This window comes from Oscillibacter valericigenes (assembly GCF_021531915.1).
In the GTDB taxonomy this organism is placed as follows: domain Bacteria; phylum Bacillota; class Clostridia; order Oscillospirales; family Oscillospiraceae; genus Oscillibacter; species Oscillibacter valericigenes_A.
This window is the reverse complement of record NZ_JAFBIV010000001.1, coordinates 56,897-287,582: the sequence shown is the minus strand read 5'-3', so window position 1 is coordinate 287,582 and position 230,686 is coordinate 56,897. Positions and strand designations below refer to the sequence as shown.

Sequence of the window (230,686 nt, the reverse complement as noted above, 5' to 3'; positions counted from 1 at the left end):
ATAAAAAGGAAGCACTGTATCTGGTAGACAATGAGTCCTATCTTCACTTGAAGGAAATGGAGACGGGATTTGCCTATGAAGCCTTTGATAAGACTACCGGCGCTGCTCAGTACACCGGTCTGATCACCTATGAGGATATGCTGGAGAATCCGATTCGAAATCCTCTTGCCTGTGCCAGAGTGATGGCGATTCAGGAGATTGGCTTCAAGGGGGAAGTGGTTTCCGGAGTTGCTCTTCGCACCCTGGATCAGATCAAGGACGCCAGACGAGCCTATCGAAAGGCGCACCGGGAGGATCCTCATGACCACAGCATCCGCTTTATCACCAGCAACTATGATGAATTGTTCCGTATCCCTGACGGCGGAAAGGTAAAGATCGATTATCCGGACCGAAGCTTCGTTGCGCCCTGTGAGTACATCGACGATTACCATACCCGGATCGGCGGCGAGGTTTACCACATCTGTCAGTTTGCTGAGATTCTGGAACGAGGCGACGGAAAAGCCAGCCCGGAACCGGAAATGCTGAAGGATCAGGCTGCATGGCAGGTTGGCCACCGGGAGTATCTCTCCATCCACGCCACGGATGACGGCTGGGACTACTCAATCTACGACAAAAGCTTTGCTGAAGTAGATGGCGGTCAGATTGATCTGGCAAGCATCACGATTCAGGAATGCAGAGATATGATTTTGCAGGACCTCGGTTGGCAGCATAAAAACTTTGCCGAAATGGATTATGACATGGTTGAAGATCGAGCAGCTGATGTCGCGGAGGAAAAACTGAACTCTGTACTGAAGCAGCTCCATGAAAAACGCATGGCGAATGGTGTCAGGGCGTCTGATACGGATTCCCGCCTCAAGCTCGTTTCTGAAAAGAAGAAGTCGGAGGAATGCTTATGAGCACAGAACAGAAAACCTACCCTTCGCAATTCGAGAAGGTAAAGGCGATCACGGATCAGCTGGAGGCCGGAATACAGGCACTTTTTGAAAGCGACAAATTCAAGCAGTATCTGAAAACGCTTTCTAAGTTCCATGATTATTCCCTGAACAATACGATCCTGATTGCCATGCAGAAGCCGGATGCCACGCTGGTGGCCGGATACACCGCCTGGCAGAAGCAGTTCGGGCGTCAGGTGCAGAAAGGCGAAAACGGCATTCGCATTCTCGCCCCTACTCCCTACAAAAAGAAAATGGAGGTTGAGAAAACCGATCCTGTCACCGGTGAGATCCTTACAAATCCGGATGGGACCAGTGTAAAGGAAACGAAGGAAGTCCTGATGCCTGCGTTCAAGGTGGTCAATGTTTTCGATGTCAGTCAGACTGATGGAAAGCCTTTGCCCACTCTCGGTGTAAATGAACTGACCGGCGATGTAGCGCAGTATGAAATGTTCTTCGAAGCATTGAAGAAGGCCTGTCCTGTACCGATGGATTTTGAGCAGATCACAGGCGGAGCAAAGGGATATTTCCACACCGTCGAGAACCGCATCGCCATTCAGGAAGGCATGAGCCAGGTGCAGACTGTGAAAACAGCAATCCACGAGATGACCCACCAGAAGCTTCACTCCATTGACCCCACAATCAAGGTGGACCCTCTGGAGCCGAAGCTTACCAGAAATCACAAGGAGGTGGAGGCGGAATCGGTGGCCTTCACCGTATGTCAGCATTACGGAATTGATACCGGAGATTACAGCTTTGCCTATGTAGCAGGCTGGTCTCATGGGAAAGATACTCCGGAGCTGAAGGCCTCCCTGGATAAGATCCGTAAGACTGCTTCGGAGATGATCACGGAAATTGATGAGCGTCTGGCGGTACTGCAGAAGGAATATGCCTGGGCTCACCTGACAGCAGATGACGTGAAGAACATCGAATGTATCGATTCAGAGTATATGCCGCATTCCCGTATGGCAGAGCACACCTTTTCCTGTGAAATCGTTGGTGAACCAATGACGCTGAAGCTTACGGTATCCCAGCATGATGATGGTGAAGGCTTTACCATTCATTCTGAGGGAAAAGATGTCTGGGATGCCATGACGGAGAGTGAGCTCCGAAAGTTGGAACCGGTTCTGACATCGACGGCTGAGCTTCACTACTGGACATCTCAAGTTGAAAAAGCAGAGACTGCGAAAGCTGTAAAAGAAGTTACTTTCGGATTTATGGAGACGGAAAACCTTGGCCTTTCACAAGAGCAGTGCCAGAAATTCTGGGAGGTTGTGGAGCAGAAAGAAACAGCACTATCCCCTCCCTCTGCCCTTGCAGATCTGCAGGCAAAGAAAGAAGAATCTGAAAAGGAGAAGTCTTCAAAACCGAAAACAAAGACTGCTCGGAAGAAACAAAAGAAACAGAAAAAGGAGGAATCGCGATGATGTTTACTGTAGAAGAAATGAATCTGATTCAGGCTATGAATCACACTTGTCGAAGAATGGCGATTTTCGACATAAAAACCAGTATCCCGAATATCGAGGACCATGAACTGAAGGAACTCTGCGAGAAGACGCTGAAGAAAATGTCGGCCATGACCGACGCAGACTTCGCTGCTATTGACTTTACCGTGTATGAGGAGGATGAGAAAAATGAGTGATTGGCATGATGAATTTACCGAGCCCATGCATGATACTCCGGCAGATAAGGATCCGCTGATTGCAGCGATGGAAGCAGCCGGTTATACCTATGACGGCCTTGAAAGTACAAACGATAATCTCCGCTTCTTTGGCGAAGGCGGTCAGGTCATTACCATGGGCGGCTGGCATGAATGCGAGGAGTGGCTGAATGGTGTAGTCTTCGATGATCCCCAGGTGATGAACCGCGTGGAGATCATTCTTCATCCGGAACGGTTTCCGGAAAGAGATCCCGGAAGAGCTGCCCTTCGCGCTGTGGAAGACGCGGTGGAGCAGAACGATAACAGCTTTGACGGCATCATCAATAACCTTCCGGAACCGGATCCGACGCTTCAGGCATGCAAATGTGCCGATGAGGAGGCAAAGCAGTCTGTGCTTGCAAAGCTGAAGGAACAGCAGCTGCATGAACCGCCTCACAGACCGGAGCGTCCTTTTATTTTCTGTGGTCCGGAGGAAAGGGTTCGTGAGTAAAAATAAACATCAGGAGGTGCCCCATGCAGGCAAGAGATAAATGGGTCCACTTTGTAATGTCTCAGGAAGAACTGGAGCGCATGAAGCAAAAGATGGATGAACTGGGTATCCGCAACAAGAGCTCTTATCTTCGAAAGATGGCGCTGGACGGCTACTGTGTCAATCTGGAACTGGATGATGTGAAGGAAATGGTCTCCCTTCTTCGATATTGCAGCAACAATCTGAATCAGTATGCCAAGCGAGCCAATGAGACCGGCTCTATCTATGCGGAGGACATCCGGGATCTGCAGAACAGGCAAAATGAAATCTGGGAAATTGCGAAAGAGATTCTGGCAAGACTGGCGACGATCCAGTAAAGAAACGGTGTGGCAGATTGATGTCACACCGGATACATAGGAAGCACCGGAGCGCTGCATTGACATCCTTGACTTCGGAAAAATCGCTTTATAGACTATACTCAAAAAACCAAAGGAGGACTCGTTTATGTGGCTGATCAAACTCCCTTTTCGAATACTCGCGCTGCCGATCATGGCAATTGTTGCCGTACTCTCTATCTTCTACTCCCTCGCCTTGAACCTTTCGGCGATGGTCGCCGGACTGGTGTATCTGGTATTAGTCGTCTGCATTGTGATGCTTCTTTTTCAGCATGCCTGGATCTATGCGGCGCTCCTATTTGGATTTGCCGTTCTGGTTTTCCTGGCAATCATGTTTGCCGAGGCAGTCTCTCTCGGGCTAGAAGCATTGACCGGGAAATTGTCGAAATTTATCTTTTCATGACGAATCATAACTTAACGGACCTGAGGAATTGATACGCCTCAGGTCTTTTCATTTGCACAAATTTGAGAAAGGAGCGGATGCCCATGGCAGCAACAAGACTGATACCCATGCATGTGAATAAAGGAAAAACCCTCGCCCAGAGTCTGGGCGACAGAACGGATTATGCGAAGAATCCGGAGAAGACGGACAAGGGTGAACTTGTCACCGGGTATCAGTGCGATCCCATGACCGTGGATGAAGAATTCATGCTGTCCAAACGCCAATATGAGCAGATCACCGGCCGCCGCCAGAGGCATGAAGTGATTGCTTATCAGATCCGTCAGTCCTTCAAACCCGGCGAGATCACACCGGAGGAAGCGAACCGATTGGGACAGGAGCTGGCTCTCCGTTTTACAAAAGGCAAGTATGCCTTTATCGTAGCAACTCATACGGATCGGGCCCATGTCCATAACCACATCGTATTCAATTCCACCTCCATTGACGGAACCAGAAAGTTCAAAAACTTCTGGCTATCCAGCATTGCCCTGCAGAAAGTCAGTGATCTGGTTTGCCTGGAAAACGGACTATCTGTAATTACTCCGAAGCCATACAGGGAGCGTGCAAAACGAACAGACTACCCTCGCAGAGTAAAAAACAGAGATGTTCTTTGTGAGGATATCGATGCTGTTCTGCAGAAGAAGCCGGAGTCCTTTGAAGCATTTCTGCAGGAACTGCAGGCACTGGATTATGAGATAAAATGCGGAAAGCATATTTCCGTCAAAGGGAAAAATCAGGCCCGTTTTATCCGCCTGTCCTCTCTGGAGGACGGCTATACCGAGACAGATCTGCGAGCTCATTTCCTCGGACAGCAGGAACGCAAGCCGAGAGAAAAACGTAACCGCCACACAGATGTCCGCCCCTTCAATCTTGTCATTGATATCCAGAGCAAGTTGCAGAACAAAGGTGCCGGATATCAGCGCTGGGCATCGGTTTATAACCTAAAGCAGATGTCGAAGACGCTGCTGTTTCTGCGGGATCATAAGATTGAAAGCATGGAGCAGCTGGATCAGCTTGTGCAGCAGCAGACTGCCAAAAGAGATGCTCTGCTCTCCTCTATTCAGCAATCGGAAAAGCGATTGGCGGAGATCGGCACTCTGAAAAAGCATATCATCAACTATTCTAAGACGCGTGCCACTTATGAGGAGTACCGCAAAGCCGGTTACAGCAAAAAGTTTCTGGAGGCACATCGGGAAGAGATTACGATTCATAAAGCAGCAAAGGCGGCTTTCGATGAATTGGGCGTAAAGAAGCTTCCAAGGGTAAAGGATCTCAGTATTGAATATGCTGAGGTGCTGGCAGCAAAAAAGCAGGCCTATGCCGAATACAGACTGGCGAAAAATGATACTCAGGAGCTTCTGATTGCTCAGCAGAATATTGCTTCTCTCTACGATGCAGAGCGCAAGGAAGAAGAGCAGAAACGCCGGAAGGATGAACATAGTCATTAAGTCTGGCAAATCAAAAGGTCTGGGTAACAGTCATGGTACTGCTGCTCGGACCTTGCTTTTTTAGTGTTTCGAAGAAACGCGCAGTCATCACAAAGTGATGTTCGATAAGGGTTTGGGAATATCCCAACAAGCAAGTTGTCCCGTTTCGGGATAACGCAGTTTTCGCAGGGCTTGGCCAAGGAAACATTGCTTGCAAATTAGTGAATCATGTTGAGGTGACAAGGAATTTGGGCAATAGAAGAGCAGAAATATGTTGATTTTATTCGAGGTTAAGACTATATTATAATAAGGATAAACGTATTTTCTCACTCAAAATGGAGAACAACTTATGGAATATTTATCGATTAGTCAAACGGCAGCGAAATGGGGTCTTTCAGCCAGAAGAATAAATGTTTTGTGTTCTGAGGGACGCATAAGTGGTGCAACGAAAATTGGATCTTTCTGGGCGGTTCCTGCAGATGCTGAGAAGCCGAGAGATGAACGTGTAAAAAGTGGCAAATACGTGAAAGAAAAAGGTGAAAATTCATGAATGAGTTTATTTGCGGTGATTGTGAGGAAGAACTGAAAAGACTTCCGGACGAATGCGTTGATTTAGTGTTTACTTCTCCTCCCTATGCGGATCAGATTAAGGATTACGGTGAAAAAGTAAAAAGAATTTCAACTGACAAATATGTTGAATGGTTCATTCCAAAAGTCAAAGAACTTTATCGTGTATTGAAACCAACCGGCAGTTTTGTTCTTAACATCAGTGATAAGCTTGTCGGAAAGTATCAGGACTTATTTGTGTTTAAGCTTGTGGTTGCAATATGTGAGGATGCAGGATTTCATTTGATAAGAGATTATATTTGGTATAATCCGGCAACTCCGCCTAATGTTTTTTCGAGGGGCAACATGGGACGAACAAAAAAATCTCATGAGTATTGTTTTTGGTTTAGTAAATCAGACGAGTGGACTTTCAATATGGACCCTATTCGGAAACCTTATAGCAAAGATATGCAGAAGTTTTTACAAGGAAAAGGGAAAGGTGATCGTGCCGATAATACGCGTCCAAGCAGACACAATTTTAAGCTAGATCAGAAATGGCAAAACCATGGAGGATCTGATCCAGGTAGTGTTATTACGCTAGGAAATACAAGTAGCAACGATGCCTTCCATAAACTATGTAAGGCAGCGGGTATTTCACATCCTGCACGTTTTCCTCAAAAGCTTGCGGAGTTTTTTATCCTTTCTGGATCCAATGAAGGTGATGTTGTGCTGGATCCCTTTTCAGGGTCAGGAACAACCGCTGTTGTGTCTGAAAGACTGGGGAGAAATTGGATTTGCATTGAGATTAATCCTCAGTTTTGTGAATTGGCACAGGAATGGATAACAATGATAAGGAATGAGAACAATGAATGATATTATTGCATCTTCCACTAAGTTTTATACATCGTGCCAGGATGGTGCAGCAGGAATGATGGCTCTCCCACCCAAAAGCGTCAAACTAATCTATGGATCTCCTCCATATCCTAATGCGGATAGAAATTATGGTGTATGGAAAAGTAAGGACTATCTTGAGCACATGAAACCATTTTTAGCCGGTGCACGACATGTTTTGCAGGATGATGGTTTTATTGTTATCAATGTTAAGGCAAACCGTGACAAGGCGACAACAAAGCATTCCTCAAAGCGTTCTCTGATTGTTGAGAAATTGGCGATTCTTATGGAGGAAGAGTTTGAGCTTTCTTGTGTTGACATTGAAATTTGGGTGAAAGGTAATCCAGTTCCCACAGGTTTGCGGTGCGCATGCCAGGATGCATACGAACAAAATCTTTGGTTCTCTGTGGCTCCAAAATGGAAAATCAATCTTGACGCAATTAGGCGGCCCTACGAATCCCATAGCTTGGAAACATATCAAGGTTACGAATACAAGCCCAGAACTAATGGACTGTCATATGTGCGAAAACAGAAGGTAATCGAGCCAAATCCATTAGGTGCATTGCCGCTTAATGTTATTACTGGCGGAGTATCTTCTAAAAAGGGAATTCACCAAGCTGTTCAACCGGTATATCTTCCAGAAAAATATATAAAAGCAACTACGCAGGAATCGGATATTGTTCTTGATCCTTGGATGGGATCAGGTACTACGGGGATTGCTGCTTTATCTCTTGGGAGAAGATTCATAGGCTTTGATATTTTTCAGGAGTATGTTGATGTTGCAACCCGGAGTTTCAATCAATTGCTTTAAGACTAAAAAACTCCCAAGTTTAATGAAAGGGTTGAATATATGAAGACTCTTTTGCTAAAAAAAACGGTTGACAAATCATTGCTTAAAGCTGGGCTCACAATTCCTGTGAGTCTATCAGCAGCATTTATGCAAGCATTGGGATTGACATTAAAGCGCGGAGAAAAATCTCAAATAAGTATTATAGTGAATGAAATCTCATATTCGGCAATCTTTACCCATGTTGATATGAAAGTTGCTGATAGAGAAATATTTCAAATCCGTTATTCTGAGGGATCACCTTTAGGAAAACATCTAAGAGATGTTTTTGTAAATCCCACAGAAGCACGGGAGAAACAATATGTCGAAATATGGTCTGTGGCCGATAATACCTTGGAATTCAAGTGCTTTGAGCAAGTTCCAATTATAGATGATAATATGAAGCGGTCTTTCTTTGAATATCTTGGCGATGAAACAAGCCTCTATGGTTATGTGAAATCATATAAGTTGGCTTTTTATATGTGTTATTTCTCCAGTGACATTTTAGCTGAAAGAATTCGGACGGACGTCTTTACTAACAGGTTTCTGGACTTTTACAGAAATCGGATAAAGTCAGGGTTAAAAGCGGAAACGGATTCTAGCAGTATCCTGTTTTCCCCGGAGATGTGCTCTGAAACAGAGGTGTATCAATTAATAATCAATAATCCATTCAAAGCTATTTCGCAAAAGGGATTCTTCAATAAAGAAGTAATTGAAGGAGTTGAATATTTTTCGATTTCCCCTAACTTGTATCGCGAATTTACAATAGACGACATCAACACTATTCGGGATATCGTTTCGAAAAAACTTGCCTTGTACTATTCTAAGGCTGCGTCAGCGAAGGGAAAAAAGAAAAAGCCTATGGAAATGAAAAGTTCAAAAAAGCTAAAACAGAAAGAGCTTCATACATTGTTTATTAGTGATTTGGGGCCTGCCGTTTTAAAGGTCGATGATCTGCAGAAAAAACCGCTTATCATAGAGCTTGCTTCTCCCTTCCTGTGCAAAATCAAAGTGTATATGTTTAACTGCACCTGCCCTCCGGGAGGACGGAAACCAGATGAATTTAAGAGCCAGTTAATTCTTGATGGACAGCAGAGAAATGAAAGAGGCTACCTTGATGATACAGACGGAACTTTCATTCTGCTGGTTGGGTATGCAATGCCTTATGGAGATCAGACCAATGGTGTGTATGTTCTATGGGACGCTGAAGAACACCGTACTTTTGCATATTCGGCAAATCTTCAAACCAAACTAGACCCTATTTTAGAAACTGCATATGAGGATGTCGTTCTACAGACCAAAAAAAGTGGAGAAATTGTAGTCTTGTCGAGTCGGAAGAACCTCACAGCTGCCTTAACCAAGAGATTACAGCTGTATGCTGACAGATTGTTAGGAGAACAATAATGCTACATGATTATGAGTTTTTAAGCTCCTACAACAAACTTGATAATGACGTTGCTCAGGAATTCTATATTCCATGCATGTCGAATGCATTTAGATATGACCGGATTTCTGGCTATTTCGGGAGCACAATATATATTATTGCTTGGGATGCCTTAAAAGAATTTGTATCTCACGGTGGTAAGATGCGTGTGATATGTTCCCCATATCTTTCCGACGAAGATATGCTTGCCATTGAGGAGGGCCGTTCCGCAGCAAATGATACACTCATTTCAGAGGCTTTAAAGAAAGAAACAGAGGAACTTTTGAACAGCCCTTCCCTGTCAAAGCCAGCTCGTTTATTGGCCTGTCTAATTGCAGCTGGAATTATCGAACTGAAAATAGCGATAATCACAGAGAACTGTGCCCCAGATGTCAGAAAACTATATCATGATAAAGCCGGAGTCTTTTCGGATTTAGCTGGAGATCGAGTCGCATTTCGTGGATCATTTAATGAAACTTTTAAGGGACTCTCGAGTGACGGAAATATTGAATCTGCAGATGTGTTTCAAAGCTGGGATGGTGGAAAAGATTTAGAGCGACTAAAAGCTATTGAAAAATGTTTCCATGATATATGGGAAGAACGATACTCAAATATCTCTTTGTATTCCCTCCCAAGTGAGTTCAAAAGCCTGATCAGCAAAGAAAGTTCCGGATATTCGTGGGAAGAACTTCTCGAAGAGATTCAAGTAAAACGACGGTCCGGTGAGAAGTGGTCTCCAAGTAAGAAAAGATCTCCAATTACATTAAAACCTCACCAGGTGGATGCACTGGAGCGCTGGGAAGAACAAGGCTATCACGGAATATATCAAGGCTGTACTGGATGCGGAAAAACCATTATCGCAATTTCTGCGATTCGTAAGATGCTCGACATGAAGAAAACTGTCATGGTGTTAGTTCCAGCAAAAGAACTGCTATACCATTGGGAAAAGGAAATTCGAAGAGTTATTGCTGATATGACAGATCTTCAAATACTCCTATGTGGAGATGGTAATAATGCTTGGAGAAAAGCATCTACATTAAATGATTGGACGAGTCCTTCCGATACATTACACAAAATTGTAATTGCAATAATGGATACAGCCAGTTCAGAGGAATATATTGGGAAAGTTTATGGGGGAGAGCATCTGTTTGTTGTGGCAGATGAGGTACATCGCATGGGAAGCAATCGCCGACGTAATTTCTTTTCTATTGCTTCGGGTGCTCGCTTTGGAGTATCTGCAACGCCGGAGAGATATGGAGATTCCGAAGGCACTCATGCTATACTGTCATATTTTGGAGATATCTTAAAACCGCCATACACATTGGCCGATGCTATTCGTGACAAAGTTTTGACTCCGTATTTTTACCATCCTCAAAGCGTTTCGTTAACGGTAGATGAGCAAGAAGAATGGGATAATCTCTCACGCGAAATATCTAAAAGATATGCTATCAGTCAGGGAAAAAACGGTTCTTCTGTTGATAATTACCTTCAAATGCTGATGATTACGCGTGCACGTATTATCAAGAAAGCTAAGGGAAAAATCAAGAAAGCTATCGAAATAGTTGAGAAGAACTATAAAGACGGAGAAAAGTGGCTTGTATATTGTGAGGACAAGGATCAGTTAAATAAGGTGTATACGGAAATCTCTCAATTGGGCATTGATACATATGTCTATTATTCTGATATGCCCGGAGACACAAATGCTACTCTTTCGTATTTTGCAACAAACGGAGGCGTATTGGTCTCTATTAAATGTTTGGACGAGGGTGTAGATATCCCAGCAACTACGCATGCTCTTGTTTTAGCCTCATCAAAAAATCCTCGCGAGTTTATTCAAAGACGAGGAAGAATCCTTCGTCTATATGAGAACAAGCATTTCTCGACACTATATGATGTAATTGCTGTTCCAAATACAGCGTCAGTATTAGAGGATAAGAGTCTTTCTATTGTTGCTGCTGAACTTTCTCGTGCAATAGAATTTGGTAAAAGCGCAGAGAATCCAGCTTGCATAACTGATTTACAATTAATTGCTTTACACTTCGGAATTAATTACGAAGAATTCTTAGATGGAGGTGTAGAAGATGAAGAATAGCCTTGAAGAATTGATCTCAACTATTGAGGAGATTCGATTAACCAAGTATCCTCACATTAGTCCGGAAATCCTTACAAAAATAGTTGAGATTCAAGCAGCATACCAAGATGATCCAGCAAGACGCGAGGCAGAGACGTACAAGGCGATTGCTCAGTATGTTGCTTCCACCAAGGAGGTATAATCATGCGATTTAACTGGATAACCATAGAAAACTTCGGACCGTTTAAGGATAAAGAGCGAATTGTATTAAGTTCCGATAACGGTGTTACAATTGTTTGGGGTGATAATGGTCGAGGAAAGACATCTATTTCTAATGCACTCAACTTTGTATTGTTTGGCGAGGTACGTGATAGAAAAGGCAATACAAATGACTTTATAAGCGCCATCAATGTTAATGGCGCTGCTGATGGACGCTATTCATTTCAAGTATCGCTTGATGTATCTGATGATGAACAGCATTATATCATTCGCCGATCCATTAGTCCTAGACCTGGAGTAACAGTGCCACAATCCAATGATGATTTAATTGCTCAGCTTCAGGTGAATTCGAACGGTTTTATTGTTGACTCAACAGAAGCCAATCATATCGTAAATAATATAATACCCAAAGAAGTCTCTCGTTTTTTCTTGTTTGATGGTGAACTGCTGCAAGAGTATGAAGATCTTCTGAACGAAAAATCCACTAATGGAATAACCATCAAAAATTCTATTGAGCAGATTTTGGGACTTCCAATCCTCACTTTTGGCAGAAAGGATATCAGTTCTAGTGTTGCAACATATTCTGCTGACGCCGTAAAAATCGCCCAGAATGATTCAAACACGGCTAAATATGCCAACCACTTAGCTCAAGCGCAGGCCCGAAAAGCTGAACAGGAAAAGGAAAAGGACCGCTTAGAGGGTGAACTGGCAAAACTCCAAAATGAGAAACGCGCTCTTGAAGAAGAATTAAAGCAGAGTGCCCATTATCGTGAATTGGTTACAAAGAGAGATGCTCTCATAGCCAGAATCGAAACAATGGAGGCCCAGCTGAAGGACAAGATTGCAGATTCCGTTTTGATCTTAAAGGATGCATGGAGATGGATGATTAAAACGCCCATTGAACAACGACGGACCGGGCTGCAGAGTAATATAAGCAAATTGTCTGCCAAAAAATCATCTGCAAGTGTACAGCAAGCATTGTTAGACTATCTGCAGACTGCCATAGATGAAACCAGTTGCCCTATATGTGAGCATGACTGTACTCCTGAGGAACTGGTACAACTAAGAGCAAAAATGGATGCTTTGAGAAGCAATGCTTCCGGATTGACTCCAGAGGAAGCTTCTCAGTTGGAAAGCGAATCCAATGAATTAGCAAGCTTAGCTTCCGTTCGAGTTGAATTAAGTAGGGCAAATGAATTAAAGAAACTCCTTCGGGAAATTGACGATCTCAGGGTGAAGATTTCGGACCTGAAAGATACGCAGCTGCATTCTGTTAAGGCAGATATTGCAACATACTTGGCAACTTATAAGGATGATCCCGACGCTCCTTTTGAAGCAGCAAAGAGATTAGCTTCCTGTGAGCAAGAGATGAAAGTTATTTCTCAGGGAATAGAGAATACGCAGAAAGCAATTGACGATTTGATTGCAAAGATTGCCGACTTCAATAAGAAAATAGCTACTCTTAGCCAAAACAAGGATGTTCAGGAAGCAAACCGAGTGGTTCAATTAGTAACTGATCTGGAATGCATATTTGCTGAAGCTATTGATGAATATAGAAATAGACTTCGTAAAGAAGTTGAAGCGGATGCTACAGAATTATTCTTAGCAATGAGTGATGAAGAGGATTATGACCATCTTGAAATCAATGATAATTATGGCTTGTCTATTATCACGAAGGATGGAACTCCGGCCCCGAACCGCTCTGCGGGATGGGAACATATGGTGGCTTTTGCACTAATCGGTGCTCTTCATCGTAATGCTCCATTGGAGGGGCCTGTATTCATGGATTCGCCATTTATACGAATCAGTAGAATCAAAAAGGCCAATATGGTTAAAGCCCTTCCTAAGTTATCTGATCAGGTCGTGCTACTTGCATTCCCTGGAGAAATTGATGAAGGAACAACAAGAAACGATTTGGGAGCTAACCTTGTACAAGAGTATTCTATTGAACGTGTCAATAGTAGGCATTCAAGAATCGTCAAAGGGGGTGTCTAAAGATGGCTGATAGCACAGATATCCGATTATCTGCTCGTGCAAGTCAAGTGGCTGAACGTTTTAAGACGGAAGGCTGGTTTGATAGTGCAAATGAAGCAGCAATTTTTGCGGCTGCATACATTCTTAATACACAATTCGATTCTTTTGATCCATTGGCGTATGTAGTTCCGGATTCAAATGGCTCCAATTATGCATATACTTCTTTTGACAAGGATGGTACATGGGACATACTGCTCAGAACATTGTATCACACCGATATGCCAAGAACTTGTTTAAGAAGTCTCATGGTATATGGGCTTGAATATATTGGCAATCAAATTGATGAGTCCGGAAAGCTTTCTTTGGTAGATTATTTGTAAACAGTAATATCTGACGGGGGTGAAGGATATGGAAGAAAAAGCTTTTGTACAGGGTATTTTTGTAGAAGAAATAAAGAATCGTTTTCTTTGTACGGTAAATATCAAAGGGACAAATGAAATATGCTACATTCCTTCCTCCTGTCGGCTTAGTAACTTTTTGCATATGGAGGGCCGTAAGGTTTTATTATCTCCAGTAGCGTCTCCTAAGGCTCGTACTCGATATAGCGTGTTCGCAATAAAAATTGGGCGACGATATATTCCAATAAATCTTTCGGGGATGAACTCAGTTGTAAAGGAACAGTTATCCAGACGCTGTTTTGCTTTCCTTGGAACAAGAAAAAACATACAAAGAGAACTATTGATTGAAGGCTATAAATGCGATTTGTATTTACCAGAGTCGAAAACAATAATTGAAGTAAAATGTATTCTTTCGCTTGAAGGACAAGCATTCTTTCCAGCTGTATTCTCCGAACGAGCCATTCATCAGTTAAAATGTCTTGAGGATTTGCTTGATAAAGGCTATAAGGTTTGTTATTTGTTTGTTTCATTAAACCCTTCTGTGAGTACACTATCCCTGAATCACCAGATCCCTGAATTTTCAATAGGTTTTAATAACTGCATGGAAAAAGGGATGGTAGTCTATGGTCTTACTGCAATGTTGAGAGGAAATAATATTACTCTAAGCAAAAGAATTGCTGTTGACATTTGAAAACGAGTAAAGCTTTTATCATGAGGTTTAGTCTATGGAAAATGGCACAAAACTGAGAATTCTATATCTTTATCAGCACCTGATTCAGAATACAGATCCAGATCATCCGGAATCAACGGTTGATCTGATGAAGATGTTGAAGGAAAAACACAATATCAAGGTCAGTCGAAACACGATCAGCGATGATCTTCTGATGCTGAGTGACTGTGACCTTCAGGTTGAAGTCATTCATTCAACACAAAACAAGTATTATTTCGATGGACAGCTTTTCAGCATACCGGAATTGAAGATCCTGATAGATGCGGTCTCCTCTTCCAAGTTCATAACCGAGCATAAGAGTGAGGAGCTCATTAACAAGCTTCTTACCCTCGTGCCGAGGCATAGTGCTGTTAAGTTGCGCCGACATATCTACGCCTCTGATCGGGTAAAGTCCGATAATGAACGAGGATATTACATAGTTGATGCCATCAATGAGGCCATCGATACCAAAAGAAAGATATCCTTCTGTTACACGGATTATGACATCAATAAGAACCGCCATCTGACCAACGAGGGTATTCCTTATACTGTCAGTCCGTACACGCTGATGTGGGACGGCGATTATTACTATCTTCGCGGTTACTGTGATGAGCGTCAGGCCATGAGAACCTTCCGTCTTGACCGTATTGCAAAGCAGCCGGATATTCTCCGAGATCCTGCTGTTCCGAAACCGGAGGATTACAGCATTGCGGAGTACAGTAAGTCCGTATTCCGTATGTACGATACCGATGAGCCTCAGGAAGTAACCCTTCTTTGCAAAGAGTCTGTTATGAAGGTGCTAATCGATAATTTCGGATTGGATGTGGATACCACGCCGGTGGATGAAGACCACTTCCAGGCTAAAGTCATGGTTTGTACCAGTCCAACCTTCTATCGTTGGGTATTTGGATTTTGCGGCAGCATGAAAATCATAGGGCCGGAAGCAGTCGTTAAAACATATCATGAGATGGCAAAGGCTGCTCTAGACATGTAATAGAAGGTTTACAGTAGCCACAAAAGAATGGACCTTGTTAATATATTACTCATCTGCATGTTGTAAATAGATGGTCCATGGAGGAAATAGTTTCCATGAATACTACAGAGATAAAATTAGACACAAAACTTGTAGGTGACATTCAGGGGGCCTTTTTTGTCCCTTCCTATCAGAGAGGTTACAGATGGGGAGATACTGAAGTTGTACGCCTACTAGATGATATTTATGCGACTGAAGGTAAACGCAATTATTGTCTCCAGCCCGTTGTTGTCCGCAAGAATGGTGACCAGTTCGAATTGATTGATGGACAGCAGCGCCTAACGACATTATATCTGATCTATCGCTATATGAATGAGGCTAGCTTCGGCTTCATTGATGAACCTCGGTTTTCACTTTCCTATGGCACAAGAGAAAAATCCGAGGAGTTTTTGAAATCAATCGATATTTCCCGCAAGGAAGAGAACATTGATTTCTGGTTCATTTCTTCTGCCTATGAAAGTATTCGCAATTGGTTTGAAAAGCGTGATCGCAAGTCAACGCTGACCAATGTAAACAAATACTTTGATGAAATCGTAAAAGTTATCTGGTATGAGGTCGGTGAAAGTGAGGATGCTATTTCTCTGTTCACTCGATTGAATATTGGTAAGATTCCGCTTACAAGTGCAGAGCTTGTTAAAGCAATGTTCTTGAGCAAAGGTCTCGGAACAGATATGGACAAGGAGAAGCAGGAGGAAATATCTCTCCAGTGGGACAACATGGAGAAGGAACTCCATAATGTTTCTCTTTGGTATTTCCTTACAAATAAAACCAATGTCAGATATCAGACGAGAATTGACCTGGTGTTGGATCTGATTTCAGGTAAGCCTGATGACAATCGCGAGAAATACTACACCTTCTTCAAATTCGATGAAATGCGTCAGTCAAAATCTTTGGATGATATCTGGCGTAAGATCCAGCAGACCTTCCTCCTTTTGAAGGATTGGTTTGAGGATCATGAACTGTACCACAAAATCGGTTATCTGATTGCATCCGGAACAATGTCACTTGGACAGATTTTTGCTTTATCTCAAGGCAAAACAAAGGATGATTTCCGGGCATCTCTTGATGATTATATTCGTCAGAGTATTGCAATCCAGGGTAACTATTCAGAGCTTACATACGAGAAGCATTTGGATCAGAAAAAGATCAGCACGCTTCTTCTGCTCTTTAATGTTGAGTCTGTTCGTCGTAATGGTGAGAATACCCAGTGGTTCCCATTTGATAAATTCAAGTTCAACAAAGGCGGCAAAGTAACTTGGAGCTTGGAGCATATCCATGCCCAGCAGTCTGAAGGTCTCCGAACACAGGAAATGTGGAAGGAATGGCTGCGTCTTCATATTCCTTCCGTTCAGGTTGTGGGCGATGATTGTGCTGAGCTTCTTGCACAGATGCAGGCAGCAATGGATAAAGAAAAGCTTGATAGAACTGAATTCGACCAGCTTCAGCAGCAAGTCATCGAACTGCTTTCTGTAAAAGGCAATGCGGAATATCTGCATTCTATCAGCAATATGGCATTGCTGAATTCCAGTGATAATGCGGCCCTCAATAATTCAACCTTTGATGTAAAGAGAAATGTCATCATTGAGATGGATAAAAGTGGCCAGTACATTCCGTTCTGTACAAGAATGGTCTTTTTGAAATACTATACCCCGTCTGCAGAAAATCAGCTGCATTTCTGGGGACAGGCAGACAGACGAGCTTATGTTGATGCTATCAACGAAGTCCTGAAAGAATATTTGGCTGAGCCAATCACACTAGAGAAGGAGGATGAATAAATGAGTACAGCGCTTCACTCCTTTATCGATATTTTTGATACCGAATTTGGCGAAGGCCAGGATGCAGTACAGCTTAAGAAAATCACCATTCCAATTATTCAGCGCGACTATGCCCAGGGACGTAAGGATCCGGATGTAAACAGGGTTAGAAGTCGTTTCCTGGATTCTCTTTATGCTGCAGTAACTGAAAAGCCGATAACGCTTGATTTCGTTTATGGCGATATCGATGATAAAGGAATTATGACTCCTCTCGATGGTCAGCAACGACTCACAACACTGTTCTTACTGCACTGGTATGCGGCGAGAAAACAGAATATTCCGGCTGAGGAGATGGAATTTCTTAAACGCTTTAGCTATGAAACCCGGTATAGTGCAAGATATTTTTGCCTTGAACTGATTGATTACATTCCGACTTTTACAGGCCCTCTTTCAAAAGAGATTATCAATCAGGCGTGGTTTCCGCTGGACTGGAAGAAGGATTCTACGATCAGCTCCATGCTGGTTATGCTGGATGCTATCGATGCAAAGTTTTCTGATGTGCCGGATCTTTGGGATAAACTGAAGGGCAATGCAATCACTTTCTATTTTCTCCCGATTAAAGACATGGGCCTGACTGACGAGCTTTATATCAAAATGAATTCCAGAGGAAAGCCGCTCACAATGTTTGAGCATTTTAAGGCGGAGCTGGAGCGTGAAATTCGTTCCCAGAATGAAGAGATTGCAAACCGTGTCATTGCGAAAATTGACCGCGAATGGACGGATCTTCTTTGGAAATATCGTGATGGTGGAAATGGTTCATCTGATGATGTCATCACAGATGATGAGTTCCTGCGCTATTTTAAGTTTGTATGCGATATTATCTGCTATAGAAATGGTGAATCGCCGCAGGGCAAGAGTAATGATGAATTTGATCTTCTTCAGCGCTATTTCTCTGCAAAGAATGCAGATTCTCTTAAGAATATAGAGACACTGGAAGGATTTTTTGATTGCTGGTGTAATATTCCGGGCTATGATAACCCGACAGATTTCCTGGCAAGCTTTATGTCTAGCACACATGCGCCTGGCAACATTCTTGTAGAGAATCGTTATAAAATCGATATTTTTGAGGATTGCCTGCATTCCTATTCGGATAAGACCGGAAGAATCAGACAGTTCCCGTTAAATCGTATTGTGCTGCTGTATGCAATTACTATCTATCTTCAGAACAGCGACAGTATCTCAGCTGAGCAATTCGCAAGAAGAATTCGTATCGTCAACAACCTGATCCAGAATTCTGAAGATGAGGTCAGTGACAGAACTGATCGCAATCGTATTCCGGCAATCCTCAGCGAGGTTGATGCCATTATTCTGACGGGCGAGATTGATGAAACCATTGAAAATAACTTCAATGTAAATCAGCTCGCAGAAGAAAAAGAAAAGATTGCTTTTCTTGTGAGCAATCCGGATAAGGCTGAGTCTGTTTTCAAGTTGGAGGACCATTCCATGCTGCGTGGACAGATCAGTATTGTGGGACTGGATCATATTGACTATGTTGACCGCTTTTATTCGCTATTCTCCTGTAAGTGGGACAAGATCGATTGTGCCTTGATGGCGATTGGAAATTACGGTCAGCAGGAAAGAAATAAGTGGAGATATCAGTTTGCATCAAGGGGCATGCTGTATGCCTGGAATGAATTGTTCCATAAGAGCGCAAATGCTGGTTTCGATAATACAAAGCAAGTGTTAATCGAATTGCTTTCCTCTAGAGAAACATTCACAGATGCTGAATTGCAGACAGTGATTGATACTTTTACATCTTCCTGTGAAGAGGAAAAGGTTTATCCTTGGAGATATTACTATGTGAAGTATTCTGTCTTCCGCCCGGCAGCTTATGGAAAACTCAGCAACAGCCATGCCAGCGAGAAGCCGTATCTGTTCTCTGTCATGCAAACGAAAACACAATGGTCATCCAATACCTATATGCCGTATCTGAAGGCTGCTGATGATGCTCATCTTTCAAAAGATTCTATGGGACAACGTCTTGTTTATGGAGATCAACATATTATCTGTGCAAATGATGCGTATATACTCCGTAGCAATGAAGATGAATCAATAATCGATACAGTTCAGGTCTTACAGAATGAGTCTGGTATTGATATCGAGGATAGAATTGAAAAGTTGAAAGCCTACATTGCAACGATAGTAACCTGAGTATGAAATATGGTTATAGAGAAGTTGTTGAGGTGCCCAAAATACCGTGCACCTGCGTTCCACTAAACAATTCACCCCTTGCTTCCCAGAGCAAGGGGTATTATAATACAGTCAATGGAACGATTCGTTCCGTTATCGAGAGAAAGGAATTAAAACCATGAGAGCTATGAGCACAGAAACGATGCAAAACATCATTTCCTATGTTGATCAATACTTCTGCGACAAACATACCACTCCCTCTGTAAATGAGATCGCATTGGGCGTAGGTATTCCTAAAACGACTGCTTTTCGCTACCTGGTCGAAATGGACAACCGCGGAATGCTCGAATACGATGGTAAATCTCGTACCATTCGTACTCCGATGATCAAGAAATTTGCTCCCGATTCTGCCCCCTGTCCTCTCGTCGGATCCATCCCATGTGGTTCCGCGCAGACAGAGGAAGAAAATATCCGTGAATATGTCAGCCTTCCTGTTTCCCTTTTCGGGAATGGCCGGTACTATATTCTGGAGGCTTCCGGTGATTCCATGGTTGATGCGGGTATCGATAGCGGAGATCTGGTCGTTATCAGGACAGACTGCAATGCTGAGATTGGCGATATCGTTGTCGCCCTTACCGGCTATAGCGAAAGTACACTGAAGGTTTACGCAGGAATCGATGAAGATACCCAGGAAGCCATTCTTGAGTATCGGAATCAGGCAAAATATCCGGACGAAGAGATCCGCGTAAAGCAGCTGATCGTCCAGGGCGTAGCCAAGCACGTAATCAAAGCATTATAAACGATATTGTTATCACCGGAGGTGAAGTACGAGATTATGAATACATATGACGTGAAATGCCTGGTATGCGGCGTAGTCAATCACAGCCTATTTCTTGAAGAGACGGATGGCTGGATGGAATGCGAGCACTGTGGTCATACGGCAAAATACTGCTGGGAACCGCAGACAAAAAAACAGATTCCGGTATTTGTAATCCGAAATCTGTAGGCGCAGGTCGTACCTGCCGATTGCGTACACACATGTAGATAAGAAGGGAGTTAAATAAGTGCCACATGAAAACTTTGGATGGCGCTCGAGAAAGATATACTGCCCCAACTGCCGCCAGTTAGTGACTGGCTATGAAGGCAAAGATGGCATAACCCGAATGACCTGCGACAGGTGCAGGACCGTGATGGTCAGCAAATCGATGGGACGCAGGCATGACCGCATTGACATATACGCCCCACGGGGTCAGGAGCGCATTTAATAATTGAATCAATTTGGCATAACGACGGAATGGTTGAGATGAAACATGCTGCGTAAATCCATCTCCAGGTCACATGCTGTAATGATCGGTCAGTTAAACCAGACATACATGAGAGGCTGCCGACAAGACGGGATTCCTATATCCGTAGAATCCCTGCCTTGCCGGTGGTCTTTTTCTTTTTTCGGCAAGGCTTTCGAAACCAAAACATCACATCGAAAGCCTGACATGCATTAAGGGCTGAGGATACATATATTGCTCGATTTCTGATTTTCAGGAAAGCAGTATCGGTACCCTTTCTTTAGTGCACCCATTTTCGGGGACAGGGTCAGGAGCGTACTGTGAGCAATGGTATCCTTTGCTCTTCCGCAGCAGGCGGAAAGGAAAACAGTATGTATTTTGACGCAACCGAATTCGCAGCTCGCCTGAGCACCCTTCGCAAGGCACAGGGAATGACCCAGGAGGAAATGGCCGAAGCACTCAATATCAGTTTGGAGCATCTCAGCAAGATGGAACGCGGTAAGAGAAAACCGTCCATTGACCTGATCATTGCCATGGCCTGCTATTTTCATGTGAGCACCGACTATCTGCTCATGGGAAAAGATCATGACATGGTGGACAGCCGTACGAAGCTTCTGGATGTGGTGACTCAGCTGACGGAAATCGCAAAAAGCTTGTAAGTCTAACAGCAATGCACGAAAAAGCAAGTTCAGAAGAGCAGAATTTGCACGAAAAAGCAAGTTCAAGGCATCACTCGCAAAAAAATCTGCAAATCCGTACAACCAGGGCGGGCAACCCGTACAGCCAGTACCTAAAGAAATCCATCCGCATGGGCTAAACTTGTACATGTAAGGAGCCAAACGACTCCTCTACAGGAACCTTGAAAATTACATACCATTCTTCAGGCACAGCCCTGTGATGGGGAGTCACATCAGCGGATGAACGCAACGATCGCCATTAGAAGGCGGGAGCGTGAACCGGCCTGTAAGTATCGGATTGCTTCCGATATACAGCATTGATCCATCACAGCACAATGATACTTCTGTACGCAGCTCGGTGAGAACCACGGAGGGGTTAGAGTCCCATGGATCTGGTAGCAGCCAGACGCCTGAATGTATTCCCGGCAGGTCAGAGCACCTGTCAGTTCCCAGGGGTGTCGAGGACAAATGTGGGGATAACATATTATTGAGATTAAGCCCTTAGCGGCTTTCTTGGGTGGGAAGCGATATCCCGCCCTTTTACATAGAACCTACATGAGGAGGAGAAAACATGCTTAGAAAAGATTGGAATTATAGACGCGGTGATATCTATCTGGCAGACCTGGGCGAGCATCGCGGAAATATCCAGGGCGGCGTTCGACCGGTTATCAATATTCAGAACAACAGCGGCAATTTCTTCGGTCCGACATTGATCGTCGTGCCGCTTACCACGGAGCTGAAAAAGCTGGGGCAGCCTACACACTGCGTTCTCAAAAAGCAGCGCGGTCTGGATGAAACCTCCATGAGTGAGGCAGAACAGATCGTCACCATCAACAAGTGTCAGGTAATCAAGTATCTGGGGCGCACGAGCAAGAAGCATATGGAGAGCATTGATGACAGCATCCGCGTAAGCCTTCATCTGGATCCGGACGATACCTTACCCATTCCAGAGTGCGTGGAGTTTCCCTGATTTGATATTTACGGAAAAGATGAAAACGGAAAGCGAGGAATGACATATGGAAGCAATTGAGACTTTTGAGTTACCGGCGGAAAATGCAATACCCATCACAGAGAAGCGCTGCTATACCGTTGAGGATCTGCAGATCATCCTCGGCATCAGCCGCGGCACGGTATATAAGCTGTTGGAGCAGCAGGAATTTCGCTGGTTTAAGATTGGAACCGCCTATCGAATTTCAAAGAAGAGCTTCGATGAGTGGTTGGACAACAAGCTGTAAGCTGTCAAGGATGTCGAGCTGTTCTGCGACATCCTAACAATCCGAACGGATAACCGCTACGATGTAGCCAGGTCTTAAGACCTGGCTATCACTTTATAAGGAGGAACCGATATGGATGAAAAGAAAAAGACTACGATGTCCGTTCCGGAGATGCGGCGGATGTTGGGGCTTGGAAAAACCGATTCTTACTGGCTGGTACATAGGCAGTGCTTTGAAACGATCATTGTCGCAGGCAAGATGCGAGTTGTGATTGACAGCTTTGAGCACTGGTATGCAAATCAGATCAAGTACAAGAAGGTGGATGGATCGCCGCCCGGTACGGAGCTCAGAGCATATTCTTACTCAGTTCCGGAGTTGGCGGAGTTGCTCGGTGTGTCCGATGATACGGTTTACACTTTGATCAAGCGGGATCACATTGAGACCTTTGAGGTGGATACCTGGATGCGTATCCGAAAGGATGTTTTTGAGGCATGGTATAAGACGCAGACCAAGTATCGAACCCAAGCGGATCGAGAACGAGATGCAGAACTGGAAGCAGCATCTATGACGATGCCGGAAATGGCCAGACTGCTTTTGATTACCCGGAAGGAAGTCTACAATATCCTTCTTACCGGCAGAGATAAAGATCAGTTTGAGTTTGTCTATATTGCAGACCGTCGGCGCGTAACAAAGGACAGCTTTGAGCGCTGGTATGCCGGTCAGAACAAATATCGCAAACTTTGCGACAGATCCCCGGAGGAGATCATGGCGATTGAGAGAAAGCAGCAGGAAGCAGTGAAGCCTCGTCTCAAGGTGGACGAAACAAAGGCAGCATTTACCCTGCAGGAGGCCGCTGTACTTCTTGACCTTACATACAATGAGGTGCGCAGGCTGATTCAGACCGGAGAAATTGAAGCCAAGAAATACGGACTCAAGTATCTGATTCCTCGAGATGATATTAAGTGGTTCCTGTTTCAGCAGAAACTCGAACGCGAGAACTAGGAAAGGAGTGAAAGACAATGGCATCCATTGTACAGAGAAATAACCGTTACAATGTCGTTTATCTCTATGACGATGAAGCAACCGGCAAGCGAAAGCAGAAATGGGAAAGCTTCAAGACCATGGCTGATGCAAAGCGCCGGAAAGCTGAGATTGAATATCGGCAGGAAATAGGAACTATGGTGATCCATCAGTGCAAGACGGTGGATGAATTGCTGAAAGAGTATGTTGCTCTCTATGGCAAGACCACATGGTCCATGTCCGTCTACGGAAGCAATACCGCTCTGATCGAGCATTACATCTCACCAATCATCGGCAGTATGAAGCTCAGTGACGTGACAGCACGGGTTCTGGAGAAGTATTATATGCAGCTTCTGAAGACTCCTTCCGTGCACCGAATCACTCAGAAAGTGAATTCTAAAAATGTGATTTATGTGGCTCCGCCGACCGTAAGAAAGATACATAACATTCTGCGCAGCGCCTTTCACCAGGCTGTGAAATGGGAGCTTATGGAGAAGAACCCTGCCATGTATGCAACGGTTCCAAAATCCGAAGCGAAAAAACGCGAAATCTGGGATGCTCCTACTCTGTTTCATGCCCTTGAGGTATGTGAGGATGAGCGCCTGAAGCTGGCCATCAACCTGGCATTTGCCTGTTCCCTTCGAATTGGGGAACTGCTTGGCCTGACCTGGGATTGCGTAGACATCTCACCGGAAAGCATTGCCGCCGGAAAAGCCTATGTTTATGTGAATAAAGAACTGCAGCGTGTCGATAAGAGTGTTATGAAGGCTTTGGGCAAGAAGGATGTTCTTCGTGTCTTCCCGGAACTGCGGGAAAGCAATAAAACAGTCCTTGTATTGAAGAAACCGAAGACGGCAACCAGTACCCGCAAGATCTTTCTTCCGAAGACCGTCGCTGAGATGCTGGTAGAGTGGAAGCGAGAGCAGGATTTCACGAAAGAAGCCCTTGGCAATGAATACGCAGATTTCGATCTGGTCATGGCCAATGGCCTGGGCATGCCGACAGAGCAATCCCGCATCACTGCCCTCTTTGCAGAACTGATTGAGAAGAATGATCTGCCAAAGGTCGTCTTTCACAGTCTTCGTCATTCCAGCATCACTTATAAGCTGAAGCTGAACGGCGGCGATATCAAATCGGTTCAGGGTGATTCTGGTCATGCGCAGGCGCAGATGGTTACGGATCAATATTCCCACATTCTTGATGATGACCGTAAGAACAACGCAGCATTGTTTGAGAAAGCCTTTTACAGCGGGAAAGGTTCAGACAGTATTGAGCCACCGGCTGAAACCGGATCCGAAGCAAAAGCAGCCCCTTCAGGTGTGGATCCTGACCTTCTGGCAAAGATACTCAGTAATCCGGAAATGGCAGCGCTGCTGACAAGCCTGGCGAAGAGCCTGAACTAAAATAAGGGCCGGATCACCGGCCCACCACTTACATAGAGAGTATTGTAAACTCGGATTTCATTCGAACCGGGAATGCAATACTCTCTTTTTTATCGTCTTCCCCAGCGAGTGCTTTTCAGGGAGACGTGAGATATTTCGTTTAGGCTTGCGGTTCGACTGCAGATGGATTTTTACTCAAAAATGTGCTAAAATTGGCGGTAGATGAAAAATGTTCTAGTTCCCCTTTTTAGAAAAATCCAAAAAACTGCTAAAATGAACTGGTGAACATCTAACGACACCGGTGAACTTGGACGAACACGGAGCGACTCGGAATACGAAAAAAGCCTGACGGATAGCGACTTTCCTGTACATAGGTGAACACAGATGACAAATGTTCAATGGTTCTCCTAAGCGGAAGGCCGCGCGTTCGAATCGCGCCGGGGACGCCAGCTCGTCGCAAGCGCCATATCGCTTGCGACGAGTTTTTATGCTCCGCATTAAAAACTCATCCCGCGCTCATTCTGCTGCGCCCCGCTTTCGACCGCGATTCGCTGCGCTGGATTCGCGTTCGAGGCGGTATGGAAATCGTCTTTTTCACCGATTGGCGCAGTGCGGCGCTGTTCCGGTCAGCAAAAAAAGGACGGTAACGATAGTTACCGTCCTTTTTGCTCAGTCCTGTATTTCGGGGTCCCGGTCGCGGTTTTCAAAGAACGCCTCATCGGGTTTTTCTTCAGACATCCGGCCCCTTTCCTCCGCATCGGCGGAGAACATCACGGGCGGATAGGGCCTGTCATCGCGCTGCCCCTGCAGCTCGATCTTGTTTTCCTCCACCAGATCCGCAAAAACGGTCACCAGCCCGGGGTCAAACTGCTTGCCGGCTTCCTCCCGCAGGATCCGGACAGCCTCCCGGGGGGGCACTGCGTCCTTGTAGGAACGGACGGAGGTGATGGCGTCAAAGGCATCAGCGATACAGAGAACCCGGCCCATGATGGGGATCTCCTCGCCCGCCAGTCTTCGGGGATAGCCTTTTCCGTCATACCGCTCGTGATGGGAGAGTACCGTGGGGATCACGTAGTCCAGGGAGGGCAGATACCGGATGATGTTCACCGCGTTCTCCACATGCCCCTTCATGATCTCGTACTCCTCCGGCGTCAGCTTGCCGGTCTTGTTGAGAATATCCTCCCGCACGCCGATCTTGCCGATGTCGTGGAGCAGTCCCGCTTCCTTCACGATCTCCACCAGGTCCGGGTCCATGCCGGCGGCCTTTGCCAGCTCGGAGGCGTAATAGGCCACGTTCTGGGAGTGCTGGAAGGTGTAGTGATCCTTGGTATCCACGGCAGCGGTCAGGGCATAGATGGTGCTGGCATGCTCGCTGTAGCCGCTCTTGTATCTGGCGTGCTGCTCTTCCCGCCGGCTGATCTCCGCAGAATACATGAGGACCGCGTTCTTGCCGGAGCGCTTCACCGTATACACGGCCATATCCGCGTTTTTGAACAGTTCCTTGGCGGAAGACGCCATATAGGGCGCCGCGCAGATGCCCACGCTGACCGTCAGTCTGCCGGCGGTCTCGCCGTTGCTGTAATGGTTGATCTCTCCGATCTGGGCCGCCACGTTCTCCGCCAGACATTTGGCGGAATAGATGTCATAGCCCGGCAGGATCAGGGCGAATTCCTTGCCGCCGATGCGGGCCGCATAGCAGTTTTCGCTGATGCTGGCCGACAGGATGCCGGCCACCCGCTGCAGGGCCAAATTGCCCTCCTGGGTGCCGTACAGCTGGTTGTACAGCTTGAAGTCATCCACGTTCAGCAGGCACAGGGACAGCGCCGTATCCTTATACTTCTCAAACTCCCGTTCCAGCAGTTCGAAGAAGAATTTTCGGTTGACCAGGTTGGTCAGGCTGTCCTTTCGGGCGCCCTCCAGGGCCCGCTCATAGGTATATGCGTTTTTGACGGCGCCGGCACAGATGCCGCAGAGGGACTGCAGGAAGTTCATATCGCCGGACTGGTAGGGTTTTTTGTCCTTTTTCCCCGCCAGCATCACCAGGCCGATCAGGTCACCCTCCGCCATCATGGGAACAAAGCACTCGATATCCAGGGTCCTCAGAAGGAGTTTTTCCTTCTCCCACATGCTGCGGTAGACGGTCGTGCGGGAAAATTCCTGCTGGAGCACACAGCTGCCGTGGTTCTTCAGATAAGCCAGCAGGGGATGGTCGGAGCGGACATAGAAGTTCTTCTCCTCCAGCGGGTTGGTGGTATGCTCGATGCGGTACTCCCCATCCAGATCCCGGATGAATACAAAGATGCGGTCCGCATGGACAGCCTCCTGGATCGTATCCGACAGGCCCTGCAAAATAGCGGCAACGCTGAGCATGTGGGTAATGTCCTCACCAAAGTTCTGGATCAGCTCCTGCTGCCTCTGCTCCGTCTGCGCGAAGATGCCGTCCAGCGTCCGGGTGATGAGGAAGTACAGCGCAACGATGACAACCGCCAGCAGCACCGCGATAATGAGCATGGTGAAGGTCCGGTCCAGGCCGGCCCTTTCGGTAAGAAGATCCTCAAAGCGCAGGGCGAACCGTGAAAAGATCAGCGCTCCCAGAATCACAGACAGCGCACAGTAATTGGACTTGGACAGCAGCAGCGTCATGCGCAGCAGCCGCTTTTTATACAGGGCATAGAACAGAAATACCGCATTGATCACGCCGGAGAGGATATCCAGCGGAACACCGGCGAAAACAGGCAGGGTGGCAAGGCCGTGGCCCACGATCATGATGACCACGCCCCAGATCACCGGCACCAGCTGCCGGAAGGCGATCTGGTTTCCCATGCAGTGCCGGCGGATGATAAACGCCAGCTGCAGGAAGGTCAGCACCACAGACAGGAACAGCAGGTAGATGTGCCATTGATAGTGGTAGATGAACTGTGCTTTACCCCCGATGGTCACCACCTCCGGCAGCGGAACAAAGAAGCCCGTCACGCAGTTGACGATGAACATCAGCAGGTAGAACACGGTCCAGAAGGCCCTGCCGTGGCTGTTTTTCTCCTCCAGAAAGTCCAGGATAAAATGATAGTACACCACCGGAAGCAGCATCATGCCCAACAGGGACACATGATGCCAGAGGTAGACCGACGGCCACAGCTGCATCCGCATAAAGAGGGAGCCGCCGTTCCAGAGGATCATCACCGCCAGCATGCCCATGAAGGTATAGAGTACCTTTTTGGTCTTCTGCGCCGTGAAAAACGGCAGAAGCAAAAACAGATAACAGCACAGGGAGATCACTGCTGCCCAACTATATCCATTCATTCAGGAGATCCCCCTTTCCGACGCTGTCGATCCGGTGGCAGATCAGCAGATCATTGATCTCGCAGCTCTCCGGATTCATGGTCCGGATGGGCGCGCCGTACTTCCGCTGATAGGCCTCAAAGGTGCCGCATTTCAGCAGGGTGATCTTCAGAGGGTCCACGCCGAGGATCTTTTTCAGGTCCTCATAGTCCTGGTCCAGATACCGGAAATAGATGCCCAGCTGATCCTGCAGAATACGGATGCTGACGGCACTGTTGATCAGATTGCTGCGCTCCAGTTCCACATACAGATGCAGGTATGGGCGGTTATTTTCGGTGAATTCCTTCTTGGCCGTCCAGGCGGCAATGGGCAGCCGGGACAGCTCGATGGCCTGGTTGATGGACTTCTCCGTAATGCGGGTAAAGCCTGCGATATCAATGATCTGCGGCACACGGTCAATATACTGGAAGCGGGGGATCTGGTTGTTTTCCAGCTGGCTGCCGATGCCGGTGCAGCGGAACACGTCACCCACCCGGTAGCGGGCAAAGGCGCCGCCCTTCAGCACCGTCAGCACGATCTCATAGACCCCGCCGGGCACCACCTCATCCCAGAGGACGGTGTGGGGCTGGTAGCTGGGGTCGGCAATGTTTTTGTCCATCTCATCTTCCGGGATGAACTCATAGAAGCAGGCGTCCGGGAAGAAGTACACGCCCTCCCGGCTCCAGGTCTCGCAGCCGATGCAGGTGGGCTCCGTCCCGGCAAAAATCTCCATGGGTGAAATACCCCACATCCGCTCCAGGTCCGCCTTGTAGCAGCGGTTGTCGGTCCCGGCGCACATAAAGCCCTTCAGTTGGAACAGATCCTTGGGCAGCAGCTCCCGGTTCTCCCGCTGGCACTTCTTCCTGGCCATCAGATACCGGGCCATCATTCCGGGAGAGGTGCTCTCCAGATGCTCCCGCAGGCTCTTTTTCCGGCCCGAAGTCATGGCGCCCACGCTCTGGCTCACATAGTACAGCACGCTGCCCAGACCGAAGAAATACTCGATGCCCTTTTTCATGCCCATCTTGAAGCCCTGGACGTTCCGCTCCTTGAAGGACATGTGGACCGCCTCCTTCACGGAGGGCAGGAACTCGATGTCGATCTCGTCCTTGAACAGCAGCGGCAACAGTCCGGTGACAAAGGGCATGGGAGCCAGGGCGTAGAGCATGTGGTCCGTGACGCTGATGTCAAACTCGCCCTTTTCCCGGCTGGTGGCCAGGATCAGGCAGCTCATAACATTGTGCTTGAAGGTGTCCAGCATGGCCTTGGTGTAGGGCGCCACCTTGATGGGATGGACGCCGCCCTCCCAGGTGGTCTGGACCCACAGCACCGGAGCCCCCGGCAGGGCGCTGACCTGCTTGGACAGCAGTGTGGGGGCATAATCCTCGTAGGTGGTCAGGGGGACCATCTCCCGGAATTCCTCGATGGTGCGGGGGCACTTGCCCTTCAGGATACTCTGGCCCAGTCCGCTGGAGGACCACAGCTCCATCTGCTCCAGCAGCAGCCGCTTCTGGATATTCATGAATTCATCCGTACTGAGGGTCAGGAAGCCGCAATACTCCTCCCAGATCTCCTCTTTCGAATATTCATGGAGCTTTTCCTGAAATCTCATGGTTCCTCCTCCTTGCTGACAGAGCGGCCCCAGGTCTGCCGCGCCCGGCGGATACTGTCCCCTGTGGGGATCAGGAACGGGGCCCTTTGCCGGTAGGCCTCATAGTCGCAAAAGGTTCTGGGGAATGTCATGCGGTCCTGGAACCCGGCATAGGCCAGGTCCAGCAGGGAAAACACCATGCCGTGGACCAGCAGTCTTCCCGGCAGGGCCGCCAGGCCCAGGCACAGGTACAGTCCGAAAAAACACAGGATGCCCGGGTGGCGGCAGAGGGCGTAGGCCCCGCCGTCGTAAGCGTGCCGTCCGGTCTCCTGCTCCCGGTAGGTCTCCTGAAAGGGCAGGGCGAAAAACAGGCAGTACACCAGCGCTGTCAGGCAGGCCGCGGCAGTCAGCAGCAGCACCGCGTCCCCCGGTCCTGAAAAAGCTCCAAGCCGCCAGGCCTCCAGCAGGTCCAGCGCCGTGGCCGTTCCCACCAGCAGAGTGCCCAGGGCGAAGGCGGTGTGCAGCAGCCGGGACTGCCATTTGAAGCTGTTGATGTCATACAGGAGATACAGAAGGAAGCCCCCGATCCCCAGGCTCAGTGCAGGCATGTGTGCTTCTCCTTCAGCCGTCCATCGGCGTCTGTTTTCTGGCGGATATCCCCTGCATACGGGGCTCATAGAGCACGTACTGGTCCTTGCCCAGCTTCTTCGCCTCATACAGGGCGCAGTCCGCGTGGTTCAGCAGCGTCTCATAGTCCGTTCCATCCCCGGGATACATGGCCCCACCGATACTGCCGGAGATCTTGTATTCCACCGTATCGCTGCGGTAGGGATAGCGGAAGACCTCGCACAGCTGCTGCAGCCGCTCTTCCAGGACCTCCCTGGTGATGGCATTCACAAACACCACAAACTCGTCGCCGCCGTACCGGGCCGCCACATCAGAATGGCGGAACACGCCCAGAATGCGTTTGGCCACGCAGCACAGCACATCGTCGCCGAACATATGGCCCAGGGTGTCGTTCACATGCTTGAAATCGTCAATATCGATGAATACGATGGCCGCAGAGGTCAGTTCCTCCCGCTCCATCTGGGTATTGGCAAAATGCTCGAAATACTCCCGGTTGAACAGGCCCGTCAGAGCATCCCGGTTGGCCTTCTCCTTCCAGCGGTCCACCTCTCTCTTCCACCCGGCCATGTTGACCAGGGTGCCGGAGATGACGCCTTCCTGACCGGAGTCCAGACTGTCATCCTCGTGCAGGTGGACATCCAGCCATGTGTAGCGCCCCTCGGACACATAGAACCGCAGGGTGTTCCGCACCCAGCCGTCCTCCCGGCGGCACCGCTCCAGCAGCCGCATAAAGTCGTCCCGGTCATTCTCATGGATCAGTTCAGAGCCCCGGAACAGCGCCTGGGCGTTGGAAAAGACCAGCTGGCTGCCCAGCACCGGAGAAAAAGCGGAAGAAAATACCACCCGGTCCTCGGCGGGCGCGTAGGAGAACATGACCAGATTGCCGTCTGCCAAGCGGACCGCCGGCGGCTTCCGATCTCCGGGCCGGCTGCTCTCGCTCTCCACATACCGCAGCGCACCATCCTGATAGGCGGTCCCCCGGAACTCCTCCGTCGGCATGGGCTTGAAGTAATAGACGCCCTGAACCAGATCGCAGGCCGCCTGCTGGAGATACTGGACCTGGCTGGCGTTGTCCACACCCTCCGCAACGGTACGGATGTGCATCTGCGCCGCCAGTCTGAGAACGGCCTCAATGATATAGCGGCTGCGGCGGTTGTTGTTCTCTCCGTAGAAAAAACTCCGGTCCAGCTTGATGGCGTCCACATCCAGCTCCCGCAGGAGATCCAGAGCGATGAAGCGCTTGCCGAAGTTGTCCAGCGCACACTGGAACCCATAGGAGTGGAGCTCCTCCACCACGGCACGGAGCCGCCGTCGGTCCTCCAGCGAAGCAGGCTCCGCCAGTTCAAATTCCATCAGGCCCGGAGCCACTCCATACCGGCCGCAGATATTGCTGTATGCCTCCGCAAAATTCGGATTCTCCATGCTCTCCCGGGGGAGCTTGACAGAGATTGGGCACAATTCCTTGCCTTCCCGCTTCCACCCGGTCAGGGTGCGGCAAACCTCCTCAAACAGGTAGAGGTCCAGCCGGGAGATCATATGGTATTCCTCCAGCAGCGGGACAAAGGTTCCGGAGGCCAGCATCCCCCGTTCCGGGTGCTTCCAGCGCACCAGCGCCTCCGCGCCGGCGATCCGCCGGTCGCCCAGGCGCACTCTGGGCTGCAAAAACAGCACAAACTCCCGGTTCTGCAGGGCGCGGTCCACCTGATTCACCAGATCCCGGTCCCGGGGGTCCGTCTCATGGGAACTCCCGGTGTAGAAGCGGTAACGCAGGTCGCTGCCCGGCGTTTTCCGCGCCTCGGCTGCCTTTCCCTGCATCTCCAGCAGATCCTCATTGGGTCCCGCCGGTATATAGATGCCGAAACGCAGATCGATATAATAGACGTCCTTCCGGGTCTCGTTGAAGCGGTTCACCGCGTCGCAGATCCGCTTCAGGCGGGCGCGGACCTCATCCTCCTGCCGGTTTTTCAGCAGGAAGTAAAACACATCTCCGGCCATTCTGCCCACAGGCTCATTGCTGCCCAGACTGGTCCGCAGCACATTGTGGATATGGGCCAGCAGGCGCTTGCTGTTCTGAGGTCCGAAGGTCTTTCTGATCTGGTCATAATTCAGGACCTCCATGGAGACCATGGAGTGACAGACCTCTTCCTTTTTCCGCAGCTTTTCCACCGCCAGCTGGAAACCGGCTCCGTTGGTGCCTCCGGTGATGGAATCCACCAAGGCATCCTGCCGGACTTTCTTCAGTTTGGAACGGTACACGATGGCAAGGACCGCCATGACAGCCGCGATCAGTACGGCAGCAGCCGTCAGCAGCCCGTGATCACCTTGCAGAATCTGCATCGTTTGAAACCTCCCCTCCCTGATCATCCCGGCGCCTGCCGAGCTTTTGGTTCTGTCGTTTCAGTGCGCATTTGAATACGATTTTATTTTATCAGCTATTTCAACAAAATTCAATTCTTTTCCGCCCCTTAAGCGGTTACAATATTTAAAACATTTATCATTTTTCTTTTTTTGTGAAACCTATCATCCAAATAAAAAAGCAGCCCCATACATAGGGCTGCTTTTCCCATTCTCTTTTACACACCGTTTTCGGGAGACTGCTCCTTCTCCGCCGACTCCTTCCGGGCCTGCTGCAGGTAATCCGTCTCCTCTGTCTTTCGACTGGGGACGAAATTCTGGGCCGCCGTCTTTTTCTTGCCCTTGCTCCTGGCGTAGAAAAAGCCGGTGACGGAGAACACCACGGCGCCGACGAAGTTCACGGACAGGTCCTTCATGGTGTCAATAATGCCGATGTCCAGATAGCCGCCCAGACCCAGGCTCTCCCCGTTGATGACCACGTCCTGAATGTCCTTCACTGCCACCACCTTGTTGGTGCGGGTGGTGTCCAGCGCCACGGTGTACAGATTGTGGATGATGGTGTCCTTCTGCATATCCGTGTGGAAGAAATAGTCCATGCCGAACTCGAAGAACTCCCACAGCACACCGATGGTCATGGAGAAGCAGAAGGCCATCAGTGCCAGGAAGAATGGTGACAGGTCGAAGGTCAGCCGCTCGTCGTCGTTCAGCAGCAAGACCATGGAGAAGCCCACCGCCGCCGCCAGGAAGCCGTTGAGGGTGTGGAGCATGGTGTCCCAGTGGGGGACGTTCACGTAAAAGGCGTTGACCTCGCCCAGAATCTCCGCCGCGAAAATGAAGCACAGAATGGTGATCTCCAGGGCTGGCGGCAGCTCGATGTGCAGCTTCACCTGGATCCAGCTGGGGACATAGAGCAGTACGATGGTCAGGATACAGAAGAACGCGCCCTCATAGTTGCGCAGCATGATCTGACGCACCAGGGATACCAGCACCAGAACACGCAGCACATAGAAGACAATAAACGAATTGCGGTGCTCCCGCAGCTCCCGCGCCATAGCATGCCGGAAATTCTTCTTTTCCGTCTTCTTCTCCTGCTTCGTCATCTTTTTCAAAGCGATTCCTCCCTTGCCAGCGCTGTATTTTCTATTATATCAGCTTTCCTCGAAAATGCAAAAACAATCGCCCGGGACGGCGGTCCCGGGCGATGCAGGGGCAGATTCAGCGGACGGAGAACTTGTTCCAGAAGCTCAGCAGCCCCGCCTTGAAGCACAGCAGCATGGACACCACGGCGCCGAAGGTGGCCTGGAACACCTGGAAGGGGAACTTCAGCACGGCAGCCTCCGGCGTGGCGTACACATAGGCACGGCCAATGGAGTAGCCCACCACGTTGATGATCACGCCCAGGATGACGCCCACCAGGGCAGCACGGCCGCGGCGTTCACCGAACAGCTTGTGGGCACACAGGGACACCACCACGGCCTGGAGGCCATGGGTCACCAGGGAGACGAACATGGGAGCGGGATAGAAGAAAAAGTCGCCCAGGAAAGCGCCCACGCCGCCCACGATGAAAGCACCCAGGGGGTCCAGCAGGATGGCGGCGGTGCAGATGACGGCGTCGTTCAGATACAGGTGGCCGCCGGGAACGGGAATGCTGAAGGAACTCATGGCGATGTTCAGGGCCATCAGCATGGCGGTGACGGTCAGCCACTTGACCGGACGGACCTTGCGCAGATCAGTTGCAGAAGACATATGGAAAACCTTCTTTCATATCGTTTTCCATATTCTATCCCCAATGTGGTTTTATCGAAAGTATCAAAATGAGAAAATTTTATAAGGTCAGATGTTGAACCCTTTTACTTCCGCTTGCCCAGGCGGATGCACTCCAGGCAGTAGGACACCTGCTGCAGCAGCCAGATGAAGCACACGATGAATGTGGGCATCAGCAGACTGAAGTTGAACGCATAGCTCAACAGCAACAGGGCTCCCCACAGGATGGGGCAGGCGGTGCTCACCACGTTGAAGGCCTTGTAGGCCGCCCGGCCGATCTGCTTCTGCTCCGCCTCGTCACAGCTCTCAAACCACTTCTTCTTGAACTTCGTGTCATAGACGCTGCCCTTTTTCTCCGGGTTCATCTTCCGGGTCAGGTCCACGATCTTCTGCTGGGCAAAGACCAGCAGGAAGATGGAGACGAGGAAAAACAGGACGCTCCACAGCGCCGTCATATTATGCGCGGACTGTGCCACGGCGAAGAAGAACATATCCAGCACCAGCTGGGCGGCAGTCAGTAACAAAGCCCAGTTCAGCTTCTGATTCGCCCGGTCCATCACATCGTCATCCTCGCCGTCCCAGCCGGTGTAAAGGGCTTTTGCCCCACGGTACAGCCACAGGATCAGTACCATGGACACCACCGAGGTACCCAGCAGCGCCCAGGGGGCGGCGGCAATCAGGCCATCGGCAACAACCGCGGCGATGACCTCCGAGAGGTTGTCATGGCCCAGCCAGCCGGCGGCAAAGCCCAGCACGCCGCCGAAGATGGCAGCCACAAACAAAATCAGCAGATACTTGGGCAGGGCCTTGCGGTTATCCTTTTTCACAGTGTTATTCTCCATCGTTTTCATCCTCCTCATAGGAAAAAATATCCTCCACAGACACCTGGCAGATCTTGGCGATCTTCAGCGCCAGGGTCACCGACGGGGAGTAGTCTCCCCGCTCGATCTGGCTGATGGTCTGACGGGATACCCCCGCCAGAGCCCCCATCTCCTGCTGGTTCACACCAAGACGGGCACGGTACTCTTTCAAACGGTTATACAGCGGCATAGGCCGGTCTCCTTTCCTGACAACTTTCCAAGTCAAGTTGACAATTATTCTTGTCAAACATAAGATAGCACTGACAAGGATTCTTGTCAATACCCGAAATAAAAAATCTCCGGAAAATTTTCCCGGAGATTTTTGGACCATCATTTTTTCATGGGTGGAGGCGGGTCCCGCCACTTGGCGGCGGGGACCTTCTTCTCCGCCAGCCGCCCCTTCACGAAGTCCCGGAACAGGGCGTACAGCACGGAGCAGAGGGGGATGAAAAACAGCATGCCCGCCACGCCCATGAGCTTGCCGCCCAACGTGACGGCGGCCAACACCCAGATGGAGGGCAGCCCCACGGAGGAGCCCACCACATGGGGATAGATCAGGTTGCCCTCGATCTGCTGGAGCACCAGGAACAGGATCACGAACACCACGGCCTTCCAGGGGTCCGTGACGGCGATGAGCAGCGCGCCCACGCCGCAGCCGATGAAGGCGCCCACAATGGGGATCAGGGCCGTCAGGGCAATGAGGACCCCCACCAGCACGGCGTAGGGCAGGCGGAAGATGGACATGGCGATGACGAACAGTGTGCCCAGGATCACCGCCTCGGTACACTGGCCGGAGAGGAAGCTGGAGAAGGTGCGGTTTGCCAGCCGCAGGACCTCCAGGGCCCGGTCCGCCCGCTTCACGGGCAGCAGGCCGTAGAGCACCTGCCGGCCCTGGCGGGACAGCTTTTCCTTTTGCAGCAGGATGTAGAAGGAGAAGATCAGCCCGATGACAAAGGTGCTGACGCCGCTGACCACGCCGCCAATGAGCCCGCCGCCGGTGGACAGCAGGCTGCCGCCCCAGGACTGGGCCAGCTGAATGGCCTTCTGGGACAGGGTCTTCCAGTCGATGGACAGGTCCTGGACCCAGGTCTCGATCTGGGGCAGGTACTGCTCCAGCCCCAGAAGCCAGTCATACAGCCGGTCAAAGGCCGCCGGGGCCTGACTGGCAATGGACTTGACCGCGTCCCGGACACCGGGGCCGATGACACAGGAGGCCAGCACCAGCACGCCGATGACCGCAACCAGGGTCAGCACCAGGGCCAGAGGCCGGCGTGCCCCGGCGCCCCGCCTGGCGTTGGGAAACAGGTGCCGCTCCATAGCCCGCATGGGCACATTCAGGATAAAGGCGATGGCGGCCCCCAGCAGGAAGGGCGCCAGAATGCCCGCCAGCCAGCCCAGAGCACGGGCCACCACGGCCAGATGCTGCAGGGCGGCGTAGAAAGCCGCGCCGCCGCAGACCACCAGCAGCAGGCCCTTGATATTCTGTCGGTTCCACTCCATAGGCTCAGCCCTTGCGGCACAGCTCCGCCGCGTGGAGGTAGCCCCGGGCGGACTCCCGGTTGCCCTCGATCTCCGCCTCCGTCAGGGGGCGGACCACCTTGGCGGGGCTGCCCAGCAGCATGGACCCGGCGGGGGCGTCCATCTTGCCGGTGACCAATGCCCCGGCACCCACAATGCAGTTGTCGCCGATCTTGGCGCCGTTCAGCACCACGGCGCCCATGCCGATCAGCACGTTGTCCCCCACGGTGCAGCCGTGGACGATGGCGTTGTGGCCGATGGTGCAGCCCTTGCCCACCACCGTCTCTTCATGGAGCACGGCGCCGTCCTGGATGTTGGTGTCCTCTCCCACGGTGATGGCGCCCTCGTCGCCCCGCAGGACGGCGTTGTACCACACACTGACGCCCTTGGCCAGGGTCACGTCGCCCACCACGCAGGCGCCGTCGCAGATCAATACATTCTCGTCTGTCTCTCTCAGCTTATACATGTTGCTCTCTCCTTCTCAGATCTCCGGCGCGAAATTGCCGTTGACGAACACGGGGACCTCTTTCCCCTCATGGGTAGTTCCCACGATGGAGAGGTCCGGGGTGCCGATCATGAAATCCACATGGGTGATGGAGTCGTTCAGGCCCCGGGCCTTCAGCTCGTCCTTGGTCATCTGCTGGCCGCCCTTCAGGCAGGGATACGCCTCGCCGAAGGCGATGTGGCAGGCGGCATTCTCGTCGAACAGGGTGTTGTAGAACAAAATCTTCTGGTTGGAGATGGGGCTGTCGTAGGGCACCAGGGCCACCTCGCCGAAGTAGCTGGCGCCCTCGTCCACAGAGATGGCGCCCTTCAGGGCCTCCTCGCCGCGCTTGGCGTGGGCCTCCACAATTTTGCCGTCCTTCACCACGAAGTGGAAGCCGTCGATGATGGTGCCGTCGTTCACCAGGGGCATGGCGGAGTATACCACGCCGTTGACCCCGGTTTTCAGGGGGGAGGTGAACAGCTCCTCCGTGGGAATGTTGGCAATATATTCCTGACCTGACAACGTCACGTCGTTGCCCGCCTCCCAGATGTGGCCCTCGGGCAGCTCCACCGTCAGGTCGGTGCCCAGGGAATTGGTGTAGTGCAGGGACTTGAAGTTCAGGGCGTTCAGTTTCTCCATCCGCTCATGGAGGGTGGACAGATGCTGCTGCCACTTCTCCACCGCCTTGCCGTCGCCGCTGATGCGGACGGCTTTGAAAATGGCGTCCCACAGCTGCTCCATGGCCTGGTCCTCACTGACATCGGGAAAGACGGTCTTTGCCCAGCTGGGGATGGGGATGGAGGCGATGCACCAGGGGAAGCCGCTGCACATCTGCAGCCGGTCAAAGTCCTTCAGGGCCTTGCCGCTGGCCTGCTGGGCGCGGATAATGCGTCTGGAGTCCACACCCTTGAAATTCTCCGGGTCGGAGGCGGAGATGGCCAGGTAAGCGGCCCCCTCCAGGGCGTAGTCGTTGAAGAAGTGGCGGCGCCACAGTGCCACCTCGTCGAAGATGGCGTCGTCGGCCTGGAGGTACTTCATCCGGGCCATGGCGTCATCGTGCCAATTCATGACCACTTCCTTGCAGCCGATGGCATAGGCCTCCTGGGCGCACATCCGGGCAAAGTAGGCGCACTCCACCGGAGAGGAGATCACCAGCCGCTGGCCCTTCTGGACGTTCAGGCCCACCTGAATCAACAGTTTTGCGTATTCCCGCAGTTTTTCATCCATGAGATGCTTCATCCTTTCGCAGATTTTTCAATGATGTGATATTGTAGTGCAAATTGCCGCCGAAGTAAAGAAAAGGACGGCGAAACGCGCAGTTTTTACAGTTTGGACATGAGTTTGGACATCAGTTGGAGGTCTTCCGCGGCGGCCGCGGCTCCTTACGAAGGCTGATGAGGGTGCCGTTCAGCTCCGCCCCCATGATGAGGGCCGTGGCGCTGAGATTCAGCCAGATCAGCAGGACGATCACCGTACCGATGGAGCCGTACAGCAGGGAGTAGTGGGCCATGTGCTCCACGTACCAGGCGTACAGCCAGCTCAGGCCCATCCAGGCCGCCAGAGCCGCCAGGGTCCCGGGCCAGATGTTCCGCCAGGGCTGGCGGCCGTCCTGGGCCAGGGCGTACAGAAGGAATAGGGCAAAGTAGCCCACCACTGCCGCCAGGGGGAACCGCAGCTTGGCCCACAGCTCCGCGATGAAAACGGGAAGGCCGAAATTGGCCACGCAGTAGGCCAGCAGCCGGTCGCTGACGCTCATGAGCACCAGGGTCAGGGCGATGGCGGCAATGAGCAGCACCGTGTACAGCAGGGTCTTGAGCACCTGGACCACACCGTGGGCCGGGCCCAGATGGTAGGCCGTCCGCACGGAGCGCATGAGAGCGTTGGTGGCCCGCATGGGGAAATAGATGGAGAATACCAGACCGAACACCAGCAACTGGGGGCTGGGGCTGCTGCCCACATAGGTCAGATAGACCTCCACCACATCCACCACCTGGGCCGGCAGGAACTCCCCCAGGGCCCTCAGGATGCCCGCCACATCCAATTGCAGCAGGCCCAGCAGGGCACTGAGGAAGATCAGAAAGGGAAACAGCATGAACAGCAGGTAAAAGGCCAGGGCCGCGCTCTGGGCGCCCACGTTATGCCGCAGATACCGGCGGGCCAGCAGATACACGCCCCGCAGGAAGCGGTTTTTCGGCGGAGAAAATGCTTTCACGGCGCGGACCTCCTTTCTTCCCGAAACCGGAGCATGGCGATTTATTCCCATTTTGCCCAGATATCGGGACAATACCCGACAGTTGCTTCTTTGCCGTTGCGGACGATGGGGGTCTGGAACAATTCCGGGTGCTCCAGCAGCTTTTTCTCCTGGGCGTCCGGGGTGATATAGGCCATGAACAGGTCCTCGTAGGCCCGGCATTTGGTGTTCACCAGGGCATCGAAACCAACTTTCTGCTTGACGGACTGGTACTCCCGGGGGGATAATCCCTTTGAGGGGACGTCGATATACTGGTACTTGATGCGGCGCTCCTTAAACCACCGCTCCGCCTTCTTGGTGTCGAAGGACTTGGAGGAACCGAAGATCTGAATATTCATAGGGAGAACTCCTTACTTGTCAATTGGAGGGATTTTGATGACAGATGCAGTGAAAAAGCTGAAGGAACTGGTGGACAGCTCCCACAACATCGTGTTTTTCGGCGGGGCCGGGGTCTCCACGGAGTCCGGCATCCCGGATTTCCGCAGCACCGGCGGCCTGTACCATCAGGAGTGGAAGTATCCGCCTGAGACGATTTTAAGCCATACCTTCTACGAAAGCAACCCCGAAGAATTCTTCCGCTTCTACCGGGCCAAGATGCTGGCCCCGGAGGCCAGGCCCAACGCCGCCCACTACAAGCTGGCGGAATGGGAGGCCGCCGGGAAGCTGAAGGCCGTGGTGACCCAGAACATCGACGGGCTCCACCAGGCCGCCGGCAGCAAAAACGTGCTGGAGCTCCACGGCAGCGTCCACCGCAACTACTGCGAGCACTGCCGGACCTTCTACGGCCTGGACCACATTCTGGCCACCACCGGCGTCCCCCGCTGCCCCTGCGGCGGCATCATCAAGCCCGACGTGGTGCTCTACGAGGAGGGCCTGGATCAGCAGACGCTGAACAAGGCCATCCGGGCCATTGCCGAGGCCGACATGCTGATCATCGGCGGCACCTCCCTGAATGTCTACCCCGCCGCCGGTCTCATCAACTATTATCGGGGTCACAAGCTGGTACTCATCAACAAATCCGCCGTGGCCCAGGACCTCTCCGCCGGGCTGGTCATCACGGACCCCATCGGGGAAGTGCTCTCCCAGCTGTGAGTCTTTGTACAAAACGACAAGTGTCCGCCCCAAAACGACGCCCTCCGAAGCCGGGGAGCGTCGTTTTTCACAAAGGTCCACCCATTATTTGCAAGGGCTTGTTTTTATCATGCAAAATTTCAAAATTTTTTCCTGATTTTTAGCAGTTCTCCCATTGAAAATGAAAGTACAGCGTGGTAATATTGCAACATCATCTGTTTAAAGCGGAGAGGAGACCCTGCCATGATCTGGAGAGAGAACCGGGAAAACGCCTACTGTGAGATCACCCCTGCCATTCTGGCCCTGAAGGAGCAGTGGGAAAAGAAAAACTACATTGACCCCCGTCTGTACAAGGAGTACAACGTAAAGCGCGGCCTCCGCGACGAGGACGGGCGGGGCGTACTGACCGGTCTGACCCGCGTGGCTGAGATCCAGTCCTACAACGTCTATATGGACGCCGCCGACCGGGAGCACATCACCCCCGCCGAGGGCGTTCTGTACTACCGCGGCATCGACTGCCGGGACATTGTCAAGGGCTCCGCCACCCGGGGCCGCTACGCTTTCGAGGAGGCCGCCTACCTGCTGCTTTTCGGCGAGCTGCCCACGGAGGAGCAGCTGAAAGACTTCTGCGTGCAGCTGTCCTCCTACCGGACCCTGCCCTCCAACTTCTTCCGGGACGTCATCATGAAGGCCCCCTCCCAGGACCTGATGAACACCATGCAGCGCAGCATCCTGACGTTGTTCTGCTACGACGACAAGCCCAACGACATCGGCCTGGAGAACGTGCTGCGTCAGTGCCTGCAGCTGACCAGCAACATGCCGGTGCTGGCCATCTACGCCTATCAGGCCTGGCGGTACAGCCTTCCCGGCGAGAGCCTGTTCATCCATGTGCCCAAGCCGGAGCTTTCCACCGCCGAGAACTTCCTGCGGATGCTGCGGGAGGACTGCAGCTACACGGAGCTGGAAGCCCGGGTCCTGGATGTGGCCCTGGTGCTCCACGCGGACCACGGCGGCGGCAACAACTCCACCTTCACCAACCACGTGGTCACCTCCTCCGGCACGGACACCTACTCCGCCATCACGGCGGCTATGAGCTCCCTGAAGGGTCCCCGCCACGGCGGTGCCAACAACAAGGTCATGTCCATGATGGCCGACATCAAGCTCCACGTGAAGAACTGGGACGACGAGGGCGCCGTGGCCGACTATCTCACCAAAATGCTCAACAAGGAGGCCTTTGACCGCAGCGGCCTGATCTACGGCCTGGGCCACGCCGTTTACACCAAGTCCGACCCCCGCTGTGAGGTCTTCCGGGACTATGTCCACAGGCTGGCGGCAGAAAAGCACCGGGACGCCGAGCTGACCCTGTACGCCAACGTGGAGCGCATCGGCAAGCAGCTGCTGATGGAGCGGCAGCACAAGGACGCCATCGCCACCAACATCGACTTTTACAGCGGCTTTGTCTATGACATGCTGGGCCTGCCCATGGAGCTGTACACCCCCCTGTTTGCCGTGGCCCGGATCGCCGGCTGGAGCGCCCACCGCATGGAGGAGCTGACCTCCGGCAGCAAGCTGATCCGCCCCCGCTACGAGTGCGTGGAGGACTTCCGCCCTTACACCCCCATGGAAAAGCGCTGACCTTTCCCGCCCGGATGGCATCATCCGGGCGGTTTTTCGCCTGTTTCCCCCGGGAAAACCGTCTTTTCGGAATTTCTGAAAAAATCGAAAAATGAGGCTTGACAGAACGGTGTCTTCTCGCTATAATAATCAAGCAGTCTTTTCCGGGGAGCTTCATTTGCGGCTGTGCTGGAACTGGTAGACAGGCCAGCTTGAGGTGCTGGTGTCGTATCGACGTGTGGGTTCAAGTCCCGTCAGCCGCACCACTTCCTCTCAGAAGGCTCCATATATGCGCGCGAGTGGTGGAATTGGCAGACTCGCTAGATTCAGGTTCTAGTGTCCTTTACGGACGTGCGGGTTCAAGTCCCGCCTCGCGCACCATATTCCCTCTGGAATGCAAATTCCGGAGGGTCCCCTTCCGGGGTCTGAATTGCATATTGATACGCGCGAGTGGTGGAATTGGCAGACTCGCTAGATTCAGGTTCTAGTGTCCTTTACGGACGTGCGGGTTCAAGTCCCGCCTCGCGCACCAAAAAAGAAAGACATCCTTCGGATGTCTTTCTTTTTTAGCTCGTGGGGGTGTGAAGAATCCGCCCCTACCGGGGTCCCCGCGGGAACCCGGCGCAGCGGTTCCCGTGGGGATAGGAGCCGCAGCGGAGCAAGCGAGCTTTCGCCGTCAGGCGGAAGCGAGGGATGCGCAGCTTGCGGCGACGCAGTCCCGCCTCGCGCACCAAAAAAGAGAGACATCCAACGGATGTCTTTCTTTTTTAGCTCGTGGGGGTGTGAAGAATCCGCCCCTACCGGGGTCCCCGCGGGAACCCGGCGCAGCGGTTCCCGTGGGGATAGGAGCCGCAGCAGCAACATCTTTTTCACAACCCGATATGCCGGAAGCTGTTTGTCTCAGAAATAGAACAACTCCTCGAACTTTTCATCCAATGCAATGCACAGAACAAGCGCCAGCTTCGCCGTCGGACTAAACTGCCCGGTCTCAATGGAACTGATGGTGTTCCTTGAAACGCCAACCATTTCGGCAAGAGCCGCCTGGGACAGCCCTTTTTTTGTTCTCGCTTCCTTGATCCTGTTATGGAGCGTCAGTGAATCTTCCATCGATGTTACCCTCTCAAACTCATTGCAAATCCGATTGCGAAAAATACGCATAATCCATAATAGCATACTGTCACGAAAATCTCATGGCGCTTTTTCATTTTGATTGACTTTACGAGAAAAATCGTCCCCAAAATACTGAAATTGACGACCCAGCATCCCCAGTTGACGGTTTTTGTGAAGAACCACTGCAGTGCGCAAATCAGGCAGCAGACCAGGCATCCCACCGTATAGGCCACTCTGCCGGCTTGCTTTAAGTACTCTGCTTCAACAATATCCTGATTTTTGTTTTCTTTCCTGCTGGCAGCTAAGATCTCTTCTTTATTCATACTTGCACCTCCATGCCAAGTTTTCTTTGCAGTTCAATCATAGCACTGCCAAGTTTTATTGTCAATAGTATTTGCAAAGTTTTGTTGGCAAATCGGTTGTGAGCGGACGAACCAACCCCGGAAGCACTTCGGATAAAAGAGACCCCCGGCTGCAGCATTTGACATCAGCCCCTCCCCTGGTTATAATAAAAAACGATAACTGATTCTAAATTGAGGAGGGCGCGGCATGACCTTTCAGCAGTTGACTTACGTGGTGGAGATCTCCAAGTGCGGCTCTATCAACAAGGCAGCCCACAAGCTGGTGCTGTCCCAGTCCGGCATCTCCTCCGCCGTCCGGGAGCTGGAGGAGGAGCTGGGCATCCAGTTCTTCGTCCGCAGCAACCGGGGCGTGGAATTCACCCCCGAGGGCAAGGAATTCCTCAGCTACGCCATTTCCCTGCTGGAGCAGAAGCAGCGCATTGAGCGGCTCTATGAGGCCCGGGACACGGCGGCTCCGGCCCGCTTCTCCGTCTCCACCCAGCGGTATCCCTTCACTGAGGACGCCTTCCTGCGGATGCTGGACACCGCCGGGGACAGCCGCTTCCACTTCTCCATCAAGGAAACCGGCATGGATGCCGTCATCGACGACGTGTACGACCACCGGGCTGATGTGGGCGTCATCTTCCTGACGGAGCTGACGGAGAAGATGATCCGCCGCCTGCTGGACGCCCGGGAGCTGGAGTTCCACGAGGTGGCCGCCGTGGCCCCCTGCGTCTATGTCCGGAAAGGCCATCCCCTTGCCAGCCGGGACGCCGTCAGCGAAAAGGACCTAGAGGGGTATCCCTACGTATCCTTTGAGCACGCCCAGGGTGTGGCCGCCGATTTTTCCGAGGAGTACCAGATGATGTCCATGAAGCGGCCGGACCGCTGTATCAGCGTCAACAGCCGGGCCACCATGATGAACGTCCTGGCCCGGACGGACGCCTTCACCACCGGCAGCGGCCTGCTGGTGGAGAGTTTCATCAGTCAGGCGGTAGTGACAGTGCCCCTGGAGGGCAAGAGCCTGATCCGCATCGGCTGGATCGTCCCCCGGGGCGGCAAGCGCTCTCCCCTGACGGAGCAGTTCGTGCGGCTGCTGGAGGAGTCTGTGCAGGAGTCCATCCGCTTTACCGCCCGGATGCACCAGTCCCTGACAGAGCGCCACGACAACTGAGAAAAACACGCCCGGACTCTTTCGGTCCGGGCGTGTTCTGTTAAGGGAGCAATCTTTGCAGGCCCAATAATATCAGCAAAAATCCCACGTTGGCCATGGTGAACCAGCCCAGGTAGCGATTCCGGAGACCGGGAGCGTTCCGGGCGATCTGCTTGTAGGAGATCAGGCTGGCCATGGAGGCGATCAGGGTGCCCAGGCCGCCCAGGTTAGTGCCCACCAGCAGGGCGGCGCCGTTTTCCGTGAAGCCGGACAGCAGCAGCGCCGCCGGAACGTTGCTGAGACACTGGCTGGCCAGCACGGCGCAAAGCACCTCGTGGCCCGTCAGGAGCCGCCGGAACAGGGCCCGGAACACCTCCAGCCGCCCCAGGTTCCCCACGAACAGGAAGAAGCCCACAAAGGTCAGCAGCAAGGCGTAGTCCACCTTCCCCAGCACGGGCCGGTCCGCCAGCAGCAGGGCCGCCAGCACTGCCAGAAAGGCCGCCCACACAGGCACCCACTTGGCCACCGCCCCCAGGCACAGCAAAAACAGCGCCAGATAGAGCCACAGTCTGCGGTCTCTCCCCGCCGGGACAGACCGGAAGTCCGGGATGGACAGGGGCCGGGACCGGGTCAGCAGCAGGCACAGCCCCAGCAGTACCGCTGAAGCTGCGGTCAGGGGCAGCATGGTGCAGAAAAACGTTCCCAGGGTCAGGCCGTACCGGGAGTAGAGATACAGGTTCTGGGGATTCCCGATGGGGGTGGTCATGCTGCCCAGATTGGCGGCGATGGTCTGGAGCACCACCACCGGCACCAGCCGGTCCTCCCTATCCGCCAGCCGCAGCACCTCCAGGGCGAAGGGGACGAAGGTGATGAGTGCCACGTCGTTGGTCACCGCCATGCTGGTAAAAAAGGGGAGGAATATCAAGGCTCCCTCCAGCTGCCGGGTGGTGGCCGTCCGGGCCAGCAGGGCCTCCCCCAGCCGCCGGAACAGCCCCAGGCGCTGCAGCCCCGCCATGACGGCCATCAGGGAGAACAGCAGCATCAGGGTGTTCCAGTCGATGTAGTCCAGATACCCGCCGTCCGGCGGCACCAGGAACATGGTCACCAGAGCCAGCACCCAGGCCGCCGCCAGGACCGTTTCGTTTTTCAGAAAATTCAGGATATGTTTCATTCTTCCACCGCCATTTCCGGTTGGATATGGTAGCACAGGCGGGTGAAAAATGCAACCTCGCCATGGTTTTCTTTGGTTATATCTTTTGGACTGACCATGTGCCGGTTCTGGACCCACCGTCCAAACGCCGGAAAGGCTCCATCCCTTCGGACAGAGCCTTTCCGCCAGTTCGCCAAGCCGGAATTTTTCTACATTATCCACTTCAACCGAACAGGGTATATTTCAATAACGAAATGGACTTCATTTATCTGTGTGGACGGATGAGTATCAGCGACATCCACATTTACAGAACCTATGACTGTTTTGACAAAATCATCAGGCTCTCCGCAAACGATATACTGGGCAGATATATACTCGATATACCCCGCTTCATCTGGTTCAAGAGGCATGGTTTCAAACGGCTTTTCTATATCAATTCCTAACGAAAAAAGATATGCAGCAATTTCCGGGTAGGTGGCTTTGATTTCACGGATATAGTTTTGACAATATGCACAGTCGCATAAGTCACGATTGCTGATCCGCTCATAATACGATTTTGTTCCTTTAATATCCAAGTGCAACACCTCCGCAAATCCCAATTTATTGAGGTCATCATACCATACTGTACAACAAAGCAGGGCTGCGAACCGCCGGAGCTTTGGAGACCCGTCCGAAAGGCGAACGATCCGGTCCCTGCCAAAACAGAGGACCCGCTGTGCAGGCGGGTCCTCTGTTGATTCAGTCTTCTTTTTCCGCCTTCAGCAGGAGCTTTTTGGCCTCCACGCCGGACTCCGCCACGTCGTATTCCCAGTTCCAGGGGTCCTTGCGGCAGGTACGGTCCGCGTAGGGCACGAAGATGGACAGCAGGCCGAAGGCCGCCAGCACCCAGCAGTACCACATGTAGGGCACGATCTCCACCGGGCTCATGGCGATGCCGTAAGTGGTGGTGGTCAGGGCCGCCGCCATCAGCAGCTGGGCGCCGTAGGGGATGATGCCCTGGAATACGCAGGAGAACACATCCAGCAAAGATGCCGTCCGGCGGGGGTCCACCTGGTACTCCCGGCTGATGTCCCGGGCCACATTGCCGCAGAGGATGATGGCAACCGTATTGTTGGCGGTGGCACAGTCCGCCAGGGACACCAGCGCCGCCATGCCCACCTGGGCGGACTTGTTGCCCCGCATCATGCCCCGCAGCTTTTCAATGAGCCAGACGATGCCGCCGTGATGGGCGATCAGCTCCGACAGTCCGCCGCAGAACAGGGCCAGGAAGAACACCTCGCTCATGCCGGTGAAGCCGTTCCAGATGGCCTGGGCATAGGTGAAGATGGTCAGGTCCCCGCAGGCCATGCCGATGATGCCGGCGGCGAAGATGCCGATGGTCAGGGTCAGGAACACGTTGATGCCGATGACGGCCAGGGCCAGCACCAGCACATAGGGCACCACCTTCATCAGTTCAAAGGAGCGGGGCTCCATGGCAGCCGCGGTCTCGGGCCGGGCGCACACCAGCAGGATCACCAGGGTCACCAGGGCGGCGGGCAGGGCGATGAAGAAGTTGACCCGGAACTTGTCCCGCATCTCGCAGCCCTGGGTCTTGGTGGCGGCGATGGTGGTGTCGGAGATCATGGACAGGTTGTCGCCGAACATGGCGCCGCCGGCGCAGGCGCCCAGCATCATGGGCACGCTGAGGCCGCTCTCGGCAGCCAGACCCACGGCGATGGGCACCAGGGACGTGATGGTGCCCACGGAGGTGCCGGTGGCGGTGCCCAGGAAAGCGGAGATCACGAACACGCCGGCGGTCAGCAGCTCCACGGGGACCAGAGACAGGCCCAGGTTCACGGTGGCATCCACGCCGCCCATGGTCTTGGCCACGGTGGAAAAGGCGCCCGCCAGAATGTAGATCATCAGCATGGTCAGCACGTTTTCATTGGCGGCGCCCCGGGCGAAGATGGAAAACTTCCGGTCGATGCTCTCCCGGCCCATGCAGAAGGCCGCCAGCACGGCGATGAACATGGCGGTGACGGAGGGGAACTGGTAGAAGGCCATGTCCTCCCCCCTGGCCTGCAGATACAGGCCCGCCCCCAGATAGATGACGATGAAGATCAGAAACGGAAGCAGCGCCAGACCGCTGCCCTGTTTTTTCAGATCCCGATTCATGGTAAAAACTCCTCTCTCTTCTCGTTTGTCGTGTCTGACCATTATAGCAGGACATTCGCCCCTCCCGCAACCGTTTTTTCGCATATCATTGACTTTTTTCCGGTTTTCCGCTATTATTCTTACGCTATACCAATATAAATCAAGGAGGAACACATCATGTCCGCTCTCGATCTGAACGCTCTGCTCGGCACTTCCTTCGTGGGAATGACCGTGGGGGAAATTCTCTCCGCGCTCCTGACCCTCATTGTCTGTCTCATCGTCATCAAGGCTGTTCTGAAACTCACCGGCCGCCTGCTCTCCCGGTCCAAGCTGGACGCCCGGGTGCAGAAATACATTCAAACCGGCATCAAGCTGGTGCTGTACATCATTACCGTCGTCATTGTGGCGGAAAGACTGGATGTGAACATGACCTCCCTGGTAGCCCTGCTGTCCGTCGGCTCCCTGGGCATCACCCTGGCCGCTGAGGACATTCTGGGCAACGTGGCCGGCGGCCTGGTGATCCTGTCCTCCCACCCCTTCTCCATCGGCGACTTCATTGAGGCCTCCGGCGTCAGCGGCACCGTGCAGGAGATCTCCCTGAACCACACCAAGGTCATGACCCCCGACGGCCTGCTGGTGATGCTGCCCAACAAGGAGCTGTCCGGCTCCAAGGTCATCAACTACACCGTGCTGGGCCGCCGCCGCGTGACCCGGAAGGTGACCGCCTCCTACGAAGCCTCCACCGAGGACGTGAAGGCCGCCTGCCGGGACGCCCTGGCAAACACCCCCAAGGTCCTGGAAGATCCCGCCCCCGCCGTGTACCTCTCCAATTACGGCGAGAGCTCCATTGAGTACACGGTGTTCTGCTGGTGCAACGCCGCCGACTACTGGGACGTGTACTTCGGCCTGGGGGAGAACCTGCGCACCGCTTTCGCCCAGAAGGGCGTGGAGATGACCTACGACCACCTGAACGTCCACATCGTGGAGAACAAGGGTTGACAAACCCGAGGGTCCTCTCTATAATATTTTCCAAAGCAATGATGGAGAGGGACGGAAGGACCGTACTTTCAGAGAGCCGGCGGGCGGTGCGAGCCGGTGGGAACGGCTTCCAGCTCCTATGGCTCCTGAGCCGGAGGTTCGAGGGCGCGCGGCGCCGGTAGGGCCTTCCCGCGTACGCTGCGTCAGTGCGAAAGGGTTGTTGGACCCGGAGTGGCGCCCGCTGTGAGGCCGGCGCAATTTGAGTGGTACCGCGGAAGCTAGATACGGCTTTCGTCTCAAAGAAAACCTTTGGGACGAAAGCCGTTTTTTCTTCCCTTTTCTTGAAAGACTGTAACGACACTTGATTTTGCAAAGCAAAATCTTAGTGGAGTACGTCCTCACAGAGGGAAATGGAAAAAAGAACTTTCACGCGCTCTCGTCTCCGCATCTCATTCCGGCCTGCCCCACGGCAGTCGGAAACTGCATATTCTCTGAGAGCGCTGAACACCGAAAGGAGATCATCAACATGAGCAACTACCGTCCTGAAACGATCTGTGTCCAGGGAGGCTACACCCCCGGCAACGGCGAGCCCCGCCAGATCCCCATCGTCCAGTCCACCACCTTCAAGTACGCAACCAGCGAGGACATGGGCAAGCTCTTTGACTTGGAGGCCAGCGGCTACTTCTACACCCGTCTCCAGAACCCCACCAATGACTACGTGGCGGCCAAAATCGCGGAGCTGGAGGGCGGCACTGCCGCCATGCTGACCTCCTCCGGTCAGGCGGCCAACTTCTTCGCCCTGTTCAACATCGCCTCCTGCGGGGACCACATTGTGGCCTCCTCCAGCATTTACGGCGGCACCTTCAACCTGATCTCCGTCACCATGGCCAGAATGGGCATTGAGACCACCTTCGTGGCCCCCGACTGCACGGAAGAAGAGCTGAACGCCGCCTTCCGGCCCAATACCAAGTGCGTCTTCGGCGAGACCATCGCCAACCCCGCCCTGACGGTGCTGGACATTGAGAAGTTCGCAAAGGCCGCCCACAGCCACGGCGTGCCCCTGATCGTGGACAACACCTTTGCCACCCCCGTGGGCTGCCGGCCCTTTGAATGGGGCGCCGACATCGTCACCCACTCCACCACCAAGTACATGGACGGTCACGGCGCCGCTGTGGGCGGCGCCATCGTGGACTCCGGCAAGTTCGACTGGATGGCCCACGCGGACAAGTTCCCCGGCCTGTGCACCCCCGACGACAGCTACCACGGCGTTACCTATGCCGAGAAATTCGGCAAGGAGGGCGCCTTTATCACCAAGTGCACCGCTCAGCTCATGCGGGACTTCGGTTCCATCCAGTCCCCCCAGAACGCCTTCTATCTGAATCTGGGACTGGAGAGTCTCCACGTCCGCATGGCCCGCCACTGTGAAAACGGGCAGGCCGTGGCGGAGTTCCTGGCGCAGCATCCCAAGGTGGAGGTCGTCCACTACTGCGGCCTGCCCGGGGACCCCTACCATGAAGTTGCCAAAAAGTATCTACCCCATGGTTCCTGCGGCGTGGTGTCCTTCGAGCTGAAGGGCGGCCGTCCCGCCGCCGAGGTGTTTATGAAGCATCTGAAGCTGGCGGCCATCGAGACCCACGTGGCCGACGCCCGCACCTGCTGCCTGAATCCCGCCACCTCCACCCACCGCCAGATGACCGAGGAGCAGCTGATCGCTGCCGGCGTCCCCGCGGGCCTGGTGCGCATGAGCTGCGGCCTGGAGAGCAAGGAGGACCTCATCGAGGACATTGCCCAGGCACTGGAAGCCATTTGATGTAATGCGCTGCACCAGATAACCGGCGAAACGGAGGACTTTGACCTATGCCCATCAAAATTCCCAACCAACTGCCCGCCACCAATACCCTGACGGCGGAAAACATCTTCGTCATGACGGAGACCCGGGCCATCACCCAGGACATCCGCCCCCTGCAGATTCTCCTTTTGAACCTGATGCCCACCAAGGTGGACACGGAGACTCAGCTGGCCCGGGTGCTGGGCAACACGCCACTGCAGATCGAGCTGGAGCTCATCGCCCCCATCGGCCACGTCTCCAAAAACACCTCCCAGGCCCACATGCTGGCCTTTTACAAGTCCTTCGACGAGGTAAAGGACCGCACCTTCGACGGCCTGGTCATCACCGGCGCGCCGGTGGAGCTGATGGAGTTCGAGGAGGTAGACTACTGGCCGGAGCTGTGTGAGATCATGGAGTGGTCCAAGACCCACGTCCACTCCACCCTGCACATCTGCTGGGGCGCCCAGGCGGGTCTCTACTACCACTACGGCATCCCCAAGCGGGTGCTGGACCACAAGCTCTTCGGCGTCTTTCAGCACACGGTGGAGGACCCCAACTACATCCTCTTCCGGGGCTTTGACGACACCTTCTGGGTCCCTCACTCCCGAAACACCACCGTGGACCGGGCGGATATTGAGGCCGTACCAGAGCTAAAGGTCCTGGCGGCCTCCCCGGAGGCCGGGGTCTACGCCGTCAAGACCGACCAGGGCCGCCAGGTGTTCCTCATGGGCCATGCGGAATACGACCGGGACACCCTGCGGAAGGAGTACATGCGGGACCTGGCTGCCGGGGTGGACATCCAGATCCCCCAGCACTACTTCCCCGGCGACGACCCGGAAAAAATGCCGGTAATGAACTGGCGGAGCTGCGCCCACCTGCTGTACGCCAACTGGCTGAACTACTGCGTGTACCAGACCGCGCCTTACGACATCCGGGACATCGAAAAAGGCGTCCGCACCGACGACTAAAGCAAAAAAGTCACCGCTTTTCATGGAAAAGCGGTGACTTTTTTGCTCACTTTTGATGGTTTCGGTCCGCTTCGATCAGCAGCTTTAACGCCTCCACGGCCACCTTGACGGAGTTGGTCGTGTCCTCGTCTCCCCATGGGACAAGTCCCATGGGGACCCCTCTGCTTTCACGCAAATCGCCCGAAATGAATTCGGTCGATTTCAAGGTTTTGCCGCCAGCAAAACGCTTGACGCCGGACTCCCGGCGTGATTCACTCGGACACTTTATTTCCCAACCTTCCGGTCCGATTCGATCAGCAGCTTCAACGCCTCCACGGCCACCTTGACGGAATTGGCCGTGTCCTCGTTCATCTTCTGGTCCAGGCCGGCGGCCTCCCGCTCCTGGTTCCAGATCACATGGAAGCAGGAGCCGCAGCGGCAGCCCAGGGCCGCCGCCACTACGAACAGGGCAGCGGACTCCATCTCGCTGGCCTTGACGCCCAGCCGCTTCCAGCTCTCCCACTTGGCCTGCAGTTCATAGAACACCGGGGACTTTTCCGGGCTGTGCTGACCGTAAAAGCTGTCCTTGCACTGGACCACGCCGGTGTGCAGGGGCAGACCCAGGGCCTTCGTAGCCTGAGCCAAGCAGTTGGTGACCCCCAGGTCCGGCACTGCCGGGAACTCGATGGGGGCATATTCCAGACTGGTATGCTCGTAGCGGACGGCTCCGGTGGCCACCACGATGTCACCGGACTGGACGCTCAGGTCGATACCGCCGCAGGTGCCGGTACGGATGAAGGTGTCTGCGCCGCAGTTGTAAAGCTCCTCCATGGCGATGGAGGCCGAGGGGCCGCCGATGCCGGTGGAGCAGGCGGTCACCTTCTCCCCCAGCAGATACCCCGTCCAGACGTTGTACTCCCGGTTGTAAGCTACCCGCTTTGCGTCGTCAAACAGCGCGGCAATGGCGGGGACCCGGCCCGGGTCGCCGGGCAGGATGCAGTACCGGCCCACGTCACCGGGAGCGCAGTGGATGTGAAATTGCTTCTCCAGTTTTTGCATAGCAAGCACCTCGCCTTTCATCATTCCGGCATTTCTGCCAGGTTTTTCAGGGTCTCTCCCGTCAGGCGGTAGACCGTCCAGTCGGACATGGGCTCCGCCCCCAGGGAACGGTAAAAATCAATGCTGGGCTTGTTCCAGTCCAGGCACCACCACTCCATGCGGCCGCAGTCCCGCTCCCGGGCGATGGCCGCTAAGCGCTGCAAAATAGCCTTGCCATACCCCTTGCCCCGGTGCTCCGGCAGGACGAACAGGTCCTCCAGATACAATCCGGAGCGGCCCAGGAAGGTGGAGAAATTGTGGAAAAACAGGGCAAATCCCACCTCTTTTCCATTCTCCAGAGCAAACAGAACTTCGGCGTTCTTCTTCCGGAACAGCTGGTCCGCCAGGGTGTCCTCGTCCGCCACCACCTGGTCCAGCATCCGCTCGTAGTCCGCCAGCCATTTGATAAAGTCCAGGATCAACGGGGTGTCCCGCTCCTCCGCAAAGCGAAAGGTCAGTTCCATCACAGGCGCCTCATTTCAGGGTCACCACGGTGACGCCGCTCTCGCCCTCGCCGTAGACACCCAGGCGGAAGGACTTCACGGCCTTGTTCCGCCGCAGAATGTCGTGGACAGCTTTGCGCAGGGCACCGGTGCCCTTGCCGTGGATGATGGTAACGGTGTCCAGCCGGCCCATGACGGCGGCGGAGAGGAAATTCTCCACCACGCTCTCAGCCTCCAGGGTCTCCATGCCCCGGATGTCCAGCTCCCGGCTGGCGGAAGCCCGCAGGGCCCGGTCCGCGTTCTGGCGAACGGTCACCGTGGGATTCTTCTTTTTGGCGGCCCGCTCGTCGTCCTCGATGAGCCGGACCTCGTCGGCCTTCGCCTTCATTTTCAGCACGCCGGCCTTTAATTGCAGGGTGCCGTCCTTGCCCACGGACACCACCTCCGCGTTCTGCCGGACGCCGGGGATCTCCACCAGGTCTCCCACCCGGATGGGGCGGCTGGGCTTGGGGATGGGCTCCTGGCGGGCGTCGTGCTTGCTGACGGCGTCCTCCGCCTCGTTCAGCATCCGCCGCAGTTCGGCACGGGCCTCGTTGGCGTTCATCGTCCGTTCGGCCTTGGCCTGCTGCTTCCGCATCTCCGCCAGCTCTGCGAACACTTGGTCCGTGGCGGCCCGGGCGTCCCGCAGGATGCGCTTGGCCTCCGCCTCGCCCCGGCTGCGGGCGTTCTCCTTGGCCCGCTCCATCTGTTCCCGGAACTCTCTGGCCTTGCGGGCGTCCTCCTCCCGCTGGCGGTACAGGCGGTCCGCCTCCAGCTCCCGCTTTTCCAGTGCCTGGCGCTTGACCTCCAGCTGGCTCAGGATATCCTCGAACCGGACGCTCTCACCGCTCATGAGGACCTTGGCGCTCTCGATCACATCGTCCGCAAGTCCCAGCCGCTTGGAGATGGCGAAGGCGTTGGACTTGCCGGGAATGCCGATCAGCAGCCGGTAGGTGGGGCTCAGGGTCTCCACGTCAAACTCACAGGAGGCGTTCTCCACCCCCGCCGTGGTCATGGCAAAGGTCTTGAGTTCCGCGTAGTGTGTGGTGGCGGCCACCCGGGCGCCCATCTGCCGCACCCGCTGGATGACGGCGATGGCCAGGGCGGCGCCCTCCACCGGATCCGTACCGGCCCCCAGCTCGTCGAAAAGGATGAGACTGTGGCGGTCCGCCTCCCCCAAAATCGCCACGATGTTGGTCATGTGGGCGGAGAAGGTGGACAGGTTCTGCTCAATGCTCTGCTCGTCGCCGATGTCCGCCAGCACCCGCTCATAGACGGAGATGACGCTGCGGTCCGCCACGGGGATGTGGAGGCCGCACTGGGTCATGAGGGTCAGCAGGCCCAGGGTCTTGAGGCTGACAGTCTTGCCGCCGGTGTTGGGGCCGGTGATGACCAGGGTGTCGAAGCTGCCGCCCAGCTCGATGTCGATGGGCACCGCCTTTTTGGGGTCCAGCAGCGGGTGGCGGGCCTTGCGGAGGTTGATGGAGCCGTCCCGGCGCACCTCCGGCCGGGCCGCGTCCATTTTGTAGCTCAGCTGGCCCCGGGCAAAGATCAGGTCCAGGTGCACCAGGGCGTCATAGTCCCACTGGATGTCCTCCCGGTGGGCCGCCGCGTCGGCGGACAGCTCCGCCAGGATGCGGTCGATCTCCTTCTGCTCCTTGGCCTCCAGCTCGATGTATTCGTTGTTGGCCTGGACCACCCCCATGGGCTCCACGAACAGCGTGGCGCCGGTGGAGGAGATGTCATGGACCAGGCCGGGCAGATCCCCCCGGTGCTCCGACTTCACAGGCACCACAAAGCGGCCGTCCCGCTGGGTGATGATGGTCTCCTGCAAAATTTTGGCGTAGCTGGGAGAGGAGATGATCTTCTGCAGGATCTGACGGCTCTTGGCCTGAGCCTGCCGCATGTGGCGGCGGATGTCCGCCAGTTCCGTGCTGGCGGCGTCGGCGATGGTGTTCTCGTCCACGATGCACCGCTTGATCTTGTCCTCCAGGAAGCGGTTGCCGTGGAGGGACAAAAACAGGTGGTCGATGGCGGTCTTTTCCACCGCGTCGCTGTTGAAATACTCTTTCGTCCGCCGGGCGGCGGTCAGCAGGTCGGCAATGGTCAGCAGCTCCCGGGTATTGAGGCTGCCGCCCCGGTCCGCCCGGTCCAGGGCCTCCGCCACCGGCTTGACGCCGGAGAAGGAGGGGCTGCCGTGAAGGCCGATCATGGTGCGGGCGGCATCGGTCTGGTCCAGCAGGCGCAGGACCTCCTCCGTCTCCGTTTCGGGCCGGACCCGCAGGGCCCGCTCCTTGGCCTCGGCGCTGACGGCCTGGTCGGACAGCATCTGCAGCACCCGGGGCAGCTCCAGGGTGCGGATGGATTTGTCAAACAATTCGCTCATAATTCGTTCCTTTCCGTATAATCTTGACCGTATTATACAGAATGTATCTCATTTCGACGGCAATTCCACCGGCTGGAGGCTCTTGTAGAAGTCCAGGGTCTTGAAGCCCCGCTCCAGCTGGGCGGCGGCGAAAGACTCCGCCGCAGCGGACAGGAGCCGCAGGGCCTCCGCCCCCAAGGTAAACGAGTACAGCCGCTTGGGGTCGCCGTACACGATATGCCGCAGGGCCAGCAGAGAATCCCGGCACAGGGGCATGGACAAGGCACTTTCCTTCACACCGCAGTTCCGGCACCGCAGGACCCCCTGGACCACATCCAGCAGGGGCTGCTCCGGGTCGGGACAGCCGCAGTAGGCGCAGGCGTCCACCAGGGGCTCGTAGCCCGCCAGGCACAGCAGCTTCAATTCGAAGGCCGCCTTCACCAGGGCGGGGGGCTTGTGTAAAGTGGAAAGGGCATACAGCCCGTTCAGCAGATGGCGGGTCAGCTCCGGCGCCGGAGTCTCCTCACTGGTGACGGCTTCCGTCAGCTCCGCGAAGTAGAAGCCCAGGGCCATGGCGTCCAGGTCATCCCGTAGGCCCTTGAACAGCTCCACCGTGGAGCCCTCGTTGGCGTAGTACCAATCGCCCTTCTGATAGAGGGTCCACTCGGACCACACCAGGGGCTGGGCGCAGGCGGCGTAGCGGCAGCTTTTCCGCCGGACGCCCCGGGCGATGACGGAGAGCTTCCCCCGCTCCGCCGTCAGGAGGGTCAGAATTTTGTCCGCTTCCTTCGTTTCGGTTTCCCGGAGCACGACGCCCCGGAGCACGATGTAAGGCGTTCCCGCCATGCGTTCACCACCTTATGTACGGGGGCAGCGCCCCCGTGAATCAGAGGATGGGCGGAAGCTGGTCTCCTCCCTCCTCCAGTTTCCGGTAGAGCATATAGGCCAACGGCTCCCCGGTCATGCAGAATAATTCCCAAAAGGGCTCGGCTTCCATGGCGCAGACCTCCTTTACGGATAGTCTGCGAAGAAAGTCGAATGTTTATGGCTGGAAAAATCAGTCGTCGTTATAGCCGAAGCTGCGGACGTAGTTCACATTGTCGCGCCAATTCTCTTTCACTTTCACCCATGTCTCCAGATAGACCTTGGTGCCCATGAACTTTTCGATGTCGTGGCGGGCCAGGGTGCTGATCTTCTTCAGCATTGCACCCTGCTTGCCGATGATGATGCCCTTGTGGCTGGCCTTTTCGCAGTAGATGGTGGCGTCCACGTCGATGACGCCGGAATCCCGCTCGGAGAACTTCGTGATCTCCACGGCGGTGCCGTGAGGAATTTCCTTGTCCAGGCACAGCAGCAGCTTTTCCCGGACGATCTCGCCCACCACCTGCCGCTCCGGCTGGTCGCTGGTCTGACCGTCGGGGAACAGCTGGGGTCCCTCACTGGCGTACTTCCGCAGTTCCTGCATCAGGTCGTCCAGGCCGCTGCCGCTGTGGGCGGAGATGGGAATGATGGCGTCGAAGCCGTCCCAGGCCTCGTTATAGGCGGCGATGACCGGCAGCAGCTCCGCCGGCTCCACAGTGTCGATCTTGTTGATGCAGAGGATGGCGGGCAGGTGCTCCTCCTTGATGCGCTCAATGAGGGCCAGCTCCGGGGCGCCCACATGGGGGATGGGCTCCACCAGCAGCAGCGCACAGTCCACATCGGACAGGCTGGAGGTGACCACCTTCACCATATAGTCCCCCAAAGCGGACTTGGGCTTGTGGAGGCCGGGGGTGTCCAGCAGGATATACTGGGTGTCCTCCCGGTTCACCACGCCGTAAATGCGGTTCCGGGTGGTCTGGGCCTTGTTGGAGACGATGGCGACCTTTTCGCCCACCAGGGCGTTGGTCAGGCTGGATTTGCCCACGTTGGGGCGGCCGCAGACGGTGATCATAGCAACGTTTTTGATGTCAGACATAGGTGATCCTCAACTTTCTTTTGTTAAGCAATAGATTGGGTGTCCCCTGACCAGAGGACGGGGGGTGTGCCGCTTTGCGGTGCGGGAATGCGGCCCCCACTTTTCTTTCGTCTTGCCGAAAGAAAAGTCGCCGCCGCAGCGGTGGAAAAGAAAGGCGCTTGAGCGGATCAACTTGACACAAGTGTGTCAAGTTGACCGCAAATACGGGAGTCGTCGTGGCCGGTGCCCATGTCATTTGATAGTCTCCTACCGGGTGCGCCTAACATTAGCGAAACAGAGATACCCCGCCGCCGCAAGTCGGAACTGCAGACTTACTTTCGGGGTGCTTGACGCAAGGCCTGTCCTTCTGGCCCCGCGCGTTCCGCTTCGCTACGCGCTGCCGTTCCCGGGGGTGTAGTCCAGAATAGGGGGTCCGCAGGCCCCCTGGTCTGGCCGTTTCAAGGGGGTGTGGGGGGAAATTCGGAATCCCCCCACGTTTCTGGTCGGGGTCGCAGGGGGAGGTGTCTTTGCGCCAAAGACATCTCCCCCTCCTCCCCACGGGCGGATGATATCCGCCCCTACGGCATGATGGGGGAAGTGCAGCGTAGTTCCGTCGCTACTTCAGCATCTTTTTCAGATATTGTCCGGTATAGCTGGCCTCACAGGCGGCCACGGTCTCCGGCGTACCGGTGACCACCACCGTGCCGCCGCCGTCGCCGCCCTCGGGGCCCAGGTCGATGAGCCAATCGGCGCATTTGATAACATCCAGGTTGTGCTCGATGACCACCACGGTATTGCCGGTGTCCACCAGCCGCTGGAGGACCTCCAGCAGCTTCCGCACATCGTCGGTGTGGAGGCCCGTGGTAGGCTCGTCCAGGATATAGATGGTCCTGCCGGTGGCCTGCTTGGAAAGCTCCGTCGCCAGCTTCACCCGCTGGGCCTCGCCGCCGGACAGCTCCGTGGAGGGCTGGCCCAGCTTCACATAGCCCAGGCCCACGTCCTGCAGGGTCTGCAGCTTCTTGCGGATCTTCGGCAGGGCGGAGAAGAACTCCAGGGCCTCGTCCACGGTCATGTCCAGCACTTCCGCGATGTTCTTGCCCTTGTAGTGGACCTCCAGGGTCTCCCGGTTGTACCGCTTGCCCTTGCAGACCTCGCAGGGGACGAAGATATCCGGCAGGAAGTGCATCTCGATTTTCAGCACGCCGTCGCCGGAGCAGGCCTCGCAGCGGCCGCCCCGGACGTTGAAGCTGAACCGGCCCGGGCCGTAGCCCCGGCTCTTGGCCTCCTGGGTGGAGGAGAACAGGTCCCGGATGTCGTTGAACAGCCCCGTGTAGGTGGCCGGGTTGGATCGGGGCGTGCGGCCGATGGGGCTCTGGTCGATGTTGACCACCTTGTCCAGCTGGCGGATGCCCTCAATGGCGTCGCACTTGCCGGGGTGGACCTTCATGCGCATCAGGTCGGCCCCCAGGCGCTTGAACAAAATCTCATTCACCAGAGAGCTTTTTCCGCTGCCGGAGACGCCGGTGACCACGGTAAAGGTCCCCAGGGGGAAGTCCACGTCGATGTGCCGCAGGTTGTTCTCCGCCGCGCCGATCACTTTCAGGCATTTGCCATTGCCGGGGCGGCGCTCTGCGGGGACGGGGATTTTCTTCTTGCCGGAGAGGTACTGGCCCGTCAGGGAGTTGGGGTCAGCCATGACCTCCTCCGGGGTGCCGGCGGCCACCACTTGTCCGCCGTGGATGCCGGCGCCGGGGCCGATGTCGATGAGGTAGTCGGCAGCCCGCATGGTGTCCTCGTCGTGCTCCACCACCAGCAGGGTGTTGCCCATATCCCGCAGACTGCATAGGGTGGCAAGGAGCTTGTCATTGTCCCGCTGGTGCAGGCCGATGGAGGGCTCGTCCAGGATATAGAGGACGCCCATCAGGGAAGAGCCAATTTGCGTGGCCAGGCGGATGCGCTGGCTCTCGCCGCCGGAGAGGGTCCCGGCGGCCCGGCTCAATGTCAGGTAGCCCAGGCCCACGGACTTCAAAAAGCCCAACCGGGATTTGATCTCCTTCAGAATGCGGTCGGCGATCAGGTGCTGCTGGTCCGTCAGCTCCAGACGGTCCACCCAGTCCAGCTCGTCCAGCACGGACAGCCGGGTCAGGGCGTCGATGTCCTTGTCCCCCACCGTCACCGCCAGGGATTCCTTTTTCAGCCGGCGGCCCTTGCAGTCCGGGCAGGGACATGCCGCCATCATCTCCTCCAGCTCCCGCTTGCTGGCGTCGGACTGGGTCTCGGTATAGCGGCGCTCGATGTTGTTGCAGATGCCCTCAAAGGGCTGGTACAGGACGCCCTTGCCCCGGGGCTGGTCATAGTGCAGCTCCAACTTCTCGCCGCCGGTGCCGTAGAGGATGATCTGCTTCACCTCGTCGGTCAGGTCTTTCCAGGGCTCCGTCAGGGAGAAGTGATACTTCTTGGCCAGGGCGTCGAAGTACATGCGGGAGATGCCGTCGGACCGGATGTTGCCCCAGCCGCTGGCCTGGATAGCACCGTCCAGAATGGACAGGCTCTCGTCCGGCACCACCAGGGCGGTGTCCACCTTCAGCTGGCTGCCCAGGCCTGTACAGGTGGGGCAGGCGCCGTAGGGGTTGTTGAAGGAGAACATGCGGGGCGTCAGCTCCTCAATGGAGATGCCGCAGTCCTCGCAGGCGTAGTTCTGGGAGAACACCAGGTCCTGCTCCTCCCGCAGGAGGTTCACCACCACCAATCCCCCGGACAGGTTGGAGGCGGTCTCCACGCTGTCCGTCAGCCGTTGCTGGATATCCGGGCGGATGATGAGGCGGTCCACGATGATCTCAATGTTGTGCTTCTTGTTTTTCTCTAATTTGATCTCCTCGTCCAGCTCGTACAGGTTCCCGTCCACCCGGGCCCGGACGTAGCCGGAGCGCTTTGCGTCCTCAAACACCTTGGTGTGCTCGCCCTTCTTGCCCCGGATGACGGGGGCCATGACCTGGATGCGGGTGCCCTCGGGCAAGGCCAGGACCTGGTCGATGATCTGGTCGATGGTCTGCTGTTTGATCTCCTTGCCGCACTTGGGGCAGTGGGGGGTGCCCACCCGGGCCCACAGCAGGCGGAGGTAGTCGTAAATCTCGGTGACGGTGCCCACGGTGGACCGGGGGTTCTTGGATGTGGTCTTCTGATCGATGGAGATGGCGGGGGAAAGTCCCTCGATATAGTCCACGTCGGGCTTGTCCATCTGGCCCAGGAACATGCGGGCGTAGGAGGAAAGGCTCTCCACATACCGCCGCTGGCCCTCGGCGTAGATGGTGTCGAAGGCCAGGGAGGACTTTCCGGAGCCGGAGAGGCCCGTCATCACCACCAGCTTGTCCCGGGGGATGGTGACGTCGATATTTTTCAGATTGTTGGCGCGGGCGCCTTTGACGATGATTTTATCCTGCATAGACGAAGGGTTCTCCTTTTTTACAAGATGCAGTGTTGACCGCCGGGCAGGCGGGTGCGGGGGTGTCCCCCCTCGGGGGGACGAGGAAATGAACCCCCCATTTTCTTTTCGGTCTTGCCGAAAAGGAAACGGGCCGTTCACGGTCCAAAAGAAAAGGCGCTAAGGCCCAAATCCTTCCCTTCGGTCAGGTTTGGGCAAAACGGGGGTCGAGCGAGACGGTGCCCCTGTAAATCGATGGTCTCCTACCGGGTGCACCCAAGTCTGTGGGAATAGAGATGGTGCTTCCCCGCATCTGATGACATGGGTGCGGCTTTCGTAGGTGGTTGTCGTATGGCCCTGCTTCTCTTTCCGCACTCCTGTTGCAGCATGGTCGGGAAAGTACGGTAGAACACCCCGGGGGTGTAGTCCAGAATAGGGGGCTCGCAGGCCCCCTGGTCTGTGTCGTTCAGGAGGGGGTGTGGGGGAACCCAATCGAAAGGGTTCCCCTGCGTCTCTCTTTGACCGGGCGCAGCCGTTTCTCTCTTCAAGAGAGAAATGGGGGCGCATTCCCGTGCCGCAAGGCGGCGCCGTTCACGGTCCCCGCCCGCAGCGGAACACATCTGTCACTGCTCCACAACAATATCCGCCGTCTCCGCCCCCAGAAGGTCCAGCAGCGCCTGGGGCGAGACCTCCACCTGGGCGCCGATCTTTCCGGCGGAGACGCAGATGGTATCGAACAGCACCACCGTCTCATGGAACACGGTGGGGAACTGCTTTTTCATGCCCACCGGACTGCAGCCGCCGTGGACATACCCGGTCAGGGGCAGCAGCTCCTTTTGGTGGATCATGGCGATGGACTTCTCCCCCACCGCCCTGGCGGCCTTCTTCAAATCCAGGTTTTCCGCCACGGGGATATCAAATACATAGTAATTTCCGCTGGCGCCTTTTGTCACCAGGGTCTTGAACACCTGCTCCACGTCCTGGCCCAGATAGGATGCCACGCTGACACCGTCGATGGGGCCGTCAGGCGGATACGTGTGGGCGGTGTAGGGAATGTTTTTCTGCTCCAGCACCCGCATCACATTGGTTTTTTCCTCTTTTTTCTTTGCCATGCTTCTCACCTCAGAATGATGACTCCCGCCAGCACACAGATGATACCGGCGACAGTGGCGGCGTTTACCGGCTCGCCAAAAGCCAGGATGCCTGCCAGGGCGGCCACTACCGGCTCCAGGCTGGCCATGATGGAGGCCTGCCCCGCCTCCACGCGGCTCAGGCCCTTGGTATAAAAGATGTAGGGCAGCACGGTGGAGAACACCACCAGCCCCGCCGCCGTCAGCCACATGTCCGGCCGGGCCAGGGCGGGCCCCAGGGTCCGGGAGCCGGGCACCAGCACCAGAGATGCCGGACCCGCAAACAGGAAGGTCCAGACCGTGACGGTCATGGAGCTGTAATGAGCCAGGGCGTAGCGGCCGAAGATACTGTACAGCGCATAGAAGAACCCGGCCCCCAGGCCCAGCAGCACGCCGGTCAGGGTGACGGTCAGGCCGCCGGAGAACAGGCCGCACACCAGGGCGCAGCCCACCAGGGTCAGCAGCAGAGCCAGCAGCTTCTTTTTCGTCACCGGCTCCTTCCACAAAAGGGCGGACAGGACCACCACAAAGGACGGCGCCGTGTACAGCAGGATGGACGCCACCGCCAGGGAGCACAGCTTCTGGCAGTTGAAGTAACACACGGTGAACAGCAGCACGCTGACGATGCCGGTGCCGAAGAAGTACTTCAGATGCTCCCGTTTTACCCGGAACACGGAGCGGTCCTTCACAGCGAAAATGCCTGCCAGCAGCACCATTCCGCCGAAATTCCGGACCACCACAATGTCCGTGGGAGAAAAGCCCCCGGCCATCAGGCGGCGGTTCCACAGGCCGATGATGCCCCACAGGGCGGCGCTCAGCAGAATGCTGGCACAGGCCCCCAGCGGGGCCTTTTTTTGCGTTTGCGTTCTCTCACTCACGGCTTTTGATCTCTCTTTGCACATATTTGGGCAACTTTTCCAAAACCAGTCGGTGGGAGTCGGCACACAAGTCCCGCAACAACTCATTCGGCAGCTCCCCGTCCAGGAAGCAGGCGATCCAGGTGCGCTTGTCGGAATAGAAGCCCGGTAAAATATCAGGATATGCCGCCCGCAGCAGCTGGGACCGGGCGGGGTCGCATTTCAGGTTGATGAGGTCGTGTCCGCCGTAAGTCTTGTGCTCCGGGCCGGGAGAGCAGACCGCGGCGAACAGCTTGCCCCGGAGCATATAGCGGAACCAGCCCCATTCGGGCTTGTAGTCCTTCTCCGCCCCCGGGAGGGACAGGAGGTAGTCGTCCAGCCATTCGTATTTCATCGGGCGTCCTCCATGTCATAGCAGTCCTCCGCCCATCTGGCGGGGTTGGTGTCGATGTAGGTCCAGATGCGGAGAAAGTCGTTGTCATCCCGGATGACGTGGTCGTAGAAAGAGGATTTCCAGATATTCATGCCAGCATCCCGGTTGGAAAACCGTTTCACCGCTGCAATCATCCGGGACAACAATTGCGTAGGGAGCGACGACCCCGGCGCGCCGTTTCCCATAATGCGCAAAATCAAATGAACATGATTCGGCGTGACCACATATTTTTCCAAACATACATTGGAATACGCCTTTGGGATGGACCGAATATAACTATCCACAATGGTCCCGCATCGGGAAAGGTGCACCGCCGGCGCGCCGAGGTCGTCGCGCCCCACGGTTCCCAGCAAATGACGGCGTCCCTCCGTACAAAATGTCACAAAATACGCACCGTTCTGCCCGTAATCATACTCCGGCAGGCGCAGACGCTTCCGCTCCGGCAGCATCACTTTTCCCCTCTCAGCTCGATGATGCGGTCACGCAGCACGGCGGCATACTTGAACTCCAGCATTGCGTCGCGGCAAGCTCCATATCCTTCGCTTCCGGCTGCGCCGAAAGCTCTCTCATTTCGTTGCCGCTCCTTTTCCCACGCGACCCACTTCGTTGGGCTCGCGCGGGAGCCCTTATCGTTTGATTGTATTAGAAATGAAGGAAGCTACTTTTCCCCTCTCAGCTCGATAATGCGGTCACGCAGGACAGCAGCATATTCAAACTCCAGCATTTTCGCCGCTTCCTTCATTTCCTTTTCCAACCTGGCGATCTCGGCGGCCCGCTCCTGGTCGGAGAGCTTGCGCCGTTTGCCCTTGCCGCCGGTGTCGCCCTCTGCTGTCTTGGAAATCTCCAGCACCTCCCGGACGCCCTTGATGATGGTCCTGGGGACGATGCCGTGCTCCTTGTTGAAGTTGTCCTGGATCGTCCGGCGGCGCTCCGTCTCGTCCATGGCCGCCCGCATGGAGGGGGTGATCTCGTCGGCATACATGATCACCAGGCCCTCGGCGTTTCGGGCGGCGCGGCCGATGGTCTGGATGAGGGATGTCTCAGAGCGGAGGAAGCCCTCCTTGTCGGCGTCCAGGATGGCCACAAGGGACACCTCCGGCAGGTCCAGGCCCTCCCGCAGCAGGTTGATGCCCACCAGCACGTCGAACTCCCCCAGGCGCAGGTCCCGGATGATCTCCATGCGCTCGATGGTCTGGACGTCGGAGTGCATATACCGCACCCGGATGCCCGCGTTTTTGAAGAACTCCGTCAGGTCCTCCGCCATCTTCTTGGTCAGGGTGGTCACCAGCACCCGCTCGTTCTTGGCGGCACGGGCGCGGATCTCGTCCATCAGGTCGTCGATCTGTCCGGTGACAGGCCGGACCTCCACCCGGGGGTCCAGCAGGCCCGTGGGGCGGATGACCTGCTCCACCACCTGGTCCGCCCGCTCCCGCTCGTAGGGGCCGGGGGTGGCGGAGACGAACACGGCCTGGCCGATGCGCTCCTCGAATTCCTCGAATTTCAGGGGGCGGTTGTCGTAGGCGCAGGGCAGGCGGAAGCCGTACCTGACCAGGCTGTCTTTCCGGGCGTGGTCGCCGTTGTACATGGCCCGCACCTGGGGCAAAGTGACGTGGCTCTCGTCCACGAACAGCAGGAAATCGTCGGGGAAAAAGTCCAGCAATGTCATGGGGGCCGACCCGGCGGGGCGTTCGGAGATGATGCGGGAGTAGTTCTCGATGCCGGAGCAGTAGCCCAGCTCCGCCATCATCTCCATGTCGTACTCCGTCCGCTGGCGGATGCGCTGGGCCTCCACCAGCTGGTCGTTGTCCGTAAAGTATTTGACCTGTTCCTCCATCTCTTTGCGAATTTCCCCGATGGCCCGGTCCATCTTGTCCTTGGTGGTGACGTAATGGCTGGCGGGGTAGATGGCGATGTGGTTCAGCACCCGGTTCACGGAGCCGGTGATGGGGTTGAAGTCGGAGATGCGGTCGATCTCGTCCCCGAAGAACTCCACCCGGATGGCGTGGTCCTTATAGTAGGCGGGGTAAATTTCAACGGTGTCGCCCCGGACACGGAACATGTTCCGCTCGAAGGCGATGTCGTTGCGCTCGTAGCGGATCTCCACCAGGCGGCGCAGCAGCTCGTCCCGGTCCCACTCGGCGCCCACGCGGAGGGACACCACCATCTTGGCGAAGTCGTCCGGCTCGCCCAGGCCGTAGATGCAGGAGACGGAGGACACCACGATGACATCCCGCCGCTCCAGAAGGGCGCAGGTGGCGCTGAGCCGCAGGCGGTCGATCTCCTCGTTGGTAGAGGCGTCCTTGGCGATATAGGTATCGGTGTGGGGGATATAGGCCTCGGGCTGGTAGTAGTCGTAGTAGCTGACGAAGTATTCCACGGCGTTGTTGGGAAAGAACTCTTTGAACTCCGCGCAGAGCTGGGCCGCCAGGGTCTTGTTGTGGGCCAGCACCAGGGTGGGCCGCTGGACGGCCTCGATGACCTTGGCCATGGTGAAGGTCTTGCCGGAGCCGGTAACGCCCAGCAGCACCTGCTCCTTCAGGCCGTTCTCAATGCCCTCCGCCAGGGCCGCGATGGCCTGGGGCTGGTCACCCGAGGGGGCGTATTCAGAAACCACTTCAAATTTCGGCATGGCACGCTCCAAATATGACAATCAGAATAGGATGATTCTATCACAAACGATACCCATTTGCAAACATTTGTTCTATATCAGAGACCTCTTTCCAGGTATCCGCTCTCCGCCAGGGACACAAAGTCTCCGTCGGCCACGATGATGTGGTCCGCCAGGGCCACGCCGATGGTCTCCAGGGCAGCCCTGGCCCGGTCCGTGGCGGCGTAATCCTCCCCGGAGGGACTGGCCACGCCGCTGGGATGGTTGTGGGCCAGCACCACGGAGCTGGCAGAGTTCAGGATGGCGTTTTCCACCAGCTTGCGGACATCCAGCGCCGCCGAGGCGATGTTGCCCTCCCCCAGCTTTTTGCAGGCCAGCAGCTTGCCCTTCCGGTCCAGGCACAGCTGATAGATGACCTCGTTCTGCTCGCCGTAAAAACGTTCCAGCAGGTAGGCCCCCGCCCGGGAGGCGGTGTTCAGCACCAGCTCCTGCCGGTCGGCGTCCGCCAGGCGGGCCTTGGCACAGAGTCGGGGCACCAGCTTCAGTAAGATGGCGGCACTCTCGCCGATGCCCTCTACCTTCTGCAGGTCCTCCACCGGGGCCGCCAGCACGGCGGAGAGGGAGCCGTAGCGGTCCATCAGCGCGTGGGCGATGGGGTTGGTATCCCTGCGGGGAATGGCGTAGTACAGCAGCAGCTCCAGGGCCTCGTGGTCCGCGAACTGCTCCAGTCCGCCGCTGAGAAAACGGCGTCGCATCTTCTCTCTGTGCCCGTCGTGAATGCCCACCTGTGCCACCTCTTTTTTCTTCGGAAAGGGCCTGAAATCCCATTTTTCTGGAATATCATATTATATCACGCCCGTCCATCCATCACAAGAGTTTTTCCGCCCGCAAAATTCCCATGCGCATTTTTCCTGTTGGGTTGACACCATCATATTTTTGGCATAATATAAACATAAAGGTTGAATACTGTCTCCGGTAGGTAAGGCTACCACAGGGATATGGATCGCTGCCGCAAAATGATGGAGACATCATGCGATGGTATGAGCAGGTGATATCGAACACGAAGGTATCATCTAACGCGATTTCACCGCCTTGTGATGCTAAAGCTTGAACGGTTGGGGAAGCAGGGCTTGCTGTTTCCCGTCAGGAAGGATTCTCCAGTCGTGCCGGACAGGACGATTGGGGAGTTTTTATTTTAGTATCAATTTTATGAGTACCCTGGGAAAGGAGGTCAGCGCGCTATGTTGGAACTGGAAGAGGAGCGCCGGGAGCTGGTGGAAAAAATCGAGGAATACTTTGAACGAAAACAGTACCCGCAGCTGCGGGACCTCCTTCTGCCCCTGGAGGCAGCCGACATCGCCGCCATCTGCAACGATCTGGACGAGCGGGTGCCCATCATGTTCCGGCTGCTGCCCAAGGAGCTGGCCGCCGAGGTATTCGTGGAGCTGGACTCCGACGAGCAGGAGCTGCTGATCCAGGGCTTCTCCAACACGGAGCTGAAGGAAGTGCTGGACGAGCTGTATCTGGACGACACCGTGGACATCGTGGAAGAGATGCCCGCCAACGTGGTGAAGCGCATTCTGAAGCACTCCGACCCGGAGACCCGCAAGAGCATCAACGAAATTCTGAAATACCCAGATGACTCCGCCGGCAGCATCATGACCACGGAGTTCGTGGACCTGAAGGAGCACATGACGGTGGAGGACGCCCTGAAGCGCATCCGCCGCACCGCCCCCGACAAGGAGACCATCAACGTCTGCTATGTCATCGACGACGGCCGCCACCTGCTCGGCCTGCTGTCCATCCGGACGCTGCTGCTGGCGGAGGAGGACGATGTCATCGGCGACATCATGGAGCGGAACTTCATCTCCGTCCAGACTCTGGACGACCAGGAGACCACCGCCCAGGCCCTGAGCAAATACGACTTCCTGGCCCTGCCGGTGGTGGACACGGAGAACCGGCTGGTGGGCATCGTCACCGTGGACGACGCCATGGACGTTATCGAGGAAGAGACCACGGAGGATATTGAGCTGATGGCGGCCATGCTGCCCTCGGACAAGCCCTACCTCAAGACCGGCGTGTTCGAGACCTGGAAGGCCCGCACCCCCTGGCTGCTGATCCTGATGCTGTCGGCCACCTTCACCGGCATCATCCTGACCCATTTTGAGGACGCCCTTATGAGCTGCGCCATTCTGACCTCCTTCGTGCCCATGCTGTCCGGCACCGGCGGCAACAGCGGCACCCAGGCCTCTACCGCCGTGATCCGTGCCCTGTCCCTGGGCGAGGTCCGGTTCAGCGACTGCATCCAGGTGCTGTGGAAGGAGTTCCGGGTGTCCCTCTGCTGCGGTGTGTGTCTGGCAGCGGCCAACTTCGTGAAGATGATGGTGATCGACCGCTGGCTGATGCACAATCCGGACGTGACGGCCATGGTGGCCCTGGTGGTCTGCTCCACCCTGGTGTGCACCGTGGCCTGCGCCAAGCTGGTGGGCTGCACCCTGCCCATTCTGGCGGAAAAGCTGGGCTTCGACCCGGCGGTCATGGCATCGCCCTTCATCTCCACCATTGTGGACTCCATCTCCCTGCTGATCTACTTCCAGTTCGCCACCATCCTGCTGGGGATCTGATGCCCGTTTTCAAAATTTTTCAAAAGGCAGAGCCGCGCCGTGGCCAATGTCATTAAGTCAAAGTTTTTGCCGAACACGAAAAAGTACCCACCCCGTTTTGAAGGGGGTGGGTACTTTTTCATATCAAGCCTTGTTTCGGGAACACTTAATGCAAGACTCCCTTTTTCGGCTAATATCTGACAGTTTCATAAGATGTGGTAATCCATCATTTGGAAAATAACCAGTTTTTACACCACAGCACAACTCGTCACAATCATATTGCGTAATCTTGCCGTTATATAGGGGGCAGTAAAAAGACTTTTCTGCAGCTGATGTTGGTGTATATAATGAACGCTTGCTAATATTGTACCACCTTCGGATATAAGTATCGGATAGAATATCTGGTACAGCCTCTACCAGTTGAATGAATTTTCCTGTCAATCCATCCCATTCGGTTAAACTTCCGGCAGTGCAGATATTCCATTTTAATTCTTCAAGAGTCCAGTTTGATTTGATGGAATTGTTAAGCATGGATGTTGTGACCCAATTTTCAGGGGCATCCGCTCCACCTCGGGCAACCGGTACAATGTGATCTATAGTCGGGAGCAAGTCCCAGTATGCTTTATGACATTGGTTCATCTTCCAATGAGGATGATAGGGGAACTCTTCGGGGAAAAAGCAAGTAATGCTCTTCAAAATTCCCGGGTTGACTAACTGTTTCCCACTGTATCGGTCAACAAAACCGTCCTTCAAAAATATTTGCATCTTTTCTTTTTCGGAGTAACTTCTGTTCTGGACCTTGTCAGGCTTAAATGGATACTTTTCAGCAATCAAATGCTGCGCTTCGTTTTTGCAGTTGGCCAATAGTAAATCAATGGCTTCTGATAATGCGACAGCCTCCATGCTATCTCTCCTCACATACCATATTGCCTCTGTAATGAATTATATCATATTTGATCCACAAATGAAAAGTAAAAATGGATGTACTCTTCTTACAGACTGGTTAATATTCACATAAAGAAACAGGACACGTTTTCCTGTTTCTTAACAGCTGCATTTTCGGCTCAACTTAATGACATTTGCCACGCGGCTCTGCTTTTTTGCATACTTTTCGCGTCCCGGCGCACACTACCTCCGGCGAAAAGCCAACATTCTTTCACGCAGGAGGAATTTCTCATGAACAAGGATTGCACCAACAGCGGCTGCGAATGCACCCCCAACCAGAGCATCAAGTGCACCGTGAACAACTGCGCCCACCATTGCCAGGACTCCAACTACTGCGGCCTGGACTCCATCACCGTGGGCACCCATGAAGCCAACCCCACCGAGATCAAGTGCACCGACTGCGAGAGCTTCAAATTAAAATAAACTCGCGCAAAAAGGAACGGCCCGAGCCGTTCCTTACATAGCTTTGGGGGTGGTGTCATGGATTCCAGATGGCCGGCGCGGATCGCCGGCGGCGCGGCGGGACTGGCCAATGGCCTCTTCGGCGGGGGCGGCGGCATGGTGTTCCTGCCCATTCTCTCCCGCTGGGGCGGGCTGGAGCAGCGGAAGCTGTACGCCACCTGCGTAGGGGTCATCTTCCCGGTGTGTCTGGTGTCCGCCGCCGTGTACCTGTTCCGGGGCGGTGTGTCCCTTTGGACTGCCCTGCCCTATCTGGCAGGCGGGCTGATCGGCGGCTTTGTTGGCGGGAAGCTCTACGGCAAGGTCCCCACCAAGGCGCTGAAGTGGCTGTTCGCCGCCTTTCTCTTTTACGCGGGGGTGAAGTATCTGCTGTGACGGACTGGCTGCTTCCCTTTCTGTGCGGGTTGGGAGCCAGCGTCATCTCCGCCTGGGGCGTGGGCGGCGGCACGCTGCTGCTTCTGGTGATGACCCTGTTCCTGGGGGTGGACCAGCGGACCGCCCAGGGCATCAACCTGCTGTTCTTCCTTCCCACGGCCCTCAGCGCCCTGATCTGCCACTGGCGGGGCGGCTATCTGGACAAGCCCACGTTGAAAAGCGCCGTACCCTGGGCCGTGCTGGCCGCCGCTCTGGGGGCCTGGGCCGCCACCGCCCTGGACGTGGAGGTGCTGCGGAAGCCCTTCGGCGTCTATCTGCTGCTGTCGGGCGTGTCCCTGCTTCTGCCCGCCAAAAAATGACCGCCCGTCTGCGGGACGGTAGATTTCTTCACAGTTTCCTGGTATGATCAAAGCATCTCAGGGATGCGGGAGATGCTTCCATGATCGAAAAAACCTATGATACCCCCTGCGGGACCATCCACTATTGGATCAGCGACCAAATCAGGGAACACACTGTTACTCTGGTTTTTTTGCCGGGCCTGACCGCCGATCACCGGCTGTTTGACCGGCAGATTGCGTATTTCGAGGGCAAGTACAACGTGTTCGTATGGGACCCGCCGGGGCATGCCGCCTCCTGGCCCTTTGCCTTTGACTTTGACCTGATGGACAAGGCCCGTTGGCTGGACGGGATTTTCCGTGCGGAAGCCATCGACAGGCCGGTGATCGTCGGACAGTCCATGGGCGGCTATGTGGGTCAGGCCTACGTGGAGCTGTTCCCGGACCGGCTGGCGGGCTTTGTGTCCATCGACTCGGCGCCGCTGCAGCGGCGCTACGTGACCGCGGCGGAGATCTGGCTGCTGAAACGGATGGAGCCGGTATACCGCCGCTATCCGTGGAACGCGTTGGTGAAAACGGGTTCCCAAGGCGTGGCGGTCTCCCGTTACGGGAGGGACCTGATGCGCGCCATGATGCTGGTGTACGACGGCGACCAGGCGCGGTACGCCAAGCTGTCCGGTCACGGATTCCGGATGCTGGCCCAGGCCATGGAAGCCGATCTGCCGTATGCGCTCCATTGTCCCGCCCTGCTGCTCTGCGGAGAGCAGGACCACGCTGGGTCCTGTGTCCGGTACAACAAGGCATGGCACAAGCAGACGGGCATCCGCCTGGAATGGATCAAGGACGCCGGACACAACTCCAACACCGACCAGCCCGAACGGGTCAATCAACTGATCGAGGAGTTCGTCAACGCGATCCCATAATCATACAAGCCTCCGTACGGCCATAGCCGCACGGAGGCTTGCTGTCTTTCAGAGTTACTCGGCGTACCAGGGGGCCGTCTCCGGCTCCTCCTCCACGGCGTCTTTCAAGTCCAGAGTGACCTCCAGGACCTGGCCGTCCCGCCAGAGGGTCATGCCCAGACTGTCGCCCACGTAGAAGCGGCGGCGCACCCGCAGCAGGTCCTGGCTGGTGGTCAGGGTATCACCGTCGGCGGTGAGGAGGAAGTCGCCCTTCCGGATGCCCGCCAGGTCGCCCGCGCCGCCCGGTGTCACGGAATCCACCCGCAGGCCCCGGACGCCCTCCGCCGCCTCCTCGGCCAGTGACATGACCGTCACCCCAAGCAGGGGCTCCGGCTGGATCTCGCCGTAGGCCAGCAGGTCGTTGACGATGCGCTGCATGGATGCGGTGGGGATGGCAAAGCCCAGGCCCTCCACATTGGAGTAGCGGGAGGTCATTTTGATGACGTTGATGCCCACCACCTGACCGTATTCATTGATGAGGGGGCCGCCGGAGTTGCCGGAGTTCAGGGCGGCGTTGGTCTGGATCAGGGTCATGGTGCGGTTGTCTACCCACACATCCCGGTTGATGGCGGACACGATGCCGTCCGTCAGGGTGCCACGCAGCTCCACGCCCAGGGGGTTGCCGATGGCGTACACCTTGTCCCCCACCGTCAGCAGGTCCGAATCCCCGAACTCCGCGGTGGGCAGGTCCATGCCGTCGATCTTCAGCACCGCCAGGTCATTGGCGGCGTCGCCGCCCACATAGCGGGCCTCGAACATCCCGCCGGTGTCCAGGCTGATATAGCACTCGGAGCCGCCCTCCAGCACGTGGTAGTTGGTGACGATATAGCCATCCTCTGAGAAGATCACGCCGGTGCCCACCGACATGGACTCGCCCAGGTTAGCCATGACGGTCACCACAGACGGATTCACCTGTTGATAGACCTGCTGGGCCGTCAGCACGGTCCCGTGGTCCCGGGTCAGGCGGAGCTGACCACCTTGCCCCGCGGGAACGGTGGGGATGGTAATGTCTCCGGCGGGCTCGGTCTCCCACTTCTCCCCGGGGTCCCATTCAAAATAGTTCTGGGCGGGCGGAGCAAACCGGTCCACCAGGAACCGCCCGGCCACGGCCAGCAGTACGATGACCGCCAGGCAGGCCAGAAAGATCCACAGACCCTTCCGGCTCTTCCGCTTTGCCGAAGGCTCCGGCCCGGGCGATTCTATTCCGGGCAGGGGGCGGCTGTAAACCTCCACCACTTCCCGGGGCTCCGGCTGCCGGTAGACCTCCACGATCTCGCGGGTATCACGTTCTTCCATGTGTCCTCATTCCGTACTCAGGGAGAACGTAAAGGTAGTGACGCCGTTCTCGCTGGTCACATTGATTTTTTCATGATGCTGTTCCAGAATGGTCTTGACGATGTAAAGGCCCAGGCCCACACCGTCCTTGTCCTCGCTGCGGGATTTGTCGCTCTTGTGGAACCGCTCGAACAGCAGGGGCAGTTCCTCGGCGGGGATGGTGTCACCCAGGTTCCGCACGGTGACCCGGGCCTTGCCGTCCAGGGTGGTGACGCCCAGATACAGGGTAGACCCCTCCCGGGCGAACTTGGCCGCGTTTTCCAGCAGGTTGTAAATGACCTGGGTGATCATGTCGGTGTCTCCCAGGACCAGGATAGGCTCCTCCGGGATATCGGCATCCACGTCCAGATGGCGGTCGTTGATCTTCTTCTCCATGGAGATCAGCACCCGGCGCATGCTCTCGCACACGTCGAAGTGGTTGCCGCCCCGCAGGGGGTCCATGGCCTGCAGCTGGCTGACATCCAGCATCCGCCGCACCATGCGGCTGAGGCGGCGGCTCTCATTGGAGATGATCTGCAGGTACTGCCGCTCGTTCTCCGGCGGGATGGTGCCGTCCAGGATGCCGTCGGTATAGCCGGCGATGGTGGTCATGGGAGTCTTCAGCTCATGGGAGATGTTGGCGATGAACTCCCGCCGCTGGCGCTCCGTCTGCTGGAGGCTCTCCGCCATGTTGTTGAAGGAGGCCGCCAGCTCGCCGATCTCGTCCTCCCGGCCATAGTCGTTCATGCGGATGTCAAAGTTGCCCTCGGCATACTGCCGGGTGGCGGCGGCCATCTCCCGGATGGGCTGGATCTGCCGCATGGTGGTGACCGAAGACGCCATGAAGGAGATCATCAGCACCACGAAGGCCGTCATAAAGAACAGACCGATAAAACCCTGCCACATGTTGTCCAGAGACGTGGTGGCGGCCACGGCGAAGACCTCACCCACCGCCGCTCCGCTGACGGGACTGACGGCGGGGACGCCCACGATGAACCGCTTCTTCTCATACAGCCCCCCCAGGTCATCCCGCCGGGCGGCCTGGCCGTCCTCCAGAACCTCCCGGGTCATCTCCTCCGGCATGGTCAGCACCTGGCCCTCCAACTGGCCGTCGGTGGTCAGCAGCACATGGCCGTCGGTGTCGCAGATCAGGAACTGCACATCGGACACGGTGGCAGCGAAGGTGGCCAGCTTCTGGAAGTCCCGGTCGTTGCGCAGCTCCTCCATGTCCAGATACCGGCCGCTCTCCAGGTAGCTGACGGACAGGCGGCTCAGGATCCTTGCCCGGCCGCCGATCTCCTCGCTCGTCTGGTTTCGGGCGTAGTTATAGCTCAGGGAGAAGAAGGATGCGCCCAACAGGAACAGCGTCAGGGCCACCATGCCCACCGTCACCAGCATGTGCCGCCAATAGAGACCCTTGAACTGGTTTTTCAGGCGCTTCATGCTTCTGCCTTCTCCGTCTTGGCGCCGGCCACCTCAAATTTGTAGCCCACGCCCCAGACCGTTTTCAGCGCCCACTGGTCGCTGACATTCTCCACCTTTTCCCGCAGGCGCTTGATGTGCACGTCCACGGTGCGGCTGTCGCCGAAGTAGTCGAAGCCCCACACCTCGTCCAGCAGCTGGTTGCGGGTATAGACCCGGTTGGGGGTGGCCGCCAGGTGATACAGCAGCTCCAGCTCCTTGGGGGGCGTGTCCACCTTCTTGCCGTCCACGATCAGCTCGTAGGAGTCCAGGTCGATGACCAGCTTGTCGAAGGTCAGCCGCTTGCTGGTATCATTGGGGATCTCCGTCCGCCGCAGCACCGCGTTGATGCGGGCGATCAGTTCCTTCATCTCGAAGGGCTTGACGATGTAGTCGTCGGCGCCCATTTCCAGACCCTGGATGCGGTCAAAGACCTCGCTCTTGGCGGTCAGCATGATAATGGGCACCTTGCTGGTCTCCCGGATCTTGGCGCAGACGGCCCAGCCGTCCATAACGGGCAGCATGATATCCAGCAGGATCAGGTCCGGGATCTCCTTCTGAAACTCCTCGATGGCCTTCCCGCCGTCCCTGGCGATGCGCACATCGAAGCCCTCCTTTACCAGATACATCTGGATCAGGTCGGAGATGTTCCGATCGTCCTCCACCACCAGAATATTACGTCCCATGACGCTCCCTCCCAGTTTCACAGATTTCTGATTCCATTATACCCCGGTATTTTCCCGGGTGTTGAATATTCTGTAAAGATTAAGTGGTTTCCGTCCAGGCCAGGCACCGGCCGTCGCCGCTCTCCGTGTCCGCCAGGAAGTACCGCAGGCCCAGGGCGTCCGCCCGGTCCGCCGCCCATACGGTCACATCGTCCCCACGATAGGACAGCACCCGCCGCAGCAGGCTGTCAGCGTTGGAGGCGCTGCGCAGGTCATACCCGGAGCGGTCCAGGTCCGGCTCCAGGCAGCGGTAGCCCGCCTCCCCCAGCCGCTGGAAGGTCTGCTCGTCGCCGTTCTCCACCCGGACCAGCCGGGTCCTGCCGCAGGTGGCCCGCTCCAGAGCCCGGTTCCCCGCCTCCAGCTGCTCCTCCACGGTCCGGGTCTCGTCCCCGGCGTCCGCCAGGATGGCGATGGTCTGGCCCGTGGCCGTCATGCGCCGCAGCAGGTCCCCCTGCTGCTCCAGAAATTCCGGCGTGCAGAAAAAGGCCGCCTGGGCGCCGTAGCGGTCCAGGGTATCCAGCAGGGCAGATGTATTCGCCCCCGCCGTCATGCAGAGGTAAATGCGCTTGCCCTCGATGTCCACGCCGGCGGGGGTCTGGGATGATCCGGGCGTGGAGGCGCCCTGCTGCTCCTTCTCCTTGTCTTTCAGATAGGCCTCATAGCGGTTGGTGATGACGGAGGATGCCGCGTCCATGAAATACTTGTCCGTCAAAATGTTGCCCGGCCGCCGGATCCAGGCCAGGTCGCCCTGGATCAGCTCCCCGTTCACCCGGCTGTTGACCTTGTTGACGCTGTACTGCAGATCAAAGAAGCGGGCCACCAGAGACACGGGCACATAGACCTCGCCGTTGCGGTAGATCGCCCCGGGGTGGTACACATTGCCGTCCACATCGTGGGCGTAGGTCTTCTCCCACTCAAACCACAGGGACTTGGCCCGGCTGCCGCTGTACAGCACCACCAGCTTGTCCTTGTCATTGCGGCTGCGGCCGATGTCCAGCGCATCCCGGGCGATGCCGGTGAAGATGGAGCTGGCGATGTACAGGTAGCCCCCGTGCCAGAAGGGCATGGTGGCGTCGGACAGGGGCAGCACGTTTTCGCCCGCCGCCACAAAATACACGTAACCGGCCGCCTGGGCCCTGGGCGGCGCCGCCAGCTGGAACACCAGCAGCGCACAGCACAGCAGCGCGGTGAGCTTCTTTTTCATGGCGGAGCCTCCCTTCCTTGTTTCTGAACACTTTATTTTATCACAGGGACGCGGCGGTTGTAAAGCGTCAGCCGGGGAGATAGCTGTCCACGGTGACGCCGGTGTAGTAGTGGGTCAGGATCTCCCGGTAGTCCGCGCCGTCGGCGGCCATTTTGTCGGCGCCGTACTGGCTCATCCCCACGCCGTGGCCGTAGCCGGTGACATAGAACACCAGCTTGCCGTCCCGCGCCTCCCAGTCAAAGCAGGCGGACCGGAGGCCCAGGGCCGACCGCACCCGGGCGCCCTTTACGGTGACGCCCCCCACCTCCACCGTCTCCACACTGCCGGCACTGTCGGTGACGGCGTTTTGCAGCCAGCCGCTGATGGGGCCGGACAGGTCCGCCTCCGGGAAGGCGGCAAGGAGCTTCTCTTTACACTCCGCCGCCGTGAATTCCACGCGGCTATAATAGTTGGGGATGCGGTCCGTCTCCTCCGGAGACTCCACCGCCTGCAGGTAGGGCAGGTCGTTCAGCCAGACCTCTCCGGCAGCCCGGGTCAGGCCCGCCGATGAGGAGTGGAACACCGCCAGGATGGGTACGCCGCCGTACAGGATGGCCTGTCCGTCGGTCTCCTTGACCGCGGTCTCCACCTTGGCCTCATAATCGTCGGCGTCACCGCCCCAGTTGGCCCGGGCCCGTTCCTCGCTGATATACGCCTGGCAGCAGGTGGAGTCCGTGCAGATGTCCGCCTGCTCCCCGTGGTTCCCGCCGCTCTGGATTTTATGGAGGGTGTAGGTCCGGGCGGCCACCGCCTGGGCTTTCAGGGCCTCCTGATGGAAAGAGGCGGGCATCTCCGCCCGCACCACGCCCACCAGGTACGTCCCCAGGTCCATCTCCACCACGGTGTCCCCGTCCAGGACCTTCAATGTGGTCCGGGCGTCCAGTTCTCCGCTGACGAAGGGCGCGCCCTCCGTCTCGTCCACCGGGGGCTCCCGGTCAAACAGCTCCGCCCGGAAGGGGACGATCACCGCCAGGGGCAGTAAAAACAACGCCGCCAGCAGCAGGCCTGAGACGGCCATGCTCTGCCGGACCGGATGATTTCGCTTCATAGAATTTCCTCGCTTTCGTTCCGCAGCCTGTCCCTCCATCCTATGCGCCCCGCCGTGAGAACATGAGACGCGGCATGGACAAACCACCGCAAACGTGATATAGTGAATCCGGATTTTCAAGATTTCAGTCCGAAAGGATGCTATTCAAATGAAAAAGCAATCGTTTCTCCCCCTGCTGGCCCTGGTGGGGGGCATGGCAGCTTTCGTGCTGCGGCTGCTGCAGAACCGCACCGGCTTTGAGGCCGCCACCGGCCTGCCGGTCTCCGGCAATGTGCCCGGTCTGGCGCTGATTGCCCTGCTGGCGGTGCTGGCCCTTGCGTTCCTGCTGCTAGTCCGCCGCCTGCCCGGGGAGACCGACCCCGGTCCCGCTTTCCCGGCGGAATTCGCCGCAGGAAATTCTGGGCAGGTGTTCCTTCCGGTGGCCGGCGCCCTGCTGATGCTGCTGTCCGGCCTGGCAGACCTGGCCGAGGGCCTGGGGGGCGTCAATCTGCTGGCGCGGCTTCAGGCCGCCGCCGATCCCTACGGCGCCGTGGCCATGGAATCCGTCTCCGGTTTCGCGCCCAAGGCTCAGCTGCTGCTGGGCCTGCTGGGTCTGGTATCCGGCGCGGCGGTGTTTCTGGCAGCCGCCGCCTGCCGCAGAGGGACCCGGGAGTCTGAGAGCAGTTTTCAGGGCACCCTCCTGCTGGTTCCCCCGGTGGCTCTGGTGGTGCGGCTGGTGCTGACCTACCGCCTGGACTCCATCGACCCCGCCCTGGAGGCATATTATGTCGAGCTGCTGGCCCTGGTGTTCCTGACCCTGGGCTTCTACCGGCTGTCCTCCTTCGCTTTCCAGTCCGGACGGACCCGGCGGTTCGCCCTGTACGCCTGCGCGGCCGTGGTCCTGTGTATCGCCGCTTTGGCAGACGGCGGTCCCCACCTCTCCTCCCTGCTGCTGTACGCCGGCGGTGCGGCGGCCCTGCTGGGCTTTCTGCTGCTGCGGCTGGCCCATGTCCCCGGGGACTGCGAGGTCCATGATAGCACAGGGGATGCCTGAAAACCACCTGTTTTTCCACAGGGTCCGACACCGCAAGAAATGCATGTAGAGCGTGACCACTGGGCACGCCGCAGACACCGAAGGCTGGCGAGACAGCGTGCCGGGGGCATCGCGCCCTGCGAGTCCCGAACAACAGACAACGAAACAGGAAAGACTTCCAAAAGAACAGCCAAAGGGCCAACCTCTCGGTTGGCCCTTTGGCTATTTTTTGGAAGATTGGATGAAAAGAAGTTTTGTCTCTTGCAATTCTTACAATACAGGAGAGTTGTTAACCAAAACAGTCTCAATTGTTACAAAAGTTTTAAATCCCAGAAATTTTTTATGTCAACGTTCCCTGTCCCGCCGGAGTTCGGCAAAAAAATCCGCCAGCACTGTCCGGCACTCGTCTGCCAGGATGCCCCCCACCAGGGCGGGCCGGTTGGGAAATGCCTCCATAAACAGGTTCGTCACCCCGCCGCAGGCCCCCATGGCTTCATCCCGGGCGCCGTACCACACCCGGCGGATGCGGGCGTTGAGGATGGCCCCGGCGCACATGGGGCAGGGCTCCAGGGTCACATATAACTCGCAGTCGTCCAGCCGCCAGGTGCCAAGGTTCTCGTTGGCCCGGGCAATGGCCTCCATCTCCGCGTGGGAGGCGGTGGACTGCTTTTCCTCCCGGCGGTTGCGGCCCCGGCCCACCACCTGTCCCTCCCGGACGATGACGCAGCCCACGGGGACCTCTCCCGCGGCGGCGGCCTCCCGGGCCAGCGCCAGGGCCTCCATCATATACCGTTCCTGCTCCGTCTGCATGAGATCCCCTCCCTGCCGTATGAAATCTGGCATATTTGTCCAAACTCTCCATACACCTGTAAGGTAGGAGGGACATTGCCATGAGTGCTTCTTTTTCCAAAAAACGCCGCCCCGACCCGGAGCTGCTGGCTCTGCGGGCCGAATTACAGGAGGCTCAGGACCAGCTGGCCCTGGCCTACCGCCGGTTCAACCAGGCGGTGGACCCGGAGCTGGTGGAGTCCTGCGTCTATCAGATCAGCGCCGACAAGGCCCGGTGCAACTATCTGCTCCGCGCCATCAAGGCCCGCTGCCCGGAAGATGGGCAGAGCGGCCCCTGTGAAAGTGAGGGCAATACCGTATGGACCTGAATCAGAAGATCATCGCGGCCCTGCTGGTGGGCTTTTTCATCATCGCCCTGATCCGGGTGTTCCGCACGCCCCTGCGGGTGGCATTGAAGCTGCTGCTGAACACCCTGCTGGGGTTTCTGGCCCTGTGGGTAGTGAACCTGACAGCTGCCTGGACCGGCATCGCCCTGGGGCTGAACCTGCTGAACGCCCTGGTCATCGGCATCCTGGGCCTGCCGGGCTTCGTGCTGCTGCTGTTGGTGCAGTGGGTGCTGTAATTACATAAGCGCGGAGGGAGGGATTCCCTCCGTTTTTTCTGCCCCGTTCCGAGCAATCCGCGCAAATCTCAAAAATGAATGCGAGAATTTGCGAGATAACAAGAGATATTCAAAGAAAACAAGAGCTTTTTCCGTGCTAAATAAAAATCATGTTGACAGGGTTTGTCCGCCGTGGTATAAATAGTCTTGCTCCGATTTTAACCCGGAGCTCTTGATTTGTAAAGCAAATGCAAAATATATGTAACGGAGGAAACACCATGTCCACTTTTATGGCAAACAAGGCCAACATTGAGCGCAAGTGGTACATCCTGGACGCTGCCGGTAAGCCCCTGGGCAAGACCGCTGTCCGGGCTGCTGACCTGCTGCGCGGCAAGGGCAAAGTCACCTACACTCCCCACGCCGACTGCGGCGACAACGTCATCATCATCAATGCCGCCAAGGCTGTCCTGACCGGCAAGAAGGGCGACCAGAAGTTCTATCGCCATCACTCCGGCTGGGTCGGCGGTCTGAAGGAGACTCCCTACCGCATCCTGATGCAGGAGAAGCCCGAGCTGGCCATGAAGGTCGCCGTCAAGGGTATGATGCCCAACAACGTCATCACCAAGGATTCTCTGAAGCGCCTGCACATCTATGCCGATGCCAACTATGAGCAGCAGGCTCAGAAGCCCGTCGTTCTGGAGTAAGGAGGAGTAAGAGCATGTATCAGTCTAAGAAGCCTTATCTGTATGGCACCGGCCGCCGGAAGTCCTCCGTGGCCCGCGTCCATCTGTTCCCCAACGGCACCGGCTCCATCACCATCAACGGCCGTGACATCGACGATTACTTCGGTCTGGACACCCTGAAGATGGTGGTCCGTCAGCCCCTGGATGCCACCGGCAACACCGGCAAGATGGACATCGTTGCCACCGTCACCGGCGGCGGCGTCTCCGGCCAGGCCGGCGCCCTGCGCCACGGCATCGCCCGCGCCCTGCTGCTGGCCAGCGAGGACAACCGTCCCATCCTGAAGAAGGCCGGTTTCCTGACCCGCGATCCTCGTATGAAGGAGCGCAAGAAGTACGGCCTGAAAGCCGCCCGTCGTGCTCCCCAGTTCTCCAAGCGCTGATTTTATCTCTGCACCATCAAGAACGCCGCCCATCCGGGCGGCGTTCTTTTTTCATAGCTGATGCGGGCTGCTTCCATCCTGCCGTCAGGCGAAAGCGAAACCGCCGCGGAGAATACTGCTGCCTTCCCCCGGCCGGAAGCGGCTTTCTCTTTGACTCTGGCTGTCTCTGTGGCTGTGGCTTTTCCTTTGGCTCTTTCTATATCTGTTTCTTTTTGAAAAGAATATCTATTTATTTTCTTTTTTATTCCTGTCTATATAGCTGTGTCTGTGTCTGTTCCTGTATCTGTCCCTATTCCTATACCTGTTTCTATGTCTATATCTATATCCGTAAAATCTTGCAGGATTTTGAAGAAATTGCACAGAAACGTGCAACACGGACATGGCAACGCGCCATGTCCGTGTTTTGGTATCTGTATATTCGCTTATGCCACGACCCGGCCCTTGAACACGATGGCCCGGAGGGACAGGTCCTCCTTGTTCAGCAGGACGAAGCTGGCCTCCTTGCCGGTGTCCAGGGTGCCTGCCCGGTCATCAATGCCGATGGACTGGGCGGGGTTGTAGGTGCAGGCCCGCACCGCGTCCGCCAGGGGGATGCCGAACTTCACCGCCTGCCGCAGGCAGCCCATCAGGCTGGTAACGGAGCCCGCCAGCGTCTCGGGATGGCCCACGATGGTGGCCCGGTTGCCGTGGACCTCGATCTCCTGGCCGCCGAAGGGATACTGGCCGTCGGGCATACCCGTGGCCCGCAGGGAGTCGGAGATCAGGATGACCCGCTCCTTGCCGAACAGCTGGAAGGTCAGACGGATCATGGCACCGTGGATGTGGACGCCGTCGCAGATCAGCTCCGCCTGGACGCCGGGGGTATCAAAGGCGGCGCCGATGACGCCGGGTGCCCGGTGATGGATGGGCGGCATACCGTTATAGAGGTGGGTGGCGTGGGTGGCGCCGGCCTCAAAGGCCGCCTTGGCGGTGTCGTAATCCGCCACGGTGTGACCCACGGACACCGTGATGCCCATGTCCGTGGCGGCCCGGATAAAGTCCATGGCGCCGGGCTGCTCGGGGGCCACCGTCACCAGCTTCACGCAGCCTTTGGCCGCCTTCTGCAGGCGCTCCAGCATGGGGACGTCAGGATCGTGGAGGAAATCGCCGTTCTGGGCGCCCTTTTTGGCAGTGGAGAGGAAGGGCCCCTCCAGGTGGGCGCCCACCACCTCCGCGCCGCCGGCGTTCTTCGCACGGTGGGCAGCAACATTTTCGCAGATGGCCGTCAACTGGTCCTCCGGCAGGGTCATACCGGCGGGGCAGATGTAGGTGACGCCCTGGCTCAGTTCAAAGTCCGCGATGCGCTGCAGACCCTCCGGGGTGGCGTCGCTGAAATCCTCCCCCACGCAGCCGTGGAAATGCACATCCACCAGGCCGGGGATCACATAGCAGCCGGACGCATCCAGGACCTGTTCATCGCCGCTGGCGGCGGTGAGCAGGGTGCCGTCGGTGCAGACATCCCGGGAGACAAAACCCTGTTCCAGGTCAAAGACCTGGCCGCCTGTCACTCGCATACGGGCACCCCCGCAGCTACCAGCTTGCTGAGAGCCGCCTTGTCGCCCACCAGCACCACGTCGTTGTGGAGCTGCAGGATGGAGGCCGGGCAGAAGGGCGTGATGGGGCCGCAGAAGGCCTTGTACACCGCGTCTGCCTTGTCGGCGCCGCTGGCGATCAGCAGCACCCGGCGGGCCGCCATGATGCAGCCGATGCCCATGGTCAGGGCCTGGCGGGGCACATCATCGGCGGAGGCGAAGAAGCGGGCGTTGGCCTCGATGGTGCTCTCGGTCAGGTCCACCACATGGGTCTCCTTCACATAGTTATCGCAGGGCTCGTTGAAGCCGATGTGTCCGTTGTGGCCCAGGCCCAGCAGCTGCAGGTCGGCGTAGCCCAGGGAGCGCACCAGCTCGTCATACCGGGCGCACTCGGCGTCGGGGTCGGCGGCCAGGCCGTCGGGCACGTGGGTCTTTGCCACGTCGATGTCGATGTGGTCGAAGAAGTTGGTCTGCATGAAGTAGCGGTAGCTCTGGTCATGGGTGGGAGCCAGGCCCTTGTACTCGTCCAGGTTGACGGTCTGGACTTCCCTGAAGCTGAAGTCGCCCCGCTGATTCCAGGCAGCCAGCTGCTTGTAGGTGCCGATGGGGGTGGAGCCGGTGGCCAGACCCAGCACACAGGCGGGATTGCGGATGACCTCCGCGGAAATGAGGTTGGCGGCCCGGCGGCTCATGGCCTCGTAGTCCGCCTCCTGATAAATTCTGATCATATGAAATCTCCTCCTCAGTGATGATGCGCCCGGATCACTTCATCTCAGGCAGGCTGGCAGCGGCCATGGACTGGCCCACCCGGCGGAACTTCTCGTCCGGCAGGGTCAGCTTGAAGCCGGCGGCAGCCTCGGGATACTCGTCGTTCAGCACCTTCTGGCAGGTCTCCAGCAGCAGATCGCCGCCCTTGCCGCTCATGACGCGGCCCAGCAGCAGCACATAGCGGAAGCCGTACTTCTCGTAGTAGTAAGCCAGGGTGTGGCCCAGGTAGCAGCCGATGGACTCGTAGACCCTGGCGGCCCGCTGGTCGCCCTCTTCCATCAGCTTCTGGGTGACCTTCAGCTTCTCGGCGGGAGAGGCGCTCTCGTCCAGCTCGATGCCCGCCCGGGGCGCCAGTTTGTTCACGCCGTCCTGGCAGAAGTACTTGACGCCGCAGCCGATATCACCGGACCACTCGTCCAGCATGGCGTCAGGGTTGGCGTCCACGGGGACAAAAGCCAGCTCGTTGAGCCAACCGGTGATCTGGCCATTCTCATCCACATAGCCCACGGCCTCGCTGGTGCCCATGGCGATGCCCATGACGTTGTTGTCGTTCAGGCTCATGGTACCGGCCAGGGCGGACACGTCGCCGTCGTTGGCCACGGCGTAGGGCACGTCGCCGAAGGTATCGGTGATGGCGCGGATGAAGATGTCCTTCACCTTCTCCTCGTACAGGTCCTTGGGGACCTTCAGGAAGAGGGAGGCCTTCATGGTGCGGTTGTTGATATAGATGCCGGCGGAGGAGACGCCCACGGCGTCCACCCGGGGCATGTGGGCGGCAGCGGCCTTCAGGGCGGAGACGATGCCCTCGTAGTGATACTCCGGGTCGGGATTGATCTTGGGCAGCCAGACCACCTCCTCGGAGAAGACGGTCTCGCCGTCGATGACAGCGGAGACCTTACGGTCGGAGCCGCCGGCGTCGAAGCCGATGCGGCAGCCCTCCAGGTGGCCGCCCATGGGGACGGGCTTGTCCAGCGTCTCGGGGATGTCTTCGGTATAGACCACCTCAAAGGGGTGCTCAAAGACGTCGGCCATGAACTCCCAGTCGAAGGCCCGGGCTCCGCCCGCGCAGTACACACCGCGCAGGTACTCATAGATGTCCTTGTCGTTCACATAGACCTTGTAGCCGCCCTTCATCCACAGTTCGGTCTTCACCAGACGGTCGATGTAATAGCGGTCGGCGTCAGCCATGTCCGGGGTGCCGTGAAGAAAGGTGTGGGTCGTGGCGATCTGGCCGTCTGCCCGCTCCACGGCGATAGAGACCGGCTTTTTCGCGTCCTGCAGAAACGCGCGGTTGAATTTCAGCATGGGGATGAACTCCGGGTCCAGCACAGGCTTGTTCTTCACGTCCACAGAGATTCCAAATCGTTCCATATCTGACCTCCCAAAAAATAATAGTCTTGGTTGTTGACAGGTTTTATCGTCCGGCCCGCTGCCGCAGCAGCTGGCAGACTTCCATCAGCCGGGGGCAGGCGTATTCCAGAAAGTGCTTGTACGCCTCACAGAAATAGTTCTTTCCGGTGCTGTCCGCTGTCACGGGCTCCCGGTTCCTGCGGCAGCCGTTGCGGCACAGGGGCAGCCAGCGGCAGGCTTTGCAGTCCTCCGGCAGCCGCCGGGACCACTCCACGAAGCCGGAGGCCCGGCGGACCTCCTCCATCGTCTCGAAGGAGTCCTCCAGAATATTGCCCAGCCGCCACCGGTCCAATGCGTAAAAATCGCAGGGATAGACGCTGCCGTCGGCCTCGATGACCCACTGGGGGGCGCAGACGCCCCGCAGATTGCAGCTCTCCGGAGCCTGTCCGGTCAGCAGCATCATCAGGTTTTCAAAATAGCGGTTGTAGACGTAGCGGCCTGCCTTCATGTCCTGATACCAGGCGTCGAACACGCTCTTCAAAAAGGCCTCGTACCGCTCCGGCGTCAGGGAGTACTCATGTCCGCCCTGCACCTCACCGATGGGGTCCAGACATTCGATATACTGCTGATACCGGAAGCCCTGCTTTTTGAAGAAGCTGTACACCTGCTGGCCCCGGCGGGCGTTGGCGGCGGAGACCACCGTCAGGATGTTGAAGTCCACGCCGTGTTTTTCCAGCAGGCGGATGGCAGCCATGACGCGGTTGAAGGTCCCCTTCCCCTCCCGGTCCATCCGGTAGCGGTCGTGGAGCTCCTTGGGCCCGTCCAGGGAGATGCCCACTAAGACATGGTTCTCCGCCAGCCACCGGGCCCAGTCCTCGTCCAGGGCATAGCCGTTGGTCTGGACAGCGTAATGGACCCGGACACCCTTGGGATTGGGGTGACGGCTCACGTACTCCGACAGGTCCCGGAAAAAGTCCAGTCCCGCCAGGGTGGGCTCGCCGCCCTGGAAGGCGAAGGTGCAATCACCGTCGGCGTAATCCAGAGCCTTGTCCACGATGGTGTGCATGGTCTCCCGGGTCATGCGGCCCAGCAGGGCCACAGCGCGGTTTTCCGTTTCATCGGCGTAAAAGCAGTAACGGCACCGCATGTTGCAGCTGCCGGAGACCGGTTTGATCAGCAGGCTCAGGGGGGGCATGACAAAACTCCTGTCCGGCGGCGTCTTCCCATTCCCGGGGCCGCCTGTTGGCTATACTGACATTTTACACACTTTTTCGCAAAACGGCAATGGCTTTTTGCGATCCTTTCAAAATCACCCAATATCCCGTGACTTTTCTCCGGCAGCCCGGTATAATGGATGCAGAAGCACACTTTCATACATACACTCAGGAGGTTCTGCCATGCAGTTTACACTTTCCCATCACGGTCTGCGGGCCACTGTGGACAGCCATGGCGGCGAGCTGGTCTCCCTGCGGGACGCCGCCGGCACCGAATACATCTGGAACGGGGACCCGGCCTACTGGCCCGGGCGGAACCCGCTGCTGTTCCCCATTGTGGGCAATCTGAAGGACGGGCAGGTCCTGTTCCACGGACAGCCCTATGAGATGTCCCGCCACGGCTTTGCCCGGGATCTGGACTTTTCCCCGGTGGAGCAGGATGACCGCCATGTGGTTCTGGAGCTGCGGGAGTGCCCGGAGACCCTGGTCCGCTACCCCTTCCCCTTCTCCCTCCGGGTCTGCCACACCCTGACGGAGGACGGCTTTTCCACCGCCTTCCGGGTGGAGAACACCGGCAGCGCCCCCATGCCCTTCTGCATCGGCGCCCATACCGCCTTCCGCTGCCCCCTCCACGCGGGCGAGCGCTTTGAGGATTACCAGATCGTCTTTGACCGGCCGGAGCAGGCAGATACCATCCTGCTGACTCCGGAGGGCCTGGTGCGCCATGACGGGCGGGAACCCCTGCTGCACGGCACGGACCGCTTCCCCCTGGACCGCGCCGTCTTCGACCGGCTGGACACCATCATTCTGGAAAACCTGCGGTCCACCGGCGTCAGCCTCCTCCACCGGGAGACCGGCCACGGCGTCCGTCTGGATTTCGCCGGCTTTCCCATGGTGGCCTTCTGGACCAAGAGCGGCTGCGAGGCTCCCTTCGTCTGCCTGGAGCCCTGGCACGGATGCGCCGCCGTGGACAATGAGGATGGTGAATTTTTCCACAAGTCCCACTGCATCACCCTGGTTCCCGGGGAAATCCGGGATTTGTGTTACAGGATTGCGCTTATGTAAACGTTTAGCCAAAAAGAGACCGAACTTTTTGACGAAACCATTCGCAAGTTTGACAATTTCTTCAAAAGGTAGTAGTATAATAGCAGAATCTTTGTGCTATTTTGGCCAATATGCCTGGGTAGCAGGAAAGGAACTAACAGTATGGCGAAACGCAAAAATGTTCTGCTGATCCTGTCCGACCAGCAGCGCATGGACACCATCAGCGCCTATGGGCTGAACCCCATCTGCAAAACGCCCCATATCGACCAGCTGGCGGCGGAAGGCATGAAATTCACCAATGCCTACACCCCCTCCGCCATCTGCGCGCCGGCACGGGCCAGCGTGATGACGGGCCTCTATCCCCATAAGCACGGCGTGGTGGACAATTTCACCTGTATCAAAGAGGGCACACCCCTGCTGGGCGACTGCATGCACGACGCGGGCTACTACTGCGGCTACGCCGGCAAGTGGCATGTCACCCCGGACAAGACCCCCGAGGAATGCGGCTTTGACGACGGCAAGCCCTTCATGGGCTACGGCTTCCCCGGCAGCCGGGTGTTCAAGAGCCTGATCTTCGACCAGCCCCCTGACAATGAGCCCAACTACTACGAGGAGTATCTCAAGGAAAACGGCTTTGACAACGTGGACGTATCCCACGGCTTCCTGGGGGACAACCCCGCCCTCCAGATCCAGGAGATGTTCTGCAAGCATGAGGGCCCGGTGGAGAGCACCATCGAATACTTTGTGGCCCACGAGACCAACCGGCTCATTGACAAGGCCAAGGAGGAGGACAAGCCCTTCTTCATCTGGGCCAACTTCTGGGGCCCCCACAGCCCCAGCATCGTGCCGGAGCCTTACTACTCCATGTACAACCCGGAGGACATCCCGGAGCATCCCAGCTACTGCGATGACATGCTGGACAAGCCCTACGGCTACTACCTCAGCGAGAAGATGTGGGGCCTGGGGAACTACGGCTGGAAGGGCTTCCAGGAGATCGCAGCCCGGTACTACGGCCACTGCACCATGATCGACGACATGGTGGGCATGATTGTGGACAAGCTGAAGGCCGAGGGTCTCTACGACGACACCATTATCATTTACAGCGCCGACCACGGCGACTGCCTGGGCGCCCACAAGCTCATTGAAAAGGGCGCCTTCACCTTCGATGAAATTTACCACATCCCCATGGTGGTCAAGGGTGCCGGCACAGAGGACAACGACAGCTTCGTCTACCTCCACGAGATGATGCCCACCATCCTGGACGTGGCGGGCGTGAAGCCTCCCCAGCCGGTGGACGGCGAGAGCGTCCTGCCCCTGATGATGGGCGAAAAGGCCAGCAACGGCCGCTCGGAGGTCTACGGCGAGTTCCACAGCCACTTCTATGTGGGCCGCCAGCGGATGGTCCGGGACCACGACTACCAGCTGACCTTCAACGAGAGCGAGCGGGGCGAGCTGTACGACCTGAAAAAGGACCCCTATCAGCTCCACAATGTGTGTTACGATCCGGCCTATGCCGACGTGAAAAAGAAATACCTGGACATCATGTCCAAGTATATGAAGGAGCTGAAGGACCCCGCGGGCACCTGGTTCCACCGGATCAAGGAATTCTATTAAACGGGAGAGAGGAATATGGACAACAAAAAGAAAAGCAAACTCCAAATACCGCCCTGGGGATGGCTGATCATCTCCTTCCTGGTGGCTATGCTGCTGTGGTTCTTCCTGTCCGTCAATGAAAAGACGGCCCGCAGCTTCCCCTTCCTGCCCGCCATCATCCAGGCGCTGGGCACCGTCATTTCCAGAGGCATCCTGGCGGAGGACTTCATCAGCAGTATGATCTCCGTGCTGGCCGGCTTCGCTCTGGGCTTTGTGACGGCGGTCCCCGTGGCCTTCCTGATGGCCTGGTACCTGCCGGTGCGGAACATCCTGGAGCCCTGGATTCAGTTCATCCGCAACATTCCCCCTCTGGCCTACGTGCCTCTGGTGGTCATTGCCGTGGGCGTTGGCCGCAAGCCCCAGATCATCGTCATCTGGCTGGCCACCTTCCTGATCATGACCGTCACCATCTATCAGGGCGTGCGCAACGTGGATGAGACGCTGCTGAAGGCCGCCCGGGTGCTGGGCGCCAAGGACAAGGACCTGTTCATCAAGGTCGTGTTCCCCGCCACCACCCCCTTCATCCTCACCGCGGTCCGTCTGGGCGTCTCCGTGGCACTGACCACCCTGATCGCCGCCGAGTCCACCGGCGCCTCCGCCGGTATGGGCATGCGAATCCGCTCTTTCAGCAACAGCTTTGAAGTGGCTCCCATGCTGCTGTACATCATTCTGATCGGCATCATCGGCATCACCTCTGAAAAAATCATCAAAACATTAGAAAGGAAGCTGACGGGATGGCAGGAGAAGAGAGAAATCTGAAGGTCAAAATCGACCATGTGGAAAAGATCTACGACGGCCGTCAGGGCAAAATGGTCGCTCTCAACGGCGTGGATCTGGATATCTATGAAAACGAATTTATCTGTGTCGTCGGCCCCTCCGGCTGCGGCAAGTCCACCCTGCTGAACATCATCGCCGGCCTGCTGGAGCCCACCTCCGGCGCCGTGTATGTGGACGGCAAGAAGGTGGAGGGCACCGGCACCGAGCGCGGCGTGGTGTTCCAGCAGTACGCTCTGTTCCCCTGGCTCACCGTGCTGAAGAACGTCATGTTCGGCCTGAAGCTGAAGGGCATGCCCGACGATCAGGCCAAAGAGATCGCCATGAAGTATATCAGGATGGTGGACCTGGAGGGCTTCGTGGACGCCTATCCCAAGGAGCTGTCCGGCGGCATGAAGCAGCGCGTGGCCATCGCCCGCGCCTACGCCGTGCAGCCCGAGGTGCTGCTGATGGACGAGCCCTTCGGCGCTCTGGATGCCCAGACCCGCACCCAGCTGCAGGCGGAGCTCACCAAAACCTGGCAGGAGGAGAAGAAGACCTGCTTCTTCATCACTCACGACGTGGAGGAGGCCATCATCCTGGCCACCAAGGTCATCGTCATGAGCGCCCGTCCCGGCCGCATCAAGACCATCATCGACATCAACCTGCCCTATCCCCGCACCCAGGACCTGAAGATGCAGAAGGAGTTCCTGGACCTGAAGGCCCAGATCTGGGGCGAGGTCTATCAGGAATACCTGGAGGTCCGCAAATAAGTTGAACCACTTCGGGCTGTGCCCGGTGGAAAATAAACATTTTTTGGAGGTATAAGATGAAGAACAAGTTCATTTCCCTGCTGCTGGCGCTCGTGATGGTGCTGTCCCTGGCCGCCTGCGGTGCCAAGGAAGAACCCGCTTCCGCTGAGACCAAGGAGCCCGAGCAGACCGAGCAGCCGGCAGATAACACCCCCGCCGAGCCCGCTGAGGAGCCCATTACCCTGAACATCGCCTACATGCCCAACTACGGCAGCCTGTGGTCCGTGACCACCGCCATCAACAAGGGCTATTTCGAGGAAGCCGGCATCACCGTCAACCTGATGGAATTCGCTGACGGCCCGACCATCATCGCCGCCATGGAATCCGGCTCCATCGACATGGGCTATATCGGCCAGGGCGCCCACAAGCTGTGCATCAACGGCAAGGCCAAGATCTTCGCCCTGTCCCACATCTCCAACGGCGACGCCGTCATCGGCGGTCCCGACGTCAAGACCCTGGAAGACCTGAAGGGCAAGACCGTGGCTTATTCCTCCGGTACCTCCAGCGAGGACATCCTGAAGAACGGCCTGGAGAAGGCCGGCCTGTCCATGGATGACATCAAGGCCATGGATATGGACGCCTCCAACATCGTCACCGCCATGCTGTCCGGCGGCGTGGACGCCTGCGCCACCTGGTCCCCCAACAGCCTGAAGATCATGGAAGAGCTGGGCGACAAGGGCACTCTGCTGTGCGACAACATGACCTTCTCCGACACCACCGTCTCCCTGGCCAGCTGGATCGTGACTCCCAAGTATGCCGAGAACAACGCCGACAAGATCCTGCGTTTCACCAAGGCTCTGTACAAGGGCATGGATTACGCTGCTGACGGCAACTATGAGGAAGTCGCCCAGTATGTGGCTGACCAGACCAAGACCGACTATGATGCCGTTTATGCCGAGCGCGGTGTTGCCGACTGGTTCACCGGCAAGGAAGTGGCCGCCGGTGCCGCTGATGGCTCCATTGAGGGCTACTACAAGGTCCAGCAGGACAACTTCATCGCGGCCGGCGCCGTGGAGAAGGAAGTCCCCGTTGCCGATTATGTCATGTTCGACAACATGATCGAGGCCGGCAAGTAATCAGCTTCTCCCATCACAGCACAAACCGGGGATGGCACAGCCATCCCCGGTTTTTTCCAGAAGCAAACAGGAAGGACGCCCGGCGTCCTTCCTGTTGTTTTTCATGCAAACTTATGTGGACCTTGCCACCACGGTGGAGAAATTGAACCAGCCCCGGGCGTCCCGCGCCGCACCAGTCAGGGTATCCCGCAGCTCCCAGGCAGTGCCCATGGTATACAGGGGGCTCAGGGCGTAGTCGCCCAGCAGCAGGGCCTCCGCATCGTGGAGGCATCCCATACGGGCAGTGCCGTCCGCCGCGCTGGCGATGATGGCCATAAGGGTGTCATAAGCGCTGTTCTCGTAAGCCGCCACGTTGTCCTGGCTGTCGGAGGTCCACTCCATCAGGAAACACTCTGCGTCGTTGCCGGCAGCCTCCAGATCCACGCCCGCCAGGGTGTATTCTCCCTTGCGGAGGGCCGACCACAGCTCCCGGGTGGTGACGCCTTTAGGCACCACTGTGATGCCCAGGGTCTCCTGCCACTGGCGGCACAGCTCCTCCGCCACGGCGGCGTTGGCCCCCTCCTCCACATACAGGTACTCCAGCTCTCCCAGGACGGAGCCCCGGTCATAGCCAGCCTCGCTCAGCAGGTCCGCCGCCTCCTGACAGCGGGTCTCGTACTGCTCCGGGTCGTTGTCCAGCAGGACACCGCCCACTGTGCGGAAGTCGCCTTCCTCATTTTCCGGAACGCCGCAGGGCACCAGCCCCTCTGCCGCCCGGGCAGTGACGCCGGCTGCCGCCGCCAGGGCGTTCCGGTCGATCACCTGGGCCATGGCCTGTCGGATCATCACATCCTCCAGCAGCTCATGGTCGCAGTTGTAAATTACCGTGTAGGTACTCAGCTGCGGGATGGCGGTCCACTCCTCGTCCGCTGTCAGCTCCGTCAGCCGCTCCTGGGTCAGGGGCCAGACAGCGTCTACTTCCTTATTCTCATACAGCTCCCAGGCCTCCTCCGCGTCCTCCGCAAACCGGAAGGTCAGGGTCTTCGGGCCCAGCTGGTCGCTGTTGTACCGCTCACTGGCAGTCAGTTCCAGATACTCACTGAACTGATAGCCCGTGGCCAGATAGGGACCGTTGGTCACCAGAGCCGTGGGATCGCTCCACCAGGCACGGGCCTCGCCGTCCGCCCCGGTGGCCTGGATGCCCGCCTCCTTCAGCCGCTGCACCACATCCCTGCGCAGAGGCATGGTGGCGGGAGAGGTGCAGACCTCCCGCAGGAACCAGTCGTAATTGCCGTTCAGCGTCACCACCAGGGTGGTGGCATTCTTAGCCATCACCTGCAGCTGGCTCATATCCCCCGAGGCCCGGGCCTCCTCATAGCCGCAGACCACGCTGAGCAGGGCCGCATAGGGGGAATAGCTGGCGGGGTCCGCCAGCCGCTGCCAGGCGTAGACAAAATCCGTCGCCTTGACGCTCTGCCCGTCGGACCATCGGGCGCTGCGGAGGCGGAAGGTGTAGGTGACGGTCCCGTCAAAGTTCTCCTCCACGCTCACATTTTTCGCCATGCCGTTGACCACGGCGGTCCCCCCGGCGCCATCCGGCGCCACTTTCAGCAGATTTTCGTACAGGTGGACCAGCACTGTCTGGCTGTTGATATCCTCGGCATAAATGGGGTCCAGGGTGGTCACCCGGCTCCCCACGGAGACAGACAGGGAAACACTGTCTCCTCCATCCGCGCATCCCGCCAGCACGGAAACACACAATACGGCCGCCAGCAGCAATGACACGGCCCTTTTCAGTTTGCGCATAGACCGGCTCCTTTTGCATCGAAAAAATCGGGTGCCGCGGAAGCAGCACCGCATTTGATCAAAACCCACAAATATTATAAAGAATTTTGGCAGACTTGTAAAGGCAACCAGGCGAAAAAGTAACAAATAATTACAAAATTTTAGAAATCGTTCATAAAGTTTCCGGTCCCTTCCGATTTCTCCCGAACGTCTTTCCCCCATAAAAGCCGAGAACACAGAAAAACGCCCCGCCTGACGGCGGGGCGTTTGATCTTCTCTTCATCAGGCGGGGGCCAGCTTGCCGTTTTCGTCGAATTTCACCGGGACGATTTCGTTCCGGGTCTTCTTGGCAATGTCGTCGATCCGCATCTTGGAGGGATAGTCCGCGATCAGGCTGACGGCCACGCCCTGGCGCCTGGCCCGGCCGGTACGGCCGATGCGGTGGATATAGTCCTGGTTCTCGTCGGGCACGTCGCAGTTGAACACGATGTCCACGTCGTCCACGTCAATGCCACGAGCGGCCACATCGGTGGAGACAAAGACCCGCAGCTTGCCCTGGCGGAACTTGTCCATCACCTGCTCCCGCTTCTTCTGGGGAATGTCTCCGTGGATGCACTCGGCGTCGATGCCCCGCAGCTGCAGGAACTTGGTGATCCGCTCCGTGGAGCCCTTGGTGTTGCAGAAGGCCATGCAGCGGTCAAAGCCCGTCTCGTTGAGAATTCTCTCAATGGCGTCGGCCTTGCCGTCGTAGCTGACATCCATGCGGAACTGCTTGATGTCGGGCTTGTTCTTCTCGTCCTCCCGGACGGTGATCTCCGCCGCGTCCCGCTGATACACCCAGGCAATGTCCATGACCTCCCGGGAGATGGTGGCGGAAAACAGGCCCAGGTTTTTCCGCTTGTCCATGCGGTCCAGCAGGCGGGTCACATCGTGGATGAAGCCCATGTCCAGCATCCGGTCCGCCTCGTCCAGCACCACGGTCTGGGCGGTATCCACCCGGACGGTGCGGCGCTTCATGTGGTCGCTGAGGCGGCCGGGGGTAGCCACCACGATCTGGGGCCGCTTTTTCAGCGTATCGATCTGCCGGCCAATGGGCTGGCCGCCGTACAGGCAAACGCAGCGGACGCCGGGCTTGTACCGAGACAGGTCCCGGATCTCATCGGTGATCTGGATGGCCAGTTCCCGGGTAGGGGCCAGGATGACGGCCTGCACGGATTCGTCCTCAGGGTCCACATGCTCCACGATGGGGATGCCGTAGGCAAAGGTCTTGCCCGTGCCGGTGGGGGCCTTGGCGATCACGTCCTGCCAGTCCATCATGGGCGGGATGCAGCCTGCCTGCACCGGCGTGGAGACCTCGATCTCCCGCTGAGCAATGGCCCGCATGATCTCCGGTGACAGTCCCAAACTGTCAAATCGTACACCTTCTGTATATTCCATAGCGTTTTTCCTTTTCTTTTGACTGAATTTCAGGTAGTATTATAACCGTAAAACACCTTCTTGTAAAGCAAAACGGCAAAGGATGGCGCGGATTTGTCCTTTTTCTCAGGAAGTTTTGGAATTTAGTAAAAATCTGCACAAAACCCTCATTATTCATCGGTTTTTTGAGAAAAAACCGCGTATTTTTGTAGTAAAATTTTGTATTGCCTCTACATGAGATTCCTCTTTTTATGATAAATTGAACATGCAAAGACTTTTCTCTGAACGGAGGTGTCAAACGTGGATGAGATGGCCTATGTCCGCATTTTGCGCGACTTACGGGAGGACGCCGACAAGACCCAGACTCAGATCGCCGAAGTCCTGGGGACCTCCCAGACCATGTACGCCAGGTATGAACGCGGTGCCAATGAATTGCCCATCCACCATCTGATCACTCTGAGCAAATATTACGGTGTCAGCACTGATTATTTGCTGGGTTTGAGTAAAGAGCGTTAACGTACGGACAGAAAAGCTCCCGGCCATGGCCGGGAGCTTTTTGTCTTACTTGTGAGGCACGTGCCAGATGTTGTCGGCGTACTCCGCCACGGCCCGGTCAGCAGCGAAGATGCCACTGCGGGCGATATTGTGGATGCTCATGCGGTTCCACCGCTCAGCGTTGCCGTAGGTCTCCGCCATGCGCTGCTCCGCCTGGCAGTAGGACGCAAAGTCCGCCAGCAGCAGATACTCGTCGGCAGGACTTCCGCCGGCGCCGAACAGCAGCCGCTGGTACAGATCCTCGTAGCTGACGCCGTCCCGGAAACCCTTCCGCAGGGCGTTCAGGCAGTTCTGCAGCACCGGGTCCCGGTTGTACAGCCGCTGGGGTACATAGCCCTCCTTCTTCAGCCGCTCCACCTCATCCGCGTGGAGGCCGAAGAGGAACATGTTCTCGTCGCCCAGGACCTCATGCATCTCCACGTTGGCGCCGTCCAGGGTGCCAACGGTCAGTGCGCCGTTCATCATGAACTTCATGTTGCCGGTGCCGCTGGCCTCCTTGCCGGCAGTGGAGATCTGCTGGCTGACCTCGCTGGCGGGCATCAGACGCTCCGCCAGAGAGACCCGGTAGTTCTCCAGGAACACCACCTGCAGCTTGTCCTTACAGATGGGGTTGTGGTCGATCTCGTCCGCCAGGGAGTTGATCAGGCGGATGATGCGCTTGGCCACGGCATAGCCGGGGGCGGCCTTGGCGCCGAAGAGGAAGGTGTGGGGATGGGTGATGGCGTTGGGGTCTTCCTGCAGCTTCTGATACAGGCTGATGATATGCAGCACATTCAGCAGCTGGCGCTTGTACTCATGGAGCCGCTTCACCTGCACGTCGAAGATGGCGTCGGGATTCAGCACCACGCCCTGGGTCTTCTTGGCGTAGGCGGCGAAGTCCTCCTTGTTCTTCCGCTTGATGGCGGCCAGCCGCGCCTGGACCGTCTTGTCGTCGGCGTAATCGTCCAGCTTCCGCAGAGCGGCGGGATGGGTCAGGTACTCGTCGCCGCCGGTCAGGTCCCGGATCAGGCCGTCCAGGCCAGGGTTGATCTCGCTGAGCCAGCGGCGGTGGTCGATGCCGTTGGTGACGTTCTGGAACTTCCAGGGCTCCATGCCGCAGGCTTCCTTGAAAACGTCCTTCTTCAGAATATCGGAGTGGAGGCCGCTGACGCCGTTGACGGCGATACCGCCGGCAATGCACAGGTTGGCCATGCGGACCTCGCCGTCCCAGAGGATGGCCATCTTCTTGGTCTTGGTAGGATCGTGATAGAACTCCTCCACCTTCTTCTGCCAGCGGGCGGAGATCTCCTGGATGATCTGCCAGATACGGGGCAGCAGGGTCTCCACCAGGCTCTGGGGCCAGCGCTCCAGGGCCTCGGCCAGCACCGTGTGATTGGTGTAGGCCACGGACTGGCGGGTGATGTCCCAGGCCTCGTCCCAGCTCATGCCGGCCTCGTCGATGAAGATGCGCATCAGCTCGGGGATCACCAGGGTGGGATGGGTGTCGTTGATCTGGATGACGTTCTTCTCATGGAAGTTTTTCAGGGTGCCGTAGGTCTCCAGATGATTGCGGGCGATGGACTGCACCGTGGCGGACACGAAAAAGTACTGCTGCTTCAGGCGCAGGGACTTGCCCTCGTAATGGTTGTCCTCGGGATAGAGGATGCGGGCGATGGTCTTGGCCATGGCCTCTTCCTCGGCCGCTTTCAGATATTCACCACGGGAAAACAGGGCCATGTCCACGGGATGGCTGGCCCGGGCGTCCCACAGGCGCAGGGTGTTGACATGCTTGGTGCCGTAGCCCGCCACCACCATGTCGCAGGGGATGGCCTGGACGGTAATGGCGTTCTCGTTGACGATGTGCAGGTGGCCGTCGTCCCAGAACTCCCGCAGGGTGCCGCCGAAGCGGACCTCCTGGGCCTCCTCGGGCTTGGGCAGCAGCCAGGCGGCGCCCAGATTCTTCCAGTCGTCAGGCAGCTCCACCTGCTGACCCTCCACGATCTTCTGCTTGAAGATGCCCAGCTCATAGCAGATGGAATAGCCGGTAGCGGGGATCTCCAGGGTGGTCATGGAATCCAGATAGCAGGCGGCTAGGCGGCCCAGGCCGCCGTTGCCCAGGCCCGCGTCGGGCTCCAGTTCAAAGATATCGGCGGCCTTGAAGCCCAGGTGCTCCAGCGCCTCCTTCAGCTGGGGCAGGACCTCCAGGTTGTAGGCGTTCTTCATCAGGCTGCGGCCCATGAGGAACTCCAGAGACAGGTAGTGCACCTGCTTCTGCTGCTCCCGGCGGGCCTTCTTGTGGGACTCCACGCCGCGGATGGCCATCACGTCCCGCAGCACCAGGGCGCTGGCCTTCATCATCTCCTGGTCGGTGGCTTCGTCAGGCGCCTTTCCGAAGTTCAGCATCAGCTTGGCAGTCAGCGCCTCTTCCAGTGTTTTCGTGGTAAATGGTGTCATGGATGTTGTTTACTCCGCCTGATCCTCCTTTTTGGACTTGGCGGGCCCTTTCTTTTTGGTCTCTTTTTTCGGGGTCTCTTTCTGTTCGGTATCTTTTTTGGCGGATTCCTTCTTGGGAGTCGCCTTTTTTACGGTCTTTTTCTCTGCCTTTCCGGCCTTCTTTTCGGCTTTTTCAGGCTTTTCGGCCTTTTCGGCCTTCTTGGCCGCGGTCCTGCGGACGGTTTTCTTCTTGGGCTTCTCCTCAGCGGGGGCCTCCTCCGGAACGGCTACTTCCGCCTTCTCCTCGGCGAAGGCCGTCACGGCGGGCTCCTCCGCGGCGGGGGCGGGCACGGGCCAGGTCTGGCCGGTAATATTGGCGTATATCCGCAGGTACTCTTTGGCGCTTCTGGCCCAGCTGAAATCGCCGGCCATGGCCCGCTTGCGCAGGCGGTCAAAGGCGTCGGGATTCTCCTTGTACAGCTGCACCGCCTCGCGGATCACGTAGAGCATGTCGCCGCTGGCGTAATTGGTGAAGGAGAAGCCGTTGCCCGCATCCCGCCAGGCCTCGTAGGCGTGGACGGTGTCCTTCAGGCCGCCGGCCTCCCGGACGATGGGCACGGTGCCGTACCGCATGGCGATCATCTGGCTCAGACCGCAGGGTTCGCTCTTGGAGGGCATCAGGAACAGATCGGCGCCGGCGTAAATGGCCATGGACAGCGCCTCGTTGTAGTCCAGGCGCACGGCCATGCGGCCGCTGTACTGCTGGGCGGCCCAGTAGAAGAACTCCTCGTATCTCTGGTCGCCCTTGCCAAGGATCACCAACTGCACCGGGAGCTCCATAATATCATGGAGAACCTCGCAAATCAAGTCCAAACCTTTGTGGGAGACCAGGCGGCTGACCATAGCCAAGATCGGCGTACCGGCCTCCTCCCGCAGGCCCAGCATCCGCTGCAGGGCGGCCTTGTCCTCCGCCTTGCCGCTCATATCCTCCGCAGAGTACCGGGCGGTGATCCGCTGGTCAGCAGAGGGGTCGTAGAGCTTCATGTCGATGCCGTTGAGCACGCCGTACAGCTTATAGTCGCACTGACGGATGATATTCTCCAGCCGGTGGGCGTAATAGGCCATTTTCAGCTCGTTGGCGTAGGTGGGGGACACGGCGTTGACGGCATCGGCGCAGAGGATGGCGCCCTTCAGCAGGTTCACATCTCCGTCCATGACGATGGTGCCGTCGTTGGCCCAGCCCTGATTCAGGCCGAACAGGTTGCCCAGGGTCTCCATGCCGTAGCGGCCCTGGTACTCGATGTTGTGGATGGTCAGGGTGGTCTTGATGGAGCGGAAGCGGTCCTCCCGCACGCCGTCATCCTTCAGATAGATGGGCACCAGGGCAGTCTGCCAGTCGTTGCAGTGGATGACCTCCGGCCAGAATTTCAGGTGGCCCAGCATCCGCACGATGGCCCGGGAGAAGAAGCCGAAGCGCTCGCCGTCGTCCATGTAGCCGTACAGGTCGGGCCGGTTGAAGTACTGCTCGTTGTCCAGGAAGTACCAGGTAACACCGTCCCGCTCCAGAGAGAACAGGCCGCAGTAGCTGTGCCGCCAGGCCAGGTCCACGAAGTCATAGCACTCGAAGTGCAGCTGGTCGCCGAACTTCTCCCGCACCTTCTGGTACAGGGGCAGGACAACTGCCACCTCGGCGCCCTCGGCCGCCAGAGCCGGAGGCAGAGAGCCCGCCACGTCCGCCAATCCACCGGTCTTACAGAAGGGGACAGCCTCGCTGGTCGCATACAAAATCTTCATAAAGTTCTCCTTTTCACCACAAATTCCACTTCGTAATCGGTTTACTAAGATGCTTGGGAAAGGGGGGACGCAAGTCCCCCCTTCAAGACTTAAACGATGCTGCCCTTGGCGATCACAATAGGATAGGTCGCGTGGCCCATGAGGCTGCGGCCCGCCTGGATCTTCACATCCTTATCCGCGATGACATAGGCCAGCTGGCTGTTGGCGCTCACCACGTCCTCCTTGAACAGCACACTGTTCCGGACCACGGCGCCGGCCTCTACCACCACGCCGGGGAACAGGACGGAATTCTCCACCGTGCCCTCGATGCGGCAGCCCTCGGCCACCAGGGAGTTGACGCAGCGGCCGTTGGAACCCACATAGGTAGAGGCCTTGTCCGCACCCTTGGCCCGGATGGGACGCTGGGCAGTGAACAGCTCCGCCCGGATGGCGGGGTCCAGCAGCTGCATGCTGCGGTCATAATACTCCTGGACGGAGCGGACCTGGGCGGCAAAGCCCTCCCAGATGTAGGTGCGCAGGGTCAGGGTATCCTTCTTGGCCCGCAGCACATCCCGGCGCCAGCTGAACTGGTCCTTGGCGTGGCACTCGTCCACCAGCTCCTTCAGCAGCTTGGTGGAAACGATATAGACCTCCAGGCCCCGGTAACCCCGGGGAGTGGTCAGGTTATAAAGGACCTCCGTGACCCGGCCCTCGGCGTTCTTCTCGAAATAGGTGCCGCCGGCAGTGGCGAAGCTGTCGTTTCCGCAGACCACGGTGATATCCGCACCGGACTTCACGTGGTCCTCATAAATGTCCGCCAGGGGCAGGTTGGCCACCAGGTCGCCCTCCATCAGGGCCACATAGTCCTGGCGGATGGTGTCCAGATAGGTGCGGACGCCGGCCAAGGCCTCCAGCTTGCCCCGGAAGGGCATGGTGCCCCAATCCTTCTGGTAGTTGAAGGGAGGCAGAATGCGCAGGCCGCCGCGCTTGCGGCTCAGGTCCCAGACCTTGCCGGTGCCCAGATGATCCACCATGCTCTGGTAGCGGCCGTGGAGCACCACGCCCACGTCCGTCACGCCGGCGTTCACCAGGTTGGACAGGGCAAAATCCACCATGCGGTACCGTCCGCCGAAGGGGATAGACGCGGAGGAGCGGATCTCGCTCAGTTCCCGCAGGTCGTTGCGCTTTTCATAGGAAAAGATAATTCCGTGCAGTCCGTTCATTTGGACACCTCCTCACCGTTGCGGTCCAGCATGGTGCCGGGGGCCACCTGTCTTCCTTCCGCCACCTGGCAGTGGGGCGCCAGGACCGTCAGGCCCCATTTGCCGCCCTCCGCGCTCTCGGGCGTGCCGCCCACATGGCAGTTCTTTCCGATGCGGCACTCCTCGCCCAGGATGGCGTATTCCACCACGGCGCCGGGCTCCACCACTGTGCCGGGCAGCAGCACGGAATAGCTGACGCGGGCATCTGCACCCACCACCACGTTGGGGGACAGCACGGAGTTCTCCACCGTGCCCTCAATGTCGCTGCCGCGGTTGAAGGCGCTGTGGGTCACACGGGAATTGCTGCCCAGGAAGGTGGGCGGCGCATTGACGGAGCGGGCGTAGATGGGCCAGGACTCGTCGCTCAGGTCCAGACCGGACTCGGGAGACAGCATGTCCATGTTGGCGTCCCACAGGGACTCCAGAGTGCCCACGTCCTTCCAGTAGCCTGCGAAGCGGTAGGCGGCCATCCGCTCGCCGTTATTCAGCATGGCGGGGATCACGTTCTTACCGAAGTCGTTCTCGGAGTTGGGGTCGGCCTCGTCCTCGGTCAGGTACTTCCGCAGGGCCTGCCAGGAGAACACGTAGATGCCCATGGAAGCCAGATTGCTCTTGGGCTCCTTGGGCTTCTCGGCAAACTCCGTGATCATGTCCTCCTCATTGACGGCCATGATGCCGAAGCGGGAGGCCTCGGCCCAGGGCACCTCCATGACGGAGATGGTGCAGGCGGCACCCGCCGCCTTGTGGCGGGCCACCATGTCGGAGTAGTCCATTTTATAGATGTGGTCACCGGAGAGGATCACCACATACTCGGGATCGTACAGGTCGATGAAGCCGATGTTCTGATAGATGGCGTTGGCGGTACCCTTGTACCAGGTGCCGCCCTTGCTGCCCTGATAGGGGGGCAGGATATGTACGCCGCCGTCGCTGCCGTCCAGGTCCCAGGGCTGGCCGCTGCCGATATAGCTGTTCAGCTCCAGGGGACGGTACTGGGTCAGGACGCCCACGGTGTCGATGCCGGAATTGGTGCAGTTGGACAGGGGAAAGTCGATGATGCGGTATTTGCCGCCGAAGGGTACGGCAGGCTTCGCCATTTCGCCGGTGAGCACGTACAACCGGCTGCCCTGGCCGCCGGCCAGCAGCATGGCGATGCATTCTTTTTTCATGGTTTCTCCAGCTCCTTTGCCTGTATTTTCATCCTGCGCAAGGGGCTCCGCCCCGCCGCGGCACCGGACCGGGATGTCCCCCGGCGCCGCTCTCTCTTCACACGCATACAGTTTCTAATTTATTATACTTCTTCCAAAAATGACCGTCAAGGATACCCCCGTCGAAAAAAGCGGCCGCTTTTGGTTTATTCTCCCAGTTTGTTTTCTGTTTTGCCCATATTATTTGTGCATTTTTGTCGATTTTTGAAAAAATTTTACAGTCCTTGCAAAAATTTCTATATGTCCCCATCTCAGGCGGGCATACCTTGATTTTACGCACTCTGTCTGATAAAATGAGTTGATTTTTGTCGTTTCTTTCAGGAGGCAGCTATGTTTTCATTTCTCACGGACTTTTCCATCAACGGGTTTCCCCTGTGGATCGTTCTTCTGATCTGCGTGGGCGTATTCCTGGCGTCCTTCATGGACGCCATCGCCGGAGGCGGCGGCATCATCTCCGTCCCCACCTATCTGATCGCCTTTACCGGCCTGCCCACCTATTACGCCCTGGGCACCAACAAACTCTCCGCCGGCATCGGCACCATCTTCTCCACCGCCCGGTTCATCAAAAACGGCTATGTGAACTGGCGGCTGTTCGCCCCCTCCATCGTCCTGGCCCTGCTGGGCTCCATGGGCGGCACCTGGCTCCAGCTCCACACCCCGGACAAGGTGCTGAAATATCTGCTGCTGTTCGTGCTGCCGGTGGTGGCCTTCGTCACCCTGCGGAACCGGGAGTGGCCCGACGAGCCGGGAGAGATCGACTTCAGAAAACAGGCGGCCATCGTCTGGGCAGCCTCCTTCGTCATCGGCGCCTACGACGGCTATTACGGCCCCGGCACCGGCACCTTCCTGATGCTGATCTTCATCCGCCTCGCCAAGCTGGACACCCGCCACGCCGCCGGCGGTGTGAAGGTCATCAACCTGTCCTCCAACCTGGGCAGTCTTTTCACCGCCCTGATGGCGGGCAAGGTATTTATCGGTGTGGGCCTGGTCTCCGCCGTGGCCTCCATCGCCGGCCACTACATCGGCGCCGGTCTTGCCATCAAAAACGGCAGCAGGATCGTCCGCCCCACCGTCATCATCGTCCTGGTCCTGCTGACGCTGAAGGTCGGCAGCGAGCTGTTGTTTCCCGAATTCTGGAGCTGAGGTGTGCATATGATGAAACAGAGTATCGGCATTTTGGGCGGCATGGGGCCGCTTGCCACGGCGGACCTGTTCCGCAAGATCGTTTTGCTGACGGACGCCGCCCGGGACAACGACCACATCCGCGTCTACATCGACGACAACGCCTCTATCCCCGACCGCACCGCCGCCATTCTGTCCGGCGGCGCTGACCCCCTGCCCGCCATGACGGACTCCCTGCGGAAGCTGGAGGCCTGCGGAGCGGACTGCATCATCATGCCCTGCAACACCGCCCACTACTTCCTGCCCCGGCTCCAGGCCCTGACCAAGATTCCCTTTCTCAGCATGCTGGAGACCACCGCCCGGACCTGCGCCGCCCGGTTCCCTGGCGGCACCGCCGCGGTGCTGGCAACCAAAGGCACTTTATCCGCCGGGCTCTATCAGGCGGCGCTGGAAAAGGAAGGTGTGTCCTTTCTACTCCCCAACGACGCGGAGCAGGATGCCCTGATGCGGGTGATCTACGACGGCGTCAAGGCCGGAAAAGAGCCGGAGGATTACCGGGCGGACATGGAGTCTGTGGTGGAGGCACTCACCGCCCGGGGCGCCGATTACTTGATTTTAGGTTGTACGGAACTGCCCCTGGCGGCCCAGGCCCTGGCCCTGAACGTTCCCGCGGTGGACCCCACGGAGGAGCTGGCAAAGGCCGCTATCCGCTTTGCCGGATACGGTGTCAAGGGATCTTGATTGCCAGTCTTCTGTTCATAATTTTTTCACAAATTCTTTACAGCCCTGCATTTTTTTGATATACTGATGGATATTTCAAACACAGCTATGCCACACTGCTGTGATGAAGTGTTCTGTGAAGTAAGTGTAGAAAGAGTATGAGGTGAATGTATGAAGAAAAAAGTAAGTCTCCCCATGCAGATCCTGATTGCCCTGATCCTGGGCGTTATCGTTGGCCTGATCTGCTATTTTACCGGCACAGCCGATTTTACCGCCAACTATCTGAAACCCTTCGGCACCATCTTTGTGAACCTGCTGAAGTTCATCGTGGTCCCTGTGGTGCTGTTCTCCATGATCGACGGCATCCTGTCCATGGATGACATGAAGAAGGTGGGCGCTGTGGGCTGGAAGACCGTGGCATTCTTCCTGTGCACCACCGCCATTGCCTGCGTCATCGGTCTGGTGATGGCCAACATCTTCAACGGTGCCGGCCTGTTCCCCACCCTGGCTCTGGAAGAGGGCGCCGTGTGGGAGAAGGCCACCAGCGCCAAGTTTATGGACACCCTGGTGGGAATCTTCCCCAGCAACATGTGGGATGCCTTTGTGAAGGCCAATATGCTGCAGGTCATTGTGATCGCCCTGTTCTTCGGCGGCGCCATCATGGCTGCCGGCGAGAAGGGCAAGCTGTGCCGTGATATCGTCACCTCCTTCAACGAGGTCATCAACAAGCTGATGGCTTTCATCATCAGCCTCTCCCCCATCGGCGTGTTCGCCATGATGGCCTGGGTGGTGGCTACCCAGGGCGCTCAGATCCTGGGCTCTCTGGCTCTGGTGCTGCTGTGCGCCTACATCGCCTATATCATCCACGCCGTGCTGGTGTATTCCTTCTCCGCCAAGGCTTTCGCCGGCATCAATCCCGTGAAGTTCTTCAAGGGTGCCTTCGCCGCCATGATGTTCGCCTTTACCTCCACCTCCTCCGCGGCTACCCTGCCCGTTTCCAAGGAGTGCGCCCATGAGCTGGGCGCCGAGGACGACATCGCCGCCTTCGTGCTGCCCCTGGGCTCCACCATCAACATGGACGGCACCGCCATTTACCAATGCGTTGCCACCGTGTTCCTGGCCACCTGCGCCGGCATGCACCTGACCATCGGCCAGATGGTCACCATTGTCGTCACCGCCACCCTGGCCTCCATCGGCACCGCGGGCGTCTCCGGCGCCGGCATGATCATGCTGGCCATGGTGCTGACCGCCATGGGCATCGACGTGAACCTGATCATGATCATCTACGGTGTGGACCGCCTGTTCGACATGGGCCGTACCTGCCTGAACGTCACCGGCGACATCGCCTGCTCCCTGTGCGTCACCAAATGGGAGAGCAAAAAGTCCAAGAAGTAAGTCCCGTCTTTCCCCCAACCGCCCGCCGGGTCTCCGGCGGGCGGCTTTTTGCGCGGATTGCCAAACTTCTCCAGCCCCCGGTCCGGCATAAGGCGGAAAATATTGAGGATACTACCAGTTGTCAACGATACTGCAATTCACACAAGAAGGAGTTTTCGATATGAAGGCAACTGGAATCGTGCGGCGGATCGACTAACGCGGTATAATGGGACAAAGTCGGGAAAGCCTTGATATGACGGAGTTTTTCGCTGATTTTGTCCAACCTTCAGCCACATAAAATACGGCCTCTTGAGCCACCCGACTACATAAAACCTCGTGAAATGGAGGTGGAATGCTGTCCGGGATGTCAGAAAGGCGCTCACTGCATCCTGCGGATGCTGTGAGTGCCTTTTTGCATCAAAATAATAATTATACAGAAACGGAGGCATTTACAGATGGCTTGTAATGTTACCGCGATCACCAACCAAAAAGGCGGTGTCGGCAAAACGACGACTGCCTTGAACCTCGCCGCTGCTCTCTGTGCGGAAGGCAAGAAAGTCCTTCTCATCGACAACGACCCACAGGGCAATCTTACCGCAGCTCTCGGCTATACCCCGGGCGAGCAGAAGAACACTCTGGCGAAACTATTACTTGTTCAAATCGACTCCCCGGAGGATCTGGAACTCCACCTCTCTCGTGCGGTGCTACATACCGAGAGCGGTCTTGCCCTGATCCCCGCCAACAAACGGCTTGCCGATGCTGCTGCCCGCTTGCAGGTGATGCAGCTTTCGCAGTACAACGCATCTGGCATCTCGGATGACCCTTGCGAGAAAGTGCTTGACAAGTTGTTGGCACCTCTGCGTGGGCAGTACGATTACATCATCATCGACTGTGGTCTGAAGCACGAACTACTAACCGTGAATGCTCTGGCTACGGCAGACTACTGCATCATTCCGGTACAGGCCCATTTCCTCGCCAGTGAAGGCATTCCTGATGTGTTGGAAATGGTTCGGAATGTGCAGAGCCGTTTTAATCCCAAGCTGGAGGTCGCCGGTATCCTGCTGACCATGTATCAGTCCCGTCCGCAGCTTTGTCAAAGTGTCCGCGCCAGTGTGGGAGAAATCTATGGTGACAGCATTCATGTTTTCGAGCGCCCTATCGAGCAAACCATCAAGGTTGCGGAGTGTCCTGCGGTAGGTATGAGCATACTCGACTATGCACCTAAGAACCCTGCCGCCGAATCTTACCGTTCTCTTGCTCAGGAGGTGCTGCGGCTTGGCTAAAAAGAGCATGGATGAACTGCTGAAAAAACGCATGAGCGCCACACAGCAGGCATCGGAGCTAGAAGTCGGCAATGAGGCATACGAAAAACTGTTTCAGGCGGCACATTCTTCGACAGAAGCAAAATTTTGTGAGCTGTCCATCGACAAGCTCCGTCCTTTCTTCACGGCGGATATTGGATTTCACCCCTACCCACCCGAAAAACTCAAAGCTTTTTCCCAGCAGCTTTCAGAACAGGGCATCTATGAACGCATTATCGTTCGCCCAATCCCCAATGACGACCATTATGAGATACTTGCCGGTCACAATCGCACAGCAGCTTGGAATATGAATGGACATTCCACAATTCCTGCCGAAATTGTAGAAGCAGATGATGCGCAGGCAATTTCCATTGCTACCGCCACCAATCTTCTGCGTCGGCAGGACTTAACGATCATAGAACGGGGCAAAGCGTATAAGGCAATGCTGGATGCACAGAAACGGCAAGGTGCAAGAAGCGACATCGAGACTTCTGGCGATTCTCGCCAGAGGTTTCTCACTCGTGAAATCGTGTCGGCGTTTTTCGGTGTGACCGAATATGAGATCCGCAAGGCTATCAAAATGACGCAGCTCATACCGGAGCTTCAAGAGATTATAGAGAATCGTCCGAAGGCCCTCCCTGTGACCTGTGCAGAGAAAATTGCAGACTTTGATGCCGATTCTCAGTGTGCTTTCATTGAGATGTGCTCCATCGAAGGATATCAGCTGAATATGGCCACGGTAAGCTACATTGTGCAAAAATGTCCCCCTCCCTGCGCCGACAAGCAGCTTGTGTATGCCGCATGGAGAGAAGCCAGGGCAACAGAAGATAGACGGCGTATGGCGCCGCCCAAAGAAATCCGGTTTAATCGGAAACGGTTTGCGCCGTATTTGGATAAGCTGGGCAGCGACGTGGACTTGGAGGATCTGTTTCTTGAGTTCTTGAAGAGCAGAATTGGTTAGAGTATAATGAAGTCGAAAATCACGCCGGATTGAATTGTTGAGGTTCTTGTTATGAGTGAGCAGGATAAAATCCAGTTGTTTGAAAATCAAATAATCCGCACGGTTTGGGATGAGGAACGAGAAGAATGGTTTTTTTCCGTTGTCGATGTCTGTGCCGTTTTAACAGGGTCAGATAATCCCCGCCGTTATTGGAGTGACCTGAAGCGAAAAATGAAGGCGGAGGGTGCAGTTCAGTTGTACGAAAATATCGTACAGCTGAAAATGAAATCATCTGATGGCAAGAGCTATAAGACGGATGCTGCAGATACAGAGCAACTCCTCCGAATTATCCAGTCCATCCCTTCGCCTCGTGCTGAACCCTTTAAACTATGGCTTGCTCAGGTCGGCTGCGAGCGTATTGAGGAGACCATCGATCCAGAACAAGCCATTGACCGTGCATTGGAGACCTATCTGAAGAAGGGATATGACCCTGACTGGGTACATCAAAGGCTGCTGTCCATTCGCATCCGCAATGAACTGACTGAGGAATGGCAGAAGCGTGGCGTGGAAAAAGGCAAAGAGTACGCTATTCTGACCGATGAAATTACCCGCACATGGTCTGGCATGACGACCCGCCAGTACAAAAACCTCAAGGGACTGAAAAAGGAAAACCTCCGGGACAATATGAGCGATACAGAGTTGGTTTTGACCATGCTGGCTGAGGCATCGACCAGAGATATTTCCAGAGAGGCCAAGCCGGAAGGTTTTTCAGCCAGCATGGACATTGCCCAGCAGGGTGGTGAGGTTGCGGGAGTTGCGCGGAAAGCATTGGAAGCGCGCACGGGCAAGCCAGTCATCACGGAGAAAAACGCTGCTCAGCTGAATTCTTTGGTAGTTGACATGCTTGAAGGAGCATCTGCGCTTCCGGATCAGACTGAATCAGAAGATACAGACAAATAATTTAACCTTTAAGAAATAAGCTTGGCACCGCTTTTGCGGTGCCGGGCTTTTTTTATGCCGCGGGGAGGTAATAAAGATGTCCGAAGTGAGAAAGAAAATACGGACCGTCCGTGCTCAGAATCCGTTTGACGATGGCGCAGAAGAGCGCCTGCGCAGGATGAACATGATCCACGCGGAAGGAACGATAAATAAGCCGGCCCTGTTTGCGCTGAGTGGTGTGTATGCCGGCCTGTTCTTTGATGACCTGTGTGACTTCCACCAGGATTACTCCCTGGTGAAAGACGATCTGAACCAGCTTTTTGCGGCTGCCGATAAGGCTGAGTCCCGGCAGAAGTTCCTGTTAATCTGCCTGCAATACGATGGGCTAAGCCAGCCACTACCCAACCCCATCTGGTGGATCAGTGGTAATCCGGAGCTTGCCGGGATATTTGCAGATGCCTACATCCAGCATTTGAAACAGTTGAGTAACTCTGAGGAGGTGTCATAACCATGAAGGGCATTTTAATTTACCAGCCACCGGAAAAAGATGCCCAGTTTCCCAACTTCATCGAAGGACTTGACCCACGCTTGCGGGAAAAGATCCTTTTGCGGCTTTATCAGCTATCCCTGCCGCAGAAACCGGAATTAAAAGAACCCCATTTCAAGCGGTTTTCATTAGAACGCTATCGTGATCTGTGTGAGCTGCGGGTGAAGAGTAAAATGCTGATTCGAATTATCTTCCATCTTCGCCCCAATGGGGATGTGCTGCTCCTACACGGCTTCATCAAGCACCAGAAGCGAGATACCATGCAGGCTCTGGAGCAGTCATTGCGAATACTGGACGCACTGCGGGAGCACCCGGAGCGCGCAGTAGAATATAAGATCAAGGAGGAAAATGCATCGTGAATCAAACATCCCGTACCAACCCGAGCGCTGCGGACAAGACTACCGCAGAAAAAAACTGAGAAGGAGGTTCCCGTAAACTATGAAAAAAGCTATTCTTTGTGTGCTGCTGACTCTGGTCATGTCCGCAAACGCCTTTGCTCTGGAGGTACCCACGGATACGGTGATCCAGAATCTGAATGGCAGCCAGCAAGCCATCAAGACCTACACCATCCCCCCTGACCAGGACCCCGCAATCCTCATAGAGGAACCCTTTGAACTGGAGGGCTTCCTCTACACCTTTGCAAATATCACCAAGACTGAAAATCCCGTTGAGGAGACCAAGAAGCATACGGAAGTCATCACCATTGAGACAGCCAAGAAAGATCTGTCGGTGATTTTGGAGCATCTGGAGCCCACCATCGAATACGATGATGGCGTTTTCAAGGGCACCCTTGCTCTGGACCACACCAGCATCGCTACCGAGGCCGCCGGGTACACCACCAAGAGCTATACCGTGACTGAAACAAAGACCATCGGCCAACTGGACCGCAACGATATGTCCTATGTCCCCGCCACCACTGTAAAAGACGGACGGACATTAACCCTTGCCAATGTGGAGTGGCAGGTCACCGGCACTGACCTTGTGGGGGAAACACTGATGCCCTCGTCCTATCAGGCCATTGCCACCTATTCTGCCAAGGCTTCTTACAACGCCGCCACCGGATACATCACCACCGCTGAATATGTGGGAGATGTCACCCATGAGGGCACTGAGAGCATTACCTATGTTCTTACCTATCTTGGTACCGAACTCGATTCCAGAACATCGAAGTCCGATGGTGTCGCCGGTCTGATTGGTAATGTTGGTACATTTCTCGCCGCCAACTGGCCCTTCCTGCTTGCCGGGGCTGGCCTGATTATTGCTGTCGTCTTCGGCACCCTGTTTGTGCGTAATCGCAGAAAAGCCAATTGCATTGAGGATGGAGAAATCATGGAAGAAGAATCTGAAGAAGAACAGGAGGCTCTGCATCAATGAAACACATGAGGCGACTGATTTGCATGGCGCTGATGATTGCGACAGTGTTATCGCTGTCAGTCAGTGCTTTTGCTGTTGATTACACCTTTGAGTCCACATCGGATATCGAATATTATCCCTCTACTTCCTACGGGGACATCTATGGTTCCTTATATAATTATAGCGGCATCAATCTTGCGGACTACCAGATCCCCGAACTGCCCTATGGCAGCTTCAGCACCACGCAGACCGGCGTGATGGAAAAAGTCCATCTGCCCGGCCTACAGCAGTATGTAAACGTATCTGCCGGGACCGGCGGATACGGCATTGACGCAGGAGGCTACGGTACCCCTGTTATTTCCGGTGGAACCACCATTACTCCTATCTATCGTGAGCCTGCCTACACCAGTGCGGAGGACATGGAGCGCAAAGATGGCAGCATCGGCACTCTGAAGATTCCTGTTTTAGATATTAACATGAAGGTCTGGGAGGGCGAAACCAATGCCAGCATGGCAAAGGGACTGGGCCATTACAGCACCACTTCTGCCTGGGACGGCAATGTGGGCGTCTGCGGCCATAACAGAGGTGCCAAGTATGTGATCGGTGACATTAAGAACTTGGAGATTGGCGATACCATCACCTATACCACCATCTATGGTACCCGCACCTACGAGGTTATCCTGGTAAAGGCCATCTCTAGTTCCGACTGGAGCTACCTGCAGGCAACAGCTGACAATCGCATCACTATCACCACCTGCCTTGCCAACCAGCCCAGCAAGAGAGTCTGCGTACAGGCAGTGGAAGTGGATCGCTGAAAGCCTTGCGGTGCAACGATTCCAGGAGTTGAGTTTTAGCGGCGTAGTGATTTCAAATAAACCTTTGACACGATGAGATTTCTGTATTATTCTCAAATCACTCCGGAGAATATAAATCCCAAAGGAAGTATCAGATTGGTACAGAAATTCAAGCCCCAGAGGAAGGACGATGAAGTAAGGATTAAAATGGACATCACTGTTGACCTTCCTGTGGAAGTCGCGGAACAAGCTGAGCGGATGGGGATATGTGAATTTGACAGATGTGTCTATGACGAAGATACCCGCCGCATGACAGCAAGTGTGACCACTGTTTTTTATCGGAAGGGAGCGTGATACTGTGAAACGCATCTCATACTTTTTTGCCGGAATCCTTATTGGCATGACGCTGTTCGGTGGAACCGCAGCTTATGCCACTGGCGTCGTGGCAGAGCATAGCAAGCACCCTATCTATGTGGATGGCGAGCAGGTGCAAATGGAAGCATATATCATCAACGGCAACAACTATGTCAAGCTTCGGGATATCGGGAAGGTCGTTGGCTTTAATGTTTTCTGGAAAGACGGCGTTCAGGTGGACAGCAGTTCCCCCTACACAGGCGAGGAGCCGAAGCAGGAAATGCCAGAGGAGACCGTCCTGAATGTCGAAGCTGCCTGCCAAGAGATTGTAGACCTGACCAACAACCTGCGCCGGGAACATGGCCTGTCCGCACTTACTAAAAATGATAAGCTGATGGAGGCGGCGCAAGTCCGGGCAGAGGAAATGGCAGCGACTAGCACCTATTCGCATACTCGCCCGAATGGCGAGAAGTATTACACCGTCACGAACTGCCCGTACACAGCAGAGAATATTCACCGCATTGCAACCCGGTATCTGATACAGCACGGTGTCGGTCTTGCGGAAGCAGCGGTGGATGGCTGGTCGAACTCGGAAGGGCATCTCAAAAACATGCTCAATAACCAGCTATCTTCCATCGGCGTGGGCATTGCCAAAGGCGTCAACGCCAGTGACGAGGAAAGCTGGTACTGTGTCCAGCTATTCCTCTATGATGGCTATGTGATTTCTCAGGTAGATACCTTTGCCGCATAATACACCAAGTATTTCAACTGAATACCAGTTTTTGAAGAAAGCAGACCGTATCACACGACGGTCTGCTTTTTTGCACAGATTTTTAGGAAAGGAACTGAATATGAAAGCATTGAAAAAGCGCATTGTTTCCATGCTGCTGGTGCTGGTGACATTACTCACCATCTTGCCGACCTCGGCATTTGCAGCGACCTCCACCGGCACCGGAATCACGCCGACCACAGACCCGAACCGCTGGACCACCCGGCTGACATCTACCGGCCAGCCCTATTCCTACCGTCCGCCCATGGCTGCGGGAAAGCAGCTCTACTGCATGGACCTGGGCTATTCCTACCGGTATGGCACGGCCAGCTTCCTCAATAGCTACTCTTACACCAGCGCCACCGGCGCGGATGCAGATGCCCTGTGGGAGAAAGCAATCGCCAAGACAGGCCTGGGTGAGATGGACGCCATCACCAAAGAAAATGTCAAATGGATGATGTCCTATATTGCGGACTATACCGGCGAGATCCCCGGCAGTCTGTTCATGGCGCTCCAGACCTACATCTGGGACAACCAGAGCGACAAATCCGCGGGCGGCGATACCTCCGGCGATATTGACGCTGGCGGCTTTGCCAATGCGGATACCTACGAAACCTATGTAGGCTACTACAACTGGATGCTGGGCCAGAAGGCCGATGAGGATGCCGAACTTCAGGCCCAGGTGGAACAGTACGCCGTCGAGGGCAAGCAGGCGTCTATCGTGGAGGATACGTCCAGCAAGTGGGCCGTTCTTGCGATCTCCGGTGTATCCGGCCGCCAGAGCTTCTTTGCCTATCACGCAGCCCGTAAGGTGGTAACAGACGATAAGCCGGAAGGCGGCGACAATCCGCCCCCTCCTGTTGCCGGTGATGGCGATATCACGTTCAAAAAGGTGATTGCCGGAACTACCCGTGGCCTGGACGGCGCGGTCTATAACATCTACCGTGACGGCCAGATCGTGGGCAGCGATGTGACCTCCGGTGGCGGCATCATCACAGTCAACGATGTGACCAAGGGACTGTGGACGTTTGTGGAGGTGGAGGCCCCGGAGGGCTACGCCCTGGACCCCACGCCCCACAGCGTCTATGTAGATGTGACAGACGGCAATAAGCAGTACACCGTTTCCGCCAGCAACAGCCCTCTGCCCAGCCTGAAAATCACCAAGGCAGACGCCCAGACCTTTGCCAAGGTCAAGGCCACTTTCCAGGTGGAATCTCTTACGGGCGGCTACTCCACCACCGTTACCGTGGATGGTGAAAAGACACTGCCCGACCTCCAGCCCGGCGTCTACCGCATCACTGAGCAGTCTGTGGAAGAACCCTACATCAAGACCGGCACCCACCAGGACATCGCCCTGCTGGCCGGAGCTGGGACGGTGGAAGCTGCCTTCACCAACTACCAGAAGCCCGGCCTTGAAATTTTGAAGCGAAATATCGCCACGGGCGACCCCATTGCCCATGTGACCTACAAAATCGAGCAGATCGACGGCGGTTACAGTACCTCTGACACCACCGACAGCAAGGGCCGCATCTTCCTTGAAAACATTCCCGTGGGCAGTTACAAAATCACGGAGGTCAATGTACCCTCCGATGTCATCCTCTGCGACATTCCGCAGACCATCGCCCTCGGCCCCGGCGAGACCCGGACGGTGACGTTCTTCAATGCAGTCAAGCCTTCGCTGAAAATCATCAAGCGGTGCGAGATTACGAAGAACCCCATTCCCAACACCAAGTTCCATATCTGGTGGGGTTCCGACAACACTACGACCGGCGCACTGGATGACCTGGGCAGTTTCTATACCGACGAAAACGGCGAGATCATCTTTACGGGCGATGCCCTTAACAGCGGGTGGTATAAAGTAACGGAGGAGGCCCCGGCAGCGGGCTTCGCGCCTGCAGATGAACCGACACAGGAGTTCTATCTGGCCGGAAATGAGAGCGCAGTTAAGATTTGGGAAAACCGACCTCTCAGCGCATTGGTGGTTTTCAAGTATGACGCCAAGACCGGGGCCGCTCTCCAGGGAGCGGAGTTCCAGGTGCGCTACCTGGGTGGCACCTCCGGCACCGGCGGTACGGCCATTGGCACCTATACCACTTCGGAAAACGGCGCTTTTGTTGTTACGGGCCTAAAGGCTGGCACCTATATTGTCGAGGAAACCAAAGCCAGTCCTTATTACTCTATCGACACCCCGCCCCAGACGGTTTTGCTAACTGGTAAAGACCAGGACGTTGTGACGCTGCGGTTCAGCAATCAGCCCTATGGCTCCGTCCTCATCAAGAAGCTGGCGGATGATGCCAACAAGACGCCGCTGGAGGGTGCCACTTTCCTTGTCACCGACGATAAGGGGACATTCATCGGCACGTCCAACGGAGAGTTCACCACGGACAAGTCTGGCTCCATTCAGCTTCCCAAGGTGCCTGCCGGAACGACCATCGTGGCAAAGGAGATCCGGGCCCCGGAGGGCTACGCACTGGACGGCACCCCCCAGACCATTACGGTGCAGGCAGGCGAAAATTCCCCGCTGACCTTCTACGATAAGCCCCTCTGCAGCCTCACCATTTTGAAGCGGGATGCGGTGACAAAGCTGCCGCTGAAAAATGCGGAGTTCATTGTCAAGGACAGTGACGGCACTCTGTTGGGCACGGATAATGGCCGTTTTACTACCGGAAGCGATGGCACATTTACAGTCTATGGCCTGACGCCCAATTCAACAGTCATCGTATCTGAATCTAGGGCACCCGCAGGCTACGTTAAGGACGAGACGCCTAAAAGTATCATCGTCAGGAGCAACACGCAGAACAGCCTGATTTTTGACAATGAACCTACCACGACCCTCATCATTCAGAAATATATTGAGGGAACTGATAATGAGCCGTTGGCCGGGGTTGCATTCAAGGTGACAGATGGTTCCGGTGCAGCCGTAGGACCTGACGGTGGGGTCTACTATACGAATGATGCGGGCGAAATCGTGTTGTCAGATATTGAACCCGGCACCACTGTTACCGTGCGTGAAATCAAGACCGTAGACGGCTTTGTGTTGAATGGCACCCCTCAGCAGATCTTCATCAAGGCAGGTACTGTGCAGCGGTTGACATTCTGGAACCAGCGCGAATGTTCTTTGACGATCTTGAAGCAGAGCACGGATAAGAAGCCTCTGGCCGGAGCGGAGTTCCTGGTGACAGACGCAGAGGGCCGTGCTATCGGCACCAATAATGGCCGCTACACCAGTGACCGCAACGGCCTTGTTACCATCACGGGTCTCCAGCCGGGCCAGACGCTGGTGATCTCCGAGGAAAAGGCCCCGGCAGGCTATGTCCGAGATACGACGCCCAAGACCATTGTAATCAAAGCAGATACCCCGAACAGTGTTATCTTTGAGAACGCCCCTGTGGGCTGCCTCATCATCAACAAACTCAGCACGGACCACAAGACCCCACTGGAGGGTGTGACCTTCAAAATTACTATGGCGAATGGCGAGTTTGTCCCCGATGAAAACGGTAAAATCAGCAGCAACGGCCTGTACTACACGGACGCTGGAGGGCAGATCATCCTGAAAGGGGTCACGGGCACATTGGTCGTAACGGAGCTGGAGAGTATCCCCGGTTACACCATTGACGAGAATACCCGGACGCAGACCGTTGTGGTGAACCCGGACGATACCCAATCACTCTACTTTTACAACAAGCCCGTGGGCGGCGTGGAGATCATCAAAACCGACGCAGACCACCCGGAGGTCAGAATCCCCAAGGTGACCTTTGAGGTTCGCAGGATGGATGACGGGCTGGTGGACACGGTTACCACAGACGCCAATGGCAGAGTGTTCCTGACACTGGAGGACGGAGACTATTACGCCGTTGAAATCAAGGCGGCTGATGGCTACAAACTGGACGATACCCCGCACTACTTCACCGTGGCGGACGGCAAACCCACGAAGCTGCCCGTTACCAACAAGGCGTTCAGCGGCATCCTGATCCATAAAATTTCCTCAACTACCGGCAAGGGCATTTACGGCGTGACCTTCCTGCTGTACGACAGTGGGAAAAATCCCATTGGGCAGTACACCAGTGACCAGAACGGTTATGTCTATATCGACGACCTCCCCAGTGGTGGCCGTTATTATCTGCGAGAACTGGAAAACGAGGGATATATCCCGGACACCCAGCTCAAAACCGTTTATGTGACCGCCGGTAAAACTAAGGAAATTGAGTGGAAGAATACGCCCATCACCGGTCAGATCCAGATTTACAAGTACGCAGCCGAGTATAACGAAATCACCGGCACTGCTCCCGGCGCTCCTTTGCAGGGCGCAGTCTATGAGATCATCAACGCCCGCAGCGGCAAGGTGGTGGACTACATCACCACGGACGCCCGCGGTGTGGCAGCCAGCAAGCCCCTCCCTCTGACCCGCTATCAGATTCGCGAGGTCTCTGCGCCCGCCTACTGGCAGGTGTCTTCCGAGGTTTTCGATGTGACACTGGAATACGCTGGTCAGATCATCAAGCTCTCTGCCTACGACAAGACTGCCGAACTGGGCGTTTCTATTACCAAGCGCGGCAATGCCGCTGTCCTGGCCGGCACCCAGATGCGCTACGACATTACCGTGGCTAACACCTCCAATGTTGATCTCGAGAGTTTTTTCTGGCATGACCGCATTCCCACCGATATTGCCCGAGCGACGACGCTTACCACCGGCACCTACAGTGCAAGACTCAATTACCGCGTTCTGTATAAAACGAACTACAGCGCAAACTATCAGGTGCTTGCCACCAATCTGCTCACAACCAACAACTACTCTTTCGCTCTGAATGCCATCCCCATGCAGGCAGGCGAAGTTATCACCGATGTCTACTTTGACTTTGGTAAGGTACCTGTTGGCTTCCAGAGTATTTCCAATCCCACGCTGAGCGTCATGGTCAATGGCAATGCCGCCAATGGATATTACATGACCAACCGCGCTGATGTGGGCGGCAAGTATCAGGGTACTTGGCAGACAGCCAACGCAAGCTGGGTGACTATCGTTCAGCGTTACGGAACTACACCCTCCCTTCCCAAGACCGGTTATTGACGCTCTCATCACAGTAAAAATCCATAACAACTGACTATTGGCCTGCGCAGGATGCCTTAAAAGCATCCTGCGCAGGCCTTTAACATGAAGGAGGCAATTTTTTATGGAAAAAAACCAGGTTCGCTTCGTCCCCATCAAGCATTGTTCCAAAGCGACGGAGCGTATGCACGGCGCATACTTCCGGGATTTTGTTCAGATGATGCTCTGCCACGCATGGTCCATCGGTATTCTGGAGGCCGAGCTGTGGGGCGACATCCCGAATATCGCAAAGGCGGCTGTGCTGCATGATGTTGGAAAAAACGCGCTGCCGCAAAAGATCGTTAATAAAAAGGATAAGCTGACCACTAAGGAATACGAGGAGATGCAGCAGCACACCATTTTGGGCGCCGCGTTTTTAGATCTCCTCGTTCCGGAAGTGAAAGATAGCGATATTTACGACTACGCCAGGGAGATCTGTTTTCACCACCATGAGCGTGTAAACGGCCGCGGTTTTCCCCAGGGGCTGTGCGGAGATGAGATCCCGACATATGTTCAGGTCGTCAGCCTTGCCGATGTGTATGACGCCCTGCGCACCGACCGCAGTTACCGCGAAGCCATCCCGCCTGAAAAAGCGGTGAAGATGATCTATGACGAGGAGTGCGGTGCCTTTGATCCGGACTTGTTTGACGCCTTTGAGCCGCTTTTTGAGGAGTTCTGGAAGCTGGCACATACGCTGGCAAAAGACACGCACCCCCTCGACTGACAGCTTCGCCATGAAATATCCGTACATTCCGGAAGGGACAGAGCCATGCTCTGTCCCTTCTTGCAACACGAAGGAGGTTCCCATGAGAAAGCTATATCGGCTTTATGTTTCCTGTCTCATTCTCATGCTGCTGACCGCCGTGCTGACGGTTCCTGCCCTTGCGGTGGACGATATGTGGACGGTCGCAAACAGGATTATTGTGGACGTTTACAGCAAGATTGCAGGCATCAGTACGGTGTTGGCCGGGTTAATGTCCGCAGTGGCAGTTGTAGGCGCAAAGTTGTCCAACAATCAGCACAAAGTCGATCAGGCGTGGGATTGGCTCAAGCGAATCTGGATTGCTTGGGCCATCATCAACGGCATCGGCGCTTTCATCGCCTATGTTGCTCCGCTGTTCAATGGTCTTGCAACGCTGACCCCGTAATGCGGACAGCACCCCGGCTCAAAGGAGGTGTCCACTTTGCTTGAGCTGATTTTTCAAGGCTTCATGGAGTGGGCCTACGGTCTGACTCTGGAATGCTGGCAATACTTTTCGTCTGCGCTGCTGGACATTATGAGCATGGATTTTGCATACCTGAAGACCCATGTGCCGGTGATCGACGAGATCATGCAGGTGATTATGGCTGTCGGATGGGCGCTCCTGATCGGCAATCTGGTGTTTCAGGCGCTAAAAAGCATGGCATCCGGCCTAGGCTTTGAAGGCGAAGACCCAAAGCTGCTGTTCTCCCGCACCTTCGTTTTTTCATTTTTGCTGCTGGCAAGTCCGCAGATTTGCGAAATTGGCCTGAGTATGACCTCAAAGATCATTGACCTTTTGCAGATACCGAACGCGGTCAATGTGCAGTTGGTGGATGAAAGCGTGTTCGGCTCCCTGACGGCGGCCTGGCTGTTGGTCATCATATTCGGTGTCATCATCATGTTCAAGATCTTCAAGCTGCTGCTTGAAATCGCAGAGCGCTATGTGATCCTTGCCATGCTGACCATCACGGCGCCGCTGGCCTTCGCCATGGGAGGCAGCAAAAGCACATCAGAGATTTTCAGCGGGTGGTGCCGGATGTTCGGCAGCATGTGCCTTTTGATGGTGACCAATGTGGTGTTCTTCAAAATGCTATTGTCCGTACTTTCCACAGTCCCCAGCGGACTGGATGTGCTTCCCTGGATGGTGTTGATCCTGACCATTGTCAAGGTCGCCCGAAAGGCAGACGCCATTATTACTCGCATTGGCTTGAACCCCGCCATCACCGGCGACTCTCTTGGCAGAGTGTTCCCCGGGGCGCTGACCTATATGGTGGTGCGTACTGCCGCATCTCAGATCACCAAAGCAGTCGGCAAGTCTACCGGCGGCTCTGGAAAGGGGCGCTCCCCCAGCACGCCGCCCGGTGGTTCGGGTGGCCCACGCATGGGAGGTCCGCCCGGAACTGGCCGCAGCGGTGGTGCAGCGGGTGTGCCCAGTTATGCCCAACAATCTGCTTCTCAGCAGACAACTACCCAGCAAAACGGTTCCCAGCAGGCAACCGCTCAGCAAAGTGCCGCATATCAGAGCAGCACTTCGCAGACAGGCGGCCAGCAGACAACCACGCAGGAATATACGGCCAGCTCCACCTATCAGGCTGGCTCGCAGATGGGTCAAACTGCCCCCGAGGGGGCGCGGGACAGAAAGACTTCCGTACCACCTGGTACCCGCCGTTCTCCAGCCCATGTGAAATCCAGCACGGCAGCGCCGCCTGCCGGCGCTCAAGCTGTCGCAGGCAGACCCGGCGCAGCAGGAAAAGCAGGAGCTGCAACAGTGGCAGGAGTGGCAGGTGCCTCGGCTGTATCGCGGGTCAGAGCTGGTTCCACCGCTCCCGGTCATGCAGCAGCTCCCGGGGCACCCACAGCAGTCCAGAACGGCCCGGCAGGAATACCGGCAGTACCTTCGTCCTCCCGTATGACTCAGATGAATACGCAGAAGGTACAGGGCGGGCCGATCAGCGGTGTAACACAGGCAGCGGAACGTACCGGAATCACCGTGGGACAAACGACCCAAACCTCGGCCTCCGTTTCTACTCAGAAGCCCTCTACCGGTACCAAGGGCGGACCTTCCGCTCCTGCCGCAGTAGGTGGCCAGCGGACGCAGGTTCGGCCTGCGGATACCCGGTTTACCCAGCGTCCGGCCCAGCCTGCACCCAGGGCGGTGTCAGTGCCGCAGCAGGGTGCTTCTGTAATGCGCCAGACTACCGTTCATACGGACAGCCATCAGCACGGTCCGGCAGGAACGCAGGGTACGGTGCCCGGGCCGCAGGCTGCAAGAGAACCACGGCCCGGCAGGAATGGTACTCCTTCGGGGAGTGCGGCTTCGACAGACGCAAGGCAGCATAGCCCGGTCCGGCAGGAACAACGCCCGGCACCCGGAAACTCCATACCTGCGGTCAAGGGAACTGCTCCCGGCTTACACCCCGGCCTAGCAGGAACATCGGCAGGCGGCCATCAAGTAGCGCAGGCACGTCAAACGGCCAAACCGGCCACCTCCGTTCCCACAGTAACCGGAACGCAGATGGGTAAAAAGGCGGTCTCTGCCACTACGGCAACTGTCAAAGGCCATGTGAAGGAAGATGGCACTGCAACGCCGTCCAGAAAACAGCGGGGTAAGACACATGGCTGACAATAACAATACACGCTCCGGCCTCCAGACGGCGGCCAACCTCGCCTATGCCGCGAAAGCGGCGTATCGCATTATTCAGGCAGCAGCGGCGTCCGGCGCATACGGCGCCGCTGCTGTCGCTGTGAAGGAGGCCCTTCCGTTCCTTGTCAAGATCCTGGTTGGTGTTCTGGTGGCCGTTATTGTGATCCCGATGGTGATCTTTACGGCCCTGCCCAACATCTTCTTTGGCTATAACTCATCAGATACGGAAACGGTCATCCGCATGACAGAGCAGGCCATGACCATTGGCGGCGCTTACATGAGCCTGGAGGATTTTGAAAAGACCCAGATTGACTCTGTGGTGACCAGTATCGCCGCTGAATACGAGGCGGATGGAAAGGCCATTGACCGCATCGTTGTATCCAATTCCATGAAGGAAGAGGATTTGTTGTGGCTCATCGCCATCAATTCAGCGGCATACCAACAAGATCTTGACGCCATGAGCGCAGAGTGTATCCGAGAGTTCTGCGAGTCCCGGATTTCCTATCTGCCCTCGCTGGGAGTATCGGGTGACGGTGGCGACGGTACTGTGACCACGTTGAAAGTGGAAGTCAAGCGGCTAAACCCGGATGAGTTGATGGAGCAGCTGGGCTTTGATGAGGACGCAAAGCTATGGGCCGGCGCTCTCTTTGAAACGCTGGAGGAAAGCGACGCCATCCATGAATACGCCGCCTATTATGACGCCTATCAGCCCGATTACAGCGGTGACAGCTCCTATACCGGCGACATCCAGTATGGCACGGAGTACAACAACGAGATCGACATTTCCGGCTTTATTGATCCGGAAAGCAAGAACAATCTTGATCTTGTCGCCTATGTCATTCAGGCGTGGGAGAACAACTGGGGCTACGTCTGGGGCACCTACGGAAATATCCTGACGGGATCTCTATTCGAGTACAAGAAGGAACAGTACCCCGAGGGTGTCGGCAATTATGCCGACTTCATTGAGGAGAACTGGCTAGGCCACCGCACAGCGGATTGCATTGGCCTCATCAAGGGCTACGCCTGGCTGGATACCTCCGATATGACCATCGGATACGCCAAAAACGGGATGCCGGATTACGGTGCCGACCAGATGTATCAGTCGGCAAAGGATGCCGGCACCTTAAATGTAGATTATGGTTCTCTGGGCACCATGCCGGAGATCCCCGGACTCATGCTCTGGAAAGAGGGGCATGTGGGCGTCTATATCGGCAACGGTTATGTAATCGAGGCCATGGGCACCAAAAAAGGTGTCGTTAAGACCGAACTGGAAAGCCGCGGCTGGAAAGGCTGGTGCAAGCTGCCGTATCTTGACTATCTGGAGGTGGAATGATGGTTACGACGACCTACCTGCGCGTCATGCGCTTAAAATTTGGCATATCACTGCTTGAACTGGAGCAGCACTGCAGCTTCAGCAATCAGTATCTGAGTATGCTGGAGCTTGGGAGGGTAAAAAGCACTTCCAACAACGAAGAGGTTCTCAAGGGTGCCATCGCTGAGATCATAGCCTCCCGCAAGCAGTCTCTTGACGCTCTGACACAGAGCTTTGAGGCGCATCGGGGACACCTGTTAGAAACTTTGGAGGTAGAAGCGGATGAACTATGAAGTCTACCATATCCCCACCAATTTTACTGATGCAGGCCGTGTTATGGGGCTGTTCGAGCTTCGGAATTTGGTAGAAGCTGTTGTCCTAACGCTCCCTGTTCTATATCTGTGCATCGCATTTCTGCCACTTGAACTGACTGCCAAAATCATCGTGACTCTGACCATCATTGTCCCTCTTGGCGGTTTCGGTTTGATCGGTATCAACGATGACAGCATGACCCGCTGGCTCGGAAGCTGGTGGAAATGGCGGCGTGGGCGAAGGATCATTCTATTTCGAGGGGAGGTCAGGAAATGAACCTGAAAGAACTGCTCTTTGGCGGTGGAGTCCATTCCGGGGACAGCGGAGGCGCATACCGTGACAGCATCCAGGCATGGCTCCCCATCAAAAACATCATTGGCGGCGTGGTCATCACGAAGGACAACCGCTTTGTGAAGATCCTGGAGGTGCTGCCCGTCAACATCTACCTGAAATCCACCAATGACCGCCAGAACATCATCTCATCCTTTGCGGCCTATCTGAAAATTGCGCCGGACGACCTGCAAATGGTTGTACGAACACTCCCCGCAGATACGCAGGCGTATGTGGAACAGATGCACCGCTACGCAGAGCACGAAGAAAACGAAGCGTGCCGGGAGATGATCGAGGACAACATTCAGGAGATCGGTCTGGGAATCGCCAGCAACGCTATGCGCCACCGTTTCTTTCTGGTGTTCCAGTATGAAGCAGGGATGCGGGCCAAGCGCAATACCGTTCAAGCCATTGTGCAGCGTTTGAACGAGGAAGCTGACACGGCCCGGCGGTATCTGGATGTCTGTGAGCTGGAGGTGCTGGAGCCGCGCTACTGCGACAACTTCATCCTCAAGCTCCTGTATGAGATCCTGAGCAAAAAGACCAGTCAGCGAGTCCGGCTTCCCGATGGTGTATTCGATATGACAACTGCCGTACATGGCATTTACGAGGAGTGAGACTATGCAGGCGAAAAAGAAGTCCCAAAAGAAAGCGGCGGCAATATCCGCCCCTGAAAAGGCCAGGAAGGTAAAGCGCACGAAGGAAGATCAGGCCGAAAAGCGGCCCCTCTTGAAAACACTGATCTTTGGCGAGGAAAAGCCCGACCTGACGGAGCTGGAGGCAGGCTCCACCACCATTCTGGATATTCTCTCCCCGACTACTGTGGACACCAAAAGTCGTGACTATATCGTAGTGGACGGTGTTTTTCATGCCTACCTCTATGTCACAGGATACGGGTACACCACCACGGTTGGGTCCTGTTGGCTGGCTCCGCTGGTGGAGGCCGGTGAGGGCATCAATTTGAGCTTTCTGGTCAAGCGCCAGTCCAAGGAGAAGATACTCTCTAAGATCGCACAGACCACCATGGTCAACCGTTCCCGTATGCGGGATGTGGGCGATACCCGGCAGGATTACGAGGAACTGGACAGTGCTATCAATTCCGGCCTTTACCTGAAGGACGTCATGAACCGTCAGGGTGAGGATTTCTACTATATGCATACCCTCATTGAAGTGACGGCGCCTGATCCCGAGACGCTGGAGCAGCGGGTCACGGAGGTGGAAAAGCTGTGCGTTTCCGTGGATATGATCGCCCGGCGCTGCGATTACAAAAACGAGCAGGCGTTCCTATCTTCTCTGCCCATTCTGGCTCTTGACCCGGACATTGAACGCAAGGCCCGACGCAATGCCCTGACCTCTGGTGTGGCAGCAGCGTTTCCCTTTGCCTCCTACGAGCTGAGCGACCACAACGGTATCTTCCTTGGCCTGAATCTCTACAACCGTTCTCCGGTCTTTCTGGACCCCTACGATGACTACAAGTACACCAATGGCAACTGGTGGATCGGCGGTTCAACCGGCGCGGGCAAAACGGTGACGTTGCAATGCCTCGGCGGCCGGCTGCGGCAGCAGGGCAAGCGTGTTATCATCATCGCGCCTAAGAAGGGACATGAGTTCCGGCCCTTGTGCGAAAAGCTGGGCGGCCTGTACCTGCGAATGTCGCCCTCCTCCAAGGACTGTCCCAACCTCATGGCCATTCGGAGAAAGTCGCTGGACTCCTACGCCAAGCTCAAAAACATCGCCGCCCGGGATGACTCCGTGCTGGCAGACAAAATCGCTCAGCTCATCATCTGGTTCTCTCTGAAGAAAAAAGATCTAGGCGAGGAGGACAAAAGCAGGCTCGACTCCTCTTTGGTGGAGGTCTATAAGCACTACGGCATCACCTTTGACAACAGCACCATCGTGGATGAAGCAGGTAACTTCCGCACCATGCCCATTCTCTCGGACTGGTACGATGTTCTCTATCAGGACCCGGATACCCGGCATCTGGCCGTGGTGCTCTCCCGCTATGTGACTGGCTCTGCTTCTGCCATGGCGTCCCGCAATGACATAGACCTGGACAACAAATACATCGTCCTCGACCTGTCCGGTATGCCAGACGATATGATCGCGGACGGCACCTTCTGGGCCACCAGCATTGCCTACGACCTCATCATGAATTGTGAGACCGATCTCTCAGCGTTGCTGGCAGACGAGCTGTGGAGCCTTGTGGGCGCTACGGCCAACCCACAAGCGGCTGGCTTTGTGTTGGAAATGGTAAAGACCATTCGCGGCCTTGGCGGTATTGCGGTGACCAGCACACAAGGGATGCAGGACCTGTTCAGCCTGGAGGGCGGCAGCTACGGCAAGGGTATCCTCGATGCCAGCCGCATCAAGCTGGTCATGCAGATGGAGGAACAGGAGGCCCGGCTCATTCAGGATAAGCTGAATCTGTCCGAGGAAGAGGTGCGCCAGATAACACGCTTCCGGCGCGGTGAGGGGCTTCTCTGCATCGGCTATAACCATGTGCCGGTTGCATTCCACACCACACCCAAGGAATATGAAGCTATTACCACCTCGCCCACAGACCTGCGCATGAAGCGTGCAGAGGCTGCCAATGAATGACATGAAGCGGGATATGACCCGCATCCAGGAGTTGGTCGGAGATGCCTTCAGTCAGACCGGTTCCCTTGTGGCGCTGGTCAATGGCGGTCAGATGAATCCCAATAAACTTCAGAAGACGCTGGAACAGACTATGGAGCAGTTTGAAAGATCTGCTCTGGAGCTGCGGCGGCTGTGTGAACAGTATTCGCCGGGCGTCGGCGGCTTTTCCAGAAAGAGTGTGCTGCACGCCATAGACGTGACCGGCAGTGTGGAGGAATTTGGCTATGGCTGGCTCCACATCACCCTGAATACGCTTTTGCCCCACTGCCGGTATCAGACCCCCAACTGGCTCAGCGATACCATCAGCCGCCTTCTGGACGGCTACGAGGCGTGTGGAAAAGAGTTGCCGTTTTACCGCCGGGCCTTGCTCGTCATTGATGAGCACACTGCCCTAGAAGGGCGCCATATCTTCGATCAGGACAACAAGGGCTGGAAGGCAATCAGCAATGCCATCAAGGGCAGGCTGATCCCAGACGATGACCAGCACACCCTTGCGGTGGCCCTTCTTTCCACGGAGGTCAAAGAGCAGGACTGCTGCCACATCACGGTTCTCCCTCAGTCTGACGCCCATGATTTCTTTGCCGCACATTCCAGCGATTATGCCTTTGGATGTTTCTATTCCGGGCGATGGTGCTGATTGCCTAAGTGGGCAAAAAAGCAGCCAAAACACCCATAAGGTGTGGCTCCAATTTTGCCCCGATTTTACTCGTCTTTTTGCACTAGCCACCTTATGGGTGTGGAGACACATCAAAGCCTTGAAAATACTGAGTTTTTGGGAGTGACTTGAGCTGAAATAACGCATATTGACCTTACTACTATGTGGGGGCATAAGGTTGCCCTCACATAGAGGCGGCGGAAGACGCCGAAATTGTTCTTGCGCCGCGACCGGCGCAAGAACAATTTCGGCGTTCGCAGGAATCCAGGAAAGGGGGTGATCTTGGTGTGCTCTTTAGCATGAGAGACATAGATATGCTGCGCCTGCTTTACTGGTGCCAGAATATACGACCTAATGATTTGAACAGCATATCAACTGAAACGGAACGGGCAAGCCCATTCCAAATCCAGCGCAGAAACAGCCTGCCGGAGAAAGCTGTATTTATGATATCCCTTCTATGCGGGGTTCTGCTCCGGAGGATATCGGCCTTGTCGAGATGACCCGCAGCGCCATCATCGGCAGTGATGACCCCGAACTGGAGGAATTGGACGACCCGACACGAGTACCGCCCGGTCGAGGGATATAAAAAAGAGACCGATTTCTCGATCTCTTTCAAAGAAGATATTCTGTTTACTGCGGCATATTGCGCAGAGCCGCCAGCTGATCGCGTCTGCCGTATATTACAGCCGTGACCCATACGATTTTAGCGGGCTCATCCGGCCAGTAATAAACGATGAAATTGCCTACCGGCATTTTCCGGACGCCGCTTATCCGCCAGGGTTCCTCTTCCACCAACGGAAATCGCAGAGGCATTGTACTCAGTCCTGAGATCTCCTGCTTCAGCGCTGCCAGCCATTTTCGAGCAACGGCAGGTTCCTGCAAAACCTTTGAAATATAAGTCATTGCCGCCTGCATCTGTCCAATGGCATAGTCAGTGATTTTTACTGCGTATGTCATTTATATGCTCTCTCCGATTTTTTGGAATGCCTCCTCAACGCCGAGGCCCTGACCGGCCTTGGCTTGAGACAGCCCGCGCTCCATCACAGCGTTGAACTGGGCATCGGACATTCTATCCCGTGTAGGAATCGTTGGAACACTTAGAGAATACGGAATGCTGTTGGTCATGATGATCTGACGATACAGAGAGTCGATGAGCACAGAAACAGGGATACCGAGCTGTTCCAGAATATGTTCAGCCTGCTCCTTTACTTCTGGTAAGACACGAGCAGTAACATTTGCAGTTTTTGAAGCCATAATCATACCGCCTTTCTACTTTGCAGTATTATTATACCCATTTGTATCGCGAATTGCAATACAACGGTGCACTTTTTATATGAACGACCAACTGTTCCACGCTATGTAAGAGGAGGTGCCTCCTATGAGGGCAGCAAAAATGAAAGAACGGCCATCCTTTCAACTGATGTGCCAAACCGATGTGCAAAGCATCTATCATATGCAGATGCCCCGCTGGCTGTTTTCCGATCCCCGATATGCCGAAATGAGCCTGGACGCCAAGGTGACCTATACCTTTCTCCTGAACCGCTTTCAGCTCTCCCGCAGAAATGGTTGGGTCAATGAACACGGAGAAGTATTCGTGATCTTCCCCCGCAAGGCCCTTGCCAAAGAACTCCGCATCTGTGAGCAGCGTGTGACAGCGGCCTTCAAGAAGCTGGTGGAGCTGAAATTGGTGTGGGAGAAGCGCTGTGGCCGCGGTGACGCCAACCAGATCTACCTGGCCCGTGTTACGCCCATTGAAGACCCGAACTACACCTGCGCTCCCTTTGTATCGGAGGAGCAAGACGGTGACTGCGGTTCAAGAACCGCTGATTTTGAGCTTCTTGCCGCTGCGGGTGCTCCTGCAGCCAATCAAGAACCGCAGAATCCGCAGTCCAAGAACCACGGAAACGGCACTTCAAGAGCCGCAGATCCTGAGCCTTCAGAACCGCAAAAACCGATGCCAAGTAAGAAAGAAAAAAGAGAAATTGATCTGAGTCATATGGAAGTCAGTCAATCTGTCAGCGCGCAGGCGCAGGACGGACGGACCGACGAAGAAATCGAAGAAGAACTTTTGGATATTTTGGACGGCTGTGAGCTTTGCTGCTTTGAGCCTGAGACCGCTCTGGTGTTTGAAAACGCCATCGAGCGGCTTTTTTATGCCGACAGCTTCCGGATTGGAAACGCCACACTGCCGCAATGCCGTGTCCGAGCCAAGCTCAAGCGGCTGGACAGCATGATCCTGCGGGAAGTGGAGAGCAAACTCCGCGCAAACCGGGACCGGAATGTGAAAAACAGCACAGCCTACACCATGGCAGTGCTGTTCAACTGCATCGCGGAGAGCGAAAGCGATCTGATAATCGACCCGTATCTCAATGCCATCTGCTCAACGGCGTGAAGGGAGGTGAGAAATCATGTTGCTATCCAAACAGCAGAAATACATCACAGAAGTCCTAAAGCAACTCAAGTACATTCGTGTAGATCAGCTGCACGCTCTGACCCGGGAGGCGTTCCTCCCCGCCATGGACATCGACGAGCACCGCATGGCCGTCATGCTGCGGCAGATGCGCACCATAACGAATTTTGTCCGGTTCCAGGACGACATCGTGTGCTACGGCGAGCGGGAGACAGACGCCCGCCGGCTGGAGGCCATCGACGTCATGCTGGAGCTGACAGAGAACAAGCCGTCCTTTTACTCCGTGTACGCTCTCCAGGAGCCCCTGCTCCTGCGCTTCACCGGCAGCGGCGAAAATGACACGCGTCTTTTCAGCGTGGCTTGGATGGACATACCTGCACGGATCGCCACCACCACGCGCATGAAGGGCGAACGGCTGATCTGGATCGCAGACGGTATTGACGCTGAGCGCATCGGGCCGATCCCAAAGCACCAGTTCTTTGCCCAGCGTCAACCAGATGGTACACACCGCTTTTTTGGCTCCAGCGAGCCATAATAATTGAAATCAGGAGGTCAGTATCATGGCAAGAAAAAAGACAACCCCCGAAGAGGAAATGAATCAGAACCCCACCACCGAAGTAGACCCCATGCAGGAATCCAGGTCGTTGGAAACCGTTCAACCGCCCAACGGCGAGATTCTCTCCGAGCCTGAACGTGGCGCCGACAGCTCAGCTGTGGAGCAGCAGCAGAATACTGCCGAGCTGGAAACCGAACCGCAGTCGGACAATCCTTTGAACATGGATACCCAACAGCCTGTGGCAGAGGGTTTGCCTTTACAGGAAGGACTTCCCGCTGAGTGCTATGAAGTGGATCTGTCCGAGAAGCCGGAAGCACCTGCACCAGTCCCCGACAAGGGCGAAGATGACTGGGGCTTTCAGGAGGAAATCAAGGAATCCGAACCTGCTCCGGTTCAGGAGGTACCGAAGAGTCCGACGAAAAGCGACCGCCAGAAATTCTTTGAACTGAAGTTCAATGAACTGGACAGAAACTTGACGCCGGAGGAGCGGCAGGAGTGGAACTCCATTTACGCCTCTTACCGCGGCCGCAGCGCCCTAAGTGGCACCGTCATTGGCGTAGACCCGCTTTCCGTCTTTGTCCGGAATCCAAAGACCGGTGCCATGGAGAAGCAGACCATGTTCTGCGCCATTGTGGTGCCCTACCGTGTCCGTATCGTGATACCCGCCTCTGAAATGTGGGAGCAGGGGCAGGAGCGGCCTGACTATGTCATGCAGAACATCGTGGGATCTGTCATCGACTACATCATCATCAAAGTGGACAGGGAAAGCAACTTTGCCATCGGCTCCCGTAGGCTTGCCAACCGCAGTCAGCGGTATTTCTTTGCCCACCGGGATGATTTGCACCGCGTCGGTGCACGCATCAAGTGCCGCCTTCTGGCAGTTGGCCCCCGGCGCTGCCTTGCTGAGTGTTACGGCCACGATCTGGACATCACGCAGCGGGAGATGCGCTATGTGTCTATTCCGGATCTTCGCAACGAGTATCATCCGGGCATGGAACTGGATTGCATCGTAAAGGTCTATGACCCGGACAAGGATGAACTGGTCATCTCCATCAAAGACACGGAGGTCAATCCCTTCTATGGCGCACAGCAGCGCCACCCCGTCGGCGCCCGGCGCCTTGCAGTTATCGCCGGCAAATACGGCGGCGGTGTATTCTGCAATCTCCCGGACGGTGTGACCTGTATGTGCAACTACTCCTACCAGCATGAGGACTCGGACTTCATGGTGGGAGAGAACGTCATGCTTCTGGTCCAGCGTTATGAGGAGGAAAAGCTCCAGATGTACGGCAAGATCATGAGCAAGTGGTGAAAAAAACGAAATCCCTGCGCTGGAATTCTCCGGTGCAGGGATCTCACTTGCTGTCCTCACATTATTGTATCAATTGTATCAAAGGGTAATCATCACCATTGACATCTTTCCAGAGCCGGATGAAATGATCTGTCTCACTAATCATCTGAATATTATTCGGTGAAACTGCATCAATTGACGAAAACCTTATCCATTTGAACGCCGGTATCCGTGTGCTCGCGCAGAATTGAACCTTCGGTGAAATTTCAAGCAGATGGATCAATGCGCTTATGAAAAATCACTTGTCTAATATAATAGAAATCATCGGGAAACTCGCTAACATGAAGATAGATATCATGCACAGAATTGCCGATAAACGATATCCCTCTTTTTTGTTATCACGAATCATCCAAGCTAATTTGAGCGCATTAAACATGAGAACCCCAGGCCACAGCCAGACGGTACATATTTGAATGAGCCATAGCCCCCAAAGTATGCTAATCATCATAGCTGCTCACGGGAACCATCTGCATAGATTTTGTAACTCTGAGGAGCGAGATCCAAAGTCGTACCCGTGAAGCTTAAACTCACATCACCACTAACAGATATTGAGGGGCTAGCAGAAACACTTCCATGGCCATAAAGCCCGCTTACTTTGATATATACCGTTTCGTTTGTAACTGCGTCGTCAACGGAAATAGTTGCCCAAAGTGCACCGTTCTTTACATAGTTTAGATCACTATCTAGCATTTTGAATTTACACTGAATCGTATTAAAATCCTGATAGCTTGTAAAATAGCTGCTAGGATTTCTCACTGTTCTGGTGCGTGCCAGCGCATCGGGCGGATAATAATATTTCAGGACTGCGTATGCATTTTCTGCCGACATATCTACTTCATGTCCATTGACGTCTACGCCCTTCCATCGAATCGCAGCAGTCTCTGTCATATCCGTATTAAGAGGTAGACCATCCCATGACCAATCATAATGCAGCATGTATTCGCGAGAATTCGCATATGTCAGGGTCAGCCGAGAGGTTAACTCTGCAGATAGGGAATATACCGCTGATTCTTCTGTAATTGTTTCACCATTATACTCCTTCAGAATAGCAATTTCATCTTGTGTATAACCATAGCTCAAGAGAGTCTCTTCTGGCAACTGAGCTCTTTCATAGAGAGCATCTTCATAAGAAAAGGACTTAAGTTCGTTGATTTCTTGTTCACTATAACCTTCAGCCAACAACTGTTGTTCAGGAATATTTGCAAGTTGCTGAAAAGCATCAAACTCCTTTGTAACAACAGTTCCCAAAACAACCTCTTTAGTGTTTTCAGTGTTGGCAGCCTCGATACATTCAGTTGCAGATGCAGGAATTGTCAGAATCATAATTCCTGCTAACATTAGTGAGCAGATTCGCTTTTTCATATGTATTGTTCGTCCTTTCAGATTGATTTTCATACAAGCCAAGGCAAGTGTCTATAATAAGATATGGGCGCATAGAGCAGATGTTTCTAATATGCGTTTCTCATAAGTCATCTCCTTTCGCATCCCAAAGTAGAAATCTATGCTCTTACTATATAAATGCAAAAGGAGGCGGTTTTCTTACATAATATTTTCTCGTATTCAGCCCACAAAATGGTCAGAGTTCCAGCCTGCTTTTCGGCTGCTTTTTTCTCATTTATATTGAAAATAGAGCATGAAACGCATAATAATCCAGTATGTCAAGTCGTTGTTAGCCTAGCGTTTTGAGAAGGAAACTCCGGATGTACGTAAAAATCATGAGCAAGTGGTAAATGAGCAACGCCCCACATGGCTGGTCAGTTTTCTGACCGGCTGTGTGGGGCGTTTTTTCGTTTGTCCAGCGGGCGTATGCTACGCTTCATAGTCAATATGTTGTAAACCAAAATGCCAAGAGCTTTTGTTTCTGAAAAAAGATCTGATGGAAGCGTGTGCTGTGCACCAGATCCTTTTGTTTACTTCTAATGATGCTCTCTACGCTTTTCCATTGCTAAAAACCCTGGCGCCTCGCAACATTTCAATAGATGATCTTCAGAACCAGTAAAATGGATTTTTCATCATGATCTCCGATCTTATTATAGTCCAAGGTGCTATCTCAAACAGGAATTTTATTCCATTTTCACGTAAAGCCGCGCAAAGAAAGTTCCGGGAACTTACAAATCCAGCAAGTTTCCGGAACTTTTTAATGGTTGTCTTCTGGGAAAAATCTATTTAGAGGCAGTCCCTTGGATAGGAATTAACGGGCGGTGTGCGTCAATAAGTCTAAATCCTCAAGATCCCATGCGATGGTTCGAGGGAAGAGCTCGTCAATATCATTCGAGACAAGAGAATTTCTGATATTTCCGCTTTTAGCCGAATTATTTGTGGAATAGAGATCGCCGCTGGTATCAGCCAAAAAGGTTCTAGCATCTGCTTTTGCTTTGTGGCAGGAAATAATGCAGAAGGCTTACCCGCAGCAAATCGCTGGGAACCTTTACCAGTACACCTGTTTTTCTTTGCTGCAAAGAATAATTATTTCGCATTTCTGACAACGGTGAGCACGAATTGTAGGTATTGTGAGAAATGTTTCCTCTGACAATGGCATGGTGTTCTTCTTGTATGGAGGAATAAATTTTGACGGCTTTTCCGACCAATATATTCCGCGTGGGCCCTGAACACAGCCTTCCTCCATGGGATCCTTACAGTAGGGACAGCGCATATTAACCCCAATCTGCAGGGAAATACATGGTATTATTTCCGTCTGTTGCAATACATGTATTAAACATATGCGCCGTTCTCTCGATTACTTCTGCATTTGTTTTGATTCCAGTATATCCGCGCTTTACATAGGTGAAATTACCGCTTGCATTGACACCACTGATGTACTCGCTTCCACCCGTATTGTCATAAACTCTGCAATAGCAATGATAAACAGTTGTGTCATAGATGTCTCCAAACTTTCCTTCCAAGGATCTATAGTCAGGATATCGAGGCAGTCTAATTGCCTCTAAAAGTTTGGCAGTTACGTCAACTCCTGTTAAAGCCACGCCTGCGTACGAAAGGAAGGAAGCGAGGCCAAGCGTTGGGAAGGAATATGCAGCAGCGATAACTGAAACAGCAACAGTTGCTCCGTATGTTAGCCAACCAGTACGGTCTCTCCGGTATTCGCTGTTATACCGTACAACGCGCACATACAGATCCTGTTGCAGATTAGAAATGTATGCTCGCTGTGTCGTTTCCACCACGCCTGCTGCCCCGGTATCTTCAAATCCACAGTCAACAGGGGAGGGAAAATCTACTGTTTTTTCAGAAGCTCTTGTTTGATCGGCATCTACATTTGTAAACACAAGTTCAGTTACAGCTTCTGATTTTCCATTATAAATTGTTACAGGAGAGGCTTCTCGCACACTGTCCGTATTCATTGCCTGCCCAACGTATGTATTTACAGTCTCGTCAGGATAATATTCTAGAATCACGAACTCTCCATTCTTCGCATGATACGAAATGCAAATTGCACCATTACTCATGCCCACTTCGACGATCTGAGAGGCATTAGGAATAGGGATGCATTTTGCAATATCAAGATCGTAATTCTTTATGCCGAGTTCTTTGTTTTCATAAATTACTTCTGCATTATTAAGAACATTTAGCAAATAGCCATATTCACTCTGCTTTTCCTTTGTTGCCTGCAAAGCAGATGCGGTTACTCCGTAGTCCAAGCTAGCGGAAAAGCGTTTGTCACTATTAATACAGGTCGCTACAAAAAGTGTTTCTGCCTGCTCACTTGGTTCTGCTTCCGCGAAAGGAGGTGCTGCGGATGCGGGGAGGCAAAAAGTCACAGATAATACGATGACCAAAATAATGCTACATAGTTTCTTCGTCATATATATGACCATTCCTTTCCGCTGCGCTCCAAGGTACCAAAGGGACATGAAACCCGCTTGACCTATGCAGCACAGCACGATATAATTGTTAAAGAATAGTGACCTCCCGGTGTTTGGCGTTGGATTCACCGTCGATTTTACGCCCGACATGCAGGTGTAGTGGCAAACGCCTCGGCCTATTCTTCAACCGAGACGGAATAGCGTGCAAAAGCAGTCCAGGTGCTGGGCTTAGTTTTTGTGCGCTTTTTTCATTTTCCCCTTATTTGCGGCCTATTTTGAGTGTTTCAACCTTGTACTCCTTCCTTTCTAATTGATCGTTTTATCATGGGCGCATAGAGCAGATGTTTCTAATATGCGTTTCTCATAAGTCATCTCCTTTCGCGTCCCAAAGTAGAAATCTATGCTCTTACTATATAAATGCAAAAGGAGGCGGTTTTCTTACATAATATTTTCTCGTATTCAGCCCACAAAATGGTCAGAGTTCCAGCCTGCTTTCCGGCTGCTTTTTTCTCATTTATATTGAAAATAGAGCATGAAACGCATAATAATCCAGCATGTCAAGTCGTTGTTGGCCCAGCGTTATGATGCGGAAAAACTCCAGATGTACGGCAAGATCATGAGCAAGTTGAGCAATGCCCCGCATAGTCGGTTAAATTACCTGACCGGCTGTGTGGGGCGTTTTTTCGTGCGTTAAGTGGGCGAGCTACGCTACTCGTCTATTCGATTTGCATCTTAGCCTTACGATTTGCTATATAGAATGCCCTGTGATAGAATCACTTTATATTATAGGGATATGATGGAAGGTGAAAATCTCGTGTTATCACTGTTTTTGGCACTGCTGGAGACTGAGGAAGACCGGACAAGGTTTACTTTATTATACGAGCAATGTAATGAGCGGATCGAACAGAATGCTATGCGGCTGTTGAAGAATCAACAGGATGCCGAAGATGCTGTGCAAAATACATATATTCAGATTATTCGGCATTTTGAAAAAGTTTATGAGATTCCTTGTGACGAATTGCCTTACTGGTGCATTTCCATAGTGAAGAATGAAGCATATATGATCTTGAGGAAGAAGCAAAAGACTGTCCCGTTTGAGGATTGGGATGCAATAGTCGGAGACGCGCAGATGATATCCTGTTACGACGATGTTGTGAAGCTATTTGGAAGGATTCCTGAGACATACCGCGCTGCGTTAGAGATGAAGCTATTGTTGGATTATTCTGGAAAGGAAATTGCACAGCATTTGGGGATATCAGAGTCGGCAGTCAATACCCGTATTTCACGTGGCCGTTTGTTGCTGCGTGAGCTTGCGGAAAAGGAGGGATTCCATACATGACAGATAATGAACTGGATAGAATGATGCGCCATGTTTTGCTGGACTCCCTGCGGATCGACGAGGCGTTTGAAAAGGAAGAAGCCGACCCGTTTGTTCCGTCGCGAAAACATAAACGCCAGATGAGAGATATGCTGAATGATCCAATCAAATGGCTGCGAAACAAAACAAAGCCTGTCTGGAAAGCGGCTGTTCAAAAGATAGCGGTTATACTGTTGATCGCGTTGCTCAGTTTTGGTAGCATGATGGCTGTTAGCCCAACGGTACGAGCAGCAGTGATCCGTTGGGTTACGGAGTGGTATGAGACACATATCACATATCGGTATTCGGGAGAACAGATTACTGATGAGATGCCGCAGTATGAGATCACGGATTTACCGGAGGGATATATTGAAGACGAGAGCAAACGGATAGAGTGGCCGGAATATATCTCGTTTACTTTTTACAATCCTAATAAGGAAAATGATCAAAGAATTATTTTCGATTATGCCTATATGTCACAAGGCGGAGCATCTGATTTTGTGACAGAGGACACCGAGGTCATTTCGGTGACAGTGAATGATTTGGAGGGCCAACTATTTTTAGAGAAAGATTGGGAAAACACGAGAAGCACCCTGACTTGGATTGATGCTGAAAGAAACCTTCAATTTACGTTAATGGCTGCTCTCAACGAAACCGACATATTGAATATTGCCGAGAGCGTATCTTTGGTTAAAATGACAAAATAGAATTATTTTTAAAGATCTTGTGAGAATAGTACCCCCTTCTGCATTTACTCAGTAGAAACAGGCGATGCCTGGCAAAAAATGCAGAAGGGGGTGAATTATTTGAAAAGACGTATACTCACATTGGTCGCATTAACAGCCTTGGTACTGTCCATAGGTTCCCAAGCGGCAGAACTGCGTGGAATTGCTGCAAAACCTCGCATTTCTTTCAGTAATACAACAGCAATCTGTACTGCGGTTTGTTATGGTGATCATTCAGACGATGAGGTAAAGGCAACGCTGACCCTTTATCAGGGGAGCACATATGTGGACTCTTGGAGCAACTCTGGCATTGACAGCGTTTCCGTATACGGCGAGAGCAAGGTAAAGAGTGGCAAGAGCTATACTCTCAAACTGACATATTCCGTCAACGGAGTATCGAAACCGGCTGTCTCTACCACAGCAACCTGCCCGTAACCGAGGAAAAGTGTTTGACAAAGTTATGACGGGGTCTGCATATATGCAGACCCCGAGGGGATATCCCCTCGGGGTTTATTAGGAGGTGCTGTCTAAAAAGTTCCAATCTTATGGGCCCATTTCTGATAGTTAACTGCGTATAAACTAGGAGGTAATAGTTGGGAATCATGAAGAACCGTGAATCTCCTCTAAATCGGATCTTTCGCTATACTGTGGAGGTGGCGGGCGTCGGAAAGAACATCTCTGACGTAGTTCTTGAACTGCAATGACGGGACTTGTAAGACTGTAAAAGTCTCCGGATTTGTGCGATATTAAAAAGCGGAAATAGCTAACAATGAATAGGAGTGTAGCTTAATGAAAAAGAAACTTATTACGTTGTTCATGGCCTTTACGGTATGTTTGACAATATCCCTGCCTGCATATGCAGCGGACATGCAGGAAAACACAATTTCAGCAGAAAAATTTTACGCTGAAATTGCCAAGGAATATGAAAAATACAATATTCGGATTGAGGTTGAAAACATTGATCCTACGTTTGTATATACAGAGAAGATGCTTGAAGAAGAGGTGGTAAGAGTTAGAGCTGAATTAGCCTCAATTGAGAATTTCGATGAAATGACAGGTCGGTTTGTTTCATATAATACTGAGACGGAATCTATTACAGGAACTCTTAATGAAGCGAACCCGGCATCAGTTATGCCATATGACAAGACGTTTAAAAGTATCCATCGAATTGAAAATAGAAGCGTCAATAATGGACTTCTTTATGGTGCTGCAGAGATTCAGGTAAGCATTAATACGACGATTGATGCTCAGTATGATAGATTTATGAGTGTCAACAATTGTACGAGCAGGCAATATCAACTGGGTATTAACTTTGAGTCATGGACTCAGACGGATTACGATGTGAAGATTGCAGACTATAACGGGGAACAAGATACCGCTATTGAATATGATGTTTACGGAACACTAATTGTTAAATACACTGAACCTACAACAGGTGTGGCTATCACATATACTACGGATCATACCCTCTCTGGTAGATTTTTCGTTAATCAGAGGTGATGAGAGTATGGAAATATTAGAATATATTCCGCTTTTGAATATAGTGCGCGTAGTTAAGGAAGTTGTAGAGTTGTTGTTTTACAGTTTTGCTATAGTTTATATTGTTAAAAATATTAAGAAGTAACTGAAAAAGGATCAGCATACGCTGCTGTAGCCATCATAATCGGTGTAATTACAGTTCGTAAAAGACCAGATAAAGTGGATTTTAATGAGGTAGAAAGCGAAGATTGGAACGACGTAAGAACAGATGAAATTCCAATAGAATGGTAAGAGCCAGTGAGAGGTCTGGGACTAATACGTGTAAGGCCTTACGAAAGGTTATGGCTACGGCAGTTGTAGTATATTGCCTCTATATGAACGCTGGAGCAACAGGGCCAGAACCAACCTTCGTCTCCTATGATGGCAATGCTGGAGATGGCTGCTAATTTGTGGGCATTTATACCTGTGGCTCATATAAATTTGGAGAACGCAATAAGAAACCATTATACGGAGGGCAAAAATGAAGTGTCCGTATTGTAATCAAGAAATGTTGTCTGGGTTTATGCAGAATTCAAAACCAATCAGTTGGACACCAAAAAAATTAAAGTTATTTACACACTATAACTTTACCAATGCCGGAGCGGTTGTGCTATCTGAGAGTGAAGGATTTGCAGCGCCATGTGTCATTGCGTATAATTGCCCAGTATGTAAAAAAATCATAATTGACTATGCAGATAGATAAATGTGAATGATGACAGGAGGCACACAGTGAGGAAACGGGTATTTAGTTTTGTATTGATGTTGGCTGTTATTATTTCCCTTTGATATTTCAGAATCAGCGGTCAACACACGGTTTTCCCGTGGCCGTGCGTTGCTTCGGGAGATTGCGGAAAAGGAGGGGTTCCACGTATGACAGATCAGGAACTGGACACATTGATGCGGAGAGTCTTGCTGGATTCTCTGAAACTTAATTTAGAAGGTGCCACTGGGAATGAACTGTCTTTTGAACCGACGCCCAGGTATCAGCGGCAAATGACGGCGATGCTGGCGGACCCACTGAAGTGGGCACGCAAACGGGCACGACCGATATGGAAAAAAGTAATTCAAAAGGTCGCCGTGATCCTTCTCGTGTTCTCTTTGAGTTTGGGAAGCCTTATGGCGGTTAGTCCGACAGTGCGTGCTGCGGTGATCCGTTGGGTTACGGAGTGGTATGAGACACATATCACATATCGGTATTCGGGAGAACAGATTACTGATGAGATGCCGCAGTATGAGATTACGGATTTACCGGAGGGATATATTGAAGACGAGAGCAAACGGATAGAGTGGCCGGAATATATCTCGTTTACTTTTTACAATCCTAATAAGGAAAATGATCAGAAAATTATTTTCGATTATACCTATATGTCACAAGGCGGAGCATCTGATTTTGTGACAGAGGACAGCGAAGTCCTTTCAGTGACGGTGAATGGTTTGGAAGGCCAACTATTTTTGGCAGACGACTGGGAAAATACAAGAAGTATCCTGACTTGGATTGATGCTGAAAGAAACCTTCAATTTACGTTAATGGCTGCTCTCAACGAAATCGACATATTGCATATTGCCGAGAGCGTATCTCTAGTTGAAATGATAAAATGATAAAATAGAATTATTTTTAAAGTGCCTTCCCATCCCCCCGAAAAAATGTATTTCGAGGACTATACTATGTGGCGTCAAAGGATAGTTGATATTTTTTTTGTCACACTAACACTTCTGTTTAGTGTATTAATGATTCTCACATGGATGCTGAACGCGTTCGATGTGAAATTCATTTTTACAAAAGACAATTCTACTGAGCAAATTGGTACATATGAATTAAACTGGGGAATACAAATCAATACACGTAGTCCTGAAGTATTCTACGCTGAATCAAATCATGATGCGCGTGGAGAGGGGTGGAGATATCACATATATAAAGAAAATTCAGGAAACACAATAGTGCAATCCAAAGCAGAGAAAAAAGAAAAAATCAGCATTACACAAGGGTTTGGAGAAGACAATGATGTTAATGCATTTTTATCTAGACTATATCAAGCGTTAGATATCCCTGAAGAATACCATTGTTCAACGGCTCAAAATTACTGGATACACTATCAGCAACAAGATGGAAGCAGCTTGGTGATTATTAAAACCGAGAGTTATTTTTATATTGCTGAGGAGCTTCTTTAAAAGGAAAGGAGTTTGTTATGAAATCAGCCTTAAAGAAACTGGCAAAGAAAGGCAGTTTATATGAAAAAAATGAAAAGAAGTATCATTGGTTTAGTAATGTGTATCTTAATAATCACCACATTATGTGTTCCTGCATTCGCCACATCTCCTAATGATAAAGGAAAGCCGGTGTCTTTCGGTAATACTGAATATATGATGTGCATGGAGGAGAATGACACCTCTCGTACTGTCACACTCATCGGCGAAGCAAAGAGCTACCGAGCCGTTTATGACATGGAAAGCGGGAAGATTACTATTTTTAGGGATGAGTCTGTTTCTTCTCCTGCTTCATGCTCCGTAAACGCTTGCGCTTCTCCATACAAGGTGATTGACCTCAATAATTACGATCTTTGTCTCATGGCTCAGGGATCAGCATCGGCAATCACATATTATGCGAGTAACACAGCAAAAGGAGCTTATTTCTATGTTTATTGGGATGATGACTCCTATGAACTCCTGTGCAACAGGAATCCAAAGGCATATACGGAACAGGGGCCGAATGTTACTATTCGAAACTACTGTAAAAACTATTACACAAATTTAAAGGAGCTTGACAGAAATCTTGTTTCTTTAGTAGACTATATCGAAGCGGCGGCAGCTGAGCATGCAGTGCCACATTTCTCACCGAGTTTTTTTGAAGCAATTTGCACAATTTTTAATGATTCTGCAACAGATGAAGAAGATGTTGAGGCCTATGAAACAATCGCTACCGCTGCAGTTGCTGCCTATACTGGATGGAAGTGGTTTCCTGATTTGATGCTTTTTGCAGACTATGTGTTTAAACAGGCCTGTGTAAAAGAAAATGTAGATAATTTGATTAGCATTTATACATACGTATATAATTGGTATAACTGAACTCTATCTATGGCATGAAATGGGGGCATATGCTCAGTGGACTATAAGAAAAGCTATTTGATTATGTGGGTATTATATTTGATTGGATTTATCCTAATATCCATTTCTTATTTGTTGAAAATCGATAAGTCTCTGGCTGCTGTGGGCATAGGTATTATGGCCATAGGGTTTCTGCAAACTCTAGTTTTCTTTCGTTGCCCCCGTTGTGGAATGAATTGGGTACAGCATCGAGTCTATATTCCGGGAATTCCGCATTATTGCCCATTCTGTGGCGAATTCATTTGGTAAGATTGTTAGAGTCTAGTGAGATGGGCCATCTCACCAGACGTAATTATCTAAGCTGACGGCGTTTAGACTTCTGCGGGATATAGTAAATTGTTTAAGGGAAGGATTGTTAACGCCGGAAGATTTTAACCGTTAGGGATTTTATCCCGGCACTAACAGAGGGACTTCACCTTGCATTGTAAACGAAAAAACATAACAACCAAAAGCAGAAAGAGTAACAAGCAGATAATATCCGCTGGGTTATGATATTTTTTGAGAAATAGTCGAGGAAACAATATGATGCCGGGACTGGACGATTTTTTCAGCTGCATAAAAAAAGTATTGGGCAGTAGCATTGGTGTTTTAGTTGTAGTTGCACTTCTTTTTTTCAGTGCATTACTTTTGCTTTCTGCCAAGGCCAACTCGTCCACCATCAATCTTGATAGACAACACGCTCTATGTTGTTGGGGCAACGACAATAAATGATATCCCGGAAGATGCCAAGTATTTGGGGGAGATTGAGGGGACAGTATCACCGAATAAAACCCCTTCGCAAAATTTTCAAGCAAACCGCGCCGCCAAAGGTTCTGATATTTATTTGCTTAGAAATGGAGACATCATAGTTGAGACTGACAATGGCTGGCAAAGATACTACAAATATTCTGACTAGGAGCGTTCTATAAAAAAAATATTTGCTTTTATAATGGCAACGGTCATGTTGCTTTCCATCAGCGCAAATGCAACCTTCATGACACCAAAGGACTCCGATGACATTCTTTTACGCATCTATTCTGCCGAGTGCCCTCAAGAAGCAATTGAATATGCTGAGAACGCATATTTGCGGCACTTAAGCGCGTATATAGAAAGTGGCGATTTAAGTGTGTCCAATACTGTTTCTTTGGGAACGCCTTTCGAGATTCCTTCCGATGTATCGGATTTACCTGTTTACTATTTCCCAATTATTTCTGATGGCAAAGTAATTGCAACATTCAGAGTTTACCCTGACTATGTTCAAAGTACAGACGATGGAGATACTATATATGCAGGAATCATGTCGCTCTATTTGGTAGGCGAACTGAATGCATTGATGGAGGATACCGAACTGAGTAGCCCTGTATTCCTTTATATGGATAATGACAACGTCATGGAACGGATTGATAACGACGTAAACGTATTAGTTCCATCACCAAAAGGCGAACCTCCGATGGGAATTGAGGTGACTCCTTCAAATTTAAATGTTGTTGCTTTGACAGACACTTTAGATTCGGCATCAACAGAAGAGCTGATTATGCCATATACAATTAGCAAATATCTGGATTGTAACATAATCGAAACGCAGGGAAATAACCAATGGTGTTACGCCTATGCGTCATCTATGATTATTCGCTATTGCACAGGAAATAATCAGTACCCAAAAGCTCGTGACATCATGGAAATGTATTATTCGGTCTTAACTGATGATAGTTACTTAACTCAAGCGCAAGTTGTTGATGCTGGTTACCAGTTCGGCTTGCATCCACGTTATATTGCAAGAACGATCTCTCCATACGCAGAAATCGATGCGGATAGGCCTATTTTCTTGCACAGTACAGACGGTAACCCGCTTTTTGGACATGCGTTGGTTATGCGTGGATATAACATAAGTAGCAATGTTTATTCAATTTGGAATCCTTGGCGAAATTATTTCGAATCTATGGATATTAGCACCAACATTTATGTTGCAGATTCATCAACATCTTTTGAATGGACTAAGACAATCTATGGCTGGGCCTAATTGGACTTCACTCCACAACCCCAAAACCATTGAAATACAAGGAAAAACGGAAGAAATATGATATAATAAGAGAAAGGGAAACCCGAGAATAACCCGCAAAAAGCTTGCATTTGGGATGGTGGAGTACATGTATAAGGACAACAGCCAGCTGCGGATAGAGGATTTCGTATTCCCGTATGGAACCCTGAACCCAGAGAATGATTGGGTGAAGCTGGCGTCTCTGGTTCCCTGGGACACCGTGGAACTGCGGTACGCAGCGCAGTTTGTGAATAATGGGCACCCCGCGCACCCGGCGAGGATGGCCTTTGGCGCTCTGCTGATCAAACAGCGTTTGAAATGCAGCGATGAGTGGGTTGTCAAGCACATCAGTGAGAACCCATATCTGCAGTATTTCATCGGCATGAAGGAATACGGAAGCAGTTGCCCCTTTGGAGCATCCACAATGGTGGCATTTCGAAAGCGGTTCAGCCCGGAAGACATTGCCGAAATTTTGGAAGACACCATTCCCAAGCCGGATGATGCGGGAAACTCTGACCGGAATGATGATGATCGGGATCCACCCAATGGGGGTACGCTAACCATGGATGCCACATGCTGCCCGGCAGATATTGCGTATCCACAGGATATCGAGTTGCTGAACGGTGTGAGAGAACAGCTTGAGTGCGTCATAGACCAAGTGTGTGACAGCTACGGGCTGAAGAAGGCCAGAACGTATCGAAAACGGGCCCGAAAAGACTATCTGAATCTGGTAAAGCGGAAAAAGCGCGGCACACAGGTAATTCGGAAGGCGATTCGGAAACAGCTTCAGTACATTCGCAGAGATGTGAGATACATTGTCGAATATGTGCAAAGCGGCATCGTATTGACGCAGGCCCAAAAGGACTGTATGAACCTGATGACGACAGTATATGAACAGCAGCGCATCATGTTTGAAACCGGCACTCACAGCATCCCAAGGCGGATCGTCAGTCTGCCGCAGCCATGGGTTAGGCCGATTGTACGGGGAAAGGCCCATGCAAATACAGAGTTTGGCGCCAAACTCCACATCAGTTTGGTTGACGGCTACATTCGGATTGAGCGTCTGGATTTTGAACCCTATAACGAGGCCGAGGACTTCTACCACGCAGTGGAAGGATACCGGGCGCGCTATGGAAGGTATCCCGCACGAATCCTGGCCGACAAACTCTATCGGAACCGCCAGACATTAGCATATTGTAAAGAACGAGGCATCCGGCTGACAGGGCCCGCGCTGGGTAAGCCACCCAAGGACCGAACACTGACGAAACAAGCCAGAGCCCAGGAATATCAGGATATCTGTGACCGCAACGAAGTCGAAGGCGTCTTCGGAACCGGCAAAACGGCCTATGGATTAGGCCGCATTGCCGCACATCTGAAGGAGACGACCTTCTGCGTCATTGGGGTGGCTCTGATCCTGATGAACCTGACCAAGAGGCTGAGGTCTCTTTTGCGCCTCATTTTCTGCTGGCTGCAGTGGGGCGATTATGGCTTCGCACTTGTGGCTGTCTGACTTTGGGCGGGGTTGCGGAGCGAAGCCTAATTGGCTAAAACCAAAGCTATTCCCACCACCGGGCGCACTCGGCACTTTCACCTGTTAGATTTCACTCAGACCGGGCGCACCACTGAAAAGGCGGAACATTCACCTAATGTTGAGTGTCCCGCCTTTCTGCATATTTTTATTTAATACGTAACCGTCAAATCTGGCAGCGCATAAAAATCTCCACCTTTGCGCGAATGCGCTGAGGTGGAGATCCATCATTTTTGAGGAACATGGGTAACCGTCAAAGCTAACAGCGTATAAAAATCATGCCATCCCGGAGTGATCTGGGATGGCATGATTTCATTTCGGTGGTATTCTGCATTCGTCCGGAGCACTGGTGGGCGTGAGTTGTTCCGCCCACGCCGCATCTGTCTGGCTCAGGGCAGGAGCATTCCGCAGGACCCAGAGCAGGTATCGGTACGGGTCCACTTGGTTCTCTTTCGCCGTTTCAATCGGACTGCTCTCCATCTTTTTTATTGTTGTCCTTTATCTCTAGCCGAAAAACCGCAGTGTGCGCATTTGAAAAACGGCCACTTCCAAATGGGGGTTTGGAAGATAAGATGGTCCCCACATCCAGGACACTTTATAAGTATAGTGGGGAATTCGAGGAATATAAGAAATGCGATGACTACTACAAGGGGTCTGTTTTCCTGTTTCATGTTACATAGTATTAAGAAAACGCTCAGCAACATTACTTGCAAAATGATTGTACTCCAGACCTTTACTCTAAATGTGATATGTGCAGTTTTAGAGTTATATTTCTCGGCAGAAACAATTTTGATTTTCGATTTTGATTTAGCAGAGAAGCCGCATCTTGGACATTTGTACCAGAACAGGCCAAGTCCGATAATTGGAATTCTTTTTTTGCACACTGGACATTTTGAAAGTGTCAATATCCCAACGAGAACACCAGCAACCAGGAATGTACACGCAAAGTCCAAGACAGCCATCTCTTGAATTATGTTTCCTAAAAAGCCTAGAATAACTCCAATCAATAATGAAAGTTGGCATACTACCACTCTTACACGGAAAAATTTCCTTGTGGTTTCTGTATAATCGTAGTCATCATTATGTTCGTTAATGTCCCACATATTAGATTTCTTGCTAATCAGTTGTAGACGCCATAAACGTAAGTGTAGATATTTTCCATTTCCCAAATATCTTCATGAATCCAAAGCATTGGTGTCGCAACACTGGTAATTTCTACCACTATAGGAACCCACTTTGCAGAAAACTTTGCCGCAATAAGGCCTGCCGCAATTGTAAGATAAGCTTGACTCTGCTCATAATCAGTCGCACTATTATTTAGAATCGTACAGATGCTTTTAAATGCGCTATATTGGAAAATTTGATGCGTAAGTTGCGCATAGCCATAGTCCACTGCTGCTTCTTGAAATGCTTCCCACCAATCCGGAATGTGCATGTCAAGTTCATTGATTGTTTTATAATAGTTTTTGCACTGCCGGATCATATACGCACTTGGGTGTGCTGGCACAAAGGCAATTGGTGATGTATTATAAAGCAATTCGAACGAGTCATCATCGTAACGTGTACACATATAATATTTATCCATATACTCACTATATGTGAACGCAATGCTAGACTTCAACGGTAGAGCAATATCGCCATTATCATTTACTTCATTAAAATCAATGACCAAATCAGGAGAACGATTGTCTATGAGGGATTGCGCTGACGCCGTTGCTATATCCGTACTAAATTTATAGACCTCAGCTATATCTTCTTGTTTATTGTAAATAAAATGATATGCTGTAGCTTCTCCAATCATTGTTACGACTGTCTGGTCGCTCGTTTCCTCATAAACATAGCGATACTCTTCATCGCCAATAGTAATAACCTCAGGATTGCTTTGCGTCGCAAAAACATCGTTCATGTCATGAGCAAAAACCGGAACGCAAAGTCCAAAACATAATGCGATGCATAGGAAAATCGAGAATACTCGTTTCATTTTACATTTCCTTTCTAAACTTAAATCAAACTAGCCACAGAGATATAATCCGATTCGCCGTCTCTCTATAGCGGGCCGTTTCCCGGCTCATGCTTTTTTGTACATTCCATCATAATTATCTTACCTACTCCCTCTTTCATAACCATATAACGAACACCCCCTTTCAATTACATGTGAATTTTACCATGGTTCGGATAGCAATACAAGGTGCATTGCTACTGGCCACCGGATCATTGCCGGCACGCCTTTGGCCTTTGGAGAAGGCGATACTAAAAGCCGCATCAAGAACATGTTAAATTGGAAAAAGGCAAAACCCACCGTGGTGTTTCTTGCGGCTACGGCAGTGATTATGTCAACCCTTGTTTGTGCTACCAACCAGAGAGACTTTACCCGTACAGCCGAAGAAGATACTGCCGCTTACCTGTATCGTCTGAAAGGTGCGTACCATTGGGACAAGAAACGCATAGAGCAGATGGTGCCTGCACTGGAAACGGACGAACTTGGCACATACAAGTTCTATGGCATCTACCGTTCTGAAGGCGGCCTGTTTCCTCAAAAGTGCTATGAACTGACGCTGAAATTCGCCAATGAGCCGGAACAGGAATCCACGTTCAATGAGGAGATGGAACACCGTGCTGCCATTTTGTTGGGCCTGATTGGTAATCTGGAGCAGGTTACTTGGGAATATCCCCTGAATGATGACACCATGACCGCGGCCTGCTTCTATTCTATGTTGAATCAACCGGTGGATGCACTTGGCAATGAAACGATAGAAGAACTCTGTAAAACAGAAGATGGATTAAGAGCATTGCTGGAACTCTGGTGGCTTTCAGAAAGTCCGACAACCAAAGAGACGCTTCAGATACAACTGTTGACAGAATACGGAATTCCTAAAGACATCTCTGACTTCTTGATTTCTTTTCTGGATACATGCAAAAATAATCCCGAAGATGCCGTTGCTTACTGCCATTTTGAGCAGGAAAGTGAGCGGGATGCTTATGTGCTTTCCAATAAATTAGTTCTCGATTAGTAACCGTCAAATCTCCCGGCGTATAAAAATCATGCCATCCCGGAGTTGGGATGGCATGATTTCATTTTAGTGGTATTCTGCATTCATCCGGGGCGCTGGCAGGCGTGAGCTGTTCCGCCCATGCCGCATCTGTCTGGCTCAGGGCAGGAGCATTCCGCAGGCCCAGAGCAGGTATCGGTACGGATCCAGTCCATTTTCTTTCGCCGTTTCAATCAGACTGTAGATCACACTGCTGGCCTGCGCACCACCAGGCGTATTGGCGAAGAGCCAGTTTTTTCGCCCTATCACAAATGGCTTTATGCTGCGTTCAGCACGGTTGTTGCTCAGTTCCAGACGGCCATCCTCCAGATAGCGGATCAGATACGGCCACTGTTCCAGCAGGTAATGGATCGCCCTGCCCATTACGGATTTCGGCGCTGTTTTTGCCTGCATCTCATTTGCCCATGACAATAGCGCGTCTAAAACAGGTTTTTCCTGTTCCAGCCGCTTCTCATACCGTTCTTCCGGCGTCAGCTCTGCAAAAGCCTCCTCCAGCTTGAAAAGCCGGGAGCAATAGCATTCGCCAATCGCTGCCGGAGAGTCCTTCTGCTTTTCTTTGGGCAGCGTTTGCAGTGCCTCATCAAATTTTCGTCGTGCGTGTGCCCAGCACCCAACCACCCGGATATTCTCCGGCAGCCTGTGGTAGCCCTGGTATCCGTCCGCATGGAGCCAGCCGGAAAAGCCCTTCAGGAAGTTCTCCGCATGCTCCGCTTTCCGTGTGGACTGGTACTCATACAGGACAATGGCCTGCTCTGCACAGCCACTGGTCCGGTACAGCCACATGTAGGATTTGCTGGTTGAGGGCCGCCCCGCTTCTTTCAGCACCTGCAGGGTGGTCTCATCCGCGTGCAGCACCCGTTCTTTGCGGAGCTTCTCATGCAGAACGTTGTAGATGGGCTGCAGCCACATCTCCGAGACATTCAGCAGCCAGTTGGACATGGTCTGCCGGGAGAGCTTCAGGCCCTGGCGGTTAAACTCCTGCTGAAGACGGTACAAAGGCGAGTACATCACGAACTTCTGCGTCATAATATGCGCCACAGCCTCTGCGGAAGCAAAACTGCCGGGCAGTAGCGCAGGTGCCCTTGGGGACTTTACAAGATTGGCCTCGCCAGTCTCCCGTTCGCACTTCATGCACTTATAGGTGTAGTATACGTCCTCACGAATCCAGAACTTCGGCGGCTCCATCTTTAGCGTTCGATGTACTTCCTTACCAATCTCCTCCATCTGGCTGCCGCAAACCTTGCAGACAAGATCTTTCTCCGGCAGGCGGTGTTCCACCACCTCGGTGGGTGTCCCGTCCGGGACGACTTCCAAGACATTGCCGGACTTCCGTTTGCGCACATGGGCTTTCACGGCGATCTGCTCTGCAGTGGCGGATTTCGTTCCATACGCATAGGCCTCGGCTTCGTTGAGCGTAAGCCCCAATTGGTCCATAAGGCCTTCCTGAATTCGTTCGGAGGAAGATCTGAACTGCCGTTTTTTTGCAAGCCCAAGCTGCTCCAGAAGCCATTGGTTCTGGAGCTTCAATTCTTCATATTCAGCCCGTGAAATGGTCACGGTTTCGGCCTGTTTTTCGGCAGTCTTCTTCTCGTTTTCCATAAGATTATTATAGCACAAGTAACGAGAAAAAGCTAGTATTTCCAATGCTTTGAGGCAAGTTTCTTCCTCTCAAAGCACAGCCAATCCCGTTACCGGACGGTGCGTCTTCGGCTGCTCAATCTTCAGCCCTTCCATGAGCCAGCGGTATTGCTGCGGCGTCAGTGAACGCACCTCGGATTCACTTCTCGGCCACTGGTATGCCCCCTGTTCCAGGCGTTTGTACAGAAGAATGAAGCCGTCCTTTTCCCAGTACAGCCCCTTGATGCGGTCTCTCCGCCTCCCGCAGAACAGGAACAGTGTGTTGGTGAAGGGGTCCAGTTCAAACTGCTGTTGGACCATCCTGGCCAGACCGTCTATACCTTTGCGCAGATCGGTATAGCCGCAGGCGATGTAGACCTTGTCTGCCCCGGTAAAGTCGTTCAGCATGTGCGGAGGATCTCAACCAGTGTTTTCAGCTGCTCGGCGCCGCATTGCGGATAGATGTCTATGCTGACATTGTCCATACGCAGTGTAGCGGAACGTTCCGCTACGTTGCAGCACACCTGTTTTGGTACTGGTAATTCTGTAAACGCAACAGCAGGCATTTCTGGCTGTGGCTTTGTTGAACCAGCAATGGACAACAGCTCTCGTTCCCAGCGATAGTACGTTGTTGGTGTGGTTCCTCTCTCCCTGCACCACTGCCGGACAGACAATCCGCTGCTTCTGCAATCCTGAATTGCTCCTGCCCATTCCTGCAGCCGTGCCTGGTGTTTCAGTTCTGTGGATGTCATGGCGTGTCCCCCCTGATGTTAATAGTGATGGAACGTTGCGAAACGTTCCATCACTATTATCCCATAGGTGTCTATACGCCGTTAGCTTTGACGCTTACGAACATGGGAGGTGCAAGCGACGTAATCGTTAAAGCTTGGAACATTCAAAACCGTCCTCTCAGATACGCTGAGAGGACGGCGTTCATTATTGAGGCATTCATTTGTAATTCCCACAAGTTAAAGTCTCTGGAAAATGATTTGCTTACGCAGATAAAGATTGACGATTGAAATGGTGATGGGCTCCAAGGATTTGCTGTCCTGTACAGAATACCGAATATTGTCGCTGGAGGTATCGGTATCGTTATTGAGTGCTGATGGTATATGGCAGGACTCTCAGCGTATCCGGGTCGATGATGATGACTGCCCGTTTCTTTTCGTATGCGTAGTTAACAGTGTAGGCTGTGCCTAATGACGGCAGGATCTATGAGCTTCGCAAAATGGAGCAGGGCGAGTTCATCGCCCCCAAAAACAATGTGATCGATTTCTCTGAGGTCAGAGCCGGGTTCACCCCGGCTCTGCCGAAGATCCCGGCCAGCTTGATGGGGCAGGTCATCGCCTTTTTTCGCGCTTTCATGACGGAGAGCGAGGAAAACGAAGCACTGGCCCTGATCTACTGGGATAAGGTCAAGAAGGAGTTTTTCGCCTATGTCCCCAAGCAGAGTGTCTGCAAGGTAGAGATTGAGGCCAACCTCCACGATTGTCCCTACGACGATGCGGAGCGGTACATCTGCTATGCAGACATCCACTCCCACAACAGTATGGACGCCTTCTTCTCCGCCAAGGACGACAGTGACGAGCGCTCCACGGGACTGTACTTTGTACTGGGCAATCTGGACAAGTTCTATCCCGACATCAAGGCCCGCATCTTCTGCGGCGATACCTTTGTGCCCATTGATCCGGATACGGTAATTGAAGGGCTGGAGCATCAGTTCCCCGAGGAATGGCTGCAGCAGGTCACGATCCGCAGGAAGAAAAACGAAAAGCAAGTTGTGGAAAAGAAGCGCGGTCTTCTGGATATGCTGGCGGAGGTGGGACTGTGAAATTTCCCATGGACCGCCCGGTAAAGGTAGTCATGCTGGGTGCCGGCGGTACGGGAGGTTATGTGGCTCCTTATGTGTTCCGCCTGCTCCACATGCTGGGACGCCCGGCGCGCTTCATCATCTGCGACGGCGACATCGTGGAGCCGAAGAATCTGGACCGTCAGAACTTTGTTCCGGCAGATTTGGGCGAAAACAAGGCCCGTGTGCTGGCAGAGCGATATTCCACCGTCCTGGGCATGGAAACGGAGTATGTTCCGGGCTTCATCGAAAAGCTGCCTGATTTGATGGAGCTGATTGAGCCAAAGGAGTGGGAACTGCACCCCTATTCCAGCCGAAGGACGAAGGAAATGGTGATCTTGCTTGGCTGCGTGGATAATAACAAGACCCGCCAGCTCTGTCACCAGGCCTTTTACCAGAGTGAAAACCTGATCTACATTGACAGCGGCAACGGCAAGTATACCGGACAGGTGGTGTGCGGCGTACGGAAAAACGGACACACCATGCGCAAGCCCATCGGCGGCGTCCATCCCGAAATGCTCAAGGACACGGATAAGTTCCCGTCCGAGCTGAGCTGTGCCGAAGCCGCGCAGGAAGATCCGCAGAGCATCGTAGCCAACGTCACCGCTGCCACCGCCGTCCTGATCATGGTCTACAACATTTTGACACATGGGGAAAACATGGCCCTTCAGACCGATTTCTCCACAAGGACGATACGGATGCAGACGGTATTGGAAAAACAGCCAAGGAGGAACGCAGCATGAAAAGCATGGTTGCGGACGCAAAGGTATTCTCGGAGGCCATGAATAAGGTCAGCCGAGTACTGAAAAAGAGCACCATTCCCATTCTGGAGGAGGTCCACGTCAGCGTCAAAGGTGGTATCTGCACCCTGACGGCCACTGATTTGGAAACGTGGCTGTCTGCCCAATTCCCAGTAGAGGGTGAGGATATGGTGTTCACCTTCTATAAGACCAGGGATGTCATGAAGGCCTGCGCCCATTTTGACGGTGAGCTGACCATTGAACTCTACGAGCAGACGGAAAAGCAAAAGGCCTCACGGAAGCTGCGAATGCTCTGTGGCCAGCGTGCCGCGGAATATGCCGCATCCGCCGATGAGGAGTATCCCTCCCCTATTTCCATCGAAACGGATCATGTATTTCATACGAATGCCGCACTGCTTTTGGAGCGCATCGAGCGTGTACGCTATGCCACCATGAAGCCCGGAATGAATACGAAACCCTTTAACACCTGTGTGCAGTTCAAGGGTCAGCGGATCTTTTCTCTGGATGGGTACCGCATGGCCTGTGACACCCAGAAGGATCTGACCTTCCCGGTGCCCTTTCTGGCCTATGGAAGCTCCCTTGCCCAGCTGAAGGTCTTTGGCAAGAACGACATCACTGTACAGGTTGGCACTCGATATGTGCTGTTCACAGACGGTGACGTGAGCCTGTATGTCCGCAGGCAAGGTGTTGATACCTTTGATGTGGACGCGGCTGTTCCCAAGGAGTATCGGGAAACTGTCACTGCAAAAACGGCAGATTTCATCAAGGAGCTTACCTATCTGAAGGAGTGCGCTTCCGGTTCCATGAAGCCCTATGTGCGCTTTGAAGGCGAACAGCTTACTATGGCGGTGCCCAACGGAAGATTTCGCACAAGCATCCCAGTGTCCGGCCGGGGAGATTTGACCCTTGGCTTTGACCTGCGGTATATGCTGGACGCCCTGAAGCAGTTCAAGGATGCCCCGGAAGTGAAGGTAAAGCTCAGCGGAGTCTTTTCTCCCATTGTGATCGAGGCAGAAGACCGCGGCGATATCGCTTTGGTACTCCCCGTTCGCATCAAAGAAGAAATGGCTGCCTGACAGGAAAAAGAATAACGGGAGGCAGACGCCGCCCGAAAATTAAGAAAAGGAGATATACAATATGAAAACCGTCTACATTCCCAAGGGAGAAACCGTCCATTATGAGTCGCTGGTCACGGATCATCTGGTGGTCCACGGCCACCTTCATGTGACCTACGGCATCAAGGCTAAGAGTATCAACGGCAAAGGTGTCATCAACGCCGGGACCGTCGAGGCGGACACTGTCTGCGTTGATGATGTGGAGGCCGCCAGCGTGATCTGCAAGCGCCTGCTTGCCAAGCGTGTGCAGTCTCCAGAGGTCTTTGCCTCTGAGAGCGCCGCCGTGTCCTGCTTCCTGTCTGCCGCCTATGTGGAGACTGGCAAGCTGACAGTGGCCATCAGCGAGATCGACGTGGTGGAAGCGCAGGAGGTCGTGAACCTGCCGCCCCGAAAGCGCTCCTTGCTCGGCACGCTTCTTGCCTCCGTTCTGCGCTCTTTCTGGACTGCTCTGACGGTACAGGATAAAAAGCAGGAGGTCATGGACGCAGAGTTTACTCCCGTGCAGGAGGAGCAGACGGAGAATCCGCAGGAGGAAATTTCTGTGGAGCAGACTGCTGCTGTGGTGGAAATGGCCACCGAAGAACAGGAAACCGCAAAGGATGAGGAACCGGTTGACGAAGAGCTCAACCGCATCATCGGCCTGTTCAAGCTGTCCCGGGAGCAGGGATACACCCTCAAGCTGATTCCCGGTACTCCGGAGGAAAATGCACCCGTGTTCGACTTTGCCGCCGAGCGCATCATCCGGCCCGCAGCGTGAATGCCTATGTGTGAGATTACTGTTGAGAGCAAGACCCGCGTGACGGAGCATGGTCGTGCCGTGCTCTATGATAAGAAGTATCGCGGAGTTTTAGAGGACAGCGGCAGATTTCGTCTGCTTGCGTACTTTGGGAAGCGGTTGCCGCTGACCGAAGCACACCTGATGGAACTGCCTAGCTCCGAAGAAAAATTGAAAAACGCGGCGTGAGCCGTCTGAACAGGAGGCAGGGAACAAACGGTTCCTTACCCTCTTTTATCTTCAGAAGGAGGAAACGATATGTCGATGAAATCGCAGGAAAACAATATGCGTCGTCTCGCCACCCTGCTGGGGCAGGACCTCGGCTATATCTACGGCGAGAAAGAAAGCGGGCCCAATGGCAGCAAGAAGACTTTTCTGAATGTGGGAAAGGTGTTCCTCCGCGCCCTTGCCAAAGACCTGGGGCTTCGGGAAGTTACGGTCAGTTCCAATACCGGCGGCATTGCTGTGTCCGGTGCGTGTACCCTGATCGGAATGTGGGACAATGGCGGCATCTATGTGTGTATGGAACAGTCTACAGTTGGCAGAGAAAACGTACTCTACTACCGCACCGTGCGTCATGCATATTCCGAACGTTTCAAAGGTTGATCCTACATATCCTCCCGGCCGCTTTTTCACCAAATGTCCGAATAATGTCTGAGCTGCTGTACTTGCGGTGTCTTATGGCGCTATGATATTATTAGGCTGACACAAAGGAGATGCTTCCCAGTAACTTGGGAGGCATCTCTTTTTCTCTGCCGTGCGGAATAAGGAAAGCACGGGCAGGAAATAATATCCAGCGAGGTGAACGCAATGGAACAGACCAACCACATGTCGCATGGTGAGCTTGTAGACATCCGAGATGTTCATATCGGCAGCGATCTGCCGCAGGAAGAAAGGATTCGCTCCTTTGTCAGGCAAGTAAAAAATCCCTACCGTTTTAAGGTCGGAGAGGTCACCGTGAATATTGCCTATGCGGATACTTCCGCAACCCTGAACGACTGCTTCGCTGACATGCTTTCAATTTTGAGATAATCTGGCAACTTGGTATGACTGGACATTATCCGCCGCTTCTGTTATGATGATAGCGGACAAAATCAGCGAAAGCTCCGGTCATATCGGTTGGCTCGGCCAAACGATACGATTGGAGCGGTTTTTATGCTTAATAGCACTACAATCTTCAAAGCCGCCGACTACCTTCGATTGTCGAAGGAAGATGGCGACTTCTCTTTTTCTCCCGGAAAACGGGAGAGCAACAGTATAACCAGTCAGAGAGATCTGATCCACTCCTTCGTCAGCAAATGCCCTGACATTGAACTGGTTGCCGAGTATGTAGACGATGGCTACACCGGAACAAATTTTGACAGGCCAAACTTCCAAGAGATGATGAAGGCCGTGGAACGCGGCGAGATCAACTGCATTATCGTAAAAGATTTGTCTCGTTTTGGTCGTGAGTATATCGACGCAGGGCAGTACATTGAGAAGCTGTTTCCGAGAAAAGGCGTTCGTTTTATTGCCATCAACGATCATTACGATAGTCTTGCGGCAAACGGCTCCGGTGACAGCCTTATCGTTCCCTTCAAAAACCTCATCAACGACTCGTACAGCCGCGATATTTCCATCAAGGTCCGCAGCAATCTGGAAAACAAGCGGCACCGCGGCGAGTTTATCGCAAACTTCCCTGTCTACGGCTATATTCGTGATCCCGAGGATAAAAACAAACTGCTCGTTGATGAATTTGCAGCCAATATTGTGCGGATGATCTTTCGATGGAAAATCGAGGGATTGAGTCCGGTGAAAATTGCAGCCAAGCTCAACGAGATGGGCGTCCTGGCTCCCTCGGAGTACAAAAAGGCCAGCGGCAGTAAATACAAGACCAGCTTCAAGACCCATCGAAAAGCAGAATGGAGCCCGGTCGCTGTCATGCGAATTCTCACCAACGAGACTTATTGCGGTGTCCTGGTGCAAGGTCGCCGGACTACCCCAAACTATAAGGTCAAGAAGGTCATCTACAAAGATGAAAGCGAATGGACGCGCATAGAAGGGACTCACGAGGCTATCATCCGCAGTGCCGAATTTAATATCGTTCAGCGTCTGATGAACGAGGATTGCCGGAGTGCTCCGGGCGGTGAGGCTGTCCATCCACTCTCCGGCAGGATCTACTGTGGTGATTGCGGTACCCTTGCAAAGCGAAAGGTCGTTTCTCACGCTAATAAGCGCTATGCCTATTATAGTTGCCCACACAGCGGCAAAAACGGCTCCTGTGAAGCACGGACTATTTCAGAAGAAGCTCTGGAAGCTGCTGTGTTGGCTTCCCTTCGCCTGCAGATCAGTCTTGTTCTGAACATGGAGCAGGCGCTCTCCCAAATCGAAGAGCTCGCATGGGAACGCCGTGAAATTCGGAAACTGGAAGCGAATATCGAAGTCCAGGTAGGTATCATCGAAAAAAACAATGATCTGAAAGTGAACCTCTATGAGGATTTCCGCAAGGGTCTCATTGACCGAGAAGATCTGAGGCAGCTCAAAGAAGGCTTTTCTCAACGCATTCAGGAAGCGGAAAAAAGTATCGGTGTGCTGCGTCAAAAAATTCGGGAGCTTGAAGACGGCATCCGCACGCAGGATGGTTGGATCGCACAGTTTCGTGCTTTTCAGAACATCACCGAGCTGTCCCGTCCATTGGTCGTCAACCTTGTTGACCGCATTCTCCTCTATCCTGACAAGCAGATCAAGGTGGAGCTGCGCCATAAAGACCAGCTTCGGCACGCAATGGAATTTCTTTGTGAGCAGGACAAATCCATGTCCGTTGCTCTTGCGGAGCTGAGGGAGGTCGTCTGATGGCAAGAACTCGAAAGACATCCCCAGCGAAGTCTGCACAGCACGCGCAGATTCTGTCAGTACCGGAAATGCAGGTTTTCAACACCGGCATTTATGTTCGCTTGTCTGTCTTGGACAACGGAAAAGCTGACAGCGATTCTATCGAGAGCCAGGTGGACATTCTCGAAAAATATATTGCCGAGCGTCCTTATCTCCGATTTGTGAAGCTCTATCGTGATAACGGGTATTCCGGCACCAACTTTGAGCGTCCCGCGTGGGAAGAACTGATCAGCGATATTCAGAAAGGTAAAATCAACTGCGTTGTCGTAAAGGACCTCTCACGCCTGGGGCGAAACTATATGGAGGCCGGCAGCCTTCTGGAAAAAGAGTTTCCTCAGTGGGGGGTACGGTTCATTTCCGTCAATGACGGCTATGACTCCGCGACCCTGAACTCCACGGAAGAGCTTACCGCAGCACTGAAAAATATCGTCAATGACTACTATGCTAAGGATATTTCCCGTAAGGCGTGTTCTTCTCTTGCCGCCAAGCGCCAAAAGGGAGATTACATTGGAAGTTATGCTCCCTATGGGTATCAAAAAGACCCAGAGAACAAGAATCGGCTGATCGTAGATCCTGTGACCGCGCCGGTTGTCCGTCAAATCTATCTTTGGCGCGCCGCTGGCGATGGATACGGCACGATCACACGCAAGCTCAATGAGCAAGGTATTCCGTCTCCCGGGCGTTATCGTTACGAACAAGGCATTATTACCAACAACAATAAGAAAGGCTCTTCCCTTCTTTGGAACCGCCATGCTCTAAAGGATTTGCTCCGAAACATTGCTTATATCGGCCATCTTGCCCAGGGCAAGTGTCGAGCCAGTCTGTATGAAGGTATCCCGGTTCATCTGACCGATAAATCCGAATGGGATATCGCCTACAATACCCATGAACCAATCATTGAGGAAGAACTGTTCCAGACGGTTCAGGACGTCAACGAAGAGCAAAGTGCGATCTACAAATCCAACTATGGGAAATACGCACACCTGCCCAAAGAAACCAACCCTTATCGAAAACATCTGGTCTGCGCAGACTGCGGAACACAGCTCAAACTGGTGCGCTCCATCGCCAAAGGCGGCGGCAAAGGATACTACTCCTACGTCTGTCCAACCTTTGAGGAGCATAAAGAACTGCACTGTTCCTGCAAAAAGTCGATCCGCAGCAATGTGATTGACACTGCCGTACTGACTGCGTTGACCACACAGCTCCAACTATTCTCTGATTCTCAGGAAGTCTTAAACAGACTGCTGGCCAAGTGCGAAGCGGCTGCGGAAAAAAAACGGGAAAACCCGGAAGTCAAACGTCTGGAAAAGGAACTTTCCAGTAAAGAGGCCTTTTCTGTTTCTCTGTACGATGACTGGAAAAGCGGCCTGCTCACCCTTGATGAGTATACATTTGCCAAGGAGAAATACCAACGGCAGCTTTCCATTCTGAGACAGCAGATTCAGGAACTCAAGGGTACCAGCTCAATGACCGTGTGTGAGACCTCTGGACTGAAAGATTGGGAGAAGAAAATCCAGCAGTTTCGTAATCCCAAAAAGGTGACCCAGGCCCTCGTCGACGCCTTTATCTCATTGATCCGAATGTCCGAAGACGGAAGTGTCACCATTGAATTTCGGTTTGAAGAAGAAAAAGCTCTGCTAGCAAGCGAAATCGAACGATTGAGGAGGGAAGCTGTATGACACAACACCTTGCCGCCTATTCCCGTACCTCTCTGGAGGACTATGGTAAAGCACATCTGCTGATCGACCAAAGCTATTCCATCGTAAACCAGCGGAACATCATCAAAAACTATGTAGCAGACCACCCAGAGCTTGCAAAGCTGCCCATCGTTGAGTACATTGACGATGGCTTCACCGGAACCAATTTCGAGCGCCCCCGCTTTCAAGAGATGCTTGCTGCCGTCAAGAGGGGCGAAGTTGCCTGTATCGTAATGAAGGACCTCTCGCGACTTGGCAGAAGCTATCTTGAAGTGGGCGACTATCTCGACCGGATGTTTCCGTCTCTGAATGTGCGCTTCATCGCTGTTACCGATTGCTATGATAGTGATGATTTCCTTGGCATCACCAGCGGTATGGATGTTGCATTTCGCAATTTCATTTACGACACATACAGCAAAGATCTGTCTGTAAAAGTGCGCAGCGCCATGCGCACGAGAATGGAAAACGGGAAATTTGTGAACCACACCCCCTATGGCTATATGAAATCTCCCACAGACAAGCATCTTATGATCCCTGACCCCCAGACCGCTCCAGTCGTGCAGCAGATATTCAGAGCAATTCTCGCAGGAAAGTCAACCTCTGAGGTCGCAAAATCACTCAATGCTCAGAGGATTATGACGCCTTTGCAATACAAGCAGCACAGGATAAAACCGACTTGTCAGAACAGGCAACTGCTCTGGTCGCACACTACGGTCCTGAACATCCTGCACAACCTGAAATATACCGGTGTCATGGTCAATCACACCAGAGAAAGCCGGCACTTGAGGGACAAGAGCCAACGGCGTACCTCTCCCGACGAATGGATCATCACGGAGAACGCACATGAAGCACTCATTTCTTCGGAAGAATTTACTGCCGCAAATAATCTTCTCAGAAATCCCTCAGCCCCCATCAAGAAGCGTCCTCCTTCCAATGATCGGGTATTCTTCTGCGGCCACTGCGGCCGCAAGCTCCAAAAGACCTATGGAACGGATGCGTACTTCAGTTGTCCAACTCCTAAGTACCAAGCTGATTGTGCCTGCAGCCATACTCGGTACAGTAAGACTGACCTGGAGGCAGTCTTACTGCCCATCTACAGGATGCAGCTTGATCTACTTGATGAACAAGCTGCGCAGCATGAGGAAGCGAACAAATCTTTGAACGCACATGGCTATATCAAAAAAATGGCACGCATCGAAAAAAGCATCGCAGCCTGTGATACACAGAAGCTGGCGCTCTTTGAGGCGTACCATTCCGGCAATATTGATTTGGAAACATTCGTTGAAAGAAAAACGGCACTCTCGGACCAGCAAACGCAGCTCCGGGCTGAATACCAAAAGGCTGAAACTGATTACGCAGAGAAAAAGCAGGAATTCGAGCGGTTGCAGGAGGAGTCGCGCCAGATTGCCGACTATCTCTCAGGCCAATCTCTGCCAAACGATAAAGCTCTGGAAAAGATGTACGAGGCCATCGACCGAGTTACAATCCACAGTGCGAATGAAATTGAAATCAGATGGAAGTTCGAAGACCTGTTCCAGAATATGCAGCGTCCGCACCCCCAAAAGCAAGCAATCTAAAAAAGTGCCTAAAATCAATGGGTTTGGCGAGTTTGTCCTATTATACCGCATTGGGTAGGCAATTTCGGCAGAACCGACTGCATAATTATTCGTATTTTTTCGAATATTTTATGAGTATCCGCTTCAAAATCCCGTATATATACCGTTTATGTTTTACTTGACACAAGCCGACGATCTGGGCAGAGTCGTCATTCCCAAGGAGATCCGCCGTACCATGCGCATCCGGGAGGGCGACCCTCTGGAGATCTACACCAGCCGGGACGGCGAGGTCATTTTCAAGAAATACTCCCTGCTGGGGGGCATGGAGGACTTTGCCGGGCAGCTGTGCGACACTATGAGCCGCTCCACCGGCAGCATCTGCGCCGTGACAGACCGGGACACGGTCATCGCCGTGGCAGGCGGCGGCAAACGGGAGCTGATGGGCAAGCGCATCACCCCCGAGCTGGAGCAGATCATGGAGGGCCGCCGCATCTACCAGTACACCGGCGAGGGGCAGGCCCTCCCCGTCTCCGACAGCAGCGACAAGCTGCTGACCCACGTGGCCGCCCCCATTCTGGCGGAGGGCGACCTGCTGGGTCTGGTGCTGTTCATCGGCACCGAGACCACCCCCGTCACCGGCGACACCGAGTACAAGCTGGCCCAGACCATCGCGGCCTTCCTGGGGCGGCACATGGAGACCTGACCCTCTCTTTCAACCTCACAAAAGGCCCGCCGGGAAACCGGCGGGCCCCATTTTTGGCATCATCTGACAAAAAGCGCCTGTTCTCAGCCGTTGCAATCAGGTTGTGATATGATATAATCAAATCAAACCATTTTTGCCAACATCACTCTGACTTTCTGAAAGGTGACGCCATGTATCGAATTCTGGAACTGAATCCCCAATTGAAGCCCTTTGCGGGAGACATTGACCTGCGGATGGACCTGTACCGCCGCACGAAAGACCGCCTGCTGTCCCAGGGCGGCACCCTCAGTGACTTCGCCCAGGCCCACAACTATCTGGGCTTTCACCATGTGAAGGGCGGCTGGTTCTACCGGGAGTGGGCGCCCAGCGCCTACCAGCTCTACCTCACCGGTGAATTCAACCAGTGGAACAAGACCAGCCACCCTCTGAAAAAGCTGGAGCACGGCTTCTGGGAGCTGTTTCTGGAGGGTGAGGACGCCCTGTGGGACGGCTGTAAAGTGAAAACCGTGGTGGACGCCAACATGCAGCGCACGGAGCATATCCCCCTGTATGCCCGCCGGGTGGTCCAGGACCCCCATTCCGTCACCTGGTGCGCCGAGGTGGTGGATGACCGGAAGGTCTTTCCCTGGACGGACCAGGACTTCAAGCCCGCCCAGTCCCTGTACATCTACGAGGCCCACGTGGGCATGGCCCAGGAGGAGGGCAAGGTGGGCTCCTACCGGGAGTTCGCCAAATACACCCTGCCCCGCATCAAGAAGGCCGGCTACAACACCATTCAGCTCATGGCCATCATGGAGCACCCCTACTACGGCAGCTTCGGCTATCAGGTGGCCAACTTCTACGCCGCCTCCAGCTGGTTCGGCAAGCCGGAAGACCTGAAATACCTGGTGGACCGGGCCCACAAGCTGGGTCTGCGGGTACTGCTGGATGTGGTCCACTCTCACGCCGTGAAGAACACCGCCGAGGGCATCAACATGTTTGACGGCACGGAATGGCAGTTCTTCCACAGCGGCGGCAAGGGCGACCACCCCGCCTGGGGCACCAAGTGCTTTGATTACAGCAAGGACGAGGTCCTGCATTTCCTGCTCTCCAACCTGAAATTCTGGATGACGGAATACCACTTCGACGGCTTCCGGTTCGACGGCGTCACCTCCATGCTGTACCACGACCACGGTCTGGGCTCCAGCTTTGACGACGACCACAAGTACTTCTCCCTGAACACCCACGTAGAGGCCATCACCTACCTGCAGCTTGCCAATGAGCTGATCCGTGAGGTGAACCCCAACGCCATCACCATCGCGGAGGACATGTCCGGCATGCCCGGCATGTGCCTGCCCATTGAGGACGGCGGCATCGGCTTTGACTACCGGCTGGCCATGGGCCTGCCCGACATGTGGATCAAAACCGTGAAGGAAAAGCGGGACGAGGACTGGGACATTGGCAAGATGTGGGGCGACATGTGCCTGCGCCGCCCCGGAGAGAACACGGTTGCTTACGTGGAGAGCCACGACCAGGCCCTGGTGGGGGACAAGACCCTGATCTTCCGCCTGGCGGACGCCGCCATGTACACCGACATGGACAAGGCCTGCCACAATCCCGTCATCGACCGGGCCATCGCCCTGCACAAGATGATCCGCCTGTTCACCCTGGCGGGGGGCGGCGAGGCCTACCTGAACTTCATGGGCAACGAGTTCGGCCATCCGGAGTGGATCGACTTCCCCCGGGAGGGCAACGGTTGGAGCTTCCACTACTGCCGCCGCCAGTGGAGCCTGCGGGACAACGGCTATCTGAAATACCAGTGGCTAGGGGACTTCGACCACGACATGGTGAAGCTCACCAAAACCCACCGCATCTTCCAGCAGCGCATGGCGGACCTGAAGCTGCTGAAGGGGCCGGAGAAGGTGATCGTCTTCTACCGCAAGGGCCTGCTGTTCGCCTTCAACTTCGACCCCACCCGGTCCCTCACCAACGTGCTGGTGCCGGTGCCCACTGACGCGGAGTACACCCTGGAGCTGTCCACCGACGACAGCAAATACGGCGGCCAGGACCTGGTGGCTGATATCCCCTACCCCACCAAGCGGTTCGACGGTCAGCCCTTCGTGGAGCTGTACCTGCCCGCCCGGACGGCCATCGTGCTGAAGGAGCGGCCCGCTCCCAAGCGTACCAAAAAGGCCAAGACCCGGTAACCATTCCAGAGCCTTCTCTGTCCGTTTTCCGGGCGGAGAAGGCTCTTCCTGACGGTTTTTCACCGCGAAATCGTTTTTCCGCGGCATTGACTTTTTCACTTTGCCGTGATAAACTCTTTAACATTCAACAGAAAAGGAACCTGGCAATGATCACAAAATGGAGCATCACCATCCCGGAGCTCACCGGAGACGAGCCCCGGAGTGCCTACGTCTACGTACCGGACGCCTTCGAGGAAGACCCCGAGGCCCGCTATCCGGTCCTCTATATGTTCGACGGCCACAACGTCTTTTTCGATGAGGACGCCACCTACGGCAAGAGCTGGGGCATGGCGGACTTCACGGTGGCCACCGGCCTGCCGGTCATCATCGCGGCGGTGGAGTGCAACCACCACCCCGACAACGGCCGCCTCTCGGAATACTCCCCCTTTACCTTTGATAACCCGGAGGTGGGCCACGTCCGTGGCCTGGGCCGCATCACCATGGAGTGGCTGGTGAACACCTTCAAACCTTATATCGACGCCGTGTTTCCCACCCTGCCGGACCGGGAGCACACCTTCATCGCCGGCAGCTCCATGGGCGGACTCATGAGCCTGTACGCCGTGACGGCCTACAACCACGTCTTCTCCCGGGCCGCCGCCCTGTCTCCCTCCATCTGGTTCGCCACGGGACGGCTGGACCGGCTGCTGCGGGAGGCCCCCATCGCCCCGGACACCGTGGTCTACATGGACTACGGCTCCCGGGAGCTGCCCTTCCACAGCAATATGAAGCGCCAGTTCAGCCGGGTGGCCTCCCGGCTGCTGGAGCGGGGGGTGCTGCTAGACTGCCGCATCGTCCCCGGCGGCGACCACAACGAGGCCAGCTGGGAGCGGCAGATCCCCTTTTTCATGGAAACCCTGCTCTACGGAGTGGAATAAAAAGAGAGAAAACGATCAGGGAGGGATTCCCCATGGAGACACAGTATTTCAAATTTTACAGTCCCGCTTTGAACCGGGATATGGAGTGCAAGGTCTACGGCCACGCCGGACGGCCTGTGCTGTTCATCCCCTGTCAGGACGGCCGTTTCTTTGACTTTGAGAACTTTCACATGACGGACACCTGGTCCCCCTGGATCGAGTCCGGCCAGGTGATGGTCTTTTCCATCGACACCATGGACCTGGAAACCTGGTCCAACAAGGACGGGGACCCCTACTGGCGCATCCGCCGCCACGAGCAGTGGATCCGGTACATCACCGACGAGATGGTCCCCTTCATCCGGGACATGGTGAACCGGCGGAACGGCTGGGAGGGCTGTCCCGGCATCATCACCTTCGGCTGCAGCCTGGGCGCCACCCACGCCGCCAACCTGTTCTTCCGCTTCCCGGACATCTTTGACGGCATGCTGGCCCTCAGCGGCATTTACACGGCGGAGTACGGCTTCGGCGGCTATCATGACGAGCTGACCTACCTGAACTCCCCGGTGGACTACCTGGCAAACATGCCTGCCGACCACCCCTACATCGGCCGGTACAACCGCAACCGGGGCATCATCTGCGTGGGCCAGGGTCCCTGGGAGATTCCCGACTCCACCATCCGCCTGAACCAGATCTGCCGGGAAAAGGGCATCGGCGTGTGGGTGGACTTCTGGGGCCATGACTGCGCCCACGACTGGCCCTGGTGGCACAAGCAGGTGGCCTACTTCGTTCCCAAGCTGCTGGAGGGCTGAGCCGCTCCGGCCTGTTGCGTGAACGGCTCCTATACTTCACAGAGAAAAGAGAGAGTTCCATGAAAAATATCATTTTTATGTCCCCCAACTTCCCCACCAATTACTGGCAGTTCTGCCGGGAGCTGAAAAACAATGGGCTGAACGTGCTGGGCATCGGCGACCAGCCCTATGACGAGCTGCTGCCCGGCCTGAAGGACAGCCTGACGGAATACTACAAGGTGGGCAGCCTGGAGAACTATGATGAAGTTTACCGTGCTGTTGCCTTCTTCATCTTCAAGTATGGCCGCATTGACTGGCTGGAGTCCAACAACGAGTACTGGCTGGAGACCGACGCCCGCCTGCGGACGGACTTCCACATCACCAGCGGCTTCCAGACGGAGGACATGGCCAAGGTGCGCCACAAGTCCCGCATGAAGGAGTTCTACGCCAAGGCCGGCATCCCCACCGCCCGCTATCATCTGGTGGACGATCTGGAGGGCTGCCGGGAATTCCTGAAGGTCGTGGGCTATCCCGCCATCGCCAAGCCAGACAACGGCGTGGGCGCCGCCGGCACCTACAAGATCCAGAGCGACGAGGACCTGGTGCACTTCATGGAGGACTATCCCAAGAATGTGCCCTACATCATGGAGGAGTTCATCCACGCCACCATCAACTCCTATGACGCCATCATCGACTCCCGCGGGGAGCCCATCTTCGAAACCGGCAACGTCACCATCTCCAACCTGATGGAGGTGGTCAACACCCTGGATGACTCTCTGTATTTCATCCACAAGGACCTGCCGGAGGACACCCGTGCCGCCGGACGGGCCACGGTGAAGAGCTTCGGCGTCAGGAGCCGCTTCGTCCACTTCGAGTTCTTCCGCCTGGACCAGGACCAGGAGGGTCTGGGCAAGCAGGGCGACATTGTGGCCCTGGAGGTCAACATGCGCCCCTGCGGCGGTTTCTCTCCGGACATGATGAACTTTGCCAACAGCACCAACGTGTACAAGATCTGGGCCGACATGATCGCCTTTGACCGCTCCACGGTGCCCGAGGGTGAGCACGCCTACTGCGCCTTCATGGGCCGACGGGACAACCACGCCTACGCCCTGAGCCATGATGAGCTGCTGGCCAAGTACGGCCGTCAGATGAAGATGGTGGACCGCATCCCCGATGCCCTCTCCGGCGCTATGGGCAACCAGATGTACGTGGCCAACTTCCCCACCAAGGAGGAGATGGACGCCTTCTACGATGACGCCTGCCGCTGTATCTGACATAACGACACCAGTCCTCCCCCAGCAAACCAATGGTTTGCCGGGGGTTTTTGCCGCATTTCTCCTCTTTCCGCAGAAATCTTCTCCACATTTTTCCACAATTTTGTGGATTTTGTTATTGACAGCGCATGGTTTACAGTGCTAAACTCCAAACATCAATTAAAAAACATCGGCAAAGGCGCTGATGGAGAAAAGTACCGCAGAAGTTCGGTTCAGTGAGCGGGGGACAGTGGAAACCCCGTACCAAAGAATCTGCGCGAAGAACACTCCGTAGCTGCAATCTGAACGCGGGTTTCCGCCAGTAAGTGCGACGAGTTGTGATCGTTACATCACACGGGCTTGTTGGAGCCTTGAAGGTGACCGTTCCCCGTCAAAAAGGGAAGGTAAATTAGGTGGCACCGCGGATAGCAGCTATTCGTCCTAAAATTTTAGGATGTAGCTGCGTTTTTCATTTTCTGGAGGTGCTTTTATGTGCGCGATCATGGGTTTTTCCAAGAAGACCAGAACCAAGGAAGAGATCCTTCCCTACTTTGACCGGACCGTCAGCCGCGGCCCCGATATGTCCAAGATCATCGAGACACCCTCCGGCTGGCTGTGCTTCCACCGCCTGGCCATCATGGGCCTGACGGAGGCCGGTATGCAGCCCTTTGAGCTGGACGGCGACTACGTGGTCTGCAACGGTGAGATCTACGGCTTCCGCCCCCTGAAGCGGCAGCTGATGGAGAAGGGCTACCAGTTCAAGAGCGGCAGCGACTGCGAGATCCTGCTGCCTCTGTTCCACGAATACGGCCTGTCCATGTTCTCCCGGCTGGACGCCGAGTTCGCCATGATCATCTATGATTCCGCCACCGACTCCCTGATCGCCGCCCGGGACCCCATCGGCATCCGGCCCCTGTTCTACGGCTATGACAAGGACGGCGGCATCGTGTTTGCCAGCGAAGCCAAGAACCTGGTGGGGCTGTGCAAGGAGGTCTGCCCCTTCCCGCCCGGCCACTATTACGCCTACGGCAAGTTCGTCCGCTACGCCGACCTGACCACCGTTAAAGAGTATTCTCAGGACGATCTGGAGACCGCCTGCCACAACATCCGCAACAAACTGATCGCCGGCGTGGACAAGCGTCTGGACGCCGACGCCCCTCTGGGCTTCCTGCTCTCCGGCGGTCTGGACTCCTCCCTGGTGTGCGCCATCTCCTCCCTGATCCTGGGCAAGAAGATCCGCACCTTCGCCATCGGCATGGACAAGGACGCCATTGACCTGAAGTATGCCAAGGAGGTCGCCGACTACATCGGCGCCGACCACACCGAGGTCTTTATGACCCGGCAGCAGGTGCTGGACTCCCTGGAGGAGGTCATCGCCATGCTGGGCACCTGGGACATCACCACCATCCGGGCCAGCATGGGCATGTACCTGTGCTGCAAGGCCATCCACGAGCAGACCGACGTCCGGGTGCTGCTGACCGGTGAGATCAGCGACGAGCTGTTCGGCTACAAGTACACCGACTTCGCCCCCAGCGCCCAGGCCTTCCAGGACGAATCCAAGAAGCGGGTGGATGAGCTGCACATGTACGACGTGCTGCGGGCAGACCGCTGCATCTCCGTCAACTCCCTGGAGGCCCGTGTCCCCTTCGGCGACCTGGACTTCGTGAGGTACGTCATGAGCATCGACCCCCAGCTGAAGCTGAACACCTACGACATGGGCAAGTACCTGCTGCGCCATGCCTTTGAGAAGGACCACCTGCTGCCCGACGACATCCTGTGGCGTCAGAAGGCCGCCTTCTCCGACGCCGTGGGCCACTCCATGGTGGACGACCTGAAGGCCTATGCCGAGGAGAAGTACACCGATGAAGAGTTCGAGACCCTGCGGCATAAATACACCTACTGCACCCCCTTCACCAAGGAGAGCCTGCTGTACCGGGAGATCTTCGAGAAGTACTATCCCGGCCAGGCCGAGATGATCCAGGACTTCTGGATGCCCAACAAGGAGTGGGAGGGCTGCAACGTCAACGATCCCTCCGCCCGTGTTTTGGCAAACTACGGTGCCAGCGGCCAGTAAAGAAGCGAAAAGTTAGAAGTATTACCTATTGCGTTCTGCGTATTTTATGATACGATTCTATTTAGGAAAATTAGGAGGATGAAACGTATGAGTACCACGATGAAACTTCCCGAGCTGTTCGGCAGCCTGGTCTTCAACGAAGAGACCATGAAGGAACGCCTGTCTTCCGCGTCCTACGGCGCCTGGAAGAAGTGCGTCACCGAAGGCACCTCCCTGGATATCGGCACCGCCAATGAGATCGCCGAGGCCATGAAGCAGTGGGCCGTTGAAAAGGGCGCCACCCATTACACCCACTGGTTCCAGCCCATGACCGGCGTCACCGCCGAGAAGCACGACAGCTTTATCAATCCCGTGGGCGGCGGCAAGATCATCATGGAATTCTCCGGCAAGGAGCTGGTCCGCGGCGAGCCCGACGCCTCCTCCTTCCCCTCCGGCGGCCTGCGTGCCACCTTCGAGGCCCGGGGCTACACCGCCTGGGACCCCACCTCCTTTGCCTTCATCAAAGAGGGCTCCCTGTGCATCCCCACCGTGTTCTGCTCTTACTCCGGTCACGCGCTGGATAAGAAGACCCCCCTGCTGCGCTCCATGGACGAGGTGAGCCGCCAGGCCATCCGCATCCTGCGGCTGTTCGGCGACACCGAGACCAAGCGTGTCACCGCCCAGGTGGGTCCCGAGCAGGAGTACTTCCTGATCGACAAGGCGGACTACGCCAAGCGCGAGGACCTGCGGATGACCGGCCGGACCCTGTTCGGTGCCAAGCCTCCCCGCGGTCAGGAGCTGGAGGACCACTACTTCGGTGCCATCCGTCCCCGTGTGGCCGCCTACATGAAGGACCTGGACGAGACTCTGTGGGCTCTGGGCGTGCTGAGTAAGACCAAGCACAACGAGGTGGCCCCCTGCCAGCATGAGATGGCCCCCATCTTCTCCGACGCCAACACCGCCTGCGACCACAACCAGCTGGCCATGGAGATGATGAAGAAGGTGGCCGACAAGCACGGCCTGGTGTGCCTGCTGCATGAAAAGCCCTTCGCCGGCGTCAACGGCTCCGGCAAGCACGACAACTGGTCTCTGGGCACCGACACCGGCAAGAACCTGTTCAAGCCCGGCTCCACCCCCAGCCAGAACGCCCAGTTCCTGCTGTTCCTGGCCGCCTTTGTCAAGGGCGTGGACGAGTACCAGGACTTCCTGCGGACCACCGTGGCCACCGCCGGCAACGACCACCGTCTGGGCGCCCAGGAGGCTCCCCCGGCCGTCATCTCCATCTTCCTGGGTGATGAGCTGAACGCCGTGGTGGAATCCATCATCAAGGGCACCGAGTTCAAGGACGCCGGCAAGCGCACCCTGGAGATCGGCGTGGACGTGCTGCCTGCCATCCGTCAGGACAACACTGACCGCAACCGCACCTCCCCCATGGCCTTCACCGGCAACAAGTTCGAGTTCCGTATGCTGGGCTCCTCCCAGTCCATCTCCGGCCCCAACATCGCCCTGAACACCATCATGGCTGAGGAACTGACCCAGTTCGCTGACGAGCTGGAGAAATCCACCGACTTCCAGGCCGACCTGCAGGAGCTGATCAAGAAGACCTTCACCGAGCATCAGCGCATCATCTTCAACGGCAACGGTTATGACGACGCCTGGATCGCTGAGGCCGAGAAGCGGGGCCTGTGCAACCTGAAGTCCACCGCTGACGCTCTGCCCGCCTACATCGCTCCCAAGAATGTAGACCTGTTCGTCAAGCACGGCATCTACACCAAGGAGGAGATCCAGGCCCGGTACGAGATCCACGTGGAGAACTACACCACCGTGCTGACCATCGAGGCCAACACCATGGTGGATATGATCAAGCACCAGATCCTGCCCGCCGTCTCCGGCTACGCCACCGACCTGTGCGAGCGTGCCGACAGCAAGTCCGCCTGCGGTGTGGCCTGCAAGTACGAGCAGACCACCGCTGCCGAGGTCGCTCAGCTCACCGACGAGTTGATGGACGCCTGCGCCAAGCTGGAGAACGGCCTGGCCGCCATTCCCGCTGACGCCGAGGCCGCCATGCAGTACAGCCATGACGTGATCGTGGCCGACATGGCCGCCGCCCGCGCCATCGCCGACAAGCTGGAGACCCTGACCGCCAGCGAGTACTGGCCCTTCCCCGTGTACAGCGACATGCTGTTCTATGTCTGATTTTCTTCCCACTCCTCTCCTTATAAAAGAGATCCGGACGAAGCGTTTGCTTCGTCCGGATCTCTTTTATATTACGCCAGGAAATCGAAGAACAGGGCCAGGATCGCGGTGATAATGCCGCACATGCCAATGGCCAGACCGCTCATGGCGCCCTCCGTCTCTCCGATCTCGATGGCCTTGGCGGTGCCCATGGCGTGGCTGCAGGCGCCGATGCCCAGGCCCGCCGCCATGGGGTCCTTCACCCGGAACACCTTAATAAGGGTCGGGGCCAGGATGTTCCCCAGCATGCCGGTGACGATCACCGCCGCCACGGTGATGGCCACGATGCCGCCGTGGCTCTCCGCCACCGCTGTGGCAATGGGAGTGGTGACGGACTTGGGCAGCAGGGACATCAGGACAGCCCGGTCCAGGCCGAAGATCCTGCACATGACCAGCACGCTGGCAATGGAGGCCACAGCCCCCGCCAGACAGCCCGCCAGCACCGGCGCCCAGTACCGCTTCAGCAGGTCCTTCTTGGCGTAGATGCTGACGGCCATGCAGGTGGTGGCGGGGCCCAGCAGCATGTTGATGACGCTGCCGCCCACATAGTAAGCCTCATAGGAGATGTGAAGCACCTTCAGCAGGATGATGATCAGTCCCACGGTGATGAGCATGTTGTTGCAGATCACCAGGCCGGTCTTTTTGTTGACCTTCACGCCCACCCAGTAGGCGGCGATGGTGACGGCGATGCCGAAATAGGGCGTTTCAAACAGGGTGCTCATTTCTCCGCCCCCTTTCTCCGGTCCATGAGGCGGCAGGTCAGCCGCACCGCCCCCACGGTGGCGGCAAAGGTCACCACCGTGGACACCGCACAGATGACCAGGAAGGGGATTGCGCAGGTCCGGAGCACATCCACATAGTTCATAAAGCTGACGGACACCGGCACGAAGAAGAAGCCCAGGTTGTTCAGCAGGAAATCCGCCTCTTCCCGGATGTGCTCCACCTTCAGGACCTTCAAAAACAGCAGGAGCAGCAATAGCAGCAAACTGATGACGCTGGCGGGAAAGGGAATGGGCAGCAGGGATTCGATCAGCAGGCTGACCCAGTACAGGCCAAATACCACGCCGATCTGCAGTAAGATCTTCACGGAAGGATCACGACCTTTTTTACAAAACTGGACCTATTTTATCGTTTTCCCCGCAGGAAGTCAAACAAATCCAAACTTTTCAGCAAAACGCAGCAAGACCCTGCCCATCCGGGGCAGGGTCTTGGTAAAATTGAAAATCCGAAAGTCTCACACACCGGCAGCCCGGGCAAGCTCCGCCCGGAAGTCCGGGTGGGCAATGGCGATGAGGGCACGGGCCCGCTCCGACACGCTCTTGTACCGCAGGTCCGCCACGCCGTACTCCGTGGCCACGTACTGGACGCAGGTGCGCGGGGTGGTAACGATGGTCCCCGGCGCCAGCTGGGGCACGATCTTGGAGTGGAGCTGCCCCTGCTTATCCCGGTAGCTGGACCGCAGGGCCAGAATGCTCTTTCCGCCCTTGGACCACTGGGCGCCCAGCACCCACTCCAGCTGGCCGCCGGTGCCGGAGTACTGGCGGGGGCCAATGGACTCCGCGTTCACCTGGCCCGTCAGGTCGATCTCCATGGCGTTGTTGATGGAGACCACGTTGTCGTTCCGGGCGATATTCCGGGCGTCGTTGGTCCAGTGGATCTCCTTCTGGCAGAAGGCCGGATTGTCCCGGGCAAAGTCCCACAGCCGACGGTCCCCGATGAAGTAAGCCCCCGCCGACCGGCCGGTGCAGGTCTGCTTGCGGCTGTTGTTGATGACGCCACGTTCCATCAGGTCCACCACGCAGCTGCTGATGACCTCCGTCTGGATACCCAAATCCTTCTTTCCCGCGTAAGCCAGACACTCACCCACGGCGTTGGCAAGGCCCCCCAGGCCGAACTGGACGCAGGCGCCGTCCTGCACCAGCTCCGCGATGTGACCGGCGATGACCCGGTCCACCTCCGCCGTGGGCACCGGCGGGGTCTCCGCCACGGGGCGGCTGTTCTCCAGCAGCATATCCGCCTCGGACACGTGGAACAGCATGTGGGCCTCTCCGTCGCTGACAAAGAAGGGCAGCCGGTCGTTGACCTCCACGATGACCACCTCCGCTTGCTCCAGGGCCTGCCGAGAGACGTCGCTGCCCCACAGAGATCGGCTCATCCAGCCCTGTTCATTGGGGGCGGAGCAGGTGATGACCGCCACCCGGGGGTGCCGGGAGGCCTGCCAGTCTCCCGTGGCGCTAAGGTGGGTGGGCACGAACTGAATGTTCCCCTGGGGCGCCAGCACCCGCTCCCCGGAGAAAAAGTTGCTGTGGAAGGTCACCAGGTCCTTGTTCTCCGCCGCCATCAGGCAGGTATCCAGGGGGAGGAACAGGCCGTTGACCTCCACACGGCCCCCCGTGGCCCGCAGGTGCTTCGTCAGCGCCTCATCAAAGGCGTAGGGCCAGTTGGCGGAGGCCGACATGACCAGCACGTCCCCGTCCCGAACGCAGGCAGCCGCCTCCTCCGCCGTGGTCAGCAGAGCCGCGTACTGCCGCTGCCAGCCCTCCATATCTGCAAAGCGTCCCCGCCGGGTGGGCTCCAGCATCTTCATCACGCTCCTTTTTTAAGCATCACAATGGAAGCATCATATCTCAATTTTCCGCAAATTGCAAGGTTTTGGGCCATCCCTGGGATTTCCGCTTGCACTGCTTTTTCCAAGGTGCTATACTGAACAGGCAAACTTTGTACCCGGGAGGTGGGCCCCTTGCAGAAACGCAGTCACAAGCTCCTGGCCTCCGCGCTGCTGCGCAGCCATGAGGGCTTCCGCGCCAGACGGTATGAGCTGGCCTTTCTTTTCGGCTCCTTTCAGCCGGACTGCAATCCCCTGACTTATCTGAAGGGCTCCCGCCGGGCCAAGCGGCTGGGGGGACACAACTTCTCCAACTCCCAGCTGTACATCTACGACCATATCCGCCGGCTCCAGCAGCGTGACCGCTGGACCGTGTGGCAGTATTACACGCTGGGCAAGCTGACCCACTATCTGGCGGACGCCTTTACCTATCCCCACAACGAGAACTGGCCCAACACCCTGATGGACCACCACCGCTATGAGACGGACCTGCGCCTGTCCCTGGCGGAGCACCTCTCCCGGCAGGCTCTGCGCCGCCGTCAGCGCCGTCAGGACCTGATCTCCGCCATTGAGCAGCTCCACCGGCAGTACCTGGATTCCAGGTCCGACCTGGAGCAGGACATCCGTTACATTCTGGAGGCCACCGGCCTTCTGATGGCAGGCTGCCTTCCCACCGTCTGATTCAGTTGATTTGTACAGATGCACCCTGCTGTGGTTTCATATTTTGTAAAAACTCACAGTTTTCATTTTCTTTCCGAAGTGTTATGCTTTAAACATCTAAAGAGGCAAGAGGAAATTTTCCATGACCAGTATCGCCCGTACTTTTGCATACCGCTACTTTAGCTTTACCTATTATTTTGGTAAGGCTTATTTCGGTTTGGCTGAAAGCACCCGGGTGTAAAAACTGGTCCTGTCAGAACGTACCAGGACTCGCAGACCCGCAGCCAGACCGGCTGCGGGTCTTTTTTACCGCTGAAATCTGTAAGGAGGCACTTATCATGATCGTCATTCTGAAACACAATCCCAACCGTGACCAGCTGGAGAGCCTGGTCAACTGGCTCCAGGAAAAGGGTATTTCCATCCACACCAGCATCGGCGAAGCCCACACCATTCTGGGCCTGGTGGGCGACACCTCCAAGCTGGACATCGACCTGATCTCCGCCCTGGACATCGTAGAGGACGTGAAGCGGGTCCAGGAGCCCTACAAGAACGCCAACCGCAAGTTCCACCCCGAGGACACCGTGATCCAGGTGGGCAACACCCAGATTGGCGGCGGCACCCTGACCATCATGGCGGGCCCCTGCTCCGTGGAGAGCGAGGAGCAGGTGGTAGCCATCGCCAAGGCTGTGAAGGCCAGCGGCGCCACCATGCTCCGCGGCGGCGCCTTCAAGCCCCGCACCTCCCCCTACTCCTTCCAGGGCCTGGGCGCCACCGGCCTGGAGTACCTGAAGATCGCCCGTCAGGAGACCGGTCTGCCCATCGTCACCGAGCTGATGGACCTGAGCCAGCTGCCCCTGTTCAAGGATGTGGACGTGATCCAGATCGGCGCCCGCAACATGCAAAACTTCGACCTGCTGAAGGCCGTGGGCCATCAGGACAAGCCCGTCATGATCAAGCGGGGCATGTCCGCCACCTATGAGGAGTGGCTCATGAGCGCCGAGTACGTCATGGCTGGCGGCAACGAGAACGTCATCCTCTGCGAGCGCGGCATCCGCACCTTCGAGAGCTACACCCGCAACACCCTGGACCTGGCCGCCATCCCCGTGATGAAGAAGCTGACCCACCTGCCCATCATCATCGACCCCAGCCACGCCACCGGCAAGAACTGGCTGGTGGAGCCCCTGGCCCTGGGCGCCGTGGCTACCGGCTGCGACGGTCTGCAGATCGAGGTCCACAACGACCCCGCCCACGCCCTGTGTGATGGTCCCCAGTCCCTGAAGCCCGAGCAGTTCGATCCCCTGGCCAAAAAGCTGCTGCAGCTCCACGAGACCATGAAGACCCTGGAGGGCTGAGCCATGAAGGTGGGTATTGTGGGCCTAGGCCTCATCGGAGGCTCCATGGCGAAAAGTATCAAAGCCCGCACCGGCCACACGGTGTTCGGCATTGCCCGCAGCGAGGAGACCTTGATGATGGCCCGGATGTGCGGCGCCGTCGACGCCCCGCTGACTCAAGAAAACCTTTCCCAGTGTGACCTGATTCTCATTGCCATCCGTCCTGCCGCCGCCATCGAGTGGGTCCGCCGAAACGCCGCCGACATCAGCAAGTCCGCCGTCGTGGTGGACCTGTGCGGCGTGAAGCGGGTGGTGGTGGAGAGCATCGCCCCCATCGCCGAGCAGTACGGCTTTGCCTACATCGGCGGCCATCCCATGGCCGGCAAGGAGCGGGGCGGCTTTACCTCCGCCACAGAGGATCTGTACGTAGGCGCTTCCATGATCCTGACGCCGGACAAGCGGACGGACATGCAGCTTCTGGAGATGCTGAAAGCCTTCTTCCTGGATATTGGCTTTGCCAACCTGACCTTCTCCACGCCGGACGAGCATGACCGCATCATCGCCTACACCTCCCAGTTGGCCCACATCGTCTCCAGCGCCTACATCAAGTCCCCCGAGGCCCAGCGTCGCCGGGGCTTCTCCGCCGGCAGCTTCCGGGATATGACCCGGGTGGCCCGGCTGGACGAGGACATGTGGACAGAGCTGTTCCTGGACGACGCCGACTACCTGACGAAGGAGTTGGACATCCTCATTGAAAACCTCTCCGAATACGCCGATGCGCTGAAAGCCAAGGACGCTGACCAGCTCCGCGCCCTGCTGAAGGACGGCAGGGAGAAAAAAGCCACCGCGGGCGGAAACTAAAGGGGGATCAAGTTCCCCCTGCCCGTTTTCCCGCAGGGGCGGATCGTATCCGCCCGCTCATTTCGAATCCGATTGAAGGAGGGACCTTATGTCCTCCATCCAGACCATTGAAGTCCATACCACCCCCGCCTATGAGGTCTCCATCGGCGGCGGGCTACTGTCCGACTGCGGCCAGCACCTGCGCAAGGTGCTGGCCCCCTGCCGCGCTGCCGTCATCACCGACAGCACCGTGGCGCCCCTGTATCTGAAGACGGTGACCGACAGTCTGACCGCTGCCGGGTTCGCCGTCTGTTTTCATATCTTCCCCGCCGGGGAGGGCAGCAAAAATTTCACCACCCTGGCCGCCATTCTGGAATTTCTGGCGGAGCAGCACCTGACCCGCACTGACTGCGTCATCGCTCTGGGCGGCGGCGTCACCGGGGACATGGCGGGGTTCGCCGCCGCCTGCTACCTGCGGGGCATCCGCTGCGTCCAATTGCCCACCACCCTGCTCTCCGCCGTGGATTCCTCCGTAGGCGGCAAGACCGCCATCGACCTGGCGGCGGGCAAAAATCTGGCCGGGGCTTTTTTGCAGCCTACCGCTGTGCTGTGCGACACGGACTGTCTCCGCTCCCTGCCCGCCGACGTGTTCGCCGACGGCGCCGCCGAGGCCATCAAGACCGGCGTGCTGGACGACGAGAGCCTGTTTGCCCTCTTTGAGGACGGCACACTGACCACTGCTCCCGACGAAGTCATTGCCCGGTGCGTCCGGTACAAGGCCGGCGTGGTGGAGCGGGACGAGAAGGAACAGGGTGAGCGGAAGCTGCTGAACCTGGGCCACACCGTAGGCCACGCCATTGAGAAGTGCAGCGGGTACGCCATCCCTCACGGCCACGCCGTGGCGGCGGGCCTTGCCATCATCGCCCGGTCCGCCGAAGCCCTTGGCTGGACAGAAGGACCCATCGCCGCCCGCATTGCCGCCTGCCTTGCCAAAAACGGCCTGCCCACCGGCACGGAGTTTTCTGCTGAAGCGCTGGCAGAAGCGGCACTTGCCGACAAAAAGCGGGCCGGGGATACCATCACCCTGGTCATTCCGCAGAAAATCGGTGCCTGCCAGCTGAAAAAAGTCCCGGTGGCAGAGCTGCTGCCCATCATCCGGGCAGGACTGGAGGGCTGACATGGATATCCGCATCACCCCCCATACGCTGAACGGCACCGTGATGCCCCCCGCCAGCAAGTCCATGGCCCACCGGGCCGTGCTGGCTCTGGCGCTGGCAGACGGCGAAGGAAGCCTCTCCAACCTCAGCGACTCCCAGGACATCCAGGCCACAAAACGGTGCGTAGCGGCTTTGAAGGCCCCCCGGCCTGACGGGGAGCTGCCCTTCCTGGACTGCGGCGAATCCGGCTCCACCCTCCGCTTCCTTATTCCCATCGCTCTGGCGGTGGCGGGCGGTGGCGTCTTCACCGGCCGGGGACGGCTCATGGAGCGGCCCCAGGGCCCCTACTTTGACATCTTTGACGAAAAAGGCATCTTCCATGAGCAGAAGGACGGCGTCCTCACCGTCCGGGGCACTCTGATCCCCGGCGTGTACCGCCTGCCGGGGAATGTGTCCAGTCAGTTCGTCACCGGACTGCTGTACGCCCTGCCCCTGCTGCCGGGCGATTCCGTCATTGAGATCACCACGCCCCTGGAATCCGGTGGCTACGTGGACATGACCCTAGACATGCTGGCGCAGTTCGGCATTACTGTGGAGAATCAGAACTACAAGTGCTTCCGGGTCCCCGGAAACCAGACCTATCAGGCCCGGGACATCGCCGTGGAGGCCGACTGGTCCCAGGCGGGCTTCTGGTATGCCGCCGCTTTCCTGGACAACGGTGTCCAGCCCACGGGGCTGAACCCCGCCTCCGCCCAGGGAGACAAGGTGGTCAGCGAACTGTATTGGAAGCTGGCCCGCCCAGGCGACGTGGACATTGACGTGTCCGGCTGCCCCGACCTGCTGCCGCCCCTGGCGGTGATGGCGGCGGTGCGGAACGGGACTACCTCTTTCATTAACGCCGCCCGGCTCCGCATCAAGGAGAGCGACCGCTTGACCACGGTCCACCAGATGCTCACCGCCCTGGGCGGGCAGGCAGAGGAAGGCCCCGACAGCCTGACAGTCCGGGGTGTCACCGCCTTTACCGGCGGCACGGTGGACGGAGCCAACGACCACCGCATCGTCATGGCGGCGGCCATCGCCGCCACCCGCGCCGACGGTCCGGTGACCATCTTGGGAGCGGAAGCGGTGAACAAATCCTACCCCAGCTTCTGGGATGACTACAAACGACTGGGAGGTGTGTTTGATGTCCTCTGAATTCGGCCGCATCCTGCGGGTTTCAGTCTTCGGCCAGTCCCACGGCAGGGCTATCGGCTTCAATATGGATGGCCTGCCCGCCGGGGAGCCCATTGACCTGGAGGCCCTGTATGCCTTCCTGGACCGGCGGAAGCCGGGAAAGAGCCCCCTGTCCACCGCCCGGAGGGAATCGGATACCCCCATCTTCCTCTCCGGCCTGGAAAATGGCGTCACCTGCGGCGCGCCCCTGTGCGCCATCATTGAAAACAGCGACCAGCACTCCTCGGATTACAGTGAGCTGGCCGACAAACCCCGCCCCTCCCACGCGGATTACACCGCCTGGGTAAAGTGGGGCGGACAGGCGGACATGCGGGGCGGCGGCCATTTCTCCGGCCGCCTGACGGCGCCCCTGTGCATCGCCGGCGGCATTGCCAAGCAGATCCTGGCCCGCCGGGGCATCTATATAGGCGCCCACCTTGCCTCCGTGGGGGCGGAAAGCGATTCTCCTTTCCCCCTGCACCCCACCGCCGCCCTCTTTGATCAGGTGGCCGCCAAGCCCTTCCCGGTGCTGGACGACCATGCCGGAGAGCGGATGCAGGCTCTGATCCTGGAGGCCCGGCAGAATCTGGACTCTGTGGGCGGCACCATCGAGTGCGCTGCCATCGGGCTGCCTGCTGGATTGGGTGACCCCATGTTCGATGGCATCGAAAACCGCCTGGCCGCCGCCCTGTTCGGCATCCCTGCCGTGAAGGGTGTGGAGTTCGGCCTGGGCTTTGGCTCCGCCCGGCTCCATGGGTCGGAAAACAACGACCCCTTTACCGTGGAAGACGGGAAGATCGTCACGGAGAGCAACCGCGCCGGCGGCATCCTGGGCGGTATTACCACCGGGATGCCCATTACCCTGCGGGTGGCCATGAAACCCACCCCGTCCATTTCCCAGGCCCAGCGGACCGTCAGTCTCTCCGCCATGGAGGACACAGAGCTGGTCATCCGGGGCCGCCACGACCCCTGCATTGCCCACCGGGCCGTCCCGGTGGTGGAAGCCGTCACCGCGACGGTACTGTTAGATTTACTTTTGGAGGGACATCATGGAACTTTCTGAGATCCGCACGAAAATTGACGCCGTGGACGACCAGCTGCTGCAGCTGTTCCTGGAGCGTATGAATCTGGCCGAGGAAGTGGCCGCGTATAAAAATGAGCATCATCTCCCCATCCTGAACAAGCAGCGGGAGCGGGAGGTGCTGGCCAAGATCACGGAGAAGGCCGGGGACAAGGAGCGCTATGCCTATCACCTGTATTCCACTCTGTTCGAGCTGGCCCGGTCCCGGCAGGCAGAGCTGATCAATGCCCCCACCAAGGTGGCCGCCCAGGTGGAGACCTCCCTGGCCGCCGGCGGCCCCGTGTTTCCCCAGACAGGCCTGATCGCCTGCCAGGGCGTGGAGGGTGCCAACAGCCAGGTGGCCTGTGACCGCATCCTGCCCCGGGGCAACATCGTCTACGTCAAGACCTTCGACGCCGTGGTCTCCGCCGTGGAGTCCGGCCTGTGCAAGTTCGGTGTGCTGCCCATTGAAAACAGCTCCAATGGCTCCGTCCGTGCCGTCTACACCCTGCTGCAGGAGCACAACCTCTCCGTGGTCCGCTCCACCCGGCTGTGCATCCGCCACGAGCTGCTGGCTCTGCCCGGTGTCAAGATGAGCGACATTACAGAGATCTACTCCCATGAGCAGGCCCTGGGCCAGTGCGGCAAGTTCCTGAACAGCCAGGGCGGCGTCCGGGTGATCCCCTGCGACAACACCGCCATGGCCGCCAAAATGGTGGCGGAGAGCGGAAACCGCCACGCCGCCGCCATCTCCTCCCACCCCTGCGCGGAGCTGTATGGCCTGGAGTGCGTCAGCGACGCCATCCAGGACAGCGACAACAACTACACCCGCTTCTTCTGCATCGCCAAGGACCCTGTCATCTACGCCGGAGCCAACCGCATCAGCCTGATCATTGCCTGTGACAATAAGCCCGGTGCCCTGTATGAGATCCTGTCCAAGCTGGCGGCGCTGAACATCAACATGACCAAGCTGGAGTCCTGCCCCGTCAGCGGCCGGAACTTCGAGTTCATCTTCTTCCTGGAGCTGGAGGCCTCCGTTCAGGAGCCCGGCGTCCTGTCCATGCTGCAGGAGATGGAGCGCAGCTGCGCCAGCTTCAACTTCCTGGGCAGCTACGCCGAAGTCTGACCTATGGCTGAGAAAATCTTCGGCCTGTTGGGCCGCAGGCTGGGCCACAGCTGGTCCGTGCCCATCCACACCGCCCTGGGCTGTGAGGGCTACCGGCTCATCGAGCTGGACCCCGAGGAGCTGGAAGGCTTTCTCCGCCAGCCCGACATCGGCGGGCTCAACGTCACCATCCCCTACAAGCGGGATGTGATGCCCTTCTGCGACATCATTGACCCCATGGCTCAGGCCATCGGCAGCGTCAACACCCTGACCCGCCGGGCCGACGGAAAGCTGTATGCCTTCAATACCGACGCCGCCGGCTTCCGGTGGATGGCTGAGCGGGCGGGCATCTCTTTCCAAAGCAAGAAGGCCGTCATTCTGGGCAGCGGCGGCGCGTCCCTGACTGCCCAGGCCTGCGCGAAGGCCATGGGCGCCCGGGAGGTGGTGGTCATCTCCCGCTCCGGGCCCGACAACTACGGCAACCTGGACCGTCACGCCGACGCAGACATTGTGGTGAACACCACCCCGGTGGGCATGTTCCCCAACACCGGTGTGTCCCCCGTGGACCTGGCGGCCTTCCCCCGGTGCTCCGGCGTGCTGGACGTGGTGTACAATCCCCGCCGTACTGCCCTGCTGCTGCAGGCGGAGGAGCTGGGCATCCCCTGCTCTGACGGCCTACCCATGCTGGTGGCCCAGGCCAAGGCGGCAGAGGAGCACTTCTTTGAAAAGGCCATTCCCGACAGCGAGAATGAGCGCATCCTGGCCCTGTTGCGGCGGGAGTGCACCAACATCGTCCTCATCGGTATGCCCGGCTGCGGCAAGACCACGGTGGGGCAGGCCCTGGCGGCGCTGACAGGCCGGGAGGCCATCGACATCGACCAGCGGATCGTGGAAAAGGCCGGCCGCTCCATTCCGGAGATTTTTGCCGCAGAGGGCGAAGCCGCCTTCCGGGCGCTGGAACGGGAAGTGACGGCGGAAGTGGGCAAGCTGTCCGGCAAGATCCTTCTCACCGGCGGCGGCGTGGTGAAGGACCGGCGCAACTATGCCCCGCTCCACCAGAACGGCCGCATCTATCAGCTGGTACGGAATTTGGACGCCTTGTCTACCGACGGCCGCCCCCTGTCCCAGGGCGCGGACCTGTCCGCCATGTGGGCGGAGCGGGCACCGCTGTACACGGCCTTCCGGGACGCTGCTATGGACAACAACGGCACGGTGGAGGACACCGCCGCCGCAATCTGGAGGGATTTTTGTGAAAATTCTGGTGCTTAACGGCCCCAACATGAACATGCTGGGCATCCGCCAGCCGGAGATCTACGGGAAAACCACCTACGCCGATCTGGTGGCTATGCTTCAGGCAGAGGCCGACAAGCTGGGGGTGGAGATCAGCTTCTTCCAGTCCAACCACGAGGGTGCCCTGGTGGACGCTATCCAGCAAGCCTACTTTGACAAGGTAGACGGCATCATCATCAACCCCGCGGCTTACACCCATACCAGCGTGGCGCTGCTGGACGCGGTGAAGGCAGTCGGCATTCCCACAGTGGAGGTCCATGTGTCTGACCCGGATGGGCGGGAGGAATTCCGACACACCTCCTACATCCGTGCCGCCTGCATCGCTACCATCAAGGGCCATGGCCTGCCGGGGTATGTGGAGGCACTGCGGCTGCTATGTGAAAAGCAGTAATCATCATAGGACGTATTACAAGGGCGGCTCCGCAGACATACGGAGCCGCCCTTGTGCGCACAAAAAAGGACTGCCGTTTTCACGGCAGTCCTTTCTGTTCAGCGGAGACTGGCAAAACTCCGTTGTTTTTCTTGAAGCAGAATGCTTACTTCGCAGCAGCCTTCTTCTGCTTGCTCATGGTGGAGATACCCTCGATGGCCAGGACGATAGCCAGAACCACCAGCAGCACACCCAGGATAGCCTGGACATAGGGACCCCAGTCAGCACCGCCGGCAGAGATCAGACCGATCTGAGTCTTGGTGTTGATGATCAGAGAGCAGATGGTGACCAGCAGCATGAAGACCATGGGGATGAGGAACATCTTGTTGTTCTTGCCGATGTTGCCCAGCCAGGTAGCCACAGCCAGCAGGCCCAGAGCAGCCAGCAGCTGGTTGGCAGAGCCGAACAGAGCCCAGATCTTGCCATAGCCATTCAGGCCCAGCAGCACGCCCAGGACGACGGTGATGCCGGTGGCAACATACATGTTGGACATAACCTTCTTGAAGCCGGTGACGTTCTCGGGAGTCTCACCCTTGGAACCATCCAGCCAGAACTCCTGGAACATGAAGCGAGCCAGACGGGTGGCAGTATCCAGGGAGGTCAGGCAGAAGGAGGAATAGGTCAGAACCAGCAGGGTGTACAGCACGCTGTACACACCACCGTGGCTAGGATCGATCATGCCGGCAATACCGCCGCCGAACAGGACGGTGGGGCCAACACCGATGTCGCCGCCGTTGGCATTGGCAAAGCCAGCCACAGCGCAGAGGACCAGAACAGCCAGAACGCACTCCAGCAGCATGCCGCCATAAGCGATGGGCTTCGCGTCAGTTTCCTTGTCCAGCTGCTTGGAGGTGGTACCAGAGGAAACCAGAGAATGGAAACCGGAGATAGCACCGCAGGCGATGGTGGTGAACAGGACGGGGAACACGGGGGTGGTGCAGGACTCAGCCTGGACCACGGGCAGGCTTGCCATAGAGGGATGGCCGACGAACACAGCGATGACAGCCAGAGCCAGCATGGCGTACAGCAGGAAGGAGCTCAGGTAGTCACGGGGCTGCAGCAGGATCCACACAGGCGTGACAGAAGCGATGGCGATGTACAGGCCGCAGATCCACATCCAGGTCTTGGTGGACAGATAGATGGGATGGAAGACCATGCCGATGGCAATGATGGCCACGATGGCCAGAACGCCGATCACGGAAGCAACGCCCATGGGAGCATTGCGGCGATAGACGCAGAAGCCGAAGATGATGGCGATCACGATGAACAGCAGAGAGACCATGGCCACGCGGGCATTGCTCTCAGAAGCTGCGAGATCCACAACGCCAGCCTCGGTGAAGGTGGCGCCGAAGGTGCCGGCCACGATGGAGGCGAAGGCAGCCACGACCAGGATCAGGGTCAGGTAGGCGAAGGTCAGGAACAGCATCTTGGCCCGCTTGCTCATGTTCTCGGAGATGATCTCACCGATGGAACGGCCGCCGTGGCGGACGGAAGCGAACAGGGCGCCGAAGTCATGGACGCCGCCGAAGAAGATACCGCCGATGACGATCCATGCCAGGCAGGGCAGCCAGCCGAAGCCCAGCTTCAGAGCGGAGATGGGGCCGGTGATGGGGCCGGCGCCGGCGATGGAGGAGAAATGATGGCCCATCAGAACGGGGGCCGGAGCAGGAACATAGTCGATACCATCCTGCATGGTATGTGCGGGGGTTTCTTCCTTGAGCTCACCGACGCCCCACTGCTTGCACAGCCAGCGGCCATAGAAAATATAACCGCATGCCAGCAGAGCAACGCCAATGATGAGGACTACTACACCATTCATTGATATACTCTCCCTTCTTATTTTTCCTTAGAGAGGAAATTCCTCTCCAGGAGCTTGCGTGCTTCCTTGCCGGCTGGATTGGAAAGGAAGCTGTTTGTTGAGATTTCCATTGCTGCTATGTGATACTCCATCCAGCCATGGAGTGCCAGCCGAAAGTTTTTGCGGAAGCGGGTCTTTTTGATCAGCGCCTTCGCCTCCGGGTCAATGGTGTCCGCCAGGATCACCAGGGTCACAAAAGAGGACATGTGCTCCTTGTTGGGCATGATATGGCTCATGCCCGCTTCTCTGGATACGTCGATCTGCTTTTGCAGCGTTTCCACATCCAGATGCTCCGTCAGGTAAAAATAAACGTATTCATGGTTTTCCACGGCGTTGAGTACATGCTTCTTGCTGATGAGGTAATTCTCATCCCGAAGAAAGAAAAACGCCGTTGCGGGAAAGCTTCCGCCCTCCACCGTCACATCCCGGGCGATGTCGTAATGGTGCGAGTAGGCGTTCAGCAGCTTCTCCAGCCGTTCCTGCCGGGTCATTTCCATGGGCAGTATTCTCCTCTCTTTCCAAAAAAGCGCACATCTTCACTGTTCAGTCGCTATTATACACGCTCTGTTCGTTTTTGTTAAGGGGGTTCCTCAAAATTTGTGTACAATTTGTGAATAAGCCGTTAAAAATTGTGGATTGTGGTAAATGTTTTTCCTCTTTTGACAAATTTCCTCTCTGTTTCCAACATTTATAATCGTTTTCCTTTGTGCATTTTGCTGTTTTGCCTGAGAAATTTCTGATTGGTTGTCCTCTCCGGCCTTCGGATGGAAAAAGCAGCCTTTGGAAAATACAGCTCTTCCAAAGGCTGCTTTTTTGCTTTGTGATAACCTTGCAGGCCGTACAATCAATCCTGCAGGGTGCTGATGAGGTGCTTCATGTGGATGCTCATGGCATGGCGGGCACCGTCCTCGTCCCGCTTCATCAGGAACTCCAGAATCATCCGGTTGTCACTGAGGGCCACGTCCTGCATGTGCTGGCGATTCTGGGATATCTGGAGAATCTCGTTGACAGCACTGTTGATGATCGGGTACAGCCGCCGCATATATTCATTGTGGGAGGCCTTGATGATGGCCCAGTGGAACTCCTGGTCCGCCAGAGGCCAGTCGCCCCCCTCGGCGGCAATGCGCTCCACCCGCCTGGCCCGCTTTTCGATCTGGGCCAGCTCATCGTCCGTGGCCCGCAGGCAGGCCAGGGCCACGGTGGCCGGCTCAAAGATCAGCCGCATCTCAAACAGGTCCTTGGCCCGGACCCGGGACCGCAGTCCCGCCAGGCTGGTCAGGTCCAGCCCCGCCGCCGGAAGCTCCTCCGCCACAAAGGTTCCCTTGCCCCGACGAATCTCCAGCACACCCTGGGCCACCAGGAAGGAGATGGCCTCCCGCAGAGTGGTGCGGCTGACCTTCAGTTCCCCGCTGAGGTCATTCTCGTTGGGCAGCTTACTGCCTGGGGCATAGCGCTGTTCCTCCACGATCATCTCATACAGCCGGTCGGATGTCTGCTCCGACAGCTTTGCTTTCTTGATTTCCGCCATAAGGTCCCCTCCCGTCAGGAGCTTTTCGTTTCTTTTAGAATACTATACCGACTTTTTATCGAAAAAACAAGGCCCCTCTTGACATCACACTTTTTGAGATGTACAATGACATCATACCACATATCAAGAAATAATACAACGTTGTTTTGGGAGGTGGCCGATTCTTGCTTGCCACATCATTTTGTTCCCACCGCCTCTCCATTGTCACCGGCCACTACGGCACCGGCAAAACGGAATTCGCCGTAAACCTGGCTCTGGCCATGGCCCGGGATGGGGAACGGGTCATGATGGCGGACCTGGACATCGTCAACCCCTACTTCCGTTCCCGGGAGCGCAGGAAGGTCCTGGAGGAAGCCGGGATCCGGCTGATCTCCTCCTCCCAGGCCTGTTCCGATGCGGATGTACCCGCCCTGCCGGCGGAGCTGCTGACCATTCTGGAGGACCGGAGCATCCGGGGCATTCTGGACATCGGCGGCGATCCCGTGGGTGCCCGGGTACTGGCCCGGTTCCAGCCCAGGATCGTCATGGAGGACTACCAGCTGATCTACGTGCTGAACGCCAACCGGCCGGAGGTGCGGGAAGCGGAAAATGCCATCGCCTACCTCCGGGGCATTGAGGCCACCACCGGCCTCACCTGCACCGCCATCGTCAACAACACCCACCTCTGCGGGGAAACCACCGAGGAGGAGATCCGCAAGGGCGCGGCCCTGGCGGCGGAGGTGTCCCGGGAGACCGGCATCCCGGTGCTGTGCCACGTGGCGGAGGAGAAATTCATTCCAAGCCTGTCTGATCTTGCGGAAACCGTGTTTCCGATCACCATTCAAATGAGAAAGCCGTGGGAATGACCACGCAAACAGGGAAGGAGGACCACATCACCATGAGCGCGAAAGTTACATTCAATTCTGACCGCTGCAAGGGGTGCGAGCTGTGCACCACCGTGTGTCCCAAGCACATCGTCGTCATCGACATGGAGGCGATCAACCGCAAAGGCTATCACCCCGCCACCGTGTCGGACATGGAGCAGTGCATCGGCTGTGCCAGCTGCGCCAAGATCTGCCCGGATTCCATCATCACCGTGGAAAAATTCTGAAGAAGGAGGTCATTCACCATGGCAAAGGAATTGTGGAAGGGTAACGAAGCCATCGCCGAGGCTGCCATCCGCGCCGGCTGCGACTGCTTCTTCGGTTATCCCATCACGCCCCAGAGCGAAGTCCCCGAGTACATGTCCGTGCACCTGCCCAAGGCGGGCGGTGTGTTCGTCCAGTCCGAATCCGAGGTTGCGGCCATCAACATGGTTTACGGCGCTGCCGGCGCCGGCATGCGGGCCATGACCTCCTCCTCCTCTCCCGGCATCAGCCTGAAGCAGGAGGGCATTACATATCTGGCAGGCGCCGAGCTGCCCGCCGTCATCATCAACTGCATGCGCGGCGGTCCGGGCCTGGGCACCATCCAGCCCGGCCAGGGCGATTATTTCCAGGCCACCCGCGGCGGCGGCAACGGTGACTACCGCACGGTGGTCCTGGCTCCCTCCAACGTGCAGGAGACCGTGGACTTCGTCCAGGAGGCCTTCGACATCGCGGACCAGTACCGCAACCCCGTGATGGTGCTCTGCGACGGCCTGATCGGCCAGATGATGGAGCCCATCGAGTGGAAGCCCATTCCCAAGCGGGACCTGCCCGCCAAGGACTGGGCAGCCAACGGCCGTATGGGCCGGGAGAACCAGAACTCCATCACCTCCATCTTCCTGGACGCGGAGGAGTGCGAGGGCCACAACGACCGTCTGACCGCCAAGTATGCCGAGATGGAGAAAAATGAAGTCCGCTGGGAAGAGGTCCAGTGTGAGGACGCGGAGGTCCTCATCACCGCTTACGGCACCCCCGCCCGAATTGCCCTGACTGCGCTGGAGGCTCTGCGGGCCGAGGGCATCAAGGCAGGCCTGTTCCGCCCCATCACCCTGTGGCCCTTCCCCGAGAAGGCGCTGCACGAGCTGGCGGGCAAGGAGCACATCAAGGCCATCCTGGACGTGGAAATGAGCACCACCGGCCAGATGCTGGACGATGTCCGGCTGGCTGTGGAGGGCCAGAAGCCCATCAGCTATCTGGGCCACGCCGGCGGCATCATGCCCACCGTGGAAGAGATGATCGAATGGGCCAGAAAGGCCTTGAAGGAGGTCAAGTGATATGGCGATCGTATATCAGAAGTCCGCTGGACTGACCGACAAGGAACTGCATTACTGCCCCGGTTGCCATCACGGCATTATCCACAAGCTGGTGGCGGAATCCCTGGTGGAGCTGGGACTGCTGGACGGCGCCATCGGCGTCTGCCCCGTGGGCTGCTCCGTGTTTGCCTACAAATATTTCTCCTGTGACATGATGGAGGCCGCCCATGGCCGCGCTCCCGCCGTTGCCACCGGCATCAAGCGCACCCATCCCAATCAGGCCGTGTTCACCTACCAGGGCGACGGCGACCTGGCCTCCATCGGTGCCGCCGAGATTGTCCACGCTGCCATGCGCGGTGAGAAGTTCACCACCATTTTCGTCAACAACGCCATTTACGGCATGACCGGCGGCCAGATGGCCCCCACCACTCTGATCGGTCAGCGGGCCACCACCTGCCAAAGCGGCCGTACCGTGGAGCAGGCCGGTATGCCCATCCGCGTGGCGGAGATGCTGTCCACCCTGGACGGCTGCGTCTACGCCGAGCGTGTCTGCGTCACCGACATTGCCAACCTGAACAAGGCCAAGAAGGCCATCAAGACGGCGTTCCAGAAGCAGATGGCCGGCGAGGGCTTCACTTTCGTGGAGGTCCTGTCCACCTGTCCCACCAACTGGGGCATGACGCCGCTGAAGGCCAATCAGTGGCTGAAGGAGAACATGGCCGCGTACTATCCTCTGGGAGTCATCAAGGATAAGCCGATCAGTGCGGAGGTGAAATAAGATGAAAAAGCAGATCATCATTTCCGGTTTCGGCGGCCAGGGCGGTCTGGCCATTGGGAAGAACCTGGCGGAGGCCGGCATGGACGAGGGCCTGAACGTCACCTGGGCTCCCTCCTACGGTCCCGAGATGCGCGGCGGTACCGCCAACTGCTCCGTGGTCCTCTCCGACAAGCCCGTAGGCTCTCCTGTTTTTGCCCGCTGCACGGAGCTGATCGCGTTAAATGAACCCTCTCTCATCAAATTTGAAGAAGGCGTCCTCCCCGGCGGCACAGTCTTTGTCAACAGCGACGTGGTCACCGACAAGGTATCCCGTCCGGACCTGACTGCTTACTATATCCCCTGCGCCAAGATCGCCGAGGAGGTTGGCAACTCCAAAGTAGGCAACATGGTCATGCTGGGCGCTTACGTGGCGGCCACCAAGATCCTGAAGCCCGAGACCATCGAGAAGATGATCGAGACGATGTTCGCCGGTCCCAAGGCCAAGTTCATTCCCCTGAACATTGAGGCTTTCCGCCGCGGCATGGCCTGCATCCAGTAACACGCTCCTTCCTTACCAAAACACGCAGCGGTCCGGTGAAAACCGGACCGCTGTCCTTCTCTCAGGGGTATCTGCCCCGTGGTTGTCCCTGTGCGGGAACCAGCTGCCCGTTCCCGATGTATTCTATGCATTTTACCGCTTGACTTTGCACGGTCATCAGCGTATAAAGGTAATAAGATTGGCGAACTGTTGCCGTGCTGTCGCGGAACACGCCACGGAAGTCTGACTTTCGCCTCTCCCACGGTGTGGGACTGCGCGAAGGTCTTTTTTCTTACAAATTCCAAATCATGTATAGATAAGGAGAGTTTGTTATGCTGGATATCAAGATCACCAAAACAACTGCCCCCAAGGCGAAGCCTGCCGATGAGAGCAAGCTGGGCTTCGGTAAGCTCTTCAGCGACCACATGTTCCTGATGGACTACACCGACGGTGAAGGCTGGCACGACGCCCGCATTGTCCCCTACGCTCCCTTTGAGCTGGATCCCGCCTGCGTGGTGTTCCACTACGCCCAGGAGATCTTCGAGGGCATGAAGGCCTACCGCACCGCTGACAACACCATTCAGCTCTTCCGTCCTGACTGCAACGCGCAGCGGATGCAGGATTCTTCCGACCGTCTGTGCATCCCCCAGATCCCCGTCGAGGACTTTGTCCAGGCCGTCAAGGCTCTGGTGGAAGTCGACAAGGACTGGGTCCCCCACACCGACGGCGCCTCCCTGTACATCCGTCCCTTCGTGATCGCCTCCGACATCGGTCTAGGCGTCCACGCCAGTAAGCACTACATCTTCTGCATCATCTGCGCCCCCTCCGGCGCCTATTACGCCGAGGGCATCAACCCCGTCCGCATCTATGTCGAAGACGAGTACATCCGTGCCGCCCCCGGCCTGACCGGCTTTACCAAGTGCGGCGGCAACTACGCTGCCTCCATCAAGGCCGGTGAGCTGGCCGAGCAGCAGGGCTTCGCCCAGGTGCTGTGGCTGGACGGCGTGGAGAAGAAGTACGTTGAGGAAGTCGGCAGCATGAACATCATGTTCAAGATCGACGGCAAGGTCTACACCGCCGCCTGCACCGGCACCGTTCTGCCCGGCGTTACCCGCCGCAGCTGCATCGAGTTGCTGAAAGACTGGGGCTATGAGGTCATCGAGGGCAAGCTGGCCATCGCCGACGTCATGAAGGCCGGCCACGAGGGCCGCCTGGAGGAAGTCTTCGGCACCGGCACCGCCGCTGTCGTGTCCCCCGTCAAGGAGCTGGACTGGAAGGGCGACAAGGTCTTCATCAGCGACGGCAAGATTGGCCCCGTCACTCAGAAGCTGTACGACACCATGACCGGCATGCAGTGGGGCAAGCTGCCCGACACCAAGGGCTGGATCGTTCCCGTCTGCAAGGGCTGAGACATCATTCCATAGAAACCAAAGGAGAGGAGCCGACGGCTCCTCTTCTTTCAGGCTGTCAAAAAAGTCCGGCGGGCTTTTTTGACAGCCTTCACAATGCCTCGCTTTTTTGCCTGCCACGCAGTCCAAAAAGCTGGCCGCTGCGCGGCGCAAACGCCTGCTGCCGCAGGCTTTTTACAGGCATCTGATTCAACACGAGGGGACTCCCGCCCCCTCGTACTCCCCCTGCAAAAACGGACCATTTTACTTCAAACAAGAATTTTCGACACGTCAAAAAGGAGAGGAGCCGACGGCTCCTCTCCTTGTTTTATATACATTATTATAATGTAGCAGCCGCTTCAGGTCTTTGCCTCGATCTTGGCGCCGCACTTGGGACAGGTGATGATGATCTTCCCCTTGCCCACCGGCACCCGGCAGATAGTCTTGCAGCTCTTGCAGGTGAAATACTTGTGGTCCTTGTCGGCGTGGCGGGCTTTTGCGCCGGCGTTTTTGTTCTTTACCCGCCACCACCAGTTCACAAACTTCTGATTTTCCAGCTGCCGTCGGGGCAGGTTCTTGGAGAACATGCGGAAGAAGATCATGAGCATCAGCGGCCACAGCAGGGCCTCGCAGACCATGGCCGGAACCCCCAGCCGCAGAACGCTGAACAGCATCTGCGCCACAAACAGGCCCATGTAGCCCCAGAACAGTGCCCGATTCAGCTGGTCCATTCCGTTGCGGCCATACATGAATCTCGCCACGGCACATCTCAATTTATACAGCATATCTTCGCAAACTCCTTCTGGCGGCGGGTCCGTCGGTCTTTTTCTGTATTTTACTCGCAAACCACGCCCCAGACAACACCCTGCCGCCAGAATTTACAAATTGGTCATTTATTTTTAGCACTCTCTGTGTTATAGTGCTAACTGTTATTAAAAGAAATGAAGGAAGTGCAACCACATCATGGCAAAAAAACAGTTCAAAGCGGAATCCAAGCGGCTCCTGGACCTGATGATCAACTCCATCTACACCCACAAGGAGATTTTCCTGCGGGAGATCATCTCCAACGCCAGCGACGCCTGCGACAAGCTGTGCTACCAGGCTCTGACGGATGACGCCGTGGGCATGAAGCGCAAGGATTTCAAGATTGATCTCTCCGTGGATAAGGAGAACCGCATCATCACCGTCAGTGACAACGGCATCGGCATGGACAAGGAGGACCTGGAGAACAACCTGGGCGTCATCGCCTCCTCCGGCTCCTACAAGTTCAAGCAGGAAGTGGGCGACGACGCCAAGGACACCGACGTCATCGGCCAGTTCGGCGTGGGCTTCTACTCCGCCTTCATGGTGGCAGACCACATCACCGTGGTGACGAAGAAGTACGGCAGCGACACCGCTTACATGTGGCAGTCCGCCGGCGCCGACGGCTACACCATCACCGAGTGCGAAAAGGACTCCGTTGGCACCGACATCATCATGCACGTAAAGCCCGACACCGACGATGAGAAGTACAGTGAGTTCCTGGAATCCTGGCGGCTGCAGGAGCTGGTGCGGAAGTACTCCGACTACATCCGCTTCCCCATCCGCATGGAGGTCAGCAAGACCCGCAAGAAGGAGGGCTGTCCCGACGACAAGCCTGAGTACGAGACCTATCAGGAGATCGAGACCCTCAACTCCATGGTGCCCATCTGGCAGCGCCGGAAGTCCAGCGTGAAACCCGAGGAATACAACAAGTTCTACCGGGACAAGTTCCACGACTACACCGACCCCCAGAAGGTCATCACCGTGTCCGCCGAGGGCGCTGTCACCTACAAGGCCCTGCTGTTCATCCCCGGCGCCACCCCCTACGACTACTACACCAAGGAGTATGAAAAGGGCCTGCAGCTCTACTCCAACGGCGTACTTATCATGGACAAGTGCGCCGACCTGCTGCCGGAGCACTTCCGCTTTGTCCGGGGCGTGGTGGACTCCCCCGACCTGAGCCTGAACATCTCCCGGGAGCTGCTGCAGCATGACCGCCAGCTGAAAGTGATCGCCACCAACCTGGAGAAGAAGATCAAGAACGAGCTGGTCAAGATGCTGAAGGATGACCGGGAGGGCTACGAGACCTTCTGGAAGAACTTTGGCCGCCAGATCAAGTTCGGCGTCACCGCGGACTACGGTGCCAACAAGGACCTGCTCTCCGACCTGCTGCTGTTCTACTCCTCCAAGGAGAAGAAGCTGGTCACGCTGGAGGAGTACGTGGGCCGCATGCAGGAGGACCAGAAATATATCTACTACGCCTCCGGCGAGGCCCTGGACAAGGTGGACAAGCTGCCCCAGACAGAGCTGCTGAAGGACAAGGACATCGAGATCCTCTACTTCACCGAGGACATTGACGAGTTCTGCGCCCAGGTGGTCCGGGACAAGGACGGCAAGGAGCTGCGCTCCGTCCTGGACCAGGAAATCGAGGAGGGCGCCGAAAAGAAGGCCGAGGAGGCCGCCGGTGAGCATAAGGCCGCCTTCGACTTCGTGAAGGAGGCCCTGGGCGACCAGGTAAAGGAAGTGAAGGCCTCCTCCCGTCTGAAGTCCCACCCCGTCTGTCTCACCGCCGGCGAGGGCCTGAGCTTCGAGATGGAGAAGTATTTCCACGCCGTCCAGCCCGACTCTCCCATTAAGGCCGACCGCATCCTGGAGCTGAACGTGGAGCATCCCGCCTTTGCCGCCCTGGAGGCCGCCGTGACGGAGGACCCCGAGAAGGCGAAAAAGTACGCCACGCTGCTGTACGATCAGGCCCTGCTGATCGCGGGCCTGCCCCTGGAGGATCCCTCCGCCTACACCGACCTGGTGTGCGAGTTGATGAAATAACGAAAAAACCTGCCCGCTGCAGCGGGCAGGTTTTTTGATGGCTGTATTACCGGCCGGGCTTGGCTTCCCAGGCCTCGTGGTCCGTGTGCAGCAGATGGTGAGACTTCTCCCCCAGGGGCTTTTTCAGATAAGCCCGGTACAGAGCCTGCACATCCGGATTCTCGTGGGAGAACCGAATGGGTGCTTTGGCATCCAGCTTCCACAGCTGGCTGCCCCGGGAGGCCGCCATCTCCACGCCCTCGTGGATGGGCTGTCCGCCGCCGCCGGCGCAGCCGCCGGGACAGGCCATGACTTCCACGAAGTCGTAGTCCACCTCGCCGTTGTCTACGGCCTCCATCAGTTTCCGGGTATTAGCCAGGCCGCTGACCACCGCCACCCGGACCTTTCCGGCGCCCGGGATGTCAAAGGCGGCTTCCTTCCAGGGCTTGCTGCCCCGCACCTGCTCAAAGGCATCCGGATCGGGATTTTTGCCGGTCACCAGATAGTAGGCACTGCGCAGGGCCGCGTCCATGACGCCGCCGGTGGCGCCGAAGATGACCGCCGCGCCGGTGCCGCTGCCCAGGGGGCTGTCGAACTCCATTTCCTCCAGGTCGGCGGGCACGATGCAGTCGCTGCGGAACAGGCGCACCAGCTCCCGGGTGGTCAGCACCACATCCACGTCCCGGTCGCCGTAGGCGTCCTTCATGGTAGGCAGCTCGCTCTCCGCCTTTTTGGCGGAGCAAGGCATGATGGAGACCACGCACAGCTTGTGGGGGTCAATGCCCATTTTCTCGGCAAAGTAGCTCTTGGCCACCGCGCCGAACATCTGCTGAGGGGACTTGGCAGTGGAGAGGTTCTCCGTATAGATGGGGAACTCCGTCTTGAGGAACCGCACCCAGCCGGGGCAGCAGGAGGTGAACATGGGCCAGCGGTACTTCCCACGGTGGGTGAACCGTTCGATAAACTCACTGCCCTCCTCCATGATGGTCAGATCAGCGGAGAAGTTGGTGTCGAACACATAGTCAAAGCCCAGACGCTTCAGGGCCGCCACCAGCTTGCCCACAGGCACCTGCTTGCTCTTGTTCACCACGCCGAACACCTCCGCCCAGGCCACCCGGACAGCAGGAGCCACCTGGACCACGGTGGTGATCTCCGGGTCCGCCAGGGCCCGCAGGACCTTTGTGGTATCGTCCCGGACCGTCAGGGCGCCGGTGGGGCAGTGAGTGACACACTGTCCGCAGAACACGCAGGCGGTGTTTTTCAGATAGCGGTTGTAGCTGACATCCACGGTGGTGCGGGAGCCGGTGCCCGCCACGTCCCAGATGTGCATGCCCTGGATCTTGTCACAGACCTGGACGCAGCGCATGCACTTGATGCACTTGCTGGCCTCCCGGACGATGGGGACGCTCAGGTCCACCCGGGAGCGCTCCGGCTGCACATCGTAGGGCTGATAGTGGATATTCAGGTCGTGGGACAGCTTCTGCAGCTCGCAGTAGCCGCTTCGGACATAGGTGGTGCAGTTGGAGTTATGCTGGCTGAGGATCAGCCGCAGGTTGGTCTTCCGGGCCTGCCGGACCCGGGGGGAGTTGGTCTGGATCACCATTCCCTCCGCCACCTCCGTGTTGCAGGCGGGGACCAGGCGGTTGATACCCTCCACCTCCACCACGCACATACGGCAGGCGGCGATTTCGTTGATCTCCTTCAGGAAGCACAGATGAGGAATGGGGATGCCGGCCTTCTCGGCGGCTTCCAGGATGGTGGTGCCCTTTGCGGCAGACAGCTCCCGGTCATTGATCTTGAAGTTTACCATTTCTCCACACGTCCTCCCTTGAAGTTTCCGTAGCCAAAGTGGTCGCAGCGTAGGCAACGGGCGGACTCCTGGGCTGCCTCTTCGTCCGTCATGCCGCACTCGATGCACTGGAAGTCGCACTTGCGCTCGCTGGCATCACGCTCGCTGGAATTCACGCGGCCGCAGGGCTGAATGCCCTTACTGAAAGCCGCGGGCACTGTGACATCCACCTTGATCTCATGGTTGAAGCCCAGATACTCGTCGATGTTGGCAGCAGCCGCCTTGCCGGCCGCGATGGCCCGGATGACGGTGGCGGGGCCGGTGACGCAGTCGCCGCCGGCGAACACGCCCTCCATATCGGGGATCTGGGTGCTGGTATTGGCAGCCACGTTGCCGCCTCGCTGGATCTTGATGCCGCTCTCCTCCAGGCCCCGGGACTCGATACCCTGGCCGATGGCCACGATGGCGGTGTCCGCCGGGATCCGCAGGGGTTCCACGGCCGCGGTGTTGGGCCGGGGACGGCCGGCCTTGTCCATCTCACCGATGATCTGGGGCTGGGTCCAGAGGGCCGTCACGTGGCCGTTTTCGTCGGCCTCGATCTTCAGCGGCGCCTGGAGAGTCAGGACCTCGGCGCCCTCAGCGATGGCGCCCTCCACTTCCTCCTGCTGGGCCGTCATATCCTCCTGACGGCGGCGGTAGACACAGGTGACTTTGGCGGCACCCAGGCGGATGGCGCTGCGGGTCACGTCCATGGCCACGTTACCGCCGCCGATGACCGCCACGTTCTGGCCGGTGAAGTCAGGCATCTCCTCGTCGCCGATGCGGCGCAGCATCTCCACGGCGGAGATGACGCCCTGGCTGTCCTCCCCCTCGATGCCGGTCTTCTTGTCGGTATGGGCGCCGATGGAGATGTACAGGCAGTCATGCTCCTTCCGGAGCTGGTCGAAGGTGACATCCTGGCCCACCTTCACGCCGGTCTTGACTTCAATACCAAGAGACAGGATGGAGTCGATCTCCGCGTCCAGCTTCTCCCGGGGGAAGCGGTAGCTGGGGATGCCATAGCGCATCATGCCGCCCAGCTTGGTCTGCTTCTCGTAGACCGTGACCTTGTGGCCCATGAGGGCCAGGTAGTAGGCGGCGGAAAGGCCGCCGGGACCGCCGCCGATGATGGCAACGGACTTGCCGGTAGCAGGAGCCTTCTTGGGCTGGGGTACATTGCCGGCGTGGTCCACGGCGTAGCGCTTCAGCCCACGGATGTTCAGGGCGTCATCCACCATGTTGCGGCGGCAGCGGGCCTCGCAGGGATGCTCGCAGATATAGGCGCAGGCGGTGGGGAAGGGGTTGTCCTTCCGGATAAGCCGCACGGCATCGGCGCAGCGGCCCTCGTTCACCAGGGAGATGTACCCGGGGATATCCACACCGGCGGGGCACAGGGCCACACAGGGCACGGGGTTCTTCAGGCTGCCCAGGCAGCGGTGATGGAGGATGTGCTCCTCATAGTCATCCCGGAAGCCCTTCAGGCCCATCAGCACCAGGTTGGCGGCGTCAATACCGATGGCACAGTCCGCCGTGTCCACGATGACCTGGGCGGTGGCCTCGATCCGGTCCAGGATCTTCAGCTCAGGCTCACCCTCCAGCACCTCCCGGATCATGTTGGAAAGCTGGGTCAGGCCAATACGGCAGGGCACGCACTTGCCGCAGGTCTGGGCCTGGCACAGGTTCAGGAAATTCAGCGCCATATCCACAGGGCAAAGGCCCGGAGGGCTGGCGGCAATCCGCCGTTCCATGTTCCGATACAGCTGCTCCACCACGGCCTGTGCCTGGCCGGGCATCTTTACTTCCAGTCTGCTCATATGATGATCCTCCTCCCGGTCGGTATCCCAAAGAGTTGCGATACCGCAAACCATTTGCGCAAATTATAGCGCAATATTTGCGCAAATGCAAGCATTTTCTAAAAATTTTTTAGGTGGCATAAAAGTTTGTTATTTCGCAAACAGCCCGAAAAACAAGCCGGCCCCCCTACGGGGGACCGGCTTTTCCTGCGGCTGTAAGACACGCTCTCCCTTGAAAGCGAAGTGACCCATCAGGCCCCATGCTCCCATCTTTGGGAGTTTTTTCCACAACTTTTTCCGACTGTTTTACAGGTGATGATCCCGCAGGAGCCGCTTTGCCTGCTCCCACAGCTCATCGCTGACGGTCTGGATCACCGCCACCTTTTTCACCAGCTCCGGCAGTGCCTGCACCAATTCCGCCTCCACCAGGGTCTCGTTGGTCAGGTCTGCGGAGGGGCACCCGGCGCACTGGCCCAGCAGCTTCACATACAGCACGCCATCCTCCAGATGGTCGATCTCGATCTCTCCGCCGTGAGCCCGCAGGGACGGCCGGACCTTCTCGTCCAGCACGGCTTCAATGCGTTTCATATCTTCACTCATGGGTGTTTTCCTCCTGTTGCGCCGCTCTGGCGGCGGCAATATCGTCCCGGATGCGGCGCCGGGTGTCGTCAAACAACAGCTCCTTGTTGTGGCGGAAATAGGCGTCACAGCCGAAATTCTCCACAAACCAGCTGGTGTCGTGGCCGGAGGTGATCTCCGTCACGAAGATCACCAGTTCCTGGCTCTGACCGAAGGTCTGCTCCAGAAAGCGGAAGGCGTTGTCGAACCGGGCACCGGCCTCCGCCGCCAGAGCCCTGCGCTTCTCCACCTCTCCGCCGAACCAGCCCCGGACTGCCTCCATAGCCTCGCCGGAGGCGGTGATCTCCTCCTTTACCAGCCGCTGGCGGTAGTCCTCCAGTGCATGGATCTCCCGCAGCCCCAGGTCCCGGGTCTCCTTGTCCATCTGGCCGGCCTCTTTGGCCCGCTTCAGCTTCTCCTGCCGCTGCCAGAGCAATTGAGCCAGCACCGCCTGAGGCTCGGCGTCGGCGATCTTGCCCTTGAAGTCCGTCAGGGCGGTGTGGAGGGCGGTGGTCAGTTCATCCTGCCGCCGGGTCTCCCGGGCGGCTTCCGCCAGGCGGCTCAGCAGCAGACCCATGACGGACAGTTTCTCGTCAAAGGGCGCCTCCCGCAGCTCCAGCATGGTGATGCTCTGCCAGGTGCCCGTCAGGATGTCCTCCACGTGGTAGGTCCGCTGGTACTTGTAATAGAGCTCCAGATAGTTGGCAAAGTCCTTGGCCACCCGGGGCAGCTGGATGTACTGGCCCACCACCTCCCGGTCCACCCGGAGGCCCAGCTTCTCGTAGGCGATAATCAGCTCGCTCAGATCCTCCCAGCCGCGGGCGGTGGCGAACTGCAGGCCGTCCACTGTGGTCTCGATGCGGTAGAAGTTCTCCTTCTTGATATCCAGATAGGAGATGACCGCGCCGTGGAGGCCCTTCCGGTAGGCGTACTCCTTCCAGACAGCGAAGTCCCCCTCCACGTCGATGCGCTTCACACGGTCCAGGGTCACCACGTCGAAGTCCCGGACGGACTTGTTGTACTCCGGCGGATTGCCCGCCGCCACGATCAGCCAGCCCTCCGGCAGCCGCTGGTTGCCGAAGGTCTTGCACTGCAAAAATTGCAGCATCATGGGAGCCAGGGTCTCGCTGACGCAGTTGATCTCGTCCAGGAAGAGGATGCCCTCCTTGATGCCTGTCCGCTCCATCAGCTGGTATACGGAGGCCAGGATCTCGCTCATAGTGTATTCCGTGACGGAGAATTCCTCCCCGCCGTAAGTGCGCTTTTCAATGAAAGGCAGGCCGATGGCGCTCTGGCGGGTGTGGTGGGTGATGGTGTAGGCCACCAGCCCCACGCCCTCCTCCGCCGCGATCTGCTCCATGATCTGGGTCTTGCCGATGCCCGGAGGGCCCATCAGCAGCACGGGCCGCTGACGGACAGCGGGGATCAGGTAATTGCCCAGCCCGTCACGGGTGAGATACGCCTTTAGGGTGTTGGCGATCTCCTGTTTTGCCTGTTTGATGTTCATATCGTCATTCCTCCGTTACAACTCGGGAAGTTCACTCAGGTCGATTTCGTCCTCCTCCACGGCCTCCCGGACCGCCCGCTCCAGTCCCGGCAGGTCCAACACCAGCCGGATGGCCCAGGGGGGCATTTTTACAGCCAGGGGCGGCTCCTCCAGCAGCACGAAGGCCACATCGTAGGGTGGCCGCTTCCGGGGATAGATGCCCATGCCGTCGGTGAAGTAGATGAGGCCCCGGAGAGAGGTGAAGGCCCCCTCTTTCTGTAATTGGGCCACATGCTCAAACACCGGGCGGAAGTCCGTGGCGCTGCCGCCGCAGAGCTCGAAGTGCTCCATATACTGCTTCAAATCCTCCAGGTCGCGGATCACGGTGTCGGACCGCACCTGGTCGTCGCACTGGATGACCCGGATGTTCACCTTCCGGGTAAAGGTGCCGGTGCTCCGCAGGATGCCGTAGGTGCAGGCCAAAAACTGCCGCACCAGCTCGCCGGAGGTGGACATGGAGGTGTCCACGGCGATGACGAAATCCTCGATGCGCTTCTCCTCTTTCGTCTCCGGCGGCTCCACCAGAGGCATGTTGCCGTAGAGCTGGAGACCGTAGGTGTAGAAGATATAGTCAAAGGCGTCACCATCCACCGCCATGACCTCCCGGGGCACGGCAAACCGCCGCAGGAAGGCCCGGTAGTCCACATCGTCCCGGTTGGAAACTTTAATCTGCTCCAAAACCGCCTCTCCGCCGGTGCCCTGGTCCGCAAGCACCGTCTCCATGGCGGTCTGCGTCTTGTCGGACATATCCCGCCACTTCTCGTCCTGCTGCTGGCTCTGCTCCTGGTTATCTTTCTGCTCCGGGTCCCAGAGGCCGTGGTCGTCCACCAGGAACCGCCTTTGCAGCTGGGCCACCTGGTACTCCGGCAGGTCCCGCCGCAGGAGATGGCGGTAGATGCCCTCCGCCGTCAGCACCGGCATGTCCTGTCGGCACTCGCCGTAAAACTTCTGCTTGGCAGGCACGGTGCCCTCCTCCAGGCAGGGGTAGTGAAGGCTGTCCAGAATACTCTCCACCGCCGCGTCGCAGGCCAGGTCCCACAGCTCCGGCACCTTGCCCCGCTTTTTCGCCAGGTGCCGCAGCATACAGTGCAAAATCACATGCAAATACGCTCGGTCCACCGCCACCCGGCTGCGGAGATAGCGGTCCGCCAGCCAGGCGCCGTCATAATACAGCTGCTCGCCGTCGGTGGCCAGGGACAGCGTCATGCCGCCGCCCGGCACGAACCGCAGGGCGCACAGGGCCACGTCCAGATAGGGCAGGTTCATATACAGTTCGTTCCGGGCCGTCAGCAAAATTTCCTGCCCGATGGCGGACAGGTCCTTCCGCTCCTCCATATGGCTGCCCCCTTTCCGTCAGCTTATAGGTCGAATGTCTTATCCATGCTGGAGGGGAACCGCTTATGCTGCTCCTCCAACAAAACCGCCAGGGCCTCCGTGGCGTCCTGTCCCCGGGCCAGGTCACACAGCTCCGACAAATCCTCCCGGGTCCAGTCCGTCCGGGAGAACAGGGTCCGCAGCCCCGCCGCGTCCCGCCGGGACAGCAGCCACCGGGCGGTATCCATCCCGTGATCCCGGAGGTAGACCCAGTAGGCCACTTCCGCCTGGTCCGTCAGGTCCATGGGATACCGCAGCCGCCACCAGGCCAGCCGCAGGGCGCAGCCCGGCTCGTACTCCATGCCCAGATACCCCTTCCACAGCTGGTCATAATTCCGAAGACTGAACTGCTTGTGATAAAAACAGTGGTGGTAGGGATACCCCGCCCCCTGAATGTGAAAGTCAAATTGATGATGGGGGACGTTTTCCTCAAAGACCTCCGCGTACTCCGGGAAAATCACCCGGGCAGTCCGGCCCTCGGCGTAAGAGAGGGTCATGTCCAGTTCCCGGGGCAGTTCCCCCGCCAGATAGTCCATCAGCTCCCCCTCCCGGCCGGTGCAGGTCAGGTGGAAGGTGTCCAGCTGGCGGCAGTTCATGAGAACGCCGCCGCCCCAGTAGGCGATGGTATCCGCCAGCCGCAAGGTCCGCAGGGCGGTGCAGTTGAACAGGGCGTAGTCCCCCACCCGCCTCAGACTCTCCGGCAGGCGCAGGTCCTCCAGTCGGCGGTTGTCCCATTCCTCTCCGGCGGGTCCGCAGGTCACCAGAACCTCCTCCCCCTCCGGAGCCTGACGGCCCGGCGTCAGGGCGTGGTGGCCCAGGGCCGTGACGGGCAAGCCAAACAGGGTATCCGGCAGAGCGGCCTGCCGGTCGCAGGTCTCCGCCCGAAGGATGGTCACCCCCGCCGCCTCCCGGCGGATCACCAGTTTCCAGTTGTTGACGCCGCTGATCTGCTCCAAAGCACTGGCCTCCCGAACAATTTTGCCTTTTTACCCTCAGTATACAAAGGGCAATACGGTTTTTCAAGGCATCTTGGGCGGCTGGCGTCGTTATTTTCGTTGCCGGGCGGCAGCCCGGCCGCCTCAAAAGCCTTGCCAGCCACCAAATCTGCTCCTGAAAAACTCCGCAGGACCTGCCAGCGAGAGAAAACCGGCGCTGGCAAGGAAGAGGACGCAGGTGGGCTGGCGCCCACCAAGGACGATGACGCCGCCAGCGTTGATTTTAGCCGCTGGCAGGCGTGTTGCTCTTTGTACACCGAGGGTAATATAACACAAAACCGCCCGGCTTCCTATATCAAATGCCACAAAAAAGTTTTTTCAAATTTCCTCTTGACATTCTGTGCATACTGTATATACTGTACATGTACAGTACGAACGGAGGAATTCCATGGAACTCATTATCCGAAACACTGCGGGCCAGCCCATCTACGATCAGATCAGCTCCCAGATCAAGGCCCAGATCATCGCCGGGGCGCTGCAGCCGGGGGAGGCGCTGCCCTCCATCCGGGCTCTGGCGAAGGATCTGAAAATTTCCGTCATCACCACGAAACGAGCCTACGACGAGCTGGAGGCCGAGGGCTTCGTCACCACCGTGGCAGGCAAGGGCTGCTTCGTGGCGGAGAAAAATCTCGATCTCATCCGGGAGCAGCAGCTGAAAACCCTGGAGGACCACCTGTCCGCCGCCGCAGAGCTGGCAAAGAGCTGCGGCGTGACCCCGCCGGAGCTGCAGGAGATGCTCCGCATCCTGTTGGAGGAGGAATCCCAATGAATGCCATTGAACTTACCCATATCAACAAATCCTTCGGCGACTTCGCCATCCGGGACCTGAACCTGACGGTGCCCAGCGGCACCATCTGCGGCCTGGTGGGCGAGAACGGCGCCGGCAAATCCACCACCATCCGTCTCCTGATGGGCGCCCTGCGGCCCGACAGCGGCACGGCCTCCGTGCTGGGCGTGGACGTCACCTCCCCGGAATTCCGGGAAGTGAAGGAGAACGTGGGCGTGGTGCTGGACGAGGCCTACTTCCCTGAGTCCCTGAACGCCGCCCAGGTGGGAAAGATCATGGCAGCCACCTACCGCCAGTGGGACCAGAAGCTCTACGACGGCTACCTGAAGCGCTTTGACCTGCCGGAGAAAAAGCAGTTCAAGGACTTCTCCCGGGGTATGCGGATGAAGCTGGCCATTGTCGTGGCATTGAGCCACCAGCCGAAGCTCCTGGTGCTGGACGAGGCCACCGCCGGGCTGGACCCCATTGTCCGGGACGAGGTGCTGGACATCTTCAACGAGTTCACCCGGGAGGAGGACCACTCCATCCTGATCTCCTCCCACATCCTCAGCGACCTGGAAAAGCTCTGCGACTACATCGCCTTCATCCATAAGGGCGACCTGCTGTTCTGTGAAGAAAAGGACCAGCTTCTGGAGCAGTACGGCATTTTCGAGGACTCCCGGGAAAACCTGGACTGCCTGCAGCCCGAGGCCATCGTGGCCCGGGAGGAGAGCCGCTACGGCGGCGTGCGGGCCCTCGTCAAACGGGACCTGGCCCCCACCGGGTTCCGGCTGGAAAAGCCCACAGTGGAAGATGTGGTGCTGTTTTTGGTGAAAGGAGCGAAGAACAGATGAAAGCTCTCATTATAAAAGATACCTATGTGATCTGGCGGCAGATGAAGTATTTTCTGATCCTGATCCTCATTTTCTCCGCCCTGCCCAGTGGGTTCAACAACGCCTTCGCCGTGATCTACACCTCTATGCTGCCCTACACCGCTCTGGCCTATGACGAGCGGAGCAAATGGGACCAGCTGGCCGCCATGATGCCATACTCCACCCGGGATGTGGTGCTGAGCAAGTATGTATTCGGCTGGCTGTGCATCGGCGGCGCGGCGGTGCTGTCCGGCCTGCTGCAGGCGATCATCTCCCTGGTGATCGACCGAGCGTTTCTGCCGGGTACGCTGGCCATGTCCGTTCTGGGTGCCCTCTGCATCCTGGCTATCTCTCTGCCGCTGATGTTCCGTCTCGGTGTGGAGAGAGGACGGCTGGGCATGTTCCTGATCATCTTCCTGGTCTGCGGCGGCGCCGGGGCCATCGCCTCCATCACTGAATCCGCGTCCAATGGAGCCCCCTTCGCTTTCCAGGGCCCCATTTTGGTTGTCCTGTTGATCGCCGCCCTGGTGCTGACCGCTGTTTCCGTCTCCCTGTCTATGCGGTTTTACGCCAAACGGCAATCTTGAATACTTTGAAGTCCCGCCGGCACCGGCGGGACTTTTTTTGCGTGAAATCTGGACGGGGCGTGTCCTTCATGGTATCATGACCTTGAACATTCAGAAAACACGGGAGGGTTTCCTATGTACATGAACGAAGCGCACAAGATCTGGCTGGCTACCAGCGACCACCCCATCTACCTGGAGCCCGGCATGGCCAACCGCCACGGTCTCATCGCCGGCGCCACCGGCACCGGCAAGACCGTCACGCTGAAGGTGCTGGCAGAGTCCTTCAGCGACATGGGCGTCCCCGTGTTCCTGGCGGACATCAAGGGGGACCTGTCCGGCATGTGCCTGCCCGGCTGCGAGAATAAGCACATTCGCCGCAGCATCGACACCATGGGCATCACCGGCTTTGACTACACCGCCTACCCTGTCCGCTTCTTCGATGTGTACGGAAAGCAGGGCCATCCCGTCCGCACCACCATCTCTGAAATGGGTCCGGAACTGCTGAGCCGCCTGCTGGGGCTGAACGACACCCAGAGCGGCGTTCTGCGCATCGTGTTCCGCATTGCGGACGACCAGGGCCTGCTGCTGATCGACCTGAAGGACCTGCGGAGCATGGTCCAGTATGTGGGCGACAACGCCAAGGAGTACAAGCTGACCTACGGCAACATCTCCAGCCAGTCCGTGGGCGCCATCCAGCGCGCGCTGCTGCAGCTGGAGGACGAGGGCGGCGACATCTTCTTCGGAGAGCCCGCTCTGGACATTGCCGACTGGGTGGACTGGGCGGAAGACGGCCGGGGCGTCATGAACATCCTGGAGTGCCAGGAGCTGTTCCAGCACCCCCTGCTGTATGCCACCTTCCTGCTGTGGATGCTGTCTGAACTCTATGAAATGCTGCCGGAAGCCGGAGATCTGGACAAGCCCAAGCTGGCCTTCTTCTTTGACGAGGCCCATCTCCTGTTCAACGGTGCTCCCAAGGCGCTAGTGGAAAAGGTGGAGCAGGTGGTGCGGCTCATCCGCTCCAAGGGCGTCAGCGTCTGGTTCATCACCCAGAACCCCTCCGACATCCCCGACAGCGTCCTGGGCCAGATCGGCAACCGGGTACAGCACGCCCTGCGGGCCTACACCCCCAACGACCAGAAGGCCCTCCGCGCCGCCGCCCGGTCCTTCCGGGTGAATCCCGCCTTCAACACCGAGGAAGCCCTCCAGGCCCTGGGCGTGGGCGAGGCATTGGTGTCCGTGCTGGACGAGAAGGGCGTGCCCTCCATTGTGGAGAAAGCCGGTATCCTGCCGCCCCGCAGCTCCATGAGCGCCGCCCCGGAAACGGAGGTCAAGGCCGCTGTCCAGAGCAGCCCCCTGGCGCAGAAATACGGCCAGGTCCAGGACCGGCGCTCCGCCTATGAGGTGCTGGAGGAGGTCCGGCAGCAGGAGACCGCCCGGGAGGAGGAAGAGGCCCGCCAGGCCGCCTGGGAAAAGGAGCAGAAGGCCCGGGAGAAGGAGCTGAAGGCTCAGCAGGCCGCGTGGGAGAAGGAACAGCGGGAACGGGAGCGGATGTACCGTCAGGCCGCCGCGCCCCGGCGCACCTCCACCACCACACGCCGCACCACCTCCAGCCGCAAAAAGCAGGACCCCCTGGAGAAGGCCATCAACTCCGCCGCCAACACCGTGGGCCGGGAGCTGGGCAAGCAGATTGTCCGGGGCCTGTTCGGCACCTTTAAGAAATGAATACGTTGTGATATCAAAAAAGGTTCCAGGCCAGAGGGCCTGGAACCTTTTTATTCGGAAAACAGCCTCACAGAGTTCGCGCCCGCAGGCGCGAAGAAAGTAGAATTCATTTTCTCCGGCGGCATATACGTCGGAGAAAATACTTCCCGGCCCGCAAGTGTGCGAACCGCCCGCCGCAGGCGGACGATTCTTGCGCGCAGCGGGCCGCAGCCTTTTCGGCAAAGCGGCAAAGTCCCTTTGCCGACGGTATTAGCCCCACAAAGCAGACAGCGTGGGAATGACCTGCTTCTTCCTGCTCATGATCTTGGGCAGGAAGGCGCAGTTATCCCCGTTCCTGATGTTGAAGGCCTGGCGGATGGTGTCCTCGTCGCCGGTAAAGAGCAGATGGGTGCCCTCCAGCAGCACGTCGGTGATCATCAGCACCACCGTATCCAGTTCTCTGGCCTTGCGGATGGCGCCCATGGCGTAGAAGAATTCCTGCTTCCGCGCCAGCAGGCGGTCCGAATCCATGCAGGTGATCTGGCTCACCGCCAGGTTATGTCCGGCAATGTGGAATTCCTTATAGTCCGTTTTCAGCATGGCGTCCACGGTCTTATCGTCGCCGCAGGTGGCGGAGAAAATGGCCTTGCCCAGTTCCTCCAGGGAGACGTTGGCAATGCGGGCCATGCGGTTGGCCATGTCGATGTCCCGCTGGGTGCAGGTGGGAGACTTGAACATGACCGTGTCGGATACGATGGCCGCAGCCATCAGGCCCGCCATTTTCGCCGTGGGCATCAAGCCCTTTTCCTGATACATGCCCGCCACAATGGTGGTAGTGCTGCCCACCGGTTCATTGCGGACGTAGATGGGGTCCTTGGTCTCAATGTCCGCCAGACGGTGATGGTCCACGATCTCCATGATCCTGGCCTGATCCAGGCCAGGTACGGACTGGGCCTTCTCGTTGTGGTCCATAAGGATGACCCGCTTGCGGCGGGGCCGCAGCAGATGGTACCGGGACAGGGTCCCCACCACATGCTCCTCCTCGTCCAGAATGGGATAGGAGCGGAAACGGCTCTCCAGGACCGTGTCCTGCACATCGTCAATGTAGTCGTCCAGATGGAAGCAGACCATGTCCTTGGTCTTGCAGATGCTGCTGATAGGCATGGCGTGCTGGATGAGCCGCACGGCGCGGTAGGCATCATAGGGCGTGGAGATGATGCAGGTCTTTTTCGCCATCTCAATGAACTCCTGGCTCACCTCCGCCTGGCACACCAGCACGCAGTTCACCTCCAGTTCCAGCGCCCGGCGAAGCATGTCCGGCTGGTCGCCGCAGACCAGGATCACATCCCGGCTGGAGAACATCAGGTTTTCCCGTCCGGCAGGCAGGGCAATGGTCACAACACCGGAGACTTCCTCCCACAGTTCGGTGCCCTCATTGAGGATCTGACCCTCCAGCACAGACAGTAGGTTGTAAACGGGAACATTGCGCACCTGCGGGTCCCGGACGGAAGTCATATCGTAGTTGGCCACATCACCGGCGGACAGCATACCATTCAGGGTGCCGTCCTCGTTGGTCACGGGCATGGCGGACACACGGTCCTTCTGCATGGCCTGCCAGGCCCGGCTGATGGTGGCGGAGGCATCCAGGGTAGGCGGCGTATCGTAATCCAGGTCCCGGACCTGGTTGCGCACATCCGTGATGAGCATGGGCGGCTGAAATCCGAAGCGGTCCAGCACGATCTGTGTCTCGTCGCTGATCTGACCCAGGCGGGCAGCCTTGTACTCCCGCTGACCCAGGGCGTTTTTCAGTGCGGCATAGGCCATGGCCGAGACAATGGAGTCCGTGTCTGGATTGCGGTGTCCCATAATGTAAACTGTATCCATGCAATGCTCTCCTTCAATGAGATCAAAAAGTTTCTACATTCATTATGATTCCCGGGCCCGCCTTTGTCAACGGCCCCTTCCACAAAGAATTCCCGCGGAAACGATTGCTTCCGCGGGATTTTTTTGATATCCGATTCTCTTACAGGATCAGCAGGTCCTTAGGGGCCTTGGTGATATTCCGGCAGCCCTCCGGCGTCAGAATGATGACATCCTCAATGCGGACACCCAGCTTTCCGGGCAGATAGATGCCCGGCTCGGCGGAGATGACGGCTCCCGCAGGCAGGGGCTTGTCGTTCATGGGAGAGGCGTTGGGGGCCTCGTGGATCTCCACGCCCACGCCGTGGCCAAAGCTGTGGCCGAAATAGTCCCCGTACCCGGCGGCGTCAATGACAGCCCGGGCGGCACCGTCCACCTCCCGTCCGGTCAGGCCAGCTCTGGCAGCGGCGATGCCCGCCTTCTGGGCGGACAGGACCGTGTTGTAGACGGTCTGCATCTCCTCGGTGGCAAAACCCACTGCCACAGTGCGGGTCATGTCGGAGCAGTAGCCATGGTAAATGCAGCCGAAGTCCATGGTGACGAACTCTCCCTGCCGGATGGTCTTTTCCGACGGAACGCCGTGGGGCAGGCTGCCGTTGGGGCCAGACACCACGATGGGGTCGAAGGACATGTCCGACGCACCGTAGTGCAGCATCAGATACTGCAGCCGTGCGGCGATCTCCTTTTCCGTAACGCCGGGGCGGATCTCCTCCAGGATATCCGTCAGCGCCCGTTCCGCGATGCGCTGGGCCGCCACCATGGCCTCCAGTTCCTCGTCATCCTTCACCATCCGCAGGTCCCACAGCAGGTCCGTGGCGGGAATCAGGTCACAGGACAGGGCTTTACGGTAACGCTCATGGTCCTGGACGGTCATATAGGCATCCTCGAAGCCCATGCGGCGGATGCACTCCTCCGCCACAACTTCCTGCACCAGGGTGCCATAGCCACGGCCCCGGCCGATCTCCCGCAGCTCCGCCCCCTGCACATAGCGGGCGGCGGCTTCCGTGTACCGGGAGTCCGTGAAATAGTAGGCCTTCTTTCGGGTCACCAGGGCCACGCCGTCGGTGCCGGCGGAGTGGAAGCCGGAGCCGTAAAAGCGGTTGGCCTCTCCCGTCAGCAGGATGGCGTCCAGGTCATGGCTCTCCAGCTGGGCGGCAATTTTTTGAAAATGGTTCATCAAATGGTTCTCCTTTGGTGTGTACATCTTGCCGGCGGGAAAGCGCGGGCCAAAGCGTCCCGCGTGCTTTTTACGCTTCCGCCTTCTCCACGGCGGCCTTCACAAAGCCATAGAACAAGGGGTGGGGCCGGTCGGGACGGAACGCCCCTTTCAGGGGCATTCCATAGATATGCCACACCGCCTCGCCGCTTCCGCGGCAACCGGCGGTGATGGCACAAGAGCCGTCCCGACTTTACATTCTTTCTTACGCTTCCGCCTTCTCCACGGCGGCCTTCACGAAGCCGTAGAACAGCGGATGGGGCCGGTCGGGACGGCTCTTGAACTCCGGATGGAACTGGGCGCCCACGAACCAGGGATGGTCCGGGACCTCCACGATCTCCACCAGGCGGCTGTCGGGAGACAGGCCCGCCAGGACCATGCCCTGTTTCTGCATGGCCTCCCGGTAGTCGTTGTTGAATTCAAAGCGGTGGCGGTGGCGCTCGGAGATCTCCGCCGCACCGTACAAGTCAAAGCTATGAGTACCCTCGGTCAGCACGCAGGGGTACTTGCCCAGCCGCATGGTGCCGCCCTTCTCCGTCACGTTCACCTGGTCCGGCATCAGGGCAATGACCGGGTGTTTGGTGGTTTCGGAGAATTCGGAGGAGGTGGCGTCCTCCCAGCCCAGCACATGGCGGGCGAACTCAATGACCGCCATCTGCATGCCCAGGCAGATGCCGAAATAGGGGATGTTGTTCTCCCTGGCGTAGCGGCAGGCAGCGATCATGCCCTCGATGCCCCGGTCGCCGAAGCCGCCGGGCACCAGGATGCCGGAGCAGCCTGCCAGCTTCTCCGCCGCGTTTTTGTCGGTCACATCCTCGGAATTGACCCATTCGATGTCCACGATGGCATCGTTAGCAGTGCCGGCGTGGTTCAGGGACTCCACCACGGAGAGGTAGGCGTCGTGGAGTTGGGTGTACTTGCCCACCAGCGCGATGCGCACCTTCTTGTGGGCGGCTTTCTCCCGCTTCACCATGGCGCTCCACTCCCGCAGGTCCGGCTGGTGGGTGATGAGGCCCAGCTTGCGGCAAACCACCTCGTCCAGGCCCTCCTTGGCCATCAGCAGGGGGACCTCGTACAGGGTCTCCGCCGTGGTGTTCTGGATGACGCAGTCAGGCTCCACATTGCAGAACAGGGCGATCTTCTTCTTGATGTCATCGGTGATGGGCACGTCGCAGCGGCACACCAGGATGTCCGGCTGGATGCCCAGGGAGAGCAGCTCCTTGACGGAGTGCTGGGTGGGCTTGGACTTCAGCTCGCCGCTGCCGGGGATCTGGACGATCAGGGGCACATGGATGAACACCACGTCGCCGTGAGGCCGCTCAGAGGCCACCTGGCGGATGGCCTCCAGGAAGGGCTGGCTCTCAATATCGCCCACGGTGCCGCCGATCTCCGTGATGACTACATCCACGTCATCGGAAGCCATGGAGTAGATGCGCTCCTTGATCTCATTGGTGATGTGGGGAATGATCTGCACCGTGGCGCCTAGGTAGTCGCCCCGGCGCTCCCGGTTCAGCACGGACCACCAGATCTTGCCGGAGGAGATGGAGCTGTTCTCCGTCAGGTTCTCGTCCACGAACCGCTCGTAGTGGCCCAGGTCCAGGTCGGTCTCGGCGCCGTCATCGGTGACGAACACCTCACCGTGCTGATAGGGACTCATGGTGCCGGGATCCACATTGATATAGGGGTCGAACTTCTGGTTGCGGACCCGGACGCCCCGCTGCTTCAGCAGGCGGCCCAGGGACGCCGCGCAGATGCCCTTGCCCAGGCCGGAGACCACGCCGCCGGTGACGAATACGAACTTTGTTGACATTCCTCTCACCTTACCTTTTCACACATTTCACACAACAGTGTTACCAAAAACCGGAGCTGTACGCATCCCGCAGACAGCCAGAGCCAGTTTTGAAAAACAAAAAACGACACCTGGGGAATTTTGCGGCTAAAAGTCCCAGTCTCTTTCGGGACTTTCAGCTGCGATCCGCGGTGTCGCTCGTCTGTTCGATTGTCGCCTTGCGGCTCACGCCGCAAATCGCCGCCCAAAGCGTTCCAAAAATACCTTTCCACTATATCACGCGGTTTTTTTCTTGTCAACGAAAATTATTTTTGCAAAACGCAACAATCATTCATTTGTTTTCCTGCATTGTTTTGTGCTAAATGACAATTGACTTCACCCCTTTAAAGTTATATATTGAAAAAGCAAACACCGCCGGGATGCCGGAGAAAGGAGCCGCCGCCATGCGTCTTGACAAGAGCTTTACCGCCATGCTGGCCCGCCCCTATTTCCGCTTTATGAAGGTCCGCTATGCGGGCCATACTCCACATCCCTGAAACGGTCGAGTTACATCGCCACCTCTGTATGAAGAGCGGCCCTGTCTCACCGGCAGGGCCGTTTTTTATAGGTTTCCCAGAAAAATTGACATAAGGAGATCAAAACGATGAAAAAGAAGTTGCTTGCACTGATTCTGGCCGGCGTTATGACGCTGAGCCTGGCCGCCTGCGGCGGCGCCAAGGAGACCCCTGCCCCCGCAGAGGAAAAGCCCGCTGAGACCGAGACTCCCGCCGAGACCCCCGCTGCCCAGACCTACAAGGTCGGCATCTGCCAGCTGGCCCCTCACCCCGCTCTGGACGCCGCCACCCAGGGCTTCATCGACGCCCTGAACGAGGCTCTGCCCGGCCAGGTGGAGTTCGACAACCAGAATGCCGCCGGTGAAAGCGCCACCTGCGCCACCATCGTCAACGGCTTTGTGTCCGCTGATGTGGACCTGATCATGGCCAACGCCACCCCCGCCCTGCAGGCTGCCGTGGCCGCCACCAGTGATATCCCCGTTCTGGGCACCTCCGTCACCGAGTACGGCGTGGCCCTGGGCATCAAGGACTTCAGCGGCACCGTGGGCACCAACGTGTCCGGTACCAGCGACCTGGCTCCCCTGGACCAGCAGGCTGCCATGATCCCCGAGTGGTGCCCTGAGGCCAAGACCGTAGGCTTGCTGTATTGCTCCGCCGAGGCTAACAGCCAGTATCAGGTGGACACCGTCCAGGCTGAGCTGGAGAAGTTGGGCCTGACCTGCACCCAGTATCCCTTCTCTGACACCAACGACATGGCTTCCGTAACCCAGAGCGCCGTTGACAACAGCGATGTGGTGTACGTCCCCACCGACAACACCTGCGCCAACAACACCGGCATCATCGACAACATCGCCCGTCCCGCCGGTAAAATCGTTATCTGCGGCGAGGAGGGCATCTGCGGCGGCTGCGGCGTTGCCACCCTGTCCATCAGCTACTATGACCTGGGTGTTGCCACCGGCAAGATGGCTGCCAAGGTCCTGACCGGCGAGGCCGACATCGCTTCCATGCCCATTGAGTACGCACCCCAGTTCACCAAGAAGTACAACGAGCCCATCTGCACCGATCTGGGCCTGACCGTTCCCGAGGGTTACGAGGCCATCGCCTGAGAATTGTCGAAACGGCGCAAAAAGCATACAGAATCAGCGGAAAAGGGCTTCCCTTTTCCGCTGATTTGCGCTATACTATTGAAGTCTATCGACTTTTATCACCTAAACAGGGGGAATTCTCAACTATGCTGAACTTCATCAACGCGCTGCCGGGCGCCATCTCCCAGGGTCTCATCTGGGGTATCATGGCTATCGGCGTCTACATTACCTATAAGATCCTGGACATTGCCGACCTGACGGTGGACGGCTCCTTCTGCACCGGCGCCGCCGCTTTCGTGGTGCTGTACACCAACGGCACCAACCTGTGGATCGCCATGCTGGCCTCCTTGCTGGCAGGTATGCTGGCAGGCCTGGTCACCGGTATTCTGCACACCTTCTGCGGCATCCCGGCCATTCTGTCCGGCATCCTGACCCAGCTGGGCCTGTGGTCCATCAACATGGCCATCATGGGTATGAAGGCCACCGTTGCCATCAACGTCTCCACACCGGAGCTGCTGGACAAGCTGCTGGTCTCCCTGCGGTTCGTGAAGGATGTGGCCAACGGCACCCGCCCCTTCTACCGTCACCCCATCCTGGTGGTTGGCATTTTCACCGCGATCCTGATCCTGATCCTGTACTGGTTCTTCGGCACGGAGCTGGGCTGCTCTCTCCGGGCTACCGGCTCCAACCAGAATATGGCCCGGGCCCAGGGCATCAACACCGACTTCTGCAAGGTGCTGGGCCTGATGATCTCCAACGGTCTGGTGTCCCTGTCCGGCGCTCTGCTGGCCCAGTACAACAGCGCCAGCGAGATCAACATGGGCCGCGGCGCCATCGTCATCGGCCTGGCCGCCGTCATCATCGGCGAGGTGGCTTTCTCCAAGCTCTTCCGAAACTTTGGCCTGAAGCTCGTCAGCGTGTCTATCGGCGCTATCATCTACTACATCGTCATCCAGGCGGTGCTGGCCATGGGTCTGAATCCCAACTACCTGAAGCTGCTGAGCGCGGTGGTGGTTGCCATCTTCCTGTCCATTCCCTTCTGGAAGAACAAGTATATCCGCGCCAGCGTCAAGACCACCAAGGAGGTGTCCACCCATGCTTGAGATCAAAGAGATCTGGAAGACCTTCAACGCCGGAACGGTCAACGAAAAACAGGCCCTGCGGGGCGTCAGCCTGACGCTGAACGACGGCGACTTCTGCACCGTCATCGGCGGCAACGGCGCCGGCAAGTCCACCATGCTCAACGCCGTGGCCGGCACCTTCCCCGTGGACGCCGGCACCATCTCCATCGGCGGCACCGACGTGACCCACCTGCCGGAGTTCAAGCGGGCCAAATTCATCGGCCGCGTGTTCCAGGACCCCATGATGGGTACCGCCCCCACCATGCAGATCGACGAGAATCTGGCGCTGGCTGCCCGCCGGGGCCAGTCCCGGGGCCTGAAGTGGGGCATCACCAAGGCAGAGAAGGAGCAGTATCAGGAGATGCTGCGGAAGCTGGATCTGGGCCTGGAGGACCGGCTCACCAGCAAGGTGGGCCTGCTGTCCGGCGGCCAGCGCCAGGCACTGACGCTGCTGATGGCCTCCCTGCAGAAGCCCAAGCTGTTGCTGCTGGACGAGCACACCGCCGCTCTGGACCCCAAGACTGCCGCCAAGGTGCTGGAGCTGTCCGACCGCATCGTTGCGGAGAACCACCTGACCACCATGATGGTCACTCACAACATGAAGGACGCCATTGCCCACGGCAACCGGCTCATCATGATGTACAACGGCCGCATCGTCATTGATGTCTCCGGCGAGGAGAAAAAGAAGCTGACCGTTCCCCAGCTGCTGGAGCTGTTCAGCAAGGTCAGCGGCTCTGACGAGGCTGACGACAAGCTGCTGTTATCCTGAGCATCCGAAAGTGCGGCGGACAGGTCCCCCTGTCCGCCGTTTTGATTCTGACTGAGAGGAGACCTCCCCATGAAACTCGTTACCTATCTCTATCAAGATAAGGAATCCGTCGGCGTTCTGACCGCCGATGAAGCTGCGGTCCGTCCCCTGCCCTTTGCGGATATGAACGCCCTCATTGAAGCGCCCCGTGAGCAGCTGCTTTCCGCCGTGGAAGCGGCGAAGATCTCCCTGCCCCTGTCCGCCGTGACCCTGCTGGCCCCCATCCCCCGCCCCCGGCAGGATGTGATCTGCCTGGGCATCAACTACAAGGCCCACGCGGAGGAGGCGGAGCGGTACAGCTCCGAGGCCTTCAAAAAGGAGCGGCCCATCCCCATCTACTTCTCCAAGCGGGTCAGCGAGGCCGTGGGCCCCGAGGGCTTCATTGAGAGCCACCCCGGCCTGGTGGAGCGGCTGGACTATGAGTCCGAGCTGGCAGTCATTATTGGAAAGACCGCCAAACACGTGAAAGCCGCCGATGCGGCGGATTACATCTTCGGCTACACCGTCCTCAACGACGTCTCCGCCCGACTGCTGCAGACCACCCACAAGCAGTGGTACTTCGGCAAGGGCCTGGACGGTTTTACCCCTATCGGCCCCTGCATCACCACGGCGGATGAGATCGCCTTCCCGCCCGCCCTGCGCATTTCCTCCCGGGTCAATGGGGAGCTGCGCCAGGACTCCACCACGGACCTGCTGATCACCGGCATCGCCGACATCATCGAGGAGCTGTCCTCCGGTATGACCCTGCTGCCCGGCACCATCATCGCCACCGGCACCCCCGCCGGCGTGGGTATGGGCTTTGACCCGCCCAAATTCCTGAAGCCCGGCGATGTGGTGGAGTGCACCATCGAGGGCATTGGCACCCTGCGGAACACCGTCCGGTAACCATGCTGAAAACGCCCAGCGGCTGTGCCGCTGGGCGTTGTTTTGTCTGTGAGATCAGTAACCGATGATGAGGCCCTTTTCCATGGCATAGAAGCTGGTGAGACCCCGGCAGGGGATCACGTCCACACTCTTCACCGGCAGGTCTGCCAGGATACGCTCCTTCAGCTTCAGGGCGCCGGTGATATTCTCGCAGTGGGAGATCACCACTTCCGCCCCGGCGCAGTCCTTGCTGTCCCGCATGAGGGCGGTGATGGCACTGTAAGTCTTGGCCTCACCCCGGGCCTTATCCGCCACATGGATGGTGCCCTGAGGCGTGGCGTCGGCGATCACGTGGATGCCCAAGGAGTGCAGCAGGGTGCCCACCAGAGGGCGCATCCGGCCGTTTTTGATCAGGTTATCGAAGTTCTCCAAGGTAAAGCAGGTCCGCAGGGCAGCCTGATACAGCCGCAGCTGGGCGCAGATGCTCCCAAAGTCCCCCGTGGTGTCCGCCTCCATCAGCTCCTTGGCCTTCCGGATCAGCAGGACCATGGCCCCCGCCGTGGCCTTGGAGTCGATGATGCAGATCTCCTTCTCCGGATGCTCCTCCAGTACCATCTCCCGCCCCAGGACGGCGGCGTTGTAGGTGCCGGAAAGGTTGGCGGAAATGGTGAAGCAGATGGTCTTATCTCCCTTTTCAAAGGCGCGGGCAAAGGCCGCAGGAGAGGGACAGGCCGTGGAGGAGGCAGTCTTCTCGTCGGCCATGGCAGCCAGCATCACCGGGACCTCCAGCAGGTCGTTATCCACAAATTCCTGGCTGCCCACCTGAATACGCAGGGGGACCAGTTCAAACGCCACCTTATCGCTGGAAAAGTCCTCCGTCCGCAGGTCGCAGCTGCTGTCGCTGACGATGTTCCAAATCATATCTTTCTCCTTGTAATATGGTATTTGATATTATATTTATATCATACCTCTGTGTGTCCTGTTTGTCAATGACAAGATATGCGGTTTCCGCCAACCTCCCTGCACAGGCCTTGACATCTCCCGAAAAGTATGTTATCTTCATCTAGTTCTTTTTGAAACTGTTTTTAATAAAACAAAAGAGGGGCGTCTATGTCTATCAGTTACACCCGGCTGCTGCAATTTTTCCAGCAGTTCGGCAAATTCTACGCATATCAGTTCACTCTCCTGCTGGAGCAGACCGGCCTGACCATGCGGGAGATCCATGTGCTCCTGTTTCTGGCCAACAATCCGGACTACGACACCGCCCGGGATGTGACGCTGTACCGGGGAATGTCCAAGTCCCAGGTCTCCCAAGCGGTGGAGCTGCTGTGTGCGGAGGGGCTTTTGCAGCGCACTCCCGACGAATCGGACCGCCGCATGGTCCACCTTTCCATCACCCGGGAGGGCCGGCCTCTGGCGCAGGAGTGCCAGGCACTTCAGGAGCGCTGCGGTGCCCGCCTGCTGGACGGTCTTACTCCGGAGCAGGTCCGGCAGCTGCAGGAACTGCTGGATACCGTGTTGGACAACGGCGCCCATTTAGCAGAGGAGGCTTCCAAATGAATCCAAAATCCGTGGATCTGAGCAGCGGCAATGTCCGCAAGCTGATGGTTTCCCTGGCCCTGCCCACCATTCTCTCCCAAATCGTCAACATGCTCTATAACCTGGTGGACCGGGTCTACATCGGCCATATGCAGCCTGTGGACACGGTAGGTGCGTTGGCCCTGACCGGCGTGGGCGTCTGCCTGCCGGTGATCCTCATCATCTCCGCTTTTGCGGCGCTGCTGGCCATGGGCGGCGCCCCCCGGGCCTCCATCTTCGAGGGGCGGGGGGAACCCGGCCAGTCGGAACACATCATGGGCAACAGCTTCTCGCTGCTGATCTGTGCCTCCCTGGTGCTGACGGTGCTGCTACAGCTTTTCGCGGAGCCACTGCTCCTGCTGTTCGGCGCCAGCGAGAACACCATCGGATATGCCCTCAGCTACCTGAAAATCTATTCTCTGGGCACCATCTGCGTGCAGATGACCTTGGGCATGAACGCCTATATCACTGCTCAGGGCTTCACCACCGTCAGCATGAAAACGGTCCTTATCGGCGCCATTCTGAACACCATTCTGGACCCCATCTTCATTTTTGTGCTGGATATGGGCGTCCGTGGCGCAGCTCTGGCCACCATTCTGTCCCAAGCCGTCTCCGCCCTATGGGTGCTGCGATTCCTCACCGGGTCCACCACCCGCTGGCGTCTCCGCCGGGAGAATCTCCGGCCAGTCCCCGCTGTCTTCCTTCCCTCTCTGGCCCTGGGGCTCTCCCCCTTTATCATGCAGTCCACAGAGAGCCTGATCGCCGTGTGCTTCAACTCCTCCCTGCTGAAATACGGCGGCGACATCGCAGTGGGCTCCATGACCGTGCTGATCAGCATCATGCAGCTGGCCATGATGCCCCTGCAGGGCCTGACCCAAGGCGCCCAGCCTATCATCAGCTACAACTTCGGCGCCAGGAATGCACAGCGGGTCCGGGACGCCTTCAAAACGCTGCTGACTGCCTGCCTCACCTATTCCCTGGTTCTGTGGGCCGCGGTACAGCTGTTCCCCCGGGCCTTCGTGATGATCTTCAACAACGATCCCTCTCTGGTGACATACGCCGCCAAGGCCCTGCGGGTCTACATGGCCGCCACCGGCATTTTCGGCATCCAGATCGCCTGCCAGCAGACGTTTATTGCCCTGGGCAACGCCAAAACCTCTCTGTTCCTGGCAGCCCTGCGGAAGATCATCCTGCTGATCCCCCTCATCTATATTCTGCCCCATTTCTTTGCCAACAAGGTCTTTGCCGTGTTTCTGGCGGAGCCGGTTGCGGACCTTCTGGCCGTCACCACAACGGCCACCATGTTCTCCATCCAGTTCAGAAAGAGCATGGCGGAGCTGGAAAAATAACTCCCGTTTCGGAATAGCAAAAGGACCTGCCGCAAATTTGCGGCAGGTCCTTTTTTACACTTTTACTTGTTTTCCTTGGGCAGGATCAGGTTCAGCAACACCGCCATCAGGGTGGCGATGACCACGGGGGATTTGCCGAAGATCATGGTCACGGCTGCCGGGAACTGGCTCAGAGCTGAGCTGGCCTGAGAGATACCCACACCCAGAGCGGCGGACAAGCCCACGATGGTGGTGTTCCGGGCCGTCAGGTCCTGGGAGGCGATCAGCTTCATGCCGGTCATGGCGATGGTGGAGAACACGGTAATGGTAGCGCCGCCCAGCACGCACTGGGGAATGGTGGTCAGGATGGCCGCAAACTTGGGGGAAACGCCTGCCAGCAGCAGGAAGCCGCCGGCAAAGGCAAACACCGTCCGGTTCACCACCTTGTTGGTGGTGACGATACCCACGTTCTGAGAATAGGTGGCCGTGGGCAGACCGCCGAACAGCGCCGTCAGAATATTGCTGACGCCATAGGCGATGATGCCGCCCTGCAGCTCGTTGTCCGTGGGGTCCCGGTCAAAGCCGCCCACGGTGGTAGCGGTAAAGTCGCCGATGGCCTGGATGGAGTTGATGGCAAACAGCAACCCCATGGCCACACAGCTGGGCACATCGAAGGAGATGCCGAAATGCATGAACCGGGGCAGGGAGAACCAGGCCGCGTCACCCACATCCGCGAAGCTGACCATACCGAAGCACAGGGCCACCACGTAGCCGAACACCATACCCAGCAGGATGGAGGCCAGCTTGCAGACGCCCTTGGCCTTGTTGTTCAGGATCATGACCACCGCCAGGGTCAGGGCCGCGATCAGCCAGTTCTGCCAGGAGCCGTACACCAGCGCCTCCGGCAGGCCCTTGGCCGCCACGGACTCCGCCGTATTGGCGGTGCCGCCGGCCATGTAATTGATGGCCGTAGGATACAGAGACAAGCCGATGGTGAACACCACCGTGCCGGTAATGACCGGCGGGAACAGCATGCGGATCTTCTTCACAAAGATGCCCACCAGCACTGCCACCACGCCGCCCACCAGCATGGCACCGGCAATGGCGCTCACGCCTCCGCCGCCGGCCACGATGGCCTGCATGCTGGGCAGATAGGCAAAGCTGACACCCAGGATCACCGGCAGGCCGGAACCAAACCGTCCGCCGATGGGGAACAGCTGCAGCAGCGTGCAGACCGCCGACATGACCAGGGACGCCTGGATCAGCAGGACGCGGTCAGCCTGGCTGAGACCGATGGCTCCGGCAATGATGATAGGCGGTGTCACGCAGCCAACGATCATGGCCACCAGATGCTGAAGCGCCAGAGAGATGGATGCGCCGATGGGGGGTGTGCCGCGGAACTGGAACAACAGGTCCCGGCGGGACGCAGGGGTTTCCATGGGCAATGCCTCCTTAAAAAAACTTACCTGTTTATGATAGCACATCCCCCGTCAAAATCAAACAAATTTTTAGTTTTTCATACAAAAATTTTGTATCTGTTTTTTGTGCACCTCACACAAACATCTGCCGCCGTTTTGTCTGTCAAGTCAACCGGCAGCATGAAAAACGGCACGCACTTTCGTGCGCGCCGTCAAATAACTCAGAGCACCTTTCTGAGGAAATCCTGCAATCTGGGGTGTTGGGGATTGCCGAACAGCTCCTGGGGAGTGTTTTCCTCCAGCAGCTTGCCGTCCGCCATAAACAGCACCCGGTTGCCCACTTCCCGGGCAAAGCCCATTTCGTGGGTGACCACCACCATGGTCATGCCCTCATGGGCCAGCTGTTTCATAACTTCCAGCACCTCGCCTACCATTTCGGGGTCCAGGGCGGAGGTGGGTTCGTCGAACAGCATGACCTCCGGCTCCATAGCCAGTGCCCGGACGATGGCCACACGCTGTTTCTGGCCGCCGGACAACTGGCTGGGATAAGCGTCGGCCCGATCTGCCAGGCCCACCCGCTCCAGCAGGGACATCGCCTTTGCCTCAGCCTCCGCCTTGCTTTTTTTCAGAAGCTGGATGGGAGCCAGGGTCATATTCTGCAGAATGGTCATGTGAGGGAACAGATTGAAGTGCTGGAACACCATGCCCATTTTCTGGCGGTGCAGGTTAATGTTCACCTTTTTATCCGTAATATCCACATCGTTGAAGTAGATATGTCCGCCGGTGGGGACCTCCAGCAGGTTCAGGCACCGCAGGAAGGTGGACTTGCCGGAACCGGAGGGGCCGATGATCACCACCACTTCGCCCTTGCGGATCTCTGCGGAGACGCCGTCCAGCGCCTTGATGGCGCCGTCCTTGAAATATTTCTGTACGCCTTCAGCGCGGATGATGATATTATCGTTCACTGTTTCTCAGCCTCCTCTCCAGTCTGCCCACCAGATAGCTGAAGAACATGACCATGATCAGATAGATCGCCGCCGCCAGCAGCAGCGGATAGAGGTATTCGTATGTATTGCCGCCCACGGTATTGGCCGCGTAGGTCAGGTCGGACAGGCCGATATAGCCCACCACAGCCGTTTCCTTCAGCAGCACGATGAACTCGTTGCCCAGGGTGGGCAGCACGTTCTTGAAAGCCTGGGGCAGAATGATGTACCGCATGGTGGGGATATATCCGAAGCCCAGGGACCGGCCGGCCTCCGTCTGCCCGGCGTCGATGGACATAATGCCGGACCGGAAGATCTCCGCCACATAGGCGCCGGAGTTGATGCCGAAGCACAGGCAGCCCACCAGGAGCTTGTTCCGGCTGGATGCAAAAATGACAAAGAACATGATCATGATCTGGACCACCACGGGGGTACCCCGGATCACCGTCAGGTAGATCTTGCCGATGATATTGAAGAAGCCCAGCACCCATTTGGCAGGACCGTGCATCTCAGAGCCGTTTTTATCCCAGCTCACCCGAATCAGGGAGACCACGATACCCAGCGCAATACCAATCAGAAGTGCAAAAAAGGTAAGGATCAGGGTGTGCTTCAGTCCCTTCAGGAACAGCATGTAGCGGTCCCCGTAGATGAAACATTTGTAGCCCTTGAAAAGGATATCCTCCAGCCACTCGGGCAGGTTCTGTATCCATTCCGGAGCGATGGTGAGCCACAGTTCCGCAGGGGTAACCTTGTTCATAACGTCAACTCCTTCGTGACAAGAGGGGTTCAGTTTCCTGAACCCCTTCTGCTGTCGTTTGGTATGGTGCCGCTTACTGGGCGGAGATGTAGCTGTCGATGATGGTCTTGACGGTACCGTCGGCGATCAGCTCCTGCAGAGCGGCATTCACAGCCTCGTACAGAGCGGTGTTGTCCTTGCTCATGGCGCCGGCGTAATCCTCCAGAACATACTCGGTCTCCAGGATCTTCAGGCCCTCGACCTCGGCCACAAAGGCCTTGGCGGGCTCGTTGTCGATGACCACGCAGTCCACCTTGCCGGTCTTCAGAGCCTGCACGGCGTCAGCGCCCTTGCTGTAACGGTCGATGGTAGCCAGGCCGGCGTCCTCCAGGTCCCAGGTGGTGTACAGGTCGCCGGTGGTGTTGCGCTGCACACCGATCACGTTGCTGGCACCCTCAGCAAACAGGTCATCCACGCTGGTGATGGCGGAATCCTCGGTGACGATGATCACCTGCACGCCGGTGGCGTAGGTCTCCGTGAAGTCCACGGACTCCTGACGCTCGGGGGTCACGGTCATGCCGGCCAGGCCGATGTCAGCCTTGCCGGTCTTCACGGCCTCGATAATGGAGTCGAACTCCATATCCTCGATGACCAGCTCCAAGCCCAGCTTCTCGGCGATGGCGCCGGCGATCTCGGCGTCGATGCCCACGATGCTGTCACCCTCATAATACTCATAGGGAGGGAACTGGGCGTTGGTGGCCATGGTCAGGCAGCCCTTGGTAGCAGTGGTCAGCTCGCTCTCAGCGGCAGGCTCCTCGGTCTTGGCGGGTTCTTCGGTCTTGGCAGGCTCTTCCTTGGAGCCACAGGCGGCCAGGCTCAGAACCATAGCCAGGGTCAGCAGCAGTGCAAACAACTTTTTCATCTTCAAAACTTCCTTTTCCATCTTGATTTGCGCTCCCCCGGAGGGAAACGTTGTGTATGATCTGAAAACGGAGGAAGGGTTTTCCTTCCGTTGACAGTGGATACCTTATCACGGTCCATGCCGGATGTCAATACTTTTTCAAGAAAAATGAATAAATATTTGATTTTACTTTTCAGAAAAGCAGAATTTTCCCACAGAATTTCTGATTTACTCTCTGTTTTTTGTGTATTTTCCCCAACCCAAAATGAATATTCAAAATGAATATTCATTTTTCCCTGAATACTTTCGCCCGCATAAAAAATCCGCCTGCGCTTTCACGCAGGCGGACTTCCCCTTGATGAAATTCAGTACAGCAGCCAGCTTCCGGTCAGAGACGGGTCCACGGCCGTCAGCTCCGGCACGAAATCCGTTGTCTCACAGGCGGCCGTCACCGCCGCCGCCAGTGCAGGGATCTCCTCCGGCAGGGCGGCGGCATAGATGCGGTCTACTCTGGGAGCAATCTCCGACAGCACCAGTCCCGCCGCCTCCGAGTAACCCTCTGTCAGCACAGAGGCGGGTACCTCCATGGAGAGGGTAGTGCCGTAAGGCTCCAGAGCCGTCCGCACTTCCTCCAGAAAGGCGGTCATATTGGCGCTTTTCTCCGTCTCTCCGTAGGCGATCTTGTCCAGCTTGCCCTCTGTGGGATAGCTGACATCTGTCAGCAATATCTCGTCAAAGCCCAACGCCGCCGCTTCCTGCGCCAACCGGCAGAGATATTCTCTGGCCGCCGGCTTGGCGGGGTCCAGCCACTGGCTGTTCCTTCCATCATAGAAGATATAGCCGCCGGTGTTCTTCAGCCCCAGGTTCTCCACATCACTGTTGGCGGCCCTGGGGTCGTGGAAGCAGCTGAGACGGGCGATGGCGTAGTCCGCCGCCGTCTCGCCTGACAGCAGCTCCGCCAAGGCGGCGGTGGTGTCATCCTTCATATAGCGGGCACCGCTCACCGCCGTGCCGGAGTCAAACAGCACCCGGCCCTGGCTGTCCTTTAACGTGACGGCCACGGCATTCCAGTTCTGTCCGCACAGGGCTCCGGCCTGGGTCCGGGTGGAACTCCAGCCTTCCAGCGTTAACGCCTCATTCCCCACGGAAAAGGCGTGGACCGCCTCCTGCTGGGGTTTTTCCGGTTCCTGGACCACCAGGTCCAGGTCCACCGGCTCCTCTTCCTCCGCCGCTGCTTCCTTTTGCCAGGGCACCTCCAGACGGGGCGTGCCGGTTTTATCATAAACGATATTCCGTTGTAAAAACATGACCGCCGCAGCCGCCAGGATCACCAGGACCAGCAGCACCGCCAGGGCGACCTTCCCCTTGGACTTCCGTCCCCGGTAATTGCGATAGCCTCTGGACATTGCCATGCTTTTCACCTCGCTTCAGGAAACCGCTGTCTTTCCGGCTCAGCCCTCCAGGGCCATCATTTTGTTTACCCGACGCTCGTGGCGGCCGCCCTCAAACTCGGTGCTCAGGAACACCTCCACCATGCGCTCGGCCATGTTCTTGCCGGTAAAGCCGGCGCCGATGGCCATCATGTTGGCGTCGTTGTGCTTGCGGGTCATCTCAGCCTGCAGGCAGTCGGCGCAGTGGGCGCAGCGAATGCCCTTGACCTTGTTGGCGGCGATGGAGATGCCGATGCCGGTGGTGCAGATCACGATGCCACGGTCACACTTGCCCTCGGCCACAGCCCGGGCGGCGGCAGCGCCGAAATCAGGATAGTCGCAGCTGTCCAGATTGTAGCAGCCAAAGTCCTCGTATTCATGGCCCAGCTTCTCCAGCACCTTGATGATGTGCTGCTTCAGCTCATAGCCGCCGTGGTCACAGCCCAATGCGATTTTCATGTTAGGTTCCCCCTGTTTTTAAAAATTTGCAGATTTATTTTACACGGTTTCTCCGTAGAAATCAATCACAGTTCATGCCAGATGGGCCGCATCTTCTCAAAGGTGCAGAAGCGGGTGAAGCCGCAGTCCTTCAGCAGCTGCTGCCGCTCCCGGATGGCGCAGCCCACATACTCCGGGCCGTGGGCGTCGGTACCCAGGGTGATGATCTCGCCGCCTAAGTCACGGTACATCCGCAGCCACTTTGCATCCGGCAGCGGGGTGTTGCCCCGGTTGGTGTTCAGCTCAATGCCCAGGCCCTTTCCGATGAGGGTGCGCAGAATCTCCTCGATCTCCCGCTCAAAGCCATCGAAGGTCAGGTGAAAGCCCCGGTTCTCATTGAGATACCGCAGCGGCAGGGTCAGGTGGCCCAGGACGGAGAACCGGCCCCACTCCGCCAGCTTTTTCACTTGCTTCAGATAATCCGCCATGCCTTCCCGGGCCTCGTCGTCATCCTTGGGGTCGAAGAAATACAGGTCCACGCCATTGAACTTCTCTGACAGCATGTGGACAGAGCCAATGACAAAATCCAGCTCCGGTGCGTCGGCGATCATCTTTTCCGTGTGCTCAAAGCTCCAGGGGGCATCTCCCAGTTCCATACCCAGACGCAAAGTGATCCGGTCTCCCATAGCCTCCCGGGCGGCCCGGTATTCTCCGGTCAGCGCCGCCCAGTCATAGGGTTCCGGCCGCAGTCTGGTAGAACCCCAGACGATGGGCTCCACATGGTCCGTAAAGCAGATCTCATCAAGCCCCGCCTTGATGGCAGCCTCTGCCAGCAAGGCCATAGGTGTCCCGGCGTCCGGGGAAATGCGGGAGTGCATGTGATAGTCAGCCAAGTACATGGACATTCCTCACTTTTTGGATTTCTTGAAGAACTTCCGCCGCTCCTCGTAGTTGTTGTCTCCCATGGTCTCGGCGAACTTCTTCAGGGCTTCCTTCTGCTCTTTGTTCAGGTTCCGGGGGGTCTCGATATAGACGGTGACGTACTGGTCACCCCGGCCCCGGCCGTTGATGGAGGGGATGCCCTTGCCCTTCAGGCGGAAGGTGGTGCCGGACTGGGTGCCCTCGGGCAGGTCATATTTGACCTTGCCGTCGATGGTGGGGATCTCCAGCTCGGCGCCCAGGACAGCCTGAGCGAAGGTGATAGGCGCCTCGCAGAGAACGCTGGTGCCCTCCCGGCGGAACAGCTCATGGGGCCGCACGGTAATAGTGATCAGCAGATCGCCCGCCGGGCCGCCGTTCTTGCCGGCGTGGCCCTGGCCCCGGATAGAGATGGTCTGGCCGTTGTCGATGCCCGCGGGGACGCTGGCCTTGATGGTCTTGCGCTTCCGGACAGCGCCGGTGCCCCGGCAGTCCGGGCAGGGCTGATGGATGATCTTGCCCTTGCCGCCGCAGCGGCCGCAGGGGGAGGAGGTGGCGAAGACGCCCATGGGGGTCTGGCGGCGGACCTGGACCTGGCCGCTGCCGTGGCAGTCCGGGCAGACCTCCGGCGTGGCGCCGGCGGCACAGCCGCTGCCGCCGCAGGTGCCGCACTGCTCCATGCGCTCCACGGTGACCTCCTTCTCGCAGCCGAAGGCGGCCTCCTCAAAGCTGATAGTCAGGGACAGGCGGATGCTCTCACCCCGCTGGGGTGCGTTGGGATTGGTGCGCCGTCCGCCGCCGAAGCCGCCGCCGAAGAAGTTGCCGAAAATGTCTCCCAGGTCTCCGAAGTCGAAGCTGCCGTCAAACCCGGCGCCGCCGGCGCCGAAGTTGGGGTCCACACCCGCATGGCCGTACTGGTCGTACCGGGCCTTCTTGTTGGGGTCGGACAGCACCTCGTAGGCCTCGTTGACCTCCTTGAACTTCTCCTCCGCTTCTTTGTTGTCGGGATTCAGGTCCGGATGGTATTTCCGGGCCATCTTCTTATATGCTTTTTTGATCTCGTCCTCCGAGGCTCCCTTGGAGATTCCAAGGACCTCGTAGTAATCACGTTTGTCTGCCATAATGAAAACTCCTCATATTCCGAAACGCCGTATCAGGGACAGGCTGAAACGCGCTGTCCCTGATACGTTTGATTGAGAGGGGGCTTACTTGTTCTGATCGTCCTCGTCGACTACCTTGTAGTCGGCGTCGTAGTACTGACCGCCCTGAGCGCCAGTATCGGGACCGGGCTGAGCACCAGCCTGGGCATCCTGGGGATTGGCCTGCTGATACAGCTTCTCGCTGACAGCGTAGAAAGCCTGGGTCAGCTCGTCGGTGGCGGCCTTGATGGCAGCGGTATCGGTGCCCTTCAGGGCCTCCTTCAGCTTGTCGATACCGGCCTGGACCTTATTCTTGTCATCGGCGGGAATCTTGTCGCCCATCTCGGCCAGGGTCTTCTCGCTCTGATAGACCATCTGGTCGGCCTGGTTGCGGGTCTCCACCTCTTCCTTCATCTTCTTGTCCTGGGCGGCATACTGCTCGGCTTCCTTGACAGCCTTCTCAATGTCATCCTTGCTCATGTTGGAAGAAGAAGTGATGGTGATGTGCTGCTCCTTGCCGGTGCCCAGGTCCTTGGCGGAGACGTTGACGATGCCGTTGGCGTCGATATCGAAGGTAACCTCGATCTGAGGCACGCCGCGGCGGGCGGGAGCGATGCCGTCCAGATGGAAGCGGCCCAGGCTCTTGTTGGCGGCGGCCATCTCGCGCTCGCCCTGCAGCACGTTGACTTCAACAGAAGTCTGGTTGTCGGCGGCGGTGGAGAAGATCTGGCTCTTCTTCACGGGGATGGTGGTATTGCGGTCGATCAGCTTGGTGCAGACGCCGCCCATGGTCTCAATGCCCAGGGACAGGGGGGTGACGTCCAGCAGCAGCAGGCCCTTGACGTCGCCGGTCAGCACGCCGGCCTGCAGGGCAGCGCCCATGGCCACACACTCGTCGGGGTTGATACCCTTGAAGGGCTCGTTGCCGGTGAAGTTCTTCACAGCCTCCTGGACGGCGGGGATACGGCTGGAACCGCCCACCAGCAGGACCTTGCTCAGGTCAGAGGGCTTCAGGCCGGCGTCAGACATGGCCTGGCGCACGGGACCCATGGTGGCATCCACCAGATGGGCGGTCAGCTCATTGAACTTGGCACGGGTCAGGGTGACGTCCAGGTGCTTGGGACCGGTGGCGTCAGCGGTGATATAGGGCAGGTTGATGTTGGAGGTGGTGACGCCGGACAGCTCGATCTTGGCCTTTTCGGCAGCCTCCTTCAGGCGCTGCATGGCCACCTTATCGGAGGACAGGTCCACGCCGTCGGTGCGCTTAAACTCGGAGACCAGATACTTCATGACGCACTCGTCGAAGTCGTCGCCGCCCAGGCGGTTGTTACCGGCGGTGGCCAGGACCTCGATGACGCCGTCGTCGATCTCCAGGATGGAGACATCGAAGGTGCCGCCGCCCAGGTCGTAGACCATGATCTTCTGGCTCTGCTCCTTATCCACACCGTAGGCCAGGGCCGCGGCGGTGGGCTCGTTGATGATACGCTTCACGTCCAGACCGGCGATCTTGCCGGCGTCCTTGGTAGCCTGGCGCTGAGAGTCGGTAAAATAAGCAGGGACGGTGATGACCGCCTCGGTGACGGGCTGGCCCAGGTAAGCCTCGGCGTCCGCCTTCAGCTTCTGCAGGATCATGGCGCTGATCTCCTGGGGGGTGTAGGCCTTGCCGTCGATGGTGACCTTGTGGTCGGAGCCCATCTCACGCTTGATGGAAGCGATGGTGCGGTCGGGGTTGGTGATGGCCTGGCGCTTTGCCACCTGGCCCACCATGCGCTCGCCGGTCTTGGAGAAGGCCACCACAGACGGGGTGGTGCGGTTGCCTTCCGCGTTGGCGATGACCACTGCCTCGCCGCCTTCCATGACGGCTACGCAGGAGTTGGTAGTACCCAAATCAATACCGATAACCTTAGACATAATGAATTCCTCCTAAATCTATCGAAAAGTTTATTTTAATCAGCAATTGTGATTAGTTTGCGACTTGCACAATGGCGTGTCGGATGACCTTGTCACCCAGCATAAAGCCCGCCTGGAAGACCTGGGCCACTTCATTCTCGCCGAAGTTCTCGTCGTCGATGTGCATGACGGCTTCCATGCGCTCCGGATTAAAGGACTGACCCTTGGCCTCGATCTCCGTGACACCCAGCTTTGTCAGGATGTCCTTAACCTGCTGGAAGATCATCAGCAAGCCCTTCTTGTGGGGAGAGTCCTCGTCTCCCTCGGTGGCGGCGGCACGCTCCAGATTGTCATACACCGCCAGGAACGCCTTGATGGTGTCGGCCTTGGCATCCTGATAGATGCCGTCCTTTTCCTTGGTGGTGCGTTTGCGGTAGTTGTCATACTCGGCGGTGAGACGGGTGAACTGGTCCTTCACGGACTCCAGCTGCTGGGCAGCCAGCTCCATCTGCTCCACCTGCTCCCGGGTGAAGGTATAGCCCTTTTCCTTTTTCTTCTTGGGCTTCTTCTCTGTCTTTTCGGCCTCCTCTGTCTGGGGGGCTTCCCGCTCCGGACCCGCCTGGGTCTCCGGGGTCTCCGGCTCCTCCTGCTCCAGGGGCTGCTTGGTCTCTTCGCTCATTTCTGCGTTTCCTCCTTCGGGGGTAATTCCTGTTTTCCGAACAGCCGCGTCAGCCCGTCGGCAAAGCCGGACAGCCGTGCGGCCACTGTGGCGTAATCCATTCTGGTGGGGCCCACCACGCCGATGAGGCCCCGCATATCGTCGCCGATGTCGTAGCTGGCCACCACCACGCTGGTGTCCTTCAACGCATCACTGACATTCTCCGGTCCGATGAGGATCTTCAGGGGACTGTCGTCCTCCGGCACGGGGAGGTTTTCCTTGCTGTCCGCCAGAAAGCTCATGAGCTCATGGGCCTTGTCGGCATCCCGGAACTCCGGCAGCTTCAGCAGCTCCCTGGCTCCGGCGGTGACGATCTCCCGGTGTCCCGCCTCCTCCAGGGATTCCACGGCGTAGGACACGATCTGGGACAGCAGCAGGAACACCTGAGGCGGGATCTGATCCGCCACGTTCATCAGCCGCAGGTTCATCTCCTTGGTGGAGATCTTGGTGAAGTGGCTGTTCAGCAGATTCACCAGAATGGGGAACTGGTCCACCTCCACTTTCAGCTGCAGGCGGAGCAGCTGGCTCTTCACCCGGTTGCCGTCCATCATCATGACCACGATGCAGCTGCGGTCGTCCACCGGCAGCAGCTCGAACCGCTGGGCGGTCATGCTCTTCTTTCCGGCGGCCGCCATGTAGGTGGGGTAGTTGACAAAGGAGCTCACCGCCCGGCCCGCCTGGGAAAGCAGCCGGTCCAGCTCCTCCATTTTCAGCTGCAGGGACTGGTTGATCTTCTCCGTCTCGTCCAGGGACAGCTTCTGCCGCTCCATCAGCTCGTTGACATAGAGCCGGTAGCCCTTGGGGGAGGGCACGCGGCCCGCCGAGGTGTGGGGCTGCTCCAGGTATCCCAGCTCCACCAGGTCCGCCAGCTCATTGCGGATGGTAGCGGAGCTGACGCCGCCCATTCGGGCGGCAATAGCCTTGGAACCCACCGGCTCGGCGGTGTGGATGTAATCATCCACCACCACTTTCAGTATTTGCTTTTTCCGTTCCGTCAGTTCCACGGCGCACCTCTAGTCTTTCTCCGGGGCTTCGCAGAGGTTTTAGCACTCTGTTCCCCGGAGTGCTAAAGGCAGTGTACCACCATGGGAAATCATTGTCAATGGATGGATGATAAACAATTTGTGAACAAAGGCGAAAGATTTTTTGAACACCGCGAAAACAGTAAAAAACCGCCCCGGATGGGGCGGTTTGGGGCGTTCACCAGGTGATTTTGGCAGGGGTGCTCCGGTCAACCAGGCCGGTCCGCCGCAGGACGGGCAGCAGGGCGCCGAACAGCACCACCAGCAGCAGGGTCTGGAAGGGCAGCATGATGAGATTTTTCCAGAAGCTGCCGATTGCCATAACGGACCAGGCCTTTCCGTAGAGAATGGCGGACCACAGGGACCCCAGCACCACGTTCTGGAGGTTGGTCAGCAGCTTGGCCAGGAACACCCGCCGGACGGTGAGCTTGGCCCGGTAGAGAAACAGGGCGTAAATCAGCACACCCAGCATGGTGGTCAGGGTATAGCCGGGGAAAAAGGGGTAGCCGCCGCCACCGGTAAGGAAAAAGCTGAGAATATCCTCAGCAAAGCCGAAGGCCACGCCCAACACCGGGCCGCACACCAGGGCACAGACCGAGCGGGCCAGGAAGCCCCAGGTGATCTTGGCTCCGCCGAAAAGGGGCACGGAGGGGACGTGGCTCAGGACCACGCACATGGCGATCATCAAGGCCGCGAAGGTCAGCTTCCGCAGGTCCTTCAACTCTCTGACGGCGTCCCGCCAGTAAGCAGTGGAAAAGGGATGTGGATACATAAAAAATCCTCCTTCTGTAGTTCGGCAGTCCGTTTCCGGAGCGCCGCACAGAGGAGGGATATTCCCGCGCCTTTATGCGGCAGCGGGATGCGGAACACACACTGCAGGAAGAAGGCCATCCTTCGTTCCTTTTCGTCCGGAAAACAACTCCCCGTTTTTCCGGCACTAGTCACGTATGTTCCTACTCTGCCTAAGTTGCTTTTATCATAATCTTCTACATATAAAATAGCAATACAAAAAGTTCCCCAAATCTCTCGATTTGGGGAACTTTTTTCCGGTAAAACTTACTGAGCGGAAGCAGCGGCGGCTTCCTCAGCGGCCTTCTTGGCGGCAGCGGCCTTCTCAGCCTGTGCCTTCTTGATGGCCTTGTACTTTTCCTTCTCCTCGGCGGTAGCCACGGGAATGATGGCATCACGGGGGCAGACCTTGGTGCAGAGCTTGCAGCCCACGCACTTCTCATAGTCCACCACGGCAACACCGTTCACCACATGGATGGCATCCTTCTTGCACTCCTTCTGGCACAGACCGCAGCCGATGCAGGAACTGGAGCAGACGCTCATGGCAGCCTTGCCCTTATCCTGGTTGGCGCAGGTCACGTGGACCTTCTTGGAGGCGGGGACGGAGACGATCAGGTGGCGGGGGCAGGCCTTCATGCAGGCGCCGCAGTTGGTGCACTTCTCGGGGTCCACCACGGCGGTGCCGTTCTCGCCGATACTCATGGCGCCGAACTGGCAGGCATTGACGCAGGAGCCAAAGCCCAGGCAGCCAAAGGTGCACTCCAGGGGGCCGCCGGCCACCTTGGTGGCGGAGATGCAGTCCTTCACGCCCACATAGTCATAGCGCTTCTTGGCGTTGACGCCTCCGGTGCAGCGGACGAAGGCCACCTCACGCTCGCCGGTGGGGGCAGCCATGCCCATGATCTCGGCGATGGCAGCAGCGTTCTCAGCGCCGGCGGGGGCGCAGGCGGTGACAGGGGCGTCACCGGCCAGAATGGCGGCAGCGCAGCCGCCGCAGCCGGGATAGCCGCAGCCGCCGCAGTTGGCGCCGGCCAGGTGGCTCAGGATGGCCTCCTCACGGGGGTCCTTTTTCACCTCAAAGATCTTGGAGGCGATGGCCAGGATCAGGCCGAACAGAGCGCCCAGCACACCCAGCACAACAATAGCATAAATCACATTGGTCATTTTTCTTACCTCCTTACCAGATCTTCAGGCCGGAGAAGCCCATAAAGGCCAGAGCCATCAGACCGGCGGTGACCAGGGCAATGGGGAAGCCCTCAAAAGCCTTGGGATACTCGGCAAACACCAGGCGCTCACGGATGCTGGCAAACAGCACGATGGCCAGCAGGAAGCCCAGGCCGCCGGTGATGCCGTAGACCACGGAGGAGATGAAGCTGTAGCTGTTCTGCACGTTCAGCAGCACCACGCCCAGCACGGCGCAGTTGGTGGTGATCAGAGGCAGATACACACCCAGAGCGGTGTACAGGGAGGGCATGGCCTTCTGCAGGAACATCTCGATGAACTGCACCAGAGAGGCAATGACCAGAATGAAGGCCACGGTCTGCATGTA

Annotated in this window: 215 protein-coding genes, 3 tRNA genes, 2 riboswitches and 1 other annotated feature (2 of these 221 cut by a window edge); of the genes, 129 read left to right on the top strand and 89 right to left on the bottom strand. The window is 56.4% G+C overall.

Annotated elements, in window-relative coordinates:
* The 25 genes from JQM66_RS01320 to JQM66_RS01200 all read left to right on the top strand — a co-directional run.
* A protein-coding gene (locus JQM66_RS01320; protein WP_235228014.1) for an LPD16 domain-containing protein crosses the window boundary here: on the top strand, positions 1-896 show its 3' portion. The gene continues 10 nt to the left of window position 1, outside the view; only the last 896 of its 906 coding nucleotides appear in the window; the start codon falls outside the window, past its left edge; it ends in the stop codon at positions 894-896.
* A complete protein-coding gene (locus tag JQM66_RS12745; protein ID WP_235228013.1) occupies positions 893-2,359 on the top strand; it encodes an ArdC-like ssDNA-binding domain-containing protein in 1,467 nt (488 codons plus the stop codon). Before JQM66_RS01320 ends, JQM66_RS12745 begins: the two co-directional genes overlap by 4 nt.
* Positions 2,356-2,574 carry a transposon-transfer assisting family protein gene (locus JQM66_RS01310; RefSeq protein WP_235228012.1) on the top strand — a complete coding sequence of 73 codons (219 nt, stop codon included), beginning with the start codon at positions 2,356-2,358 and terminating at the stop codon, positions 2,572-2,574. Before JQM66_RS12745 ends, JQM66_RS01310 begins: the two co-directional genes overlap by 4 nt.
* Positions 2,567-3,082 (top strand): DUF4316 domain-containing protein, encoded by a 516-nt coding sequence (locus JQM66_RS01305; RefSeq protein WP_235228011.1) that lies wholly within the window; start codon positions 2,567-2,569, stop codon positions 3,080-3,082. Before JQM66_RS01310 ends, JQM66_RS01305 begins: the two co-directional genes overlap by 8 nt.
* Positions 3,083-3,105: 23 nt before the next feature.
* The gene (locus JQM66_RS01300) at positions 3,106-3,438 is read left to right on the top strand and encodes a plasmid mobilization protein (RefSeq protein WP_235228010.1); all 333 of its coding nucleotides are present in this window, start codon (positions 3,106-3,108) and stop codon (positions 3,436-3,438) included.
* Between the two features lie 127 nt (positions 3,439-3,565).
* Entirely contained in the window at positions 3,566-3,859 is a 294-nt protein-coding gene (locus JQM66_RS01295) for a hypothetical protein (RefSeq protein ID WP_235228009.1), read from the top strand.
* Between the two features lie 83 nt (positions 3,860-3,942).
* Positions 3,943-5,343: a relaxase/mobilization nuclease domain-containing protein gene (locus JQM66_RS01290; RefSeq protein WP_235228008.1), complete on the top strand. Its 1,401-nt coding sequence runs from the start codon at positions 3,943-3,945 to the stop codon at positions 5,341-5,343.
* Between the two features lie 328 nt (positions 5,344-5,671).
* The gene (locus JQM66_RS01285) at positions 5,672-5,872 is read left to right on the top strand and encodes a DNA-binding protein (protein ID WP_235228007.1); all 201 of its coding nucleotides are present in this window, start codon (positions 5,672-5,674) and stop codon (positions 5,870-5,872) included.
* The gene (locus JQM66_RS01280; RefSeq protein WP_235228006.1) at positions 5,869-6,741 is read left to right on the top strand and encodes a DNA-methyltransferase; all 873 of its coding nucleotides are present in this window, start codon (positions 5,869-5,871) and stop codon (positions 6,739-6,741) included. The genes JQM66_RS01285 and JQM66_RS01280 overlap by 4 nt, the downstream gene beginning before the upstream one ends.
* A complete protein-coding gene (locus tag JQM66_RS01275; RefSeq protein WP_235228005.1) occupies positions 6,734-7,570 on the top strand; it encodes a DNA-methyltransferase in 837 nt (278 codons plus the stop codon). The genes JQM66_RS01280 and JQM66_RS01275 overlap by 8 nt, the downstream gene beginning before the upstream one ends.
* 39 nt (positions 7,571-7,609) lie before the next feature.
* Positions 7,610-8,989, top strand: coding sequence for a hypothetical protein (locus JQM66_RS01270; protein ID WP_235228004.1), 1,380 nt, complete (start codon positions 7,610-7,612; stop codon positions 8,987-8,989).
* Positions 8,989-11,100: a DEAD/DEAH box helicase family protein gene (locus JQM66_RS01265; protein ID WP_235228003.1), complete on the top strand. Its 2,112-nt coding sequence runs from the start codon at positions 8,989-8,991 to the stop codon at positions 11,098-11,100. Before JQM66_RS01270 ends, JQM66_RS01265 begins: the two co-directional genes overlap by 1 nt.
* On the top strand, positions 11,090-11,281 hold the full coding sequence (locus JQM66_RS01260) for a DNA modification system-associated small protein (protein WP_235228002.1): 192 nt from the start codon (positions 11,090-11,092) through the stop codon (positions 11,279-11,281). The genes JQM66_RS01265 and JQM66_RS01260 overlap by 11 nt, the downstream gene beginning before the upstream one ends.
* A 2-nt stretch (positions 11,282-11,283) precedes the next feature.
* Complete coding sequence (locus JQM66_RS01255) at positions 11,284-13,293, top strand: AAA family ATPase (RefSeq protein WP_235228001.1); 2,010 nt, start codon at positions 11,284-11,286, stop codon at positions 13,291-13,293.
* A 2-nt stretch (positions 13,294-13,295) separates the two neighbouring features.
* On the top strand, positions 13,296-13,652 hold the full coding sequence (locus tag JQM66_RS01250; protein ID WP_235228000.1) for a hypothetical protein: 357 nt from the start codon (positions 13,296-13,298) through the stop codon (positions 13,650-13,652).
* 28 nt (positions 13,653-13,680) lie between these two features.
* A complete protein-coding gene (locus JQM66_RS01245) occupies positions 13,681-14,361 on the top strand; it encodes a DNA/RNA nuclease SfsA (protein WP_235227999.1) in 681 nt (226 codons plus the stop codon).
* Positions 14,362-14,395: 34 nt separating this feature from the next.
* Positions 14,396-15,373 (top strand): helix-turn-helix transcriptional regulator, encoded by a 978-nt coding sequence (locus tag JQM66_RS01240; RefSeq protein WP_235227998.1) that lies wholly within the window; start codon positions 14,396-14,398, stop codon positions 15,371-15,373.
* 95 nt (positions 15,374-15,468) lie between these two features.
* The gene (locus JQM66_RS01235) at positions 15,469-17,187 is read left to right on the top strand and encodes a DUF262 domain-containing protein (protein WP_235227997.1); all 1,719 of its coding nucleotides are present in this window, start codon (positions 15,469-15,471) and stop codon (positions 17,185-17,187) included.
* Positions 17,188-19,377, top strand: a complete 2,190-nt coding sequence (locus JQM66_RS01230; protein ID WP_235227996.1) for a DUF262 domain-containing protein — start codon at positions 17,188-17,190, stop codon at positions 19,375-19,377.
* A 157-nt stretch (positions 19,378-19,534) separates the two neighbouring features.
* Complete coding sequence (locus JQM66_RS01225) at positions 19,535-20,155, top strand: LexA family protein (protein ID WP_055174950.1); 621 nt, start codon at positions 19,535-19,537, stop codon at positions 20,153-20,155.
* Between the two features lie 804 nt (positions 20,156-20,959).
* A complete protein-coding gene (locus JQM66_RS01220) occupies positions 20,960-21,298 on the top strand; it encodes a helix-turn-helix domain-containing protein (protein ID WP_235227995.1) in 339 nt (112 codons plus the stop codon).
* Positions 21,299-21,887: 589 nt separating this feature from the next.
* Positions 21,888-22,286, top strand: a complete 399-nt coding sequence (locus JQM66_RS01215; RefSeq protein ID WP_235227994.1) for a type II toxin-antitoxin system PemK/MazF family toxin — start codon at positions 21,888-21,890, stop codon at positions 22,284-22,286.
* 46 nt (positions 22,287-22,332) lie between these two features.
* The gene (locus JQM66_RS01210) at positions 22,333-22,551 is read left to right on the top strand and encodes a helix-turn-helix domain-containing protein (RefSeq protein ID WP_268824265.1); all 219 of its coding nucleotides are present in this window, start codon (positions 22,333-22,335) and stop codon (positions 22,549-22,551) included.
* A gap of 111 nt (positions 22,552-22,662) precedes the next feature.
* The gene (locus JQM66_RS01205) at positions 22,663-23,532 is read left to right on the top strand and encodes a helix-turn-helix domain-containing protein (RefSeq protein WP_235227993.1); all 870 of its coding nucleotides are present in this window, start codon (positions 22,663-22,665) and stop codon (positions 23,530-23,532) included.
* Positions 23,533-23,549: 17 nt separating this feature from the next.
* Positions 23,550-24,953 carry a tyrosine-type recombinase/integrase gene (locus JQM66_RS01200; RefSeq protein WP_235227992.1) on the top strand — a complete coding sequence of 468 codons (1,404 nt, stop codon included), beginning with the start codon at positions 23,550-23,552 and terminating at the stop codon, positions 24,951-24,953.
* A 648-nt stretch (positions 24,954-25,601) separates the two neighbouring features.
* On the opposite strand, the gene JQM66_RS01195 is transcribed toward JQM66_RS01200, so the two are convergent.
* The 13 genes from JQM66_RS01195 to JQM66_RS01135 all read right to left on the bottom strand — a co-directional run bounded on the left by JQM66_RS01195 (position 25,602) and on the right by JQM66_RS01135 (position 40,041).
* Complete coding sequence (locus tag JQM66_RS01195; protein WP_235227991.1) at positions 25,602-28,232, bottom strand: HD domain-containing phosphohydrolase; 2,631 nt, start codon at positions 28,230-28,232, stop codon at positions 25,602-25,604.
* The gene (locus JQM66_RS01190; RefSeq protein WP_235227990.1) at positions 28,219-29,862 is read right to left on the bottom strand and encodes a GH3 domain-containing protein; all 1,644 of its coding nucleotides are present in this window, start codon (positions 29,860-29,862) and stop codon (positions 28,219-28,221) included. The genes JQM66_RS01195 and JQM66_RS01190 overlap by 14 nt, the downstream gene beginning before the upstream one ends.
* Positions 29,859-30,449, bottom strand: a complete 591-nt coding sequence (locus tag JQM66_RS01185; RefSeq protein ID WP_235227989.1) for a hypothetical protein — start codon at positions 30,447-30,449, stop codon at positions 29,859-29,861. The genes JQM66_RS01190 and JQM66_RS01185 overlap by 4 nt, the downstream gene beginning before the upstream one ends.
* Positions 30,450-30,462: 13 nt before the next feature.
* Complete coding sequence (locus tag JQM66_RS01180) at positions 30,463-32,805, bottom strand: bifunctional diguanylate cyclase/phosphodiesterase (RefSeq protein ID WP_235227988.1); 2,343 nt, start codon at positions 32,803-32,805, stop codon at positions 30,463-30,465.
* A gap of 236 nt (positions 32,806-33,041) precedes the next feature.
* On the bottom strand, positions 33,042-33,923 hold the full coding sequence (locus tag JQM66_RS01175; RefSeq protein ID WP_235228062.1) for a hypothetical protein: 882 nt from the start codon (positions 33,921-33,923) through the stop codon (positions 33,042-33,044).
* 115 nt (positions 33,924-34,038) lie between these two features.
* Positions 34,039-34,569, bottom strand: coding sequence for an ECF transporter S component (locus JQM66_RS01170; protein ID WP_235227987.1), 531 nt, complete (start codon positions 34,567-34,569; stop codon positions 34,039-34,041).
* 104 nt (positions 34,570-34,673) lie between these two features.
* On the bottom strand, positions 34,674-35,429 hold the full coding sequence (locus JQM66_RS01165) for a DUF3169 family protein (protein WP_235227986.1): 756 nt from the start codon (positions 35,427-35,429) through the stop codon (positions 34,674-34,676).
* Positions 35,419-35,637, bottom strand: a complete 219-nt coding sequence (locus JQM66_RS01160; protein WP_235227985.1) for a helix-turn-helix transcriptional regulator — start codon at positions 35,635-35,637, stop codon at positions 35,419-35,421. Before JQM66_RS01160 ends, JQM66_RS01165 begins: the two co-directional genes overlap by 11 nt.
* A gap of 140 nt (positions 35,638-35,777) precedes the next feature.
* Positions 35,778-36,947 carry an AI-2E family transporter gene (locus tag JQM66_RS01155; protein WP_235227984.1) on the bottom strand — a complete coding sequence of 390 codons (1,170 nt, stop codon included), beginning with the start codon at positions 36,945-36,947 and terminating at the stop codon, positions 35,778-35,780.
* A 4-nt stretch (positions 36,948-36,951) separates the two neighbouring features.
* Positions 36,952-37,431 (bottom strand): gamma carbonic anhydrase family protein, encoded by a 480-nt coding sequence (locus tag JQM66_RS01150; protein ID WP_235227983.1) that lies wholly within the window; start codon positions 37,429-37,431, stop codon positions 36,952-36,954.
* Positions 37,432-37,446: 15 nt separating this feature from the next.
* Positions 37,447-38,679, bottom strand: coding sequence for an aminopeptidase (locus JQM66_RS01145; RefSeq protein WP_235227982.1), 1,233 nt, complete (start codon positions 38,677-38,679; stop codon positions 37,447-37,449).
* Positions 38,680-38,800: 121 nt separating this feature from the next.
* The gene (locus JQM66_RS01140; protein ID WP_235227981.1) at positions 38,801-39,664 is read right to left on the bottom strand and encodes a YihY/virulence factor BrkB family protein; all 864 of its coding nucleotides are present in this window, start codon (positions 39,662-39,664) and stop codon (positions 38,801-38,803) included.
* A gap of 41 nt (positions 39,665-39,705) precedes the next feature.
* Entirely contained in the window at positions 39,706-40,041 is a 336-nt protein-coding gene (locus tag JQM66_RS01135) for an arsenate reductase family protein (RefSeq protein ID WP_235227980.1), read from the bottom strand.
* Positions 40,042-40,078: 37 nt separating this feature from the next.
* Between JQM66_RS01135 and JQM66_RS01130 the strand changes: the two genes are divergently transcribed.
* The 5 genes from JQM66_RS01130 (at position 40,079) to JQM66_RS01110 (ending at position 42,920) form a co-directional block, all read left to right on the top strand.
* A complete protein-coding gene (locus JQM66_RS01130; protein ID WP_235227979.1) occupies positions 40,079-40,795 on the top strand; it encodes an NAD-dependent protein deacylase in 717 nt (238 codons plus the stop codon).
* Between the two features lie 222 nt (positions 40,796-41,017).
* Complete coding sequence (locus JQM66_RS01125) at positions 41,018-42,409, top strand: citrate/2-methylcitrate synthase (protein ID WP_235227978.1); 1,392 nt, start codon at positions 41,018-41,020, stop codon at positions 42,407-42,409.
* 159 nt (positions 42,410-42,568) lie between these two features.
* Positions 42,569-42,654 (top strand) — tRNA-Leu (locus tag JQM66_RS01120).
* 27 nt (positions 42,655-42,681) lie between these two features.
* Positions 42,682-42,769: transfer RNA gene (locus JQM66_RS01115), tRNA-Leu, on the top strand.
* Between the two features lie 63 nt (positions 42,770-42,832).
* Positions 42,833-42,920, top strand: a tRNA-Leu gene (locus tag JQM66_RS01110).
* A 368-nt stretch (positions 42,921-43,288) separates the two neighbouring features.
* Here JQM66_RS01110 and JQM66_RS01105 read toward each other — a convergent pair.
* Both JQM66_RS01105 and JQM66_RS01100 read right to left on the bottom strand, forming a co-directional pair.
* On the bottom strand, positions 43,289-43,495 hold the full coding sequence (locus JQM66_RS01105; protein ID WP_235227977.1) for a helix-turn-helix transcriptional regulator: 207 nt from the start codon (positions 43,493-43,495) through the stop codon (positions 43,289-43,291).
* A 5-nt stretch (positions 43,496-43,500) separates the two neighbouring features.
* Positions 43,501-43,821 (bottom strand): DUF6442 family protein, encoded by a 321-nt coding sequence (locus tag JQM66_RS01100; RefSeq protein ID WP_235227976.1) that lies wholly within the window; start codon positions 43,819-43,821, stop codon positions 43,501-43,503.
* A gap of 226 nt (positions 43,822-44,047) precedes the next feature.
* Here JQM66_RS01100 and JQM66_RS01095 point away from each other — a divergent pair, with 226 nt between their 5' ends.
* Positions 44,048-45,013 carry a LysR family transcriptional regulator gene (locus JQM66_RS01095; protein WP_235227975.1) on the top strand — a complete coding sequence of 322 codons (966 nt, stop codon included), beginning with the start codon at positions 44,048-44,050 and terminating at the stop codon, positions 45,011-45,013.
* Between the two features lie 40 nt (positions 45,014-45,053).
* On the opposite strand, the gene JQM66_RS01090 is transcribed toward JQM66_RS01095, so the two are convergent.
* From JQM66_RS01090 to JQM66_RS01080, 3 genes are all read right to left on the bottom strand, one after another.
* Complete coding sequence (locus JQM66_RS01090; RefSeq protein ID WP_235227974.1) at positions 45,054-46,163, bottom strand: SLC13 family permease; 1,110 nt, start codon at positions 46,161-46,163, stop codon at positions 45,054-45,056.
* Positions 46,164-46,351: 188 nt separating this feature from the next.
* Complete coding sequence (locus JQM66_RS01085; RefSeq protein ID WP_235227973.1) at positions 46,352-46,726, bottom strand: hypothetical protein; 375 nt, start codon at positions 46,724-46,726, stop codon at positions 46,352-46,354.
* A gap of 154 nt (positions 46,727-46,880) precedes the next feature.
* Positions 46,881-48,296: a Na+/H+ antiporter NhaC family protein gene (locus JQM66_RS01080; protein WP_235227972.1), complete on the bottom strand. Its 1,416-nt coding sequence runs from the start codon at positions 48,294-48,296 to the stop codon at positions 46,881-46,883.
* Between the two features lie 156 nt (positions 48,297-48,452).
* Between JQM66_RS01080 and JQM66_RS01075 the strand changes: the two genes are divergently transcribed.
* The 3 genes from JQM66_RS01075 to metA all read left to right on the top strand — a co-directional run bounded on the left by JQM66_RS01075 (position 48,453) and on the right by metA (position 52,049).
* Positions 48,453-49,274 (top strand): mechanosensitive ion channel family protein, encoded by an 822-nt coding sequence (locus JQM66_RS01075; RefSeq protein ID WP_235227971.1) that lies wholly within the window; start codon positions 48,453-48,455, stop codon positions 49,272-49,274.
* A 505-nt stretch (positions 49,275-49,779) separates the two neighbouring features.
* Positions 49,780-51,063, top strand: a complete 1,284-nt coding sequence (locus JQM66_RS01070; RefSeq protein ID WP_235227970.1) for an O-acetylhomoserine aminocarboxypropyltransferase/cysteine synthase family protein — start codon at positions 49,780-49,782, stop codon at positions 51,061-51,063.
* A gap of 47 nt (positions 51,064-51,110) precedes the next feature.
* On the top strand, positions 51,111-52,049 hold the full coding sequence (metA, locus tag JQM66_RS01065; protein WP_235227969.1) for a homoserine O-acetyltransferase MetA: 939 nt from the start codon (positions 51,111-51,113) through the stop codon (positions 52,047-52,049).
* A gap of 264 nt (positions 52,050-52,313) precedes the next feature.
* On the opposite strand, the gene udp is transcribed toward metA, so the two are convergent.
* The 12 genes from udp to JQM66_RS01010 all read right to left on the bottom strand — a co-directional run bounded on the left by udp (position 52,314) and on the right by JQM66_RS01010 (position 67,113).
* Positions 52,314-53,087: a uridine phosphorylase gene (gene udp / locus JQM66_RS01060; protein ID WP_235227968.1), complete on the bottom strand. Its 774-nt coding sequence runs from the start codon at positions 53,085-53,087 to the stop codon at positions 52,314-52,316.
* Positions 53,088-53,107: 20 nt separating this feature from the next.
* Positions 53,108-53,590: a GNAT family N-acetyltransferase gene (locus tag JQM66_RS01055; protein ID WP_235227967.1), complete on the bottom strand. Its 483-nt coding sequence runs from the start codon at positions 53,588-53,590 to the stop codon at positions 53,108-53,110.
* Between the two features lie 10 nt (positions 53,591-53,600).
* Positions 53,601-55,994: an endonuclease MutS2 gene (locus JQM66_RS01050; RefSeq protein WP_235227966.1), complete on the bottom strand. Its 2,394-nt coding sequence runs from the start codon at positions 55,992-55,994 to the stop codon at positions 53,601-53,603.
* Positions 55,995-56,042: 48 nt separating this feature from the next.
* Positions 56,043-56,819, bottom strand: a complete 777-nt coding sequence (gene recO, locus JQM66_RS01045) for a DNA repair protein RecO (RefSeq protein WP_235227965.1) — start codon at positions 56,817-56,819, stop codon at positions 56,043-56,045.
* 211 nt (positions 56,820-57,030) lie between these two features.
* A complete protein-coding gene (gene era / locus JQM66_RS01040) occupies positions 57,031-57,930 on the bottom strand; it encodes a GTPase Era (protein ID WP_235227964.1) in 900 nt (299 codons plus the stop codon).
* 595 nt (positions 57,931-58,525) lie between these two features.
* The gene (uvrA, locus tag JQM66_RS01035) at positions 58,526-61,351 is read right to left on the bottom strand and encodes an excinuclease ABC subunit UvrA (RefSeq protein ID WP_235227963.1); all 2,826 of its coding nucleotides are present in this window, start codon (positions 61,349-61,351) and stop codon (positions 58,526-58,528) included.
* A gap of 602 nt (positions 61,352-61,953) precedes the next feature.
* Positions 61,954-62,442 (bottom strand): Cys-tRNA(Pro) deacylase, encoded by a 489-nt coding sequence (ybaK, locus tag JQM66_RS01030; protein WP_235227962.1) that lies wholly within the window; start codon positions 62,440-62,442, stop codon positions 61,954-61,956.
* A 5-nt stretch (positions 62,443-62,447) separates the two neighbouring features.
* Complete coding sequence (locus JQM66_RS01025) at positions 62,448-63,338, bottom strand: DMT family transporter (RefSeq protein WP_235227961.1); 891 nt, start codon at positions 63,336-63,338, stop codon at positions 62,448-62,450.
* The gene (locus tag JQM66_RS01020) at positions 63,331-63,711 is read right to left on the bottom strand and encodes an MmcQ/YjbR family DNA-binding protein (protein ID WP_235227960.1); all 381 of its coding nucleotides are present in this window, start codon (positions 63,709-63,711) and stop codon (positions 63,331-63,333) included. The genes JQM66_RS01025 and JQM66_RS01020 overlap by 8 nt, the downstream gene beginning before the upstream one ends.
* The gene (locus JQM66_RS12520) at positions 63,708-63,842 is read right to left on the bottom strand and encodes a hypothetical protein (protein WP_268824263.1); all 135 of its coding nucleotides are present in this window, start codon (positions 63,840-63,842) and stop codon (positions 63,708-63,710) included. Before JQM66_RS12520 ends, JQM66_RS01020 begins: the two co-directional genes overlap by 4 nt.
* A 566-nt stretch (positions 63,843-64,408) precedes the next feature.
* Positions 64,409-66,379, bottom strand: coding sequence for an excinuclease ABC subunit UvrB (gene uvrB, locus JQM66_RS01015; RefSeq protein ID WP_328284093.1), 1,971 nt, complete (start codon positions 66,377-66,379; stop codon positions 64,409-64,411).
* 77 nt (positions 66,380-66,456) lie between these two features.
* Positions 66,457-67,113, bottom strand: a complete 657-nt coding sequence (locus JQM66_RS01010; RefSeq protein ID WP_235227958.1) for a JAB domain-containing protein — start codon at positions 67,111-67,113, stop codon at positions 66,457-66,459.
* Between the two features lie 209 nt (positions 67,114-67,322).
* Positions 67,323-67,485, top strand: a riboswitch (M-box (ykoK) riboswitch).
* Between the two features lie 114 nt (positions 67,486-67,599).
* On the opposite strand from JQM66_RS01010, the gene mgtE reads away from it, so the two are divergent.
* Positions 67,600-68,982: a magnesium transporter gene (gene mgtE / locus JQM66_RS01005; protein WP_235227957.1), complete on the top strand. Its 1,383-nt coding sequence runs from the start codon at positions 67,600-67,602 to the stop codon at positions 68,980-68,982.
* Between the two features lie 123 nt (positions 68,983-69,105).
* Here the strand turns inward: mgtE and JQM66_RS01000 are convergent, their stop codons facing one another.
* Complete coding sequence (locus JQM66_RS01000; RefSeq protein ID WP_235227956.1) at positions 69,106-69,864, bottom strand: HNH endonuclease; 759 nt, start codon at positions 69,862-69,864, stop codon at positions 69,106-69,108.
* A 273-nt stretch (positions 69,865-70,137) separates the two neighbouring features.
* Here JQM66_RS01000 and JQM66_RS00995 point away from each other — a divergent pair, with 273 nt between their 5' ends.
* The 4 genes from JQM66_RS00995 to JQM66_RS00980 all read left to right on the top strand — a co-directional run bounded on the left by JQM66_RS00995 (position 70,138) and on the right by JQM66_RS00980 (position 71,998).
* Positions 70,138-70,329 (top strand): DUF1540 domain-containing protein, encoded by a 192-nt coding sequence (locus JQM66_RS00995; protein ID WP_235227955.1) that lies wholly within the window; start codon positions 70,138-70,140, stop codon positions 70,327-70,329.
* A 57-nt stretch (positions 70,330-70,386) separates the two neighbouring features.
* Positions 70,387-70,740 carry a sulfite exporter TauE/SafE family protein gene (locus tag JQM66_RS00990; RefSeq protein ID WP_235227954.1) on the top strand — a complete coding sequence of 118 codons (354 nt, stop codon included), beginning with the start codon at positions 70,387-70,389 and terminating at the stop codon, positions 70,738-70,740.
* Positions 70,737-71,099: a TSUP family transporter gene (locus JQM66_RS00985; RefSeq protein WP_235227953.1), complete on the top strand. Its 363-nt coding sequence runs from the start codon at positions 70,737-70,739 to the stop codon at positions 71,097-71,099. The genes JQM66_RS00990 and JQM66_RS00985 overlap by 4 nt, the downstream gene beginning before the upstream one ends.
* Positions 71,100-71,179: 80 nt before the next feature.
* Positions 71,180-71,998 carry an alpha/beta fold hydrolase gene (locus tag JQM66_RS00980; protein WP_235227952.1) on the top strand — a complete coding sequence of 273 codons (819 nt, stop codon included), beginning with the start codon at positions 71,180-71,182 and terminating at the stop codon, positions 71,996-71,998.
* A gap of 54 nt (positions 71,999-72,052) precedes the next feature.
* On the opposite strand, the gene JQM66_RS00975 is transcribed toward JQM66_RS00980, so the two are convergent.
* From JQM66_RS00975 to spoIID, 5 genes are all read right to left on the bottom strand, one after another.
* Positions 72,053-73,333 (bottom strand): S1C family serine protease, encoded by a 1,281-nt coding sequence (locus JQM66_RS00975; RefSeq protein ID WP_235227951.1) that lies wholly within the window; start codon positions 73,331-73,333, stop codon positions 72,053-72,055.
* 6 nt (positions 73,334-73,339) lie between these two features.
* Positions 73,340-74,794 carry a sensor histidine kinase gene (locus JQM66_RS00970; protein ID WP_235227950.1) on the bottom strand — a complete coding sequence of 485 codons (1,455 nt, stop codon included), beginning with the start codon at positions 74,792-74,794 and terminating at the stop codon, positions 73,340-73,342.
* Complete coding sequence (locus JQM66_RS00965; protein WP_235227949.1) at positions 74,791-75,498, bottom strand: response regulator transcription factor; 708 nt, start codon at positions 75,496-75,498, stop codon at positions 74,791-74,793. Before JQM66_RS00965 ends, JQM66_RS00970 begins: the two co-directional genes overlap by 4 nt.
* Before the next feature lie 79 nt (positions 75,499-75,577).
* Positions 75,578-76,741 carry a polysaccharide deacetylase family protein gene (locus JQM66_RS00960; RefSeq protein ID WP_235227948.1) on the bottom strand — a complete coding sequence of 388 codons (1,164 nt, stop codon included), beginning with the start codon at positions 76,739-76,741 and terminating at the stop codon, positions 75,578-75,580.
* A gap of 67 nt (positions 76,742-76,808) precedes the next feature.
* The gene (gene spoIID / locus JQM66_RS00955; protein ID WP_235227947.1) at positions 76,809-77,828 is read right to left on the bottom strand and encodes a stage II sporulation protein D; all 1,020 of its coding nucleotides are present in this window, start codon (positions 77,826-77,828) and stop codon (positions 76,809-76,811) included.
* Positions 77,829-77,976: 148 nt separating this feature from the next.
* Between spoIID and JQM66_RS00950 the strand changes: the two genes are divergently transcribed.
* Complete coding sequence (locus JQM66_RS00950) at positions 77,977-78,861, top strand: hypothetical protein (protein ID WP_235227946.1); 885 nt, start codon at positions 77,977-77,979, stop codon at positions 78,859-78,861.
* 324 nt (positions 78,862-79,185) lie between these two features.
* On the opposite strand, the gene JQM66_RS00945 is transcribed toward JQM66_RS00950, so the two are convergent.
* Positions 79,186-79,650 (bottom strand): nucleoside deaminase, encoded by a 465-nt coding sequence (locus tag JQM66_RS00945; RefSeq protein ID WP_235227945.1) that lies wholly within the window; start codon positions 79,648-79,650, stop codon positions 79,186-79,188.
* Between the two features lie 80 nt (positions 79,651-79,730).
* On the opposite strand from JQM66_RS00945, the gene JQM66_RS00940 reads away from it, so the two are divergent.
* The 4 genes from JQM66_RS00940 to rpsI all read left to right on the top strand — a co-directional run bounded on the left by JQM66_RS00940 (position 79,731) and on the right by rpsI (position 81,353).
* Positions 79,731-79,997 carry a DUF2508 family protein gene (locus tag JQM66_RS00940; protein WP_235227944.1) on the top strand — a complete coding sequence of 89 codons (267 nt, stop codon included), beginning with the start codon at positions 79,731-79,733 and terminating at the stop codon, positions 79,995-79,997.
* Positions 79,988-80,251 carry a pro-sigmaK processing inhibitor BofA family protein gene (locus JQM66_RS00935; protein WP_235227943.1) on the top strand — a complete coding sequence of 88 codons (264 nt, stop codon included), beginning with the start codon at positions 79,988-79,990 and terminating at the stop codon, positions 80,249-80,251. Before JQM66_RS00940 ends, JQM66_RS00935 begins: the two co-directional genes overlap by 10 nt.
* A 257-nt stretch (positions 80,252-80,508) precedes the next feature.
* Positions 80,509-80,934 carry a 50S ribosomal protein L13 gene (gene rplM / locus JQM66_RS00930; protein WP_235227942.1) on the top strand — a complete coding sequence of 142 codons (426 nt, stop codon included), beginning with the start codon at positions 80,509-80,511 and terminating at the stop codon, positions 80,932-80,934.
* A gap of 14 nt (positions 80,935-80,948) precedes the next feature.
* A complete protein-coding gene (rpsI, locus tag JQM66_RS00925) occupies positions 80,949-81,353 on the top strand; it encodes a 30S ribosomal protein S9 (protein ID WP_235227941.1) in 405 nt (134 codons plus the stop codon).
* Between the two features lie 422 nt (positions 81,354-81,775).
* Here rpsI and nagA read toward each other — a convergent pair whose 3' ends face one another.
* Genes nagA through JQM66_RS00905 form a run of 4 tightly spaced genes read right to left on the bottom strand, consistent with a single transcriptional unit; the run spans position 81,776 to position 86,237 of the window.
* Entirely contained in the window at positions 81,776-82,906 is a 1,131-nt protein-coding gene (gene nagA / locus JQM66_RS00920) for an N-acetylglucosamine-6-phosphate deacetylase (RefSeq protein ID WP_235227940.1), read from the bottom strand.
* The gene (gene nagB / locus JQM66_RS00915) at positions 82,897-83,649 is read right to left on the bottom strand and encodes a glucosamine-6-phosphate deaminase (RefSeq protein WP_235228061.1); all 753 of its coding nucleotides are present in this window, start codon (positions 83,647-83,649) and stop codon (positions 82,897-82,899) included. The genes nagA and nagB overlap by 10 nt, the downstream gene beginning before the upstream one ends.
* A gap of 37 nt (positions 83,650-83,686) precedes the next feature.
* Entirely contained in the window at positions 83,687-85,063 is a 1,377-nt protein-coding gene (locus JQM66_RS00910) for an ROK family protein (RefSeq protein ID WP_235227939.1), read from the bottom strand.
* Positions 85,064-85,106: 43 nt separating this feature from the next.
* Positions 85,107-86,237: an anaerobic sulfatase maturase gene (locus JQM66_RS00905; protein ID WP_235227938.1), complete on the bottom strand. Its 1,131-nt coding sequence runs from the start codon at positions 86,235-86,237 to the stop codon at positions 85,107-85,109.
* Positions 86,238-86,439: 202 nt separating this feature from the next.
* Between JQM66_RS00905 and JQM66_RS00900 the strand changes: the two genes are divergently transcribed.
* The 5 genes from JQM66_RS00900 (at position 86,440) to JQM66_RS00880 (ending at position 91,594) form a co-directional block, all read left to right on the top strand.
* Positions 86,440-87,321 carry an aldose 1-epimerase family protein gene (locus tag JQM66_RS00900; protein WP_235227937.1) on the top strand — a complete coding sequence of 294 codons (882 nt, stop codon included), beginning with the start codon at positions 86,440-86,442 and terminating at the stop codon, positions 87,319-87,321.
* A gap of 141 nt (positions 87,322-87,462) precedes the next feature.
* Positions 87,463-88,914, top strand: a complete 1,452-nt coding sequence (locus JQM66_RS00895) for a sulfatase-like hydrolase/transferase (protein ID WP_235227936.1) — start codon at positions 87,463-87,465, stop codon at positions 88,912-88,914.
* 15 nt (positions 88,915-88,929) lie between these two features.
* Complete coding sequence (locus JQM66_RS00890; RefSeq protein WP_235227935.1) at positions 88,930-89,712, top strand: ABC transporter permease; 783 nt, start codon at positions 88,930-88,932, stop codon at positions 89,710-89,712.
* The gene (locus tag JQM66_RS00885) at positions 89,688-90,479 is read left to right on the top strand and encodes an ABC transporter ATP-binding protein (RefSeq protein WP_235227934.1); all 792 of its coding nucleotides are present in this window, start codon (positions 89,688-89,690) and stop codon (positions 90,477-90,479) included. The genes JQM66_RS00890 and JQM66_RS00885 overlap by 25 nt, the downstream gene beginning before the upstream one ends.
* A 56-nt stretch (positions 90,480-90,535) precedes the next feature.
* Entirely contained in the window at positions 90,536-91,594 is a 1,059-nt protein-coding gene (locus tag JQM66_RS00880) for an ABC transporter substrate-binding protein (RefSeq protein ID WP_235227933.1), read from the top strand.
* A gap of 111 nt (positions 91,595-91,705) precedes the next feature.
* On the opposite strand, the gene JQM66_RS00875 is transcribed toward JQM66_RS00880, so the two are convergent.
* Together JQM66_RS00875 and JQM66_RS00870 are read right to left on the bottom strand one after the other, a co-directional pair.
* The gene (locus tag JQM66_RS00875) at positions 91,706-93,379 is read right to left on the bottom strand and encodes a peptide ABC transporter substrate-binding protein (RefSeq protein WP_235227932.1); all 1,674 of its coding nucleotides are present in this window, start codon (positions 93,377-93,379) and stop codon (positions 91,706-91,708) included.
* 261 nt (positions 93,380-93,640) lie between these two features.
* Positions 93,641-94,795, bottom strand: coding sequence for a DEAD/DEAH box helicase (locus JQM66_RS00870; protein WP_235227931.1), 1,155 nt, complete (start codon positions 94,793-94,795; stop codon positions 93,641-93,643).
* A 288-nt stretch (positions 94,796-95,083) separates the two neighbouring features.
* On the opposite strand from JQM66_RS00870, the gene JQM66_RS00865 reads away from it, so the two are divergent.
* Entirely contained in the window at positions 95,084-95,290 is a 207-nt protein-coding gene (locus JQM66_RS00865) for a helix-turn-helix domain-containing protein (RefSeq protein WP_235228060.1), read from the top strand.
* Between the two features lie 45 nt (positions 95,291-95,335).
* Here the strand turns inward: JQM66_RS00865 and JQM66_RS00860 are convergent, their stop codons facing one another.
* From JQM66_RS00860 to JQM66_RS00845, 4 genes are all read right to left on the bottom strand, one after another.
* A complete protein-coding gene (locus JQM66_RS00860) occupies positions 95,336-97,762 on the bottom strand; it encodes a glycogen/starch/alpha-glucan phosphorylase (protein ID WP_235227930.1) in 2,427 nt (808 codons plus the stop codon).
* 9 nt (positions 97,763-97,771) lie between these two features.
* On the bottom strand, positions 97,772-99,535 hold the full coding sequence (glgA, locus tag JQM66_RS00855) for a glycogen synthase GlgA (protein ID WP_235227929.1): 1,764 nt from the start codon (positions 99,533-99,535) through the stop codon (positions 97,772-97,774).
* An 89-nt stretch (positions 99,536-99,624) separates the two neighbouring features.
* A complete protein-coding gene (glgD, locus tag JQM66_RS00850) occupies positions 99,625-100,737 on the bottom strand; it encodes a glucose-1-phosphate adenylyltransferase subunit GlgD (RefSeq protein ID WP_235227928.1) in 1,113 nt (370 codons plus the stop codon).
* On the bottom strand, positions 100,734-101,942 hold the full coding sequence (locus tag JQM66_RS00845) for a glucose-1-phosphate adenylyltransferase (RefSeq protein WP_235227927.1): 1,209 nt from the start codon (positions 101,940-101,942) through the stop codon (positions 100,734-100,736). Before JQM66_RS00845 ends, glgD begins: the two co-directional genes overlap by 4 nt.
* A 369-nt stretch (positions 101,943-102,311) precedes the next feature.
* Between JQM66_RS00845 and JQM66_RS00840 the strand changes: the two genes are divergently transcribed.
* From JQM66_RS00840 to JQM66_RS00735, 22 genes are all read left to right on the top strand, one after another.
* The gene (locus JQM66_RS00840; RefSeq protein WP_235227926.1) at positions 102,312-103,124 is read left to right on the top strand and encodes a sulfite exporter TauE/SafE family protein; all 813 of its coding nucleotides are present in this window, start codon (positions 102,312-102,314) and stop codon (positions 103,122-103,124) included.
* A 9-nt stretch (positions 103,125-103,133) separates the two neighbouring features.
* Entirely contained in the window at positions 103,134-103,844 is a 711-nt protein-coding gene (cuyB, locus tag JQM66_RS00835; protein WP_235227925.1) for a cysteate racemase, read from the top strand.
* Positions 103,845-103,994: 150 nt separating this feature from the next.
* The gene (locus JQM66_RS00830) at positions 103,995-105,218 is read left to right on the top strand and encodes a dicarboxylate/amino acid:cation symporter (protein WP_235227924.1); all 1,224 of its coding nucleotides are present in this window, start codon (positions 103,995-103,997) and stop codon (positions 105,216-105,218) included.
* 434 nt (positions 105,219-105,652) lie between these two features.
* Positions 105,653-106,480 (top strand): ParA family protein, encoded by an 828-nt coding sequence (locus tag JQM66_RS00825; RefSeq protein ID WP_235227923.1) that lies wholly within the window; start codon positions 105,653-105,655, stop codon positions 106,478-106,480.
* A complete protein-coding gene (locus JQM66_RS00820) occupies positions 106,473-107,459 on the top strand; it encodes a ParB/RepB/Spo0J family partition protein (RefSeq protein WP_235227922.1) in 987 nt (328 codons plus the stop codon). The genes JQM66_RS00825 and JQM66_RS00820 overlap by 8 nt, the downstream gene beginning before the upstream one ends.
* A 51-nt stretch (positions 107,460-107,510) precedes the next feature.
* Entirely contained in the window at positions 107,511-108,398 is an 888-nt protein-coding gene (locus tag JQM66_RS00815) for a BRO-N domain-containing protein (RefSeq protein WP_235227921.1), read from the top strand.
* 76 nt (positions 108,399-108,474) lie between these two features.
* Entirely contained in the window at positions 108,475-108,885 is a 411-nt protein-coding gene (locus JQM66_RS00810; protein WP_235227920.1) for a hypothetical protein, read from the top strand.
* A 2-nt stretch (positions 108,886-108,887) separates the two neighbouring features.
* The gene (locus JQM66_RS00805) at positions 108,888-109,283 is read left to right on the top strand and encodes a type II toxin-antitoxin system RelE/ParE family toxin (RefSeq protein WP_235227919.1); all 396 of its coding nucleotides are present in this window, start codon (positions 108,888-108,890) and stop codon (positions 109,281-109,283) included.
* Positions 109,284-109,362: 79 nt separating this feature from the next.
* Positions 109,363-110,298, top strand: a complete 936-nt coding sequence (locus tag JQM66_RS00800; RefSeq protein WP_235227918.1) for a hypothetical protein — start codon at positions 109,363-109,365, stop codon at positions 110,296-110,298.
* On the top strand, positions 110,295-111,092 hold the full coding sequence (locus tag JQM66_RS00795) for a sortase (protein ID WP_235227917.1): 798 nt from the start codon (positions 110,295-110,297) through the stop codon (positions 111,090-111,092). The genes JQM66_RS00800 and JQM66_RS00795 overlap by 4 nt, the downstream gene beginning before the upstream one ends.
* Positions 111,093-111,227: 135 nt before the next feature.
* The gene (locus tag JQM66_RS00790; RefSeq protein WP_235227916.1) at positions 111,228-111,425 is read left to right on the top strand and encodes a hypothetical protein; all 198 of its coding nucleotides are present in this window, start codon (positions 111,228-111,230) and stop codon (positions 111,423-111,425) included.
* A 4-nt stretch (positions 111,426-111,429) separates the two neighbouring features.
* A complete protein-coding gene (locus JQM66_RS00785) occupies positions 111,430-112,176 on the top strand; it encodes a CAP domain-containing protein (RefSeq protein ID WP_235227915.1) in 747 nt (248 codons plus the stop codon).
* A 100-nt stretch (positions 112,177-112,276) separates the two neighbouring features.
* On the top strand, positions 112,277-117,259 hold the full coding sequence (locus tag JQM66_RS00780) for a SpaA isopeptide-forming pilin-related protein (protein ID WP_235227914.1): 4,983 nt from the start codon (positions 112,277-112,279) through the stop codon (positions 117,257-117,259).
* Positions 117,260-117,362: 103 nt separating this feature from the next.
* Positions 117,363-118,001, top strand: a complete 639-nt coding sequence (locus JQM66_RS00775) for an HD-GYP domain-containing protein (protein WP_235227913.1) — start codon at positions 117,363-117,365, stop codon at positions 117,999-118,001.
* Positions 118,002-118,083: 82 nt separating this feature from the next.
* Entirely contained in the window at positions 118,084-118,425 is a 342-nt protein-coding gene (locus tag JQM66_RS00770) for a hypothetical protein (protein WP_235227912.1), read from the top strand.
* Between the two features lie 36 nt (positions 118,426-118,461).
* Positions 118,462-120,642, top strand: a complete 2,181-nt coding sequence (locus tag JQM66_RS00765) for a conjugal transfer protein TrbL family protein (protein WP_235227911.1) — start codon at positions 118,462-118,464, stop codon at positions 120,640-120,642.
* Entirely contained in the window at positions 120,635-121,996 is a 1,362-nt protein-coding gene (locus JQM66_RS00760) for an NlpC/P60 family protein (protein ID WP_235227910.1), read from the top strand. The genes JQM66_RS00765 and JQM66_RS00760 overlap by 8 nt, the downstream gene beginning before the upstream one ends.
* Positions 121,996-122,268: a hypothetical protein gene (locus tag JQM66_RS00755; RefSeq protein ID WP_235227909.1), complete on the top strand. Its 273-nt coding sequence runs from the start codon at positions 121,996-121,998 to the stop codon at positions 122,266-122,268. Before JQM66_RS00760 ends, JQM66_RS00755 begins: the two co-directional genes overlap by 1 nt.
* Entirely contained in the window at positions 122,258-122,563 is a 306-nt protein-coding gene (locus tag JQM66_RS00750) for a hypothetical protein (protein ID WP_235227908.1), read from the top strand. The genes JQM66_RS00755 and JQM66_RS00750 overlap by 11 nt, the downstream gene beginning before the upstream one ends.
* A complete protein-coding gene (locus JQM66_RS00745) occupies positions 122,560-123,234 on the top strand; it encodes a hypothetical protein (protein WP_235227907.1) in 675 nt (224 codons plus the stop codon). The genes JQM66_RS00750 and JQM66_RS00745 overlap by 4 nt, the downstream gene beginning before the upstream one ends.
* A 4-nt stretch (positions 123,235-123,238) precedes the next feature.
* Entirely contained in the window at positions 123,239-125,215 is a 1,977-nt protein-coding gene (locus JQM66_RS00740) for a VirB4 family type IV secretion system protein (RefSeq protein ID WP_235227906.1), read from the top strand.
* Complete coding sequence (locus tag JQM66_RS00735) at positions 125,208-125,891, top strand: DUF6100 family protein (RefSeq protein WP_235227905.1); 684 nt, start codon at positions 125,208-125,210, stop codon at positions 125,889-125,891. Before JQM66_RS00740 ends, JQM66_RS00735 begins: the two co-directional genes overlap by 8 nt.
* Positions 125,892-126,539: 648 nt before the next feature.
* Here the strand turns inward: JQM66_RS00735 and JQM66_RS00730 are convergent.
* Together JQM66_RS00730 and JQM66_RS00725 are read right to left on the bottom strand one after the other, a co-directional pair.
* Complete coding sequence (locus JQM66_RS00730; RefSeq protein WP_235227904.1) at positions 126,540-126,866, bottom strand: type II toxin-antitoxin system RelE/ParE family toxin; 327 nt, start codon at positions 126,864-126,866, stop codon at positions 126,540-126,542.
* On the bottom strand, positions 126,867-127,163 hold the full coding sequence (locus JQM66_RS00725) for a type II toxin-antitoxin system RelB/DinJ family antitoxin (protein ID WP_235227903.1): 297 nt from the start codon (positions 127,161-127,163) through the stop codon (positions 126,867-126,869).
* A 124-nt stretch (positions 127,164-127,287) separates the two neighbouring features.
* On the opposite strand from JQM66_RS00725, the gene JQM66_RS00720 reads away from it, so the two are divergent.
* From JQM66_RS00720 to JQM66_RS00710, 3 genes are read left to right on the top strand one after another with little or no spacing between them, the layout of a single operon-like run.
* A complete protein-coding gene (locus JQM66_RS00720; protein WP_235227902.1) occupies positions 127,288-128,301 on the top strand; it encodes a replication initiator protein A in 1,014 nt (337 codons plus the stop codon).
* 16 nt (positions 128,302-128,317) lie between these two features.
* Positions 128,318-128,854 (top strand): hypothetical protein, encoded by a 537-nt coding sequence (locus JQM66_RS00715; protein ID WP_235227901.1) that lies wholly within the window; start codon positions 128,318-128,320, stop codon positions 128,852-128,854.
* A gap of 25 nt (positions 128,855-128,879) precedes the next feature.
* A complete protein-coding gene (locus tag JQM66_RS00710) occupies positions 128,880-130,184 on the top strand; it encodes a hypothetical protein (RefSeq protein ID WP_235227900.1) in 1,305 nt (434 codons plus the stop codon).
* Between the two features lie 483 nt (positions 130,185-130,667).
* On the opposite strand, the gene JQM66_RS00705 is transcribed toward JQM66_RS00710, so the two are convergent.
* The 3 genes from JQM66_RS00705 to JQM66_RS00700 all read right to left on the bottom strand — a co-directional run bounded on the left by JQM66_RS00705 (position 130,668) and on the right by JQM66_RS00700 (position 134,041).
* On the bottom strand, positions 130,668-131,585 hold the full coding sequence (locus JQM66_RS00705) for a hypothetical protein (RefSeq protein ID WP_235227899.1): 918 nt from the start codon (positions 131,583-131,585) through the stop codon (positions 130,668-130,670).
* A 1,066-nt stretch (positions 131,586-132,651) separates the two neighbouring features.
* A complete protein-coding gene (locus JQM66_RS12740) occupies positions 132,652-132,876 on the bottom strand; it encodes a PF20097 family protein (protein ID WP_407945993.1) in 225 nt (74 codons plus the stop codon).
* Position 132,877: 1 nt separating this feature from the next.
* Complete coding sequence (locus JQM66_RS00700; RefSeq protein WP_235227898.1) at positions 132,878-134,041, bottom strand: hypothetical protein; 1,164 nt, start codon at positions 134,039-134,041, stop codon at positions 132,878-132,880.
* An 814-nt stretch (positions 134,042-134,855) separates the two neighbouring features.
* Here JQM66_RS00700 and JQM66_RS00695 point away from each other — a divergent pair.
* From JQM66_RS00695 to JQM66_RS00655, 10 genes are all read left to right on the top strand, one after another.
* A complete protein-coding gene (locus JQM66_RS00695) occupies positions 134,856-135,380 on the top strand; it encodes an RNA polymerase sigma factor (protein WP_235227897.1) in 525 nt (174 codons plus the stop codon).
* Complete coding sequence (locus JQM66_RS00690) at positions 135,377-136,105, top strand: DUF4367 domain-containing protein (protein WP_235227896.1); 729 nt, start codon at positions 135,377-135,379, stop codon at positions 136,103-136,105. Before JQM66_RS00695 ends, JQM66_RS00690 begins: the two co-directional genes overlap by 4 nt.
* Before the next feature lie 807 nt (positions 136,106-136,912).
* Positions 136,913-137,623: a hypothetical protein gene (locus JQM66_RS00685; RefSeq protein ID WP_235227895.1), complete on the top strand. Its 711-nt coding sequence runs from the start codon at positions 136,913-136,915 to the stop codon at positions 137,621-137,623.
* A 499-nt stretch (positions 137,624-138,122) separates the two neighbouring features.
* Positions 138,123-138,344, top strand: coding sequence for a PF20097 family protein (locus tag JQM66_RS12735; protein WP_407945992.1), 222 nt, complete (start codon positions 138,123-138,125; stop codon positions 138,342-138,344).
* Positions 138,345-138,511: 167 nt separating this feature from the next.
* Positions 138,512-139,240, top strand: a complete 729-nt coding sequence (locus JQM66_RS00680; protein WP_235227894.1) for a DUF4367 domain-containing protein — start codon at positions 138,512-138,514, stop codon at positions 139,238-139,240.
* A gap of 66 nt (positions 139,241-139,306) precedes the next feature.
* A complete protein-coding gene (locus JQM66_RS00675; RefSeq protein WP_235227893.1) occupies positions 139,307-139,810 on the top strand; it encodes a hypothetical protein in 504 nt (167 codons plus the stop codon).
* 60 nt (positions 139,811-139,870) lie between these two features.
* Positions 139,871-140,704: a hypothetical protein gene (locus JQM66_RS00670; protein ID WP_235227892.1), complete on the top strand. Its 834-nt coding sequence runs from the start codon at positions 139,871-139,873 to the stop codon at positions 140,702-140,704.
* A gap of 561 nt (positions 140,705-141,265) precedes the next feature.
* Positions 141,266-141,454, top strand: coding sequence for a hypothetical protein (locus JQM66_RS00665; protein ID WP_235227891.1), 189 nt, complete (start codon positions 141,266-141,268; stop codon positions 141,452-141,454).
* A gap of 229 nt (positions 141,455-141,683) precedes the next feature.
* Positions 141,684-142,742 (top strand): C47 family peptidase, encoded by a 1,059-nt coding sequence (locus tag JQM66_RS00660; RefSeq protein ID WP_235227890.1) that lies wholly within the window; start codon positions 141,684-141,686, stop codon positions 142,740-142,742.
* A gap of 127 nt (positions 142,743-142,869) precedes the next feature.
* Positions 142,870-144,270 (top strand): IS5 family transposase, encoded by a 1,401-nt coding sequence (locus tag JQM66_RS00655; RefSeq protein WP_235227889.1) that lies wholly within the window; start codon positions 142,870-142,872, stop codon positions 144,268-144,270.
* A gap of 330 nt (positions 144,271-144,600) precedes the next feature.
* Here JQM66_RS00655 and JQM66_RS12730 read toward each other — a convergent pair whose 3' ends face one another.
* Genes JQM66_RS12730 through JQM66_RS00645 form a run of 3 tightly spaced genes read right to left on the bottom strand, consistent with a single transcriptional unit; the run spans position 144,601 to position 146,269 of the window.
* Positions 144,601-144,768: a transposase domain-containing protein gene (locus tag JQM66_RS12730; RefSeq protein WP_407945991.1), complete on the bottom strand. Its 168-nt coding sequence runs from the start codon at positions 144,766-144,768 to the stop codon at positions 144,601-144,603.
* A gap of 5 nt (positions 144,769-144,773) precedes the next feature.
* Complete coding sequence (locus JQM66_RS00650; protein WP_235227888.1) at positions 144,774-145,391, bottom strand: hypothetical protein; 618 nt, start codon at positions 145,389-145,391, stop codon at positions 144,774-144,776.
* 17 nt (positions 145,392-145,408) lie between these two features.
* On the bottom strand, positions 145,409-146,269 hold the full coding sequence (locus tag JQM66_RS00645; RefSeq protein WP_235227887.1) for a hypothetical protein: 861 nt from the start codon (positions 146,267-146,269) through the stop codon (positions 145,409-145,411).
* A 247-nt stretch (positions 146,270-146,516) separates the two neighbouring features.
* On the opposite strand from JQM66_RS00645, the gene JQM66_RS00640 reads away from it, so the two are divergent.
* Entirely contained in the window at positions 146,517-147,299 is a 783-nt protein-coding gene (locus JQM66_RS00640; RefSeq protein ID WP_407945990.1) for a DUF4825 domain-containing protein, read from the top strand.
* A gap of 138 nt (positions 147,300-147,437) precedes the next feature.
* Here JQM66_RS00640 and tnpC read toward each other — a convergent pair whose 3' ends face one another.
* The 3 genes from tnpC to tnpA all read right to left on the bottom strand — a co-directional run bounded on the left by tnpC (position 147,438) and on the right by tnpA (position 149,707).
* Complete coding sequence (gene tnpC, locus JQM66_RS00635; RefSeq protein ID WP_235227886.1) at positions 147,438-148,937, bottom strand: IS66 family transposase; 1,500 nt, start codon at positions 148,935-148,937, stop codon at positions 147,438-147,440.
* Between the two features lie 69 nt (positions 148,938-149,006).
* The gene (tnpB, locus tag JQM66_RS00630; protein ID WP_235227885.1) at positions 149,007-149,363 is read right to left on the bottom strand and encodes an IS66 family insertion sequence element accessory protein TnpB; all 357 of its coding nucleotides are present in this window, start codon (positions 149,361-149,363) and stop codon (positions 149,007-149,009) included.
* The gene (gene tnpA, locus JQM66_RS00625; protein ID WP_235227884.1) at positions 149,357-149,707 is read right to left on the bottom strand and encodes an IS66 family insertion sequence element accessory protein TnpA; all 351 of its coding nucleotides are present in this window, start codon (positions 149,705-149,707) and stop codon (positions 149,357-149,359) included. Before tnpA ends, tnpB begins: the two co-directional genes overlap by 7 nt.
* 476 nt (positions 149,708-150,183) lie before the next feature.
* Here tnpA and JQM66_RS00620 point away from each other — a divergent pair, with 476 nt between their 5' ends.
* The 17 genes from JQM66_RS00620 (at position 150,184) to JQM66_RS00540 (ending at position 169,651) form a co-directional block, all read left to right on the top strand.
* Positions 150,184-150,786 (top strand): hypothetical protein, encoded by a 603-nt coding sequence (locus JQM66_RS00620; protein WP_235227883.1) that lies wholly within the window; start codon positions 150,184-150,186, stop codon positions 150,784-150,786.
* Positions 150,783-151,547: a ThiF family adenylyltransferase gene (locus JQM66_RS00615; RefSeq protein WP_235227882.1), complete on the top strand. Its 765-nt coding sequence runs from the start codon at positions 150,783-150,785 to the stop codon at positions 151,545-151,547. The genes JQM66_RS00620 and JQM66_RS00615 overlap by 4 nt, the downstream gene beginning before the upstream one ends.
* Positions 151,544-152,641 carry a beta clamp domain-containing protein gene (locus JQM66_RS00610; RefSeq protein ID WP_235227881.1) on the top strand — a complete coding sequence of 366 codons (1,098 nt, stop codon included), beginning with the start codon at positions 151,544-151,546 and terminating at the stop codon, positions 152,639-152,641. The genes JQM66_RS00615 and JQM66_RS00610 overlap by 4 nt, the downstream gene beginning before the upstream one ends.
* A 61-nt stretch (positions 152,642-152,702) precedes the next feature.
* Complete coding sequence (locus JQM66_RS00605) at positions 152,703-153,437, top strand: metallophosphoesterase family protein (protein WP_235227880.1); 735 nt, start codon at positions 152,703-152,705, stop codon at positions 153,435-153,437.
* A 6-nt stretch (positions 153,438-153,443) separates the two neighbouring features.
* Positions 153,444-153,644, top strand: coding sequence for a hypothetical protein (locus tag JQM66_RS00600; protein ID WP_235227879.1), 201 nt, complete (start codon positions 153,444-153,446; stop codon positions 153,642-153,644).
* 69 nt (positions 153,645-153,713) lie between these two features.
* Positions 153,714-154,061 carry a hypothetical protein gene (locus JQM66_RS00595; protein ID WP_235227878.1) on the top strand — a complete coding sequence of 116 codons (348 nt, stop codon included), beginning with the start codon at positions 153,714-153,716 and terminating at the stop codon, positions 154,059-154,061.
* Positions 154,062-154,265: 204 nt separating this feature from the next.
* Complete coding sequence (locus JQM66_RS00590) at positions 154,266-154,487, top strand: DUF6870 family protein (RefSeq protein ID WP_235227877.1); 222 nt, start codon at positions 154,266-154,268, stop codon at positions 154,485-154,487.
* 123 nt (positions 154,488-154,610) lie between these two features.
* A complete protein-coding gene (locus JQM66_RS00585; protein WP_235227876.1) occupies positions 154,611-156,287 on the top strand; it encodes a recombinase family protein in 1,677 nt (558 codons plus the stop codon).
* Positions 156,287-158,005, top strand: a complete 1,719-nt coding sequence (locus tag JQM66_RS00580) for a recombinase family protein (protein WP_235227875.1) — start codon at positions 156,287-156,289, stop codon at positions 158,003-158,005. The genes JQM66_RS00585 and JQM66_RS00580 overlap by 1 nt, the downstream gene beginning before the upstream one ends.
* Positions 158,002-159,600 (top strand): recombinase family protein, encoded by a 1,599-nt coding sequence (locus JQM66_RS00575; protein WP_235227874.1) that lies wholly within the window; start codon positions 158,002-158,004, stop codon positions 159,598-159,600. The genes JQM66_RS00580 and JQM66_RS00575 overlap by 4 nt, the downstream gene beginning before the upstream one ends.
* A gap of 148 nt (positions 159,601-159,748) precedes the next feature.
* Positions 159,749-160,282 (top strand): stage V sporulation T C-terminal domain-containing protein, encoded by a 534-nt coding sequence (locus JQM66_RS00570; protein ID WP_235227873.1) that lies wholly within the window; start codon positions 159,749-159,751, stop codon positions 160,280-160,282.
* Between the two features lie 170 nt (positions 160,283-160,452).
* Positions 160,453-162,468, top strand: coding sequence for an alpha-amylase family glycosyl hydrolase (locus tag JQM66_RS00565; protein ID WP_235227872.1), 2,016 nt, complete (start codon positions 160,453-160,455; stop codon positions 162,466-162,468).
* Between the two features lie 146 nt (positions 162,469-162,614).
* Positions 162,615-163,382 carry an alpha/beta hydrolase gene (locus JQM66_RS00560; RefSeq protein ID WP_235227871.1) on the top strand — a complete coding sequence of 256 codons (768 nt, stop codon included), beginning with the start codon at positions 162,615-162,617 and terminating at the stop codon, positions 163,380-163,382.
* Positions 163,383-163,414: 32 nt separating this feature from the next.
* Positions 163,415-164,170 carry an esterase family protein gene (locus JQM66_RS00555; protein ID WP_235227870.1) on the top strand — a complete coding sequence of 252 codons (756 nt, stop codon included), beginning with the start codon at positions 163,415-163,417 and terminating at the stop codon, positions 164,168-164,170.
* A gap of 59 nt (positions 164,171-164,229) precedes the next feature.
* Complete coding sequence (locus tag JQM66_RS00550) at positions 164,230-165,423, top strand: ATP-grasp domain-containing protein (RefSeq protein WP_235227869.1); 1,194 nt, start codon at positions 164,230-164,232, stop codon at positions 165,421-165,423.
* 172 nt (positions 165,424-165,595) lie between these two features.
* Positions 165,596-165,849 (top strand) — a binding site (T-box leader).
* Between the two features lie 43 nt (positions 165,850-165,892).
* Positions 165,893-167,476, top strand: coding sequence for an asparagine synthase B (gene asnB / locus JQM66_RS00545; protein ID WP_235227868.1), 1,584 nt, complete (start codon positions 165,893-165,895; stop codon positions 167,474-167,476).
* A gap of 87 nt (positions 167,477-167,563) precedes the next feature.
* A complete protein-coding gene (locus JQM66_RS00540) occupies positions 167,564-169,651 on the top strand; it encodes a glutamine synthetase III family protein (RefSeq protein ID WP_235227867.1) in 2,088 nt (695 codons plus the stop codon).
* 71 nt (positions 169,652-169,722) lie between these two features.
* Here JQM66_RS00540 and JQM66_RS00535 read toward each other — a convergent pair whose 3' ends face one another.
* The 3 genes from JQM66_RS00535 to JQM66_RS00525 all read right to left on the bottom strand — a co-directional run bounded on the left by JQM66_RS00535 (position 169,723) and on the right by JQM66_RS00525 (position 172,271).
* A complete protein-coding gene (locus JQM66_RS00535; RefSeq protein WP_235227866.1) occupies positions 169,723-170,412 on the bottom strand; it encodes an LrgB family protein in 690 nt (229 codons plus the stop codon).
* Positions 170,409-170,777, bottom strand: a complete 369-nt coding sequence (locus tag JQM66_RS00530) for a CidA/LrgA family protein (protein ID WP_235227865.1) — start codon at positions 170,775-170,777, stop codon at positions 170,409-170,411. Before JQM66_RS00530 ends, JQM66_RS00535 begins: the two co-directional genes overlap by 4 nt.
* Before the next feature lie 147 nt (positions 170,778-170,924).
* Positions 170,925-172,271 (bottom strand): acetyl-CoA hydrolase/transferase family protein, encoded by a 1,347-nt coding sequence (locus JQM66_RS00525; protein WP_235227864.1) that lies wholly within the window; start codon positions 172,269-172,271, stop codon positions 170,925-170,927.
* A 159-nt stretch (positions 172,272-172,430) separates the two neighbouring features.
* Between JQM66_RS00525 and JQM66_RS00520 the strand changes: the two genes are divergently transcribed.
* The 9 genes from JQM66_RS00520 to aroQ all read left to right on the top strand — a co-directional run bounded on the left by JQM66_RS00520 (position 172,431) and on the right by aroQ (position 181,341).
* Complete coding sequence (locus JQM66_RS00520; protein ID WP_235227863.1) at positions 172,431-172,976, top strand: zinc dependent phospholipase C family protein; 546 nt, start codon at positions 172,431-172,433, stop codon at positions 172,974-172,976.
* Positions 172,977-173,293: 317 nt separating this feature from the next.
* Entirely contained in the window at positions 173,294-174,307 is a 1,014-nt protein-coding gene (gene aroF / locus JQM66_RS00515) for a 3-deoxy-7-phosphoheptulonate synthase (protein WP_235227862.1), read from the top strand.
* A gap of 3 nt (positions 174,308-174,310) precedes the next feature.
* Positions 174,311-175,147, top strand: coding sequence for a prephenate dehydrogenase (locus JQM66_RS00510; protein WP_235227861.1), 837 nt, complete (start codon positions 174,311-174,313; stop codon positions 175,145-175,147).
* 88 nt (positions 175,148-175,235) lie between these two features.
* Entirely contained in the window at positions 175,236-176,303 is a 1,068-nt protein-coding gene (gene aroB, locus JQM66_RS00505; RefSeq protein WP_235227860.1) for a 3-dehydroquinate synthase, read from the top strand.
* A 1-nt stretch (position 176,304) separates the two neighbouring features.
* Entirely contained in the window at positions 176,305-177,477 is a 1,173-nt protein-coding gene (locus JQM66_RS00500; RefSeq protein WP_235227859.1) for a 3-phosphoshikimate 1-carboxyvinyltransferase, read from the top strand.
* Complete coding sequence (gene aroC, locus JQM66_RS00495) at positions 177,467-178,558, top strand: chorismate synthase (protein WP_235227858.1); 1,092 nt, start codon at positions 177,467-177,469, stop codon at positions 178,556-178,558. The genes JQM66_RS00500 and aroC overlap by 11 nt, the downstream gene beginning before the upstream one ends.
* Entirely contained in the window at positions 178,545-179,681 is a 1,137-nt protein-coding gene (locus tag JQM66_RS00490; RefSeq protein WP_235227857.1) for a bifunctional chorismate mutase/prephenate dehydratase, read from the top strand. The genes aroC and JQM66_RS00490 overlap by 14 nt, the downstream gene beginning before the upstream one ends.
* A 3-nt stretch (positions 179,682-179,684) precedes the next feature.
* Positions 179,685-180,929, top strand: coding sequence for a shikimate kinase (locus JQM66_RS00485; RefSeq protein WP_235227856.1), 1,245 nt, complete (start codon positions 179,685-179,687; stop codon positions 180,927-180,929).
* Positions 180,910-181,341 carry a type II 3-dehydroquinate dehydratase gene (gene aroQ / locus JQM66_RS00480; RefSeq protein ID WP_235227855.1) on the top strand — a complete coding sequence of 144 codons (432 nt, stop codon included), beginning with the start codon at positions 180,910-180,912 and terminating at the stop codon, positions 181,339-181,341. The genes JQM66_RS00485 and aroQ overlap by 20 nt, the downstream gene beginning before the upstream one ends.
* A 145-nt stretch (positions 181,342-181,486) precedes the next feature.
* On the opposite strand, the gene JQM66_RS00475 is transcribed toward aroQ, so the two are convergent.
* From JQM66_RS00475 to JQM66_RS00465, 3 genes are all read right to left on the bottom strand, one after another.
* Positions 181,487-183,199 carry a carbon starvation CstA family protein gene (locus tag JQM66_RS00475; protein WP_235227854.1) on the bottom strand — a complete coding sequence of 571 codons (1,713 nt, stop codon included), beginning with the start codon at positions 183,197-183,199 and terminating at the stop codon, positions 181,487-181,489.
* 17 nt (positions 183,200-183,216) lie between these two features.
* Positions 183,217-183,735, bottom strand: coding sequence for a hypothetical protein (locus JQM66_RS00470; protein WP_235227853.1), 519 nt, complete (start codon positions 183,733-183,735; stop codon positions 183,217-183,219).
* Between the two features lie 347 nt (positions 183,736-184,082).
* On the bottom strand, positions 184,083-184,766 hold the full coding sequence (locus tag JQM66_RS00465) for a FadR/GntR family transcriptional regulator (protein WP_235227852.1): 684 nt from the start codon (positions 184,764-184,766) through the stop codon (positions 184,083-184,085).
* A 164-nt stretch (positions 184,767-184,930) separates the two neighbouring features.
* Here JQM66_RS00465 and JQM66_RS00460 point away from each other — a divergent pair, with 164 nt between their 5' ends.
* The 6 genes from JQM66_RS00460 (at position 184,931) to JQM66_RS00435 (ending at position 189,628) form a co-directional block, all read left to right on the top strand.
* The gene (locus tag JQM66_RS00460; protein WP_235227851.1) at positions 184,931-185,611 is read left to right on the top strand and encodes a nucleotide-binding protein; all 681 of its coding nucleotides are present in this window, start codon (positions 184,931-184,933) and stop codon (positions 185,609-185,611) included.
* A gap of 32 nt (positions 185,612-185,643) precedes the next feature.
* Positions 185,644-185,856 carry a 4Fe-4S dicluster domain-containing protein gene (locus tag JQM66_RS00455; RefSeq protein ID WP_235227850.1) on the top strand — a complete coding sequence of 71 codons (213 nt, stop codon included), beginning with the start codon at positions 185,644-185,646 and terminating at the stop codon, positions 185,854-185,856.
* Positions 185,857-185,874: 18 nt separating this feature from the next.
* Entirely contained in the window at positions 185,875-186,945 is a 1,071-nt protein-coding gene (locus JQM66_RS00450; protein ID WP_235227849.1) for a 3-methyl-2-oxobutanoate dehydrogenase subunit VorB, read from the top strand.
* Position 186,946: 1 nt separating this feature from the next.
* Complete coding sequence (locus tag JQM66_RS00445) at positions 186,947-187,702, top strand: thiamine pyrophosphate-dependent enzyme (protein ID WP_235227848.1); 756 nt, start codon at positions 186,947-186,949, stop codon at positions 187,700-187,702.
* Between the two features lies 1 nt (position 187,703).
* Positions 187,704-188,240, top strand: a complete 537-nt coding sequence (locus JQM66_RS00440) for a 2-oxoacid:acceptor oxidoreductase family protein (RefSeq protein ID WP_235227847.1) — start codon at positions 187,704-187,706, stop codon at positions 188,238-188,240.
* 311 nt (positions 188,241-188,551) lie between these two features.
* The gene (locus JQM66_RS00435) at positions 188,552-189,628 is read left to right on the top strand and encodes a branched-chain amino acid aminotransferase (RefSeq protein WP_235227846.1); all 1,077 of its coding nucleotides are present in this window, start codon (positions 188,552-188,554) and stop codon (positions 189,626-189,628) included.
* 338 nt (positions 189,629-189,966) lie between these two features.
* Here the strand turns inward: JQM66_RS00435 and JQM66_RS00430 are convergent, their stop codons facing one another.
* Entirely contained in the window at positions 189,967-190,392 is a 426-nt protein-coding gene (locus JQM66_RS00430) for a ribonuclease P Rpr2/Rpp21/SNM1 subunit family protein (RefSeq protein ID WP_235227845.1), read from the bottom strand.
* Positions 190,393-190,570: 178 nt separating this feature from the next.
* On the opposite strand from JQM66_RS00430, the gene htpG reads away from it, so the two are divergent.
* Entirely contained in the window at positions 190,571-192,454 is a 1,884-nt protein-coding gene (htpG, locus tag JQM66_RS00425) for a molecular chaperone HtpG (protein ID WP_235227844.1), read from the top strand.
* 46 nt (positions 192,455-192,500) lie between these two features.
* On the opposite strand, the gene JQM66_RS00420 is transcribed toward htpG, so the two are convergent.
* The 6 genes from JQM66_RS00420 to JQM66_RS00395 all read right to left on the bottom strand — a co-directional run bounded on the left by JQM66_RS00420 (position 192,501) and on the right by JQM66_RS00395 (position 200,548).
* On the bottom strand, positions 192,501-194,243 hold the full coding sequence (locus tag JQM66_RS00420) for a [FeFe] hydrogenase, group A (RefSeq protein WP_235227843.1): 1,743 nt from the start codon (positions 194,241-194,243) through the stop codon (positions 192,501-192,503).
* Positions 194,237-196,075 carry an NAD(P)-binding protein gene (locus JQM66_RS00415; protein WP_235227842.1) on the bottom strand — a complete coding sequence of 613 codons (1,839 nt, stop codon included), beginning with the start codon at positions 196,073-196,075 and terminating at the stop codon, positions 194,237-194,239. The genes JQM66_RS00420 and JQM66_RS00415 overlap by 7 nt, the downstream gene beginning before the upstream one ends.
* Before the next feature lie 285 nt (positions 196,076-196,360).
* Positions 196,361-196,654 (bottom strand): NifU family protein, encoded by a 294-nt coding sequence (locus JQM66_RS00410; RefSeq protein WP_235227841.1) that lies wholly within the window; start codon positions 196,652-196,654, stop codon positions 196,361-196,363.
* Complete coding sequence (locus JQM66_RS00405; RefSeq protein WP_235227840.1) at positions 196,647-198,179, bottom strand: ATP-binding protein; 1,533 nt, start codon at positions 198,177-198,179, stop codon at positions 196,647-196,649. The genes JQM66_RS00410 and JQM66_RS00405 overlap by 8 nt, the downstream gene beginning before the upstream one ends.
* Positions 198,180-198,194: 15 nt before the next feature.
* On the bottom strand, positions 198,195-199,553 hold the full coding sequence (locus tag JQM66_RS00400) for a vWA domain-containing protein (RefSeq protein ID WP_235227839.1): 1,359 nt from the start codon (positions 199,551-199,553) through the stop codon (positions 198,195-198,197).
* A gap of 23 nt (positions 199,554-199,576) precedes the next feature.
* The gene (locus tag JQM66_RS00395; protein WP_235227838.1) at positions 199,577-200,548 is read right to left on the bottom strand and encodes a leucine-rich repeat domain-containing protein; all 972 of its coding nucleotides are present in this window, start codon (positions 200,546-200,548) and stop codon (positions 199,577-199,579) included.
* Positions 200,549-200,975: 427 nt separating this feature from the next.
* Here JQM66_RS00395 and JQM66_RS00390 point away from each other — a divergent pair, with 427 nt between their 5' ends.
* From JQM66_RS00390 to JQM66_RS00375, 4 genes are all read left to right on the top strand, one after another.
* Complete coding sequence (locus JQM66_RS00390; protein WP_235227837.1) at positions 200,976-201,356, top strand: GntR family transcriptional regulator; 381 nt, start codon at positions 200,976-200,978, stop codon at positions 201,354-201,356.
* Complete coding sequence (locus tag JQM66_RS00385; protein ID WP_235227836.1) at positions 201,353-202,207, top strand: ABC transporter ATP-binding protein; 855 nt, start codon at positions 201,353-201,355, stop codon at positions 202,205-202,207. Before JQM66_RS00390 ends, JQM66_RS00385 begins: the two co-directional genes overlap by 4 nt.
* The gene (locus JQM66_RS00380; RefSeq protein ID WP_235227835.1) at positions 202,204-202,812 is read left to right on the top strand and encodes an ABC-2 transporter permease; all 609 of its coding nucleotides are present in this window, start codon (positions 202,204-202,206) and stop codon (positions 202,810-202,812) included. Before JQM66_RS00385 ends, JQM66_RS00380 begins: the two co-directional genes overlap by 4 nt.
* Positions 202,813-202,926: 114 nt before the next feature.
* A complete protein-coding gene (locus tag JQM66_RS00375; RefSeq protein WP_328284092.1) occupies positions 202,927-204,513 on the top strand; it encodes a helicase HerA-like domain-containing protein in 1,587 nt (528 codons plus the stop codon).
* A gap of 249 nt (positions 204,514-204,762) precedes the next feature.
* On the opposite strand, the gene JQM66_RS00370 is transcribed toward JQM66_RS00375, so the two are convergent.
* The 3 genes from JQM66_RS00370 to JQM66_RS00360 form a co-directional block, all read right to left on the bottom strand.
* On the bottom strand, positions 204,763-206,376 hold the full coding sequence (locus tag JQM66_RS00370; protein WP_235227834.1) for a putative manganese-dependent inorganic diphosphatase: 1,614 nt from the start codon (positions 206,374-206,376) through the stop codon (positions 204,763-204,765).
* Between the two features lie 139 nt (positions 206,377-206,515).
* A complete protein-coding gene (locus JQM66_RS00365) occupies positions 206,516-207,589 on the bottom strand; it encodes a M24 family metallopeptidase (protein ID WP_235227833.1) in 1,074 nt (357 codons plus the stop codon).
* Between the two features lie 244 nt (positions 207,590-207,833).
* On the bottom strand, positions 207,834-209,438 hold the full coding sequence (locus JQM66_RS00360) for a CTP synthase (protein WP_235227832.1): 1,605 nt from the start codon (positions 209,436-209,438) through the stop codon (positions 207,834-207,836).
* A 622-nt stretch (positions 209,439-210,060) separates the two neighbouring features.
* Here JQM66_RS00360 and JQM66_RS00355 point away from each other — a divergent pair.
* The 4 genes from JQM66_RS00355 (at position 210,061) to JQM66_RS00340 (ending at position 213,870) form a co-directional block, all read left to right on the top strand.
* Complete coding sequence (locus JQM66_RS00355) at positions 210,061-211,077, top strand: ABC transporter substrate-binding protein (protein ID WP_235227831.1); 1,017 nt, start codon at positions 210,061-210,063, stop codon at positions 211,075-211,077.
* A 125-nt stretch (positions 211,078-211,202) separates the two neighbouring features.
* Positions 211,203-212,159, top strand: a complete 957-nt coding sequence (locus tag JQM66_RS00350; RefSeq protein WP_235227830.1) for an ABC transporter permease — start codon at positions 211,203-211,205, stop codon at positions 212,157-212,159.
* On the top strand, positions 212,152-212,946 hold the full coding sequence (locus JQM66_RS00345) for an ABC transporter ATP-binding protein (RefSeq protein ID WP_235227829.1): 795 nt from the start codon (positions 212,152-212,154) through the stop codon (positions 212,944-212,946). The genes JQM66_RS00350 and JQM66_RS00345 overlap by 8 nt, the downstream gene beginning before the upstream one ends.
* Positions 212,947-213,015: 69 nt before the next feature.
* Entirely contained in the window at positions 213,016-213,870 is an 855-nt protein-coding gene (locus JQM66_RS00340) for a fumarylacetoacetate hydrolase family protein (RefSeq protein ID WP_235227828.1), read from the top strand.
* 54 nt (positions 213,871-213,924) lie between these two features.
* Here JQM66_RS00340 and JQM66_RS00335 read toward each other — a convergent pair whose 3' ends face one another.
* Positions 213,925-214,770, bottom strand: a complete 846-nt coding sequence (locus JQM66_RS00335) for a DegV family protein (protein ID WP_235227827.1) — start codon at positions 214,768-214,770, stop codon at positions 213,925-213,927.
* Positions 214,771-214,959: 189 nt separating this feature from the next.
* Here JQM66_RS00335 and JQM66_RS00330 point away from each other — a divergent pair, with 189 nt between their 5' ends.
* Together JQM66_RS00330 and JQM66_RS00325 are read left to right on the top strand one after the other, a co-directional pair.
* Positions 214,960-215,409, top strand: a complete 450-nt coding sequence (locus JQM66_RS00330; protein ID WP_235227826.1) for a MarR family winged helix-turn-helix transcriptional regulator — start codon at positions 214,960-214,962, stop codon at positions 215,407-215,409.
* A complete protein-coding gene (locus JQM66_RS00325; protein WP_235227825.1) occupies positions 215,406-216,776 on the top strand; it encodes an MATE family efflux transporter in 1,371 nt (456 codons plus the stop codon). Before JQM66_RS00330 ends, JQM66_RS00325 begins: the two co-directional genes overlap by 4 nt.
* A gap of 62 nt (positions 216,777-216,838) precedes the next feature.
* Here JQM66_RS00325 and JQM66_RS00320 read toward each other — a convergent pair whose 3' ends face one another.
* From JQM66_RS00320 to rsxA, 14 genes are all read right to left on the bottom strand, one after another.
* Positions 216,839-218,194 carry a uracil-xanthine permease family protein gene (locus tag JQM66_RS00320; protein ID WP_235227824.1) on the bottom strand — a complete coding sequence of 452 codons (1,356 nt, stop codon included), beginning with the start codon at positions 218,192-218,194 and terminating at the stop codon, positions 216,839-216,841.
* A 200-nt stretch (positions 218,195-218,394) separates the two neighbouring features.
* Positions 218,395-219,123: an amino acid ABC transporter ATP-binding protein gene (locus JQM66_RS00315; protein ID WP_407945994.1), complete on the bottom strand. Its 729-nt coding sequence runs from the start codon at positions 219,121-219,123 to the stop codon at positions 218,395-218,397.
* Between the two features lie 4 nt (positions 219,124-219,127).
* Entirely contained in the window at positions 219,128-219,913 is a 786-nt protein-coding gene (locus JQM66_RS00310) for an amino acid ABC transporter permease (protein WP_407945989.1), read from the bottom strand.
* Between the two features lie 73 nt (positions 219,914-219,986).
* The gene (locus tag JQM66_RS00305; RefSeq protein WP_235227823.1) at positions 219,987-220,814 is read right to left on the bottom strand and encodes an ABC transporter substrate-binding protein; all 828 of its coding nucleotides are present in this window, start codon (positions 220,812-220,814) and stop codon (positions 219,987-219,989) included.
* A 344-nt stretch (positions 220,815-221,158) separates the two neighbouring features.
* Complete coding sequence (locus tag JQM66_RS00300) at positions 221,159-222,205, bottom strand: putative glycoside hydrolase (protein ID WP_235227822.1); 1,047 nt, start codon at positions 222,203-222,205, stop codon at positions 221,159-221,161.
* A gap of 39 nt (positions 222,206-222,244) precedes the next feature.
* On the bottom strand, positions 222,245-222,682 hold the full coding sequence (rpiB, locus tag JQM66_RS00295; RefSeq protein ID WP_235227821.1) for a ribose 5-phosphate isomerase B: 438 nt from the start codon (positions 222,680-222,682) through the stop codon (positions 222,245-222,247).
* Positions 222,683-222,747: 65 nt separating this feature from the next.
* Positions 222,748-223,560 (bottom strand): histidinol-phosphatase HisJ family protein, encoded by an 813-nt coding sequence (locus tag JQM66_RS00290; protein ID WP_235227820.1) that lies wholly within the window; start codon positions 223,558-223,560, stop codon positions 222,748-222,750.
* A 9-nt stretch (positions 223,561-223,569) separates the two neighbouring features.
* Positions 223,570-224,700: a molecular chaperone DnaJ gene (gene dnaJ / locus JQM66_RS00285; protein WP_235227819.1), complete on the bottom strand. Its 1,131-nt coding sequence runs from the start codon at positions 224,698-224,700 to the stop codon at positions 223,570-223,572.
* An 84-nt stretch (positions 224,701-224,784) separates the two neighbouring features.
* Positions 224,785-226,629 carry a molecular chaperone DnaK gene (gene dnaK, locus JQM66_RS00280; RefSeq protein WP_235227818.1) on the bottom strand — a complete coding sequence of 615 codons (1,845 nt, stop codon included), beginning with the start codon at positions 226,627-226,629 and terminating at the stop codon, positions 224,785-224,787.
* Positions 226,630-226,681: 52 nt separating this feature from the next.
* Complete coding sequence (locus JQM66_RS00275; protein WP_235227817.1) at positions 226,682-227,287, bottom strand: nucleotide exchange factor GrpE; 606 nt, start codon at positions 227,285-227,287, stop codon at positions 226,682-226,684.
* Positions 227,284-228,330 (bottom strand): heat-inducible transcriptional repressor HrcA, encoded by a 1,047-nt coding sequence (hrcA, locus tag JQM66_RS00270; RefSeq protein WP_235227816.1) that lies wholly within the window; start codon positions 228,328-228,330, stop codon positions 227,284-227,286. The genes JQM66_RS00275 and hrcA overlap by 4 nt, the downstream gene beginning before the upstream one ends.
* A gap of 196 nt (positions 228,331-228,526) precedes the next feature.
* Positions 228,527-229,120: a folate family ECF transporter S component gene (locus tag JQM66_RS00265; RefSeq protein WP_235227815.1), complete on the bottom strand. Its 594-nt coding sequence runs from the start codon at positions 229,118-229,120 to the stop codon at positions 228,527-228,529.
* A 78-nt stretch (positions 229,121-229,198) separates the two neighbouring features.
* A riboswitch (THF riboswitch) is annotated at positions 229,199-229,311 on the bottom strand.
* 93 nt (positions 229,312-229,404) lie between these two features.
* Complete coding sequence (locus tag JQM66_RS00260; RefSeq protein ID WP_235227814.1) at positions 229,405-230,301, bottom strand: RnfABCDGE type electron transport complex subunit B; 897 nt, start codon at positions 230,299-230,301, stop codon at positions 229,405-229,407.
* Between the two features lie 13 nt (positions 230,302-230,314).
* On the bottom strand, positions 230,315-230,686 hold the 3' portion of the coding sequence (rsxA, locus tag JQM66_RS00255) for an electron transport complex subunit RsxA (protein WP_235227813.1). 219 nt of this gene lie beyond the right edge of the window; the window shows 372 of its 591 coding nt (coding positions 220-591); the start codon falls outside the window, past its right edge; it ends in the stop codon at positions 230,315-230,317.

Excerpts from the sequence above, each read along its gene's own strand:
- JQM66_RS12745 (WP_235228013.1), top strand. The coding sequence starts at position 893 with ATGAGCACAGAACAGAAAACCTACCCTTCGCAATTCGAGAAGGTAAAG.
- JQM66_RS01310 (WP_235228012.1), top strand. The coding sequence starts at position 2,356 with ATGATGTTTACTGTAGAAGAAATGAATCTGATTCAGGCTATGAATCAC.
- JQM66_RS01305 (WP_235228011.1), top strand. The coding sequence starts at position 2,567 with ATGAGTGATTGGCATGATGAATTTACCGAGCCCATGCATGATACTCCG.
- JQM66_RS01300 (WP_235228010.1), top strand. The coding sequence starts at position 3,106 with ATGCAGGCAAGAGATAAATGGGTCCACTTTGTAATGTCTCAGGAAGAA.
- JQM66_RS01295 (WP_235228009.1), top strand. The coding sequence starts at position 3,566 with ATGTGGCTGATCAAACTCCCTTTTCGAATACTCGCGCTGCCGATCATG.
- JQM66_RS01290 (WP_235228008.1), top strand. The coding sequence starts at position 3,943 with ATGGCAGCAACAAGACTGATACCCATGCATGTGAATAAAGGAAAAACC.
- JQM66_RS01285 (WP_235228007.1), top strand. The coding sequence starts at position 5,672 with ATGGAATATTTATCGATTAGTCAAACGGCAGCGAAATGGGGTCTTTCA.
- JQM66_RS01280 (WP_235228006.1), top strand. The coding sequence starts at position 5,869 with ATGAATGAGTTTATTTGCGGTGATTGTGAGGAAGAACTGAAAAGACTT.
- JQM66_RS01275 (WP_235228005.1), top strand. The coding sequence starts at position 6,734 with ATGAATGATATTATTGCATCTTCCACTAAGTTTTATACATCGTGCCAG.
- JQM66_RS01270 (WP_235228004.1), top strand. The coding sequence starts at position 7,610 with ATGAAGACTCTTTTGCTAAAAAAAACGGTTGACAAATCATTGCTTAAA.
- JQM66_RS01265 (WP_235228003.1), top strand. The coding sequence starts at position 8,989 with ATGCTACATGATTATGAGTTTTTAAGCTCCTACAACAAACTTGATAAT.
- JQM66_RS01260 (WP_235228002.1), top strand. The coding sequence starts at position 11,090 with ATGAAGAATAGCCTTGAAGAATTGATCTCAACTATTGAGGAGATTCGA.
- JQM66_RS01255 (WP_235228001.1), top strand. The coding sequence starts at position 11,284 with ATGCGATTTAACTGGATAACCATAGAAAACTTCGGACCGTTTAAGGAT.
- JQM66_RS01250 (WP_235228000.1), top strand. The coding sequence starts at position 13,296 with ATGGCTGATAGCACAGATATCCGATTATCTGCTCGTGCAAGTCAAGTG.
- JQM66_RS01245 (WP_235227999.1), top strand. The coding sequence starts at position 13,681 with ATGGAAGAAAAAGCTTTTGTACAGGGTATTTTTGTAGAAGAAATAAAG.
- JQM66_RS01240 (WP_235227998.1), top strand. The coding sequence starts at position 14,396 with ATGGAAAATGGCACAAAACTGAGAATTCTATATCTTTATCAGCACCTG.
- JQM66_RS01235 (WP_235227997.1), top strand. The coding sequence starts at position 15,469 with ATGAATACTACAGAGATAAAATTAGACACAAAACTTGTAGGTGACATT.
- JQM66_RS01230 (WP_235227996.1), top strand. The coding sequence starts at position 17,188 with ATGAGTACAGCGCTTCACTCCTTTATCGATATTTTTGATACCGAATTT.
- JQM66_RS01225 (WP_055174950.1), top strand. The coding sequence starts at position 19,535 with ATGAGAGCTATGAGCACAGAAACGATGCAAAACATCATTTCCTATGTT.
- JQM66_RS01215 (WP_235227994.1), top strand. The coding sequence starts at position 21,888 with ATGCTTAGAAAAGATTGGAATTATAGACGCGGTGATATCTATCTGGCA.
- JQM66_RS01210 (WP_268824265.1), top strand. The coding sequence starts at position 22,333 with ATGGAAGCAATTGAGACTTTTGAGTTACCGGCGGAAAATGCAATACCC.
- JQM66_RS01205 (WP_235227993.1), top strand. The coding sequence starts at position 22,663 with ATGGATGAAAAGAAAAAGACTACGATGTCCGTTCCGGAGATGCGGCGG.
- JQM66_RS01200 (WP_235227992.1), top strand. The coding sequence starts at position 23,550 with ATGGCATCCATTGTACAGAGAAATAACCGTTACAATGTCGTTTATCTC.
- JQM66_RS01195 (WP_235227991.1), bottom strand. The coding sequence starts at position 28,232 with ATGAATGGATATAGTTGGGCAGCAGTGATCTCCCTGTGCTGTTATCTG.
- JQM66_RS01190 (WP_235227990.1), bottom strand. The coding sequence starts at position 29,862 with ATGAGATTTCAGGAAAAGCTCCATGAATATTCGAAAGAGGAGATCTGG.
- JQM66_RS01185 (WP_235227989.1), bottom strand. The coding sequence starts at position 30,449 with ATGCCTGCACTGAGCCTGGGGATCGGGGGCTTCCTTCTGTATCTCCTG.
- JQM66_RS01180 (WP_235227988.1), bottom strand. The coding sequence starts at position 32,805 with ATGCAGATTCTGCAAGGTGATCACGGGCTGCTGACGGCTGCTGCCGTA.
- JQM66_RS01175 (WP_235228062.1), bottom strand. The coding sequence starts at position 33,923 with ATGACGAAGCAGGAGAAGAAGACGGAAAAGAAGAATTTCCGGCATGCT.
- JQM66_RS01170 (WP_235227987.1), bottom strand. The coding sequence starts at position 34,569 with ATGTCTTCTGCAACTGATCTGCGCAAGGTCCGTCCGGTCAAGTGGCTG.
- JQM66_RS01165 (WP_235227986.1), bottom strand. The coding sequence starts at position 35,429 with ATGGAGAATAACACTGTGAAAAAGGATAACCGCAAGGCCCTGCCCAAG.
- JQM66_RS01160 (WP_235227985.1), bottom strand. The coding sequence starts at position 35,637 with ATGCCGCTGTATAACCGTTTGAAAGAGTACCGTGCCCGTCTTGGTGTG.
- JQM66_RS01155 (WP_235227984.1), bottom strand. The coding sequence starts at position 36,947 with ATGGAGTGGAACCGACAGAATATCAAGGGCCTGCTGCTGGTGGTCTGC.
- JQM66_RS01150 (WP_235227983.1), bottom strand. The coding sequence starts at position 37,431 with ATGTATAAGCTGAGAGAGACAGACGAGAATGTATTGATCTGCGACGGC.
- JQM66_RS01145 (WP_235227982.1), bottom strand. The coding sequence starts at position 38,679 with ATGGATGAAAAACTGCGGGAATACGCAAAACTGTTGATTCAGGTGGGC.
- JQM66_RS01135 (WP_235227980.1), bottom strand. The coding sequence starts at position 40,041 with ATGAATATTCAGATCTTCGGTTCCTCCAAGTCCTTCGACACCAAGAAG.
- JQM66_RS01130 (WP_235227979.1), top strand. The coding sequence starts at position 40,079 with ATGACAGATGCAGTGAAAAAGCTGAAGGAACTGGTGGACAGCTCCCAC.
- JQM66_RS01125 (WP_235227978.1), top strand. The coding sequence starts at position 41,018 with ATGATCTGGAGAGAGAACCGGGAAAACGCCTACTGTGAGATCACCCCT.
- JQM66_RS01105 (WP_235227977.1), bottom strand. The coding sequence starts at position 43,495 with ATGGAAGATTCACTGACGCTCCATAACAGGATCAAGGAAGCGAGAACA.
- JQM66_RS01100 (WP_235227976.1), bottom strand. The coding sequence starts at position 43,821 with ATGAATAAAGAAGAGATCTTAGCTGCCAGCAGGAAAGAAAACAAAAAT.
- JQM66_RS01095 (WP_235227975.1), top strand. The coding sequence starts at position 44,048 with ATGACCTTTCAGCAGTTGACTTACGTGGTGGAGATCTCCAAGTGCGGC.
- JQM66_RS01090 (WP_235227974.1), bottom strand. The coding sequence starts at position 46,163 with ATGAAACATATCCTGAATTTTCTGAAAAACGAAACGGTCCTGGCGGCG.
- JQM66_RS01080 (WP_235227972.1), bottom strand. The coding sequence starts at position 48,296 with ATGAATCGGGATCTGAAAAAACAGGGCAGCGGTCTGGCGCTGCTTCCG.
- JQM66_RS01075 (WP_235227971.1), top strand. The coding sequence starts at position 48,453 with ATGTCCGCTCTCGATCTGAACGCTCTGCTCGGCACTTCCTTCGTGGGA.
- JQM66_RS01070 (WP_235227970.1), top strand. The coding sequence starts at position 49,780 with ATGAGCAACTACCGTCCTGAAACGATCTGTGTCCAGGGAGGCTACACC.
- metA (WP_235227969.1), top strand. The coding sequence starts at position 51,111 with ATGCCCATCAAAATTCCCAACCAACTGCCCGCCACCAATACCCTGACG.
- udp (WP_235227968.1), bottom strand. The coding sequence starts at position 53,087 with ATGCAAAAACTGGAGAAGCAATTTCACATCCACTGCGCTCCCGGTGAC.
- JQM66_RS01055 (WP_235227967.1), bottom strand. The coding sequence starts at position 53,590 with ATGGAACTGACCTTTCGCTTTGCGGAGGAGCGGGACACCCCGTTGATC.
- JQM66_RS01050 (WP_235227966.1), bottom strand. The coding sequence starts at position 55,994 with ATGAGCGAATTGTTTGACAAATCCATCCGCACCCTGGAGCTGCCCCGG.
- recO (WP_235227965.1), bottom strand. The coding sequence starts at position 56,819 with ATGGCGGGAACGCCTTACATCGTGCTCCGGGGCGTCGTGCTCCGGGAA.
- era (WP_235227964.1), bottom strand. The coding sequence starts at position 57,930 with ATGTCTGACATCAAAAACGTTGCTATGATCACCGTCTGCGGCCGCCCC.
- uvrA (WP_235227963.1), bottom strand. The coding sequence starts at position 61,351 with ATGCAGGATAAAATCATCGTCAAAGGCGCCCGCGCCAACAATCTGAAA.
- ybaK (WP_235227962.1), bottom strand. The coding sequence starts at position 62,442 with ATGGCAAAGAAAAAAGAGGAAAAAACCAATGTGATGCGGGTGCTGGAG.
- JQM66_RS01020 (WP_235227960.1), bottom strand. The coding sequence starts at position 63,711 with ATGAAATACGAATGGCTGGACGACTACCTCCTGTCCCTCCCGGGGGCG.
- JQM66_RS12520 (WP_268824263.1), bottom strand. The coding sequence starts at position 63,842 with ATGAATATCTGGAAATCCTCTTTCTACGACCACGTCATCCGGGATGAC.
- uvrB (WP_328284093.1), bottom strand. The coding sequence starts at position 66,379 with ATGCCGAAATTTGAAGTGGTTTCTGAATACGCCCCCTCGGGTGACCAG.
- JQM66_RS01010 (WP_235227958.1), bottom strand. The coding sequence starts at position 67,113 with ATGCGACGCCGTTTTCTCAGCGGCGGACTGGAGCAGTTCGCGGACCAC.
- mgtE (WP_235227957.1), top strand. The coding sequence starts at position 67,600 with ATGTTGGAACTGGAAGAGGAGCGCCGGGAGCTGGTGGAAAAAATCGAG.
- JQM66_RS01000 (WP_235227956.1), bottom strand. The coding sequence starts at position 69,864 with ATGGAGGCTGTCGCATTATCAGAAGCCATTGATTTACTATTGGCCAAC.
- JQM66_RS00995 (WP_235227955.1), top strand. The coding sequence starts at position 70,138 with ATGAACAAGGATTGCACCAACAGCGGCTGCGAATGCACCCCCAACCAG.
- JQM66_RS00990 (WP_235227954.1), top strand. The coding sequence starts at position 70,387 with ATGGATTCCAGATGGCCGGCGCGGATCGCCGGCGGCGCGGCGGGACTG.
- JQM66_RS00980 (WP_235227952.1), top strand. The coding sequence starts at position 71,180 with ATGATCGAAAAAACCTATGATACCCCCTGCGGGACCATCCACTATTGG.
- JQM66_RS00975 (WP_235227951.1), bottom strand. The coding sequence starts at position 73,333 with ATGGAAGAACGTGATACCCGCGAGATCGTGGAGGTCTACCGGCAGCCG.
- JQM66_RS00970 (WP_235227950.1), bottom strand. The coding sequence starts at position 74,794 with ATGAAGCGCCTGAAAAACCAGTTCAAGGGTCTCTATTGGCGGCACATG.
- JQM66_RS00965 (WP_235227949.1), bottom strand. The coding sequence starts at position 75,498 with ATGGGACGTAATATTCTGGTGGTGGAGGACGATCGGAACATCTCCGAC.
- JQM66_RS00960 (WP_235227948.1), bottom strand. The coding sequence starts at position 76,741 with ATGAAAAAGAAGCTCACCGCGCTGCTGTGCTGTGCGCTGCTGGTGTTC.
- spoIID (WP_235227947.1), bottom strand. The coding sequence starts at position 77,828 with ATGAAGCGAAATCATCCGGTCCGGCAGAGCATGGCCGTCTCAGGCCTG.
- JQM66_RS00950 (WP_235227946.1), top strand. The coding sequence starts at position 77,977 with ATGAAAAAGCAATCGTTTCTCCCCCTGCTGGCCCTGGTGGGGGGCATG.
- JQM66_RS00945 (WP_235227945.1), bottom strand. The coding sequence starts at position 79,650 with ATGCAGACGGAGCAGGAACGGTATATGATGGAGGCCCTGGCGCTGGCC.
- JQM66_RS00940 (WP_235227944.1), top strand. The coding sequence starts at position 79,731 with ATGAGTGCTTCTTTTTCCAAAAAACGCCGCCCCGACCCGGAGCTGCTG.
- JQM66_RS00935 (WP_235227943.1), top strand. The coding sequence starts at position 79,988 with ATGGACCTGAATCAGAAGATCATCGCGGCCCTGCTGGTGGGCTTTTTC.
- rplM (WP_235227942.1), top strand. The coding sequence starts at position 80,509 with ATGTCCACTTTTATGGCAAACAAGGCCAACATTGAGCGCAAGTGGTAC.
- rpsI (WP_235227941.1), top strand. The coding sequence starts at position 80,949 with ATGTATCAGTCTAAGAAGCCTTATCTGTATGGCACCGGCCGCCGGAAG.
- nagA (WP_235227940.1), bottom strand. The coding sequence starts at position 82,906 with ATGCGAGTGACAGGCGGCCAGGTCTTTGACCTGGAACAGGGTTTTGTC.
- JQM66_RS00910 (WP_235227939.1), bottom strand. The coding sequence starts at position 85,063 with ATGGAACGATTTGGAATCTCTGTGGACGTGAAGAACAAGCCTGTGCTG.
- JQM66_RS00905 (WP_235227938.1), bottom strand. The coding sequence starts at position 86,237 with ATGCCCCCCCTGAGCCTGCTGATCAAACCGGTCTCCGGCAGCTGCAAC.
- JQM66_RS00900 (WP_235227937.1), top strand. The coding sequence starts at position 86,440 with ATGCAGTTTACACTTTCCCATCACGGTCTGCGGGCCACTGTGGACAGC.
- JQM66_RS00895 (WP_235227936.1), top strand. The coding sequence starts at position 87,463 with ATGGCGAAACGCAAAAATGTTCTGCTGATCCTGTCCGACCAGCAGCGC.
- JQM66_RS00890 (WP_235227935.1), top strand. The coding sequence starts at position 88,930 with ATGGACAACAAAAAGAAAAGCAAACTCCAAATACCGCCCTGGGGATGG.
- JQM66_RS00885 (WP_235227934.1), top strand. The coding sequence starts at position 89,688 with ATGGCAGGAGAAGAGAGAAATCTGAAGGTCAAAATCGACCATGTGGAA.
- JQM66_RS00880 (WP_235227933.1), top strand. The coding sequence starts at position 90,536 with ATGAAGAACAAGTTCATTTCCCTGCTGCTGGCGCTCGTGATGGTGCTG.
- JQM66_RS00875 (WP_235227932.1), bottom strand. The coding sequence starts at position 93,379 with ATGCGCAAACTGAAAAGGGCCGTGTCATTGCTGCTGGCGGCCGTATTG.
- JQM66_RS00870 (WP_235227931.1), bottom strand. The coding sequence starts at position 94,795 with ATGGAATATACAGAAGGTGTACGATTTGACAGTTTGGGACTGTCACCG.
- JQM66_RS00865 (WP_235228060.1), top strand. The coding sequence starts at position 95,084 with ATGGCCTATGTCCGCATTTTGCGCGACTTACGGGAGGACGCCGACAAG.
- JQM66_RS00860 (WP_235227930.1), bottom strand. The coding sequence starts at position 97,762 with ATGACACCATTTACCACGAAAACACTGGAAGAGGCGCTGACTGCCAAG.
- glgA (WP_235227929.1), bottom strand. The coding sequence starts at position 99,535 with ATGAAGATTTTGTATGCGACCAGCGAGGCTGTCCCCTTCTGTAAGACC.
- glgD (WP_235227928.1), bottom strand. The coding sequence starts at position 100,737 with ATGAACGGACTGCACGGAATTATCTTTTCCTATGAAAAGCGCAACGAC.
- JQM66_RS00845 (WP_235227927.1), bottom strand. The coding sequence starts at position 101,942 with ATGAAAAAAGAATGCATCGCCATGCTGCTGGCCGGCGGCCAGGGCAGC.
- JQM66_RS00840 (WP_235227926.1), top strand. The coding sequence starts at position 102,312 with ATGTTTTCATTTCTCACGGACTTTTCCATCAACGGGTTTCCCCTGTGG.
- cuyB (WP_235227925.1), top strand. The coding sequence starts at position 103,134 with ATGATGAAACAGAGTATCGGCATTTTGGGCGGCATGGGGCCGCTTGCC.
- JQM66_RS00830 (WP_235227924.1), top strand. The coding sequence starts at position 103,995 with ATGAAGAAAAAAGTAAGTCTCCCCATGCAGATCCTGATTGCCCTGATC.
- JQM66_RS00825 (WP_235227923.1), top strand. The coding sequence starts at position 105,653 with ATGGCTTGTAATGTTACCGCGATCACCAACCAAAAAGGCGGTGTCGGC.
- JQM66_RS00815 (WP_235227921.1), top strand. The coding sequence starts at position 107,511 with ATGAGTGAGCAGGATAAAATCCAGTTGTTTGAAAATCAAATAATCCGC.
- JQM66_RS00810 (WP_235227920.1), top strand. The coding sequence starts at position 108,475 with ATGTCCGAAGTGAGAAAGAAAATACGGACCGTCCGTGCTCAGAATCCG.
- JQM66_RS00805 (WP_235227919.1), top strand. The coding sequence starts at position 108,888 with ATGAAGGGCATTTTAATTTACCAGCCACCGGAAAAAGATGCCCAGTTT.
- JQM66_RS00800 (WP_235227918.1), top strand. The coding sequence starts at position 109,363 with ATGAAAAAAGCTATTCTTTGTGTGCTGCTGACTCTGGTCATGTCCGCA.
- JQM66_RS00795 (WP_235227917.1), top strand. The coding sequence starts at position 110,295 with ATGAAACACATGAGGCGACTGATTTGCATGGCGCTGATGATTGCGACA.
- JQM66_RS00780 (WP_235227914.1), top strand. The coding sequence starts at position 112,277 with ATGAAAGCATTGAAAAAGCGCATTGTTTCCATGCTGCTGGTGCTGGTG.
- JQM66_RS00775 (WP_235227913.1), top strand. The coding sequence starts at position 117,363 with ATGGAAAAAAACCAGGTTCGCTTCGTCCCCATCAAGCATTGTTCCAAA.
- JQM66_RS00770 (WP_235227912.1), top strand. The coding sequence starts at position 118,084 with ATGAGAAAGCTATATCGGCTTTATGTTTCCTGTCTCATTCTCATGCTG.
- JQM66_RS00760 (WP_235227910.1), top strand. The coding sequence starts at position 120,635 with ATGGCTGACAATAACAATACACGCTCCGGCCTCCAGACGGCGGCCAAC.
- JQM66_RS00755 (WP_235227909.1), top strand. The coding sequence starts at position 121,996 with ATGGTTACGACGACCTACCTGCGCGTCATGCGCTTAAAATTTGGCATA.
- JQM66_RS00750 (WP_235227908.1), top strand. The coding sequence starts at position 122,258 with ATGAACTATGAAGTCTACCATATCCCCACCAATTTTACTGATGCAGGC.
- JQM66_RS00745 (WP_235227907.1), top strand. The coding sequence starts at position 122,560 with ATGAACCTGAAAGAACTGCTCTTTGGCGGTGGAGTCCATTCCGGGGAC.
- JQM66_RS00740 (WP_235227906.1), top strand. The coding sequence starts at position 123,239 with ATGCAGGCGAAAAAGAAGTCCCAAAAGAAAGCGGCGGCAATATCCGCC.
- JQM66_RS00735 (WP_235227905.1), top strand. The coding sequence starts at position 125,208 with ATGAATGACATGAAGCGGGATATGACCCGCATCCAGGAGTTGGTCGGA.
- JQM66_RS00730 (WP_235227904.1), bottom strand. The coding sequence starts at position 126,866 with ATGACATACGCAGTAAAAATCACTGACTATGCCATTGGACAGATGCAG.
- JQM66_RS00725 (WP_235227903.1), bottom strand. The coding sequence starts at position 127,163 with ATGGCTTCAAAAACTGCAAATGTTACTGCTCGTGTCTTACCAGAAGTA.
- JQM66_RS00720 (WP_235227902.1), top strand. The coding sequence starts at position 127,288 with ATGAGGGCAGCAAAAATGAAAGAACGGCCATCCTTTCAACTGATGTGC.
- JQM66_RS00715 (WP_235227901.1), top strand. The coding sequence starts at position 128,318 with ATGTTGCTATCCAAACAGCAGAAATACATCACAGAAGTCCTAAAGCAA.
- JQM66_RS00710 (WP_235227900.1), top strand. The coding sequence starts at position 128,880 with ATGGCAAGAAAAAAGACAACCCCCGAAGAGGAAATGAATCAGAACCCC.
- JQM66_RS00705 (WP_235227899.1), bottom strand. The coding sequence starts at position 131,585 with ATGAAAAAGCGAATCTGCTCACTAATGTTAGCAGGAATTATGATTCTG.
- JQM66_RS12740 (WP_407945993.1), bottom strand. The coding sequence starts at position 132,876 with ATGCGCTGTCCCTACTGTAAGGATCCCATGGAGGAAGGCTGTGTTCAG.
- JQM66_RS00700 (WP_235227898.1), bottom strand. The coding sequence starts at position 134,041 with ATGACGAAGAAACTATGTAGCATTATTTTGGTCATCGTATTATCTGTG.
- JQM66_RS00690 (WP_235227896.1), top strand. The coding sequence starts at position 135,377 with ATGACAGATAATGAACTGGATAGAATGATGCGCCATGTTTTGCTGGAC.
- JQM66_RS00685 (WP_235227895.1), top strand. The coding sequence starts at position 136,913 with ATGAAAAAGAAACTTATTACGTTGTTCATGGCCTTTACGGTATGTTTG.
- JQM66_RS12735 (WP_407945992.1), top strand. The coding sequence starts at position 138,123 with ATGAAGTGTCCGTATTGTAATCAAGAAATGTTGTCTGGGTTTATGCAG.
- JQM66_RS00680 (WP_235227894.1), top strand. The coding sequence starts at position 138,512 with ATGACAGATCAGGAACTGGACACATTGATGCGGAGAGTCTTGCTGGAT.
- JQM66_RS00675 (WP_235227893.1), top strand. The coding sequence starts at position 139,307 with ATGTGGCGTCAAAGGATAGTTGATATTTTTTTTGTCACACTAACACTT.
- JQM66_RS00670 (WP_235227892.1), top strand. The coding sequence starts at position 139,871 with ATGAAAAAAATGAAAAGAAGTATCATTGGTTTAGTAATGTGTATCTTA.
- JQM66_RS00665 (WP_235227891.1), top strand. The coding sequence starts at position 141,266 with ATGATGCCGGGACTGGACGATTTTTTCAGCTGCATAAAAAAAGTATTG.
- JQM66_RS00660 (WP_235227890.1), top strand. The coding sequence starts at position 141,684 with ATGTTGCTTTCCATCAGCGCAAATGCAACCTTCATGACACCAAAGGAC.
- JQM66_RS00655 (WP_235227889.1), top strand. The coding sequence starts at position 142,870 with ATGTATAAGGACAACAGCCAGCTGCGGATAGAGGATTTCGTATTCCCG.
- JQM66_RS12730 (WP_407945991.1), bottom strand. The coding sequence starts at position 144,768 with ATGGAGAGCAGTCCGATTGAAACGGCGAAAGAGAACCAAGTGGACCCG.
- JQM66_RS00650 (WP_235227888.1), bottom strand. The coding sequence starts at position 145,391 with ATGTGGGACATTAACGAACATAATGATGACTACGATTATACAGAAACC.
- JQM66_RS00645 (WP_235227887.1), bottom strand. The coding sequence starts at position 146,269 with ATGAAACGAGTATTCTCGATTTTCCTATGCATCGCATTATGTTTTGGA.
- tnpC (WP_235227886.1), bottom strand. The coding sequence starts at position 148,937 with ATGGAAAACGAGAAGAAGACTGCCGAAAAACAGGCCGAAACCGTGACC.
- tnpB (WP_235227885.1), bottom strand. The coding sequence starts at position 149,363 with ATGCTGAACGACTTTACCGGGGCAGACAAGGTCTACATCGCCTGCGGC.
- tnpA (WP_235227884.1), bottom strand. The coding sequence starts at position 149,707 with ATGACATCCACAGAACTGAAACACCAGGCACGGCTGCAGGAATGGGCA.
- JQM66_RS00620 (WP_235227883.1), top strand. The coding sequence starts at position 150,184 with ATGGAGCAGGGCGAGTTCATCGCCCCCAAAAACAATGTGATCGATTTC.
- JQM66_RS00610 (WP_235227881.1), top strand. The coding sequence starts at position 151,544 with ATGAAAAGCATGGTTGCGGACGCAAAGGTATTCTCGGAGGCCATGAAT.
- JQM66_RS00605 (WP_235227880.1), top strand. The coding sequence starts at position 152,703 with ATGAAAACCGTCTACATTCCCAAGGGAGAAACCGTCCATTATGAGTCG.
- JQM66_RS00600 (WP_235227879.1), top strand. The coding sequence starts at position 153,444 with ATGTGTGAGATTACTGTTGAGAGCAAGACCCGCGTGACGGAGCATGGT.
- JQM66_RS00595 (WP_235227878.1), top strand. The coding sequence starts at position 153,714 with ATGTCGATGAAATCGCAGGAAAACAATATGCGTCGTCTCGCCACCCTG.
- JQM66_RS00590 (WP_235227877.1), top strand. The coding sequence starts at position 154,266 with ATGGAACAGACCAACCACATGTCGCATGGTGAGCTTGTAGACATCCGA.
- JQM66_RS00585 (WP_235227876.1), top strand. The coding sequence starts at position 154,611 with ATGCTTAATAGCACTACAATCTTCAAAGCCGCCGACTACCTTCGATTG.
- JQM66_RS00580 (WP_235227875.1), top strand. The coding sequence starts at position 156,287 with ATGGCAAGAACTCGAAAGACATCCCCAGCGAAGTCTGCACAGCACGCG.
- JQM66_RS00575 (WP_235227874.1), top strand. The coding sequence starts at position 158,002 with ATGACACAACACCTTGCCGCCTATTCCCGTACCTCTCTGGAGGACTAT.
- JQM66_RS00570 (WP_235227873.1), top strand. The coding sequence starts at position 159,749 with ATGTTTTACTTGACACAAGCCGACGATCTGGGCAGAGTCGTCATTCCC.
- JQM66_RS00565 (WP_235227872.1), top strand. The coding sequence starts at position 160,453 with ATGTATCGAATTCTGGAACTGAATCCCCAATTGAAGCCCTTTGCGGGA.
- JQM66_RS00560 (WP_235227871.1), top strand. The coding sequence starts at position 162,615 with ATGATCACAAAATGGAGCATCACCATCCCGGAGCTCACCGGAGACGAG.
- JQM66_RS00555 (WP_235227870.1), top strand. The coding sequence starts at position 163,415 with ATGGAGACACAGTATTTCAAATTTTACAGTCCCGCTTTGAACCGGGAT.
- JQM66_RS00550 (WP_235227869.1), top strand. The coding sequence starts at position 164,230 with ATGAAAAATATCATTTTTATGTCCCCCAACTTCCCCACCAATTACTGG.
- asnB (WP_235227868.1), top strand. The coding sequence starts at position 165,893 with ATGTGCGCGATCATGGGTTTTTCCAAGAAGACCAGAACCAAGGAAGAG.
- JQM66_RS00540 (WP_235227867.1), top strand. The coding sequence starts at position 167,564 with ATGAGTACCACGATGAAACTTCCCGAGCTGTTCGGCAGCCTGGTCTTC.
- JQM66_RS00535 (WP_235227866.1), bottom strand. The coding sequence starts at position 170,412 with ATGAGCACCCTGTTTGAAACGCCCTATTTCGGCATCGCCGTCACCATC.
- JQM66_RS00525 (WP_235227864.1), bottom strand. The coding sequence starts at position 172,271 with ATGCTGGAGCCCACCCGGCGGGGACGCTTTGCAGATATGGAGGGCTGG.
- aroF (WP_235227862.1), top strand. The coding sequence starts at position 173,294 with ATGATCGTCATTCTGAAACACAATCCCAACCGTGACCAGCTGGAGAGC.
- JQM66_RS00510 (WP_235227861.1), top strand. The coding sequence starts at position 174,311 with ATGAAGGTGGGTATTGTGGGCCTAGGCCTCATCGGAGGCTCCATGGCG.
- aroB (WP_235227860.1), top strand. The coding sequence starts at position 175,236 with ATGTCCTCCATCCAGACCATTGAAGTCCATACCACCCCCGCCTATGAG.
- JQM66_RS00500 (WP_235227859.1), top strand. The coding sequence starts at position 176,305 with ATGGATATCCGCATCACCCCCCATACGCTGAACGGCACCGTGATGCCC.
- aroC (WP_235227858.1), top strand. The coding sequence starts at position 177,467 with ATGTCCTCTGAATTCGGCCGCATCCTGCGGGTTTCAGTCTTCGGCCAG.
- JQM66_RS00490 (WP_235227857.1), top strand. The coding sequence starts at position 178,545 with ATGGAACTTTCTGAGATCCGCACGAAAATTGACGCCGTGGACGACCAG.
- JQM66_RS00485 (WP_235227856.1), top strand. The coding sequence starts at position 179,685 with ATGGCTGAGAAAATCTTCGGCCTGTTGGGCCGCAGGCTGGGCCACAGC.
- JQM66_RS00475 (WP_235227854.1), bottom strand. The coding sequence starts at position 183,199 with ATGAATGGTGTAGTAGTCCTCATCATTGGCGTTGCTCTGCTGGCATGC.
- JQM66_RS00470 (WP_235227853.1), bottom strand. The coding sequence starts at position 183,735 with ATGGAAATGACCCGGCAGGAACGGCTGGAGAAGCTGCTGAACGCCTAC.
- JQM66_RS00465 (WP_235227852.1), bottom strand. The coding sequence starts at position 184,766 with ATGGCGGAAATCAAGAAAGCAAAGCTGTCGGAGCAGACATCCGACCGG.
- JQM66_RS00455 (WP_235227850.1), top strand. The coding sequence starts at position 185,644 with ATGAGCGCGAAAGTTACATTCAATTCTGACCGCTGCAAGGGGTGCGAG.
- JQM66_RS00450 (WP_235227849.1), top strand. The coding sequence starts at position 185,875 with ATGGCAAAGGAATTGTGGAAGGGTAACGAAGCCATCGCCGAGGCTGCC.
- JQM66_RS00445 (WP_235227848.1), top strand. The coding sequence starts at position 186,947 with ATGGCGATCGTATATCAGAAGTCCGCTGGACTGACCGACAAGGAACTG.
- JQM66_RS00440 (WP_235227847.1), top strand. The coding sequence starts at position 187,704 with ATGAAAAAGCAGATCATCATTTCCGGTTTCGGCGGCCAGGGCGGTCTG.
- JQM66_RS00435 (WP_235227846.1), top strand. The coding sequence starts at position 188,552 with ATGCTGGATATCAAGATCACCAAAACAACTGCCCCCAAGGCGAAGCCT.
- JQM66_RS00430 (WP_235227845.1), bottom strand. The coding sequence starts at position 190,392 with ATGCTGTATAAATTGAGATGTGCCGTGGCGAGATTCATGTATGGCCGC.
- htpG (WP_235227844.1), top strand. The coding sequence starts at position 190,571 with ATGGCAAAAAAACAGTTCAAAGCGGAATCCAAGCGGCTCCTGGACCTG.
- JQM66_RS00420 (WP_235227843.1), bottom strand. The coding sequence starts at position 194,243 with ATGGTAAACTTCAAGATCAATGACCGGGAGCTGTCTGCCGCAAAGGGC.
- JQM66_RS00415 (WP_235227842.1), bottom strand. The coding sequence starts at position 196,075 with ATGAGCAGACTGGAAGTAAAGATGCCCGGCCAGGCACAGGCCGTGGTG.
- JQM66_RS00410 (WP_235227841.1), bottom strand. The coding sequence starts at position 196,654 with ATGAGTGAAGATATGAAACGCATTGAAGCCGTGCTGGACGAGAAGGTC.
- JQM66_RS00405 (WP_235227840.1), bottom strand. The coding sequence starts at position 198,179 with ATGAACATCAAACAGGCAAAACAGGAGATCGCCAACACCCTAAAGGCG.
- JQM66_RS00400 (WP_235227839.1), bottom strand. The coding sequence starts at position 199,553 with ATGGAGGAGCGGAAGGACCTGTCCGCCATCGGGCAGGAAATTTTGCTG.
- JQM66_RS00390 (WP_235227837.1), top strand. The coding sequence starts at position 200,976 with ATGGAACTCATTATCCGAAACACTGCGGGCCAGCCCATCTACGATCAG.
- JQM66_RS00385 (WP_235227836.1), top strand. The coding sequence starts at position 201,353 with ATGAATGCCATTGAACTTACCCATATCAACAAATCCTTCGGCGACTTC.
- JQM66_RS00380 (WP_235227835.1), top strand. The coding sequence starts at position 202,204 with ATGAAAGCTCTCATTATAAAAGATACCTATGTGATCTGGCGGCAGATG.
- JQM66_RS00375 (WP_328284092.1), top strand. The coding sequence starts at position 202,927 with ATGTACATGAACGAAGCGCACAAGATCTGGCTGGCTACCAGCGACCAC.
- JQM66_RS00370 (WP_235227834.1), bottom strand. The coding sequence starts at position 206,376 with ATGGATACAGTTTACATTATGGGACACCGCAATCCAGACACGGACTCC.
- JQM66_RS00365 (WP_235227833.1), bottom strand. The coding sequence starts at position 207,589 with ATGAACCATTTTCAAAAAATTGCCGCCCAGCTGGAGAGCCATGACCTG.
- JQM66_RS00360 (WP_235227832.1), bottom strand. The coding sequence starts at position 209,438 with ATGTCAACAAAGTTCGTATTCGTCACCGGCGGCGTGGTCTCCGGCCTG.
- JQM66_RS00355 (WP_235227831.1), top strand. The coding sequence starts at position 210,061 with ATGAAAAAGAAGTTGCTTGCACTGATTCTGGCCGGCGTTATGACGCTG.
- JQM66_RS00350 (WP_235227830.1), top strand. The coding sequence starts at position 211,203 with ATGCTGAACTTCATCAACGCGCTGCCGGGCGCCATCTCCCAGGGTCTC.
- JQM66_RS00345 (WP_235227829.1), top strand. The coding sequence starts at position 212,152 with ATGCTTGAGATCAAAGAGATCTGGAAGACCTTCAACGCCGGAACGGTC.
- JQM66_RS00340 (WP_235227828.1), top strand. The coding sequence starts at position 213,016 with ATGAAACTCGTTACCTATCTCTATCAAGATAAGGAATCCGTCGGCGTT.
- JQM66_RS00335 (WP_235227827.1), bottom strand. The coding sequence starts at position 214,770 with ATGATTTGGAACATCGTCAGCGACAGCAGCTGCGACCTGCGGACGGAG.
- JQM66_RS00330 (WP_235227826.1), top strand. The coding sequence starts at position 214,960 with ATGTCTATCAGTTACACCCGGCTGCTGCAATTTTTCCAGCAGTTCGGC.
- JQM66_RS00325 (WP_235227825.1), top strand. The coding sequence starts at position 215,406 with ATGAATCCAAAATCCGTGGATCTGAGCAGCGGCAATGTCCGCAAGCTG.
- JQM66_RS00320 (WP_235227824.1), bottom strand. The coding sequence starts at position 218,194 with ATGGAAACCCCTGCGTCCCGCCGGGACCTGTTGTTCCAGTTCCGCGGC.
- JQM66_RS00310 (WP_407945989.1), bottom strand. The coding sequence starts at position 219,913 with ATGAACAAGGTTACCCCTGCGGAACTGTGGCTCACCATCGCTCCGGAA.
- JQM66_RS00305 (WP_235227823.1), bottom strand. The coding sequence starts at position 220,814 with ATGAAAAAGTTGTTTGCACTGCTGCTGACCCTGGCTATGGTTCTGAGC.
- JQM66_RS00300 (WP_235227822.1), bottom strand. The coding sequence starts at position 222,205 with ATGGCAATGTCCAGAGGCTATCGCAATTACCGGGGACGGAAGTCCAAG.
- rpiB (WP_235227821.1), bottom strand. The coding sequence starts at position 222,682 with ATGAAAATCGCATTGGGCTGTGACCACGGCGGCTATGAGCTGAAGCAG.
- JQM66_RS00290 (WP_235227820.1), bottom strand. The coding sequence starts at position 223,560 with ATGTACTTGGCTGACTATCACATGCACTCCCGCATTTCCCCGGACGCC.
- dnaJ (WP_235227819.1), bottom strand. The coding sequence starts at position 224,700 with ATGGCAGACAAACGTGATTACTACGAGGTCCTTGGAATCTCCAAGGGA.
- dnaK (WP_235227818.1), bottom strand. The coding sequence starts at position 226,629 with ATGTCTAAGGTTATCGGTATTGATTTGGGTACTACCAACTCCTGCGTA.
- JQM66_RS00275 (WP_235227817.1), bottom strand. The coding sequence starts at position 227,287 with ATGAGCGAAGAGACCAAGCAGCCCCTGGAGCAGGAGGAGCCGGAGACC.
- JQM66_RS00265 (WP_235227815.1), bottom strand. The coding sequence starts at position 229,120 with ATGTATCCACATCCCTTTTCCACTGCTTACTGGCGGGACGCCGTCAGA.
- JQM66_RS00260 (WP_235227814.1), bottom strand. The coding sequence starts at position 230,301 with ATGACCAATGTGATTTATGCTATTGTTGTGCTGGGTGTGCTGGGCGCT.